This window comes from Sphingopyxis sp. YF1 (genome assembly GCF_022701295.1).
Lineage (GTDB): Bacteria > Pseudomonadota > Alphaproteobacteria > Sphingomonadales > Sphingomonadaceae > Sphingopyxis.
The window spans coordinates 501672-728336 of record NZ_CP033204.1 but is presented as its reverse complement, the minus strand read 5'-3'; the positions used below and the strand labels follow the sequence as shown (position 1 = coordinate 728336).

Here is a 226665-nt window from a genome sequence, read left to right as displayed (position 1 = left end):
CAGCGCCCGCGGAGTGATCCGCGTCGCGAGCCAGCGCCCGAAGCGATATTCGAGTATGCGAAAACCGATGTTCGATTCGGGCCGCTTTTCCCCTGCACGCAGCGGCATCCCGGCCGCATCGAACAGGAGCAGTGCATCGACGCGATCCGGATGATCGACGGCGTAACGCCACGCCACCCAGCCGCCCATCGAATTGCCACCCAGGACAAAATGATCGAGGCCGAGTTTCGCCGCGACGACATCGACCGCCGCCATCATGCCGTCCGCCGAATAATCCTTGTCGGGCGTGCCGCCGGTCAGGCCGTGCCCCGGCAGGTCGAGCGTGACGATGCGATATTCGCCGCCGAGGCGCTTCACCAGCGGTTCCCAGGTGTGAAGGCTGGCGTTCGATCCGTGGAGCAGGATCAGCGCCGGCGCGTCGCGCCGGCCCTGATCGCGATAGTGGATGCGCTGCCCCGCGGGGCCGGCCGCAAAGCTGGCGTCGGGACCGCCATATTTGGCAATCATCGCGTCGCGGTCGGTGTCCGGCGTACGCAGGGCGAGGAAGGAAAGGAGGAGCGCAACCAGCAGGAAGAGCGGCACGAGCACCCGCTTGCGCCGCAGCATCGGGCGCCGCGGTGGCGGCGCTTCGAAATCCTCATCGTCGATCATCTTGCCTCCCCGGACCCGGGCGCAACCCTAGCGCCCGGGCCGGAGGCGTCAACCGACGCGCTTGACCGCACCCTTGTGCGCACCGACCTTGCCGCCGCGCGGGCGGAAGCGGCGCTTGCGCTGCGGCTGACCATCGGCCCCCGCCGCGCCGGCACCTTCGCGGCGCGGACCACGATCACCGCGCGGCTGCCCGTTGCCACGATTGCCCTCACCGCGTCCGGCCAGCGCATCGTCGCGCTGGCGCTGCGGGTTGCGGCCCCTGCTGCCCGTATCGCGCGGCGGCTGCACCGGCTTGGGCAGGTTGCGGACCATTTCGTTGAACCCCTCCGGCAGCGGCATCGGTTCGGATTTGGTCCGCGTGACGCGCTCGACGTCGCGCAGATAGGTACGCTCGTCGGGGGCGACAAAGCTGATCGCGATGCCCTCGGCGCCGGCGCGCGCAGTGCGGCCGATGCGGTGGACATATTGTTCGGGGACGTTCGGGATTTCGAAGTTGATCACATGGCTGACCCCCGAAACGTCGATGCCGCGCGCCGCGATGTCGGTCGCGACGAGCAGGCGCACCTGCCCCGAGCGGAAGGCCTGGAGCGCGGTGGTGCGCTGCGCCTGGCTCTTGTTGCCATGGATCGCGAAGGCTTCGATGCCCGCACCCTTCAGGTGGCGCACGACGCGGTCGGCGCCATGCTTGGTCCGGGTAAAGATCAGCGCGCGGTCGATGTCCGACGTCTTGATGACGTGATGGAGCAGCGCCTGCTTTTCCTTCTGCTCGACGAAGGTCGAGAATTGGCGGATCTTTTCGGCGGTGGTCGCCTGCGGCGTCACCGACACGGTCACCGGATCCTCAAGGAACTGTTCGGCGAGGTGCGCGATTTCCTTCGGCATCGTCGCCGAGAAGAAGAGGTTCTGGCGGCGCGACGGCAGCAGCTTGGCGATGCGGCGCAGCGAGTGGATGAAGCCCATGTCCATCATCTGGTCGGCTTCGTCGAGGACGAAGATTTCGACATCGTCGAGGCGCAGCGCACGCTGGTCGATCAGGTCGAGCAGGCGGCCCGGGGTGGCGACGAGGATTTCGACGCCCTGCGCAAGGTCGCGGATCTGCTTGTTGATCGGCACGCCGCCGAAGACGGTCGAGACGCGCAGCTTGGTGAAGCGGCCGTAATCGCGGCAGCTCTGCGCAATCTGCGCGGCGAGTTCGCGCGTCGGCGCGAGCACGAGCATGCGGCAGCTGCGCGGGTTGGTCTTGTGCGGATAGGTGATCAGGTGATGGATCGAGGGCAGCGAAAAGCCCGCGGTCTTGCCGGTACCGGTCTGCGCGATGCCGCACAGGTCGCGGCCCTTCATCAGCGGCGGGATCGCCTGCTGCTGGATCGGGGTCGGCTGGGTATAATCCTTGGCGGCAAGCGCGCGGTTGATGTCGGCGTGCAGGCCAAAGTCGTTGAAAGTCGTCATATTCTACTCACAATGGGCGACGCGCACAGCGCCCGTTCGCATCGAACGGACGGCGCACGGCCGCGGGTTCGAAACGACCCGCGTGAAAGGGTGCCTCTGGGGACAAAGCGCCGGTCCGGCTCGTCCCGCGCCTGAAATCGGGCGGGAAAATCACGCTGCCGGTGGTTGCGGCGGGAAAGCCCGCCATGCTGCGCTGCACCATCATATGGCAGAGCCAGCGCAATTTTGCAACCCGTCAGCGCAACAGAATATAGGCACCCACGGCGATCACCAGCGTGGCAAAACCAAAACGAAGCCATGTCACGCGCCGCTCGATACGGCGCAGGATCGGCATGGCGAGCATCGTCCCCACTGCCCCGCCGGCGACGAGCGCGAGAAACAGCGGCCAGAGCAGTTGCCCGTGGAGCGCATAGGTCGTGCTCGTCGCACTGCCGAACAGTGCCACCGAAACGAGCGACGAAGCCGAGGCATTGGCGAGCGTCATGCCCGTCGCCGCCATCAGCCCCGGTGCGATCAGAAAACCGCCACCGATGCCGAAAAAACCCGCCGCCAGCCCGGCGACGAACCCGACCGGCGCCAGCTTCCATATCATCGGCGCGGTCAGCCGAACCGCAGGATCGCCCTCACTCTTGCGCGGCACGAGCATCGACAGCGCGATGGCGATCATCGCACCGCCAAAGGCGCGGATCAGCATGTCGCCGTCGACCTGCATCGCCAGTCGTGCGCCGAGAACGGACCCCGCCAGCCCGGCAACCGCAAAAAGGCTGGCGCACGGCCATTTGACCCGCCCGGCGCGGGCCTGGGCCGCAAGTCCAGTCGCCGCATTGACCGCGACGGCCGCGGCCGAGGTCGCGATGGCGGCATGCGTATCGGACACCCCGACCACATAGAGTAGCCACGGCGTCGCGAGCACCGATCCGCCGCCGCCGAACAGCGTCAGCAACAACCCGATCAGCACACCGCCGAGCGCAGCGAGAGCAAGGCTTTCGATCATGTCAAACGGCCGGACGGCGGTTCCAGGGGGCGTGCAGCAACAGCCGCGCCATACCGCAAAAGCCCGTCACGCCGGCAAAGACCAGACCGGCGCCGACAGCCGCCGCCAGACCGAACCAGATGGGCGCGACGATCCAGCCGAGCAGTACGCCCAGCAGAATGAGCGTGCCCGCCGCGATCTGGACCTGCCGCATCAGTTCGATCGGCGCCTTCCTGTCGCGCACGACGGGCAGCCCGGCGCGCAGCCAGGCGTCGAGGCCGCCTTCCAGAACAAACGCGTCGCCGGAAACGCGCGCCGCCAGGCGATCGCACGCCCCCGCGGTCCGCGCACCCGAGCGGCACATGAACACCGGCTGGCGCCCCGACGCGGGGTCGAACGGCGCCCTATCCCATCCCGACAGGGGAAGGCTGATCGCATCGGCGATATGCACACGCGCGAACTCGTCGCGCTCGCGAACATCGACGATCCGATAATGGCCGGCGGCCAGTCCCGCCTGGAGATCGGCGGGATGAAGGGGCGTCAGACGGGTCATTGGGGCGTTCCTTTCGGGCTTTTCGGGGGAGGGCAGAATATTCCGGCGAGCGTCGCGATGACCTGCATCGCCGCAGGGTCCGACACGCGATAGAAAACCGATTGTCCCTCGCGCCGGGTCGCAACGACATCTTCGTCGCGAAGGAGCGCGAGATGCTGCGACAGCGCCGATTGCGACAGACCGACGCGCGGCAGCAGCGCACCTACCGACAATTCGCCGTCGGCGAGCTGGCACAGGATCATCAGTCGCCGCTCGTTGGCGAGCGAACGGAGCAGGGCGGCGGCGCGCGAGGCGCTCGCCTCGAACTCCGCAAGGTCGAATTGGGTGAGGTCGATCATGGCGTGAATATATTAGTTGATTCTAATTTAGCAAGTACTAATATAAAGACAAAGGAGAGACCGCATGTCCGATTCCCCTGCCCCGTCCCGCCCCGATGTTTCGGGCTTCTTCGATCCCGTCACCAACACGATCAGCTATATCGTTGCCGATCCCGCCAGCGGGGTCGCCGCGATCATCGACCCGGTGCTCGATTTCAGCCAGCGCGACGGTCGCACCTCGACCGCCAGCGCCGACCGCCTGCTCGATGCAGTCGCCGCGCGCGGGCTCACTCTCGCCTATGTGCTCGAAACCCACGCCCATGCCGACCACCTGACCGCGGCGCACCATATCCATGCGCGTTCCGGCGCCCCGATCGTCATCGGCCGCCACATCAGCGACGTGCAGCGGATTTTCGCGCCGCTATTCGCCGCCGACGACGTCGTGCCCGACGGCCGCGATTTCACCCGGCTGGTCGACGACGGCGACACGCTGCCGCTGGGCACCCTCGACATCCGGGTGTTGCACACCCCCGGCCACACCCCCGCGTGCGTGACCTATCTGATCGGCGACGCCGCCTTCGTCGGCGACACGCTGTTCCAGCCCGACTATGGCACAGCACGCGCCGATTTCCCGGGCGGCGACGCGCGGACGCTCTATCGATCGATCCGCAAGATCCTGGCCCTGCCCGGCGAAACGCGGCTGTTTACCTGTCACGACTATCCGGGCGGGGACCGCAGCGATCCCGTCTGGGAAACGACGGTTGCGGATCAGCGACGCGCGAACGTCCATGTTCACGACGGTGTCGACGAGGCCGATTTTGTCGCGATGCGGACCGCGCGCGATCGGACGCTGGCGGCCCCCCAACTGATCCTGCCGTCGCTGCAGGTCAATATCCGCGCCGGCGCCCTGCCGCCTGCCGAAGCCAATGGGCGACGCTACCTCAAGATACCCCTCGACACGATCTGACCCGGTTGCGCGACCATCGCGCTTGAGTCGCCAGCTCCGCTCGCCCAAGATGCCGGGACAAAGGGAGAGCGGAATGGCCGAACAGATCATCGTCATCGACGAAGGGACCACATCGACCCGGACGATGCTCTTCGCCGCCGACGGCACCCCGCTCGGCAGCGCGCAACGCGAGTTTCGCCAGCATTACCCGGGCCCCGGACTGGTCGAGCATGACGCCGCCGAAATCTGGGACGCAACGCTCGCCTGCACGCGCGCGATGATCGACAAGGCAGGCGGTGCAGACCGGATCGCCGCGATCGGCATCACCAACCAGCGCGAAACCGTGGTGTTCTGGGACCGCACGACGGGCGAGCCGCTGGCCCCCGCGATCGTCTGGCAGGACCGGCGCACCGCCGACGATTGCGCGGCGCTGAAGGCAGCGGGGCACGAGGCAGCCGTGCAGGCGAAGAGCGGGCTGCTGCTCGATCCCTATTTTTCGGGAAGCAAGATCGGCTGGGCGCTTAAGAACTGGCCGCAGCTAAAGGATGCGGGCGATCGGCTCGCGGTCGGAACGATCGAATCCTATCTGGTCTTCCGCCTGACCGGCGGCATCCATATCAGCGATGCGACCAACGCGTCGCGCACGCTGCTGATGGATATCAACGGTGCGGGCGGTTGGGACGCGGGACTGTGCGACCTGTTCGACGTGCCCATGTCGCTGCTGCCCGAAATCACCGGCTGCACCACCACCGTCGGCACGACCGATCCCGCGCTGTTCGGCGGCGCGATCGCGATCTGCGGCATGGCGGGCGACCAGCAGGCGGCGACGATCGGCCAGAATTGCCTCGCGCCCGGCCAGACCAAGGCGACCTTCGGCACCGGAGCGTTCATCCTGTCGGCCAGCGGTTCCACGCGCCCGCATTCGGCCAACCGGCTGCTCGCGACGGTGCTCGCGCAGGAAGACGACAGACGCAGCTATGCGCTCGAAGGATCGGTGTTCGTCGCGGGGAGCCTGATCAAGTGGCTGCGCGACGGGCTCGGGCTGCTCGCCAGTGCGGGCGAGAGCGAAGGGCTGGCGCGTTCGGTGGCCGACAATGGCGGCGCCTATCTGGTCCCCGCGCTCGCCGGCCTCGGCGCACCACACTGGCGCCCCGATGCGCGCGCGGCGCTGTCGGGACTGAATTTTGCGACGACCAAGGCGCATGTCGCGCGCGCTGCGCTCGAGGCGCAGGCCTATCAGGCGCACGACCTCAAATCGGCGTTCGCGGCCGATGGGGTCGACTGGGCGGAGCTGCGCATCGACGGCGGCATGGCGGCGAACGACTGGATGGCGCAGGATCTGGCCGACGTGCTGAACCTGACCGTCGAACGCCCCGGTTTCGTCGAAAGCACCGCGCTCGGCGCGGCGATGCTCGCGGCGACGGGCGCTGGCCTCTATCCCGACCTCGCAACCGCCGCCAGCACGATGCGCGGCACCGCGACGCGCTTCACGCCGGCGCTCGGCGCCGAACGACGCGCGGCACGCCTTGCCGGATGGCAGGACGCGCTGGCAAAGATCGTCGGCTGAAAAGGTTCAGGCGGCGCGGCGAACCGCGATGAACTGGTCGTTCTGGATCAGCAGCGTCCAGTGCGTTTCAGGGAAGACATACTCGAGCTTCGCCAGCACTTCGGACTTTCGCGGCCAGCCGCCCTCGACCCCGAACAGCCGGAAATCGTCGACCACGACACCCACGACATTGTCGATCGACGCCGCGATGTGATCGAGCTCCTTGAGCACCGGTTCGGGTTCGTCGCCGTGCCCCGTCTCGCCGCCGCTGAAATGTCCGTCGAGAAACAACAGGCAGTTGCGGGTGCGCGAAACGATCTGCGGCAACAGGTCGGCGCCATCGCCGAGCAGAATCTGGACGTTCGATCGGCTGGCGCAGCGTTTCGACGCGATCGCATGGAGCGCCGGGTCGATTTCGATCGACACCACCTGGTCGAAGTGGCGCGACAGCCTCTTGGTCGTCACGCCCTTGTACGAGCCAACCTCGATCGCGGTGGTCGCGCCCGACAGGCGCTGGGCCACCGCGAGGTTGCGCAGCTTGGTCAGCGAATGCGGCACATAGGGCCGCTGCGTCAGGCGCGCCCAGCTGTCGAGCGCGAAGCCCGCCAACGGTTCGAGGAAGGTCTTGGCCTCGTTCATCGCGTCCCCCTCATCCGGACGGTTGCGTCAAATTCGGCCATTACCCCGATCAGCGCTTGAGGGTCAGACCACCGAAGCGCTTGTTGAACTTCGCAACCTGACCGCCCGCGTCGAGCATGCGGCCGGTGCCGCCGGTCCACGCCGGGTGCGCGGTGGGGTCGATTTCGAGCGTCATCACGTCGCCCTCTTTGCCCCAGGTCGAGCGCGTCTGATATTCGGTGCCGTCGGTCATCTTGACGGTGATCATGTGATAGTCGGGGTGGATGTCTTTTTTCATCTGTCTGCTCCTGTGCCGCTGGTTTCCGACCAGCCGCGTGAGTCCTGCGCCCAGGGGCGCGAAGCCGCGTCCCCTAATGGGCGCCGGCCGGTTTGGCAAGGGGCTGGACTCAGTCGCCCGGCGGATCGGCGATCATCGCGGTGAACTGGCATTCGGCCGCCAGCGCGCCGTTCAGCATCGCCTTGCCCTCGAACTTGCAGATGTTGCGCTTGGCCTGGACGATCGCGACGTGAAGGTCGAGCAGGCAGCCGGGTTCGACCGGCTTTCTGAACTTCACCCCATCGATCGCCATGAAATAGACGAGCTTGCCGGTGCCCGCGAGGCCGAGCGATTCGATCGCCAGCACGCCGCCGGCCTGCGCCAGCGCCTCGACGATGAGAACGCCGGGCATGATCGGCCGGCCGGGGAAATGCCCCTGAAAAAAGGGCTCATTGATCGTCACTGCCTTGACCGCGTGGATCGAGGTGTCCTTCACCATCGATTCCACCCGGTCGACGAGCAGCATTGGATAACGATGCGGCAACAGCGTCAGGATCCGGCGGATATCCACCGGACCCATGGCGCCGTCCGTATTTTCCCCGTCGGCCATGATCGTTTAGCGCGTCGTCGGGGCGCTGCCGGTGGGTGCCGGAGCAGCCGGAGCCGCGCCCTGCGCCGCACGCGCGGCGTTCTGGAGCAGCTGGCCCGGCTGATAGCCCTGCGGCACCGCGGTCGACACCGACGGGACGAGGCGGTTGAGTTCGGCCACCACGGCATCGGTGATGTCGGCGTTGTTCTCGCGCGCCAGCACCGCTTCGGGGTTGAGCAGCAGATCGACCTTCTTGGCCGTCATCGCGGCCTTGACCGCGTCGTTCAGGCGCAGCTGGATCTGTTCCTGCGCATAGGTCGCGGCGGTCGCATAGGGGCTTTCGATCTGCGCCAGTTCGCGCTGCGCGGCCTGCGACTTGTCCTGACGTTCCTTGCCCATCGTCTGCAGTGTGGTCTGGTTCGGCGTCGCCTTGCTCGCCTCTTCGCGCATCTTCGCGGTCAGCACGTCGAGTTCGGCCTGCAGCGTGGTCGCACGGGCGTTATACTGGTCGATCTGCGCCTTGTAGGTTGTCTGGATCTGCTGGGCAGCCGTGGTCATGGCGCCCGAACGGCGGACCGCGCCTTCGAGATCGGCAACGGCGATACCGGTCCGCGACTGGGCGGCCGCCGGCGCGGCGAACATGGGCGAAACCGAAAGCGCGGCAACGGCCAGCGCCGAAGCGGTGAAAATTTTCTTCATTAGAATTGGGTTCCTACGTTGAATGAGAAGCGTTTGGTGTCATCGCCCTCTTCTTTGCGAAGGGCGTAAGCGAAGTCGATCCGGAAAGGACCGAAGGGGGAGTTCCAGTTGACCCCGGCGCCAATCGCGACGCGCGGCAGCCACGTGTCGCCGAAGAAGCGCTCCTCGAAGGGGTCGAGGCGAGAGAAACCCGAATCGCAGCGTGTATATTGAGTGCCCGTGGGCTGATTATTGCTGTCGAGTTCGCGGTTTGCGAATTGTGTCGTACCGGTGCTCGCATTGCGACACAGCGACTTGATCAGCCCGGAGCCCTCGACACCGGGTCGCGTATCCCGGAAATCCTCAAGAACCGTCAACGTCGGTCGCTTGACGCCAAAAACGGACCCGACATCAAGAAAAACCGACGGCCGCAAACCCAGTTCCTTTGCCCCGGTACCGAGCGGAATATCAACCTCAAGACGTCCCTGATAATATGCGCGGCCACCGAGTGCATCGTCGATCCGCGAATTGCGATTGTCGAGCGACGTGTCCAGAATAGGATTGGCCGGATCGGTCAGATCGACGTTGCCGTAGCGGATCACGCGCGGGCCGACGCCGCGGATGTCGAAGCCGCGCATCTGCGGCTCGCCGAGGAAGAAACGATCGGTCAGGCGAATCTTGTCGCTGGTCGGTGTCGGACGCCCACCGAACGGATAGATATAGCCGCCCTCGGCCGAGACGTTCAGGATGAAACGGCTGCCGAGATTGAAATGCTTGCTGGCCGATGCGCGCGTGCGCACATATTTGACGCTGCCGCCGAGGCCGGCAAAATCCTGGCTGAGCGAGAGCGACTGGCCGCGCGTCGGACGGATACGGTTGTCGCGGTCGTCATAAGCGATGGTGAAGCCGAGCAGCGAGGTCGTGCGCTTGCCAATTGCATCGCAGAGATAACGGCCGGCGATCAGCGGATCGCATTCGCCACCGAAATAATAGAGCGACTTGTCGAGCGAGACGTCGTCGAAGTTGAGGCTGTAGCGCCCGAACGCCGACAGATATTCGGTCAGCGGCACGCCGACGGTGATCTGTCCGCCCGTCGTCACCTGTTCGAACGTCGTACGGCGATCATTGTTGATGAAGTTGAACGAATTGAGGTCGCGGCGATAGATGCTGCCACCGATCGAGACATTCTTGTCGAACAGATAGGGTTCGGTGAAGCCGAGCTCGACCGACTTCGAATAGCTCGAATAATTGACCGACGCCTGGAGCTGCTGACCGAGGCCGCGGAAGTTGCGCTGACGCACCGAAGCCTGGAGCAGGAAATTCTCGATCGACGAGAAGCCCGCCGACAGCGACAATTCACCCGTCGGCTTTTCCTCGACATTGGTTTCGAGGATGATGCGATCGGGCGCACTGCCCTCCTTGCGGTCGATCGTCAGATTTTCCTGGAAATAGCCCAGGCTGTTGATGCGATTCTCGGTGCGCTTGACCCCGAAGCTGTTGAAGGCGTCGCCTTCGTTCAGGCGGAACTCGCGGCGGACGACCTTGTCCTGCGTCAGCGTGTTTCCGTTGACGTCGATGCGCTCGACATAAGTCCGCGGGCTTTCGGCGACGTTGAAGGTGATCGACATCGTCCGGTTTTCGGGGTCGCGCCGGAATTCGGGATTGATGTCGGCAAAGGCATAGCCGAACAATCCCGCGGTCTCGCTCAGGCTTTCGACCGTGTCCTCGACCAGCTTCGCATCGTACCAGTCGCCGTCCTTCATCGGAAGCAGCGCCTTGAGCGTCTCGGGCCGGAAGTCGCGCAATTCGCTTTCGACCTCGATCGGACCGAATTTGTATCGCTCGCCTTCCTCGACCACATAGGTGATGATGAAGTCCTGCTTGTTGCTCGTCAGTTCTGCGACCGCCGAAATGACGCGGAAGTCGGCATAGCCGTTCTGCAGGTAGAAAAGACGCAGCTTCTGCTGGTCATAAGCCAGACGGTCGGGATCGTAGCTGGTGTTCGACGACAGGATCGTCAGCAGCCCCGACTCCTTGGTCGCCATTTCGTCCTTGAGATCGCCGTCGCTGAACTTCTCGTTGCCGATGATGCTGATCTGACGGACCTTGGATTTCGGCCCCTCGTTGATCTCGAACACCACGTCGACGCGGTTCTGGTCGAGCGACACCATCTTGGGCTCGACGGTCGCGGCGAAGCGGCCCTGACGCTTGTAGAGCTCGATGATGCGCGCAACGTCGGCGCGCACTTTCGAGCGGGTGAATATCTGGCGCGGCGAGAGCTTGATCTCGGGCCGGATCTTGTCTTCCTTGAGGCGCTTGTTGCCCTCAAGGATCACGCGGTTGATCACCGGATTCTCGGTCACCTGGATCGTCAGCGCACCATTGTCGTCGCTGATCTGGAAATCCTTGAACAGCTCGGTCGCCGCCAGATCCTTGAGCGCCTGATCGAGCGTCGCGCGATCATAAGGCTGGCCGACGCGGAGGCGAAGGTAGGAAAGGATCGTCTGCGCTTCGAGCCGCTGGTTGCCGGTGACGGTGATCGAGCGCACCGTCGCCGCGACCGGTGCGGCCTCCGCCGCGGGCGCAGGAACCGCCGGAGCGGGCACCGCGGGCGGCGGCACGCCTTGCGCGAGCGCGGGGCCCGCGAGCATCGTTCCCGTCAGGAGAAGCGCCGCCAGCCGCGTCCGCGCCGAAAATTTGTGTGAAGCCACGCTGTTCATCCCGCAAAAATATCCAAAAGCGTCGACCCCGCATCCCGACGGGCCCGCGCGCACTCCTGCCCCAGTCCGCTTATCCAATCAAGCGCGCGATCCGGTCCCACGCCCCGATTGCGCCCAAATCGTTGAAAGTCACGACCAGCATCAAGGTGACGATCGCCGCGAAGCCGACCCGAAATGCCCATTCCTGCGCCTGTGGGGGTGCCGGCCGCCGCCGCACCGCTTCATAGGCGTAAAAGAGCAAATGGCCGCCATCGAGCATCGGCAATGGCAACAGGTTTATGAACCCCAGATTGATGGAAACGAGGGCGATCAGGAAGATCAGCGACACGACGCCCATCGCCGCCGCCTCGCCCGAAACCTTGGCGATCTTCACCGGGCCGCTCAGATCCTTGATCGAGCGGTTGCCGCTCAGCAACTGGCCGAGCACTTCGACGGTCTGGCGGACGATCTGCCCCGTCTGGCGTATGGCGACACCCGGCGCTTCGACCAGCGGCACCGGCTCGAAGACCGGCGCGCCCTGACCGATCCCGATCAGCGCGCGCTCGAAATCATTGCCGAAGGCGTCCTTTTCCTTGACCAGCCGCGGGGTCAGGCGAACCGCCTCGATCGCGCCGCCGCGCTCGAAACGGACCTCCATCGCCTCGCCCGGCCGGTGCGCAACCGCCATCGGGATATCGACGAACTTGTCGATCGCCCGCCCATCGATCGACAGGATATGGTCGCCCGGGCGCAGGCCGGCGGCGTCGGCGGCCGACCCTGCCTGCACCGTCCCGACCACCGCGGGGTTGGTTGCAACCCCGCCCAGCCACGCAAAACCGGCAAGGATCAGGATCGCGAACAGGAAATTGGTGACCGGCCCTGCAAGGACGATCAGCGCGCGCTTCCATACCGGCTGCGCGGGAAATGTGTGCGCCCGTTCGGCCTCAGGCAGCGCCTGCCAGTCGGCGTCGGGCTGGCTCACCGCATCGCGATCGCCGGCGAACTGGACATAACCGCCGAGCGGCAGCCAGCCGAGCTTCCATTCAGTCCCGCGCTTGTCGGTCCAGCCGAGGATCTTGCGCCCGAAACCGATCGAGAAGGTCTCGGCCTTCACCCCGCACCAGCGGCCGACGATATAATGGCCATATTCGTGCACGAAGACGAGCGGCCCGAGCACGAGCAGGAAGGCGAGGATCGTGAAAAGGAAGCCGGGGGATTCAAGCATGTTCGAGCTGGTCCACAAAATGCTGTGCAGCCGCGCGCGATGACGCATCGACGCTGAATATGTCGTGAAGCGACGCAGGCGGCGGCGGCGCGGCGACATCGAGCACGCGCTTCACCGTATCGACGATCGCGGGGAAGGAAATGCGCCCCGCCAGGAAGGCGGCAACGGCGACCTCGTTGGCGGCGTTGAGCTGCGCGGGGCGTGCGCCACCCTCGGCGATGGCCGCGCGGCACAGCGCGGTCGCAGGGAAACGGACTTCGTCGGGCGCCTCGAAATCGAGCCGCGCGATGCTCGCGAGGTCGAGCGGCGCGCAGGGCGTCGCCATGCGGTCGGGCCAGGCGAGCGCACTGGCGATCGGGATGCGCATGTCGGGCGAGCCGAGCTGCGCGAGCGTCGAGCAGTCGACATATTCGACGAGGCTGTGGATCACCGATTGCGGGTGGACGAGGATTTCGATGCGGTCGAGTCCGACGGGGAACAGGTGATGCGCCTCGATCAGTTCGAGCCCCTTGTTCATCATCGTCGCCGAATCGACGCTGATCTTGGCGCCCATCGACCAGTTGGGATGCGCCACCGCCTGCGCCGGGGTCACCTGCGCCATGTCGGCGGCACCCATCGTGCGGAAAGGTCCCCCGCTCGCGGTCAGGATGATGCGGCGAACCTGATCGATCCGACCGCCCGCAAGGCACTGGAAGATGGCATTATGTTCGCTGTCGACGGGCAGGATCGCCGCCCCCGAACGCTTCGCCGCGGCGGTCATCAGCGCCCCGGCCGAAACGAGCGATTCCTTGTTGGCGAGCGCGACCGGCGTGCCGGCTTCGAGCGCCGCCATCGTCGGGGCCAGCCCCGCGCAGCCGACGATCGCCGCCATGACCAGATCGGCGGGTCGCCGCGCGGCCTCGACCAGCGCATCGGCACCCGCCGCGGTTTCGATCCCGGTGCCGGCCAGCGCCGCCGCGAGGTCATGATAGCGCGCCTCGTCGGCGATCACCGCGAGGCCGGGACGAAATTCCTGTGCCAGCTTCGCCAGCACGGCGACGTCGCTGTTTGCGGTGAGCACATCCACCTGCCACGCCTCGCCGTCGCGGCGCACGAGATCGAGGGTCGATTGCCCGACCGATCCCGTGGCGCCGAACAGCGAGAGGCGGCGTGTCATCTCAGCCGGCCGCCCGCACCGCGATATCGCCCGCAAAGGCGAGCGCGCCGAGGATCAGCGCGACCGGCAGCAGCCCGTCGACGCGATCGAAGACGCCGCCGTGTCCGGGGATCAGCTTGCCCGAATCCTTGACCCCGGCGCGGCGCTTCATCCAGCTTTGCGCAAGGTCGCCGAGCTGCGCGACGAGCCCCATGAACAGGCCGATCCACAACGGCACGCCGACGATCCCGGCGCGATCGCCGATCGTCGCGCTCGCGACAAGCGCCGCGATCATGCCGCCGAACAGGCCCGACCAGGTCTTCGACGGGCTGATGGCCGGTGCGAGCCGCGCGCCCCCGAACGCGCGTCCGGCGAAATAGGCGCCGATATCGGTCGCCCACACCATGCCGAACACCCAGAGCGCCGCGGTCATGCCCAGATTCTCGCGGATGAACCAGAGCCCCGCCACCGCACCGGCGGCGAGCAGCGGCCCGGCGGCCATCAGCGCGCCCTTGGCCCCGCCGCCCAGCGTCATCGCGCGGACCAGCGCGAACCATTCGACGAGCAGCAAGGCGCCGCCGACGAGCAACAGCAAGGCGAAGGCGATTCCCCCGAACCACAGCGCGGCGCCCGCAATCGCCAGCAGGATCACCGCCGATCCCGCGCGCACCATCAGATCCGATTTGCCCGCCGCCATAGTCAAAGTCCCCCGTAGCGGCGTTCGCGCCGCGCAAATTGATCGAGCGCCGCCTGCAAATCGGCCGGCTTGAAATCGGGCCACAGCTTGTCGGTAAAATAAAGCTCGGCATAGGCTGCCTGCCAGAGCAGAAAGTTCGACAGGCGCACCTCGCCGGAGGTGCGGATGAGCAGGTCGAGCGGCGGCAGGTCGGCGGTGTCGAGATGCGCCTCGATCCCCGCTTCGGTGATCGCGCCGTCGGCCGCCGCGGCGGTCGCGGCGCGGACCAGTTCGTCCTGCGCGCCATAGTTGAGTGCGACCGCCAGCGTCGTGCGCTTGTTGCCCGCAGTCCGTTCGAGCGCATTGTCGATCAGCGCGACGACATCGGGCGCGAGCGCGCGCCAGTTGCCGATGATCTTCAGCTTCACGTCATTGGCGGCGAATTCGTCGAGGTCGCTGAGGATGAAGCGCTTCATCAGCCCCATCAAGTCGCTGACCTCTTCCTCGGGCCGTTTCCAGTTCTCCGACGAGAAGGCGTAGAGGGTCAGCGCCTCCAGCCCCATGCCGGCCGCGGCGCGCACGATCGTACGCACCGCCTCGACGCCTGCCTTGTGGCCCGCGACGCGCGGCAGAAAGCGCTTCTTCGCCCAGCGGCCGTTGCCGTCCATGATGATGGCGACGTGACGCGCGCCGTGATTGGAAACTGTCACCCAAAAAACCTCAAAATCCGTTCGCATCGAGCGGAAGAGAGAATGGTGCCCGAAAGCACTAGCCCAGGATTTCCTTTTCCTTGGCGCTCGCGGCAGCATCGATTTCGGCGATCGTCGCGTCGGTCAGTTTCTGGACGTCGGTCTCCGACCGCTTGCGATCGTCCTCGCTGATTTCCTTCTTGTTCTCGTCGGTCTTGAGATTGTCCATGCCGTCGCGGCGGACGTTGCGGACCGCAACGCGCGCCTTTTCGGCGTACTGACCGGCGAGCTTCGACAGCTCCTTGCGGCGCTCCTGCGTCATTTCGGGGATCGGCAGGCGGAGCGTCTGGCCGTCGACGATCGGGTTGAGCCCGAGCCCCGCCGAACGGATCGCCTTGTCGACCGGGCCGACATTCGACTTGTCCCACACCTGCACCGACAGCATGCGCGGTTCGGGGGCGCTGACCGAAGCGACCTGGTTGAGCGGCATGTGGCTGCCATAGACCTCGACCGTCACTGGATCGAGCAGTGCGGTGTGCGCGCGCCCGGTGCGGAGGCCCGAAAGGTCGCTCTTCAGCGATTCGACCGCGCCGTGCATGCGGCGCTCGAGGTCGGCCTTGTCATATTTCGCCATCGTCTCTTCCTCTCTTGAATGTTTCGCGCTCAGGCATTTCCGGCGGCGTCGCCAACGACGGTCGAGACGCCCTCGCCCGCCAGCACCCGCGCCAGATTGCCGGCTTCGCGAATATTGAACACGACAATCGGAATCTGGTTGTCGCGGCACAGCGCCACGGCGCTGGCGTCCATCACCTTCAGATTGTCGGCGAGCACACGATCATAGCTCAACCGGTCGTAACGGACCGCGGTCAGGTCCTTCTTGGGGTCGGCGTTATAGACGCCGTCGACGCTCGTGCCCTTGAGCAGCGCGTCGCACTTCATCTCGGCGGCGCGCAACGCGGCGCCGCTGTCGGTGGTGAAATAGGGCGCCCCGACACCCGCGGCGAAAATCACCACGCGGCCCTTTTCCATATGGCGCTCGGCGCGGCGGCGGATCACCGGCTCGCACACCTTGTCCATCTCGATCGCCGACTGGACGCGGGTTTCGACGCCGAGCTGCTCGAGCGCATTCTGCATCGCGAGCGCGTTCATCACGGTGGCGAGCATGCCCATATAGTCGGCCTGCGCGCGGTCCATGCCCTTGGCGGCCCCGGCCATACCGCGAAAGATGTTGCCGCCGCCGATGACGAGGCAGATTTCGAGCCCGCGATCCTTGGCTTCCTTGACCTCGGCCGCCATGCTCGCGACCGTTTCGGGATCGATCCCGAAGGGACTGGGCCCCATCAGCGCTTCGCCCGAAAGCTTGAGCAATATGCGTTTCAGGCCGGGCAATGCCATGTCGGGGGAACCTCTTGCTTCGTCTCAACAAGCGAATGGCGCGCACCCTAGTGAGAGTGCGCGCCATTGCCAAGCGGACTGCCGCGCGCCGGGCGCGGCAATCGCGCAGTCCTGTGTCAGGCGCCGGCGACCGCAGCGACTTCCGCTGCGAAATCGCTTTCTTCCTTCTCGATGCCTTCACCGAGCTGGAAGCGGACGAAGCCCTTGAGCGTGATCGTCGCACCGACGTCCTTGCCGGCGGCGGCGACGACTTCGGCGACCGGGGTCTTGCCGTCCATCACGAACAGCTGCGACAGCAGCGCGTTTTCCTTGCGGTACTTGGCGATCGCGCCGTCGACCATCTTCGCGACGATCTCGGCCGGCTTGCCCGACTGGGCGGCCTTTTCCTCGGCGATCGAACGCTCGCGGGCGACGAGGTCGGCGTCGAGGTCGTCGCCGTTCAGCGCCAGCGGGTTCGCGGCGGCGACGTGCATCGCCAGCTGCTTGCCGAGGGGTTCGAGCACATCGGCGCCCGCGGTCGATTCGAGCGCGATAAGCACGCCGATCTTGCCCATGCCGGGTGCCGCGGCGTTATGGACATAGCCGGTGACGACGCCCGAGCCGACCGAAACGATCGCGGTGCGGCGCAGCGACTGGTTTTCGCCGATCGTCGCGATATTCTGCGTCAGCGCTTCGGCGACGGTGCCGCCGGCGGGGTAAGCCGCCGCGCCCAGCGCCTCGATGTCGGTGACGTTGCCGGCGAGCGCAACCTGCGTCACGTCGCGGACGAAACCCTGGAACTGTTCGTTCTTGGCGACGAAGTCGGTCTCGCTGTTGATCTCGACCATCGCACCGCGGGTGCCGTCGGTGGCGACGCCGACAAGACCTTCGGCGGCGACGCGGCCGGCCTTCTTGGCGGCGGCGGCGAGGCCCTTGGTGCGCAGCCAGTCGATCGACGCCTCGATGTCACCGCCGTTTTCAGCGAGTGCCTTCTTGCAGTCCATCATGCCGGCGCCGGTGCGGTCGCGCAGTTCCTTGACGAGGGCGGCCGTAATCTCAGCCATGGGATATTCCTTTCCAAAAGGGGCAGGCTCACGTTCGGCCTGCCGGTGCGCCGCGCGCATGGCGGCGCGACAAGTCAGAATGATGACCGGGACGGCGCGGGCATCACGCCGCGCGCCGTCCCGTCATCGAAGCGCGCTTACGCGTCGCCCTGACGTTCGGTTTCGGCGGCGGCTTCGGCCGGGACCTGTTCGTCCTCGGTCACCGGAGCAGTCTCGACGAGCACGGGCTCGGCGACGGGCTCGACGGCCGCACCCAGATCTTCACCGCGGCCGGCGCGGGCCTGCTGTCCACCGCGGGTCGCGGCCTGGGCCACGGCGTCGCAATAGAGGCGGATCGCGCGGGCGGCGTCATCGTTCGCCGGAACCGGGAAGGCGATGCCGTCGGGCGAGACGTTCGAGTCGAGGATCGCGACGACGGGGATGCCAAGCACGTTGGCTTCCTTGATCGCCAGCTCTTCCTTGTTCGCGTCGATCACGAACATCACGTCGGGAATGCCGCCCATGTCGCGGATGCCGCCGAGGCTGAGCTCAAGCTTGTCGCGTTCACGGGTCTTGTTGAGCACTTCCTTCTTGGTAAGGCCCGAGGTGTCGCCCGAAAGCTGCTCTTCGAGCGCCTTGAGGCGCTTGATCGAGTTCGAGATCGTCTTCCAGTTGGTGAGCATGCCGCCCAGCCAGCGGTGGTTGACGAAATGCTGACCCGAAGCGCGGGCCGCATCGGCGATCGGGCCCTGCGCCTGGCGCTTGGTGCCGACGAACAGCACCTTGCCGCCCGCGGCCGCGGTCGACGAGACGAAGTCGAGCGCGCGCGCGAAGAGCGGCACGGTCTGCGACAGGTCGAGGATGTGGATGCCGTTGCGCGCGCCGAAGATATACGGCTTCATGCGCGGGTTCCAACGGTGGGTCTGGTGGCCGAAGTGGGCGCCAGCTTCGATAAGATTCTGCATCGTGACGACAGGTGCCGCCATGGTCTTTCTCCTTCCGGTTGGTCCTCTGGAAAGCAAGAACCGGGGGTCGCAAGCGACGGAACCCGGCACCGGTTATGTGCGCCTTCCATGTGGAATGGGCGGCCCGTTAGCGACCTTTTCCGCCAAAGGCAAGAGGCGACGCCTTATCGTCCGACGCCGACCCGCCCGGGGGGCGCATTCAACTCATCGATGAAAACACTCGTTTCATCGCAATTGCGTTGAGAACAAAAAGGGAACATGGAACGAATTGCGCAACGAAGCCGTCCCATGAGAATCGGGGTTTCGCACAAAGAAACCGGAAGGACAAGATGATGGTTCAGGTCGCTGCCGCTCTTCTCTTCGCCGTTGCCGCCGGGCTCGGCGTCACCGTGATCATCGCGATGCTCAGGAACAATGAAAGCGCGATTCTCTCGGCGCTGCTCGGCGAAGGCGCCTTTCCGGTTCCGGGCGCTCCGCACCCGGGCGCGGCCGCGCAGGTGGTGACGCTTCGTCGTTCGGCGGCGCGCCGTGACGCGCCGCGCCCCGCCCGTCAGACCCGGCCGGCGCTCAGCCGCGCCGCCTGATGCGCGCGTAACTCGCGAGGCCGAACGGCAGCAGCGCCATATAGACGGCGCATACGCCGAGCAGCGTCCACCAGGGCGCGGTGACCAGCGCCGCGCCGAACAGGCCGACCCCGGCGAGCGCGAACAGCCGCCACGAGCGGCGCAGGCGGAACGACGACCAGCTGTAGGTCGGGATCGCCGAGATCATCAGCATCGCGACCGCCAGCGCCCAGGGCATCACCAGATACCATTGGCGGAACAGCTCGTTGCCCGTGACCAGCCACAGATAGACCGGAACGAAGGACAGTCCCGCCCCCGCCGGCGCGGGAATGCCGGTCATGAAACCCGCCGACTTGTGCGGCTGGAAATCGGCATCCATGCGCGAGTTGAAGCGCGCCAGCCGCAGCGCGCAGCACACCGCCAGCGCGAGCGCCGCGGTCCAGCCGAATTTCGGCGCATATTGCAGCGACCAGAGAAAGAGGATCATCGCGGGCGACACGCCGAAGGCGATGACGTCGGACAGCGAATCGAGCTCGGCGCCGAACTTGCTCTGCGCGCGCAGCAGGCGCGCGATGCGCCCGTCCATGCCGTCGAGCACCCCCGCGACGATGATCATCGTGATCGCCGCCGCCCAGTCGCCGTCGATGCCGAAACGGACACCGGTCAGGCCCGAACAGAGCGCGAGGATGGTGATCGCGTTGGGCGCGAAAGCACGCAGCGGGATTCCGCCGATGCGGCGCCGGTCGGCGCCCGCGACGCGATCCGCTTCGTCGGTCATGTTATTGCCCGATGCCGTCGAGCGTCGCCGCGGTCCCGATGCGCGCGACGATCGTCTCGCCCGCGAGCGTGCGCTGGCCGAGCAGCACCTGCGACGTTGTGCCCGCGGGCAGATAGACATCGACGCGGCTGCCGAAACGGATCAGCCCGATGCGCTGCCCCGTCGACACCTCCTGCCCCATGCTGACGAAGGGCAGGATCCGGCGCGCGACGAGCCCGGCGATCTGGGTGAAGCCGACACGCAGCCCGTCGCCGCGTTCGACGACGAAATGCTGGCGCTCATTCTCTTCGCTCGCCTTGTCGAGATCGGCGTTGACGAATTTGCCCGGGATATAGGCGATCTTGCGCAGCGTGCCGGCGATCGGGGTGCGGTTGATGTGGACGTCGAACACGCTCATGAAAATCGACACGCGCAGCATCGGCGCATCGCCCAGCCCGTCGGGGCCGGCGATTTCGGGCGGCGGCGGCACTTCGGCGATCTGCGTCACCAGTCCGTCGGCGGGCGCGACGATCAGGTCGCTTCCGGTCGGGGTGACGCGCACCGGATCGCGGAAGAAGGCCCCGACCCACAGCGTGATGCCGAGCATCAGCCAGCCGGCGATTTCCCAGCCCAGAAGCCAGAAGCAGAGCGTGACGATCGCCGCGATCAGCAGGAACTTGCGCCCCTCGGGATGGATCGCCGGCCACTGCCATTTGATGCCGCCCCCGGGGCGGTTCGAAGAGATGATGGAGGACATGGGCGCCTCTTCTACGGACCGGATTTGGCACTGACAATCGAATATGGCCGCGCCGGGCCTTCCACCGTCACGGTTGAACAATCGCTCGGCTTTGCCTAAGGCCCGCTGCAACTCGACTCCCCAAGGAAAAGGCACGCATATGGGCAAGATCAAGGTAGTGAACCCGGTCGTCGAACTCGACGGCGACGAAATGACCCGGATCATCTGGCAGTGGATCCGCGAGCGCCTGATCCTCCCCTATCTCGACGTCGACCTTCATTATTACGACCTCGGTATCGAGGAACGCGACCGCACCGACGACAAGATCACCGTCGAGGCCGCGAACGCGATCAAGAAGCACGGCGTCGGCGTCAAGTGCGCGACGATCACCCCCGACGAGGCACGCGTCGAGGAATTCGGCCTCAAGAAGATGTGGAAATCGCCGAACGGCACGATCCGCAACATCCTCGGCGGCGTCGTCTTCCGCGAACCGATCGTGATGAAGAATGTTCCGCGCCTCGTTCCCGGCTGGACCGACCCGATCGTCGTCGGCCGCCACGCCTTCGGCGACCAGTACAAGGCGACCGATTTCCGCGTCCCCGGCCCCGGCAAGCTGCGCCTCGTGTTCGAGGGCGAGGACGGCACGCTGATCGACGAGGAAGTGTTCCAGTTCCCCTCGTCGGGCGTCGCGATGGGCATGTACAACCTCGACGATTCGATCCGCGACTTCGCGCGCGCCAGCCTCAACTACGGCCTCGCGCGCCAGTGGCCGGTGTATCTGTCGACCAAGAACACCATCCTCAAGGCCTATGACGGCCGCTTCAAGGACCTGTTCGAGGAAGTGTTCCAGGCCGAATTCAAGGCGAAGTTCGACGCGCTCGGCATCGTCTACGAACACCGCCTGATCGACGACATGGTCGCTTCGGCGCTGAAATGGTCGGGCAAGTTCGTCTGGGCCTGCAAGAACTACGACGGCGACGTCCAGTCGGACACCGTCGCGCAGGGCTTCGGCTCGCTGGGGCTGATGACCAGCGTGCTGATGACCCCCGACGGCCAGACGGTCGAATCGGAAGCCGCGCACGGCACCGTCACCCGTCACTACCGCATGCACCAGCAGGGCAAGGCGACCTCGACCAACCCGATCGCGTCGATCTTCGCCTGGACCGGCGGACTCAAGCATCGCGGCAAGCTCGACGGCACCCCCGAGGTGACCAAGTTCGCCGACGACCTCGAAAAGGTCTGCGTTGCGACGGTCGAAAGCGGCAAGATGACCAAGGATCTCGCGCTGCTGATCGGCCCCGACCAGAACTGGCTGACCACCGAGGGCTTCTTCGAAGCGATCGTCGAAAACCTCGAAAAGAAGATGGGCGCCTGAAACAACCGAAGAGGTTGACATGGACGACTAGCCAACCGGGGCCGGCCTGCATAAGGTCGGCCCCAATGGTATCCGAAAGCGAAACATCGGCCATCGGCAACGCGCTGGTGGTCCTCGGTGCGGCAGGCATCGTCATCCCCGCCTTCGCGCGGTTCCGCATCTCGCCCGTCATCGGCTTCATCCTCGTCGGACTGCTCGTCGGCCCGTCGGGGCTCGGTGCGCTCGCCGCCGACTATCCGTGGCTCGAACATGTCACGATCGGGTCGACCGAGGACATCGCGCTCTTTGCCGAACTCGGCATCATCCTGCTGCTGTTCTCGATCGGGCTCGAACTGTCGTTCCGGCGCCTGTGGCAGCTCCGCAAGCTGGTGTTCGGCATCGGCGCCGCCGAACTCGCGCTCGGCGGGCTGATCCTCGGCGGTGCGCTGATGCTGCTCACCGATTATTCGACCCCCGCCGCCTTCGGGCTCGGCATCGCGCTCGCGCTGTCATCGACCGCGCTGGTGCTGCCGATCGCCGGCACCAAGTCGGCGGTCGGCCGCGCCTCTTTCTCGATGCTGCTGTTTGAGGATCTCGCGCTCGTCCCGATCATCTTCATCCTCGCCGCCTTCGGCCCCACCGCTGCCGGCGACAGCACCGAACTGCTATTGACGACACTGTGGCAGGGCGCGCTCGTCGTCGCAGCGCTCGCGATCGGCGGCTGGTTCCTGCTGCCGCGCATCTTCGCGCAGGCCGCGCGCGCCAAGGACCCCGAACTTTTCCTCGCCGCCAGCCTGCTCGTCGTGATCGTCGCCGCGCTGGCGACCGCGGCGGTCGGCCTGTCGCCGATCGTCGGCGCATTGCTCGCCGGCCTGATGATCGCCGAGACCGAATATCATGGCGAGGTCGAGGCGATCACCGCGCCGTTCAAGGGCCTCGCGCTCGGGGTGTTCCTGATCAGCGTCGGCATGGGCCTCAACCTCGAGACGATCGCCGAACAATGGCCGCAACTCGTCGCTGCGGTGGTCGGGGTGGTCGCGATCAAGGCGATCGTCACCGCGGCGCTGCTGCGTTTCTCGAACGTCGCGCGACGCGGCACCGCGGCCGAGGTCGGGCTGCTGATGTCGAGTCCGTCGGAAACCACGCTGATCGTGCTCGCGACCGCGCTCCAGGCACAGATCATCAGCCGCGATACCGCCGAATTCTGGCAGCTGGTCACCGCGATCGGGCTGACCATCACCCCGCTGCTCGCGCGGGTCGGCCACGACATCGCGCGGCGGATCGAAATGGGAAGCGAGGCCGCGTCGCATGAGGACACGCCGACAAGCCGCACCGTCATCGTCGGCTTCGGCCGCGTCGGCCGCACCGTCGCCGAACTGCTGCGCCAGCACGACCGCCCCTATATTGCGGTCGATGCCGACATCGACACCGTCGCGGCGGCGCGGCGGGACGGCTTTGCGGTACGCTTCGCCGACGTCGCCCGGCCGGGCAGCCTCGACAAGCTGGGGATCGAACAGGCCGACGCGATCGTGCTGACGATGGACGATCCGGTGCAGCAGCTGCGCATGACGCGCCATCTGCGCAAGACTCATCCCAGACTACCGATCATCAGCCGCGCGCGCGATGCGGATCACGCGGCGGCGCTGTATCAGGCCGGGGCGAGCGACGCCGTGCCCGAAACGCTCGAAAGCTCGCTGCAACTCGCCGAAGCAGTGCTGATCGACCTGGGCGTCGCGATGGGGCCCGTGATCGCGTCGATCCACGACGTGCGCGCCAAGATGCGCCACGACATCATGACCAAGGGCGATCTCGACCAGGAACCGCGCATCCGCAAGGTCCGCCGCCCGGCACCCGAGGGCGACGCCGCGTAGCGGCTAGCGCCCGCCCGACACCGCGGGCGCGACGTCGAGCGCCGCGGCCTCGGCCAGCGTCATGCCCGCGGGCAGGACCGCCATCGACCATTGTTTCGCGGGCGCCAGATATTGCCGCGCCAGCCGCTGAACGTCGGCCGAAGTCACCGCAGCGGTGTCGCGCTCCATCGACAGCGCTGCAGCCGTCACGCGCGGATCGCGCGTCGCGCCTTCGAGCAGGTACATCCAGTATACGTTGCCGGTCGACGCGCGCATCACCTGCTCGCGGATCGGCCCTGCGCTGCGCGCCAGCTCGTCGGCACCCACCGGGTTCGCGACCAGGTCGGCGGCGATGTCGCGCGCGATCGCATAGAAACGCCCCACATCCTTGGGCGCGAGCAGGCTGCCGACGAGCAGATAGCCGCCGCTATTCTCGAAACCCGTCGGCCAATGGCTGTCGACGTCGGGGCCATAGCTGGCCCCCTGTTCGGCGCGCAGCCGGTCGAACAGCCGGTCGTTAAAAATGCCCGCGAGCACCTCGAGCGCGCGCACATCGCGCGGCGCGGCGAGACCGCCCGAAGTCGGCCAGGCGGTCACCGCCGCGGCCTGCCCCTTGTCGCCGCGGTGATAGGCGACCGCGGGCACGGCATTGTGCCGCGCGAACGCAACCCGCTGACCGCCGCGCGGCTGGATCGCGGTGCGCGGTGCGAGCGCGCCGAGCGTTTCGGACAGGATCTTCCTGTAATCGACCGTCGACAGGTCGCCGAACACCTGCACCTCGATCGGGCCGCTCGCGAGCCGCGGCTCCCAGAAGGCGCGGAATGCCGCGGGCGTCAGCGCCTCGATCGCGGCCCTGTCAGGCGGCGTCCAGCGGCGGTCGCCGGCGCTGAGCCAGCCGCGCAAATTGCGTTCGAGCACCGCATTGGGGGTCGCGTCGTTGAGGTCATAGCCCGACAGATAGCCGATGCGCAGCCGCTCGACCGGGGCCGCGTCCCACCGCGGCGTCGCGAGCTTGCCCGCGATCAGGCGAAGCTGGTCGTCGAAATCCTCGGGCTTGCTTTCGGCCGACAGCTCGAACGCATCGTCGTCGATCGCGAAATTGAGCTGCATCTGGCGCCCGTTCATCACCGCGTCGATCTCGTTCTGGCCCCACGGACCGATGCCGCTCGCGATCAGCGCATAGTCGCTCGTCCACAACAGATTGGGTTCGTCCGCCGCGACGCTGCGGTATCCGGATCCGAACCGCACGTTGACGCGCACCTTGCCCGGTTCGACCATATTGTTCGACACCAGCGCGGTCACGCCATTGCCGAACGCAATCCGTTCGGCCTGGAGCCCCGGAAGCGGCGCGTCGGCGGTCACCGCGCTGGGCGTGCCCAGCGGCGGAAGCTGGCTGAAATTGACGTCGGCCGCCGCCAGCCGATCGTTGCGGGCCACCGCCGGCGCGGCAAAGGCCGCGAGCAGCGCGGCCTCGCCGCCCTCGACCGGTGTCGGGCTGATCAGCGTGACGCGCGTCGCGGTGCCGCTGAAGATCGCCTTGCTGACCTCGAGCATCGCCTGCGGGGTCGCCGCGGCGCGAATGGCGGCGAACATGTCGACCTGCCCCTGCGGGGTCGATACGACTTCGCCAAGATCGACCGACTTCACCAGATAGTCCGCCAGCTTCGCGCCCGCCTCGTTGCGAGCGTTGCGCAGCTCGTTGAGCAGCATCGTCTCGATCTCATTGGCTTCGCGGTCGATGTCGGCCTGCGACGGCGCGGTCTGAACCGCATCGGCGATCACCCCGCGAACATCGGCCAGCGCGGTCTTCCAGTCGCCGACCGGCATGATCTGCGCAAAGGTCACGTCGGCGCTCCGGCTCAGATAGACCTGCTCGATGTCGGCGAACAAATAGCTGCCGCCCGCACGCGCGCGATTTTCGAGCCGCCGTTCGACGAGCGCGACCGCGAGCTGCTCGAGATAGAGCCGCCGCGTGTTCTCGACCGTGTCGACGCGCTTGATCCACGGACGCAGCGTCGCCAGCGTCAGCATCGCGGGCTGGTTGGGTTCGACAATCACCTGCGCCTGCGGCGCCTTGGGATCGGGCTTGCCGAAATCGGGCTGCGCCGGGTTCGGCCCCGCGCCCTTCCAGTCGCCATAATATTTTTCGATCAGACGCGCGAATTCGGCCGGATCGCCGTCGCCGGCCACAATGACTACCGCGCGTTCGGGGCGGTACCAGCGCTTGTGGAACGCCGCGACCGTCCCCGCGGTTGCTGCCGCGAGCGTTTCGGGGGTTCCGATCGGCGACCGGTCGGCAAGGCGCTGCCTGGCGAAGAAATGCGCGGTGGTCGCGTCGCTGATGCGCCGCTGCGGCCCGTCGTTTTCACGCAGTTCCGAAGACACCACACCGCGTTCGGCAGCGACGGCCGCGTCCGAGATGCCGGGTTCGCGCACCATCCCGGCGAGCAGTTTCATCGCCTCGTCGAGATTGGCGGGCGTCGCACTCGGCAGGTCGAGCTGATAGGCGGTCTGCGTCGGCGTCGTCTGCGCGTTCGAATCGCTTCCGAACGTCACCCCGAAACGCTGCCAGATGCGCTTGGCTTCACCATCGGGAATATGCTCCGACCCGCGAAAGGCCAGATGTTCGAGCAGGTGCGCGTAACCGCGCTCCTGATCGGTTTCGAACATCGATCCGACATCCATGCGGACGCGGATCGACACCTGCCCGGGCGGCACGCCATTCTTGCGCACCGCATAGCGGACGCCGTTGGGCAAGGTGCCGAACTGCCACGCGGTATCGCGCGGAATGTCGCTGCCTTCGTAAAACCAGTTGTCGGCCTGAACCGCGGTCGTCCTGGCGCCTTCCTGGGCCACCGCGAGCGGCGACACGGCAAGGAGCGCGGCGATGGCGCAGGCGGAGAGCAGCGATCGGGCGAAACGAAGCGGCGGCGGCGCGGGAGAATAGGACATTGCCCCCTCTTAACCCATCCGAACCTTGCTCGCCACTGAACCGTCACCGCGCTTGCCCTCACCGCAGCATCTGCCTAGCCATCGATCATGACTGCTCCGCCCCCTCCCCTCGCCGCGATCGTCGAGATGACGAGCGGCATCGACCCCGACGCCAATCTGGCAACGATGGATCGCGCGCTCGCCGCCGCCGCCGCCGCCGGCGCGGCGATGGCCTTCTTTCCCGAAATGTCGGTATTGCTCGACCGCGACCGCGCGCGCTCGGCCGCCCATGTCGCGCCCGAAGCCGACAGCCCCTGGCCCCCGATCTTTCAGGACATGGCGCGGCGGCACGGCCTCTGGATCCACACCGGGTCGGCACCCTTCCTGACCGACGATGGCAGCCGGCGCGCCAACCGCAGCCATATCGTCGCCGCCGACGGCACGATCGTCGCGCGCTACGACAAGATCCACATGTTCGACGTATCGCTCCCCTCGGGCGAGAGCTGGAGCGAATCGTCGAGTTATGCGGGCGGCGCCACACCCGTCGTCGTCGACACCCCGCTGGGCAGGCTGGGCCTCAGCATCTGCTATGACCTGCGCTTTCCCGAACTCTATCGCGCCCTCGTCGCACGCGGCGCGACCCTGATCGCGGTCCCCGCCGCCTTCACCGTATCGACCGGCGAGGCGCATTGGCATGTGCTGCTCCGCGCCCGCGCGACCGAGACGGCGTGCCATGTCGTCGCGGCGGCGCAGGCGGGGACGCACGCCGACGGGCGCGCCACCTTTGGCCACAGCCTCGCGATCGGGCCTTGGGGCGACGTGCTCGGCGAATCCGCCTTCGCCGATCGCGCGGCACAAGGCGATTTCGGGCTGATGCTGGCACCGATCGACCCCGCCGCGACCGAACGCGCGCGCCAGGCCATTCCACTCGAAACGTCGCGGCGAATCAGGAACGCGCCGCTCTGATGCGCAGCCCGGCGTTCCGGTCGTGCGATCCGGCGGCGAATCGGCCGGCGCATCGCCATCGGCGGCAACGGGCCAGTCGGCTCCCTCCAGCATCAACCGCCGCCCGGGGCTCCAGACGCACAAAAGGCCCCGGGCATTGCTCGGGACCTTTTGAAACTTTTCAGGGACGAGCCGTTTACGGGCTGGTCGGATCGTCGCTGTTGTTGCCAGCTGCGATCACGATGCCGCCGATGATGGCAGCCAGCGCGAGCAGTGCGATGATCCAGCTCGAACCTTCGAGTTCGCTCTGGCCATCAACGGCCGAAACAGCGCCCACATCGTTGAACGACACTGCCGACATGGCAGGCGCGGCCGACGCGGCAACCGGAGCCACAAGCATCGAGGTCGCGGCGAGGGAGATCGCGGCTTTCTTGAGCAGGTTCATCATTTTCTCCATCCACTGGAATTTTGATCTTCTCGAATTGAGCCCGAGAATCGCTTCTCGAACTCGCTTCCGCCTTGCCCTTCTATGCACGACTGCCAGACATTGCAAGGCGTTTTGCCGTAGTGCAGCAATTCTTAGGATTTTGCTAAATCGAGGGAAAGTTGCTTTGCGGCATAAGTTTCAGGCGCGCCGGATACGCTCGAAAGGCTCGCTGGTCACCGGATAGCCGAGATGGTCGGGGATGCAAAGATGCGCCTTGCCGCCCCGATCCTCGATCCACGGCGTGACGAGATCGATCGGATGCGCGCCGGCATGTGCGGAAAATGCGGCAAAATCATCGGCCTGCGCCAGCTTTTCGAGATTGCGCCGGGTCGGGAAAATCACCGACACCTCGCCGCGATCGGCCATCCCCAGCGTGTCGCGCGCGCTGGCCCAGAAGATGTGGCTGTGCTCGGCTTCCTCGACGGTCAGTTCGTGGCCATGCATCGGCGCCTCGACCGCGAAAAAGCGCGTGTCGAAGGTCCGCGCCTCCTTGAAATTGGGGCACCAGCGCGCAAAGGGCACCAGCGCGTCGAGCGCAAGCCGGTCGCCGCGATCGGCAAGGATGTCCGACAGGAGATGGTCGGACAACAGCGCCTTGCGCACCGCATCGACCTCGCTTTCGATCAGGCCCGGCCAGCCGACCGCGAGGCCGGTTTCCTCCAGCGTCTCGCGCAGCGCGGCGACGCGGGCCGCGCCGTCGGGGTCCCTTTCGGCATAGCCGTGGCGCTGTGCGACCAGATGGTCGTCGGGGTCGATCCGCCCGCCCGGGAACACCATCGCGCCAGCGGCAAACGCCATGTTGGCGGCGCGCTTCACCATCAGTATTTCGGCGGGCCCGCCGCCCTCCGCGGGGCGCATGATGACCAGGGTCGCCGCGGGAATGGCGCCGTCGGGCAGTGTTTCAGCATCGCTCATTATCATCGGCGATAATCCTCTCCATCCATTTTGTCATCCGGCATTGCCGACGCCGGGCCCGGGGTGCAAGATGTGAAAACGCCCGCACATCGTCGCGCGGCGGGAGGAGGGTCGATGGGCATCATCGAGATTTTGGGTGTCGCGGGCAGCCTCAGCCTTCTCGCCGGTTGGCGGCTCTATCTGACCATCTTCGCCACCGGCATCGCGATGCACTTCGGCTGGCTGCCGCTCCCCGACCATCTCCAGTCGCTGCAGATCCTGGCCAATCCATGGATCCTCGGCGTCGCCGCGGTCGGCACGATCGCCGAATTCCTTGCCGACAAGGTCGCGTGGGTCGATTCGATCTGGGACGGCATCCACAGCATCATCCGCCCGCTCGGCGGTGCGCTGCTCGCGCTCGCGCTCGTCGATTCGTCGGACCCGGCGTGGCAGGTGGTCGCCTTCCTGCTCGGCGGCGGCGGCGCCCTGCTCAGCCACAGCGCCAAGGCGACGACGCGCGCGGTCGTCAACGTCAGCCCCGAACCCTACAGCAATGCCGTGGTTTCCACGGGGGAGGATGTCGCGACGACGGGGCTGCTCGCGCTCGCCATCGCCTACCCGCCCGTCGCGATCGTCATCGCGATCCTCATGCTCGTCGCCGCGGTGGTGGTGATCATCGCGCTCCGCCGCCTGCTGCGAAACATCAAGGCGGGGCTCAAGAAGGCGCTCGGTGACGCACGAGCCGAACCGGGCGCGCTCCCGCCCGCCTGAAGCCCTCAGGCGGGAAGCAAGGCCTTCAGCGGCGTCTCGGCATCGGCGAGCTGTTCGGGCGTCGCCTGCAACCCCGCGGTGACGAGCATACGCCCCTGGACATAATCCTTGGTCGCGTTGACGCAATCGAGCGCGATCACCTTTCCGGCGCGCAGATAGACGATCGAGAAGCTGCGCGCGGCGGGGTCGCCGCGCAGCACGGTCTGGTCGTGGCCCGACGACAGGCCCGCGGTCTGGAGCTTCAGATCATATTGGTTCGACCAGAACCACGGGATCGCGTGATAGCGCGCCTCGTCGCCGCAGATGCCCTTGGCGACGACATTCGCCTGGTCGTTGGCGTTCTGCACCGACTCGAGCCGGATGACCGCCCCTTCGGCGAAGTCGTTCGCGTGCGCGGCGCAGTCGCCGATCGCATAGACATCGGGCAGGTTCGTCTTGCAATGGTGATCGACCAGCACGCCATTACCCCCCGCCGCGCCGGCGGCGATCAGCGGCTCGACCGCCGGGACGATGCCGATGCCGACGATCACCAGATCGGCGGGGATCACCTCGCCGCTCGCCAGCCGTACGCCCGTGGCGCGCGTCTCGCCCTCGATCGCCTCGACCTGCACGCCGAGCCGCAGGTCGACGCCGTGGTCGCGATGTTCCTTTTCGTAAAAGCGCGACAGGTCCTCGCCCGCGACGCGCGCGAGCACGCGATCGAGCGCCTCGAGCAGCACGACCGGCTTGCCTGCCTTGCGCAGCACCGCCGCCGCCTCGAGCCCGATATAGCCGCCGCCGATCACGACGACCTGCCCTGCATTCTCCGACGCCGCCTTCATCGCGTCGGCGTCGGCGCGCGTACGCACCCCCTGCACCCCGGGCAGGTCGCCGCCGGGGATCGGCAGCATGCGCGGGCTTCCCCCGGTCGCCCAGACCAGCTTGCCGTAACCGATCGTCTCGCCGGCATCGGTGGTCACCGTATGCGCCACCGGATCGACCGAAACGACGCGCTTGCCCAGCAGCATCGTCACCGCGCGCTCGTCCCAATATTTGGCGGGACGGATCTGGATGCGTTCGAATTCCTTTTCGCCGGCGAAATATTCCTTCGACAGCGGCGGGCGTTCATAGGGAAGCTCGGGCTCGTCGCCGATGATCGCGATGCTGCCCTCGAACTTCTGCGTGCGCAGCGACACCGCGACCTGCGCCCCGCCATGCCCGGCCCCAACGATCACCACGTCGAACTGCATTGCCACCTCTCACGCCGTTTTCTTGTGCCAGCGTCCCTTGCACGCGGCACGGGACGAGGCAAGCCGCGCGGCTGCCGTAACGGAATAGAATTTCTTGCGATCGCGATGGCGCCGGGCAGGCGGGGGCTAGGCTGTATCGACATTCAGGGATTCCCAAGAGCGTTGGTGTCTGATTCATGAGTTTCCGCAGATTGCGGAGGTATCATGGGTATCAAGCGGTACGAGTTGAGCGAGGCGCAGTGGGTTCGGATCGCGCCGATGCTGCCCGGCAAGGCATCTGATCCTGGCCGCACAGCATTGGATAACCGCCTGTTTGTGAACGGTGTTTTGTGGGTTTTGCGGTCGGGTGCGCGCTGGTCGGACCTGCCGGAGCGCTATGGCAAGTACAAGACTGTTCACAAGCGCTTCACCCGCTGGGCCGCTGCCGGGGTGTGGGAAGGCATCTTCACCTCGCTCGCCCGCGATCGGGACAATGAGTATCTGATGATCGACAGCTCGATCGTGCGCGCCCATGCCCAAGCGGCGACGGGTCAAAAAGGGGGCTCGGCGACCAGGCTCTGGGGCGCTCCCGAGGAGGACTGACCTCCAAATGGCATATCGCGGTCGATACCTTCGGACGACCGGTGCGCTTCATCCTGACCGGCGGCCATGTCAGCGATGCCAAGCTCGCGATCCCGTTGCTGACCGGTCTCGACGCTCGCCATGTCCTCGCCGACAAGGCTTATGACAGCCACGCCATCCTCGACCATGTCGAAACCAGCCGCGCTCGGCCCGTCATCCCCCAGCGCGTCTGCATGCCACGCCGACGCGATTTCGACCCTGCCATCTACAGGCTTCGCAACCGGATCGAGCGCACCATCGGCAAGCTCAAACAGCTACGCCGCGTCGCCACGCGATACGACCGCCTCCCACACAACTACCTCGCAACTCTATACCTCGCCGCCATCGCCTTCTGGTGCTGAATGTCGATTCAACCTAGGCACCAGCAGGCATCGGCGCAGCCGCCTGCCGTCCCATATGCTCGAACCACGGCGCCATGCGGCGGCAGGCTTCTTCGATCTCCTCGGTCGAAACCGCAAAGCTCAGCCGCATGAAGCGATGCCCGTCGACCGGATCGAAATCGACCCCCGGTGCCGTCGCGACCGCGGTATCGATCAGCAGCTGGCGGCAAAAGGCGATGCTGTCGTCGGTCAGGTGCCCGATGTCGGCGTAGATGTAGAAGGCGCCGTCGGGCGGCGCGATGCGCCGCAGCCCCATCGCGGGCAGGCGTTCGAGCAGGATTTCGCGGTTCCGGCGATAGGTTGCGACATGCCCCTCCAGCTCATCACATTCGTCGAAGGCGACGAGGCCGGCATGCTGGGCGAGGCTGGGCGGCGTCAGGAACAGATTGCCCATCCGCGCACGCGCCGCGTCGATCATGTCGGCGGGCACGACCAGCCAGCCCAGACGCCAGCCCGCCATGCTGTAATATTTGGAAAAGCTGTTGATGACGAAGGCGTCGGCCGTCTCTTCCAGCATCGACCGCACCGGCGCGACATAGGACAGGCGGTGATAGATTTCGTCCGACAGGATACGGATGTTCCGCCGCCGGCAGACCTCGGCGATCGCGGCCAGTTCGGCGTCGTCGATCACCGTCCCGGTCGGGTTGGCGGGGCTGGCGACGATCAGTCCGTCGGGCGCGGGCTCGATCGCGGCGACCGCGTCGGCGGTCAGCTGAAAGCGTTCCGCCTCGCCGCAGCCGATCTCCACCGGCACCATGTGCAGCGCCTTCAGCGTGTTGCGATAGGCGACATAGCCCGGCCGGGCGAGCGCCACGCGCGCGCCGGGCGCAAAGGCGCAGGTCAGCGCCAGCACGAAGGCCGGCGACGCCCCGCATGTCAGGATGACCTGTTCGGCATCGATCGCAACACCGTGCGCGTCCTGATAATAGCGCGCGATCCGCTGCTTGAGCGCCGGGCTTTCCCAATAACCCATCGCGTCCTGGTCGAGCACCGCATGCGCGCGCGCCACCGCGGCGGCGGGCGCCCCGGTCGAGGGCTGTCCGAACTCCATGTGGATGACCGGCTCGCCCGACGCCGCCATCTGGTGGGCAAGGCGGCTGATCGAAATGGCATAGAAGGGGTCGACGGTGGCAGTCATGATCGGTGTTCGCAAATCTCGTGAAAGCTGGGGCGGGTGCGGCGCGACCGGTTACCGCGCGGCGCCCCGGCCTCTACCCCTCATCGCCCTTGCGCGGCAAGCACCCGCAGCACATTGCCGCTCCACATCTTGGCAAGGTCGGCGTCCGAATAGCCCGCCGCCTTGAGCCGTTCGGTCACCTTGGGCAGCGCCGAAATATCCTCGATCCCCGGCAACCCGCCGCCACCGTCCCAATCGGCCCCGAAACAGATGTGGTCGGGTCCAGCGACCTCGATCGCGCGCAGCACCATCTTCATATATTTCTCGAAATCGGCCGCCCACAAGGGCTCGCTCTTGTCGAGTTCGCGCCATTGGCGATTGAGATCCGCCTGCTCGGCGGGCGACAGCTTTCCGATCCGTTCGTAGCGCCCGAACAGTTCGGCGCGCGCGGGGCTCATGTTCATCTCCGACAGGAAGATCGTCGAAATGCACATCGCGCCGCCCTGCTGTGCCAGCGCGCGCAGCCGCCCCTCATCGAGGTTGCGCGGATGATCGTTCGCTGATCGCAGGCTCGAATGCGACAGGATGATCGGATATTTCGAAAAGGTGAGCAGTTGGTCGAATGCCGCGTCCGACGCGTGACTCGCGTCGATGACGATGCCGAGCCGGTTCATCTCGGCGACCCATTGCCGGCCAAGCGGGCTCAGGCCCTTCCAGCGCGCCTCGCCGGTTGCGCTGTCGGCGAACTGGTTGGTCTTCGAATGCACCGGGCCCGCCATGCGCACACCCTTCTTGTGGAATTCGGCGAGCAGCGAGAGGTCCTCGCCGAGCGGATAGCTGTTCTCCATCGACTTGAAGGCGATCAGCTTGCCCTGCGTGTCAAGCCGCACCGCGTCGGCCGCGGTCGTCGCGGGACCGATCAGGTCGGGATATTTCGAGATCGTCGCGTCGATCAGGTCCGACCGCCCGCGCGCGAAGGCCAGCGCGTCGGCATAGCCTTTGGGGGTCAGCGGCCCCTGTTCGGTATAGATGACGAAGAAACCGCCATCGAGCGCGCCCGCCTTCATGCGCGGAATATCGACCTGGACGATGTCGGTTTCGCGCGTATGCGGCGCGGCAAAGCTCCAGCCCGCACGCTCGAAATGCATCGAGGTGTCGAGATGCGTGTCGAGCGTCAGCAGGCGACTGTGCAGCGGTCGCTTGTCTTGGGGCGCCTTCTGCTCCTCCTTGGCGCCGGTGCACGATGTCAGCGCGGCGGCACAGAGCAGGACGGTCCATCGCTTCACTTCTTGTCCTCCACGGGTTTCAGGTCGAGGTCGTGATAGTCCCAGCTGAAATCGGCGATCTGGCTCACGGCCTTCATCGTCACGCCCGCAACCTTGCCGTCGGCATCGAGCGCAAAGGTAACATAGGCGGGTTCGATCGCCGGGTCGTCGAAATCGGTGACGAAGCTGTCATATTGCCAATGTTTGAGCCGCCCCGCCATCCGCGGGGTGGAGGTGAAGTCGATCGTCAGCCCCCCGGCGCCCGCCGCGACGACGACATCGCCGTACCAGGGATCGCGATAACGCCCGGCGTAGCGCGCCGGATCGAGCGACGGACCGACCTTCGCCGGCGCCGCCTGCGACCGCGCCAGATATTGCCGCCCGCCCTCGAGCCGCGCCGCATACCAGTCCTGCCATTTCTTCGGCCAGCCATAGTCGGGCTGATCGAGATAATGGTCGATCAGCGCGAAGGTCAGCCCGAGCAGCAAGCCGCTCTCCTCGCTGTTCGTCATGATCGCAAAGCCAACCTGCCTGTCGGGGATCAGGACGACGCGGGTGATCGACCCGAACACACCGCCGCTGTGCTGGATGATCCGGTGACCGCGATAATCCTGCACCTGCCAGCCCAGTGCATAGGCCTGCTGCATCGGCTGCGCGGGCTTCAGCTCCGGAGGCAGCTCGGCGATCGGCATCGGGGTCACCGGCTTCCACATCTCGGCGGCCTGCGCCGCGCTGAACAGGCGCTTGCCATCCGGGAGCGCGCCGTGCGCGAGCTGGATCTTGAGCCACGCCGCCATGTCTTCTGCGCTGAGCGCCAGCCCGCCCGCGGGGGCCCCGTTGCGGCCGAGTTCGTCGCGTTCGTCGAGCGCCTGCTGCTCGCCGAGCCCGCGCAGCGGCCCCGACAGCCGCGCATGCGGCCATGACCGGTTGGGATTGCGAAACCGGTCCTCGCTGTCGCTCGTCGCGTGTTTCATCCCGCCGGGACGCAACACGCGGTCGCGCATGAAGACCTCCCACGTCTGTCCGCTGACCTCCTCGATCAGCTGCCCGGCAACGGTGTAGAGGATATTGTCATAGGCGTAGGCCGAACGAAAACTCGTCTGCGGCTTGAGGTGGGCGACGCGTTCGACCGTCTGCTTGCGCGTCAGGTGGGTGCGCGGAACGAACATCAGGTCGCCCTGCCCCAGCCCCAGCCCGCTGCGATGGACGAGCAGGTCGCGGATCGTGATCTCGCGCGTGACCCACGGATCGTACATGCGGAACCACGGCATATGCTGGATGACCGGGTCGTCCCAGCCGATCTTTCCCTCGTCGACAAGGATCGCCAGCGCCGCGGCGGTCATCGCCTTGCCCGTCGATCCGGTCTGGAACAGCGTCGCCGCGTCGACCGGCGCGCGTTCGCCCAGCTTGCGTACCCCCCAGCCGCGCGCCAGCGTGGTCTGGCCCTTCTCCACGATCGCGATCGACACGCCGGGCGCGCCGATATCCTTGCGGAGCGTCTCGACCGTGTCGGCGAGGTTCTTCGGCGGCTCGGCCCGGGCGGGCATGGCAACCGCGAGCAGCGCAACGACGGCAAGCGAACGGATCGGTTTCATCACGGGGTCTCCGATAGGGCGGGAACAGGACTGCGGAACAGGCGCCAGACACCAATTGTCAGCAACGGCAGGACGAAGGTCGCGAGGAACAGCCAGGCGAGGAAACGATATCCGCTCGCGATCAGGTCGACGAGGCCGATGCGCGCGGCGACGAACATGCAGCCGACCAGCACGGCGCTTCCGATCAGGGCGCGCGCGCGGGTGCCGAGCGGCGGTCGGCCGCGGGCCTCGACGACGCCCGAGACGCGCTCGTTGATCGCATGGATCGCGCCGACCCCGCTTTCGAGCAGCGCGGCGAAGATCATCAGCTGGAACAGGACATGGAAACCCGGCACCGCCATCTGGCGGAGCAGGAAGTCCGACGGCAGCGTCTCGGCGCCGATCGCGGGGTAAAAGGCCATCATCGCGACGAAGAAGAGGATCGCCGGCAGCATCGTCAGCGGCCCTGCGATCACTCCCGCGATCACCGCGTCGCGCTGGCTGGTCAAATGGCGCAGCATCGGCAGGATCACCACCGCGCCGACGATATTGTAGCTGGCATAGGTCAGCCCGCCCGCCATCCAGTTCCCCGACGGCGGCGGCGCGGCGGCGAACCCCGCGCCGATCAGCCCGCCGAAACTGGCGAGCGCGAAGACCAGGAACAGCGCATAGACGGCATAGATCAGCATCGAGGCATATTTGAACAATGTCTCGACAATCCCCGCACCGAAGGCGGTGAAGGCGACGATGCTGACCGCGAGCAGCGCCGATCCCGCGAGGTCGGGCCAGTCGAAGGTCGCGGCGCCGATCGCGCCCGCCGCAGCGCCGAACACGGCGAGGATCAGGACCACGAAGATCAGATAGGCGATTTCGAACGCGATCCAGCCGGGCCCCAGCAGCCCTTCGAAGAAGCGGCGATAATCATAGGCGCGCATCGCCCGCGCGAGCGCGAAAGTGAGCGCGGCGACCACGCTCCAGATCGCGGTCGCGAGCAGCATCGCCGCGAGCCCGCCCCACGGCCCCGACGGCACGAAATATTCGGCCAGCTCGCGCCCCGTCGCATACCCCCCGCCGATGATCACCGCCTTGAGCGCGAAGCCCGGCAGCCAGAAGCGCTGGAACCGGCTCGCGCCCGTCGCCGCGCCGCTCATGCGAGACAGGCGTCCACGAGCGCGGCAAAGGCCGCGCCGCCGCGGATCGGATCGGCGACCGGCAGGCCGAGCCGCCGGCTTTCGGCGCCGATCAGCGCCTCGGCCGCCCCCGCGCCGAGGCTCGACGTGTTGAGGCTGACCCCGCCGCAGCGGATCGCGGGGTTGGTCCGGCTGCCGAGGCGGATGGTCAGGTCGATCACCTCCTCGACGCTCGGCAGGGCAAAGCTCTCCATGCCGAGGATCACCGTGCGCGACGGGTCGTGGCACACCACGAAGACGTCGGGCTGGCTGCCGTGGAGCAGCCCGAGCGACACGGCGGCATAGGCGGGGTTGAAGATCGATCCCTGCCCCTCGATCACGTCCCAATGATCGGCGGCCGCATCGGGGCTGAGAAGTTCCGCGGCCCCGGCCTCGAAGTCGGAGACCACCGCATCCATCGGTATGCCCGCGCCCGCGATCATGATCCCCGTCTGGCCCGTGGCGCGGAAATCGACGGCGACCCCGCGCTCGGCGAAGGCGCGATGGAGCGCCAGCGCGGTATATTTCTTGCCCAGCGCGCAGTCGGTACCGACCGTCAGCAGCCGCTTGCCGCTGCGCTTGCGCCCGTTCGCCACCGGGATGTCCGGCGGCGGACTGCGCACGTCGATCAGGCGCTGGCCGGTGCGCCGGGCCGCTGCGGCGAGCGCCGGGATGCTGCCCAGCCGGACATGCAGCCCGCTGACGATGTCGAGCCCGGCCTCCATCGCCTCGACCAGCGCCGCGACCCAGTTCGCACCGATCACCCCGCCCTGGTTGGCGACGCCGATCACCAGCGCCCGCGCACCCGCCGCGCGCGCCGCCGCGGGAGCGAGCCGCGGCAGGCCGGTGGTGACCGTGCAGCCCTCGGCGCCATATTCGCCGACGCAGCGGTCCGCCGCCCAGTCGGCGAGCCCGAAGGCGGTCTTGGCATAGCTCGGCTCGGTGGTGTCGCCCAGGAACAGCAGATAGGGCTGCGGCAGGGTCAGCCGGTCGGACAAGCGTCCGGTGGGCGCGTTCATCGTTTCCAACTCCCGAACAATCAGAAGGCCATGTCGAGCGCAACGCCGATCGTGCGGGGTTGCAGCGGAATGTTCGACTGATAGGCCCGCTGACCGAAGGCGTTAAGCGTGTAGGACCGCTGCGTCGACGCCCGCTCGTTGGTCAGGTTGCGGGCGTACAGGCGGACGGTCCAGTGATCGTCGAAGGTAACAGCGGCGCTGGCATCAACGGCCGTATAGCTGTCGGACCAGAGGTTGTTCGGGCTGCTCGAGGGCAAGGACGCCAGCTTCGACGCATGGCGGACGCCCAGACCGATCTTTCCGCTCGCATTGCCGCCCACCGCGAAGCTGTAGTCGGCCTGCAACGACCCGGTAAATTTGGGAACGCTGGGCAGACGCGCGCCATCGGCCCCGGCGATTTCGGGGGCATCGGCGGTCAGTTTTGCATCGGTGTAGGCGGCGCTGGCGACCAGCGACAGCCCGGGTGCGGGACGCCAGGTCGCAGTGCCTTCGACCCCCTTGCTGACCGCGGACGGGCCGTTGGCCTGCCCCGTCACGCCGCCGAAGGGCTGGATGACCTGGATGTCGGTCCAGTCCATGTAGAAACCCGCCACTTCGACCGCGAGGGTCCGGCCCAGATTGCCCTTGAAGCCGATTTCGTAATTGACCAGCGTGTCCGCCTTGACCTGCGGCGGAACCCCCGGAAACACCACATTCGGCCCCCCGGGACGATAGCCGTTGGCGACGCGGGCATAGAACATCGCATCCTTGCTGATGTGGAACTGCGGACTGACGCTGTAGATGAACACATCTTCTTCCGAAGCCCCGGTGAAGTTGGCGTCGCCGATGAATGGCCCGCTGCTCAGCTGCCGGAACGTCTGCTTGTTCTTCGCGTAGCGAAGCCCTCCGGACAAGGCGAACATCTCGCCGAAATAAGCGGTCGCATTGGCGAACACCGCCATCTCCTTGAACGTCGAGGGCAAGGACACGACCGCGCCCGGATCGAGCGCATTGGGCGCGCCTGAGAAATCGAACGTGCGCACCAGCTGGTGATTCTCGCTGTCCTCCTCGGTGTAAAAGGCGCCGAGCAGCCACTCGAAGCGATCGCTGTCGGGCGAGGCAAGGCGGATTTCCTGCGTAAATTTCTGCAGGTCGAGCGCGACGCTGAACGGCGCCAGACCCGCGGGCACCGCGCCGTCGGTCAGCGCGGGAAAGGCGATCCCGAAGATCAGCGTCGAATCCTGCACGCTGACCGTGCTGGTTTCGCTGTAGGTCGAGACCGACGTCAGCGTTGCAAAGCCGAGGTCATAGTCGAGCACCGCCGAATAATAATCGATGCTCTTGCGAAAGGGCTCGGGCAGGAAGGCGTTGTACGACCAGCCATCGCCCAGCGGCACGCCCGCCGCCGTCGACACGACGGTGTTGGTCGCGTTGGCATCGATCGTCTGCCAGATGCCGCCGAGGCGGACCGTGAAATCCTCGGTCGCGTTCCACAACAGGCTCACCCGCCCGCCACGCTGCTCGACGTCGTTCGCGTCGGTCAGTGCGGGGTTGTTGACCGAGCTGACATAGCCCGGCGTCTTGCGCCACGAAAAGCTGCCCGTGATTCCGAGCCTGTCCTGAACGATGGGCGCGTTGACCATCACCTGCGCGGCCCAGCCGGGATTGCCCGCCTCGTCGACCGTGAACAGTTCGCCGCCGGCCTTGACGCTGAAATCGGTCGTGCTCGGCGCGACGGTCCGGTATTTGAGCAAACCCCCTATCGAGCTTGCGCCATAGAGCGTTCCCTGCGGTCCGCGCAGGATTTCGAGCCCCGCGATATCATAGGGCATCAGGTCGAGCGAATAGGTCGCGCTGCGGGCATAGAGGCTGCTAGACCCGACCGGCGCATCGTCCAGATAGATGCCGACGGCCTGCGCCGACCCCACCGGCGCGATACCGCGCAGCGAAATGACCGATGTGCCCGGCTGCGAGCTGATCACCGTCATTCCGGGGACATATCCCGAATAATCGACCAGCGAGCCCGCGCCCTGTTCGCGCAGCGCGTCGCCGTTGACCACGGTGATCGAGATCGGAACGTCCTGAAGCGCTTCGACGCGCTTCTGCGCCGTAACGACGATCTCGCTCGGCGCCTCGACGGCGCCCGCTTCCTGCGCCTGCACCGGCATCGACACACCCAGCGCTGCAACGCTCGCTGCAATATAAAACCCCTGTTTCATCGTCCTACCCCCAGACTTGCGCCAGCAGGCGGCGGAAATTGCCCCCCAGCACGGCGGTGATATTGTCGTTGGAATAACCCCGGCGGATCAGCTCCTCGGTCAGGTCGAAGACCTTCAGCGGATGGTCGAAACCGTCGATGTCGATCTTGTCGCGGAAAGCGTAGCTGTCCTTGTAGGCACCCTTGAGCAGCGCATATTCCTGCGGCGGCATGTCGTCATAGCCGTGGAGGTCCGCGTCCGACCCAATCCCGACATGATCGACCCCGACGAGCTTGGCGACATGGTCGATATGGTCGGCCATGTGCCCGACGTTGGTCGGGTCGGTCGTGCGCACGAACATGCGCACCCCGGTGACGCCCATCACCCCGCCCTTTGCGGCAAGCGCCTTGATCGCTTCGTCGGTCTTGACCCGAGGATGGTCGACCAGTGCGCGCGCGTTGCTGTGCGTGATCGCGATCGGCCCTTTTGCGACCGCGATCGCGTCGAGCGTCGTCCGGTCGCCGCTGTGCGACACGTCGATCAGCATGCGCTGCTTTTCCATTTCGGCGATGATCGCGGCGCCATAGTCGCTGACGCCGCCGTCGACACGCTCGGTGCTGCCCGACCCGAGCATGTTCTGCGTGTTATAGGTCAGCTGCGCACAGCGCAGGCCGAGGCGGCGAAACAGCGCGACATCCTCGACCGTCTCGAAATGCTCGGCATTCTGGATGCCCATGATGACCGCGCATTTCCGGTCCGCCTTGGCGCGGTCGAGGTCGGCAACCCCGTCGACGAGCGTGAAGACATGGCTGTTGCGCCCGGCGAAGCCCTGCCATCCCGCGAGATAGGCGAGCGCCTGCTGCTTCACCCCGGGACCGCCCAGACCATAGGCGTTGTGAAAGCCCGTGATGCCGCTCCTGCGGAACTCCTCGGCTTCGGCATCGGTCAGCCGGTGCGCGACGTAATTTTCGTCGAGCGTGATCTTCAGCGGCGCGAGCATGTCGATGACGAGCGACGAAGCGACCAGATCGACCGCGCGGCGCGAATAGCTGCGCGCAGGCGCAGCGACGAAGGCAAAGGCGCCGCGATTGATCATCGGCGCAGACACAGCAGCTCCCATCGCGCCGGCAACCAGTGCGCGGCGCGTCATCGGGAAGGAACGACTCATTCCACCCTCCATCTCTCTGGATGTTACGACTTCGAGACTATTGTCCTAATCAGAAAATTGTCAACCCAAATAGGATCGTCAACACGAACCCCAGATCGTGTCGGGGCAATGAATATGGCCGTCGCGATAGGCGACCCCCGGCACGCGGTCGCGCGCGAGGAAGGTCGGTCCGTCGAGGTCGACGATGTCGCAGAGCTGTCCCAGCACAAAGGACGGGGCCATCGACAGGCTCGTTCCCATCATGTTGCCGACCATCACGTCGAGCCCCAGCGTCTTCGCCTGCCGCGCGATCGCGAGCCCCTCGGTCAGTCCGCCGCACTTGTCGAGCTTGATGTTCACCACGTCGAACCGACCGACGAGCGTCGCGGTGTCGGCGAGCGACAGCGCGCTTTCGTCGGCGACGAAGGGCAGGCAGCGCTTCATTCCGTCGAGGTCGGCCTCGCGGCCGCGCCTCAGCGGCTGTTCGAGCTGCGCCACGCGGTTCGCGGTCAGCACCGGCACCAGTTCGCGCAGCGTCGCGGCGTCATAGCCCTGATTGGCATCGACCCCGATCCACGCATCGGGGCGCGCGGCGCGGATCGCCTCGACGCGCGCGACATCCTCGGCCAGGTCGCCGGTCAGCTTGACCTTGACCGGCGCGGCGGGATCGATCGCCCGCGCCGCGTCCGCCATCGCATGCGGCGCATCGGCGCCGAGCGTCAGCGTCGAGCGAAGCGCGCGCGGCGCGTCGAGCCCGGCAAGCTGCCACACCGGTCGCCCCGCCTGTTTTGCCTCGAGTTCCCAAAAGGCGCAGTCGAGCGCGTTGCGCGCACCGTCGGGCGGCAGCAGATGCTGCAACTCCTCGCGCGTCGCGCCGCTCTCGATCGCCCCGCGCACGCGTTGCGCTTCAGCCAACATATGGTCGATGTCGTCGCCGAGATAATAGACCCCCGCCCCCTCGCCGCGCCCGCTGTGCACGCCGTCCGAAATCTCCGCGACGAGCAGCGCGGTCTCGGTAAACACATGCCCCGAAATGCGGAACGGCCGGTGATAGGGAAAGCGCTCGACCCGAAGGTCGAGCGCCAGTTTCCGCCTGTCCATCGTCGCCATCAATAGACGAGGCCGAAGCCGTAGAGGTTGAAGGCGATCGTCACCCACACGAGCACCAGCGCCGCGAGCAGGAGCAGAACCGCACCGAGCGTCATCGTCCAGCGGCGCTTGTCGCGAACCGTCTGGACAAGGTGCCAGGCCGAAGCCGCGAGCAGCCCGAAGGTCGCGATCGGGGTGAGCAGGCGCAGCGACTGGATCAGCCAGTCGAGCGGGCCGCCGACCGCGCCGATGTCCGCCGAAAAGGCGGCGATCAGCCCCAGCCAGCCAGCCACCGCGACCAGCACCAGCCAGGCGAACAGGCGCGACAGGCGATAGGCGCGTCGCGCCTTGCCGGTGAGCGCGAATTCGGCGCCGAAGCTGCGCCGGACCAGCGCGCGCACCGGCCAGGCCAGCGCGGCGAGCGCCGCGACGAACAGCGCCGCCATCAGCGCGGGCAGCAGCCACGCGGCGTTGGTGCCCGCGGGCGCGGGTTCGAACACCATGAAGGGCGAACCCGCATCGACGCTCATCCGGACGACGCGGCCGTCCTTGACCTCGGCGGCGAGCCGCTCGCCGGTGCCGGTGTCGCGCCACACAAAGGGTTCGACCTCGACCCAGTCGCGCGCGCCGGCGCCCAGGCCGTCGAGCGCGGGGAACTGCAGCTTGCCATCGGCATCGACCAGGATCTGCGCCTGCCCGAGCAACCCGGTCAGGCTCATGAAGTTGGTGAAGGCGCCGCGGCTGCTGACATAATGGCCGACCATCATCTGCGCATGTTCGCGCGCGGTCTTGTCGTCGACGCGGCCGGGCTTGTCGGTGCCGGGCAAATAGCGGTCGGCGAATTTGTGGAAGAGCGCGCTGCGCACCGCCCCCGTCGCGCCATCCTTCCCCGCGCTGTTCATCGAGATGTACAGGCCGATATCCGAATCGGGGAACAGCCACAGATAGGAATGGAACCACACCGTGTCGCCGCCATGGCCGATCGCGCGGTGGCCGTTCACCTGCTGCTCGTAAAAGCCGAGCGCCATCGTGTTGAGCGGACCGACGCCGGGCGCGCGGAAATCATGCATCGCCTTCGCGGTTTCGGGCTTCATCAGTCCGGCGCCGTCGTTGAGGTGCGCGATCATGAACTTGCCCATGTCCTCGCCCGCCGCCGACAGGCTGCCCGCGGGCGCCGGGAGGACGATCTCGAACGGCTTCGCCTTTCCGGCGGCGGTCGCATAACCACTCGCCATCAGCGGCTTCAGCGCGGCGGGAAGCGGCTGGCGGAACGTCGCATGCTTCATCCCGAGCGGGGCGAAGACATGGCGGTCGACATAATCGTCGAACGACTGTCCGCTGACGCGCTCGACGATATAGCCGGCGAGCGCCGTGGCATAGTTGGAATAGGCCGGGGTCGTTCCGGGTGCGAACACCCGCTCCGGCAGCGCCTCCCTGGCATAGGTCTTCAGCGGCATCGCCGCCTTCGGATCGCTGCTCATCAGGTGGCGGATCGATTCCTCGAACCCCGGCGTGTGCGTCAGGATCTGGCGCATCGTGATCGGCTTGCCCTGATAGGGCGGAATATTGAAATCGAGATAGGCGTTGACGTCCTTGTCGAGGTCGATCTTCCCCGCCTCGACCATCTGCATCACCGCGGTCCAGGTGACGAGCTTCGACACCGAGCCGGGACGGAACAGCGTCGTTTCCGGATCGACCGGGCGCCGTTTCGCGACGTCGGCGAAACCATAGCCCTTCTGCAGCACGGGCCCGTCGCCGCGCACGACGACCACGACCGCACCCGCGATCTGCCCGCGTTCGAGCGCATAGGGCATGAACCCGTCGAGCCACGCCTCGACATCGGCGGCGTCGAGCGGCACGCGCGCCGTGGCGGGCGCCGCGGGCGCGGTCGCGCGCGTTTCGACGGGTTTCGCCGCCGGGGGCTGCACCGGCCCCTGTGCGGCGAGCGGCAGCGCGGCCATGGCCGCCAGTCCGATCATCAGCTTGCGAACGAAACGCATAGCATCCTCCCCTTTTTTCGGTGGTCGTCACGGCACCTTGCGGCGAGCCGCGCGACCCCTTACCAAGGATCAACATCTTATGACCCAATAGGGACATAATGATCCTGATTAGAAAATTGTCAAATGGGATATGACCGAACCGATGACGACCCCGACCAAACCGCCGACGCTGGGGGAAGTGATGCGCGGAATCCGCGCCCGAAACCGCTGGACGCTCAAGGAGATGAGCGCGAAGTCGGGCATCCCCGTCTCGACGCTGTCCAAGGTCGAGCATGACCGGCTGACGCTGAGCTACGACAAGCTCCAGCAACTCAGCCAGCGGCTGAACATCCGCATGTCGGACCTGTTCGCCGAAGAAGGCGAGCCGAGCGCGCCGCGCGTGACCGGCCGGCGCAGCATCGGCACGATCGACAATGCGGTGCGGGTGACGACCGACAATTACGACTATCACTATCTGTGCACCGACCTCCGGCAAAAGCGGATGATCCCGATCATCACGCGCATCCGCGCGCACAGCGCGACCGAATTCGGCGAACTCGTCCGGCATCAGGGCGAGGAATTCATCTATGTGATCGAAGGCCGCATGGCGGTGCACACCGAATATTACGACCCCGTCGTGCTCGAAGCGGGCCAGGGCATCTACCTCGATTCGTCGATGGGCCACGCCTATGTCGTCGCCGACGGCTGCGAAGAGGCGCTGGTGCTCGGCGTCTGTTCCAGCGCCGACGACGGGCTGATGGATTCGCTGATGAGCCTGCACGGCGAAGGCGAAGGCGGGCTCTGACCGCGGCGGGCGCGCCGCCCGGCCCGGCAAGAAAATCTTGCCGGGTCCGAACGAAGCTTTGCGCGACAAATCCCAACTCCTTTGGTAGATAAATACCCAGTCGTTCCGGACCGGCCGCTCTCCCCTCCTGCTGGCCGGCCCGGGGCGCCTCGCGGCTTTTGATGGATGTCAGCTTGCTCCGCGTCACCAACGGCTAAAGCGCGCGAATCCCGAGCGACAACGCAGGCTTCGTGATCCGGACAGGAGACGACCATGGCCCGACCCGCTCGACGCCGGCGCGCTGCGCCGCGCCCGATTCCCCCGCTGCCCCACCCGACCTGGCGGCTCGACAGCCCCGCGCCGGCGCCCGGACGCCCGCTGCGCGCCGGCGAATTCTGGGAACGGCTCGGGCTTTAGCGCCGACCGCGCCGTCCATCCCCGCAGCCCCGAGCCTGCGGACGGGCGCCTCCATCAGGCCGGGCTGGCCTCGACCGCGATGGCGCGGTACGGCGTCCCCGCGCGCCGGTGCGCGCCACTGCCCCCGCGACAAGAGGAACACCCGCATGACCCGCCCGACCGCCGGCTTCGCGCTCAACCAGACGATGCTGCGCGTGCGCGATCCGCAGGAATCGCTGCGCTTCTACCGCGACATTCTGGGCATGACCCTGCTCCAGCAGCTCGATTTCGAGGCAATGCAATTCTCGCTCTATTTCCTCGCCTATCTGGCCGAAGGCGAGACGGTGCCCGCCGATCCCGCGGAGCGCGCGCGCTTCATCTTCGACCGCGAGACCACGCTCGAGCTGACGCATAACTGGGGGACCGAAACGCAGGCCGCGTCGCCCTATCACAACGGCAACAGCGACCCGCGCGGCTTCGGCCATATCGGGATCAGCGTGCCCGACGTCGAGGCCGCCTGCGCCCGCTTCGAGGAGATGGGCGCCCATTTCGTCAAGCGCCCCGACGACGGCAAGATGAAAGGCATCGCCTTCCTCGCCGACCCCGACGGCTACTGGATCGAAATCCTGTCGTCGGCGCGCATGGGGGATTTCCTCGCCGGCGTCTGATTTCGGGGCGACACCCCTGCCTTTCAGCGCACCCGCCACTTCGCCGGCATCTCCGCGGCCGGGCACCAGCGCCGCGGCGCCTCGGTGTCCTGGATCGTCAGCTGGATGCGCGTTGGCGACAAGATTTTCATTTCCATCTCCCAGTCGGGCAGGAAAAAGGCCTTGCCCGCGCGCTCGACCTTGCCCAGCGCGCCGACGAAATTCTCGTCCTCGCTGCCCGGCGCGCCGCCGCCCCGGATCAGACCCAGTCGCCGGCCGTCATAGAAGATCGCCTCGAATCCCGGCTCGGCGCACGGCTCGCTCTCGGACACATAATAGCCCGCGAGGATGCCCAGCGGCGCGACGGGCTTCTGCCCTGCCCCCTGCGCGCTCGAGGCCGCACCCGCCGCGGCGGCGCATTGCTGGCGAAGCGAACGCAGCGCGGCGGTCGATCCGCCAAGGTTCATATAGCTGAGCGCCTGCCATTCGTCGCCGCCGCTCGCGCTCGCGATCAGGTCGAGCCCGCTGTCGGCGCCGACCAGCAGCGTCTCGACACCGGGATCGAGCGCGCCGCTCAGGTCCGCCTTGCCCGGCTCCTGCACCAGCGTCTGCGTCGCGTCATAGTCGCCGTTGGCGCTGCCCGTGAAGTTGATCAGCAACGGTTGCCCGGCCACCGGCAGCGCCAGCCCCGGCTTCGGGACGACGGTCATATAGACCCCGCCGCCCGGCTGGCAGCGCAGCCCGAGCGCCGCGAATTCGGGATGCCCGGTGGTCGCCGCCACCGCGCCGGCCCCGCTGCCGGCGAACTGCCAGCGCGCCTCGTGCATCGGCGGCGGCGCTTCGCTCCCCGCCGCGGCCTGCCGCTGCTGATCGGCTGCATAATCGGCGTCGGTCCAGCGATGGCGCTTGACCACGTCCCATTTGCGTCCGTTCCACGCGAGCGTCTCGACGCAGCCCTCGGCGCCCGCGCCGCCGCACGCGGTGCCGTGCACCGGCGTCTCGAGCCCCCTGCGCCCGCGTCCGAGGTCGACCGCGCTCCACCCGCGCACATTGTCCTGGAAAATCTCGCGCAGCCCGCGCGGCCCCGACCCGAGGATCGCGATCACGCAGCCCGCGGTGCCGCACCACGCCGAATAGCCCGCGTTCGAACAGCGCGTCGCGGCATATTCGAGCACCCAGTCGGGCTTGCCGTCGCTGGTCAGTTCGACCTCGGTGGCAAAGGCGGGGCGGTCAGCGATGAACTTGCCCCCGCTGCTCCGGCATTCGGCCTTGAGTTCATCATAGGCCGCCTGCACCTCGCGCGGCCAGGCCTTCGCCGGGTTTCCGGCAGGCGCGGTCGGTGCCGCGGCGGCTTGCGCCGACCAGGCGGCAAGCGACAGGAAAGCGAACAGGCTACGCATGGCAATATCTCCTGAACGGCGGACAGCCCCGCCATGATCGGCCGCGACCGGACCGGGTGGGTCGTGCCCCGGATCCGGCCGCGGCCGCGATGCGCGGCCATCCACCCGGCGCATCGAAGCCCGTCATCGCGCGGCTCTGCTCCCCCGCGACGCGATCAGCCCTTGGCGAGCGGATTGCGGATGAAACCGAGCCCCGCGGCGATCAGCCCGGCGCCCGCCAGCAGCAACAGCCAGACGCCGAAACCCAGCGCGAGCTGGTTCGACACCATGCCGCGCGCCACTTCGGGCGCCATCGAAACGATCGCCGACTTGAGCATGACCACGAGCAGCGCCGCGACGATCGCCGCGCCCCCGGTCACGAGCATCGGTATCCGCTCGGGCTTGCCCGACCAGGCGACCCATCCCAGCCACAGCGCCGCCACCGGTGCGGCGAAGCGCAGGAACAGCAGGCTGCTCATCGTGTCGAACCCCGATTTGCCTTCCCCCATCATGCGCGCCGCCTGCGCGGCCATGTTGAGATCGTCCATCGCGCCGCCCAGCCCGATCAGCGTCGCGCCGGTCATCGGTCGCGGCAAGGCCAGCGCCTCGAAGAAACAGGCGGCGAGCACCACCAGCGCCAGCGGCGCGGCGAGCGATCGCGTGAACATGTCGCCGACCCGCGCCCCGCCCGGCGATGCCGACAGCCCCGACAGGTCGACATTGATGTTGCCCAGCGCCGCCAGTGCCGCACCGCTGACCGGATAAATTTCCTTCGCCGCGCCGTCGCTGCTTTCGAAATCGACCGCCATCCCGGCGACCGGCGGCTTGTCGCCGCGCCAGTCGGTCCGCGTGAAGCGATGGCGGGACCCATCCTCGGCCGAGATCGCACCGCCGCCTTCGGCTTCGTTGAAACCCAGAATCTTGCCCTTCATCACCCGCACTCCCTTGCGTCACGGCCCGGCCCGCACGCGCTTTCGGGCACGCCGTCGCCGGGATACGGCGCCTTCTATCGACGCGGTTCACCCCAAGTCTTGATGCGATTCTCAAGAAATTCTAAAGCGATGGCGGGAGGAGGTCGTATCGATGGCAAGCACCCATTCGTCGCGCAGGCGCAGGCGCCTGTGGCATTTCGCGAATGCCGCGTTTGACGAGGCCAGCTGGGCGCTCCGCGTCGACGGCCGGATCGTCGCGCTGGAGGGCAAACCGCTCGAGGTGCTGCACGAACTGCTGCTCCGCGCCGGCGAGGTCGTCACCAAGGACGAGATACTCGATGCCGTCTGGCCGGGGGTGATCGTCGTCGAGGGATCGCTCGCCACCGCGATCTCGAAACTGCGCAAGGCGCTGGGCGGCGCGTCGGACGCGATCATCGCGACGGTACCGCGCGTCGGCTATCGCTTCGTCGCGCCGGTCGTCGTCGAAAGCATCGACACTCCGCTCGCCCCGCGCTTTGCCTTCGCGCCGGGCGACGGCGTTCCCGGACGCAAGCTGTGGTTGCTCGACCGGCCGCTCGGCGGCACCGGCAGCGAAGATGTCTGGCGCGCACGTCAGGCAAAGACCGGCGAGGTGCGCGTCTTCAAATTCGCCGATGCCCCCGACCGGCTGCGCAGCCTGAAGCGCGAGGCGGCGCTGTCGCGCCTGCTCACCGCCGGCATGGGCAGGGCCGCCCCGATCCCCGCGCTCCACGAATGGAATTTCGACGCCGCGCCCTTCTTCCTCGAATATGCCTGGGGCGGCGAGGACCTGCTGGCATGGGCCGAAGCGGCAGGCGGGCTGCCCGCGATCGCCCCCGACCTGCGCCTGTCGATTGCCGCGATGATCGCGCGCGCGCTCGCGTCGGTCCACGGCATGGGTATCCTGCACAAGGACCTGAAACCCGCCAACATCCTGATCGACGCGGGTGAAGACGGACCGACCGTCCGGCTCGTCGATTTCGGCAGCGGACGGTTGATGGATGACGCGGTGCTCGCGAGCTACCACATCACCGACCCCGGCTCGCTCGATACCGATCTCGGCAAGGACGAACCGCGTTCGGGCACCCTCGCCTATCGCGCGCCCGAGCTTGAGGGCGAGGCCATGCCGACCGCAAAGAGCGACATCTATGCGCTCGGCCTCATCCTCTACCAGCTCGTCGCCGGCGATTTTTCCGCAACGCTCGCGCCGGGGTGGGAGGCACGTGTCGCCGACCCGCTGCTGCGCGACGATATCGCGCGCGCCGCCGCGGGTACGCCCGGCGAACGGCTCGCCAGCGCCGAGGAACTCGCCGATCGCCTCGACCGCCTGCCCGAGCGCCGCGCCGCCGCCGCGCGCGAAGCCGAACGGTCGGCGCGTCTCGCCGAGCAACAGCAACGCGAGGAGCGGCGGGCCGCGCGGCGCCCGTGGGTGCGCGCCGCCTTTGCCAGCCTGACCGTCGGCCTGCTGACGACCTCGGCGCTCGCCCTCTACGCCTGGCAACAGCGCGACAAGGCGGTCGCGGCGCGCGAGCTCGCCGAAACCAGCTATGCCTTCATCGCCGAGGATGTGCTCGGCAGCCCCGATCCGGCGAAGTCGAGCGCCGACGAAACGGTGATCGACGCGATCAAGCGCGCCAGCCGCCAGATCGACCAGCGCTTCGCAGGCGCGCCGCATGTCGCGGCGCGCCTGCATCTTGCGGTCGCCCGCGCCTTCCACCAGCGGTCGGACTTCGACACCGCGCGCGCCGAATATGCACGCGCCGATGCCCTGTTCGACAAGGCCGGCGAGGCGGCGGGCGACGACGCGGCGGTCGGGCGGCTGGGGCGCATCCATATGGAAGCGACCTCGGGGCAACCCGAACGCCTCGAAGCCGCCGGCAAGCTGCTGGCCGAGGAACGCCAGCGGCTGGGCGCGCGCGGCGAGGCCGGCCGGGTCGGCTTCGCGCTGGCCTCGGCCGAAGGCGCCTATGGCTATATGGCCGACATCGAAGCCGCCGAGCGGGCGTTTCGCCGCGCCGCGGCGATCGGCGCAGCCGCCGGCAGCGGCATCCCGCCGGGACAATTGCTCAAGGCGCGGTCGTCGCTGGCGCTGACGCTGATGCGCCTCGGCCGCGCCGCCGAGGCCGAACCGGTCGCGCGCGCGATCGTCGCCGATTCGACGCGTATCCGCGGCGGCGACCATCCCGACACGCTCGTCACGCGGCAGCATTGGCTGAACAGCCTGTCGATGACCGGGCGCCACGACGAAGCCCTCGCCGCAAGCGCCCCGCTCCTCGCCGCGATGCAAAAGCGTTTCGGTCCCGACCACCGCTTCACGCTGGGCCTCCATTCGACGCGCTTCGAAAGCTACGCCGCACTCGGGCGCTATGACGCGGCCGCCCGCGAAGCCGAACGCGTCTGGAAGGGCGCCGCCGCGCAGGCCGGACCCGCATCGCATCAGGCGCTTGTCGGCCAGGTCGACTATGCGTCGGCGCTCTGCCAGACGGCGCGCAAGGGTGAAGCGCTGGGGATCGCGAGCGACGCGTTGGCGACGGTCCGTTCAGCCTTCGGCGCCGATTATCCGCTGACCCATGTGATCCGCTATTTCACCGCCGAATGCATGATCGCCAACCGGCGCTTCGCCGATGCTGGCGCGCTGCTTCGCGGGCTCGACCGCAACGCTGTCGCGCAGCTGATCGGCAATCCCGACGTCGGCGCCGCGGTCGATCTGGCCGAGGCCGAAATCGCCTTCGGCCAGGGCGATCGTGCGGGCGCGAAACGGCTCGTCACAAAGGCCGCGGCCACGCTTGCCAAGGGCCAGGACCAGGCCGCGCAGCGCCGCGTCGCCCATCTGACCGCCGCGCTCGGCGGCTAGCGCCTTTCACCGATCGGCCGGCGCCCCGTAGCGGCGCCGGCCGTCGCGATCACAGGCCCGCGCCGCCCAGCTTGTAGGTGAGCTGGAGGTAGACGCTGCGCCCGATGCTGTCGAACCAGCTGGTGTTGTAATAGGGATAGCTCGACCAGGTCGGATCCTTCACCGGCATCTTGTCGAACAGGTTCTTCACCGTCAGCGACCCGCGCAGATGATCGGTGAAGTCGTACTGCATCGTCGCGTTGAACAGATAGCTCGCCTTGATGAAGGCGTCCTCGTCATAATTGGGCAGCTTGCCGAGCCGCGTGCCCGACAGCGTCAGGCGCAAACCGTCAAGCGCCCAGCTGATGCTGCCGTTCGATTTGTCGCGCGGCAGGTAATAGCCGCTGTCGGCCGCCAGCTTGTTCTCGACCGGGTCGCCCGGATACTGGACAAAGCTGTGCTTGAACACATGGCTGTGCGCCAGCGACAGCGTGAAATCGCCGAAGCTGGTCGGCAGCGTGCCGCGGAAGGCGACGTCGATCCCGCTCGTCTTTTCGCGCGCGACGTTGATCGGGTTGATCCGGATCGACGAAATGCGTTCGTTCAGCGAACCACCGCTGAAGCGCTGGATCCGGGCGATGGCATCGACGCAGGTCGGCGAATTCTGATCGACGGCGACACCATTCTCGGTCACGCCAAGCCGGCAATCGGCTTCGTCGCGCACAAGCTTGCGCGTGTCGAGATCGTTGACTTGATTGTCCAGCGTCACCCGGAAATAATCGACCGAGACATGCAGCCGCGACGACGGTGAAAAAACGAGCCCCGCCGTCAGCGTCCGCCCCGTTTCCGGCTTCAGGTCGCGGTTGCCGTTGCGGTTGAGGACAACACCCTCATCGCCGCGTTCGCAATCCTCGATCTCGACGCCCGGCTCGTCGCGGCGGCACAGATAATAGTCGGCGACCCCGCCCTCGACATTGCCCGGTCCGGTGAAGAGATAGTGAAGATCGGGTGCGCGGAAGGCTGTGCCATAGGCAGCACGGAACAGCAGGCTGTTTGTCGGCCGGATTTCGAGTCCGCCATTATATGTGAACTTGTCGACGTTGCGGCTGTCGAAACCAAAGGTGTCGTAGCGCCCCGCGCCGGTCAGCGTCACGAATTCGAGCACCGGCACGCGCACCTCGCCGCCGATCGCGGCGTGGCTGCGCTTTCCTTTGCCGTCGCTGTCCTTCCAGCTGTAATAATAGTCGGTGAGCGCGAGCGGATCGGGACGGAGGTTATAGCCCTGCTTGCCATATTCGGCGACCGCTGCGAATCCGACGGGTCCCGCGGGGAGCTGGAACAGTTCGCCGTTGGTGAGCGTCGCCTGCGCATTGCTCGTCCAGCTGAACGGCCGATAGACGGTATCGACCGAGATGCTGTCATATTCGGCGCGCGTCAACGCGCGATAGAGGCGCGTGGCGGGGTCGGCGTTAAAGATCGGATACCCGCTGTCGGGATCGATGCCCAGTTGCGGACCGAGGAAGAAATCCTTGGCCTTGCTGTTGATGATCTGCGGCCAGCGCACCACCGACTGGTAGCGGCTGTAGTTGAACGACAATTCATAGTCCCAGCTCTTGCCGAAACTCCCGCGGATACCCGGCGTGATGCTGTACGTCGTCTGCTTGCTGCGCTGCATCTCGAACCCGCCGGTTTCCTCCGGCGTGAACTGGCGCCCCCAATCCTCGATCTGGTCGGTGAACTGGTTGAAGAAATAATTTTCGGCGCTGCTCGACGACTGCTCGAAGGCCCAGCTCGTGACGTCGTACATCAGCCGGACCTTGCTGATCCCCAACTGAGCATCGACGAACAGCTTGGCATTGTCCGACAGCTCGTAGGATGCGGATGCGAAGCTGTTGAAGCCCTTGCGGCCCGAAATGATCGTGCCGTAGCCGATCGATTCCTTGCTGCCGCAGAAATCGCCGTAACGCGGCCGGTTATATTGCTGGATCGTGCCCATGTTCAGGCCCGACAGCCGTTCGCACGTCCCGGCCTCCGGGGTGATATAATCGTCCCAGTAATCGGCACGATAGAAGGTGCGCCGCGCCACCCGACTCGATGCCGTCGGACCATCCTCGGTGCTGTCCTGGATGCTGCGCTGGAACGCCCACAGCGGGCGCTGGTCGAGATATTCGATCCCGCCGACGATGTTGAAGCGCCCCGACGACCAGCCGCCGGTCGCGGTGAAGCGGTGCGACAGCCCGCCGCCATGCTCGGTGCGGCCGTGGCGATAGTCGAGCGTGACGCCGTCGAGCTTTTCCTTCATCTTGAAGTTGACGACCCCGGCGATCGCGTCCGAACCATAGATCGCCGATCCCGCGCCGCTCAGAATCTCGACCTTGTCGATCAGGCTGACCGGAATGTTCGAAATGTCGGTGAAGTTGCTGCGGCCGATATAGGGCAGCGGAAAATCGGCGATGCGGCGCCCGTTGACCAGCACCAGCGTATGGTTGGGGCCAAGCCCGCGCAGGTCGACCTGCTGCGCGCCGGGGGTGAAGTCGGCGCTGCTGCCCGATTGCGGGCTCTGCGTCTCGCCGCTGTTCTGCGTCATCGCGGCAAGCAGGTCGGGGACGCTGGTGTAGCCGTTGGCGCGGATCGCGTCCGAATCGATCGTCGTGACCGGCGACGGCCCCTGGTCGCGGATCGTCGGGATGCGCGATCCGGTGACGATGATCTCCTCCGCGTCAGCCGCGCTGCCCGCTTCCTGCGCAAAGGCGGGCGCGACCAGCGCGGGTGCGCAGACGCCGATCGCCAAAAGCACACGAACCGACCGCTTGTCGAATTTCGTCATCATACAACCCCTTATCCTGCCCGAATCTTGTCCGGACCGACTCGATGCCCTACGCGCCGCGTCCGGATGTTTCATCCACCCCACCAGAAAGCGTCGATAATTTCAATCAATATGATGGAATCGGAAATCATATTGTCATTCACGGTAGACATTCTGTAACGTCGCGCTCGTTCGAAAACGAAAGGATGGGTCGATGTCGCGTTCGCTCCTGTGGGGATTGCTGCTGCCGCTGTTTGCGGCGCTCGGGCTGTCGCTGACCCCCGCCGCGGCGAAGGCGGCGAAGGAAAAACCGGTCGAACATTATGTGTTCGGCAAGCTCGATACGCCCACCCCCGGCCCCGTTTCGGGCGGGCTGCTGCTGATGGGCGGCGGCGACCGCAACGTCGATTCGATGAAATGGTTCTTCGGGAAGGCCGGAAACGGCCATATCGTCGTGATCAGCGCTTCCTATGGAAAGGAGATCGGCGAGGAATTCTTCAACGAGGTCGGCGGCATCCAGTCGACCGAAATCTTCGTCTTCCACGCGCGGTCGCAGGCGTATGACAAAAAGATCCTCGACCGGCTGCGCAAGGCCGACGGCATCTTCATCGCCGGCGGCGATCAGGCGCGCTACGTGCGCTACTGGCGCGGCACGCCGGTGAACGAGATTCTCGACGCGCATGTCGCCGCGGGCAAGCCGCTCGCCGGCACCAGCGCCGGGCTCGCGATGCAGGGCGAAAAACTCTACGGCGCGATGGACGACGGCAGCATCAAAAGCCCCGAGGCGCTCGCCGACCCGCTCGGCCCCGCCAACACGATCGAGGGCGATTTCCTCCATCTCGCGCTTTTGAAGGGCATCGTCACCGACACCCATTTCAAGGAACGCGAACGCCTCGGCCGCCTCTTCGCCTTCGTCGCCAAGGCGCAGGTCGGACGCGATCCGGCGCTGCCCGCGATGCTCGGCCTCGGCGTCGACGAAAGCGCCGCGCTCGCGGTCGAACCCGATGGCAGCGGGCGCATCTATGCGACCGCGCCCGACGGCTATGCCTGGGTCGTCGACGGCGCCGGGCTGCGCGGTGCGACCGCCGGCCGCCCGCTCGACGCGCCGCGCGTCAAGGTCACGGGCGTCGGTCCGGGCTCGGTAATCCACCTGCCCTCGGGCCGCGTCGACAATCCGGTGTTCGTGCGCAACTACGCCGCGCGTGCCGGCGCGATCGCCGAAGTCCCGCGCTGGTCGCTCGCGATCCACGGCGGAGCCGGGGTGATCGAGCGCGGTTCGCTCGCGCCCGAAAAGGAAAAGGCCTATCGCGCCGGGCTGGACGAAGCGCTGCGCACGGGCGGCGCGGTGCTCGACAAGGGCGGCGCGGCGCTCGACGCGGTCGCCGCGGCGGTGCGCGTGCTCGAGGACAACCCGCTGTTCAACGCCGGTCGCGGAGCGGTCTTCACCGCCGAGGGCAAGAATGAACTCGACGCCGCGATCATGGACGGCAAGACGCAAAAGGCCGGCGCGGTCGCCGGAGTGACGCGCACTCGCCACCCGATCGACCTCGCGCGCGCGGTGATGGATCGGAGCCCGCACGTCATGCTGGCGCGCGACGGCGCCGACCGTTTCTCAGTCGAACAGGGGCTCGAACAGGTCGACCCCAGCTGGTTCCGCACCGAGGAGCGCTGGCAGGGTCTGCTCGCCTGGCGCAAGAAGCAGGCGGCGGCGATCGATCCGACGCATCTGTTCGGCACCGTCGGCGCGGTCGCGCTCGATGCCGACGGCCATCTCGCCGCCGCGACCTCGACGGGCGGCATGACCGGCAAGCGATGGGGCCGCATCGGCGATTCGCCGGTGATCGGCGCGGGCACCTATGCCAAAAACGGCCAGTGCGCGGTTTCGGCGACCGGGTCGGGCGAATATTTCATCCGCGAAAGCGCCGCGCGCCAGGTTTGCGACCGCGTCGCGTGGAAGGGCGAAAGCCTGAAGGATGCGGCGCAGCAAACGATCATGGCGGTCGGCGCGATCGGCGGCGACGGCGGCCTGATCGCGATGGGGCCCGACGGGGATCCCGCCTTTGCCATCAACGACCTCGGCATGTATCGCGGCCGCATGCGCGCCGGGGAGGCTCCACAAACCGCGATCTTCGCCGACGAAAAGCTGGCCGACTGATGGCGAGCGGGGGCGTCAGTCTCGACGAGATCGACGAACGCCTGCTCACCCTGCTGCGCGACGACGCGCGGCAGACGATCGCCCAGCTCGCCAAGGAATTGGCCATCTCGCGCGGTGCGATCTACGCGCGCCTCGCGCGGCTCGAGGATGCCGATGTCGTCGCGGGATACACCGTCCGCCTCGGCACCGCCTTCGCCGCCAGCCGCGTCCGCGCGCATATGATGATCAAGACGCTGCCGCGCTTTCACCGCGAAGTCGAAACGGCACTCGCCGCGCTGCCGCAGGTGCAGGCAATCCACGCGATCAGCGGCGAATATGACATTATCGCGATGCTCGAGGCCGAGGACGGCGTTCAGCTCAACGAACTGATCGACGACGTCGGCCTGCTCGACGGGGTCGAACGCACCACGACCTCGGTGATCCTCGCGACCAAGATCGAACGATAAACCCCGCCTACTCGGCTTCGGTGGTCAGCCCCAGCAGCGGGATGCCGATCGACCGCCGGCCGCCGAAATCGGATCGCACAACGACCGCGCCCAGCCGCTCCATATATTCGACCAGCCGGCGCACACGCCCCGGCGAACGCGTACCATAGGCGCGGCCCAGCGCGTCGTCGTCGGGACAGGGTTCGCCGTCCATCGCCGCGCGCACGATCAGCAGGAAGGGTGCGAGCACATCGTCGGGCAGGCGCGACGCGGCATCGAGCGCCTCCTGCCAGCGCGGCTCGGCGTGGTCGAACACCCCGCCCTTCGCCAGCGCAAAGCGGCGGCGAAAGGCGGCGAGGTCGAGCGGCACGCGCGGCAGTTTCTGCATCCGGCAGCGCACCGAAAAATCCTGATAGAGAAAGGCTTCGGGATGAAAGGCCGCGTCGGGGTCGGCCAGCATTTCGCGCAGCGCATCGGTCACCGCGGCGTCGACCTCGGCCGCGTCGGGCGCGCCAGGCGCCAGCTCGGGGAACAGCAGCCCCTCGCTGGAGCTCGCATCTTCGTCCTGCTCGGCGATCTGACGCAGCACTTCACCCGCAGCGACGGGGGGTGGGACCGGCGGCGGCGGCGGCGGGGGCGCGGCTTCGAGTTCGGCGAACAGCATCGTGCGCATCTCGACCGGCTCGGCGGCGGGCAGCGGCAACAACCCGTGCGTGCCCATCCGCGTCGAGGTTTGCGTCGCGCCGATCCGCACCGACACCGGGCGGCGTGCGATCGCGGGGCCCAGCCCCAGGAAATGCCCGCGTTCGAGGTCGCGGATCGACTCGGCCTGACGGCGCTCCATGCCGAGCAGGTCGGCGGCGCGCGCCATGTCGATGTCGAGGAAGGTGCGCCCCATCAGGAAATTGCTCGCCTCGGCGGCGACGTTCTTCGCGAGCTTCGCGAGCCGCTGCGTCGCGATCGCACCGGCCAGCCCGCGCTTGCGTCCGCGGCACATCAGGTTGGTCATCGCGCTCAGGCTGGCACGACGCACCGCGTCGGACACGTCGCCCGAAGCGGTCGGTGCGAACATCTGCGCCTCGTCGACGACGACCAGCGCGGGAAACCAGTGCTCGCGCGGGGCATCGAACAGCGCGTTGAGGAACACCGCAGCGCAGCCCATCTGCGCCTCGATGTCGAGCGTCTCGAGGCTGAGCACCACCGACGCGCGATGTTCGCGGATGCGCGCGCCCATCGCCGCGATCTCGCGCTCGTTATAGTCGCCGGCGTTGACGACGACATGGCTGTGGGCATCGGCCAGGGTGACGAAATCGCCCTCGGGGTCGATGACGATCTGCTGCACCATATCGGCGCTCTGTTCGAGCAGGCGGCGCAGCAGGTGCGATTTGCCCGACCCCGAATTGCCCTGCACCAGCAGGCGCGTCGCCAGCAGTTCCTGCACATTGACGTGCACCGCCCGGCCCGTGCCGTCGGTTCCGATTTCGATGCTGATGTCCACGCCCGCGCCCTAGCCCGGCGCCGTGCGACTGACAACCGGACGCCCTCGCGATGCTTGGCATTTCATCGCATCGCGCGCAAAGGACGCGCGATGAACTTCGACGACCAGATGTTTCGCTATTTCGGAACCACCGACCTCGGCGCGCTGCATCCCGATGCGCTCGCCGCCGGGACCGAGCGGATGCGGGTCGATTTCGGGCTCGAAACCAACAAGGGCCGCCGTTTCGCATTATGGGCGCTGATGCATATGCTCGGCGTCGCCCCCGATCTCGACGTCGCCTTCGCCGACCCCGCCGATCGCGATTCGGCGCGCGACTTCATGGACCTGATCGATCGCGCCGCCGGCGACTGAGACCGCTTGGCAGCCCCGCCAATTCCTGCTTTGGCACCCTGGCAAAAGAGGATCGAGGAGAGACGCATGAGCGCGTGGGACGCATGGATCGGCCGCAGCATCACCCAGCAGGACCGGCTGACCGCCGCCGCGCTCGCGCGCTTTCGCGCGACGATCGACAGCGGCGCCGCGGGCGACACCGCCGAACAGGCGATCCACTGGTGCCTCTGCCTCCCCGACGCACCGACCGCGGCGCTCGGCGCTGACGGCCACCCGCTGCGCACCGACGATCCGGACAGCTTCATGCCGCCGATCCCGCTGCCGCGGCGGATGTGGGCGGCGAGCGACGCGCGCTTCCACGCGCCGATCTACGCCGGCGCCGCGATCGAGCGCACCTCGACCGTCGCCGCGATCAACGAAAAGACCGGCGGCACCGGCACCCTCGTGTTCGTCGAGGTCGACCATGAAACGCGCGCCGACGGTGTGCTGGCGGTCAGCGAACGCCAGACGATCGTCTTTCGCGAACCCGCCCCGGCGGCGGCGGCCTCCCCGGCTCCCCCGCCTCCCGCCGGCGAACCCGACCTGTCGGGCTGGCACTGGCGGCGCGACGTGCGGCCCACCGAGGCGATGCTGTTCCGCTATTCGGCGCTGACCTTCAACAGCCACCGCATCCATTACGACCTGCCCTATGCGCGCGACGAAGAGGGGTATCGCGGGCTCGTCGTCCACGGGCCGCTCACCGCGACGCTGCTGCTCGACCTCGCGCAGCGCGAACTCGGCGCCAACGCGCTGACGGCGTTCAAGATGCGCGCGCAGGCCCCCGCCTTCGTCGGCGAACCGGTCCATCTCGTCGGGCGGCCCAAGGAGGACGGATGGGAGCTGGCGGCGATCGGCCCCGACGGACGAACGATCATGGCGGCGGAAGCCAAAACGGAGACAAAGGCATGAACGAGCTGGTATTGCGCGAAGACCGGGACGGCGTCACGACGCTGACGCTCAACCGTGCCGACAAGCGCAACGCACTCAACCTTGCACTGTGGGGCGAACTCGATGCGCATGTCGACGCGATCGCGGCGGCGGGCGATGCGATCGGCGCCGTCGTTCTGCGCGCCGCCGGCCCCGTCTTCTGCGCCGGCAACGACCTCAAGGAACGCGGCGTCGCCGCACCGCGCCCGCATTATCAGGCATCGATCGTCACCAGGCTCGCCGAACTGCCGCAACCGGTGATCGTCGCGGTACAGGGCGGCTGCTTCACCGGCGGGCTCGAACTCGCGCTCGCGGGCGACATCATTCTCGCGGGCGAGAGCGCCGGTTTTGCCGACACCCACGGCAAGTTCGGGCTGGTCCCCATCTGGGGCATGAGCCAGCGCCTGCCGCGCCGCGTCGGCGAGTGGAAGGCGCGCGAGATCAGCTTCACCGGCCTGCCCGTCAGCGGTGCCGAAGCGGCGCGCATCGGCCTCGCCAATCATTGCGTGCCCGATTCGGAGCTGGAGGCGACGACGCGCGCGCTCGCCGAGGCGATCGCCGGCCAGTCGCGCCACAGCGTCTTCGCCTACAAAAGGCTCTACCGCGAACAGGCCGACCTCCCGCTCGCCGCGGGGCTCGCGCACGAGGTGTTCAACAGCGCCGGCGTCGCCCCCGACTTCGCCGAACGGGTCGCGAAGCAATTCTAGGCGCGCGCTTCGGCGCGCCTATCGCTCGCGCCAGGCGCTGCGGTGCGGATCGCGCGGGGTCGCGGCGCCCAGCGACAGGCCGGGCCGCTTGGCGACGGTTGTCGGCGGCGGGATGATACGGAACTCGACGCTCTGGTCGGCGGAGGGCAGGCTGCCGCCGTGCGCCGCGCGCAGCCGGTCGATGTGGATTTCGCCGTCGGTCTCGATCCCGAAGCGGCGATCGACCACCCAGCGCACCGTGCCGCGCATCGGACCGTGCCCGGGCAGGTGAACGGTCAGCCGTTCGCCGCGCTGCAGGATATGCGGCGCCTGCCCGCCGATGCCGGTCTGCGACACGTTGCGGACGGTGACGTCGAAGCGCCCGAACCGCTCGCAATCGAGCGCGGCCTTGACCAGCCGCGACTGGCGCGGCTGACGTTTTTCGGCGCCTTCGGCAGCCGGTTGATCGTCGAAATTCGACATGCGCGACCCAAATCAAGCCGCCCGGTTCCCACTCCGGGCGACGCTTGTGGTCCCTTTCACCGCCCATAGGCCGAGATGGTAAACAATCGGCTAGCGTCTCCGCCAGCCGTGCTATTTTTGAGGCGGCAAACCGCCGAAGGTGACGATGCTTTCCGTGCCGTCCGCGCCGACCGCAGCGACACCAAAGAAATGATCGTCGATCTGCACGCCCTTGAGCAGCGACTCGGCAGTATCGCCGCCTTCGACCAGACGGCTGTCGGTCCACGCGCTCCGGTCGGCACGGCGCCAGTAGAGACGATAGGCGGCGGCGTCTTTCACCGGCGTCCAGACCAGCTTCGTGTCCGAACTCACCGCGCCGTCGATCGCGACCCGCGCAGGCGCCGGCGGCGCATCGGCGAGCTCGCGCGCCAGCGCGACGTTGAGCGCGGTCACGCGCGCCAGATAGGTGAAATCCATCTCGTCGACCGTGTCGCCGTATTTGCGGCCGTTCTCGCTGCGCAGGTCCTGGTGCTGGTGGTCATAATCCTCGACCCCGACGGTGAAGCGGATCGCCGGATAGCCGAGCTCGAGCGACGGCAGATGGTCGCCCCCGCGGCGGAAGCGGTCGGGGCGGCGCACCGCGAGCACCTCGAGCCCGATCGCCGGGTTGCGCGTCCCCGCGCGGACCGCCGCCTTGGCGAGCGCGCGCGACGGACCGTCGTCCTCGCCGCCGATGCCGCGCCGCGCGAGCTGCGCCGCCAGATCCTCCGAGGCGCGAATGCCTTCGCTGAACACGCGCACCCGGTCGGCGACGATCGTCCCGTCGGTGCCCTTCGTGCCGCCGACGATATCGTTGTTGAGCATCGCCGCGACGTCCCAGCCCTGCTCCTTCGCGTGCCGCGCGAGCAGCTTGCCGCCCCACAGCCCCTGCTCTTCGCCCGACAGCAGCGCATAGACGATCGTCGCGCGATGCTTTTGCTTCGACAACAGCCGCGCCGCCTCGATCACCAGCGCGGTGCCCGATCCGTCGTCATTGGCGCCGGGCGCGTCGGCGGTAAAGTTCATCGGGTCGCTGACGCGGCTGTCGATATGCCCTGCGATCATGATGACATGCGCCGGATCGCCGCTGCCCTTCTGGATCGCGAGGACATTCTCGACGATCACGCCGGCGGGTGCGCGCGGCCCTTCGAACCGATCGGCGATGCGCGTCACGGTCAAACAGCCGCCGCACGCCTTGGCGATCCGTTCGAATTCGGCGGCGCCCCAGTTGCGCGCCGCGCCGATCCCCCGCTTCGGATCGGTCGCCGACGACAGCGTGTGGCGCGTGCCGAAGGACACGAGCTTTTCGACGTCGGCCTTCAGCCGCGCGGGGTCGGCGGCGGGGGTACCGGTCTGGGCAAGCGCGGGTGCGGCGGTCGAAAGCAGCAGGGCGGCGAACAGGGCGGGTTTGATCATGCCGCTTCATGCGCCGGAGCCGGCGCAAAGAAAAGTCGCTTGTGCCGCGCGCAGGTCAGCCGATCGGCCTGCCCTCGTCGATCGCCGCCCATTGGTGCCCGTCGTGCCCGAACAGGATGTGCGCACCCGCGCGCCGCTGGCGCTGCAGATAGTCCATCGTCTTCAGCCCCGCCTCGCGGTCGACCACCGCCTTTTGCAGCACCATCAGGTCAAGGTTGCGCTCGGTGTAGCAACAGTCGGCGGCGAGCAGGATTTCGCGGCCGCTCGGCAATTTGACGATCGCGCTCTGGTGCCCCGGCGTGTGGCCATAGGTCGGCACGATCCGCACGCTGCCGTCGCCGAACAGGTCGAATTCGCCGTCGATCGCCTTGACCGGCTGGCCGGTGGCATAATCCTCGGCCTCGTAAAGCCCCGGCTCCTCGGTCGCCTGCGCCGCCGCCAGTTCGCGCGACTGCACGATCACGCAAGCATTGGGCAGGCTGGCGTTGCCGCCGCAATGGTCGATATGCAGGTGCGAGTTGATCACCCAGTTGATGCTCGCGGGATCGACGTCGATGCTTTTCAGCCGCGCCGCGATCTCCTGCCCCTCGAACCATTGCAGCCCGAACTTGTTCGGCGGCAGCGCGGTTTCGAGCGTGCGGCGGTATCTCACCCCCATGCCGGTATCGAACAGCGCGCGGCCCTTGGGATGGTCGATCAGATAGGAGGGCACGGGTCCTTTCAGATAATCGCCCTCCTCGCCCTCGATGAAATAGCCCGGGCGGCACTGGAACCAGCCGGTGTTGAAGGCATAGAGGGTGAGCGTGTCCGTCACCGCTCGCGATACTCGGGCGCGCGCTTGCCGAGGAAGGCGGCGAGCGCCTCCTTGTGATCCTCGGTCGCCGACAATATCACCTGCTGGCGGTCCTCGATCGCCATCGCCGCGTCGAGGCTTTGCGCATCGATATTGAGATTGAGCGCCTGCTTCGACAGCCGCAGCCCCCACGGCGCGGTCGCGAGCATCTCGTCGGCGAGCGCAAGGCCGCGGTCGAGCAGCGCCTCTGCCTCGACGATCTCGCTGATCAGTCCCGCCGACAGCGCGCGCTGCGCGTCGATGAACCGCCCGGTCAGGATCATTTCGGAAGCAAGGCTCGCGCCCACCAGGCGCGGCAGGAAATAGCTCGACGCCATGTCGCAGCCGCCGAGCCCGATCCGGATATAGGCGGCGTTGCAGCGGAAATTCGGCGCCCCGTAGCGCACGTCCGACGCGAGCAGCAGCGACAATCCGCCCCCCGCCGCGGCGCCATGGCCGAGCGCGATGATCGGCTGCGGACAGGCGCGCATCTTGCGATAGATATTGCCGATGCTCGTCTGGGTGCGCAGCGTGCGGAGCACCGCCGTCTCGTCGCTCGACCGGTCCTCCTGGATGTCGAGCCCGGCGCAGAAGCCGCGCCCCGCGCCGCGCAGGATGACGACGCGCACCTCCTTGCGCTCGGCGAGCCCCGCAAAATAGGCGTTGAGCTCGTCGACCAGCCCTTCGCTCAGCGCATTCAATCGCTCGGGCCGGTTGAGCGTCGCGATCTCGACCTGACCGCGCGTCTCGATCAGCAGTTCGCCGCTCACAGCGTCTGCCCGTCGTCGACCGTGATCACGCTGCCGGTGATGCCCAGCGCGGCGTCCGAACAGAGCAGGAGCAGCGGCGCGTGCAGGTCGCTCGGCGGGCGCATGCGCTGGCGCGGGAACGCCTTCACCATCGCCGCGCCGGTTTCGCTTTCGAACAGTTCGGCGGTCATTTCGGAATCGAAATAGCCCGGCTGGATCACATTGACGCTGATCCCGCGCCGCGCCCATTCGCGCGCCAGCGCCTTGCCCAGGTGGCGCACCGCCGCCTTGGTCGCGCCATAGACCGACGTCGCGGGAAACACCTTCTCCGCAGTGATCGATCCGATCAGCACGATGCGGCCATTCTGCTTTTCGCGGCTCCCCGCCTTGTCGAGGCGTTTCGCGCCCTCGGTCGCGGTCAGGAATACGCCGCGGACGTTGGCGGCGAGCAGGAAGTCGACCTCGTCGACGCTCAACCCCATCGCCATCTTCTCGGTCGCGACCCCGGCGTTGGCGACGATCGTGTCGACGGTGCCGAACGCCGCCTCGGCGGCGTCATAGGCTGCGATGGTCGACGCTTCGTCGGTGACGTCCATGCTCACCGCGACAGCCTGTCCGCCCGCGGCAGTGATTTCGGCAACCTGCTCGGCGAGCTTGTCGGCGCGCCGGGCCGCGAGCACCACCTTGGCTCCCGCCGCAGCGAGCGCCTTGGCGAAACCCGCGCCGAGGCCCGAAGAGGCACCGGTGACGAGCGCGACGCGCCCCGTAAGATCGAATTTGGGTTGCTCGGCCATCCATCCATCCTTTTCGTTGATCGCCCCGGCCTTGGCTCCGATTGACGTTTACGTCAACCGGCGCGCCGTCGGGAAAAAGAGAACAAAAGGGGATTGACGGGGAAGATTTGTTCTCATATTGTTCTCATCGTGCACAGACAACCTCATCCCCCGTCGCGGTCGCCGAGCGCGACGGACGGGGGATAAAGGTGGCTCCCCCTCGTCAGCCATCCCCGGCCTTGTCGCCGGCGGCCTCCGCGCCACTCTGGCTTTTGCTCCCATCCTCTACGTCGCGGGACACGGCGGCGTTGCCGCGCAGCAGGTGACGGCTGGCATAGACGTCCTCGACCAGTTCGATCGCCAATCGTTCGGCATCGCGCCGCCGCGTGTCCTCCATGATATCGGCGATCGCCTCGGGATCGACCTCGAGCAGCTTCAGCCCCTCCTCGCCCATCAGCAACGCCGATTCGAAGGTCTCGCGCACCTGCACCGTGGCGCCGGCGTGGATCAGTTCGGCGGCATGCTCGCGGTCGAAGGCGCGCGCGAGGATCGGCGTATGCGGGAATTCGGCGCGAACGAGCTCGACGATCTTCAGCGTCGCCTCGCGATCGTCGATCGCGATGACGATCAGCCGCGCCGCGTGCGCGCCGGCGGCGTGCAATATGTCGAGCCGGGTGCCGTCGCCATAATAGATTTTGAAACCGAAATTGGCCGCCTCGCGGATCGCCACCGTGTCGGTGTCGATCAGCGAGATCGAACAGTCGTTGGCGAACAGCGGCTGGCTCGCGACCTGCCCGAAGCGCCCGAAACCGATCATCAGCACGCTGGCGCGCAGGTCCTGCGCCACATCGATCCCGTCGGTCGAGGGCCCCGCGCGCGGCGCGAAACGGTCGTGCAGGATCACCATGATCGGAGTCAGCACCATCGACACGATGATGATCGCGGTCAGGATCGCATTATTTTCGGCGCTCAGGATCCCCGCGCCGGTCGCCGCGGCATAGAGGACAAAGGCGAATTCGCCGCCCTGCGCCATGATCACCGCGCGCTCGGCCGCCTCGGCGCGGTCGGCTTTGAACAGCCGCGCGACGGCATAGATGCCGCTCATCTTTAGGATCATGTACGCCGCGACCGAAACCGCGATCAGCCCGAGGTTGGCCGCGACGATATCGAGGTCGAGCGCCATGCCGACGCCGAGGAAAAAGAGCCCGAGCAGGACCCCGCGGAACGGCTCGATGTCGGCCTCGAGCTGGTGGCGAAAGGAGGATTCGGACAGCAGCACGCCCGCAAGGAACGCCCCCATCGCCATCGAGAGCCCCGCCTCCTGCATCAGCAGCGCCGATCCCAGCACGACGAGCAGCGCCGCGGCCGTCATCACCTCGCGCGCCCTGACCCGCCCGAGCAGGCGGAACATGGGGTCGAGCAGGTAGCGCCCGGCGAGCACGAGCCCGAGGATCGCCGCGAGACCGATCCCGACCGCAATCATGCGATCCGCATTCGACACCGCTTCGGCCCCGGGGGCCAGAAAGGCGACGAGCGCGAGCAGCGGCACGATCGCCAGATCCTCGAGCAGCAGGATCGCAACGACGCGCCGCCCCTTCGGCGCCCCCAGCGCGCGCCGTTCTTCCAGCATCTGCATCGCGATCGCGGTCGAGGTCAGGACGAAGCCGGTGCCCGCGACGAAGCTCGCCGCGACCGGATAGCCGAGCGCCAGCCCTACGCAGATCAGCAGCGCGATGCACAGCGCGACCTGCGCCGCGCCGAGCCCGAAGATTTCGCCGCGCATCGCCCACAGCCGCGACGGCTGCATTTCCAGCCCGATGATGAAGAGGAACATCACGACGCCGAGTTCGGCGACGTGGAGGATCGCCTGCGCATCGGAAAAGAGCGCGAGCCCGAACGGCCCGATGGCCAGCCCCGCGGCAAGATAGCCGAGCACCGATCCGAGTCCGAGCCGCTTGAACAGCGGCACCGCGATCACCGCCGCCGCGAGCAGCACGACGACGGGCACCAGGTCGAAACCATGCACCGCCGCCTCGGCAGCATGCTGTGCTGTGTCGGCGGCCATGCTCGTCCCCTCGTCCGGTCGTCGGAACGACCCCGGCATCGGCGTCGCGAATCAGGGCTTAGAACAAGCCGGCGGCGGCCACCAGCGCCACCGCCATCACTGCTGGCGCACCATATTGCGGCGGGTCTTGTCACCCGCGCTCAAGGTGTATTACAATTATAACTCACCGTGGTTTTTGAAATCACCCTCCGCCGGCTCGACCGGACATCGATGGGAACCGATATGCCGCAGGCGCACGTCCGCTCGATTCTTTCATCCATCCGCACTGCCGCCGGGGGCGCGGCCGCGTGTTTCGCCCTGCTGCTGGGCGCGATGCCGGTAACCGCCGCAGAGAATACCGGGGATATCGCGTGCCACGTCGGGACCTATGCGCTCGACGACGGTCGCCTGGTCGATGTCGGCCCGGTCGACGAGAAACGGCCGCGCTGGCGCCTTTTCGACGGGAGTGTCGGCGAACTTCGAAAAACCGCCACGGGAGAGTGGCAAAGCCTCTACGGCTGGACCGGGCGCTCCGACGGGATCGCCGTCTCCTTCGCCGCATGCGGCGAAGGACGGATGACCTTCGCCGGCGTCGAAGGGCATCGCAGGCGTTTCGATGTCGTCGATACGGCCTTCGCGGCGCGCGACGGGGTGACGCTGAAAGGCCGGCTCGTCATGCCGCCGGGTCCGGGCAAGGTCCCCGTCGTCATCCTCGTCCATGGCGCCGAGCGCGACGCGGCGCTGCAATATTATTTCCTCCAGCGGCTGTTCGCGGCGCAGGGCATCGGCGTCTTCGTCTATGACAAGCGCGGAACGGGCAGTTCAGGGGGCAAATACAGTCAGGATTTCGACCTTCTCGCCGACGATGCGGTCGCCGCGATGCGGACCGCGCGGCGGATGGCGGGACCGCGCGCCGGCCGCGTCGGCTATCAGGGCGGCAGCCAGGGCGGCTGGGTCGCGCCGCTGGCGGCGAACCGCGCGCCCGTCGATTTCGTCATCGTCAGCTTCGGGCTCGCGGTCAGCATCCTCGACGAGGACCTCCAGCAGATGGAAATGGAGCTCACCGACAAGGGCTATCCGCCCGAAACGATCGCCAAGGCGCAGGAAATCGGCCGCGCCGCGGGGGTAGTGTTCGCGAGCGGTTTCACGACGGGGATCGACGAATTCATCGCGATCCGCGAAACTTATCGCGGCGAAAGCTGGTACAAGGATTTGCACGGCCATTTTACCTGGCTTCTGCTGCCGCACGACGGACCGGCGATCCGGGCGCTCGCGCGCGACTATGACTGGGGCACGCCCTTCGGCTACGATCCGATGCCTGTTTTGCGCGCCGGTACGACGCCGCAGCTGTGGATTCTCGGCGGTCGCGATTATCAGGCGCCGGCGCGCGAAACGGGCCGGCGGATTTCAACACTGATCGACGCGGGCAAACCCTATACCCTCGCCGTCTATCCCGGCGCCGAGCATGGGATGACGCTGTTCGAAACCGCGCCCGACGGGACGCGCGTATCGACCCGCTATGCCGATGGCTATTTCGGGATGATGCGCGATTTCATCGCCACCGGCGGCATCGACGACCGCTATGGCGACGCCATCGTTTCGCGAGCGGGCGAGCGTCGATGAGCGCGGCGCACAAACCGGTAGCACAAGCCTGTCAGCCAGGCTGGGCATCCATCGCCCGATCGACCAGCCGCGCGACATCGGCAAAGCTCGGCTGATCGCACGCCGCGACATATTCGGCGCGCAGGCGGCGGACGAGTTCGGCGATCGGCGGCACGTCGTCGATCAGGTCGATCCCCTGCCCCGCCGACCACAGATTCTTCCACGGCTTCACCCCTTCGGGCAGATGGTCGTATCCGCGCCCGTGCGCGACCGTCGGCTGCGGCAGATTCTTGGGGTCGAGCCCCAGCCGCTCCATCGACGGACGCAGCCAGTTGGCCGCGACGCCGGCGATTTTCGGCGTGAACATCAGATCCTCCGAATGGCCGTCGATCATCATCTGCGCATAGGCGGGGTCGATCGCCGCCTCTTTCGTGGCGATGAAGCGAGTCCCCATATAGGCCAGGTCGGCGCCCAGTATTTCGGCCGCGCGGATCGCCGCGCCGGTCGAGATCGAGCCCGCCATCAGCAGGGTGCCGTCGAAGATGCGGCGGATGCGCGGGACCAGCACCAGATGGCCGATATTGCCCGAATGGCCGCCGCCGCCCGCCCCGACGCAGGTCATTCCGTCGACCCCCGCCGCGATCGCCTTTTCGGCGAAGCGCATCGACACGACGTCGTGAAAGATCTTCAGCCCCGCATCGTGCACGCGCGCCGCCAGTTCGGCGGGATTGCCGATCGCGCTGATGATGATGTCGACGCCGTAGCGCTTCGCGAGATCGAGGTGCTCGGCCGCCTCGGCGGGCTCCATCCTGGTGGCGAGGTTGACCGCGACCGGGCCGATGCGCGCGCCGGGGTTCGCCTCGGCATGGGCGTCGAGCGCTTCGCGGATTTCCTTCAGCCACGCTGCGAACATCTCGGTGCTGCGCGCATTCTGCCGCGGCAGCGCGCCCATGATCCCCGCCTTGCACGCCGCGATGACCATCGCCGGATTGCTGATCAGGAACATCGGCGCGCACACCGCGGGAAGCGTCAGGCGATCGCGCAGCTCGGGGTCGAGGGCCATGTCATTCCTTTCCTCAGCCCCGCACGCGGCGACGCTTTATCTTTAAATTATATATATGTTTATAAAACGCGCCGCGGCGCCTTTGTCAAGCGCCGGGGCGGCGTTCTGCCCGCTGCGCGCGGCGATAGGCGCTCGGCGAAACCCCCGTCGCCGCGGCAAACACGCGGCGAAAGGATGCAACGTCGGCATAACCGACCAGTTGCGCAATCTCCCCCACCGAACGGCGGGTTTCGGCGAGCATCGCCGTCGCGGCGTCGACCCGGGTGCGCTGGACGAACTCGCGCGGCGTCGCCGACCCCGCCGCCCGGAACCGGCGGATGAGGGACTGGTGGCTGACCCCCAGGTCGCGCGCGAGATCGCCGATGCGGAACCGCCGCGTAAAGCGATCGCGGATCCACAATTGCGCGCGGGCGACGAAGGGATCGGTTTCCGCCGCCAGCGGGCCGGCGAGCGCACCGGGCGGTTCGCGCGCGGCGAGACTGCGGCCGAGCGTGATCGAAAACGCCTCGGCGAACAGCCGCGCGACAAGCGCGGCACTTTCGGCGTCGCGGCTGCACGTCCACACATTGTCGGCGCGGCAGATCACATTGCCGGTATCGACGATGACGCGCGGGAACAGGCGCCGCATCGCCCCGACCAGCCGCGGGCCGGCAGCACAGGGGCGCCCGTCGAGCAGCCCGGCGGCGGCGAGGTGCAGCACGCTCGCACCGCAGGCCCCGATCTCCACCCCCTCGCGCCGGCGGTCGCAAAGCCAGGCATGGAGCGGCGCAAAGGCCGGCATCAGCGCTTCGAACGCATCGGGATCGGGCAGCTGGAAGGAAGGCAGGAAGACCAGTCGCGGAGCATCGGCCCCGGCGAGCGGCGCGTCGGCGGGCAGCACGCGTCCGCCGACCAGTTCGATCCGCTCGCCCGCCGCTGCGAGCAGCCGCAACCCGGTCTGCATCCGCGCATAGTCGCCGAGCGCCGGATTGGTCGCGAACACTTCCCCGAGCCGCGCGTGCGCATCGATCATCGCGCCGAGCGGGGCGACATAGCCGGGCGAGGTCACGACCGCCGCAACAAAGGACATGAGGTGAGCCTTTCGGAAATTTGCCTGCTAGATATGTCAAAAACGCCCCTTGTTGTCGATGCCACCCTGCGCTCAAAATCCTCACGAAAGCGGCGGGCAGCGACAGACCCGACCGATCGAGAGGACCGAGAGGAAGCAAGACATGGCCGTGGAATCGATCTTCATGCCCGATGCGCGGGATCTCGACGTGCTGAGCGTCAGACCGGTGCGCGAGCTCGAATCCTGCAATCATCTGCTGGACGACCACACCGCGCTGATGCGGTTCCACGACGAGGAGGGCTATATCCTGCTGCGCGACGTGCTCGACCCCGCTTCGGTCAAGGCAGCCCGGGAGGCGATGTTCGCGGTGATGGAGCGTCACGGGCTGATCGAGCCCGGCGCGACCGAGCCCGTCTGGACGGGCACGCCGTCGCCCGGCGGCATGGAGGAAAGCACGGAATTTTCGGGTATTGCGCGGCGTCTGATCGAAAATCCGGTGAACATGCGGCTGATGGAGAAGATTCTCGGCGAACCCGCGTGCATCATCCCGATCGTGCAGTATCGCGCCTATCCGCCGGGCGGCTCGATCACCGGCGTGCACCAGGACGGTTTCTTCAGCCCCGGCATCCGGAATTACAAGCCGGTGTGGACCCCGCTGACCAATTGCGAGCGCGAAGTCGGCGGGCTGATGCTCGCTGTGCGCCAGTGCAACCGCGGCTTTTTCCACAATCTCGCCAAGACGCCGAGTCCGATCCCCGAAGGCGTCATTCCCGACGACAGCTGGGCGACCACCGACTATTTTCCCGGCGACGTGCTGATCCTCAACCCCTGTACGCCGCACGCCAGCATGCCGAACACCTCGAACCGCTGCCGCGTGACGATCGACACGCGCGTGCAGTCGGCCGCCGACCCTCGCGTCCTGCTCGCCGACATCGTCGCGGCCGATACCGACAGCATCCATGTCCGCACGACCGACGGCGCCGAGCGCCGTTTCACGGTCGACGACGAAACCTTCATCCGCATCGAGCACCCCGGCGTGCGCCAGAAACGCGCCGATTATGTGCCGAGCGCGGCACCGGGCAAGCGCATCGTCGTCGTCTTCGACGGCGACCACGCCGAAACGCTGCGCCGGGCGTCGGAAAACTGATCGCACGGCATGGCGGTCAGGGTGCCGGCGGCCGCACCCCGCCGATCAGCTCCCCGCCGCGCCGTCGACCATCACGATCGAACCATTGACGTAACTTGCATCGTCGCTCGCCAGATAGGCGACCATCGCCGCGATCTCGCACGGCTCGGCGATGCGTCCCTGCGGGATCATCGCAACGATCTGGCTCAGATGCGCGTCGGGCAGATCGTCGAGGATCGGGGTGCGCGTGACCCCCGGAGCCACCGCGTTGCAGCGGATGCCATCGGCGGCATATTCCTTTGCCGTCTGTTTCGTCAGCATGATCATCGCGGCCTTGGAGATGCTGTAGGCGCCGACGCGCGGGACCGCATGAAAACCCGCGGGCGAGGCAAGATTGACGATCGCCCCGCCGCCCTGCGCGACCATGCGCGACAACGCGGCCTGCGTCATCGCCAGCGGCGCGCGCAGGTTCGCGGCCATCACCCTGTCGAAATCCTCGAGCGCCACCTCGTGCAGCCGCTGCGTGCGGGGTCCGCCGATCCCGGCGTTGTTGACCAATATGTCGATCCGGCCAAAGGCGTCGTCCATCGCCGCGAACAACATCGCCACGCCGTCCGCGTCGGTGATGTCCGCGGCATGGCTTCGCACGCCCAGCACCTCGGCCGCCAGGCGGTCGAGCCCCTCCGCATCGAGATCGGTGGCGACAACCCGCGCGCCCGCGGCGGCGAAGCGCCGCACCACCGCGCTGCCGATGCCGCCGGCGGCGCCGGTCACCAGCACAACCTTGTCCGCCAACCGCTCGCTCACAGCCGCGCGCTCATCGCGTAGCTCGACATGTCGGGCAGCATATGGCCGCCATCGACGATCAGCGCCTGCCCGGTCACGAACTGCGACGTCGGCGAACAGAAGAACAGCACCGCATTGGCGATATCGCTCGGCAGGCCGGCGCGCTGCATCGGAATGTTCGGAACGATCTTGTCGCGCGTGACATCGTCCATGCGCGGACTGCGGTCGTCGATCACCAGCCCCGGCTCGATGATGTTGACCGTCGCGCTATGCTTGGCAAACTCGAGCGCGAGATTGCGCGCAATCCCGTTCATCCCGCCTTTCGAAGCGGCATAGGCGTCGAGCCCGGCGAGCCAGGCATGGTTGCCGATCAGCGACGAGATGCCGACGATCCGCCCGTTGCCACCGGCCTTGATATGGGGGAGCGCCGCGCGGCTGAGCCACATGAAGCTGTAGAGATTGGTCCGCATCACGGCGTCGAACTCGTCATCTTCCAGCTTCTCGAACGGCGTGAACGGAAAGATTCCGCTGTTGTGGACAACGATGTCGAGGCCGCCGAAGGCGTCCGCGGCGGCCTCGACCGCCGCATCGCACGCCGCGCGCGTCGACAGGTCGAGCGCGACCAGTTCGACCTCGCCCCCCATCGCGCGCAATTCGTCACGCACCGCTGCCCCGCTCGCCTCGGTGCGCGTGGCGATCGTGACGCGCGCGCCATTTTGCACCAGCTGCGTCGCGATGACGCGGCCGATGCCGCGCCCGCCGCCGGTGACCAGCGCACTCTTGCCCGTCAGATCAACCTTCATATGCTGTCCTTTCCTTTGGTCGCCGCAATGGCCGCTTCGGTCCACGTCCAGAGTCGCTCGGCCGACGCGGCATCGCGCGCCCACGGCTTGACGCCGACGCGCTTGCCCTCTTCGGCCGGCAGCGCCTCGTTGCAATCCTCCAGATAGAGCCCGCCCGCGCCGTCGAGTTCGCGCCCGAGCGCAGCCCAGATCGTCATCGCGCTGCCCTGTTCGACCGTCTTCCATCGATACTGGCTCGCCTGCGCCGGATCGATGCCGAGCCGCGAGCGGATCTCCTCGGTCATGTGGCGCCCCAGCGCGGTGTGGATACCGCCCGGCATCAGCGAAAAGGAGCGGATGCCGTCGCCCGCGCAACGGCGGTCGAGTTCGAGCGCGAACAGCGCATTGGCGGTCTTGGACCGGCCATAGGCGGCGAGCGGATCATAGGCGGTTTGCTCGAAATTGGGGTCGTCGAAATCGAAATCGCTCCAGTGATGCCCGCTCGAAGCGACCGCGACGACACGGGCGCCCCTCGCCGCCCTGAGCGCGGGCAGGAGCAGTCTGGTCAGGTGGAAATGGCCGATATGATTGACACCCAGCTGCATTTCGAAACCCTGCGCGGTGCGCATCAGCGGGCACGCCATGATTCCGGCATTGTTGATCAGCAGGTGCAGCGGCGCGCCGTCATAGGCTGCGACAAATGCCTCGACCGAACGCAGATCGGCAAGATCGAGCGCCGCCACCCGTACCTTGCCGCCCACCGCCGCAATCTCTTCGGCGAGCGCTCCGGCGGCAGCGGTATCGCGCACCGCAAGGATCAGTTCGGCGCCTCGCGAAGCGAGCACGCGCGCGGTTTCCACGCCCAGCCCGCTCGTCGCGCCGGTGACGATGGCGCGCTTGCCGGTCAGGTCATGACCCGCGGCGACCGCGGCGGCGGTCGAACTCCATCCGAAAGGCGAGGTAATGCGGGTCATGCTTTTGGTCTCCGGTCGAGAAAAAGGGTCTGGTGCGCATGGCCGATCTCGCCGCGTTCGTCGGCGAGCCGCGAGTGGACGACGGCAATGCCGTTGCCCGCGCTGCCCGTTTCAGCGGCGAGACGGACCCATTCGCCTTCGGGCATGCGCGTCAGGTGCAGGCTGATATCGACATTGGCGAAGCTCCATTCGCGCCAGTCGACGAAACTCGACGTTCCGCTGCCGAAATCGGCCGCCATTGCGAGCTGGACGAAGGGCGAGATGGGGGTGCCCGGCACGATCTCTCCGTCGACGCGCGTCCAGACGACCCCGGGGCCGAGCGCCTCCAGCCCGCCCGCTTCGAGCCGCGTCTCGATGATGTCGCGCATCGGCGATCGCGCGCCGTTGAGGCTCGGCAGGCCCGGTGGCGGCAGCGCATGGCACGGCGCGTCGGTCGCGGGCGAGGCTCCCACCCGGACGCGCAAGGCCGACGCGCGCGCGGTAACCGCTCCCTCCTGCTCCAGTTCGACGTCGAGCAGTTGCAGCCGCTTGCCCTCGCGCACCACCGTCACTTGCGCCGTAACCGGCGCCATCAGCGTCGGCTTCATGATGTCGAGCAGCAGGCGGCTCGTCACCATCGGGACGGGGCTCGGCGTGCGTTCGATCTCGTGCGCGATCAGCGCATTGAGCACGACGCCGCTCTGCAGGCGCCGGTCCCACGGCCCGGTCGCGAGCGCGGTCGGGGTGTAGACGGCGCCGTCGCGCTCGAAGAGGTGCCGCAAGACGGGCACGATCGCGGGGGAAGCCATCAGCCCGCCTTCCGCGGCGCATCGGGCCAGGCCAGCGCCGCGACATCGGCCGCCTGCGTCCGGTATCCTCCCATCTCGCCAACCAGCCAGCGCAGGCGAAAGGTCCAGAGGTGCAGGGCATGCTCGAGCGTCATGCCGAGCGCACCGTTGAACTGATGCGTGTCATAATTGACCTGCGCGATCGCGCGCTGCGCGTGCAGCGCCGCGATCGCGGCATCGAGCGGGCTGCCGCTCCACGCCGCCTTCATCGCCAGCCAATAAGTGCCGCGGCATTTTTCGGCATCGGCGGCGAGGCGATGCTGGACCGCCTGGAACGACCCGACGGGGCGCCCGAAGACATGTCGCTGCTTGACATAGCCGGTGGTGAAATCGGTCGCCGCCTGCATCGCCGCGGCAATGTCGAGCGCGAGCGCGATGCGCCACAGGCGGCGCAGTTCATCGGCCTTTTCGGCGCCCAGCCGCTGCGCGCCCGACAGATCGGGCGCCGCGGCGAACTTGCCGAGCGGATAGGCATAGGCGCCGGCCAGCGGCACCACGGCGTGCCCCGCTATATCGACCACCGCGACATCGTCGCCCAGATCGACGAGCAGCGTCCGCGCTTCGCTCAGGAAACGCACGCCGCGCGTCAGGTCGGCGAGCCGCGCGACCGCAACCGGGCGCGGCAGCATCTCGCCGGTCAGCAGCGGTGCGATCAGCGCCGACGCGCCGGTCTCCAGCACCAGTGGCGAAAGCCCCGTCTCATATACGAGGATCGCCGCCTCCAGCGCGCCGCACCCCGGCTCCAGCGCGATATCGAAGAAGCCGGCGCGCGCCAGCGTCATCTCCATTTCTGTCGCGGGGTGAAAGGCGCGCGGCTCGACCACATTGCCGGTCCGCGGCAGGTCGCGGTGATCGGCAACGATGCGGCCGATCGCCTCGGCAAGCGCATGCTGGTCGGCGGAGAAGTCGAAATCCATCGTCAATTCCCCCGCGGCAGGCCGAGGTGGCGGCCCGAGATCATGTTGAGCTGCACCTCCGCCGCGCCGGCCGCGATTCCGGCGGTGATCGCAGAATTGAACTGCGCGCGCAGATGGCCGTCGGCGCCATCGACGAGCCGGTCGGGCAGATAGGTCGAACTCAGGTTGGCGACGGCGTGATCGGCCTGGATCATCGCCCAGCGCGCGAGATAGGTTTCGGCTCCGGGCTCCTTGTCCTTGGCCCGTCCGTCGATGACCAGATAGGTCTGGAGGCGCGCGGCCTCGACCGCCGCGAGCGCGACCGCACAATCGGCGCGCACCACCGGATCGTCGAAATCGCCGCGCGCCTTCAGCACGTCGACGACATGGGCAAGCGCGCGCGCCGCCTTTTCGTACCGCCCCGCGCCGATCCGCTCATAATGGATGATCGTCTGGACGATCTGCCAGCCATTGCCTTCCTCGCCGAGCAGCGCCTCCGCGGGCAGGTGCGCGTCGGTGAAGAAGATTTCGTGGAAATCATGGCTCGAATGCACGCCGGGCACCGGGCGCGCCTCGATGCCCGGCGTGTCCATCGGCACGAGGAAACAGCTGACCCCGCCCTTGCCCCTGCCGCCGACGCGCGCGAGCAGGAACATGACATCGGCGCGCGCAGCATAGCTGGTCCAGATCTTCGACCCGTTGACGACATAGCCGTCGCCATCGGGTTCGGCGCGCGTCTTCATATTGCCAAGGTCGGTGCCTGCCTCGGGTTCCGAAAACCCCTGGCACCACAAAAGCTCGCCGGCAGCGATCGCGCGAAGCCAGCGCTGCTTCTGCGCCTCGGTCCCGAACTTCATGATCGCCGGTCCGGCCCAGTTGGTGCCCAGATAGAGCGACGAGCGCGGTTCGCCGATCGACCACATCTCCTCGCTGATGATGATCTGCTGCCACGCGCTCGCGTCGCAGCCGCCATATTCCTTCGGCCAGTGCCGCACGATCAGGTCGCGTTCGGCCAGCCGCGCGTTGAAGCCGCGGGCATGCTCCATCAGCCGGGGGCTCGATGGTCCATGGGGCGCATATTCGCCCCACCAGTCGGCGGGCAGCGTCGCCAGCACGGCGTGGAGTTCGGCGCGATACGCCTCCTCCGATTCGTTCCACGCGAATTCCACGATTCCTCTCCTCGTTTAATTGGTATACTTATTCAACGGGTCCGCCTTGTCAAACGGGACGAAAGGCACGAAGGATCGGGGAGGCAAATCAGGCCATGAATCGTCCGGGGGGCATTTTGGCGATAACGGGCGCAAACAAGCGCAGGCGAAAACTCGGCGAGGTGGTCGCCGAACGGATCGTCGACGAGATCGTCCAGCGCGGCTGGAACGAGGGCGAGGTGCTGGGCACCGAGGCCGACTTCATGGAGCGCTTCCGCATCTCGCGCGCGACCTTTCGCGAGGCAGTGCGCCAGCTCGAATGGCACGGGGCGGCGGGCATGCGGCGCGGCGTCTATGGCGGGCTGGTGGTCAAGGCGCCGCCGCGGCACGCGATCGTCTATGCGGTCAAAACCTATTTCGAACTGACCAAGATCGACCGGGCGTTGCTCGACCGCACCGCCGCGATCCTGCGCGCCGCGCCGCGGCTTGGCACCGACAGCGACGACAATGAAGCGATCGGACTGTTCCTCGAGGCGCTCGACGACCGGACGATCAGCGACCTCGCCGAGGAACGCATGGTTGCGGGCTCCACCCCGAAGCTCAGCGAGACGATCGCGCTGCGGCTGGTGCAGGATATCGAGAGCGCCGGCGCCGAACCCGGCGCCAATCTGGGCAACGAAGCCGAACTCCAGCAGCGCTATGGCGTCAGTCGCGCGGTGCTCCGCGAAGCGCTGCGACCTCTCGAATTGCACGAGATCGTCCGGGTCAAGACCGGCGCGCGCGGCGGCGTGATCATCCGCCAGTGCGACCCCGCCTATACGGTCGAGCTGACCGCGACCTATCTCGCCTATTCGCGCATTCCGCTGTCGCATCTGTGGGAGGCGCAAAGCTGCCTCGAAATCGTAGCGATCGAGGATTTCACGCGCCGCGCCGATGCCGCATCGCTCGCGGCGCTGCGCAAGGCCTTTGCCCGGCTCGAACAGGCGTCGGCGGGCCACTATCTGGCCGCCGCGTGCGAATTCCACCAGATCATCGCCGATCTCAGCGGCAACCGCGCGCTCGCGCTCTTCGTCGACGTCGCGCTCCGCTACGGGGTGACCGCGCTGCCCCGTCCCGACGAAGCCTTCCTGCCGCAGCTCAAGCAGCTCCATCGCGAGATGATCGACACGGTCGAATCGGGCGACGTTCCGGCTGCGATGGCGCTGATGCGCTCCATGTTCGACCATTCGCGCCGCTGGATCGCGCGCCTCGAACGCGACCGCGCGCGGCGCGCGGCCGAGCGCTCAGGCTGATCGGGCGCAAACGCCGTCGGGAAGATAGGGCGCCGCCGCGATCCCCGACCGGTCGAGCGTCGGCGACAGGACCATGCGCTCGGTTCCCGCACGCGCGCCGAGTTCGGCAAACGCCGCATCGGCTTCGCACGCCAGCACTTCGTAGATCGCGGCATAGCGGAACGGATAGGGCCGCAGCGCGGGGTGATCGATCAGGCGGAACCGCTGCGCCGCAACAAAACCCGGAACCGCGAGCACGTCGGGAATATGGGTATTGCTGTACCAGTCGTTGAACGCATCATCGTCGCCCGGCGTCGCATTGGTCAGCACGACGTAGAGCAGCCGGTCCTTGCCCGCCGCATCGGGGGTAACCGCCGAACGGATGCGGCCGGTCAGCGCTTCGCCGATCGCCATCATCATCGATTCGCCGTCGAGCGTATCGCTCATCGTCCAGTCGCCGCTGCCGGCCCGGCGAAAGATTTCGCCGAGGATCGCGGCCGGATCGCCGTCCAGCCAATAGGACGCCGCATTCGCCCAGCGCAACCCTTCGGGCGCGTTCACCACCGAGGCAAATTCGCCGCGCAACACGCCGGGAACCCCGCACACGTCGGGCAGGTGATGCTCCAGATACCAGTCGCGATGCGCCGCCGCGCGCCCCGCCCTGGCATTCTGCATCACCAGCAGGATTGCGTTCGCGTCGGCCATCTTTCTCTCCACCTTTTCGTTCGTTGAATTGGGGCTTGCCGCGAAGCGCGGTTCGATGCAAGTAATAGTATACCAGTTAGGAGGATTAGGTGTCGAACCGTTACGCCAGCTACAGCGCCTTGTCGGTCCGACAGGACGGCCACGTCCTGACGATCACGCTCGATAACCCGCCGCTCAACGGCATGACGCCCGCGGCGCACGAGGAGTTGACGCGCATCTGGGCCGATGCCGGCGGCGACAGCAGCGTCCGCGTCATCGTCTTCACCGGCGCCGGCGAGCGCGGCTTCTGCGCGGGCGGCGACCCCAGGAAAATGATCGACAATTGGGGCAACCGCGAACGCTGGCACGTCGGGATCTTCGAGGCGCGCGCGATCATCGTCGCGATGCTCGAATGCCCCAAACCCGTCATCGCACGAATCAACGGCCATGCGATGGGCATGGGCGCCAGCCTCGCACTGGCGGCCGACATCACCATTGCGGTCGAGGATGCGCTGATCGGCGACCCGCACGTCAGCGTCGGGCTCGCGGCAGGCGACGGCGGCTCGCTGCTCTGGCCCAACCTCGTCGGCCTCGTCGAGGCACGGCGCCACCTGCTGTCGGGCGAACCGCTGCGCGGCAAGGAGGCCGCCGCCAAGGGGCTGATCACCGAATCGGTCGCGCGCGAAGACCTCGACGCGATGGTCGCCAAATGGGTCGATCTCTTTCTTTCGAAATCGCCGAGCGCGCTGCAAACGACGAAGCAGGCACTCAACCTCGACATCCTCGACAAGGCGCGCCGCCACATGGGCGAGATGCTGCGGCTCGAAACGAAGAGCTGGGAATCACCCAACCACCGCGAGGCGGTGCAGGCGATGGTCGACAAGCGCCCCCCCGATTTCATCGACGAATGATCACGGAACAAGCATATCATGTCTGACGATATCGATCTCGGCGTCCTGGCCGAAAGCTTCGCCGAAATGCTCGGCGCCGAATGGCCGCGCGAAAAGGCCGTTGCCTATGCCCGCGCCCCCGGTCCGGCGGCGCAAACCCTGTGGGGCGAAATGGCCGCGCTCGGCTGGACGGCGCTCACCGTGCCCGCCGAACATGGCGGGCTGGGTCTCGGCACCGCGGCGGCGGCGCATCTCCATTCGGCGCTCGGCACCGCGGCCGCCCCCGTGCCGATGCTCGGGACGACGCTCGCCGCCGAACTGCTCGTCGCGGCAGGAAGCCCCGCGCAACAAGCGGAATGGCTGCCGCGCCTCGCCGACGGATCGGTCCGCGCCGCGGTCGCCCAGCCCACCGATGCCGTGATCGCCGCAGAAAATGCTGTCGTCAGCGCGACGATCCCCGACATGGTCGATGCTCCGTCCGCCGATCTTCTGTGCCTGCGCGGCACCCGCGGGGGCTGCGCCTGCTGGCTGATCCTGCCGCGCGAGGCCGCGGGCGTGTCGGTCGAGGCCACCGCGCTCACCGACACCACGCGCACGCTCGGTACCGTCACCCTCGACGGGGTCGCGATCACCGACGCTGCGATCCTCCTTCCCGATAACGCCGCCGGACTCGCCGACCGGCTGCTCCGTGCCGCCGCGATCGCGATCGCTGCCGACGCGATCGGTGGCGGCGAGGCTGCGCTGGCCGGAACGATCGACTATATGAAGACGCGCGAACAATTCGGTCGCGTCATTGGGTCCTTCCAGGCGCTCAAGCATCGCGTCGCCGATCATCAGGCGGCGCTGGTCGCCGCGCGCGGGCTGGTCGAACATGCGGCGGGCCTTGCCCCCGACGATCCGCGCGCGCTGCTCGATGCGCTGTCGGCGAAACAGCATGTGACGCGCACCGTTGCCGAGATCGCGCGCGACTGCATCCAGCTCCACGGCGGCGTCGGCTTCACCGCCGAATTTTTCCCGCACATCTATCTGAAACGCGGCAAGCTCAACGAGGCATTGTGGGGGACGCGCACGCTGCTGCTCGACCGCATCGCCGACATGCTGGAGGCCGCGTGATGGGCCGGACGTTCGACATTCTCTCCCGCGTTGGCGACGAGCCCGCCTTCCGTCAGGAGATTCGCGACTGGCTTGCCGCGACCGTGCCCGCCGACTGGCGCCAGCGCTGGCAGGCGGTACGCGAATCCGAACTCAAGGCGATCGTCGTCGACTGGCTGGAGGAGCGCCGCAAGGTCGGCCTCGCGACACCGCACTGGCCGCGCGAATGGGGCGGCCCCGGCATCCCCTTCGCCTATCAGATCATCGTCTATGAAGAATTCGCGCGCGCCGACGCACCCGAACTCGACATGTACACCATCTCGCTGTTCCACACCCCCGCGACCTTGTTCGAACATGGCACAGAGGAACAGAAGGACCGCTATCTCGGCGGCATCACCCATGGCACCGACATCTGGTGCCAGGGCTTTTCGGAGCCCGGCGCCGGCTCCGACCTTGCCGCGCTGCGCACCGCCGCGCGGCGCGAGGACGATCATTATGTGATCAACGGCCAGAAGATCTGGTCCTCGGCGGCGATGCACGCCGACTATTGCCTGCTGCTCGCGCGCACCGACCCCAACGGCAAGCGCAAGCACGACGGTATCTCCTATTTCATCATGGACATGAAGACGCCGGGTATCGATGTCCGCCCGATCCCGCAGATCACGGGCGAATCCGAATTCGCCGAGATATTTCTCGACGACGTCAAGATTCCCGTCGGCAACCTGATCGGCGCCGAAGGCAATGGCTGGCAGATCGCCCAGTCGACGCTGTCGACCGAACGCGGCCTGCTGATCTTCGGCGCGGTCGAGCGGCTGGCGCATTCGTTCGAACTCGATGCGCGCGATGCGCGCGACGGCTGGATGCGCGACGTTCAGTTCCGCCGCGAATATGCCGCCTTCCACGCCGAGCTTCAGTCGCTGCGGTTGATGATCCGCAAGCTGTTGATCGAGCTCGAAGCCAATCCCGACAAGGCGTCGCCGACGCTGCCGACCTATATCAAGCTGATCTGGGGCCCCTTTCTTCAACGCTATACCGAATTTCTGCTGCGCGCCGAAGGCATCGACGCGCTCAAGTGGCAACCATCGATCCCCGGCACCGGGCACAGCAGTCGCCTGCGCATGAACGACTTTCTGAAAAGCTATGGCTGGACGATCGCCGGCGGATCGAACGAGATCATGCGCAACATCATCTCGGAACGCATCCTCGGCCTGCCGCGCGGCTGACATGAGCGGAGGAGGCGACGCCGTGACCGACACCTTGGCAACCGGCGCCACGCCAGCGGACAGGCCGGCACCGTCGATCTGGCGCCTGGTCCTGCCGCTGATGGTGGCGGAGGTCGTCGGCTCGCTCGAACTGACGATGATCTATGCCGCGATGCGCAGCCTGATCGCCGATTTCGGCAGCGCATCGGCGGCGGGGTGGCTGATCACCTCGTTCATGCTGTCATCGGCGGCGGGCGCGGCGCTGTTCGGGCGGCTCGGCGACCTGCTCGGCCGGCGCCGCATCCTGATCGCCGTGCTGGTCATCTCGACGATCGGGTCGCTCCTCAGTGCGTTGACGCGCGACCTCGGCTGGCTGATCGTCGGGCGTGCTATGCAGGGCGCGGCAGGATCGATCGTGCCGCTCTGCTTCGGGATCGTCCGCGAACACGCGGCGCCGCGGCAGGTGCCCTTCGGCATCAGCCTGCTCGCGGTGGCCGCGAGCCTTGCCTCGGCGACCGGGCTGGTCATCGGCGGCGCGATCATCGACCTTGCCGACTGGTCGATGATCTTCAAGGTGACTGCGGTGATGGGCGCACTGGCGACCGTCTGCGTCGCGGCCTTTGTCCAGCGCGACCGCGCCTGGAACCCCGGCGCGGTACGCGACGATCTGCTCGGCGGGCTGCTGTTCATCCCCGCCGCCGTCGGCCTGCTGCTCGCGATCGACAATGTCGGGCACGCCGGCTGGTCGGACAGGATGACATTGGCCTATCTCGCGATCGCGGTGCTGTCGCTCGCGGCATGGATCTGGCGCGAACTGAGCGTGCCGAACCCGCTGCTCCAGGTCCGGCTGCTCGCCCGCCCCGAAATCGGCTGGGCGAACGCCTGCTATGTCGCGCTCGCGCTCGGGGCGTTCCAAGGTGGACAGATCATGGCCCTGTTCGGCCAGCAGGCGCCCGAAACCGGCGCGGGACTCGGGCTGTCGGCGACGGCGGCCGGCTTCCTGCTGCTCCCGGCCAACATCATTACCGCGATGAGTTATCCGTTCGTCGCACGCCTCGTCGAGCGGCACGGCCCCCGCCTCATTGGATCGACCGGGTTCCTCCTGATCATCATCGGTTTCGGGTCGCTGGTCCTGTGGAACGACGCGGTCGCGCTGGTCATGGCACTCCTCGTCATCCAGTCGATCGGACTCGGCATCGTCTATGTCACGCTGCAGATCGTGATCGTCAGCGCGGCGCCCGCCGACCGCGTCAGCGAGGCAACGGGCATGATGACGGTGATCCGCGCGACCGCGATGGCGATCGGCGCCCAGACCGTGGCGACACTGCTGTCGGCGGGCGGCCATCACGGCGGCGCGGTGGCGCGTTTCCCGGCCGAGGCCGACTATGTCACCGTATTCCTTTTCGTCTGCGGCACCGGGCTGGCCGGCGCGCTGCTCGCGCGCATGCTGCCGCGTCGGCTCGCCGCCATCCCTCCCACGCATTGAAAGACCCGACGATGGACGACCGCATCGCTCCCCTCTTCACACCCTTCGCCCTGCGCTCGCTGCGCCTCGCGAACCGGATCGTGATGGCGCCGATGACGCGCGGCTTTTCGCCTGCCGGGATCCCCGGAACCGACGTCGCTGCCTATTATGTCCGCCGTGCCGACACCGGGCTGATCCTGACCGAAGGCGTCGGGGTCGATCATCCCGCGGCGCTCGGCGGCAGCGGCGTCGACGGCGACAACGCCCCGCACATGTATGGCAAGGCCGCGCTCGAGGGCTGGCGCGCGCTGGTCGACGCGGTGCACGCCGCGGGGGGCGTCATCATGCCGCAGCTCTGGCACCAGGGCGTGATGCGCGAAATGGGGACCGGCCCCCATCCCGACGTCGAATCGGTACGCCCCTCGGGACTCTGGGGGCCGCTCGACCGCACGGCGATGGTCTCGCCCGCCTATATGGAAACCGTGGCGGCCCGGCCCGGCCGGCCGATGTCCGACACCGAGATCGGCGACGTGATCGCCGGTTTCGCGCGCAGCGCGCGCTGGGCGATGGAGGTCGGTTTCGACGGCATCGCGATCCACGGCGCCCATGGTTACATGATCGACAATTTCCTGTGGGAAGGAACCAACCGGCGCGCCGACCGCTGGGGCGGCGACCACAGGGAGCGCGCCGCCTTCGCCGCGGAACTCGTCCGCGCGGTACGCCGTGAGATCGGCCCCGATCCCGCGATCAATTTCCGCTTCTCGCAATGGAAGCAACAGGACGTACGCGCGCGCCTCGCCGAAACCCCGCAGCAGCTCGAAGAGATACTCGGCCCCATCGCCGGCGCGGGAGTCGATATCTTCGACGGCAGCCAGCGCTATTTCGACAAGGCCGAATTCGACGGATCGCCGCTGAACCTCGCCGGCTGGGCAAAGAAACTGACCGGCAAGGCGTCGCAGACCGTCGGCGGCGTGGGTCTCAATTCGGGGGTCTATGATTCGAAGAAGACCGGTGGCTCGGGCGCGGCGGTCGAGAATGTCCACAAGGTCGCCGAACGCCTCGCACGCGGGGAATTCGACCTCGTCGGCGTCGGCCGCGCGATCATGCACGACCCGCACTGGACGCGCCGCATCCGCGAAGGCGAGGAACTGCTGCCCTTCGACGAAGGATCGCGGCTGGTCCTGACATAACGCAAGCGGCATCGCCGCCGCCGCACAGTTCAGGGCAGGCTCGTCACCCTGCTCCGTTCATCCGCATGGTGCGCCCAATAATCGCCCCAGCTTTCGTCCGACTGCGGCAGTTCGCAGGCGAAGCGATCCTCGCGGCCCGGCCATTTGTTGAAGTCGAGCGATCGCGGCGCCTCGCGCGGATCGCCGACGAACAGGAAGCGCGGGCGACGGCCGAGGAAATGCCACTGCCCGTCGACGCGGGCATAACGGTCGAAATAGACCATCAGGTTGACGATCCAGTGGTCGCCATCCTCATGCTCGGCGCGGCAATAGACCGTGCCGCGCGCGCTGTCGGCGGCGATATCGGTGATGATGTGGCCGGCGATCTGGTGAAAGCTGCGATAGAAGCCCGCGAGCACCGGTGCGTAGAAGGCGCGCGCGCCCTCCGGCCCGCTCCCATGATCGCCAAAACGCGTTTGCGGCGCGAACAATTCGCCGAGGTCCGCGAGGTTGCGGCTGTCGACCGCGCGGGCATAGCGCGCCGCAAGCTGCTGGATCGCGAGTTGGGCCTCCACGCGCTCGAGCCGTTCGATCCGGTTCGCATCGTCGCTGCTCATCGCTGTCTCCTATTCTGTGCTGACCGGCGGCGCGAAGGGCGCCGCGACCGGCGCGAAGCGCGGCGCCCGCCCCTCACGCTTCGCCGCCAGCGCTTCCCTGAAATCGGATGCATCGAGCGTCGCGCGTGTCAGCGCCGCGGCGCTCGTGCGCGCGGTCTCGAAATCCTCGCCCGCCGCCTCGCGCAACTGCGCTTTCATCATCGCAAAGCTCGTCGGCGCATTCCCCGCAAGCTCGATCGCACAGGCCAGCGCCGCCGCCGCGAACCCCTCGCGCGGCAATATCCGCGACACCAGCCCCTTGGCATAGGCCTCCTCCGCACCGACGCGCCGCGCGCTCATCAGCATTTCGGCGGCATTCCCCGGTCCGATCAGTCGCGACAGCGACCAGGCGAGCCCGCCCTCGGCGCACAGCCCGAGCTTCGCGAAAGGCGCGACGAACACCGCATCTGCGGCGGCGATCCGGATATCGGCGGCACAGGCGAGCGCGAGGCCGATCCCCGCGCACGGTCCGTGGATCGCCGCGATCACCGGTTTGGGGAGCAGCATCAGCCCGTCGTAGCGCAGCCCGCCCGATCCCGAATTGGGCGCCGAAGCGTCGTCGGACAATTCGCCCAGCACCTGCAAATCCGCCCCGGCGCAAAAGGCGCGTCCCGCCCCCGCCAGCAGGATGACGCGCACCTCGGGATCGGCCGCCGCGCGCGTGAACGCCGCGGTCAGCCCGCGCGACAGCTCGCCGTTCGACGCATTCAGCCGGTCGGGACGATTGAGCGTGATCCGCGCGACCCCGCGCCTGGCCGCGTAAAGGACGACGTCGTGCCCCTGATCCATCTACCAGCCCGCAAAATCGGCCGCGCGCAGCCGGTGCCGGCCCGGCGACCCCATCCACGCCCAGTCGAGCATCGCCCGCTTCATATAGATATGCGTATCATGCTCCCAGGTGAAGCCGATGCCGCCATGCGCCTCGACCGTGTCGCGCGTGATCTGGAGATAGGTGTCGGTCAGGTGCGCCTTGGCCTGCGCGGCGGCATGCGCCGCCTTGTCGGGCAATTTATCCCACGCGTGCGCGGCGTACCAGTAAAGCCCGCGCGCCGGTTCGGTCGCCAGCGCCATCGCGACGAGCTGGTAGCGCAGCCCCTGAAACGCCGCGACCGGCTGGCCGTACTGCTCGCGCACCTTGGCATAGTCGGTCGACATCTTCACGCAATGCTCGGCCCCGCCGAAGGCATCGGCCGCCACCAGCACCGCCGCGGCATCGGCGAGCCGGTCGCGGGTCTCCGGCCCGTCCGCCAGCAATTCGGCCTTCGCGCCGTCGAACAGGACGGTATCGACCGGCCGCGTGCGGTCGCCGCTGTCGATCCGGTCCGTACGCCAGGCGGCCCCCTTCTCGACCAGCGCCAGCCCTTCGACGACGCCGACGACGATCAGATCGGCCTCCGCGGCGTTGGGCACCAGCACCTTGCTGCCGGTCAGGCTGCCGCCCGCCGCGCTGGTTTGCCATTCGCCCGGGAACCAGACGCCCTTCCCCTCGCCGAACGCCACGGTGGCGAGGATTTCGCCCGACGCGATGCGGGGGAGCCACGCCGCCTTCTGCGCCTCGCTGCCCGCCAGCGCGATCGCGACGCTCGCCAGCGCATGGCCGAGCCAGGGTACCGGCGCGGCATAGGCGCCGAGCAGTTCGGTCACGATCGCCAGATCGACCATCTCCAGCCCCAGCCCGCCATAGGCCTCGGGCACGAACATCGCGGGCACGCCCATTTCGACGAGCGCCGCCCAAAGATCGGCGTCGACCTGCGCGTCGCCCTCGACGTCGAAGATCCTGTGGACGCGGAGCGGATCGCAGCGGTCGCGCAGCAGATCCTCGATCGCCGACAGGAAGGCGATCTGGTCGTCGGACAGAAGGAAGTTCATGCGCCCGCTCCCTGCACCTTGTCGCGCGGCAGGCCCAGGCTGCGCTCCGCGATGATGTTGCGCTGGATGTTCGAGGTGCCGCCCGCGATCGACATCGACAGCGAGATCATGAAGCGCTCGATCCATTTGAGCCGCGCACCGCCCATGTCGGTGAAATCATCCTCGACGATATCGCGCGCCAGTTTCGCGATGCGCCCCGCGAGTTCGGTCATGTAAAGCTTGGGCATCGTCTGGAACCAGCCGATGTCGCGGCCGTGGATATCGTGCGACGTCGCGCGGTAGGTCGAGTAGGTGAGCGACATCAGTTCGCCTTCGATCGCCGCCAGTTCCTCGCGGATGCGCGGGTCCCTGATCGCCGGCGCGCCGTTCCGTTCGACCTCCTTCGCCAGCTTCACCAGGTCGCGGAACATCGACAGGCTCCAGGTCATCGTCGCGATGCCCGAGCGTTCGTGCTTGAGCGTCGACCGCGTGACGTTCCATCCCTTGCCGCGCTCACCGACCAGCATGTCGGCCGGGGTTTCGGCATTGTCGAAAAAGACCTCGTTGAATTCCTTCTGCCGCGTCATCTGGACCAGCGGACGCACGGTGACGCCGGGCTGACGGATATCGACGAGCAGATAGGAAATGCCGCCGTGCTTCGACGCGTCGGGCTCGGTGCGCACGAGGCAGAACATGTGCGTCGCCTTGTGCGCATGCGTGGTCCAGATCTTCTGGCCGTTGATAATCCATATGTCGCCGACCAGTTCGGCGCGGGTGCGCAGTGCCGCGAGGTCGGATCCGGCGTTCGGCTCCGAAAAGCCCTGCGCCCAGACGATATCGCCGCGCAGCGTCGGGGCGATGAAGCGCGCTTTCTGCTCCTCGGTTCCCCATTCGAGCAGGGTGGGCACGACCAGCCCGTTGCCCGGGATGCGCCCCGCCGGCGCGCGCGCGCGGGTCAGTTCCTCGCGGATGATCTCCGCCTTGGCGATATCGGGCTCCTGCTCGCTGCCGCCGAAGCGCTTGGGGATCGCGCGATGCATGTAGCCGCGCTCGATCGCCGCGATCACGAACGCGCGTTCATTCTCGCGCGACTTCAGCTCGCCGTCGGCGGGGGGCCAGTGCGCCGCGATGAAATCGCGCACCTCCTGCCGGAACGAATCATATTCGGCGCCGAACCCCAGTTCCATCCTCAATCCTCTATATGATTTATCTTTTATCTCTCAAATGCCCCCGGCCGGAAGAGTCAACAGAAATCGCGCTAATCAGATAACTAAGTAATTTGATTTTGCGCGGCGCGTGGCACACCCTCCAGCTCGCAGCCCCGGACAATGATACTTATTGACAAATTATGTCCAAACGTCAGAAACGGGACTCAACGATATGGAGCGGTGCGAACGCCGTGCCGATTGGCCGAGGAGAGAGATATGCCGCAGACGGTCGCGGTGCCGGACAATGTTCCGGCCGAACTGGTGGTCGATTTCGATTTCTACACGCTGGCCGGCAAGGCCGAGGATATCCAGCTCGCGTGGGCCGAGCTGCACAAGGGACCCGACATCGTCTGGACCCCGCACTACGGCGGCTACTGGATCGCGACCCGCGCCGAAGATATCAAGGTGATGCAGGTCGACCACGACCATTTCAGCCACAATGAATTCGACATTCCGCTCAACCCCGACCGGGTGAAGTCGATCCCGCTGTCGCTCGATCCGCCGCAGCACACCCCCTACCGCAAGCTGCTGATGGCCGGCTTCACGCCCGCCAAGGTCAAGCAATATTCGGAAGTCGCGCGCGACACCGCCAGGGATCTGGTGGCGAAGCTCAAACCGCGCGGCGAATGCGAGTTCATCGACGAATTCGCCAAGGTTCTGCCGATCAACGTCTTTCTGACGATGATGGGCCTGCCGCTGGAGGATCGCGACTTCCTGCTCCCCCGTGCCGAGATCGCGGTGCGCAGCAACGACGTCGATCTCAAGACGCGAACCCAGATGGAACTCGCGGGCTATCTGATGGGGCATATCGAAAGCCGCAAGGCGACCCCGCAGGACGATCTGCTCGGCATGATCGTGAACGGCGAGGTCGAGGAACGGCCGCTGACCCCGCACGAGATCATGGCGATGTCGCTGCTCGTGCTGGTCGGCGGTCTCGATACCGTCGCGTCGCAATTGGGCTTCGTTGCGCATTTCCTTGCAAAGAACCCCGGTCATCGCCGCGAACTGGTCGACAATCCGAAGTTGATCCAGACCGCCTGCGAGGAATTCCTGCGTCGCTACGGCCTGCCCAACACCGCGCGGCAGCTGACGATGGATTATGATTACAAGGGGATACGCTTCAAAAAGGGCGACATGATCCAGATGCCGAAGTGCCTCTATGGCCTCGACGACCGGATCAATGCGGATCCGACGGTGGTCGATTTCCACCGCAAGCCTTCGGAGATCAAGCACGCCGCCTTCGGCGCCGGGCCGCACGTCTGCCCCGGCAATGTGCTCGCGCGGCGCGAACTGATCGTTTTCCTCGAGGAATGGCTGCCCGCAATCCCCGATTTCGAGCTCGACCCCGCCCGCCCCCCGGTCTTCGCCGCGGGCAGCGTCAATGGCGTCGACAAGCTCTATCTGAAATGGGCGGTGCAGTGAGCACCGTCGACGACAGCGGCGTCCGTACCGCGATCCGTTCCGCGATCGACGCGGGGCATGAGCAGGCGGTGCATGTCGTCGCCTATCACGGCGGGCGGCAGGTCATCGACGTCTGGGACGGCCTCGCCGCCCCCGCTTCGGGACGCCGGGCCGCCGCCGATACGCTCTACAACGTCTATTCGGTGACCAAGGCGGTCGCCGCGACCGCGCTCCACATTCAGGCCGAGCGCGGCCATCTCGATTATGACGCGCCGATCGCCGACTATTGGCCCGAATTTGCGCAGAACGGCAAGGCGGCGGCGACGGTGCGCCACGCACTCACCCACCGTGCCGGCGTTCCACTGATGCCCGAGGGCGTAACCCCGGAAAAAATGTGCGACTGGAACTATATGACCGGCGCGATCGCCGCGATGGAACCGCTCGCGCCGCCGGGCGAAAAGACGCTCTATCAGTCGATGACCTTCGGCTGGATCGTCGGCGAGATCGTTCGCAGGAGCGATCCAAAGGGCCGCGACTTCCGCCAGTTCGTGCTCGACGAAATCAACGCGCCGCTGGGCCTTCGGGACCTGTGGATCGGCATCCCCGACGACGTCGCCGACCGCGTCGCGGTCATGTCGAACCGCAACGAAAACGACCCGCCGCCACCCGCCGCGACGCTCTACGCGCGTTCGATGCCCTCGGCGGTCGACCTCGTTCCGCCCGTCTTCGCGCGGCCCGATGTGCAGCGCGCCACGATCGCCGGTGTCGGCGGTATCTTCAACGCCCGCGACGAAGCGCGCTTCTGGGCGATGCTCGCGGGGGGCGGTGAACTGGACGGCGTGCGCCTCCTCTCTGCCGCCCGCGTCGCCGGCTTTTCGAATATCCGCGACAATGGCGACGAACCCGATCCGGTGATGTTCGGCATCCCGATCCCGATCAGCACGGGCGGCTACTGGCTCGGCGGTCCCCGCGTCAGCAGCCCGCGCGCGATCTGGCATCCCGGCGCCGGCGGCTCGCTCGGCTGGGCCGACCCCGACCAGAATCTCGCCGTGGCCGTGTGCCACAACCGCATGTTCAACGCGCGCGATCCCAAGGACGATCCGATCCTGCCGATCTCGCAAGCCGTCGTCGCCGCGCTCGGCCTGGAGTGGAAATCATGACCGTCATGCCCCGCCTCGAAGATCTTGAGGACAAGAGCTTCGATCCCTTCCTGATCGAGAAACTGTCGACCGGCGACTGCCCCGATCCTTATCCGCGCATCCACGAACTGCGCGAACAGGGTCCGGTGGTCGAGGGCAGCTATCGCAAGCAGTTCACCGACGTCCCCGACGTCCAGATGGGGCATCTGCCGCAGGTGATGGTGCTCGGCTACGACGCCGTGATGAAGGTGCTGACCCAGCCCGAAATCTTCCGCAACAAGGAGGCGTTCGAGCATAATCTCGGGCGCTCCTTCGGCAACACCATCACCGTGATGGACGCGCCGATCCACACCCGATACCGCAAGATTTTCCAAAAGGCCTTCCTGCCCCAAGTCGTTGCGCAATGGGGCGAAACCGTCGTCGATCCGGTGGTGAACCGGCTGATGGGCGAATTTCTGGGTCGCGGCGAGGCCGACCTGATCGAGGAATTCACCCACCATTATCCGTTCCAGGTCATCTATGCGCAGGTCGAACTCGACCCGGCGCAGGCGCCGGTGTTCCACAAGCTCGCGATCGCGCAGATTCTCTCGTCGATCGGCGCGCCGCAGGGGCCCGAAGCGAGCACCAAGCTCGGAACCTTCTTCGGCGCGCTGCTCGCCGAAAAGCGCCGCAACCCCGGCACCGACCTGATCAGCCACCTCGCCACGGTCGAGGCCGACGGTGAGCGGCTGCCCGACGATGTGCTCATCTCCTTCCTCCGCCAGTTGATGAACGCGGGCGGCGACACCACCTATCGCGGGACGAGCGTGCTGCTCACCGGGCTGCTCACCCATCCCGACCAGCTCGCGGCGGTGACCGCGGACCGCAGCCTGATCCCGCAGGCGATCGACGAGGCCCTGCGCTGGGAGGGGCCCGTTTCCTCGACCTTCCGCTACGCCGCACAGGATACCGAGATCGAGGGCGTGCCGATCAAGGCGGGCACCTATATCAACACCGTGCTCGCCTCGGCGAACCGCGACCCGCGCAAGTTCGAAAACCCCGACAAATTCGACATCTTCCGCAGCCGCTCGACCCGCCATGTCGCCTTCGCCAGCGGCCCGCATCTGTGCATTGGCCAGCATCTCGCGCGCGTCGAGATGACCCGCGCGCTCAACGCGATCCTCGACAAATTGCCGAACCTGCGGCTCGCCCCCGACAAGCCGGCACCCGCGATCAAGGGGCACCTGCTGCGCGTGCCCGAACATCTGTGGGTCAGGTTCGACCGCTGACCGGAGGGCCGCTGCGATGAAGAAATGGATGTGCATGAACTGCGGCTGGATCTACGAGCAGGAACTCGGCGACCCGGCCGGCGAGATCGAACCCGGCACCGCGTGGGAAGACATTCCCGACGACTGGAAGTGCCCCGACTGCGGCGCGCTGAAGGCCGAATTCGACATGGTCGAGATCTGACGCGATGGGACCGTTCGACTATATCATCGTCGGCGCCGGTTCGTCGGGCTGCGTGCTCGCCGAACGGCTGAGCCGCAGCGGCCGCCACAAAATCCTCGTCATCGAAAGCGGCCCCGTCGATTCGAGTCCGTTGATCGACATGCCGCGCGGCTTCGGCAAGACGCTGATGGATCCGTCGCTGACCCACGCCTATGTCGCGAAAAAGACCGGCGGCCACAACGAACCCGAATATTGGGTGCGCGGCAAGACGCTCGGCGGATCGAGTTCGCTCAACGGCATGGTCTATGTCCGCGGCCAGCCGAGCGACTATGACGAATGGGATTGCGACGGCTGGCGCTGGGCCGACCTCAAGCCGCATTTCAAGGCGCTCGAAAATCACCAGCTCGGCGCCTCCGACATGCGCGGCAGCGGCGGCCCGCTCAACATCACCATCCATCCGACGAAGCTGCCGGTGCTCGAGGCGATGATCGCCGCCGCCGCCGAAATGGGCGTGCCCACCGCCGCCGACCTCAATGCGCTCGACGGTCCGGGTTTCGGTTATCAGCCGCGCAACATCTGGAAGGGCAGGCGCCAGAGCGCCGCCAAGGTCTTCCTGCGCCCCGCGATGGCGCGTCCCAACGTCACCGTCATCACCGACACCGACGTGCTGCGCCTGACGCATACGGGCAAGCGCATCACCGGGGTCCGCATCCGCGGCGCCGACGGCGAACGCGACATCGCGGCGACGGAGGTGATCCTCAGCGCCGGCGCGCTCAATTCCCCTACCCTGCTCCAGCGCTCGGGCATCGGCCCCGCCGCGCACCTCAAGAGCGTCGGGGTCGAGATACTGCACGACGCCCCCGGCGTCGGCCACAACATGCGCGAGCATCGCCTGCTCCGCGCGCAATACCGCCTGCGCGAGGGCAGCGAGAATGCCGCCTTCCAGGGCGCCGGCCTCTATCTCAGCGCGCTGCGCTATTTCCTCTTCAAATCGGGCCCGCTGACCTCGGCGGCGTTCGAGGTCGGCGGTTTCATCCGCACCGAACCGGGCAGCGGCCGCCCCGACGCCCAGCTCGGCATGGGGCCGATGTCGATCGACACCAGCACCCCCGGCCTGTCGCTGCACGACTTTCCCGGCGCGATGTGCGGCGGCTATGTCATGCGTCCCGAAAGCCAGGGCAGCATCCTGATCGGTGGACCCGACATCGCGACCCCCGCGATCATCGATCCCAATTATCTCGCGACCGAATACGACCGCCGCGTCTCGGTCGCGCTCTTCCGTTTCATCCGCGCGATGTTCACCCAGCCCGCGCTCGCCCCTTTCGTCGTCGCGGAGATCGACCCGAGCGCCGGCATCGAGCGCGACGACGAGATCATCGACGCCTATCACCGCATCGGCGGCGCGGGCTATCACGCCGCGGGCACCTGCCGCATGGGCGACGACGCGGCGTCGGTCGTCGACACGCGGCTGCGCGTGCGCGGGGTCGAGGGGCTGCGCGTCGTCGACATTTCGGTGATGCCGTCGCTGGTGTCGGGCAACACCAACGCTCCCGCGATGGCAATGGCCTCGCGCGCCGGCGACCTGATCCTCGCCGACGCCGGCTAATCGCGCCGGCCGTTCGCCCGCCTAGTGCAGATGCTGCAGCTTGTCGGGGTTGCGCACGACATAGATTGCGACGATCTTGCCGTCCTCGATCTCGAGCGCGGTCGTCTGGACCTCGCCATCGGCTTCGCGCGTGATGAAACCCGGCAGGCCGTTGATCGTACCGGTGCGGACCAGCGTCGAGCCATATTTTCCGAACAGCACCGCCAGGCTGCGATGCAGCTTGAGCACCGTGTCGAAGCCGAGGATCGGCCGGTCGGCGGCGGGCCGCTTGCCGCCCCCGTCGGACCACATGCCGACGTCGGCCGCAAGCAGCGCGCCCAAAGCCTGCATGTCGCCGCTGCGCGAGGCGGCGAAAAAGGCGTCGGCGATCTCCAGCCCCTTTTCCCTTTCGAGCCGGTAGCGCGGGCGTGCCTCACGGACGTGCGCGCGCGCCCGCGCGGCAAGCTGGCGCGTCGCCGCGGCGTCGCGGCCGATCGTCGCCGCGACCTCGTCGAAGCCCACCCCGAAGACGTCGTGGAGCAGAAAGGCGGCGCGTTCGAGCGGCGACAGCCGTTCGAGCGCGAGCATCAGCGGCAGCGTGACATCGTCCTCGTCGGCCTCTTCTTCGAGCAGCGGCTCGGGAAGCCAGGGCCCGACATAGGTCTCGCGGGTGCGCCGCGCCGACTTGAGCTGGTCGAGGCAGAGCCGCGTCACCGTGCGGCGGAGGAACGCCGCGGGTTCGCGCACTTCGCGGCGGTCGGTGGCGAGCCAGCGGAGAAAGGCATCCTGCACCGCATCCTCGGCATCGGCGACCGACCCCAGCATGCGATAGGCCACGCGCGTGAGCAGCGGACGCAGCGGGTCGAAACTCGCCGCCGCGTCGCTGTTGCCCGGGTCGTCGCGGATACCGTCAAAGCGCATCAGGCCGCCTTTGCCGCAGGCATGTCGTACCAAAGGTCGAAACCGACCGCGAGGCGGTTCCAGCCGTTGATGACGTTGATCATCAAGGTCAGCTTCACCTGTTCCTCCGGCGTAAAATGCGCTTCGAGCGCGGCCTTCGCACCCTTGTGTGTGTGCCCTTCGGACAGGCGGGTCAAGGCGTCGGTCCACGCCAGCGCGGCGCGCTCGCGGTCGCTATAGACCGGCGCCTCGTGCCACGCCGCGAGCAGATAGAGGCGCTGTTCGGTCTCGCCCGCCGCGCGGGCCTCGGTCGTGTGCATGTTGATGCAGTTCGCACAGCCGTTGAGGATCGACGCGCGGATCTTGACCAGCTCGATCAGGCTTTTCTCGAGGCTCTCCTGCACCGCGAGCGACGTGCCCATCCACTGCTTCATCAGCTGCGGCGCGGCGGCGAAGGGGTCGGTTACCTTGGTCATGGCGTGTCTCCTTTGGTGAACATGCCGACATGACGAAACAGGGCGGGCGCGTGTGACATGCCGCGCAAAAAACCCCGCGCGGCACCTGCTTTTTTTGAAACCCGGCCGCGCTCCGTGAAACGCTCCGTTTCGGACAATATGCTTTGACGGGCCGCCAAGCTGGATTAGCATCGCGCATCATCGGCAAAGGGGGATCGGATCATGAAGTTTCTCGATGGTTTCACCGAACAGGCCTATGCGCTGCTGCGCATCGTCGCCGGCCTGTTGTTCCTCGCGCACGGCGTGCAGAAATTCCTCGACTTCCCGGCACCCTTTCCGATGCCGCTCAACCCGATGCTCACCGCCGCAGGCGCGATCGAACTGATCGCAGGCGGGCTGATCGTCCTCGGCCTGTTCACCCGCCCCGCCGCCTTCGTCGCCAGCGGCATGTCGGCGGTCGGCTATTGGGTCGCACACGGCACGCAAAGCCCCTACCCGATCGTCAACGGCGGCGAGACGATCGCACTCTATTGCTTCATCTTCCTGTTCATTGCGACGCGCGGCGCGGGCATCTGGAGCGTCGAGGGCGCGACGAAAAAATAGCCTGTGTGCCCGGTCACTGACCGCGCGCAAAACGCGCGGCAATGGGCCGGCTCATGAGCAAGAAGCAGCCCGCCAAAGACCATCTCTATTCGGTCGGAACCACCGCCTCGCTGCGCTGGGCGGGGGCAAAGGGCAAGGTCGCACACGTCGAGGTCGCGACCTATGCCGACCCGACGATCACCATCCAGGGCGAGAAGCGCGGCTGCATCGAATTTCCCGTGTCCGACATCCGCTGGATGCGCGCGGGAAAGGAATTTGGCAGGACGACCCATTGGCGCACCGTGATCGCACGCGAGCGCGGCTCCGACATCGTCTTCGACGGCAGCTGGTCGGGCGACTATCCCGACCTCGTGCTGCACATCGCCGAGGAAATGGAAGCGCTCGGCCGTTTCGACCGCGTGCAGCGCGGGCTGCGCGGATGGGAGAATCTCGCCCATCTCCTCATCTTCGGCGGCATCTGCCTGATGCTGCTTTACGCACCCTATGACACGTGGCGTCTCTATGGCGCCGACTGGAAGCCGGGCGCCTACGCGATCTGGGGCGGCTTCGCGCTCCTCCCCCTGATCGGGCTGATCTACGTCGTCGGCACCTGGTGGCGCTGGTACCGCCCGCGCCGTGTGCGCGACTGGGAAGATCTGGAACGCGTGCTCGTCTGACCTCGCGCAGGCCGGTCGCGGCACGCCGACGCCCTGTGCCCGACGGACCGCTCGCGGGAGGAGCGGCAGCAAACGACCGATTGTGGACACTCTTCTCCCCTCCCGCTTGCGGGAGGGGTCGGGGGTGGGCAGCGGCGTCGCGATGGCCCACCCCGCTGCGGCTAGCCGGCTAGCCGGCAAGCCTCGCTGCCCCTCCCGCACGCGGGAGGGGAAACCGGTTCGCCACTCAGTCGGCTGCTTCCCACCCCATTTCGGAAGCCACCTGCCGGTGCGACACCCATGTCAGCATACGACCGATTGCGGCCGCTCTTCTCCCTTCCCGCTTGCGGGAGGGGTCGGGGGTGGGCAGCGGCGTCGCGATGGCCCACCCCGCTGCGGCTAGCCAGCAAGCTGGCAAGCCTCGCTGCCCCTCCCGCGTGCGGGAGGGGAAACCGGTTCGCCACTCAATCGGCAGCTTCCCACCCCGAAACCGTCACCCGCCGAAACAATCGCCATCGACACGGCAAAAATGAGGGCACCCCTTTCGGAACGCCCCCGAAGTTGCGGGCTTCACATGGTGAAGGCTTCAAAGCTTGCGCGTATTTCCCTCGATCAACCGCTTCGCCTCGGAAATGGCCTTGGCGGTGGTCAGCTTCTTTTCCTGGACCTCGTCGGCCATTTCGAGCAGGCGGCCGCTGATCACGGTGCCGGTATCGGCCTTTTCGTCGATCGCGATACCGCCCTTGGCCTGTGCAACGCGGTCCCATTCGGCGCGCACCGCGGCCCAATATTCCTTCGTCGCGGCCCAATAATCGTCGGCGGCCTTCACGTCATACTGGTCGTATTTGATATAGGTGTTGAGGACATATTCCTGGACGATCGGCACCAGCTTGCCGTCCTTCGTGCCCATCTTGGTATTGTCCTGCCAGTGGACCCAACCGTCAGGCGAGGGCTGATGGCGGTTGATCGACAGATAGCGGTCGTACACCGGACCCCGCACGGCGTCGCGGCGCGCGAGCGGACGCCATGTCCAGTTCGAGCGCCAGCGACGGACGCCGCCCTGCGTTTCGAACTGCCCCCAGCCCCCGTAACGCGGGCTGTCGTCGACCTGCCAGACGGTCTGCGACCAGCGACCGGTGCGCATGCGCTCAGGGACATCTTCCCACGCCCACGCGTTGCGGTCCGAATAGACCAGCAGCTTCGCGGGTTCATATTCCCAGTCCTGGCGCCAATGCTTGATGATCATGCTTTTGTCGTCGTCACCCGTGATGACGAGCATATGCTGGAGCACGATCTTGCGCCCGGTGTCCTCGATCACCCGGACGACCTCGTTGCCACCCGATCTTTTGGGTTCGAGGACCTCGTAACCCGGATCCCAGCGCGTTGATTCCTGCATGTTGAAGCTGACGCGGTAATTGCCCGCCATCGCAAGGATGTCGGCGCGGTCCTGTTCGAAATTCGCCGCGGCGGCTTCGGCCGCGATCGGCGGGTGGGCGGAGGCCGCAACGGGCAGCGCAGCGGTGAGCAGCAACAGGCCGGCGGCGATTCTACGACAGGATTTCATCGGTGCAGTCCTTTTCATCTTCAGAAGCGGAAGCTGAGCGACACGCTCGCGTTGCGGCCCGGCTGGGTATAGGCGTCGGCAATCACCGCGATCGGCAGCGTCTGCCCCCCGATGACGGTCGTGTTGGCGAGCCCGCGCGCGTCGCTCCACCAGCTGTATTTCTTGTCGAGGATGTTGAAGACGCCGCCGCGCAGCGTCAGCCCGTCGGCCAGCCGCACAAAGGCGGTCGCGTCGAGGATCGTGAAGCCGTCGGGGCGATAGCCGTCCGCCGTCCGCGACGCTTCCTTGCGCGCGCTGTGCGTCATGATCAGCTGGCCGCCGAAGCGTCCCTGCCGCTGGCGATAGCCGACCCCGGCAACGAGCTTGAGCGGGTCGATCGATTCGAGCGGCGTGCGCAGGCCGGCGGGGTCGATCACGTCACCCTTGGCATAGGATAGGGCGAGCGTCGTATACAGGCCGGACGACGCTCGCCCCTCGAACCGCGCCTCGGCCCCTTTGACCCGGACGCGATCGAGATTCACGAATTGAAAGATGGCGGGATCGTTCGGCAGGAAATTGCCGCTCACCCGTTCCTGGCTGATGAAATCCTTGTAGCGCGACGAAAAACCGGTGACATCGAGGCTGATCGCGTCGTTCGAGAAGCGGATGCCGCCCTCGACGCTCGTGCTGCGTTCGGGACCAAGGTCGGGGTTCGGGATCGAGGTATAGCCCGACGCGAGGTTCGAGAAGAACTGGTTCACCTGCCCCGGTTCGGGCGCCTTGAACCCGGTCGCATAGTTGGCGAACAGGCGAACCGCGTCGGTGAGCTTCCACACCGCGCCGAATTTAGGCGACAGGCGCGAGCCGTCCTGCTTGGCGCCGGCAAAGGCGGGCAGCAGCGGGTCGTCGTCGGGCGACAGGTCGTACCAGTCGAAGCGCAGCGCCGGATAGAGCAGCAGGCGGCCGTCGGCGACCGATATCTCGTCGCCGACGAACAGCCCCGCGCGGGTGAAATCGGTGCTCGGGAAGGCGCGCACGGGGAAGGTTTCGCCAAAGGGCGGGACGGTGCCGTCGCGCAGGCCGCGCTGGCGCGTCTTGCTGATGTCGCCGCCGAAGACGAGGCGATGCGCGACTCCGCCAGTCGTGAAGTCGGCGCGGGCGTCGGCCGCGGCGCCGATGACGCGGTTCTCGAAGGTGTTGAGGCGCGTGCGGTCGGCGGCGGGAGTGCGATCTTCCTCGGTATATTGCCGGTCCTCGCCGTCCTGCCAGTAAAGCGCGACACGCGCGAAATCGATCGCCCCCTCGCCCTCCCAGCTCCAGTCGAGCGAGACGCGCTTGCGCTCGCCGGTGTCGAAGCCTTCGAGCCGGTCGACGCTCGCGGTGACGACGCCGGCCGGGGTGCGCGTCGCCGTCACGCCGGTGAGGCCGTTGGTGTAGAGGCGGGTGTCGAGATATTCGCCGGTCAGGCGCAGCTTGTGGCCGTTGGCGGGGTCGTAGACGATGCGCGCGAGCGCGGCGTCCGACCGGCCGTCCTGCGGATTGGGAAGCGTGCGCAGCGGGCCGCTGGTCGCGTCCTTCCCCGAGGTGCCAGTGACGGGTCCGAGCAGGATGCCGCCGGCGACTTTGCCTTTGTTGTCAAGTTCCTGATAATCGCGGCGGGTATAGGCGGCCATCACCGACCAGTCGCCGCTGCGCCCCGCGAGGATCGCGGTTTCGCTGAACTCCTGGTCGGCGCTGCTGTATCCCGCGCGGAGCAGGCCGCCGACGGCCTTGCCGCCCTGAAGGAAGTCGGCGGGGTCGCTGGTGATGAAGCTGACCGCGCCGGCAAGGCCGTCGCTGCCGTAGAGCGCCGACGACGGCCCGCGCAGGATCTCGACCGACTTGACGAGACCAAGGTCGACATAATCGCCGCGCCCCGACGCCTGCGCGCCAAAGCTGAAACCGTCGGGGACGCGCACGCCGTCGACCTGGATCAGCACGCGGTTGCCGCCGATGCCGCGGATGTTGAAGCTGTCGTTGCCCGCGCGGCCGGTCGCGCCGAGCGCCGCGCCGAAGCGTGCGGGTTGGCGCTGGACGCTGACCCCGGGTTCGAAACGGACGAGGTCGCGGATGTCGGTGACAAGTTCGTCGGCGATCTGCTCGTCATTCTTCACCGTGATGGTGATCGGAACATCCTCGGCCTTCACCGCGGTGCGCGTCGCGGTGACGACGATCTGGCTCTTGCGCTGAGCCCAATATTCGCCGTCATCGTCCTGCGCCGCCGCGGGCTGCGCGAGCGCCGCAAGAGCCAGGCCGACCGCGGTTCCGGCGGCAAGACGGGTGGCGGACGATGAACGCGAACTGGTCAATGAATTTCCCCTTATATGATTGCGACTGACTCGCAATAGCGATCCTCTAGGGGTGCAATTCACGGGGGTCAAGCATTATGCTATTGCGACTCGTTTGCTATAATTCGATCCCCGAGGCTACGCTGCGCGGCACTTTCGCCAACATCCGGACGGTTGCCCAATGCGCCGCCCCGCGGCATGATGGCGGCGGGGGAAAAGACCGATGCCGCCAGAGGTCTTCATCAGCTATTCGTCAAAGGACCGCACCGTCGCGAACATGGTGTGCGCGCTGCTCGAAGAGCGCGGACGGCGCTGCTGGATCGCGCCGCGCGACATCGTCCCCGGCGCCTCGTGGGGCGAGGCGATCATCGACGGGCTGAAGGGCGCGAGCGTCTTTGTCCTCGTCTTTTCGCGCCACGCCAACAGCTCGCCGCAGATATTGCGCGAGGTCGAGCGCGCGGTGCACCTCGGCCTGCCGATCATCCCCTTCCGCATCGAGGAAGCGATGCCCGAGCGCAGCCTTGAATATTTCATGAGCGTGCCGCACTGGCTCGACGCACTGTCGCCGCCGGTCGAGGATCATATCGCGCGACTGGGCGACGTCGTCGAACAACTCATCACCGGCCCGCGCGGTGACTATGTCCCCCGAAAGCCACGGGGCGCAAAAAGCCTGAGCTGGAACAATGCGCTGGTTCGCGCCGGCGTCGGCGGCGCGGTGCTCGCGCTGCTGCTGCTCGCCGCATGGTTCGGCGGGCTCGCACCGCCGGATTCGCCGGTCGGCTGGCTGACCGCGCTGCTCGTACTCGTCGTTCCGGCGGGCGCGGTCGCGAGTGGATCGATCAGGACGTGGACCAAGCGGAGCATGCAGGGCGCGCTGATTGCGCTGCTGCTCGCCGCCGCCGCAACCTATGGCTGGACGTCGTCGGCCTATCTCATCGCGGGCGAGAATGGCGCCCCGCTGGTGCGCGGCACCGAATGCACCCCTGACGCGAAGCTCGTCTTCGAGGAGGAATGCCCCGACCTTCCAGCCGATGCGCTCGCCGATGCCGCTTACGACGTTGCAGCCTTGTGGACCGCCGCATCGATCGGGCGGGTAAAGCTGATGCTCGCGGCGGCGTGGACGCTCGCGGCGCTGGCGGCAGCGCTGCTCGTCGCGGGGTGGCTCGGCGGACCACGGCGATTGAAACAGGAGGAGCCATGATGCGCAAACTATTGGCAACCGCCATTTTCCTGCCGTCGGCGGCGCTGGCGCAGACCCCGCCCGACGCCGCGGCACTGAAGGCGATCGAGGCCGCAGTGCCGGCGCAAAGCTGGTACCCCGAGGGCTATTACGACGTCCGCATCGCCGCCGAAGCCGACGAACAGGAGCGCAAGCGCCCCGCCGACGAACGAATCTTCGATTTCGACGACGGGCTCGGAAAACGCTTCGATGTCGTCGATTGCGGCGCCGAAGGGCATGACCCCGCCGAACTCGACCCGGCGAGCGCGCGCTACGGCTTCGTCGCAAGCGAAGTCGCGCGGCTACGCGCCGACTTCATCCGGCTGAAACTGCCGGCGGCGGCCTGGGCCGAACCTTTGCTCGCGTTCGAAAAGACCCAGATCGCCGAGGCCGCAAAGGCGAGCGAAGCCGAAATCTATGGCGTCGAAACCGCAGCAGCGGACGACGCGCCGATCGCCGACGACAGCATCAGCGAAGAGCCCGACAGCTATGCGCTGCTCGCTGCAGCGGTCGAGGCGAACCGCACGCGGCTCGCCCCCAGGGCTCCGAAGATCGTCGTCGAGGGCGGCTGCGGCGCGGGTGAAGGCGGCCCGGTGATCGTCCGGACCAGCCCGGCGGGCGGCGAGGTGCTGCTCGTCAACGCCTTTGCCTTCAAGGTGTGCACGCGCAAACAGCCCGACCCGTGGGACCGTTTCAAATGCAAATGGAACGAGATCGAGACCGGGGTCGAGAAGCAACTCGCAGGACGCTATGTCTACCAGGTCCGCTGGCCCGATGGGGCGATCCGCAAGGGCACGCGCGAAATCGTCCCCAATTATGACGAGGAAAGCGCGGTGACCGTGACCTTCAAGAAGAGCGGAAGCTGATCATGGACGGTCGCTGGATCGCGCTGGCGGTCGCCGCCACGGCGCCGGCGGGTGCGGCCGCGCAAACGGATGATCCGCCCGACGCGACCGCGCTGAAGGCGCTGGAAGCCGGCGTACCGCCGCAGAGCTGGTATCCCGACGGCTATTACGACCTGCGCATTGCCGCCGAAGCCGAAGCCGCAGAAAATCCGCGCGCGGCTGAACGGCTGGTGACGGCCATGCCCGACGCCGCAGGCAAGCTTCGCCCGCGCTACGACATCGTCGATTGCGCCCCCGACCACGCGGCCGCCGATAGCGGCGACGCGGCGACCCGGCGGCTGGGCGACCTCGCGCTCGAAGTCGCGCGACTGCGCCACGAGTTCGCGCGACTGACCTACCCCACCGCGGTCTATGCCGAACCGTTGCTGGCGTTCGAACGCGCCGGGATCAAGGCTGCGGATGCCGGCGATTATTCGACGCTTGCGACCGCAGCCGAAGCAAACCGGCAGCGGATCGCGCCGACGCTGCCCGCCATCGCCGCGCGCGCCAGTTGCAGCGCCGAGAAGGGCGCGGGTCCGATCCTGACCCGGGGCATCGGCGCGGCCCTGCCCACCCCGCGCCCCAGCGTCACCCTCGCGACCCAGCCCGCGACGGGTGAGGTGCTGCTGATCAGCGCCTTTGCCTTCAAGGTGTGCACGCGCAAGCAGCCCGACCCGTGGGACCGTTTCCAGTGCAAGTGGAACGAGATCGAGACCGGCGTGAAAAAGCCGCTGTCGGGGCGTTTCGTCTATCAGGTCAAATGGCCCGACGGGACGGTGCGCAAGGGCACCCGCGAGATCGTACCCGGGCCCGCGGCGACGGTGACCTTCAAGAAGACGGGGAGTTAGCTCCCCGGCCCTTCATAAGCCTCGACAATCCGCCCAACGATCGGGTGGCGGACGACGTCGGTGCTGGTGAAGCGGCTGACGTTGATCCCCTCGACCCCTTCCAGCCGCGCGACGGCATCGGCGAGCCCCGAGCTGGCGGGAAGCGGCAAATCGACCTGCTTGGGGTCGCCGCAGATCACCATGCGGCTGTTCATGCCGAAACGGGTGAGGAACATCTTCATCTGCGGGATGGTTGTGTTCTGCGCCTCGTCGAGAATGATGAAAGCATCGGCGAGCGTGCGCCCGCGCATGAAGGCGAGCGGCGCGATCTCGATTTCGCCCGAGGCGATGCGGCGCTCGACCTGTTCGGCGGGCAGGCAGTCGTGGAGCGCGTCGTAGAGCGGCCGCAGATAGGGATCGACCTTTTCCTTCATGTCGCCGGGCAGGAAACCGAGCTTTTCGCCTGCCTCGACCGCGGGGCGCGAGAGGATGAGGCGCTGGACGCTGCCGGTGATGAGCTGCGCCACCGCCTGCGCCACCGCCAGATAGGTCTTGCCGGTTCCCGCAGGACCGAGCGCAAAAATCACGTCGTCGCGCGCGAGCGCCTGCATATAGGGGACCTGCGACGGTGCGCGCGGGACGATCGTCTTCTTGCGCGTGCGGATCATCACCCTCGGCGCCTGTTCCTTTTCGTGCCGGATGATGCCGTCGAGCGTCGGCTGCGCCGACATCGCGATCACCCCGTCGACCATGCCGGCGTCCACTTCCTGCCCCTGTTCGATGCGGGTGTAGAGATCGACGAGCACATCGCGCGCGCGCGCCGCGGCTTCGGCCTCGCCCTCGATCTGAACGCGGTTACCGCGCGCCGAGATATAGACGCCGAGGCGGTTTTCGATCGCGACGAGATTGCGGTCGAACTCACCGAACAGGATGCCCAGCAGTTGCGTTCGCTCGAACTCCGCGGTCAACCGGACGCGGTCGCCAGGTTCGGCGGGGGTTGCGGCGAGCGGGCGTTTGGACACGTGGGCAGGGCTCCTAGGCTGGCTTGGGCAATGTAATTCGCTGGTGCCGAACTTGTCGAAGCCCATTCCTCCTTGCGGAGGTTTGAACAAAGAACGGTCCTTCGACAAGCGCGGGACAAACGGTGGTCGGGGTATCGGGTCGCACTAAGCGACGGCTTCCATCAGCGGTTCGGCCGCGAGGCTGTTCGGTCCCGCCGAGACGATGCGCACGTCGACCATGTCGCCGATCTTCAGGCCCGGCGCGATGACATGCACCGACTGGAGCCAGGGCGACTTGCCGATGAGCTGGCCGTCGAGCTTGCCCCTGCGCTCGAGGAGCAGACGCGTGGTGCGGCCGACCATCGCTTCGTTGAACGCCTGTTGCTGTTCGTTGAGCAGCGCCTGCAGACGCTGGAGGCGGTCGTTCATCACCGCTTCGTCCACCTGATCCCCCATCGTCGCCGCGGGCGTGCCGGGACGGCGCGAATATTTGAAGCTGTACGCCATCGCATAGCTGGTGGCGCGGACGATATCGAGCGTCGCCTGAAAATCCTCTTCGGTTTCGCCGGGGAAACCGACGATGAAATCCCCCGAGATCGCTATGTCGGGGCGTACGGCGCGCACGCGCTCAATGACGCGCAGATAGGAATCGACGCTGTGGCTGCGGTTCATGGCGGCGAGAATGCGGTCGCTGCCCGCCTGTACCGGCAGATGGAGGAAGGGCATCAGCTTGTCGATCTCGCCATGCGCGGCGATGAGCCCGTCGGTCATGTCGTTGGGGTGGCTGGTCGTGTAGCGGATGCGTTCGAGCCCGTCTTCGCGCGCGAGTTCGCGGATCAGCCCGTCGAGGCCGATCGCCCGGCCCCGCTCGTCCTCACCGTCCCAGGCATTGACGTTCTGGCCGAGCAGGGTGATCTCGCGCGCGCCGCCCGCGACAAGCGCGCGCGCCTCGGTGACCAGGTCGGCGAAGGGGCGGCTGATCTCGGCGCCGCGCGTATAGGGCACGACGCAATAGGTGCAGAATTTGTCGCAGCCTTCCTGCACGGTCAGGAAGGCCGTCGGGCGCTGGCCGCCAGCGCGCTTCGGCAGCGCGCCGAACTTGCTGTCGAGCGGCATATCGAGGTCGACCGCCTTTTCACCCTTCGCGGCGCGCGCGATCAGGTCGGGCAGGCGGTGGTAGGCCTGCGGTCCGACGACAACGTCGACCGAGGGAGCACGCCGGGCGATCTCGGCGCCCTCGGCCTGCGCGACGCAGCCGGCGACCGCGATCGTCGGACGGCTGCCGTCGGCGCGTTTCAGCCGCCCGATGTCCGAATAGACTTTTTCAGCCGCCTTTTCACGAATGTGGCACGTGTTGAGCACGACAAGGTCGGCGTCGGCCCCCTCGGCGGCGGCGACATAGCCCTCGGCGCCCAGCATCTCGGCCATCCGTTCGCCGTCATAGACGTTCATCTGGCAGCCGAAGGATTTGACGTGGAAAGTCTTGGAAGAGGTGTTCGGAGTCTCGGATTTCATCGGCGCGCTATAGGCGATGGAGCGGCGCGGCGGAAGGGCGTGCCGCGGCGAGCTGCGCGAGGATCGCGCTACGCGCCGCTTCGTTGATCACCTTGCGATCGCGCTCGGCCTCGTCGGGCAGCGGGTCGAGATAGTGGATCGTCAGTGCGATCGGCCGCTTGCGCGCGAGGAGCCGCTTGAAATTGTCGAGCCCGGATTCGGGATCGAGCCACGCGATGTCGCTCGCCTCCTCGCCGTAATCGAGAAAAACGGGCTGGACCTGCAAGTCGGGCGGGGTCGGGATGATCGCCTGGAACAGCGAAGCGCGAAAGGGCAGCAAGCCGTCGCCGGGGCCGGTCGTACCCTCCGGAAAGAGCGTCACCGGGCGGCCGCGCGCCAGTGCTTCGCGCAGGCTGTTCGCCTGATTGTGGATCTCGCGCTTCGCCTCGCGCTGGACATAGATGGTGTGGTTCTGATCGGCGAGCCAGCCGACGAGCGGGGTCGTCCCGACCTCGGCCTTGGACACGAAGGCCGAGCGCGCCGCGCCGCCGAGCGCCAATATGTCGAGCCAGCTGACATGGTTCGAGACGAACAGAACGTCGCGGCGGAGCCGCTTGCCCGTCGTGCGGATGCGCAGCCCGGCAATCCAGCCGACGGCATTGAGGAAGGCCATGACCATCGGTGACGGACGGCCGACCGCGCGGTAACAAAGATGGGGAACGATCAGGAAGAGCAACGCCAGCACCATCAGGGCCAGGCGTGCGGCGACGCGCCAGGTTATCCGGGCGGCGTCAGCCCTTGTCGCGATCGAGGGAGACACCATAAAGCTCCATGCGGTGGTCGACGAGGCGGAAACCGAGGCGTTCGGCGATGACTTTCTGCAACGCTTCGAGCTCGGGGTCGACGAATTCGATCACCTTGCCGGTCTCGACGTCGATCAGATGGTCGTGATGCGCCTCGGGCGCTGCTTCGTAGCGCGAGCGGCCGTCGCCGAAGTCGTGGCGGTCGAGGATGCCGGCTTCTTCGAACAATCGCACGGTGCGGTAGACGGTCGCGATCGAAATGCCGCTGTCGACCTTGGACGCGCGCTCATACAGCGTCTCGACGTCGGGATGATCCTGCGAATCCGAGATCACGCGCGCAATGATGCGGCGCTGTTCGGTGATGCGGAGCCCCTTTTCATGGCAAAGAGCTTCGAGATCGATGGTACCGGACATGCGGGCCTTTCCTGCGAAACGCAGTCGTTTCTTTGTTCTTGATTCTGTATAGGGTCACCCCGCGCATAGGACAAGGGCGGCACCGAACGGCACCGCCCTTCCCGGCCCGTTCGGGCCCTTGCTGCGGGTGGCGGTCAGGCCGCTTTCTTGCGCTTGCGCCCGCCGCCGCGCCCCTTGGTGCCGAGGCCAATTTCCTTGGCCAGCGCACGGCGCCGTTCGGCATAATTGGGGGCGACCATCGGATAGTCGGCAGGCAGGCCCCATTTGGCGCGATAATCGTCGGGGGTCATGCCGTAATGCGTCATCAGATGCCGGCGCAGCATCTTGAGCTTCTTACCGTCTTCGAGGCAGACAATGTAGTCGGGCTTGACCGACGTCCGCACAGAGACCGCGGGAACCGGCTTTTCTTCCTCGACCGGCTGGCTGCCGAGATTCGAGAGCGCGGCGTGGACATTGTTGATCAATATCGAAAGATCGGAAATCGCGACGCTATTGTTGCTGACATGCGCCGCGACGATGTCTGCGGTCAATGTGACCAGCATTTCGCTGGTATCGGCTTGTTCCGACATGGACAGTTTCCTTTTTTATGTACCCAGAAGGTGAACGGCGTGCATTTGGACCCTTCATTCATCCGGTCGAGATACTGCCATTCTGGCAGCATTGTCGCAAGCTCTATCACCTAGTTGACGACGGAGCGGCGCATTGTAATCGCATCGCGGATCACACCGTCATCGCCGCGATAATAGTCCTTGCGACGACCGCATTCAGAAAAACCGCACCGCTCATAGAGATGAACGGCATCGTTGTCAGCGCGCATTTCGAGGAAATAGTCTTCGGCCCCTTCGCCGGCCGCCCATCCCTGCCAGTCTGCCATCAGCCGCGCACCGACCCCGCGGCCGCGACGCGCCGGATCGACCGCGAGCAGGAGAAGTTCGCTTTCGGGCCCCGCGACGCGCGCCGCCGAAAAGCCGCACGGCACGTCGCCATCCCACGCGAGGCAGATGCGCGCCGACGGCAGCGCGAACAGCGTCAGCAACTGTGCACGGCTCCAGGCTTCGCCAAAAGCGGGGTCGAAGGCGGCGTCCATCACCCGCATCACCGCCGCAAGGTCGGCCACGCGCGCTTCGGCGAGGCGGATCGCAATGCTCATGTCGCCGCCATGGGCTTCGCGTCGGGGGCGCGGCCGTAGATCGGGCCGGGATCGCCAAAGATCGCACCGGGCGGCAGACGGAGAGCTGCGCGCGCGTCGGGCAGCATCGTCAGCGCCGTGCCGCTGCCGCGCTGCGCGACAAGGGCTTCGGCGCGATTGCCGACGACGAGCGCCTCGGAAAAGGCCGTCGCCGCGGCGGGCAGAAGCGACTGCACCGCGGCGAGCGGCGCAAGGTCGGGCGCGAAGGGCTGGACGAACCACTGGCCGTGACCGCCCTCCATGACGACGAGCGCGCCGCCGGCGCCTTCGATCGCATCGGCTGCGCCCGCCGCGACGAGCGCAAGGGTCGAGAAGCCGCGGACCGGCACGCCCCATCCGAGCGCGAGCGCGCGCGCCGCCGCGACGCCGATGCGTACCCCGGCAAAACTGCCGGGACCGCAGCCGACGAAGATTTCCGCCGCGCGGCCACCGCCCGCCAGTTCGGCGATCAGCGAGACGAGCCGCTCGGCGTGGCCGCGACCGAGCACGACGTGCCGAAAATCAACGACGCGGCCGTCCGCAACCAGCGCGACCGAACAGGCCTCGCTGGCGGAATCGATGACGAGGCGGCGGCGGCCGGCGTCAGGCGATGCGGTTGAAGCGGTCAAAGCCGGGGCGCGGGCTGCGCTCGAAGATGGTCGCCGCGTCGCCGTAACCGAGCGTCGCGATGAAATTGCTCTTCACGCTCGGTTGGCCGGCGAAGAATTCGGCGTCGACCGCATCGTTGGCGAAGCCCGACATCGGCCCGGTGTCGAGCCCAAGCGCCCGGGCGGCGAGAATGAAATAGCCGCCCTGCAGGCTCGAGTTGCGGAAAGCGGTGACCTTCGCGAGCTCGTCATTGCCCGCAAACCAGCTGCGCGCGTCGGTGTGCGGGAAGAGCTCGGGCAGGTTTTCGTAAAATTCGGTATCCATGCCGATGATCGCGGTGACGGGCGCCTGCAGGATCTTTTCGGCATTGGCGGGCATCGCGTGCGCCGCGAGCCGCCGCTTCGCGTCGTCGCTCGCGCACCAGACGATCCGCGCGGGCAGGCAATTGGCGCTGGTCGGCCCGAATTTCATCAGCTCCCAGATCGCGTGCAGCTGGGCCTCCGACACCGGCCGGTCGGTATAGCCATTATAGCTGCGTGCGGCACGGAACAGCTGGTCGAGGGCCTGGTCGGAAAGCGGCTCGCTCATCGGATCATTCTCCAGGGATGGGGGTCAGACGGCGTGGACCGCGGTCACTTCGGGGACATAATGCTTGAGCAGCGATTCGATGCCGTTCTTGAGCGTGGCAGTCGACGAGGGACATCCCGCGCAGGCGCCCTGCATCTTGAGATACACATTGCCCTTGTCGAAACCACGGTAGACGATGTCGCCGCCGTCGTTTGCGACCGCGGGGCGCACGCGCGTCTCGATCAGTTCCTTGATCTGCTCGATGATGTCGGCGTCGGCCGGATCGTCGGCGAAGCCGCCCTCGTCCTCGCCCGGAACGCTGATCCCCGCGGCGCTCGCCGGGTGGAACAGCGGCATGTCGGCGAGGAAATGATCCATCACGATGCCGAGGATATCGGGCTTGACGTCGTTCCATTCGGCGCCGGGGGCGATCGTTACCGAAACGAAATCGCGGCCGAAGAAGACGCCGGTGACATCGCCGAGCGAGAAAAGCGCGGTCGCGAGCGGCGAGGCCTGTGCTTCTTCGGGGCTCGCAAAGTCGCGCGTCCCCGCGTCCATCACGGCCCGGCCGGGCAGGAATTTGCGCGTCGCGGGATTGGGCGTCGATTCGGTTTCGATCAGCATGGGGCGCATGTGGGACGCAATGACGCTTTGTGCAAGACGACACGCATGCGCTACGATCGAAAGATGCGTCGTTTCTCCCACTTTGCCGCGATCGACTGGTCGGGCGCGCGCGGCGAACGCCAGCGCGGCATCGCGCTCGCGGTCGCGAGCGGGACCGCGGCGCCGGTGCTGGTGCGGCCGGGGCACATCTGGTCGCGCGCCGAGATACTGGCGTGGCTCGAGGATACCGCCGCTTCGGGCGCCGACATGCTGATCGGCTTCGATTTTTCGGCCGCCTTCGCCTTTACCGACCGCGGCGCCTATTTCCCGCGCTGGCCCGACAGCCCGGCGGACATCGCCGCATTGTGGGCGCTGGTCGAACGGCTCGCCGCAGCCGATCCGCACCACGGGATTGCGTCCTTTCTCGCCCACCCCGAAGCCCGGCGGCATTTCCGCCACGGCCGCGGCGACACCGGCGACCTGTTCGAACCAGGCGCGGGACGACTGCGCGTGGTCGAACAGCACCAGCGTGCGACGCGGCAGGCGGCGAGCGTCAGCAACTTCAACCTCGTCGGCGCGGCGCAGGTCGGCAAGGCGAGCCTGACCGGCATGCGCCTGCTCCACCGGCTGCGCGGCCGCATACCGCTCTGGCCGCTCGACCCGGCACCCCGAACGGGGCCGCTGCTGGTCGAAATCTATACCAGCCTTGCAGCACGCGCCGCGGGGATCGGCGGCGGACGCAGCAAGATTCGCGAAGGCGGCGCGCTCGACGCGGCGCTCGCCGCACTGGGCTCGCCGGCGGTGGGCATCAGCGGCGCGGTCAGCGACCATGCGAGCGATGCGCTGCTCACGGCCGCCTGGCTACGCGCCATCGCGGGCGAGACCGGCTACTGGTCGCCCGCCCCGCTCACCGACGATCTGGCCCGGACCGAGGGCTGGACCTTCGGCATCCGCTGACGGGCCAGCACGCGCCCGCATTTTCCCTTGCGCCGGGTGTTTCCATCCCGCACCAAAATGTTCTAGGGGCGCAGGGTGCCGTGCCGGCTTAGCTCAGTTGGTAGAGCAACCGCCTTGTAAGCGGTAGGTCGTCGGTTCGAGTCCGACAGCCGGCACCAGCAGCCCCTTGAAAGACAAGGGGTTTTCACTCGCAAAACCTTATAAAAGCAGGCAAAATCGGCGCCTCATCCGACTGAGAATGTCCTCGTTTTTCCGCACCTTCTACCATAGGGGAACTTGCCGGGGCGGATGCGTCAGGATGAACCAATGATGGTCGGACTATCTGGAACGGCTTCGCGACCACTGGCGGACCCAAAGCTTTCGGGAGATCGAGCGAAATAGCCGAAGCCAACGCATCGGTTATTTCCGATAAGTCTTGACCGAATAAAACCTATCGGATAATTCCGATGCATGGACACTGACGCCGCCCTGCTCGCCCTCGCCGCTCTTGCGCATCAGACCCGGCTCGACACCTTCCGGCAGCTCGTCCGGCACGAACCGGAGGGACTTTCGACGGGACAGCTCGTCGAACGATCGGGCTTGAGCCAGAGTACCTTTTCGACACATCTCGCGGTGCTTGCGAAGGCCGGGCTCGTTCAGTCGGAAAAGCGCGGTCGCCAATTCATCCAGCGCGCCGATATCGATGCGCTCCGGGCGCTGATGCTCTTTCTCGCCAAGGACTGTTGCCAGGGCCGCGCCGAACTCTGCGACCCCTTGCTCGCCGAACTCGCCTGCTGCTGAAGGACGCTGCGCCGTGACCGACATCATCATCTACCACAACCCCGATTGCGGCACGTCGCGCAACGCGCTCGGGCTGATCCGCAACGCCGGGATCGAACCGCATGTCGTCGAATATCTGAAGACGCCGCCGTCGCGCGCGCTGCTCGAACAGCTGATCGCGCGCGCCGGGATGACCCCGCGCGATCTACTTCGCGAAAAGGGCACCCCCTATGCCGAACTCGGCCTCGACGATCGGGCACTTGGCGACGCCGAGTTCATCGACGCGATGATGGCACATCCCATCCTCATCAACCGCCCGCTCGTCGTCTCGCCGCTCGGGGTCCGGCTCTGCCGTCCGTCCGAAGCCGTGCTCGATATCCTCCCGGCCAGGCAGCTCGGCGCCTTCGCCAAGGAGGACGGCGAACCCGTCGTCGATGCTTCCGGCAATCGCGTCGGCGCTTGACCGATGGCTGAGACCAAGCGCGAACGCCTGTCGTTCCTCGACCGCTACCTGACGCTCTGGATCTTCCTGGCGATGGCGCTGGGCATCTTTCTGGGGACCGTCTTCGCGGGCCTTCCGGCCGCGATCGACGCGCTGTCGGTCGGAACGACCAATATCCCGATCGCGATCGGTCTCATATTGATGATGTATCCGCCGCTCGCGCGCGTCCGCTACGACGAACTGCCGCGCGTCTTCGACGACAAGCGCGTGCTTGCCATTTCGCTCATCCAGAACTGGATCATCGGACCGGTGCTGATGTTCGCGCTCGCGGTCATCTTCCTCGCCGACAGACCCGAATATATGACCGGATTGATCCTGATCGGTCTCGCGCGCTGCATCGCGATGGTGATCGTGTGGAACCAGCTTGCGAAGGGCGACAATCAATATGTCGCGGCGCTCGTCGCCTTCAACTCGATCTTCCAGATTCTCTTCTTCAGCGTCTACGCGTGGTTCTTCCTCGCCGTACTGCCGCCGCTGTTCGGGCTGGAAGGCAGCATCATCGACGTCAGCTTCGGAACGATCGCCGAAGCCGTGCTGATCTATCTCGGCATTCCCTTCCTCGCCGGATATCTGACGCGGAGGCTGCTGGGCCGCACCAAGGGCGACGAGTGGTACGAGACGCGCTTTCTGCCGCGCATCGCGCCGATCACCCTCGTCGCACTGCTCTTTACCATCGTCGCGATGTTCAGCCTCAAGGGCGGCGAGATCGTCACCATCCCCGGCGACGTGATCCGCGTCGCCATCCCGCTCAGCATCTATTTCGTCGTGCAGTTCCTGATCAGCTTCTGGATGGGCAAGCTCATTAAGGCCGACTATCCGCGCACAACCGCGGTCGCCTTCACCGCCGCGGGCAATAATTTCGAGCTCGCGATCGCGGTCGCTATCGCGGCTTTCGGCCTCGCCTCCCCGGTTGCATTCGCGGCGGTGATCGGCCCGCTTGTCGAGGTGCCCGTCCTCATCCTGCTTGTCGGCGTCGCGTTTCGCCTCGGACGCCGCTGGTTCCCCGCAAGCACTCCAACGGCAGCATGAACATGACAGACCCAGCCTTTACGCGCCTCCGCGCGCTGACCGATGCCGGGCATTTCCCGGCGCTCAGCACCGAATATCTGCGCGCCCAGCCCGCACTCGGCCTCGGCCCGGTCGAGCCGCCGCCGCGTATCCTGTTGCTCTACGGTAGCTTGCGCGAACGCTCCTTCTCGCGCCTCGTCGTCGAGGAGACCGCGCGCCTGCTCCAGCTCTTCGGGTGCGAGACGCGCATTTTCGATCCCTCCGACCTGCCTCTCCCCGATCAGGTCGCGGACGACGATCATCCGGCGGTCGAGGAACTGAGGCGGCATTCGCTCTGGTCCGAAGGCCAGGTCTGGTGCAGCCCCGAGCGCCACGGCCAGATCACCGGCATCATGAAGGCGCAGATCGATCACCTGCCGCTCGCCTATAAGGGCCTACGCCCGACGCAGGGCCGGACGCTGGCGGTGATGCAGGTGTCGGCGGGGTCGCAGTCGTTCAACAGCGTCAATACGCTGCGCATCCTCGGCCGCTGGATGCGGATGATCACCATTCCCAACCAGTCGAGCGTCGCCAAGGCCTGGCAGGAGTTCGACGAGGCCGGGCGGATGCGGCCGTCGAGCTATTACGACCGGATCGTCGATGTCGCCGAGGAACTGGTGCGCTTCACCGTGCTGACGCGCGGCCATGCCGAACAGCTCGTTGACCGCTATTCGGAGCGCAAGGACCGGAACGAGCCGGTTGCCACGCCTGCCGAACTCGCCGGAATTCCGGGAACGTCGCGTCACAACTGGCCAAAAACCACCTCCCAGCTAGCGAACGAGGAACCCAAATAGCGGCGAACGAGGATGAATGTGATGATGAAGGCGTATGATACGCAGCACTTCAGAAGAACAACGGAACGGCCATCCGGTCGCATGCTGGACGAGCTGGTCGAGTCAATGCCATCGAAGAATGGCTTGTCGACCCGTGCTCACGTCCTGACATAGCCAGAATCGCGACCGTACGGACGCATGCCGCGGATCCAGTCATCTGCAACTCGTTGAGCGATTGTCGACGCTGTATTCGGTATCCGGATTGGCGTCGATCGCTACGTCCGCATTCGCCGCTCCGCGATCGTACGGCTGGACCGGATCGACGCGATCCGGGACCGGGGATAGGGCGATCTCCGGATCATCCTGCGGTCCGGAGCGGCGATGCGGGTCGGGCGAACCTATCTCCGTCCGCTACGCGGGCGCTTCAGGAAAGGACGCGATCCTGACACGACAACCCCCTTTCCCGCCATTCGGAATTGCACTGTTTCCCCTCTGTTGCTGAATTCATATCCCCCTGCTTTCCAAAAGCCGGTGCGGTTCGCGACCGCGGGGAACGCGTGACACCCATGGATCGTCCTGATCGCGGGGCGGTCCGTTCCTTGCGCGGGCTACGCGATCATCAGCCCATCAAATGGTCGGTCTGCTCACGCTGGCGTGCGCATTGATCCACCAGAAAATCGAGCAAGGTCCGCACCGAGGGCAGCAGCCCGCGTCGCGACGGAAAGACGGCGTGGATGATCCCCGCCCGTGGCCGCCAGCCGGGAAGGACATGGACCAATCGCCCCGCGGCGACATCGCCGGCGATCAGCATGGCCGGGAGCTGGACGACGCCGACGCCGGCCAGCGCCGCGTCGCGCAGCGCGGCCATGTCGTCGGTTACCAGTCGCGGGCGGTGGAGCAGCACCGCCGACTGCCCGCCGGAATGTTCGAGTTCCCACCGGTGATCGCGGCGTGCCGGTGCGAAATCGAGACTCGGCACGCCGTGCAGATCGGCGGGCGATGCGAGCGCCTGCCGCACCAGCGTGGGCGAGGCGACCAGGCATTGGGTGCTTTCATCGAGCCGCCGCATCACCAGGTCGGTCGGCTCGAGCGGCGGAAAACGGACGCGGATCGCGATGTCGAAACCTTCCGCAATCACGTCGACACGGCGGTTGGTCCCTTCCAGATGCACTTCGACGGCGGGATTCGCCGCCATGAACCGCGCGATCAGTGCCCCGAAGCGGAAGGAAAGCAGCCCGGTCGGGCAGCTGATCCGCACCACGCCGCGCGGTTCGGCGCGTACCTCGGCGATGACCTGGTCGGCGGCCTCGGCCTGCACCAGCATCGCGACGCAACGGTCGTAATATTCGCGGCCGATCTCGGTCACGGCGAAGCGCCGCGACGAACGGTTGAGCAGGCGCACGCCCAGCCTTTCCTCCAGCAGCGCGACCCGCCGGCTCAGCTTCGACTTCTGCATGTCGAGCGCGCGGCCGGCCGCCGCAAAGCCGCCGTGGTCGACCACCTGAACGAAATAATAGAGGTCGTTGAGATCCTGCATCGTCCCACTCATAGAACGCTGCGTCTTTTTATCCAGTCTTTTGCCGATATCGTTCCCGAAATATCTCCGCTTCAACAGCGACCGGCGCTTCACATGCGGGTCGCCCCGGAGACATGACATGACCAAGACCATTCTCGGCCGTTACGGCAATGATCGCGGCCACTGGGTCGGCGACGGCTTTCCAGTCCGTTCGCTCTTTTCGTACAACAGCCTCGGCGCACATATCAGCCCCTTCCTGCTGCTCGACTATGCGGGTCCGCATTATTTCGAGCCGACAACCGACCGGCGCGGCGTGGGCGAACATCCGCATCGCGGCTTCGAAACCGTCACCATCGTCTATGACGGCGAAGTCGAGCACCGCGATTCCGCAGGCAATGGCGGTGTCATCGGCCCCGGCGACGTGCAGTGGATGACCGCCGCGAGCGGCATCATCCACGAGGAATATCACTCGCCCGCCTTTGCCAGGACGGGTGGTCCGTTCCGCATGGTGCAGCTGTGGGTCAACCTGCCCGCCAGGGACAAGATGGCGCCCGGCGGTTATCAGGGCATCGTGTCGGCCGACATTCCGGTCGTCGACCTGCCCGATGCGAGCGGCACGGCGCGGATCATCGCGGGCGAATTGTTCGGCACGCGGGGTCCGGCAAGGACTTTCACCCCCATCAACCTGTGGGACGTGAAGCTGAACCGCGACGCCGACGTCACGCTTCCCGCGCCCGACGGGCATACCACGATGCTGGTCGTGCTGTCCGGCCACGTCACGGTCAACGGCACGCAGGAAGCCGGAGCGGCGGAGATGGTCCTGCTGAGCCGCGAAGGCGGCGAGGTCGCCATCCATGCCGACGGCGATGCAACCTTGCTGGTGCTGACGGGCGAACCGATCGACGAGCCGATTTTCGGCCACGGTCCGTTCGTGATGAATACGGAGAAGGAAATTCGCCAGGCTTTCGACGACTACAACAACGGCCGCTTCACCACGATGGCGGCCTGACCCAGGGGAAGGCGGCGCCATCGGCGAGCGCCGCCTTCTCCCCCTCCCCCCTTCTATTCGAAACCGGACGGCGATGCGCTCGCGCCGTCTTCGCTGCCGGCCGGCGCGCGCCGTCGGGCCCGGTGATGACGAGCGCCCGACACCCAAGGAGAAACAGCATGTCCAAGCCCTATGTCCGCCTCGACAAGGATGATGTTGCGGTGCTGCTGGTCGATCATCAGACCGGCTTGCTGTCGCTGGTACGCGACTTCGACCCCGACAAGTTCAAGAACAACGTCCTCGCGCTCGGCGACATCGCCGACTATTTCCAGCTGCCGACGATCCTGACGACCAGTTTCGAGGATGGCCCCAACGGTCCGCTGGTCCCCGAACTGAAAGAGCAGTTTCCCGACGCCCCCTACATTGCGCGTCCGGGCCAGATCAACGCGTGGGACAATCCGGACTTCGTCGCCGCGGTGAAGGCGACCGGCAAGAAGCAGTTGCTGATCGCGGGCGTCGTCACCGAGGTTTGCGTCGCCTTTCCCGCGCTGTCCGCGATCGCCGAGGGATATGAGGTATTCGTCGTCACGGACGCGTCGGGCACGTTCAATCCGATCACGCGCGACGCGGCGTGGAACCGCATGGCCGAAGCGGGCGTGCAGTTGATGAGCTGGTTCGGCGTCGCGTGCGAACTGCACCGCGACTGGCGCAATGACGTCGAAGGACTGGGCGCGCTGTTTTCGGCGCACATCCCCGACTATCGCAACCTGATCACCAGCCACACGCGGCTGACACAGGGCCAATAGGCCCTGCCGTTCCCAAACCGGGCGCGCCGGCTTCCCTGCGCGGGAAAGCCGGCCGCCTCGCTATGGACGGCAGGAATCGATCAGGCGTCGTCGCCCATGCGGAGCGCGGCGATGAAGGCTTCCTGCGGGATGTTGACGTTGCCGTATTCGCGCATCCGCTTCTTGCCCTCTTTCTGCTTTTCGAGGAGCTTCTTCTTGCGGGTCGCGTCGCCGCCGTAGCATTTGGCGGTCACGTCCTTGCGCAGCGCGGCGATGGTTTCGCGGGCGATCACCTTGCCGCCGATCGCGGCCTGGATCGGGATCTTGAACATGTGGCGCGGGATCAGGTCCTTGAGCCGCTCGCACATGCCGCGGCCGCGGCTTTCCGCCGAACTGCGGTGCACGATCATCGACAGCGCGTCGACGGGCTCGTTGTTGACGAGGATGCTCATCTTGACGAGGTCGCCGGGACGGTGGCCGATCTGGTGATAGTCGAACGACGCATAGCCGCGCGAAATGCTCTTCAGCCGGTCGTAGAAGTCGAACACCACCTCGTTGAGCGGCAGTTCATAGGTGATCTGCGCGCGACCGCCGACATAGGTCAGATTCTTCTGCACTCCGCGGCGGTCCTGGCACAGTTTCAGGATCGGGCCGAGATAATCGTCGGGGACATAGATCACCGCCTCGATCCACGGTTCCTCGATCTCGTCGATGCGGTTCGGGTCGGGCATGTCGGCGGGGTTGTGGAGTTCGATCTCCTTCGCCGCCTCATTCTTGGTGTGTCCGAGCTTGAGCTTGTAGACCACCGACGGCGCGGTGGTGATCAGATCGAGATCATATTCGCGGCTGAGCCGCTCCTGGATGATCTCGAGGTGAAGCAGGCCAAGAAAGCCGCAGCGAAAGCCGAAACCGAGCGCGGCCGAGCTTTCCATCTCGAACGAGAAGCTCGCGTCGTTGAGGCGGAGCTTCTGGATGCTCTCGCGGAGTTTCTCGAAGTCGTTCGCGTCGGTCGGGAACAGGCCGCAGAAGACGACCGGCTGAACTTCCTTGAACCCCGGCAGCGGCGCCGCGGCGGGCTTCTTCGCGTCGGTGACGGTGTCGCCGACGCGCGCCTGCGCGACGTCCTTGATCTGCGCGGTGATGAAGCCGATCTCGCCCGGGCCGATCTCGGTCAGCTCCTCGCGCTTCGGCGTGAAGCAGCCGACGCGGTCGATCAGGTGGGTGGTGCCCGCCTGCATGAACTTGATCTGCTGCCCCTTCTTGAGCAGGCCGTCGACGACGCGGACGAGGATGACGACGCCCAGATAGGGATCGTACCAGCTGTCGACGAGCATCGCGAGCAGCGGCGCCGCGGCGTCGCCCTTCGGCGGCGGAATCTTCGTCACGATCGCCTCGAGGCATTCCTCGATGCCGATCCCCGACTTGGCGCTGGCGAGCACCGCGTCGTCGGCGGGTAGCCCGATGATGTCCTCGATCTCGGCCTTCACCTTGTCGACGTCGGCCGCGGGCAGGTCGATCTTGTTGATCACCGGCACGATCTCGTGATCATGCTCGATCGACTGATAGACGTTGGCGAGCGTCTGCGCCTCGACCCCCTGCGCGGCGTCGACGACGAGGAGAGCGCCCTCGCACGCGGCGAGCGACCGCGAGACTTCATAGGCGAAGTCGACGTGGCCCGGCGTGTCCATCAGGTTGAGCTCGTAGGTCTCGCCGTCCTTCGCGGTATATTTGAGGCGCACCGTCTGCGCCTTGATCGTGATCCCGCGCTCCTTCTCGATATCCATATTGTCGAGGACCTGCGCCGACATTTCGCGCGCGGTCAGCCCGCCGGTGAATTGAATCAGCCGGTCGGCGAGCGTCGACTTGCCATGGTCGATGTGCGCGATGATCGAAAAATTGCGAATGTGCGAAAGAGGCGTTGTCATGCGCGGCGCGTTAGCAGGGGAAAGCGGCGCTGTCAGCAGGGACTCGGCGACGCACGATCAGGCGCTTCCGCTGCCTCCGATCGCGTTCAGAATCCGCCGCGCCATCAACTGGTGGCTCGCCAGCGGGGGATCGCTGAACGGCGAGGGGGCGAAGGCCGGACGCGGCGAGGTTCGCGGCGGGCGGACATATTCGAACAGCGGCGTGCGCGGCACGCCGAGCGCGTCGGTACCGGGGTCGTGATAGGGATTGGTGTCGAACAGGGCGCCGAAGGCGGGGTCAGTGCGGTAATTGGGCACCTTCGCTACCACCGCCTCGTCGCCCGCGACCTGGAGCAGCATTTCGTCGGGCGGCAGTTGCAGCACGCCAAGCGGATCGCCGTGCCCGACAAGTTCGGCCATCGAACGCGCCGCGAGCATGGTGTTGGCGCCGAAACATTGCACGACCTTGCTGTTGTTCACCATCGTCTGCCAGTCGTCGGGATAGAGGTGCCGGAGCTGCGAGGCGTCCTGCCAGAAGCTCCAGGTCTGGAGGCCATAGCCGCGCAGCAGGGTCACCGCCTGGCGCAATTCGTTGAAGCTGCCGAGTTGCGCCGCCTCGTCGAGCACGAACAGCGTCGACAATTCGGGTTTCGAGCGGCGGCGCATGATCGCGGTCATCAGCGCGCCGACCCATAGCCGCAGCAACCGGCCGTGGGACAGCAGCATATGCGGCGGCATGACGATATAGATGGTCAGCGGCTCGCCCAGCGTCACCGCGTCGAAATCGATGCTCGAATGCCCCGTCGCGGCCTGTTGCGCGGGGCCGCGCATGAAATCGGTCGCCTCTTGCGCAAAGGAAACGATGCCGCCGATCGTCTCCTTTGCGTCGATCGCGAACAACCGCCCGGTCGCGCGAGCCTCGGGATGGCGCGAGGCTTCGAGCGCGGCGATCAGTTCGGACGCGTCACCCGCGGCGCGGTTCACCAGCCCCCGAAATTCGGCCAGATTATGCTGGTCGCGCGGCAGGTCGGTGAGAAGGTGGAACAGCACCCCGACGAGCAATTGACGCGCGCGGCCGAGCCAGAAACGGTCGCGATCGCTTTCGCTGAACGCCAGCAGTTGATCGATCACGACATGCGCCTCGTCGACGGCGTTCGCCGAATAGGGGTCGATCAGGTCGAGCGGGTTGAGCGCATCGCCCGCAAAAGCCGTGATCCCCATCGGGTCGAGCACGATCACCTTTTGCCCCATCTCGCGGCGGCAGCGCGCGGTGATCGCCGCATTTTCGCCCTTCGGGTCGATGACGATCGCCGGGCCGCGGTGGCGCAGCAGCGCCGGAACGACGCAGCCAACCCCCTTGCCGGCACCCGTCGGGGCGATGGTGATCAGATGCCCCTCCCCCTCCAGCAGGATCGGCACGGCATCGCGCGGTGCGGTGGTCGCGGCGCCGAAGCTGAACCCCATCGGCCGCTGTACATGGCGCGTTTCGAGCGACCAGCCGACGAGCAGGCCTTCGCCGTCGACGGTGTCGGGCAGGCGCAGCGTCGACGGCGACTGGGCGCCGAACTGATCCGCCGCGCGGCTCACAGCAGCCCCTCCGGGCCGGCTAGCCGCGCGAGGAGTCCGTCGAAGGCGATCGGCACGGGCGGCACGTCGCCCGAAAGCGGCTCGTCGTTGATCATTTCGATCATCCCCATGGCGTTGAGCGAAAAACGGCTGCTGAATGCCGCGCCGCCATAGTGCACCAGCGCATCGAGCCGCCAGCCATCGACCGACTTTCGCGCCGTCACGGGACCGGCCAGCGCCGCGAGCGAGACATCGAGCGCGACACCGGTGAGCGCGGCGAAACGATCGGCGCTTTCGATGAGGTAGAAGGGGCCTTCCTCGCCGCGCACCGCACCGCAGAAAAAGCGAAGATAGTCACAGGCGTTTTCGGCGGTCGACACGTCGAGCAGCCCGCTGTCGTTGATGTCATGGACCAGCGCCGACGTTCCGTCGAGCGCGTGCGCCCCATGGGGGCCGTAAAGGAAGGCCGCGGTCGCAGGGCCGGTGCGCGTTTCGACGAGCGCGTCGATCCACATCCAGCCGGGCCAGAAGGGCAGCGGGCGGACGCGATAGGCCGCCATGCTCCCCGCATTGACCAGCGGGAAACAGCGGATCTGCGACGAGACGAGCAACTGCCGCAATTCGCCGGTCAGGACGGGATCGAGATCGTGCCATTCGCCCGCCAGCAACGGCGGCGTCGGCCACAGGGACGGCGATGGCATCATGATCGGGTCAAAGCTCCCCTGGACGGCGCACCCCACGTTTGCCGTCCTGACCCCTCATAGGGTCACGCTCGCGCGATTAACAAGATGCAATAATTTCGGAAAAGTCCGGCACGACCTCCAGCCAGCGTGCGCAATCGTCGCGCACGCGTGCGTCGCAATCGCCGAGCCCACGTTCGAGGACCGCCACGCGCGCGGCATCCCGCTCCACCGCCGCCAGCGCCGCGATGGCGTTGGCCCGCACCCGCGGCACCGGGTGCGCCTTCGCGAATTGCTCGGCGATATCCTTTCCGTCGTCGGCGAGGTGGGCGGCGCAGCGCAGCAGCATTTCGGCCTGCGTCAGCGTCGGACGCCGCGCGATCGTGCCGCGCGCGTCGCTCTTATGGTCGAGGTCGACGATATATTGGTCGCGCCAGGGGATATGCTCGCCCTCTTCCATGATGTTCAGGCTGACCGAAAGGCGTTCGGGCGGGAGCTGGCTGTGGACGTCGCGGTGCGCGCGGTAGAGCATCATCCGGCCCTCCGCGAGCTGGCTGCGCTCGACGAAGCGGAGGTTCAGCGGCTCGCCGAGGCGCCCGTCGACCGCTTCGGCGTCATAGTGGTAATAGTCGCTGACATAGCCGGGGCCCCAGTAACCCGTCGTCAGGAAGCTGAAATTATGGTCGTGCGGCAGACCGTAGGCGAAGGCGGCAGGGCCGCTCGCGGTATAGGCGGCGTCGGATATGGCGGGCCAGAGATTGGCGCGCAGGAAGAAACCGCGCGGGCTGCGGTGGAGGACAAGCACCTGCGCCGAATAGCGACTGAGTTCGAGCTGCCCCGCAAAGCTCGCCTTGAGCTCGGCGATGACATGGTCGGCGAGAAAATTGCGGTTCCGCGCGAGGCCCGCGAGGAGCGCCGCGGCGTGCGCGAGCCCGTCCTCGCGCACCAGGTCGACCCCGCTTTCGTCGAGCCGCGCCGCGACTTCCCCGAGATCGAGCACCGGCGCCGACGGCGGATCGATCAGGCGCGGCATGCGGCACTTCCCGTGTCGCGCGCGTTTGCCGGACAAGCCGGGTAGAGCGCGAGCGTCGACGCCGCGGCGCGGCGCACCTCGGGATGCGGATCGCCGGCCGCCATCCGGGCGAGGTGCGGAAAGGCGGCGGCGGGGTCGAGTGCGACGAAGTCGCGCATCGCCGCCCAGCGCGAGGCAAAATCCGCGGCACCAACCGCCGCGGCAAAGAGCGATGCAGCATCGCGGCGCCCCATTTCGCGCAGCAGGCCGAGCGCCATCTGGCGAAAGCTGCTGTCGCGGCGCGACGCCGCGACATGGATGAGCCGCCCGCTGCCGGGGTCGTAGCTGCGCATCGGCAGCGGCGACGGCGGCTGGACGACGAGTTCGAGCAGCAGCACGTCGCGGCCGGGGCCGGGGCCGGGGCCGGCGATGGTGAAGCTCGTCCGCGCGGTGTCGATGCGCAGCATCGCGCCGTCGAGGAGCGCGCGCGGCGGATCGTTTCGGCATGGCGCCGCCCCGGCGGCGGTGAACGCCCCGGCCTCCTCGATCGCGGTGAGCGCAACATGGTGCAGCGTCAGCCGGGCGCCGCCCGCGACCAGCACGCGGATCGCGGCGCGGCCGGGCACGAACAGCGCCGTCGCCGGCGGCGCCGCAGTCTCGAACGGCAGGAGCTGCAACGACAGGCGAATCGCGCCGCGTTCGGCGAGGATCATACCGCCGGGCACCCCGCCCCCGCCGACGATGCGCAGCGGCGGACGCGCGAAGGCATCAGCGGCGAGCAAGGAAAGCGCGGCGCCGATACGTGCGCGAAGCCAGCCGGTGTCGGCAAGCCAGGGAAGCAGCCGGTCGATCGCATCGTCGGGAGCAAGGTCGCTTGCGGCTTCGAGCGCCGCGAGCAGCCCGCCGGGCGCTTCGTCCGCTCCGCGCCAGCCGGCGGCGAGCGTGCCCGCGGCACGGCGGATCGCCCGGCGCCGCTTGCCGTCGGTGTGCGGATAATGATCGTGGCGCGAGATGCCGGTCATGGCGAGCGACGCGGGTGCGGCACGGGAATGCCGCACCCGCGCCCCGGTCAGTCGTAGATGATCAGCACGACGGTGACCGACACCTCGAAGATCGAAGGCCCCGACGATGCGACGGGTGTCGCGAACGATCCGAAAAGCCCGACGACGGTGTCGAGCAAGGGTATGGCATCGATATCGATCGATGGCAGGTTCATAGGTCCCTCCCCACGCAAAGCGGCGTCGATTGGCCGCGCGCGCAAGGTGCGGAGAAGCCCGGATCGGCGCCAGTTAACTTATCGCAATGTCGGGCGATGTCGTTGGTCGAAGCGCGCTTGCCGCCCGTGGACCGCCGCATAGGATGGAAGCGCCACCCGAGGGGAGACGCCGACATGCACCGCGCCATCGCCGCCTTTTGCGTCCTGCTGCTCGCCGCCGCACCCGCTGCCGCCGAGACGCTGCTTGTCGGCAACAAGGGCGAGGACACGCTGAGCCTGATCGCGCTCGACAGCGGCGCCGAACTGGCGCGGCTGCCGACCGGGAAAATGCCGCACGAGATCGCGGTTTCCGCCGACGGAAAGCAGGCCGCGGTCGTCGCCTATGGCAGCACGACGATCGACATATTCGACATCGCGGCCCGGAAAAAGCTGCGCACGATCGACCTCAGCCCGAACCGCCGCCCGCACGGATTGCTGTGGCTCGCCGACGGGCGGCTGGTGGCAACCGCCGAGGGCAGCCAGTCGGTCGCGGTGGTGACGCCCGACGGGACGCTGACCTCGATCGCGACCGGACAGCAAGGCACGCACATGATCGTCGTCGCGCCCGACAACCGCACCGCCTATGCCGCCAATATCGCCTCGGGAACGGTGAGCGTGCTCGACCTGACCGACGCAAAGAAGCTGCGCGATCTGATGGTCGGGGGCAAGCCCGAAGGGCTGGCGCTGGCGAAGGGCGGGCGCGAGCTATGGGTCGGCGACCTCGATGCGCCGCGCGTGTCGGTGTGGGACACGGCGAGCGGCGAAAAGGTCGCCGAACGACCGGTCGATCCGGTGGCGATCCGCGTACTCGCGAGCCCCGACGGGCGGTTGATCGCGACGAGCAACATCGCGGCGGGCACGATCAGCCTGTTCGACGCTGCGACGCGCGAAGCGGTGAAGGTGATCAGCGTGTCGGGCGAGCAGGACAAGGGACAGGTGACCCTGTTGTTCAGCCCCGATTCGAAACGGCTCTATGCCGCCGAGACGGGGCACGACCGGGTCGCCGAGATCGACGTCGCGACCGGACGGGTGCTGCGCCGGATCGCGGCGGGCAAGAATGGCGACGGGCTGGCGATCGCGCCCTGACGCGCGGAACGCGCCGACCCTCGCGACCTTCGGTCAGAAGAACCAGCGAAAGGAAGACCCATGGACATATTGGATACCGCCGACGACGTACTGGCCGTCAGCCTGTCCGACCGGATCACCGGTGACGAGCTCGACCGGATCATGGACCGGCTCGACGCCATCATGGCGCACCACGACAAGGTCCATGTCTTTGTCCAGACGCACTCGATCGACGGTATCGAGCTCAAGGGACTGGGCGCCTATATGGCGCGGGCGATGCCGCTGCTCGGCAAGCTGAACCGCTTCGGCCGCGTCGCGGTGGTCGCCGACCAGGCGTGGATCCGCGCCGCGACCAAGCTCGAAAGCGCGGTGCTGCCCTTTATCTCCTATCGGGTGTTCGAACCGCAGGATCGCGACGCGGCGCTGGCGTGGGTCAGCGGCACCGGCGACTGACCGCGCGCTTCAGAGCGACAGCCAGAGCGACAGGCCCGCGGGCGGATCGGCCGGCGGCGCTTCGGCGACGTGACGCACCGCATCGGCGCGCGCGCGGGCAAGGATCGCGGCGGGAACATCGGCGCGGTGAAAGACGTGATCGGCCTCGCCGAGCAATCGCGCCGCGCGGAGGGTGAGATCGTCGGGATCGGTGCTGGTCAGGCGAACCGTTTCGAGGCGATCGCCCGCGACCGCAGCGTCCCCGGAAATCCAGTCACCGACGCTATCGGCGGCGGCCGCGTCGAGCGGGTCGAGCGCGCCGCCCGGCGCCAGCGCGGCATCGATCGCGCGGCGGCGGTCGGCGGCGGCGGGCCAGCGCACCGTCATCGCGGCGCGCGCGGCGTGGAGCGCCGATGCGAGCGCGCCGAGACGCGCCGGCAGCAGCGCCTCGATCCGCTGACGCACCGCCTTGGCAAGCCCCGCCGAGGCGCCGCCGGTGCCGATCGCGATCGTGACCGGCGCGCGGTCGACGATCGCGGGCGTGGTGAAATCGCACAGCGCGGGGCGGTCGACGACGTTGACGAGCAAGCCGCGCGCGCGCAGCGCATCGGCGGCGGCGCGCGCTTCGTCCGCATCGTCGAGCGCGACGAAGGCGATCGTCGCGCCGGCTTCCCACGCGGGAACGATGCGGCCGCCCGCGCGCACGATCAGTCGCGCCTTGGCGTCGGCAGCCTCCCCTTCCCCGACCAGCACGACCGTGCGGCCGCGAAGGTTCAGGAAGAGGGGAAACTGTTCCATCGCGTCAGTCGATCCAGTCGGGCACGCGCTCGGCGGCCATGATCGTGCCCGCGGCGATCCGGTCGGCGACGACGGCATAGCGGTCGCCGTCGACGAGCACCTCGGGGACGAGGCTGCGGCTGTTGTAGGTCGACGCCATCGTCGCGCCATAGGCGCCCGCGGTCCGGAACACCGCGAGATCACCCGGCTCGACCTTGTCGGTCACGCGGTCGCGCGCGAAGGTGTCGCCGGTCTCGCATACCGGGCCGACGATCGACGCGGTCATCTGCTCGCCCGACGGCTTCACCGCGACGAAATCATGGTAGGCGTCGTAAAGCGCGGGGCGCGCGAGGTCGTTCATCGCGGCATCGACGATCACGAAGGGATGCGTCACGCCGGGCTTGACCCACAGCACCTCGGTCAGCAGCACGCCGGTGTTGCCCGCGATGACGCGGCCGGGTTCGAACATCAGCGTCACGTCCCAGTCGCGGGTCACGCGCGCGACCATCGCGCCATATTCGGCCGGGCTCGGCGGGTTGTCGCCATCCTTGTACGGCACGCCGAGGCCGCCGCCGAGGTCGACATGGGTGATGCTGTGCCCGGCGGCGCGCAGGTCGGCGACGAGCCGGCCGACGCGCTCGAACGCCGCCTCGAGCGGGGCGAGGCTGGTGAGCTGGCTGCCGATATGGACCGCGACGCCGCGCATGTTGAGCCCGGGCAGCGCCGACAGGCGGGCGAAGATTTCGGGCGCGACGTCGATGCCGACGCCGAACTTGTTCTCAGCCTTGCCGGTCGAGATCTTGGCATGGGTTCCGGCATCGACATCGGGATTGACGCGCAGCACCGCCGGCGCGGTCATTTCCCTGGCGAGCGCAATTTCGGCGAGCGCCACCCCTTCGGGCTCATGCTCGATGTTGAACTGGCCGATGCCGCGGTCGAGGCCGAGCGCCAGCTCGGCGCGCGTCTTGCCGACGCCCGAAAAGACGATGTCTTCGGCGGCCATGCCCGCCGCGAGCGCGCGTTCGAGCTCGCCGCCCGAGACGACGTCGGCGCCGTACCCCTGCCGCGCCAGCACGCGCAGCACGCCGAGGTTGGGGTTGCACTTGATCGCGAAGGCGAGGTGCTTCTTCGGCACATCCTTCAGCCCGTCGCGAAACGCCTGCGCATGGCGTTCGAGCGTCGCGCGCGAATAGACGTAGACGGGGGTGCCGATTTCCTCGGCGATACGCGGCAGCGGAATATCTTCGGCGTGCATCACGCCGTCACGAAGGTCGAAATGGTTCATGGGAGAAAGTCCTGAAACTCAGCCCGGAGGGGGCAAATCAAAATCGTCGGGTTCGCGGCGTTCGGACCGTTTGAGAAGTTCGTCGCTGCGCGCGGGTCGGGCCTGCGCGTCAGGCGTCGTGAGCTCCTCCGTGGTCGGTTGCCTTTTTGCCCCGACGGGCAGCGGCGGCGCCGGGTCACCGGCCGCGGGCTTCAGATCTTCCTTCTTGCCGCAGGCACCGAGCGATCCGAGCAGCAGGGCTCCGGTCAGCGCCGACAAGGCGAGGTTGCGCGATGCGCTCATGTCATTCCTCCAGCGCGGCGCGGGCCGCGGCGACGGCCTGTCTTACCCGTTCGGGCGCCGTCCCGCCATAGCTGGTGCGGCTGGCGACCGACGCCTCGACGGTGAGCGCCGCGAGCGCCGCGGGTGTGACCGCAGCATGGATCGCCGCGGCGTCGGCGGGCGGCAGTGCCGACAGTTCAACGCCAAGCTCTTCGGATCGTTTCACGCAGGCGCCGACGATATGGTGCGCGTCGCGGAACGGCACCCCCGCCTCGCGGACCAGCCAGTCGGCGAGGTCGGTCGCGGTCGAATAGCCCGACGCCGCGAGCGAGCGCATGCGGTCGGTGCGGAAGGTCAGCGTTTCGACCATGCCGGTCATCGCCGCGAGCGACAGCGCGAGCGCGTCGAAGGCACCGAACACCGTCTCCTTGTCGTCCTGGAGATCCTTTGAATAAGTGAGCGGCAGCCCCTTCACGATCACCGACAGCCGCTGGAAGGCGCCGAGCAGCAGCCCCGCGCGCCCGCGCACCAGTTCGGCGGCGTCGGGGTTGCGCTTTTGCGGCATGATCGAGCTGCCGGTCGACCACGCATCGGGCAGGCTGACGAAGCCGAAGGGCTGGCTGGCCCAGATCACTACCTCTTCGGCAAGACGCGACAGGTGGATCGCCGCGATCGACGCCGAGGCGCAGAATTCGAGCGCGAAGTCGCGGTCGGACACCGCGTCGATGCTGTTCGCCATCGGCCGGTCGAAACCGAGCGCGGCGGCGGTTGCGTGGCGATCGATCGCGAAGCCTGTGCCCGCCAGTGCGGCGGCGCCGAGCGGCGATTCGTTGAGGCGGCGCTGCGCATCGCGGAAACGCCCGCGATCGCGACCGAACATTTCGACATAGGCGAGCAGATGATGGCCGAGCGTCACCGGCTGCGCGACCTGGAGGTGCGTGAAGCCGGGCATGATGCTGTCCGCATGTTCGTCGGCGCGCGCGAGCAGCGCTGACTGGAGTGCCTTCAATCCGGCATCGATGCGCGTCATCGCGGTGCGCGTCCACAGACGGAAGTCGGTCGCGACCTGGTCGTTGCGCGAACGCGCGGTGTGGAGGCGCCCGGCGGGTTCGCCGACGATTTCCTTGAGCCGCGATTCGACCGTCATGTGGATGTCTTCGAGGCTGAGGTCGATCGGCACGCCGTTCGCCGCATATTCGGCCGCGACCTGCGCAAGGCCGGTGTCGATCCTTGCCGCGTCGTCGATCGAGATGATCCCCGCAGCGCCGAGCATCGCCGCGTGCGCGCGACTGGCGGCGATATCTTCTTCCCACAATCGCTGGTCGACCGGGATCGATGCGTTAATCTCTTGCATGATCGCGGCGGGTCCGCCACCGAAGCGACCGCCCCACATGCTGTTGCTGCCTGGAGAATCCGCCATTCGCCGCGTCCTGAATTCGATGTCCATGATCCTCGCCGTGCTGCTGGCCGGATCGATCGCGGGCTGCGATAGGGAAAAGGCCGCCGGGGAGCAAGCGGGCGCGAACCAAGCAAATGTTTCGGACGCGCAAGCCAGGTCCGGACGGGGTGTCGAAGACTTCCATTATCAGCTCGACCGCAGCCAGGCGGGCAAGCCGGCGCCGGACGCGCGCTTTCGCGGTCCCGACGACGCGCCGCTGACGCTCGCCGCCTTTCGCGGCAAGCCGCTGCTCGTCAATCTGTGGGCGACCTGGTGCGTGCCGTGCGTCGTCGAAATGCCGACGCTCGACAAGCTCGCTGCGACGAGCGGCGAACGGCTGACCGTGATCGCGGTCGCACAGGACCTGCAGGGCGCCGAGGTCGTTGATCCGTGGTTTCAGAAGGCGAAACTGAAAGCGCTTCAGCCCTATCTTGATCCCGATAATCATCTGCTGGATGCCTATAACAGCGCGTTGCCGACGAGCATCCTCTACGATGCCGAGGGGCGCGAGGTCTGGCGGATCGTCGGCGCGATCGACTGGCAGGGCAAGGAGGCCAGGGCGCTGCTCGCCGAAGCCGGCGTCTAACCGCCCGCCGTCTCCGCCAGCGCGACCAGCGCCTGACCCAGCGCCGTCACTTCGGCGGCGGTGCGCGATCCCGCAAAAAAGCTGGCCGAGAGGCAATAGTCGCTGCGCTGCGGCACCGCCGCCGCGAGCGTCCAGATGCCGATATGCGTATAGCCTTCGTCGAGCGCAAACCCCGCGCGGGCAGCGACCTCGACCTGCGCGGCATAGTCGGCGAAGGCGATCGGCTTTTCCCAGCGCACCGCGGCGAAGCGCCGCGCGACCTCTTCGGCACCGGGCGCCTGCGCCGCGGCGATCGCGCGCCCGACCGCGCCGCCGCCGAGCGGCTGGCGCTGCCCCTGCGCGAGGTGGATGCGCAGCACCGCATTGCTTTCAGCGTGCGCAACGAGGTGCAGCCGGTCGCGCGAGGCGACCTGCCACAGGCCCGCGGTCACGCCCTGCGCCTGCGCGAAACGCATCATCAACGGACGCAGCCGGTCAACCATCCGCCGCGCGTCGCCGTCGCGCAGCAGCCCCGCCTGCGCCCAGCCGTCGGAGAGGCGATAACGCTTGCCCGGCGCGTCGCGCACCACAGCGCCCTCGGCGACCAGCGTCCCGAGCAGGTTGAAGCAGGAGGAGGCGCCGAGGCCGAGCGACCGGCCGATGTCGGACAGCGTCATCGGCGCATTGTCGGCGAGCAGGCGCAGCACCGCGAACGCCTGCGAAACCGATCGAACCTCACCCGCCACGCGCACCTCTTTTCACAAATATGAAATTCAAATTCTTTATATTGAATATCGGGCAAAGCTCAACTAGCCGGATCAGCATTCGGCCGCGGGCCGCGGAAACACAGGAGAGTCGCATGGGCATGCTGGACGGCAAGGTGGTCGCAGTCACGGGCGCGGGACGCGGCGTCGGGCGCGAAATCGCGCTGCTGTGCGCGAAGGAAGGCGCATCGGTCGTGGTCAACGATCTGGGCGGCACGGCCGAAGGCGAAGGCGCCGACCTGTCGCCCGCGCAGGAAACGGTGAACGACATCAAGGCCGCGGGCGGCAAGGCGATGGCGAACGGCGCCAGCGTCGCCGACCCCAAGGGTGCGGCGAGCATCATCGAGGATGCGGTGCAGAACTTCGGCCGCATCGACGCGGTGGTCAACAATGCCGGCATCCTGCGCGATCGCATCTGGCACAAGATGAGCCATGAGGACTGGAACGCGGTGATCGACGTTCACTTGAACGGCTGTTTCAACGTGTCGAAGGCGGCGACCCCCTATTTCCGCGACCAGGGTTCGGGCAGCTTCATCCACTTCACCTCGACCAGCGGGCTGATCGGCAATTTCGGCCAGGCCAATTATTCGGCCGCGAAGCTGGGCATCGTCGGCCTGTCGCAGTCGATCGCGCTCGACATGGCGCGCGCCGGAGTGCGCTCCAACTGCATCGCGCCCTTCGCGTGGAGCCGCCTGATCGCGACGATCCCCGCGACCAACGAGGCCGAGGCGCTGCGCATCGAGCGCATGAAGACGATGACCGCCGACAAGATCGCGCCGCTGGTCGCCTTCCTCGCGAGCGACGCGTCGCAGGAAGTGTCGAACCAGATCTTCGGCGTGCGCAAGAACGAGATTTTCCTCTTTTCGAAGCCGCGCCCGATCCGGTCGATGCAGAAGAATGAGGGCTGGACGCCGCAGGCGATCGCCGACGAAATGCTCCCCGCTTTCCGCGGCAGCTTCGCCGATCCGGCCGAGCGCTCGGGGGATGTCTTCGGCTATGATCCGATTTAAGATGCCGCAGGGCCGGACATTTTTTAATCGTCATGCTGAACTTGTTTCAGCATCCATGGCCCGACATTTCGACCTCAGGCCATGGACCCTGAAACAAGTTCAGGGTGACGAAGAGGAATGGGCTGATGCCCATTAATCCCGACGCCCTCCTCGCGATGCCGCCGATCGTCACGCGGCAGACCCTCACGCGGCGCGACACGATGCTCTACGCGCTCGGCATCGGGGCGACCGAACTCGACTTTCTGTTCGAGGAACGGCTGAAAGCGCTGCCGACGATGGCGGTGACGCTGGGTTATCCGGGCTTCATCTGGCGCGACCCCGCGCTCGGCGCCACCTGGCAGAAGGTGCTGCACGGCGAACAGTCGACGATCCTGCACACGGTCCTGCCAACCGAGGGAGAGATCATAGGATCGACGCGGATCGAGGCGCTGTTCGACAAGGGCGCCGACAAGGGCGCGCTGGCGCTGGTGACGCGCGAGATCCACGACGGCGCCGGCACGCATCTCGCGACCTCGCGCGCGGTGACTTTCCTGCGCGGCGACGGCGGTTTCGGCGGATCGAGCGAGGGTGCGCCGGTGCCGCATGCCCTGCCCGACCGCGCGCCCGACGACGTCGTGACACTGGCGACCGCAGCGAACCAGGCACAGATCTATCGCCTGTCGGGCGACCTCAACCCGCTCCACATCGACCCGGCGGTTGCGACGGGCGCGGGTTTCGACGGCCCGATCCTGCACGGACTCGCGACCTATGGCGTGATCGGCCGGGCATTGCTCGCCGCGCGCTGTGCGAACGAGCCCGCGCGGTTGAAGCGGCTCGATGGGCGCTTCTCCTCGCCGGTCTACCCCGGCGAGACGATCGAGACCTCGATCTGGGACGAGGAAGGTGGCAAGCTCGCCTTCCGCGCCCGCGTCGTCGAGCGCGACAAGATCATCTTCACCAACGGTTATGCGGAGACGGCATGAGCGATTTCGGAATCCTGTCGTTCGGCGCCTATGTGCCGATCACCCGGCTGCAGCGCAGCGCGATCCATGCGACCAACGGCTGGTTCGCGGGCGGACTGCGCGGACTGGCCAAGGGCGAGAAGGCGGTCGCCAACTGGGACGAGGACAGCGTCACCATGGCGGTGGAAGCCGCACGCGATGCATTGGACGGCATCGACCGCGCGACCGTGCAGCGCGTCGTCATCGCCTCGACCACCCTGCCCTTTGCCGACCGCCAGAATGCCGGCATCGTCAAGGAAGCGCTGAACCTGCCCGACGCGGTTGGCGCGCTCGACATCGCCGGATCGCAGCGCGCGGCGACGTCGGCGTTGCTCGCGGCGCTCGGCGGCGGCGACACGACGTTGGTCACGGCGGCGGAGATCACCACGCCCAAACCCGCGTCCGAGCGCGAGATGACGAGCGGCGACGCCGCCGCGGCGGTGCTCGTCGGCGCCGGCACGCCGATCGCGACGCTCGCCGCGAGCCACAGCGTGACGGTCGATTTCGTCGACCATTTCCGCGAGGCGGGCGAAGCGCATGATTATGACTGGGAAGCGCGCTGGGTCCGCGACGAGGGTTTCGCGCGGATCATGACCCCGGCGATCGCGGCGCTGCTCAAGAAAGCCGGCGTCGACGCTGCGGCGATCGACCATTTCCTCGTCCCCGTCGCGGTCAAGGGTGTGCCCGAGATGCTCGCGAAGAAGGCGGGTATCGGCGAGGGCGCGGTCGCCGACACGCTGGCTGCGAACCTCGGCCATGCCGGCGCGGCGCATGCGCTGGTGATGCTGGCGGCGGCGCTCGAAAAGGCAAAGGCCGGCGAGCGCATCCTGCTCGCGAGCTTCGGGCAGGGCTGCGACCTGCTGCTGTTCGAGGTCACCGGCGCCATCGGATCGGTGAAGCCGCGGCTCGGCGTGTCGGGCTGGCTCGCGCGGCGGATCGAATCGACCAACTACGCCAAATATCTCTTCCACCGCGGGCTCTTGCCGCTCGACCGCGGGATGCGCGCCGAGCATGACAGCAAGACGGCGCTCACCGCGCTGTGGCGCAACCGCAAGGCGGTGTTGGGCCTCGTCGGCGGGCGCTGTACCAAGACCGGCACGGTGCAATTCCCGAAGAGCGAGGTCAGCGTCAACGCCAACGACCATGCGGTCGGCACGCAGGAGGATTATCCGCTCGCCGAGGTGCCCGCGAAGGTGATGACCTGGACCGCCGACGCGCTCACCTATTCGCCCGATCCGCCGAGCTATTATGGCAATATCGACTTTGTCGGCGGCGGGCGCATGATGACCGAGTTCACCGATTTTGCGGCGGGCGCGCTCGACGTCGGCGCCGATCTGCGCATGATGTTCCGCATCAAGGCGTATGACGAGAATCGCGGGTTCAGGCGGTATTTTTGGAAAGCCGCGCCGGCTTTCTGATCTTTCCTTCTCCCGCCGGGAGAAGGACACGGAGCCTTGCCGCGAAGCGGCCAGGCGCAGTTGGATGAGGGTTTCGGCGGTTCTTGTTCCGCCAGCGGCGATCCCCTCACCCAGCTTCAGCTAGGCAGCAAGCTGCCAAGCTTTCGCAACCCTCTCCCGACGGGAGAGGGAAAGAAGTGGAGACGAGACGATGGCCAAGGGTATCCGCGACAAGGTCGCCATTTTGGGCATGGGCTGTGCCAGGTTCGGCGAGCGCTGGGACAAGGACGAGGACCAGCTGATGCTCGAGGCCTATGAGGAGGCGATGGCCGACGCCGGGATCGAGGCGAGCCAGATCGACGCCGCCTGGCTGGGCGCTGCGTTCGACGCGCAGAATATCGGGCCGAGCGGCATCCCGCTCGCGGTCGCGCTGCGCCTGCCCGATATCGGCGTCACCAAGGTCGAAAATTATTGCGCGAGCGGCACCGAAAGCTTTCGCGGCGCGGTCTATGCCGTCGCATCGGGCGCGTGCGACATCGCGCTCGCGATGGGCGCCGAAAAATTGAAGGACACCGGCTATGGCGGTCTGCCCGTCCGCACCCGCGGCACGACGCACGACATGGTCGGCATCACCGGATCGGCGCCGGGCAATTTCGCGCAGCTCGCGAGCGCCTATCGCGGCGTCCATGGTGTCGGCGCCGACGACCTCAAGCGCGCGATGGCGCATGTTTCGGTCAAGAGCCACGCCAATGGCGCGAAGAACCCCAAGGCACACCTCCAGAAGGCGGTGACGATGGAGCAGGTGCTGAACGCGCCGATGATCGCCGAGCCGCTCGGGCTGTTCGACTGCTGCGGGGTCAGCGACGGCGCCGCCTGCGCGATCGTCACCACGCCCGAAATCGCGCGCGCGCTCGGCAAGACCGACATCGTGACGGTCAAGGCGCTGCAACTCGCGACGTCGAACGGCTGGGAAATGCAGGCGCAGGGATGGAACGGCAGCTATTTCCACACCACCCGCGTCGCCGCGACGCGCGCCTATGACGAGGCGGGGATCACCGACCCGCGCGCGCAATTGAGCCTGATCGAGGTCCACGACTGTTTCTCGGTCACCGAGCTGGTGACGATGGAAGACCTCCACATCTCGAAGGAAGGCGAAGGCTGGCGCGACGTGCTCGACGGCTTCTACGACGCCGACGGGTCGATCCCGTGCCAGATCGACGGCGGATTGAAATGCTTCGGCCACCCGATCGGCGCGTCGGGGCTGCGCATGATCTATGAGAATTACCTCCAGATTCTCGGCCGCGCGGGCGAGCGGCAGCGGCAGGACAGTCCGGTCTTTGCGCTGAGCCACAATCTGGGCGGCATGCCGAACCAGAATGTGTCGTCGATCGCGATCATCGGGCGCGCGGATGCGTGAATTGACATATCGTCGTCCCAGCGAACGCTGGGACCGCTACCGGCATCGCGCAACATCTCTTGCGACCCCAGCTTTCGCTGGGGTGACGGGGTAGCGCATGTATAATTTCCTCCCCAACCTGTCGGTCATCGAGGCCTCGTCCTTCGTCGCGTCGCCGACCGCGGGCCTCTATCTCGCGCAGATGGGCGCCGAGGTGATCCGCGTCGACCAGATCGGCGGCGGGCCCGATTTCCGGCGCTGGCCGGTGACCGAAAACAACGACTCGCTCTATTGGGAGAATCTCAACCGCGCGAAGAAGTCGGTCGCGCTCGACCTCGGCCGGCCCGAGGGACGCGAGTTGCTCCAGCAGCTGGTGCGCGCGACGGGTCAGTTCGTCACCAACTTCCCGGTCGGCGGCTTCCTGTCGCACGCGGTGCTGGCAGAGGGCCGTCCCGACCTGATCACGGTGCGCGTGATGGGCTGGGCCGACGGGTCGCCGGCGCTCGACTATACGGTGAACAACGCGGTCGGTTATCCGATGCTGACCGGCGCGGGACCCGAACCGGTCAACCATGTGCTGCCCGCATGGGACCTGCTGACCGGCGCCTATGCCGCCTTTGCGCTGATGGCGGCGATCCAGCGGCGCGGCGCGACCGGCGAAGGCGGTGAGGTACGGCTGCCGCTTTCCGATATCGCGATCGGCACCGTCGCCAATCTCGGCGGCATCGCCGAGGTGATGTACGGCGGCGCGAACCGCCCGCGGCTCGGCAATGCGGTCTATGGCCTGTTCGGGCGCGACTTCGTGACGCGCGACGGCGAGCGGACGATGATCGTCGTGGTGACCCCGCGGCAATGGGCGAACCTGATCGCGGCGCTCGGGCTGGGCGAGGCGATCGCGAGCATCGAGGCGGCGCGCGGCGTCTCCTTCGCGAAGGACGACGGGCTGCGCTTCGAGCATCGGGATGCGCTCTATCCCTTGTTCGAGGCGGCGATCGCGGCGCGCGATCATGCCGACCTTGCCGCTGCCTTCGACGCGGGCGGGATCGTCCATTCGCCCTATCGCACGATGCTCGACGCGGCGCAGGACCCCGAACTGGTGGCGAACAATCCGATCTTCGGCGCGGTGGAAAACCCCAGCGGCTTTGCCTATCCCGCCGCGGGGGCCTTTGCGACCGTGCCGCAGCTCGATCGCCAGGCGCCCCGCCCCGCCCCGCGCAACGGCCAGCATACCGAAGAGGTGCTGGCCGAGCGACTTTCGCTATCGTCGGGCGAGATCGCCCGCCTGATCGACGCCGGCATCGCCGGAACTGGAGACAAGACATGACCCTTCGCCGCGCCGCCATCGTCGCCCCCATCCGCACCCCCGTCGGCAAGTTCGGCGGCGCGCTGTCGAGCCTGACCGCGGGCGACCTCGGCGCCGTGATCCTGAAAGCGCTGATCGAGCGCACCAAGATCGACCCCGCGCGCGTCGACGACGTCGTCTTTTCGCAGGGCTATGGCAATGGCGAGGCCCCGTGCATCGGCCACTGGTCGTGGCTCGCCGCGGGCCTGCCGATCGAGGTGCCGGGTTACCAGCTCGACCGCCGCTGCGGATCGGGGCTGCAGGCGATCGTCAACGCCGCGATGATGGTGCAGACGGGCATGTCCGACGTCGTCGTCGCGGGCGGGGTCGAATCGATGTCGAACGTCGAGCATTACAGCACCGACATCCGCAAGGGCGTGCGCGCGGGGAACCTCACGCTCCACGACCGGCTGACACGCGGGCGCGTGATGTCGCAGCCGGTCGAGCGTTTCGGCGTCATCACCGGCATGATCGAGACCGCCGAAAATCTGGCCAAGGATTATGATATCAGTCGCGAGGCGTGCGACGCCTATGCCGTGCGCAGCCACCAGAACGCCGCGGCGGCGTGGGCGAAGGGGCTGTTCGCCGATGAGCTGGTGCCGGTCACGGTACCGCAACGGAAGGGCGACCCGGTCGTCTTCGACCATGACGAGGGCTATCGCGCCGACGCCACGATCGAGAGCCTCGGCAAGCTGCGCCCGCTCGAGGGCGGTGTGGTCACCGCGGGCAATGCGAGCCAGCAGAATGACGCCGCGGCGGCTTGTTTGGTGGTCGCCGAGGACAAGCTCGACGAACTCGGCCTCACCCCCATCGCCTGGTATCACAGCTCGGCGGCGGCGGGCTGCGACCCGAGCCGCATGGGCATCGGCCCGGTTCCGGCGGTCGAGCGGCTGTTCGCGCGCAACGGCCTCGGCTGGGGCGACATCGACCTCGTCGAACTCAACGAGGCGTTTGCGCCGCAGGTGCTCGCCTGCCTCAAGGGCTGGGGCTGGTCGGACGACGACAGCCGCATGGCCATGCTCAACGTCAACGGATCGGGCATCTCGCTCGGCCACCCGATCGGCGCGACCGGCGGGCGTATCCTCGCCAATCTGACGCGCGAGCTGCAACGACGCGGCGGGCGCTATGGGCTGGAAACCATGTGCATCGGCGGCGGCCAGGGCATCGCCGCGATCTTCGAGGCCGCGTGATGCAGGATTATTCGGACATCCGCGAAGAAGTCGCCAAGCTCTGCGCGCAATATCCCGGCCCCTATTGGCAGGCGAAGGACAAGGTGCGCGAATATCCGAGCGAGTTCGTCGCCGCGCTCGGCGAAGCGGGCTATCTCGCGGCGCTGATCCCCGAGGAATATGGCGGCGCGGGCCTGCCGCTCTCCGCCGCCGCCGCGATCCTCGAGGAGATCCAGCGGCAGGGCTGCAACGGCGGCGCGGTGCACGCGCAAATGTATGTGATGGGCACCGTCCTGCGCCACGGGTCGGAGGAGCAGAAGGCTCGCTACCTGCCCAAGGTCGCGACCGGCGAGCTGCGCCTCCAGGCATTCGGCGTCACCGAACCGACGAGCGGCACCGACACGCTGAGCCTGAAGACCGTCGCCAAGCGAGACGGCGACCATTATGTCGTCAACGGCCAGAAACTCTGGACCAGCCGCGCCGAGCATAGCGACCTGATGATCCTGCTGGCGCGCACCACCCCGCGCGAAGAGGCGGCGAGCCGTACCGAAGGGCTGTCGGTGTTCCTCGTCGACATGAAGGAAGCGCTCGCCGCAGGCACGCTGTCGATCCGCCCGATCGACACGATGATGAACCATGCGACGACCGAAATCTTCTTCGACAATATGCGCATCCCCGCCGCGAACCTGATCGGCGAGGAGGGCAAGGGTTTCCGCTACATCTTGTCGGGCATGAACGCCGAGCGGCTGCTGATCGCCGCCGAATGCATCGGCGATGCGAAATGGTTCATCGAAAAGGCCAGCTCCTACGCGAAGGAACGCGTCCTCTTCGGCCGCCCGATCGGCCAGAACCAGGGCGTGCAATTCCCGATCGCGCGCGCCTATGCCCAGATGCGCGCCGCCGAACTGCTCGTCCACGACGGCATCGCCAAATATGAGGCGGGCGAGAATGCGGGGGCCGAGGCCAATATGGCCAAGATGCTTGCCGCCGAGGCAAGCTGGGCGGCGGGCGAGGCGTGCATCCAGACGCACGGCGGTTTCGGCTTCGCCGCCGAATATGACATCGAACGCAAGTTCCGCGAAACGCGCCTCTATCAGGTCGCGCCGATCAGCACGAACATGATCCTGTCCTATGTCGCGGAGCATGTGCTGGGAATGCCGCGGAGCTATTGAGGGGAGCGCCGCCCAAAGGGTTGCTTCGGGGTGGGGGGCGGACGTTTGCTCTCAGTTTGTGCCCCGGCGAAAGCCGGGGCCCAGGGCGTTAGAAAGTCAGCGTTGCGTAGTTCCGCTCTGGGCCCCGGCTTTCGCCGGGGCACGGCAAGGACCGGTCGTTGGCGGTCATTCTATCCAGCGACAGCGACTAGCGACAGAAATGGGGTGGGAAGCTGTCACTAGCGATCCTCCCTGTGGCCGTAGGCCATGGGGAGGGGGACCGCCGCCGCAGGCGGTGGTGGAGGGGCCGCGAGGTCGCGTCTTTCGCCCCTCCGTCAGCGCTTCGCGCTGCCACCTCCCCATGGCTTCGCCACAGGGAGGAAATCTGCCCGCTACCGGTCGTTTTCAGACGATGAAGGCGATGCCGTATTTCGGTCGCTCGCCGACGCCCGGTCCCGACGCAAAGAAGGGCGGGTGCCCATCGGACACCCGCCCTTCCCTTGCGACCCGGAAAGGCTCCCGGGGGATTCGACGCGTCTATCCGCCGACCGTCACGCGGCCGGTGCGATAGCCTTTCTTGCGCATTTCCTTGACATAATCCTTGTCGGCGTCGGTCACTTCGACGGTCCATTCGTCCCATGCGTCCCAGCGATCCTCGCGGTCGGTGGCGTGGCGCAGGTCGCTGACCAGTTCCTTTTCCGCCTCGAGGATGTCGGCTTTGTAATTGTACCAATATTGGTTGTAGACGCCCGCGATCGGCTTCGCGCGGACCGGCGGCGGGTCGAAGCCCGGGGGCATCGAGCCATAGGGGACCGCGGCGAAAGCCCCGGCGGGAAGCGCCAGAACAACAGCGAGGGTGGTCCACTTTTTCATCGTCCATCTCCTGATTGACACGCCCCGTTGCCGGGGGCCGGGACAAGAACGAGCCAGCGCGGCGATTTCTTCGCGGCTCGGCGGAGATTCAGAACGTCTGGCGGTGGAATCCACCCCATCAGTCCAGAAGCACGGTCCCGAGCGCCTGCAAGACAGTCGAAGGGACGCTTTTCGGACAGGCGCCCTTCGACAGGCTCAGGGCTGCGGGTTGATGGTCAACCGGGGTGTGCTTCGTCCCCCACCGACGAGCGCAGCAGCCCGCGAAACACCTCCTGTGCGTCGCGCTTGCCCTGCGTCACGTCGTAGACGTCCTGTGCGATCGGCATCGCGAGCCCGTGCTTTTCGGCGAGCGCGATCACCGTCGGGGCGCTTTTCACCCCTTCGGCGACCATGTTCATGCCCGCGATGATCTCGTCGATCTTGCGCCCCTTGCCGAGTTCGACCCCGACATGGCGGTTGCGCGACAGCGGGCTGGTGCAGGTCGCGATCAGGTCGCCCATGCCGGTCAGCCCGGCAAAGGTTTCGGGGCGGCCGCCCATCGCCACCCCCAGCCGCGTGATTTCGGCAAGGCCGCGGGTCATCAGCGCCGAGCGCGTATTGTCCCCCGCCCCGAGCCCGTCGCCCATGCCGACCGCGATCGCTATGATATTCTTGAGCACCCCGCCGAGTTCGCAGCCGAGCAGGTCGGTGTTGGTGTAGACGCGGAAGAGGCCCGAGTGGAACACCGGCTGGAGCGCACGCACGACGATCTCGTCCGCCATCGACAGCACGCTCGCCGCGGCCTGTCCGGTCATGATCTCGCGCGCGAGGTTCGGGCCGGTAAGCACGCCGACGGGGTGCCCGGGCAGCACCTCCTCGATCAGTTCGGTCATGCGTTTGCCCGATGCGAGTTCGAGCCCCTTGGTCAGGCTGATCACCGGCACCCACGGGCGCAGATGCGCCCTCGCTTCCTCAAGCACGCCGCGAAAGCTGTGCGAGGGCACCCCCATGACGAGCACGTCGGCGCCCGCCACCGCCTCCGCCATGTCGCCCGTCGCGCGGAGCGCCGAGGGCAGCCGGATGCCCGGCAGATATTTGCGGTTTTCGCGCGACGCGTTGATGTCCTCGACGGTCTCGGCATCGCGTGCCCAGAGCGTGATCGGCGCGTTGCGCGACACCACCGAGGCGACCGTCGTTCCCCAACTGCCCCCGCCGAGCAGCCCCACCTTCAACCGCATGAACCTCTCCCGTGTTTTGCGGGAGAGTGGCGCGGGAATGGGTGGTTGGCAAGGTCACGATCCTCCCTGTGGCGCAGCCATGGGGAGGATCAGTGCTGACCGAGAAAGCCCTTCATCACCGCGGCGGTCGCTTTCGGGTCCTCGACCATCGGGACGTGGCCGAGATGTTCGAAGATGTGCGATCGAGCGTCCGCGATGCCCGCTTCGAGCACGGGGACGCAGCTGACGTCGAGCAGCCGGTCGTGGCGGCCCCAGATGATCAGCGTCGGCGCGCTGACCTCGCCGAGCCGGTCGTTGAGCGGATGGTCGCGCCCCTCGGTCGCGATGATCCAGAAGATATGGTCGAGCTGGTCGCGATATCTGAGCGCGTCGCCGTAGAGTGCGGGTTTCAGCCGCGCGGGGATGAAGGGCGGTCTGTGCACGACCATCGCCACCAGCCGGTCGGCATCCTCGAGGTTCGCCAGCACCAGCGGGTTGTAATCCTCGTTCGCCGCCTGTTTCTGAAGGTCGCTTTCGTTGGCGCCATTGACCCCGGCGTTGTTGAGCAAGGTCAGGCTGGCGAGGGCATCGGGGTAGTCGAGCGCATAGCGCAGCGCGATCCAGCCGCCCATGCTGTTGCCGGCGAGGTGCGGACGTTGCAGCCCCAGCGCGTCGGCGAAGGCCTTGAGCCGCGCGGTCTGCGCGGCGATGTCGTAGGCGAGCGCGGGGTTGCGCTCATTCTCGCCGAAGCCCGGAAGATCGGGCGCGATGACATGATAGTCGCGCGTCAGATACGGCGCGATCATCGACCAGTTGTCCTTGTCGCCCGCGAAACCGTGGACGAGCAGCAGCAGCGGCTTCGCCGGATCGCCGCCCTCGAGATAGGGCCAGACACGGCCGTCGACGGTGACGCTCTTCTGCACCATGCCGCCGCGCTTGCGTAAGCCCCAGCGCCCGAAGGCGACGAGGCGGCCGGGGAAGAGGAAATAGAGCAGCGCGAGCGCGATCAGCGGCGCGACGAGCAGGATGAGAAGGAATTTCATGACTTAAAACTGTCCTCTCAATCCGTTCGTATCGAGCGAAGTCGAGGCACGCTGAGAGGTCGAGGTGTCTCGACTTCGCTCGACACGAACGGGATTTGGGGTTGGCCTATTGCCGGGCAACATGCGCATCGAACCAGCCGATCAGATCGCCCTGCACCGCATCCTGTTCGGGTTCGTTGTAGATTTCGTGGAACAGGCCGGGATAGATCAGGAGCCTCTTGTCGGCCGAGGCGACATGGTCGAACAGATAGCGCGAGCCGTCGGCCGCGGCGAGGCTGTCGGCTTCGCCGTGCTGGAGCAGGATCGGCAGGCGGATCGCCGGCGCCCCGGCCTGCGCCGCCGCCATCGCGTCCATGAATTCCTTGCCGAGCCGCGCGCCGATCTTGCCCGTGTAGACGAGCGGATCGGCCAGATAGGCGGCGACCACCGCGGGATCGCGGCTGACCCCGTTCGCGTCGAGCGCGAGCACGCCGAGCCGCGGGAAGAAGCGCGACAGGAAGCGGCTGATCCAGACGGTGAAACGCGACGGCGGCGCGGCGGGGACGATCGCCGGCCCCGACAGCGCCGCGGCGGCGAAGGCATCCTGCCGCGCGATCAGGAACAGGGTCGCGATCAGTCCGCCCATGCTGTGGCCGAGCAGCAGCCGCGGCACCCCCGGATGGTTGATCTCGACGAGCGCGAGCAGTTCGGCCATGCCGTCGGTGAAGGCCGAAAAACGCGGCACGAACCCCGGCGTGCCGTCGGAGCGGCCGTGGCCCCAATGGTCGATCGCATAGACCGCATAGCCGGCATCGGTCAGCCGCCGGGCGACATGGGCGTAACGCCCCGCATGTTCGGCATAGCCGTGCGCGAGCAGCACGACCGCTTTCGGCGATCCTGCCGGAAGCCAGCGGGTGGTGTGGAGCCGGGCCCCCGCGCCGGCCGAGCCGGCGGGCAGGATCACTGCACCGTTTGCCATATCAAATCCCCACCGTTCGTGCTGAGCTTGTCGAAGGGCCGTTCTTTCTTTCAACGTCGCCGAAAGAAGGACGGTGGGAGACCTGCGGTCGCCTCCGGCCCGACAAGCTCAGCACGAACGGAACAGAAGGTCGTTCGAAGCCTTGGCGCATGGCGCTATCGCACCGCTTTCTTGAGCGCGGCGCTGCGGTGGCCAGGGCCGTCGTCGCCCGCCTTGTCGATCCGGGCGAGAAGCCCCTCGAGCGCGCGGCTGATCGCGGTCTGGGTGCGCACCATTTCGACCTTGGGCCACGCGGTGCGCTGGCCGGTGTCGATCAGCTCGTCGATATCCTCCTGCGCCAGGTCCGACAAGATCTTGGTCGGCGACCAGAATTTGGGCGGGCGGATGATGTTGATGTCGCCGGTATATTCCTGGTTGATCACCGACCGCGCCAGATTGGCGACGCTGTTGAGCGGCGGGATCATCTCGAGCGGTTTCTGGAAGATCACCATATTGGCGTTGAGCCACGCCTTGAAGGTGGTCATCGACGCGTGCTGAATGGCCTCGATCGGCGCCATCTGCTTGCGCGTGTCGGTCGCGAAGGGCAGCGCGAGCGGGTTCGCCTGGCTGACGATGTGATGGTTGACGCCATAGAGGCGTTCGAGCCGCTTGGTCGGGATGTCGTGCGTCACCGACCCGTCGACCCAGCGCCGGTCGGGCTGGTAGGGAACGCGCCGGCCGTCGTCGTCGCGCGCCATCAGCATCACCGGCGGGAACACGCCGGGCACCGCGCACGACGCCGCCACCGCCTCGCGGATCAGCACATTGGGCGCGGTGATCGCATTGAGCAGGCGGCCGTTCTGGTGTTTTTCGGCGGGCGCGACCGACACGTTGAGGTGGCGTCCCGACAGCTCATAGGCCTCCTGGAAGGTCAGGTCGGGGATGAGTTCGGCAAGCCGGTCGGCGACGTCGGCGGCCGCGAGGCGGCGATAGTCGCGTTCGACCGCCGGATTGGCGAGCTTGCGCTTGTCGAGATAGGCGCCGATGTCGCGGTCGGCGCGCGTGCACACCATCGCCGCGACGATCGACCCGCCGCTGGCGCCCGAGAGGATCGCGGGCAGAACCCCCTCTTCCCACAAAGCCTTGACCACCCCGACATGGAAGAAGAGGAAGCTGCCCGACCCCGACAGCAGCAGCGCCGAGCGGCCGTAGCAATGCTGCGCACGGCGGAAGAAATCGCGCTTTTCCTCGCGCCCGATGCTGCGCGCCGCCGCGATCCTGTCGAGCGCGGCGACGACTTCGGCGACATAGGCCTCGATCAGGATCTTGGTGCCGAAGCGCGCCTTCTGGTACAGCCGTTCGTGCCCCATGCCGTCGATATTGCCGTGGATGCCCTCGTTGAGCACGAAGAGCAGCCCCTTGACGTCACCCGCCGCCGACAGCTTGCGCAGCCGTTCGAGCCGGGCGCGGATCGCCTTATAGTCGAAATGCTTGCTTTCGTCGGCGTCGCGCCACGCCTGCATGCCCGATTTGCGATCATGCTCGCGCGCCGCCTTGGACCAGGCGGCATAGTCGGGCGCGGTCACGAGATCGCGGTCGGCGCTGAGCGTCGGGGTGAAAAGCATCTAGTCGTCCTGCATCGTTTCATTTTCAGCGATTCTTGCGGGTTGCGTTGTCTTTGGCAACTGTTTTGACGTGAAGCTTTCCACCCTCGCCATCCCGGACTTGGTCGGCGCCTATCGCGTTCGCATCCGTATTGCGTCATTGCGAGCGAAGCGAAGCAATCTCCAGCCATCGCCCTGCCTTGCCGATGGCTGGAGATTGCTTCGTCGCTCCGCTCCTCGCAATGACGATAAAGGGGCGACGGATGCCGAGGGGTTGAGCGCCAACTTGTTTCAGGGTCCATGATTCGGGCGTTGCGGGAATGGAACCCGGATCAAGTCCGGGATGACGAAGAAGAGGGCTTCTTCTTGCCCTTTGCCGTCGCTTTTGACTTTGCTGCAGGCCTTACTGCCGGTTTTGGGGCAGTTTTGGGCTTCGCCTTGGTCTTCGGCGCAGTCTTGGGTCCGGCCTTTGGCTTTGCCGTAGCGGTTTTCGGCGGCTCGGGGGGCGTTTCGGGCTTGGGCTCGGCCGCCATCAGATCGGCGAAACTGTCGTCGATGCATTGCCGGAAAAAGGCGATGTCGGGCATGATCGCGCGTTCGCAGATGATCGAAAAGGCGATGCGGCCGTTGTAGCTGGGGGTCGCGACGAACAGCCCCATATTGTTCGCGAGCGGCGCCATGCCATATTGCTGAACGAGCTGGGCCCCCGCCAGATAGAGCGGCACCTGCGCCCCCGGCACGTTCGAGATGAAGAGGTTGGTGCCGCGCACCGCGAAGCGTTCGCTGGTGAGCAGCCGCGCCACCGCCGCCATCGTCGCGCCGGGGATATGCTGCGACAGGTCGGTCATGATGCGCGCGCTGACCCCCGCCTTGGCTTCCTTCGCCTCGACCGTATAGTCGCGGATCGCCGCGAGGCGTTCGAGCGGCCCCGCGATGTCGGTGCGCACCGGCACGCTCATCGCCGACACCTGATTGCCGGGGGTCGCCGCCTTCCCGCCCTTGCCGCGCAGATTGATCGGGGCGACCGCGACGAGGCTCTCTTTCGGCAGTTCCTTGTGCTTCGCGAGATATTTGCGCAGCGCGCCGCCGACCGTCGTCAGCACGACGTCGTTGACCGTCGCGCCGGGCACCTTCTTGCGGATCGCCGCAACGTCGGTGAGCGCGACGGTCGTGCCGTCGAACATCTTGTGCGGGCCGACGGGGACGTTGAAGCGCGTTTCGGGGACCCCCGCGGTCATCCCGCCCTCGCTGAGCATCGACTTGCGCGCCGCGCTCATCAGCGCGGGCGAAATCTTGAGCAGCGCGTTCATGAACTTGACCGGCGACTGCATCGAGGCCGACCAGGCGCGCGTCGCGACCTCGGCGCTCGACGGCGCGCGGCCCAGCTCCTCGGCGGGCGGCGGTTCGGGAATCGCCGGCGTGCCCCGGGCGTCGATGTCGCTCATCGCGATGAAGGCATGCGCGCCCGACGCGCCGTCGACCGCGGCGTGGTGGACGCGGTGGAGCATCGCGAAGCTGCCGGGCGGAATGCCGGGGATACGGTCGAGCCCCTCGATGACGTAGATGTCCCAGAGCGGCCGGTTCATGTCCATCGGCTTCGAGAACCAGCGCGCCACCGCGATGCAGAATTGCCGCCAGTCGCCGGGCTCGGGCAGCCGCGCGTGGCTCATGTGCGCCTCGATGTCGAAATGCTCGTCCTCGACCCAATAGGGGTGGTCCATGTCGAGCGGCAGGCGGTGGAGCCGGCGCTTGAACAAAGGCGAGGTGTCGACGCGGCTTTCGACGTGGCGGATGATGTCCTTGAACCGCACGAAGCCGCCCGGCGCGGTCGACGGGTCGTAGATATAGACCCCCATGATGTGCGTCAGATTGTTCGCGGTCTGGGTGTAGAGGAACTGGGCGTCCTGCGCGCTGAGCTGTTTAAGCATCTGATCCTCCATCCTTCACCTGATACCGTCATCCCGGCGAAGGCCGGGATCTCACCGTGGCAATGATACGCAAGGGCGAGATCGTATTGGGAGTCACGTGCCTCCCAACACCCTTCGCCGGGATGACGGAAGAGGGAGCGGGCGCGTCAGACATCGCCCGCCACCGGCAACCGGTCGGCGAGCGCCAGCGTCGACAGGCGCATCGCCTCCATGACGTTGGCGAGCCCGCGCAATTCCATCAGCAGCGCGCGGCGCGCGGCGAGGATATCGGGGGTCGCGGGGTCGGCGAGGCCCATGTGGCGCATCAGCGACAGGCCGTTTTCGAAGAGCAGTTTCCCGATCGCCGCCTCGCTGCTGATCCGGCGCAGCAGCCAGGCCTGGCGCCCCTCGACCAGCGCGCTGTCGAGCAGGGCCTTCGGATCGACCGCGTCGCCGGGTTTTGCGCGCGCGAGCAGGTCGGCGACGACCGAATAGGCTTCGGCGAAGGGCAGCAGGATCGCGTGGCCGACCACCGGCTGGCAGCGACGGAGGAGCTGCGCGACGCCGCGGTCGCCGCTGGCGAGGCGGCGGTCCCACACCGGGTCGATGCGCGCCAGCTCGGCCTCGATCGCCGCACGATGCTCGTCGCGCGGCGGATAGAAGAATTCGAATTTGAACAGGTCGCGGAGGCGATCGACCTTGGCCCAGAAGGCGGCGGTCGCGTCGCCGCTGTCGGCGTCGCGCAGTTCGAACAGCGCGAGCTCGATCATCGCGCGATCGAGGAAATGATGCGCGATGATGTTGCGGTAGTAGCTCGCCATCGGGTGATGCGCGGGTTCGATCGAATAGATGATCTCGCTGCCCGCCGTGTAGCGCGTGAGCAGCCCGCTCGCGACGAGCGTGTCGACCGTGGCCGCGAAGGCCGCGTCGTCGCCGCTTTCGAGGTCCTTGCTGAGCCGGATGCCGCGCACGCGCGCCCAGTCGGTCACCGCGCCGATCGCCGCGAGCAGTTCGGCGGCGGTGGCGCCGCGCGGCGCGAGGCCGAGCAGGATCAGGCACATCACCGAGGTGACGGTGAGCGGGGTGACGCGGTTCGCCTCGACCGCGACGGCAAAGGCGATCCGTTCGAGCGCGCGCCGGTCGTCGGGCGCCGGCGCGCGCTCGATCACCACCGGATCGCCGATGTCGAGCCGGATGCGGCCCGAGGGTTGCTTGAGGCTTTTCATATAGCCGAGAAACCAGCTCAGGCTTTCGGGTTTCTTGGTGCGGCCGGTCTGTTCGGCGGCATATTCCTCGACATCGCGGATCAGGTCGAAGCTGGTCACGAAGGGCACGAAATGCACGTCCTGCGTCCCCGTCGCATGCGCGGCGTCGAGGACATATTTCATCAGGCCATATTTGGGCGGCATCAGCTTGCCGAGCCGCGAGCGCGTCCCTTCGAACGCCCAGCTCAGCGGAAACCGCTTGGCGAGCAGCCAGGCGATATAGTGGCGCAGCACGAGCTTGTAGACCGGCTGGTCCTGGAAGCTGCGGCGGATGAAGATCATGCCCGAGCGGCGGAAGAAAGTGCCCATCACCGCGAAGTCGAGGTTGGCGCCGCCGAAGCTGTGCAGCATCGGCAGATCGTTTTCATAGGCGAGGCGGCTGGGCGTGGCGCCGTCGATATAGGTCTTGTGGGTGAAGAGGATCGCGGTGGGATGTTCGCGCAGGATCGAGCGAAGTCTGGCGAGTTCGGCCGCATCGACCTCCATGTCGGGCGCATAGCCGCCGAACATCATGCGATCGAGCCGCGCGCGCAGGTCGAGGAAGAGCGCGCTGGGGGTCGCGATGACCTCCTTCATCAGCGGCCGCGCCTCGCGGTAGAGATCGGCGACCGGGCGGCCGAGCGTCGCGGCGAGATCGGCGAGCGCGGCGCGGAATTTGGGGCTGGTGCGCAGGCCGTCGGCGACAAAGCGCGGCACCTTGTACCGCGTCCCGCGGATGCCGCGTTCGGCAACATCGAGCGCGAGCGCCGCCTGCCGCGCGACGAAACCGGCAAATTCGGGGCTGTCGGTCCCCTCGCCGTCGCCGCCACCGGTCTGCGCGCAAAAACGCGTGCGCAGCGCGTCGAGCGAAGCCGCCTCGCCGACCAGGATCTGCGCGCGCCGCCGGTCGCGCAGCAGGATCAGCCGCGACCGGAGCGGCCCCGGGTTGCGCGGATCGCCGAAGACGAGATGGCGGAACTTGAGCGCGCGGCCCTTGTCGAAACCGGGGATGCGCCACGCGACGCGCAGCGGCACAACCTGCCGCGACGGCGACCCGTCGAGCCGCGCCTGCAGCGCCTCGACCGGCAGCGCATGGTCGCCGTCCTCGATGTCGAGGCTGGTCCATTCGGGGGCGCCATCGCCGCCGAGAGCGCCCGCGGTCGCGTGGACCCAGTCGAGCAGGAGCCGCCGTTCGACCCCGTTGCGCGCGTCGATGATATAGAGCCGGTCGGCCGCCTGCTCCGCGAGGATCGGGGTGCGGGGCGTACCGTCGGCCACCGTCTAGCCGGTCTTTCCCTTGCGCGTCGCCGGCTTCCTGGCCGGCGCCGCTTTCTTCGCGGCGGGCTTTTTGGGCGCCGCCCTGGCCGCCGCGGCTTTCGTCCCCGGCTCGGATGTCGCGGCGGGTGCGGCCGCGTCTTCCTCCTGCCCCAGCGTGCGCAGGAACATGTTGCGGACGTCGCGGACGTGCGCGTTCATCGTCTTCGCGCTCCATTTCGACGTGTCGACCGGCGGCAGCACGGTGACGCGCACCGTCGCGGGGCGCATCACGAACTCGTTCTTGGGCGCGACGTCGGTGGCATTGTGGATCACGATCGGGACGATCGGGACGCCGGCCTGCATCGCGAGGTGAAAGGCGCCCTTCTTGAAGGGTTCGAGCTTCGGGGTCAGGCTGCGCGTGCCCTCGGGCGCGATGCAGATCGACTTGCCGTCCTTTTGGATCGCATCGACCAAGGGCTCCATCGCCTTGATCGCGCTCTTGCCGTCGGCGCGGTCGACGAAGACCGTGCCGCCCCACTCCATCAGCTTGCCGAGGACGGGGATGTCCTTGATTTCCTTCTTGCCCACCCCGCCCATGTCGCGGCGGATGAGCTTGGCGAGGATCATCACGTCGGCCTTGCTCTGGTGGTTGAAGATGAAGACGCAGGGGCGCGACGACCAGAGGTGGCGCTCGTCCTCGACCTCGAGCTCGACGCCGGTGATCGCGGTCGCGAAATCGCCGAACAGCCCCATCGAGAAATTGACCGCCTCGCGCTGCGAGCGGGTGAGCGCCCAGATCGGGAGGCCGGCGGCGAAGGCGCCGACGAGCGAGCCGGTCGCGTAGATGGTGCGGGTATAGTCGATCCACGACGGCGTACCGCGGCTCGCGAAACGCTGCACCGGCCAGTTCCGCTCGTCGGCGATCGCCTTCAGTTTCATGTTCGGATTGAGCGGGCGCGGATGGCCGACGCGTTCGAGCAGTTCGATATCGTCGTCGCTGTCGGAATAGAAAAAGCTGTTGTCGAGATCGAGGCCATACTCCTCCGCCAGTTCCTCGGCCGCGAGCACCTTGCCCTCGCCGAAGCAGAGCGGGCGGACGATCTCGCCGGTGAAAACCCCATCCTCGATCTCGTAGGCCGAGCATTTGATGTCGGCGATGCCGAGGTCGCGCGCGGTCGGTTCGATCTGGTAGATCGTCGCCGAGGAGATGATCGCGACGCGGTGACCCTTCGCCTGATGCGCCTCGATGATCGCGCGCGTTTCGGGATAGATCTTGCGCGCGATATGCTTTTTGTAGAGCTCCTCGCCGAACTGGGTGAAGCTCTCTTCCTCGACCCCCTTCATGAATTTGGCGGCGGCGGACATCAGCCCCGAAAAACCGATGCTGCCGAGGCTGTGCTGCGCGAGGACCTGCGCGGTCTCCGCAATCTCCTCGACCGACATTTCGCGGCGCTGGAATTTTTCGCGCAGCATCGCGGTCGCCGAATAGCCCGAAATGATCGTGCCGTCGAAATCGAACAATGCTGCGATATGCGGCCCCGGCTCCGACGCCAGGACTTCTTCCAAATGCGGTTGCGGTCTCGGCACGCATCCTCCCCACCAGCGGCTTCGAATACCGCCTTGTCCCTGTACGATGGCAGGTAAGATGGGGTTAATCAATGGGCCGAAAGCGCGGCTTGCTTCTCGTTTGGTCGTCCCGGCGAAGGCCGGGTTTTCTCCCGAGCCTCCATTCGCACCGGCGGAATCCGGCCTTCGCCACGATGACCCTCAGGGTTTGAGCGCAGCGGCCTCTCTGGCGAGGGCTTCAATCTTCACTGGGTCGAGCGGCCCCGGCGGCACCACCCAGCTGCCGCCGACGCACAATACCGGCCCCAGTGCGAGCCATTCGGGCGCGGTCGCGGCGGTGATGCCGCCGGTCGGGCAGAAGTTGACCCCGCCGAAGGGCCCCGCCAGCGCCTTGAGCGCGGCCACGCCGCCGCTGGTCGACGCGGGGAAGAATTTGAAGCTGTCGAGCCCGATATCGAGCCCGGTCATGATGTTCGACGCGTTGGCGACCCCCGGCAGGAAGGGGATGCCCGCGCTGACCGCGGCTTCGCCGAGGCTGTCGGTCAGGCCGGGCGAGACGATGAATTCGGCGCCCGCCTTCAGCGCGTCGCCCAGCAGGCGCTGGTTGAGCACGGTGCCCGCGCCGACGACGGCGCCGCTGACCTGTTTCATCGCCTTCATCGCATCGAGCGCCGCGGGGGTGCGCAGCGTCACTTCGAGCACGGGCAGCCCGCCCGCGACGAGCGCCTCGGCCATCGGCACCGCATCCTCGACGCGGTCGATGACGATCACCGGGATGACCGGCGCGAGGCGCATGATCTGTTCGATACCTGAATCCGACATTTTCTACTCCGTTCGCCCTGAGCTTGTCGAAGGGCTGTTCTTTCTTTGACCCGTTGAAAAGGAAGAGCGGTCCTTCGACAAGCTCAGGACAAACGGGCTTTGGATTTAGATGACCGTTTCCATCGCCGCGAGCATCGCCGAACCGCCCTTTTCGGCTTCGTCGGCGTGGTGACGGAACAGTGCGAAGAGTTCGCGGCCGACGCCGAGCGCGGGCGGCGGCGGCGCGGCGGGGCTGCGGGCCGACCAGATCACCGGATCGACCAGCGCCAGCACCTCGCCCTTCACCGCACAGACGCGGACGACGTCGCCGTCGGCAAGCAGGGCGAGCGGGCCGCTCACCCCGTCCGCGCCGGGCAGCGCCTCGGGCGACAGGTGGATCACCGCGGGCACCTTGCCGCTGGCGCCCGACATGCGGCCGTCGGTGAGCAGCGCGACGCGGAAGCCGCGGTCCTGGAGCACGCCGAGCGCGGGGGTGAGCTTGTGGAGTTCGGGCATGCCGTTGGCGCGCGGCCCCTGAAAGCGCACGACGACGATCACGTCGCGTTCGAGTTCGCCCGCCTTGAAGGCAGCGAGCACCTGGTCCTGGTCGTCGAAGATCCGGCACGGCGCCTCGATCGTCCAGCGATCCTCGGCGACCGCGCTGGTCTTGATGATCGCGCGGCCGAGATTGCCCGCGAGCAGCCGCATGCCGCCGTCGGGCGAGAAGGGCGCCGCGACGGGGCGCAGCATCGTGTCGTCGCGCGAGAATTCGGGGGCGGGCCGCCATGCGAGCGACGTGATCCCCGGCGAAAGCCGGGATCCATCGTCGGACGTTGCAACCGGGCCCCGGCTTTCGCCGGGGATCACATCTTCAAGGACCGGCTCATAGCCATAATCGGCCATCGTCCCGCCGACGGTGAGTATGTCCCCGTGAAGCAGCCCGGCCGCGAGCAGTTCGCGCACGACGAAACCGATGCCGCCGGCAGCGTGGAAGTGGTTCACGTCGCCCGCGCCGTTCGGATAGACGCGCGCGAGCAGCGGCACGACGTGGCTCAGTTCGTCGAAGTCCTGCCAGTCGATGACGATCCCCGCCGCGCGCGCAATCGCGGGCAGGTGGATCGCATGGTTGGTCGAACCGCCGGTCGCGAGCAGGCCGATGCACGCGTTGACGATCGCCTTTTCGTCGATGCAGCGCGCCAGCGGGCGATAATCGTCGCCGTCCCAGCCGATCCGCGCGAGCCGGTGCGTCGCGGCGCGCGTCAATTCCTGGCGGAGCTTCGTACCCGGATTGACGAAGGCGCTGCCGGGGATGTGCAGCCCCATCAGTTCCATCATCATCTGGTTGCTGTTCGCGGTGCCGTAGAAGGTGCAGGTCCCCGCGCCGTGATAGGAAGCGGCCTCGGCCTCGAGCAGCTCGTCGCGGCTCGCCTTGCCTTCCGCATAGAGCTGGCGGACGCGCTGCTTTTCCTTGTTCGCGAGTCCCGAGGGCATCGGCCCGGCGGGAACGAGGATCGTCGGCAGGTGACCGAAACGCAGCGCGCCGATGAGCAGGCCGGGGACGATCTTGTCGCAGATGCCGAGCAGGAGCGCGCCCTCGAACATCGCGTGGCTGAGCGCGATCGCGGTGCCCTGTGCGATAGTGTCGCGGCTGAACAGCGACAGGTCCATGCCCGCCTGCCCCTGCGTCACGCCGTCGCACATCGCGGGCACGCCCCCCGCGACCTGCGCCGTGGCGCCGGCCTCGCGCGCGAACAGCTTGATCTGCTCGGGATAGCGGCCATAGGGTTGATGCGCCGAGAGCATGTCGTTGTAGGCGGTGACGATGCCGATGTTCATCGTCGCGCCGGCGCGGATCGCGGGCTTGTCCTCGCCCGATGCGGCGAAACCGTGCGCGAGATTGCCGCACGACAGGTTGCCGCGATTGGTGCCCGCCGCGCGCTGGCGCTCCATGAGGCCCAGATAGGCGGCGCGGCGCGGCGCGCTGCGGGCGATGATCCGGTCGGTGACGGCGGCGATGGTGGGGTGGAGGTCAGTCATAAATCAAAACCGTTTGTCCTGAGCTTGTCGAAGGACGGTTCTTCCTTGCGACGCCCGAAGGAAAGGACGGCCCTTCGACAGGCTCAGGGCGAGCGGAGTTTTGTTTCGGGATGACTTTTCAATCATGCCAGCTCGCCCCGTCGCGCTCGATCAGCGCAATCGCGCTCGACGGCCCCCAGCTTCCCGCGGTGTAGGTCTGCGATGCCATGTCGACCGCGGCCCAGGCGTCGCGGATCGAGTCGATCCACTGCCACTGCGCCTCGACCTCGTCGCGGCGCACGAACAAAGTCTGGTCGCCCTCGATAAAGTCGAGCAACAGGCGCTCGTAAGCGATGCGGCGGCGCTCGCCGGCGAAGCTGTGCGAGAGCGAGACGTCCATCGTCACCTCCTTGAGCTTCACCCCGTCGCGGTCGAGCCCCGGCTGCTTCGCCATCACCTTGACCCGGATATTCTCTTCGGGCTGGAGGTTGATGATCATGCTGTTCGCATCGAGCCTGCCCGCGCCGACGCCCGCGAAGATATTGTGCGGCACGGGCTTGAACTGGATCAGCACCTCCGACTTGCGCTGCGGCATGCGCTTGCCGGTGCGCAGGTAGAAGGGCACCCCCTTCCAGCGCCAATTGTCGATATGCGCCTTGATCGCGACGAAGGTCTCGGTGTTCGACGGGTGGCCGAGTTCGTCGGCATAGCCCGCGACCGCGGCGCCGTTCACCGCGCCGCTGCCGTACTGGCCCTTGACGCTGTGCGCCTTGATGTCCTCGGCACCGAGCTTGCGCAAGGAGCGCAGCAGCTTGACCTTTTCGTCGCGCACCGCGGTCGCGCTCACGCTCGCGGGCGGCTCCATCGCGATGATCGCGAGCAGCTGGAGCATGTGGTTCTGGACCATGTCCTTCAAGGCGCCGACGCCGTCATAATAGGACACGCGGCCTTCGAGCCCGACGGTCTCGGCGACGGTGATCTGGACATGATCGATCGCCTGCGCGTTCCACAAGGGTTCGAACAGCATGTTGGCGAAGCGCAGCGCGAGCAGGTTCTGGACCGTTTCCTTGCCCAGATAATGGTCGATGCGGAACACATGCTCTTCGGCGAAGGCGTCGCCGACCTCGGCATTGACCTCGCGCGACGAGGCAAGGTCGTGGCCGATCGGCTTTTCCATCGCGATCCGGCATTCGGCGCAAGCGATACCCGCACGCTTGAGCCCCTGCGCGATCGGTCCGAACATCGACGGCGGCGTCGAGAGATAGGCGCCGATCGGGCGGCCGAGCCGGTCGCCGAGCATCGCCGCGAGATCGTCGTACCCCGTGCCGGCCCCGGCATCGACGGGGCAATAGTCGATGCGATCGAGGAAGCGCGCCGTGGCCGCCTCGTCGATCTGGTCGGCCGGAAGATGGTCGGCCAGCGCCCCGCGCACCATCGCGTGGCAGGCAGCGCGGTCCATCTGCGACCGCCCCGAGGCGACGATCGTCAGTTCCGGTGCGAGCAGCCCGTCGAGATGGAGATTGTAGAGCGAGGGAAAAAGCATGCGCTGGGCGAGGTCGCCGGTCGCCCCGAACAGCACCAATGTCTCGACTTTGACGCTCACGACCATCCCCTTGGCTATCCGGGACCAGACGTGGCGGATGACCGGCGCGAATGCAACGCGCATACGTAAGCCGCGGCGCAGGCCGGCCGGCCCGGCGCCGGCATGATGCGGCGGCAAGAGCGCGCGGCGCCGTATCGTGCCGCGGGGAAAGCTGGCAGGCCAATCGCGAGACGGTACCCGCCTGCGCATAAAACCCGCCCCCAGGCCCATGTTCCCGGGGGCGGGCCGCGACCCGTCGCCGTTCGGCAGGACCGGCGTGCGGGCATGTCCCGCGCCGGCCCCGCCCGTCAGGCGAGGTCGAAACGGTCGGCGTTCATCACCTTGGTCCAGGCCTTGACGAAGTCGCGCACGAACTTTTCCTCATGCCCCTTTTCGGCATAGACTTCGGCCGTCGCGCGCAGCTGCGAGTTCGAGCCGAAGATCAGGTCGGTGCGCGTCGCGCGCCAGCGTTCGGTGCGACCGCCGCGAACATAGCCGATGAACTCCTCGTCGGCGCTCGTGTCGACGACTTCCCATGTCGTGCCCATGTCGAGCAGGTTGACGAAGAAGTCATTGGTGAGCTGTCCGACGCGGTTGGTGAACACGCCATGCCTGCTGCCCCCCGCGTTGGCGCCGAGGACACGCAGACCGCCGACGAGCACGGTGAGTTCGGGAACCGACAGGCCGAGCAGCGACGCACGGTCGAGCATCAGTTCCTCGGTCTTCACGCTGTGTTTGGTCGCGAGATAGTTACGGAAGGCGTCGGCCTTCGGCTCCATCACGTCGAAGCTGTCGGCGTCGGTCAGGGCGTCGGTGGTATCGCCGCGGCCGCCGGCGAAGGGCACGCTGACGTCGAAGCCCGCGTCCCTCGCCGCCTTCTCGACCGCCGCCGAGCCCGCGAGCACGATCGCATCGGCGAGCGAGATATTGCCGCGCAGCTCGCCGATCTTGCCGAGCACTTTCGCAAGCTCGGCCGGATCGTTGACCGCCCAGTCCTTTTGCGGCGCCAGCGCGACGCGCGCGCCATTGGCGCCGCCGCGATGGTCGGACTTGCGATAGGTCGAGGCCGACGCCCACGCCGCCTTGACCAGTTCGCCGACGCTCAGCCCCGATCCGAGGATCGCGGTCTTGAACGCCGCGACATCGGCGTCCGACGGCTTGCTGCCGGCAGGAACCGGGTCCTGCCAGATCAGGTCCTCGGCGGGCACCTCGGGGCCGAGGTAGCGCGCCTTGGGACCCATGTCGCGGTGGCAGAGCTTGAACCAGGCGCGCGCGAAGGCATCCTTGAATGCTTCGTGGTCATTGCGGAACCTCTCCGAAATCGCCCGGAATTCGGGATCGATCTTGAGCGCCATGTCGGCGGTGGTCATCATCGTCGGCACCCGCTTGCCCGGATTATGGGCGTCGGGGGCCATGTCCTCTTCCTTCTGGTTCACCGGCTGCCACTGCTGCGCACCGGCGGGGCTGCGCACCAGTTCATAATCATAGTCGAGGAGCAGGCGGAAATAATTCTCCGACCATTCGGTGGGGGTGTTGACCCACGCGCCCTCGATGCCGCTGGTGATCGCGTGCGCGCCGAGCCCCGTCTCGAAGCTCGACGACCAGCCGAGCCCCTGGAGCGTGATGTCGGCCGCTTCGGGGGCGGCCCCGACCAGGCTCGCATCGCCCGCGCCGTGCGCCTTGCCGAAGGTGTGCCCGCCCGCGGTGAGCGCGACCGTCTCTTCGTGGCTCATCGCCATCCGTTCGAAGGTGACCTTGATGTCGCGCGCCGACAGCAGCGGGTCGGGATTGCCCCCCGGCCCTTCGGGATTGACGTAGATCAGTCCCATCTGGATCGCGGCGAGCGGGTTTTCGAGGTCGAGCTGCTTGTCGGGATCGATGCGCGTCTGGACGCCCTCGTTGACCCACAGATCCTCGGCCCCCCAATAGATGTCGCGCTCGGCCTCATAGACGTCCTTGCGGCCGCCGCCGAAACCGAACACCGGCCCGCCCATCGATTCGATCGCGACGTTGCCGGTCAGGATGAACAGGTCGGCCCAGCTGATCTTGCTGCCGTATTTCTGCTTGATCGGCCACAGCAGGCGGCGCGCCTTGTCGAGGTTGCCGTTGTCGGGCCAGCTGTTGAGCGGAGCGAAGCGCTGTTGCCCGCTGTTGGCGCCGCCGCGGCCGTCGGCGGTGCGATAGGTGCCCGCGGCGTGCCAGGCCATGCGGATGAAGAAGGGACCATAATGACCATAGTCGGCGGGCCACCACGGCTGGCTGTCGGTCATCAGCGCAGTGAGATCGTCCTTCAGCGCCTGATAGTCGAGCGAGTTGAACGCCGCGGCATAGTCGAAATCCTCGCCCATCGGGTCGGGCGACACGCCCCCCTGATGCAGGATTTCCAGCGGCAGCGCATCGGGCCACCAGTCCTTGTTGGTGCGGCCGAGCAGGCCGCGAAAGCGGTCCTTGCCGAACGGACAACCTTTTTCGGGGGCGTTCATACAGTCTCTCCTCTTATGGTGATCGTTGGGAAATCGTGGCATTCGGCGATGACGCGCGCATGACGCGCGGCCGGGGCGGCGACGGCTCGCGGCCCCGTCAGGGGGGTGTCGACAGGAGCGGGCAGCGAGTCGATCGTCTCTTCCTTTCGCCTTGGGATGGAAAGGATATGCCGCGCCCCTCCATCGACATAACCGAATAAGCTGAATTCAGTCATCGAAAGAACCGATCAGACGCGCGCGGGATGCGCGCGGCGATGGGGTCGGTCCCATATGCGGCACGTCCGGGCGCGGGCCGCGCCGCGGCGTGCAACATCCCCCGCCCGCCCGGGGTTGCTCCCGTGTCCGCCATCCCCCGGGACGGACTTTCAGGAGAGAGAAAGTGGCAAACCAGAACCCCAACCAGCAGCAGCAACGCGACGAAGAACAGCGCCGCAAACAGCAGCAGCAGCAGGGCGGTCAGGATCGCCAGCAGGGCGGCCAGCGGCCCGACCAGGAACGCGGCAATCCGCAGCAGCGCTGACCGACAGGCTGCATGAAAAAGGGGCCGCTCCAGCCGGAACGGCCCCTTTTTCTTGTCCGGGACAGCCCCGGGGGTGCGACGATCAGAAGGCGATCTTGATCGTGCCGCCCCATGTCCGCGGGTCGCCCGGCAAGCCGACGATCAGCCCGGTGTTGCCCGGCCCGACGCTGAGCTGTTCGAGATAATTCCGGTCGAACGCGTTGCGGACCCACGCGAAGACATCCAGCCCATCCTCGGTCCGGAAACCGGCGCGGAAGTTCGACAGCGAATAGCCATCCACCCAGGTGTAGGCCGAGGGCGACGGGTTCGACGAGAAGTTCGAGCGATAGCTGCCGTCGTAGCCGAAATAGAATTGGCCATCCTTGCCGAACAGCGAGCTTTCGGTGTTCGCCTCTGCCCCGAAGGAAATGGCCCATTTCGACACGCCCGGCAGGCGCTGCCCCGAAATGTCGCAGTTCGCGGGGCTGAGCGCGCCCGGGATCCCCGGAGCACCGGGGGTCTGCCCGGCGCCCGCGGTAGTGCCGCCGGATAGTTCGGGCGGGCACGGCGCGTCGACAAACTTCACATATTTGGCGTCGGTGTAGGCACCGTTGGCATAGGCGCGGAAGCGCTCGCTCGGGCGGATCGACGCGTCGAATTCGATCCCCTGCGTGCGCACCTTGCCCGCGTTCGCGAGATAGCCGCGCAGCACGCCGAACTGGCCGTTGTTCACATTGGCCTGGTAATTTTTGATGTCGGTGCGGAAGGCGGTGAGGTTGAGCGTCGCGCGGCGGTCCCAGAATTCAGCCTTCACCCCGGCCTCGAAATGATTGACCGATTCGGGCTTTACGGTGCCGGCGGCGAGGATCGGGTTGTTGCTCGCGTCGGTCGGAACGCCATTCTGGTTGATGCCGCCCGATTTGAACGTCTTGGCATAGGTCGCGTAGAACAGCAGGTCGGGCGTCGCCTTGTAGGTCGCGGTGAGGTCGTAGCTGAAGTTCCAGTCGCTGAAGGTCGGCGAGATTTCCTGCGGCGCAAAGACGCCGAGGCGCGCGGTGTTGATCGCGGCGTTGGTCCCCGCGGGCGGGTTGAACAGCACCGGGCTGCCGTCACCGGCGAAGACGAGACGCTGGTAGAATCCTTCCTTCTTGTCGTAGTTCAGCCGCACGCCGGGCTGGATCGAGAATTGGTCGGTGACCTTCCAGCTGAGCTGGCCGAACAGCGCGGCGCTGGTATTCTTGAGATATTGGGTGTTGATCGCGGTCAGCCCGTCGAGCACCCCGGGCGTGCAGGCGAGCTGGTTCGACGCGCTGGGGCCGCAGCCGGTCGAACCCGGCGGGACGTCGGCGACGCTGCCCGGATTGAGCGTCCAGCGGCTCGACGCCGGACCGTGCGATTCGGTACCCTGCGTGTCGATCCGCTGGTAATAATAGAAGCCGCCGAGCACGAAGTCGAAGCGGTCGCCGGTGTAGTTGTAGCGCAGTTCCTGCGTATACTGGTCCTGCTGCGAAGGATTCTGCGATTTGGTGACGATCGGCAGACCGGTGAAGTCGCGGTCGTTCTCGGGCTGCCAGTCCCAGTAGCGCCAGGCGGTGATCGAAGTCAGCGTGCCGGGGCCGATGTCCCATTTGACGCGCAGCGCGGCACCGCCGATCTCGTTGCCCGCGTTGAGATTGGCGTCGAGGTCGGTCAGCCGGTCGTAGGGATTGGTGCTCGGCACCGCATAGCCCTGCGCCGCCGCGAGCGCCGCATATTGCCGGTTGATCGGACGCTGGGTCGCGCCGGTCCGCACGAAGACCGAGCCGCAGCACACCGCTTCCTGCCGGTTCCAGTCGCCGCTCAAGGTAACGTCGAGATTTTCGGTCGGGCGCCACAGCAATTGGCCGCGGATACCGATATTGTCCTGGCTCTGGATCCAGCGATCGGTGGTGACATTGTAGATCGTGCCGCGGCGGCTGGTCGCCGAAATCGCGACGCGCGCCGCGAGCGTGTCCGACAGCGGGCCCGAAATCGCCGCCTTGGCCTGCTTGAAGTCGAGGTTGCCGATGCTGACCTCGGCCTTGCCTTCGAAATCGAAGGTCGGCTGGTTGGTCGTGATGTTGATCGCGCCGGCGGTGGTGTTCTTTCCGTAGAGCGTGCCCTGCGGCCCGCGCAGCACTTCGATCTGGTCGACGTCGAGGAAGTCGAAGGTCGAGGAGGCGACGCGCGAATAATAGACGTCGTCGACATAGATGCCGACGCCCTGTTCGATCCCGTCGTTGGTCAGGCCGAACGGCGCGCCGATGCCGCGGATGTTGACCGCGGTGTTGCGCGGATTCGACGAATAGAATTGCAGCGTCGGCGCGAGCTGGGTCAGGCGGCCGACGTTGAAGGCACCGGTATTGTCGATCTGTTCGCCGTCGACGACCGAAATGGCGATCGGCACGTCCTGCGCGGTTTCCTGGCGGCGGCGCGCGGTGACGATGATTTCGCCGCCGTAGCTGCCCCCCTCGACCTGCGTGGCGGTGTCGTCGGCCGCGGCAGCGGCTTCGTTTCCGGCCGCGGCGCCTTCATCGGCGGCGGCGGGCTGGGCCGCGAAAGCGAGGAGCAGGGACAAGGTGATGGCGGTCGCCGGCGCGCGCCGGCGGGCGGAAGGATATTTGGCAGTCATGGCAATTTCCTGTTGCAAGAAAATTGCCACATCCGGTGGTCCGGTCTGCGGCAGTTTTGCGGGAGGGGACAAGATTCCCCCGGCTTGGGAGCCTGAGATTCAGTTGGGGTAGCGGTGGCGTTCGGTCACATCGACCTGCACCAGCTTCCCCTCGTGGACGGTGAGCTGGATCGCGCCGAAGCGCAGTTTTTCGAGCGCGTCGAGCACCGTCTGCACGGCGCGCGGCACGGCCTCGCGCTGGCCCGGGGCCTGTTGGTTCGAAGCGGACATAGATTCCCTTTCCCTGGTTCGATTCAGCCTCAAGCATATGCCAACTGTTTTAGTTGACAATGATTGATTTGCTTTCTGCGCCGAAAGGACGGGTTCGCGCGCCAAAGCGAAGGGCCGCCACCGGCGCCTGTTTGGCCGACATCCGACGCTAGGGTCAGGCCCCATTCATTCCACGATCGAGGCGTCGAAATGGCGAAGATATCGGGCCTGTGCGGGCGCAGCGGGTAGCATCGCTACCCGCAAGGCCGCGCAGGCTTGAGATCGAAGCCATTTCGGCGTCCCTTCGGGATTTGATCGATTTTGTCCATGGCGTCGTCGAAAAGCCTTGAAATATCGACATATTCCTGCACCTTTTCTCCTCGCCCCGAACAAAATCGCTTCAAACCTCGAACGCGGAATGAATGGGGCCTGACCCTAGGGATTGCGCCCGAGTCGCTGGGCTGGCAAAGGCACGGACGATGACGAAAATTAACGATCTGATGGCGCGCGGAACCGCGCTTCTGGGTAGCGACTACGCGATTTTATGCGGTGCGATGAGCTGGGTTTCGGAACGGAACCTGGTGAGCGCGATCAGCAATGCCGGCGGTTTCGGCGTCATCGCGTGCGGCGCGATGACCCCCGAACTGCTCGATGCCGAGATCGCGGCGACCAAGGCGCTCGCGACGCGCAACTTCGGCGTCAACCTGATCACCATGCACCCGCAATTGTTCGACCTGATCGCGGTCTGCGCAAAGCATGGGGTCGGCCACGTCGTGCTGGCGGGCGGCCTGCCCCCCAAGGGCAGCCTCGAGGCGATCAAGGCGTCGGGCGCCAAGGTGATCTGCTTTGCCCCCACCCTTGCGCTCGCGAAAAAGCTGGTGCGGTCGGGGGTCGACGCGCTGGTGATCGAGGGCATGGAGGCCGGCGGCCATATCGGTCCGGTGTCGACCAGCGTGCTCGCGCAGGAAATCCTGCCCTCGCTGGCCGACGAGGTGCCGATCTTCGTCGCCGGCGGCATCGGCCGCGGCGAGGCGATCGCCGCCTATCTCGAAATGGGCGCGTCGGGCGTCCAGCTCGGCACGCGCTTCGTCTGCGCGACCGAGAGCATCGCGCACCCGAATTTCAAAAAGGCCTTCATCCGCGCATCGGCGCGCGATGCGGTGGCGAGCGTCCAGATCGACGCGCGCCTGCCGGTCATCCCGGTACGGGCGCTGAAAAACGCCGGGACCGAGGCCTTCACCGCCAAGCAGCGCGAAGTCGCCAATTTGCTCGATGACGGCAGCGTTGATATGATGGAAGCGCAGTTGCAGATCGAACATTATTGGGCCGGCGCGCTGCGCCGCGCGGTGATCGACGGCGACGTAGAGAATGGTTCGTTAATGGCAGGGCAATCTGTCGGCATGGTAACCGGGGAAGAGCGCGTGGCCGATATCATCGCGGCTTTGGTGCAACAGGCCGAAGCGGCCTTGAACGCGCGGGGTTGATGCCGCATGACGCATGCGGTCGGGGAGTGGAACATGAATTTGCTGCGTAAGATTATCGTCGCCGGACTGCTTGCGAGCGTCGCGGCCTGTGCGCCGAAACCGCCGCCGCCGCCACCGCCGCCTCCCCCGCCGCCGCCGCCCGTCGTGATCATCGTCCCGCCGCGCCCGCTGCCGCCGGGCAATGCGTCGACCACCCAGATCCTGCCCGGCCGCAGCCTCGACGGGCGCTTCATCACCGCCAACAGCAACATCATGGGCGACCGCGCCTTCTGGCAGATGAAGATCGCGCTGAACGTCGCGGCGATCGGCTGCCGCGGGCTCGAGGAAGCGACGCTCGTTTCGAATTACAACAGCATCATCAAGACGCATGCGAAGACGATCCGTTCGACCGAGAAGACGGTGATCTCGCAGCTGGGCAAGGAAAACAAGACGAACGGCGTCAAGGAGCGCGACCGCCTGTCGACGCAGTTGTTCAACTATTTCGCACAGCCCCCGGCGCAGCGCCAGTTCTGCGCCCGTGCCAACGAGATCGCACAGCTGGTCGCCACCACCCCGTCGGCGCAGGTGATCGACCTGGCCGATGAAAATCTGGCGCGGCTGGACCAGCCGTTCCACGATTTCTACGAAGCCTATGCCAAATATCAGCTCGACGCCGCGGCGTGGGACCAGAAATACGCCCCGCCCCCGCCGATCATGAGCGCCCCGGCGCCGCTGGTCACGACCCCGCCGAGCACCGCCCAGGCACCGGCCGCGGCGCCGGGACCGGCGATGCCGGCCGCGTCAGCGGCCAATCCAGGCAGCTGATCTTTCGCATCCGATACGAAATATTCGCCGCGCGCCCTTGGCGGGGGGGCGCGGCATCTGTTAGCACCGGCGGGACATGACCAACGCCCCGCCCCCGCCCACGACCGCCGCCCAGTCGGCGCGGACGATATTGACGCGGCTGCACGAGGTGATGGCGTCGCGTACCCATGCGCAGGGCAAGCTCAACCAGGTCGTCGGAATCATCGGCGAATGCATCGATAGCGAGGTCTGCTCGATCTATCTGCTGCGCGACGGCGCGCTCGAACTGTTCGCGACACGCGGGCTGAAGCAGGAAGCGGTGCACGTCACGCGCCTTGCGCTCGGCGAGGGGCTGGTCGGCACGATCGCCCAGCAGATCGAGACGCTGAACCTCGACGAGGCGGCGGCGCATCCCGACTTTTCCTATCGCCCCGAAACCGGCGAAGAATTGTTCCACAGCTTCGCCGGCGTCCCGATCATCCGCCGCGAGCGCGCGGTCGGCGTGCTCTGCGTCCAGCACGCCGAGCCGCGCCGGTACGATGATATCGAGATCGAGACGCTGCAGACCGTGGCGATGGTGCTGTCCGAACTGATCGCCAACGCCGATCTGGTAGATACCGCGGCGCGCGCCGACGCCGCCGCGACCGACCAGTCGGCGCAGCGCCTGACCGGGCAGAAGCTGGTCGACGGCATGGGCGCCGGCATCGCGGTGTTCCACCAGCCGCGCATCACGATCGAGCATACGGTCGCCGAGGATATCGAGGCCGAGCGCCACCGCGTCTATGCCGCGTTCGACAAGATGCGCGAGCAGATCGACCGCATGGCGAACCAGGCCGAATTCGGGGTCGGCGGCGAGCATGACGAGGTCATCGAGACCTACAAGATGTTCGCCTATGACGAAGGCTGGTCGCGGCGGATCAACGAGGCGATCGACAGCGGCCTGACCGCCGAGGCGGCGATCGAGCGCGTCCAGCAGCGCACCCGCATGCGCATGCGCCAGATCGACGACCCACTGCTGCGCGACCGCATGCACGACCTGGAGGATCTGTCGAACCGCCTGCTGCGCATCGTGTCGGGGCAGATGGGCACCGCGGCGCAGATGGGCCTTCGCCAGGATTCGATCCTGATCGCGCGCAACCTCGGTCCCGCCGAACTGCTCGAATATGACCGCCGCCGGCTGAAGGGCGTGATCCTCGAGGAAGGGTCGCTGACCGCGCATGTCATCATCGTCGCGCGCGCGATGGGGGTGCCCGTGCTCGGCCGCGTGCGCGACGTGCGCACCTCGATCCGCGAGGGCGACCTCGTGCTGCTCGATACCGCCGGCGGGACGGTGCATGTCCGGCCCACCCAGCCGGTGCAGGAGGCGTTCGACGCCAAGCTCGAACTGTCGCAGAAGCGCCGCGCCAACCTCGCCGCGCTGCGCGACCTGCCCGCGGTGACGAAGGACGGGGTGCCGATCGAGCTGATGATCAACGCCGGACTGCGCGAGGATGTCGCGGCGCTCGACCTGACCGGCGCGCGCGGCATCGGCCTGTTCCGCACCGAATTCCAGTTCCTCGTCTCGGCGACGCTTCCCGCGCGCGACCGCCAGCAGCGCCTCTATCGCGACGTGCTCGACGCGGCGGGCGACCGGCCGGTGATCTTTCGCACGGTCGACATCGGCGGCGACAAGGCGCTGCCCTATATGAACACCGATACCGCGCTGGAGGAAAATCCGGCGATGGGGTGGCGCGCGCTGCGCCTCGCGCTCGAACGCGAGGGGCTGCTGAAGGTGCAGGCGCGCGCGCTGATGGAGGCTGCCGCCGGACGGACGCTGAACGTCATGTTCCCGATGGTGTCCGAGCCGTGGGAATATGAAGCCGCGCGCGCGCTGTTCGTCGGCCAGCGCGCCTGGCTGGCGAGCCACAACAAGAAATTACCCGCCGCGATCCGCTATGGCGCGATGCTCGAGGTTCCGGGGCTGGCCGAGACGCTCGACCTGATGCTGCCGCACCTCGACTTCCTGTCGATCGGCACCAACGACCTGACGCAGTTCCTCTTTGCCGCCGATCGCGCGCACCCGCGACTCGCCGAACGCTATGACTGGCTGTCGCCGACGGTGATGCGTTTCCTGTCGCGCGTCGTGAAGACGGTCGCGGGATCGAGGGTGACGCTGGGCGTGTGCGGCGAGATGGGCGGGCGTCCGCTGGAAGCGATGGCGCTGCTCGGTATCGGGATCGAACGGCTGTCGATCACCCCCGCCGGGGTCGGACCGGTCAAGGCGATGATCCGCTCGCTCGACCTCGGCGCGCTGCGCCGCGACATTCCCGCGATCCTCGCACATCCGACGGCGACCCCGCGCGCCCAATATGAGAATTGGGCGCGGACGCATCAGGTCGACCTCGGCGATTAAGTCCCGCTGCCCGGGTCAGGCGGTCGCCGCCGCGACGGGCACGGGTTCGGGCGCAGCAGCCGCAACCGGCACCTTGCCGACGATCCGTTCGGCGAGCCAAGCCGAGCCCCACGCCAGCGCGATGCCGACGGGCACGTCGATGACATAGTGCCAGCGGCTCGCCACCGAGGTGATCAGGATGAAGACGAGCAGCACCGAATAGAGCGGCACGAGCAGGCGGCCGTGGCGCCAGGCGAAGAGGAAGAAGAGGAAGGCGCCGGCGGCGTGCAGCGAGGGCATGGCGGCGAGCCCGACGGTGAAGTTGACGCCGCCGTGCCGCGCGATCCAGTCGGGCCCCTCGGCGACCGAATGCTGGTAGAATTGCAGCATCGCCTGCTGTCCGCCGGTGATCGTCGGGTCGATCCCGGTTTCGTAGAGGAACGGACCGATCGCGGGTGCGACGAGATAGGCGAGCGCACCGAGCGCCTGCACCAGCAGCACCGCAACCACCAGCTGGCGGAAATATTCGGGCGTCTTGATCGCATGATAGAGGAAGCTGACGTAGAACAGCGCCATGAACGAGATCATGTAGAAGTTGGATTCGAAGCTGATGAAGCCGAAGACGCTGGTGCGCAGGGCCATGCAGGCATCGACGAGCGGCCGCACCATTTCGTCGGTCGCCCAGTAGAAATCGTCGAACATCACGGGGTTGATGTGCGGAATCCACAGCTTGATGTTGAAGTGCGCGAACAGGATGACGACGTAGCACGGCAGCGCGACCATGAAGCTGGCCGCGACGTCGCGCTTTCCTGCGATGAAGGTCGCGACGCCGAGCAGCGCCACCGCGATCAGCGGGTAGAGATAATGAACACCGACAAATTCCGCCCGGCTTCCCGACGGAAAGACGATCGGTAGCGAAAAGATCAGCGAGAAGAGAAACATGACGGCGAGCGTGCCGCCCGCAATCAGGATTTCGGGGGGAATGGCGCGTAGGTTGATCCGCATGGTTCACCGCATGAAGGAGTTGGTCCCGTCGCGGCTGACGTCCCGTCGTTCGCCCCCCCGCGCCCTTGCCCCTAGGCCATCAGGGTTAATGGACGCCTAATGCCCCGGCACCGGCGGCGCATACGGCGCGTTTGCCAAGATCGATGTTTATGTTATGTTCTCCACCGATTCACGAGGAGAGAGACGATGAGCGATACCCCCACCCGCGCCGCCGGCCAGTGCCATTGCGGCGCGATCCGCTATTCGATGCCCGTCGCGGTCCAGCATCATGCGCTGTGCCATTGCAAGGATTGCCGCCGCCACGCCGGCGCGCCGATGGTCGGCTGGGCGCTCGTCGGGCGCGACGAACTGGAATTGTCGGGCGAGCCCAAAGTCTATGCCTCGTCCGAGCATGGCCGCCGCCATTTCTGCGGCGATTGCGGCACCGGGCTCTTCTACACCAACGAAGCGATCTTCCCCGGCCAGATCGACGTCCAGTCGGGCACGCTCGACGATCCCGACCTGATCCCCGCGGGCGCGCAGATCCAGACCGCCGAACGGATCGGCTGGATGGAGAGGCTGGACGCGATGCCGAGCTTCGAGCGCTACCCGGGAATGGAGTAAGCGCCTGCCCGATCCGCGTACCGCGGCTAGAGCATCGTGCGTTAAACTCGCATCATCCCCGCGCCCGTTTGTGCTGAGCCTGTCGAAGCACGGTCCTTCTTCCTTCACCGTTGAAAGAAAGAACGGCCCCCTTCGACTGCCTGCCAAGGCAGGCGCTCAGGACAGGCTTCGACAAGCTCAGGGCGAACGGTTCCTGTTAAGCGCACGCTGCCTTTGGAGCGGCGAGCCTTTGATCCGACCTATTCTCCCGTTCGTGTCGAGCCAAGTCGAGACACCCATCGGGAGTGCGCGCCTTCGAGGTGTCTCGACTTGGCGCGACACCAACGGAATTGGAGGCGATGATGATTTATTGCACGGCGCTCTAGCGGCGATCCGCCTCCACCACCGCGCGCACCAGCGCGGCGATGTCGAGCCGGTTCTTCGCGTCGTCATAGCCCTGGCGGACGATGACCAGCTTTCGCGACGGAATGATCACGAGATACTGGCCGCGGTTGCCGAAGGCCCCGAAGGCGTCGGCGGGAACCCCTTCCGACTTGTCGAGCAGCCAGAAACCCGCGCCATAGCCGAAGGGACCGTCGGGCTGCGGTCCGCTCGGCGTCGTGACGAAGCGGCGCCAGTCGGCCGGCAGCAGCCGCTGCCCCTGCCACATGCCGTCATTCTGGTAGAGCAGGCCGAGCCGCGCGAGATCGCGCGCGGTGGTCGAGACCTGGCTCGACAGGATATAATCGCCGTCCATGTCATGCTCGGCGAAGGTGCGCGTCATGCCGAGGTGGTCGAAAAAGGCCACCGGATCGAGCGCGGGACCCCGGCGGATCGCCGCCGACCGGGCATTGCGCGCATCGAGGGCCTTTTGCCGCGCCGCCTTCAGCGACTGGACCGCGAGCAGCGTATCGTTGTTGGCATAGCGATAGCGGCTGCCCGGCCGATGGAGCAGCGGCCATTGCACCGTCCACTGCCGCACCGAGGCGCCGCCCATGTAGATGGCGTCGGTGCGGTTGCCCGCACTGTCGCTGGTGAGGCCGCTCGCCATGCGCATCAGCTGCTCGGTGGTGATCGCGGCGCGCGGGTCGCCGGGCGCCTGCCAGTCGGCGATCAGCGCGGGCCGGGTCACGTCGATGTCCCCGTCGAGCACGGCGTTGCCGATCAGCGTCGCGGCGATCGACTTGGCGACCGAAAAGGTGCGCTGCGCGGTGTGGATGCCGTGGCCGCGTTCGTAGCGCTCGAGCGCGATGCGGCCGTCCTTCACCACCAGCAGCGCGCTGGTCTGCCCGCCGAACCGGGCGAGATCGCCGAGCGGCGCCGCGAAGGGCGACGCGCCGTTCGTCGTCGCCAGGGCCCCCTGATCGCCGAGCGGCCAGGGCTTTTCGTCAAGACCGGCGCGCGGCCGGCGAAAGCTGTGAAGGTCGGGCGCCGATGCGCCGATGGGCAGGGTGACGCAGCCCTCCCCGCCTTCCCATTGCGCAACGCGCGGGGGCATGTCGTCGCGGTAGCGCACCGAGATCCGCTTTTGCTTCTCGTCGACTTCGGCCTTGAGCGCGCGGACATCGGGCTCGATCTCGGGATAGATACCGCTGAGTTCGTCGCGCTCGATCGCGTCGAACGGCTTGCCCGCACCGTTCCACAGCGCCGAACAGGTAAAACCCGCGCGATAGCCCGCCGCCCATGCGCGGTCGAGGTCGGCATTGGCGTCGGCCGCCTGCGCGGGGGCGGCGGCAGAGGCGAGCGCGGCGGCGAGAATCAGCCGGCGCAGCATCTCAGGGCCGCTCGCCAAAGGCTTGCCGCTGCGGCTTTTTCGCGCGGTCCCACCACGCGCGGCGGAGGACGTCGGCGACGCGTTCGGGATCGTCCGGGCGGTAGCGGACGAGCAACGCGTGCCAGCCCTCGTAATGCGGGGTCTGCCAGAAAGTGTCGGGACCGGTTTCAAGCAGAATCTCCTTCTCGTCGGGGTTGCACATCACCGCGAAGCTGCCCGCCTCGCGTCCGGGCGAAGCGAGCGCCTTGCCGTTGAGCTTGGGACAGGGCGTCCCGTAAAAGGGCAGCATCTCGACATCGGGCAGCGCGCAGGCAAAGGCCACCACATCGTCCCAGCCGTCAAATTTCGGTGGCATGCCGCTCCGCCCGCTCATGGCCTTGGCGGCGTGGAGCGCACGGTGGCCCGCTCCATCTCCGCGCCGACCGGCTGGAACCGCATGCGGTCGACGACCGGCCGGTCGCCGAGGATCGAGACACCAAACGGCGCATCGCCATTTTCCGCGCCGCGGCCCGCGAGCGTGCGCGGTCTTAACGCGACAAAGGATACGCACGCACGCGTCCAAAATGTCTCCTTTGTCGCTTCAAGGCGGGGAACGGCAAGGCGCGTCCGCAGGAAGCCGGTCGAGGTGCGTGGCGCCGTCATCCGTCAGGGTAGATCATGCCGCGATTTATTAGGAAAGAGATTTTTGGTGGACACGCGGACAGCGGCCAAGGGGCGATGGCTGCCGTTCTCCGGCGAAAGCCAGGGCCATGGGACAAAGGCGGCGCTTACGATCCGGACCTCGGCTTTCGCCGGGGAACGACAAAGGCTGATTTCGATCCGATCGCGGACTTGGATCCTCCCTGTGGCCGCAGGCCATGGGGAGGGGGACCCCGCCGCAGGCGGTGGTGGAGGGGCCGAAAGGTCGCGCGACGCCTGACGGCGTCGACCCCTCCGTCAGCGCTTCGCGCTGCCACCTCCCCATCGCTGCGCGACAGGGAGGATTTGCATATCCGCTAACGACCGGTTGCAGCCGCTCTTCTCCCCTCCCGCTTGCGGGAGGGGTCGGGGGTGGGCAGCGGCGTCGCGATAGCCCACCCCGCTGCGGCTAGCCAGCAAGCTGGCAAGCCTCGCTGCCCCTCCCGCGTGCGGGAGGGGAAACCGGTTCGCCACTCAATCGGCAGCTCCCGACCCCATTTCGGAAACTACCGGTCGGTGCGACACCCATGTCAGCATACGACCGGTCCTTGCCGTACCCCGGCGAAAGCCGGGGTCCAGAATGTCGACACGAACCCGGCGTGTTTCTGCAATGGACCCCGGCTTTCGCCGGGGCGCACGGAGGCCTGGATTCGGTCATTTTCCGTCGTCATACCGGCGAAGGCCGGGATCTCACCGGTGCATCATGGCTTGCAGGGCGGGATCCCGGCCTTCGCCGGGATGACGGAAGAAGGACGCGGTCCGCTCCCCACCCCAAAGCCGTCCCCTACTCCCGGGCTTTCCGCTGCTCGTCCCACCACGCGATGCGTTCGGCGATGCGCTTTTCGAAACCGCGCCCGGTCGGATGGTAATAGGTCTGCGGCCCCATCGCCTCCGGCCAGTAGTTCGCGCCCGAAAAGCCGCCCTCCGCGTCATGATCATATTCGTAACCCGCGCCGTAGCCGAGTTCCTTCATCAGCTTGGTCGGCGCGTTGAGGATGTTCGCGGGCGGCGCGAGGCTGCCGGTGTCGCGCGCCGAGGCGAAGGCCGCCTTCTGCGCGGCATAGGCCGCGTTCGACTTGGGCGCGGTCGCGAGATAGAGGCACGCCTGCACGATCGCGAGTTCGCCCTCGGGCGAGCCGAGGAACTGATAGGCATCCTTGGCCGCGAGGCATTGCACGAGCGCCTGCGGGTCGGCGAGCCCGACATCCTCGCTCGCAAAGCGGACGAGGCGGCGCAGCACGTAGAGCGGCTCCTCGCCCGCGACGAGCATGCGCGCCAGGTAATAGAGCGCCGCCTGCGGGTCCGACCCGCGCAGCGCCTTGTGGAGCGCCGAGATCAGATTGTAGTGGCCGTCGCGGTCCTTGTCGTAGACCGGCATCCGGCGATGCAGCAGTTGCGCGAGCGCCGCGGGATCGAGCGGATCGGCGATACCCGCGGCGAACAGGGTCTCGACCTGGTTGAGCAGGAAGCGGCCGTCGCCGTCGGCGCTGGCGGTCAGCGCCTCGCGCGCCTCGGGCGTAAGCGGCAGCGGCTTTCCGACCTCGGCCTCGGCGCGCGCCAGCAAGGTCGCCATCGCTTCCTGATCGAGCCGGTGGAGCACGAGCACCTGCGCGCGGCTGAGCAGGGCGGCGTTGAGCGCGAAACTGGGATTTTCGGTCGTCGCGCCGACCAGCACCACCGTGCCGCGCTCGACATAGGGCAGGAAACCGTCCTGCTGCGCGCGGTTGAAGCGGTGAATCTCGTCGACGAAGAGCAGGGTACGCTTGCCCGCCGACGCCATCTTTTCGGCATCGGCGAACACCTTCTTGAGGTCGGCGACCCCCGAGAAGACCGCCGACAAGGGTGCGAAACGCATGCCCACCGCCTCGGCGAGCAGCCGCGCGGTCGTCGTCTTGCCGGTCCCGGGCGGCCCCCAGAGGATGATCGACGCCAGCGTGCCCGCGGCGACCATGCGCCCGATCGCGCCATCGGGCCCGGTCAGATGCTCCTGCCCGACGACCTCCGACAAATGCCGCGGCCGCAGCCGTTCGGCGAGCGGGGCGGTTCCCGGGGGTGGCGCGGCGGACAGGTGCGGCGCGTCGCCGCCGAACAGATCGTCGGCCATCGCGGCCTACCCGCCCCGCTGTTTTTGCCGGATCAGCCGCATATAGGTGTCGGCGACCGTCTGGTTGATCGCGTCCCACTGATATTGGTGGCTTTCGGCAAGCGCCGCGGCGCCATGCTCGCGGCGCAGCCCGTCGTCCTGGCAATAGCGTTGCAGATGATCGGCGAAACCGGTGATCGATCCCGGGGGCACGAGATAGCCGGTGACGCGGTCCTTGACGATGCTGGCGCTGCCCGTCGCGCGCGCGGCGACCACGGGCAGGCCGCACGCCATCGCCTCGAGCGTGACATTGCCGAAAGTCTCGGTGACCGAGGGGTTGAAGAAAAGATCGCACGAGGCGAGCGCGCGGGCGAGGTCCTCGCCGCCCTGAAAACCGACGAACCTGGCCGACGGCAGCCGCGATTCGAACCAGTCGCCCGCCGGCCCCTCGCCGATGACGACGACCTCGTGCGGAACCTTGCGCCGCTGCAACTGGTCGATCGCGTCGGCGAAGACGTCGAGCCCCTTCTCCATCACCAGCCGGCCGAGGAAGGCGATCACCGGCATGTCGTCGGCGATCCCCCAGCTCCGGCGCCAGCTCATGTCGCGCCGCCCGGGGTTGAAGATGTCGCGCTCGACGCCGCGGGTCCAGATGCCGATGTCGTAGTTCATCCGCTGTTCGCGCAGCACCTGCGCGAAGCTTTCGGACGGCGCGATCAGCGCGTCGCACTTGCGATAGAGCTTGCGCAGCCAGGCGACGATGAGCGGCTCGACGAACGAGAGATTATAGTAGCGGAAATAGGTTTCGAAACGCGTGTGCACCGAACAGGCGACCGGCAGGCCGCGACGCCGCGCCCAGGCCGCGGCCTGGCGCGACACGCGGTCGGGGCTGGAGATGTGCAGGATATTGGGCGCGAATGCCTCGATATCGGCGCGCACGCGGCGCGAGAAATGGAGCGGGATGCGATATTCGGGGCGGTTCGGAATCGGCATCGACGGCACGCTGACAAGGTCGCCGGTCGGCTCGAAATCGGGGTTCGGGACCGTCGGCGAATAGACGCGCACCGCCGCACCCTTGCTGAGCAGATAGCCCACGAGCCGGTTGAGCGCCTTGTTCGCGCCGTCGACGGTCATGTTGTAATTGCCGCTGAACAGCGCGATGCGGAGGTCGGAAACGTCCATCGGACCCCCGCTAATATTATCGCGCGACAAAGGCAATCGGCGGCGATCAGTCGCCGGTGCCGGGCGGCGCCTCCAGTTCGACGACCAGCGGCGGATGCAGGCGCAGGTGATGGACGCGGCGCTCGTCGGCCTCGGTGACCTCGAGCCGCCATCCGCTCGCATGCACGAGCACTTCGCCAACCTCGGGCACATGGCCCGCGAGCACCGCCGACAGGCCGCCGATGGTGTCGACATCCTCCTCGACATCGCCGAGGCGCGCATCGATCGTCTCGCCGATATCGTCGAGCTCGGCGCGCGCGTCGACCTCCCAGCATCCGTCCGCCCCCTGGCGGATCAGTTCCTCGGGCTCGTCGTCATGCTCGTCCTCGACCTCGCCGACGATCTCCTCGACCAGATCCTCGAAGGTGACGAGGCCTTCGGTCCCCGAATATTCGTCGATGACGATCGCAAGGTGGGTGCGCTTGGCGCGCATGTCGGCGAGCAGGTCGAGCACGTCCATCGACTGCGGCACGTAGAGCGGCTGGCGAATGAGGTCGATCAGCGGGGGCGGCGCGCGTTTTTCGGCGAGCACGGCGAAGACGTCCTTGACGTGGATCATGCCGACGACCTCGTCGAGCGTCTCGCGATACACCGGCAGGCGGCTGTGCCCGGCCTCGACAAACAGCGCCGCGACCTCGTCGAAGCTCGCCGTTTCGGGAATGGCGATGATCTCGCCGCGGGGGACGGCGACGTCGTCGACCGTCTGCTCGCCGAAATGGAGGAGGTTGCGCACCATCTTGCGCTCGATCGGGGACAGGTCGCCGACGACGCTGCTGCCGCGGCGGCGCTCCTCGCCTTCCTCCTCGGCCTCGTCGATGACCTCTTCGATCTGCTCGCGCAGCGACGGCTCCTTGTCGCCGCCGAACAGCAATGTCTTCAGTCCGGCCAGCAGGCCGGATCTACTACTGTCCTCTTCCGATCGGTTCGAAGACCCCTGGTCGTCGGGCATATGTGCGCTTTTTCCCTGTTAATCCTGATCCGCATATGGATTGGCGAGGCCCAGCGATGCAAGCGCTTTCACTTCGAGCGCCTCCATCGCGCTCGCGCTCGCATCGTCCATATGATCGTAGCCGACGAGGTGGAGCGCGCCGTGGACGATCAGGTGCGTCGCGTGATCGGCGAGCGCGATGCCCTTCTCCTCCGCCTCGCGCGCGCAGGTCTCGCGCGCGAGCACGATGTCGCCGAGCAATATCTCGCCGTCGTCGCTGTTCGAGAGCGTTTCGAGCAGATCGGCCTGCACCTGCGGAAAGGACAGGACGTTGGTCGGCTTGTCCTTGCCGCGGAAGTCGCGGTTGAGCGTGTGAACCTCGGCATCGTCGGTGAGCCGCACCGCGACCTCGACCAGCGGCGCCGCATCGGCGAGCGCGGCATAGGGCGTCAGCTTGAGCGCGGCGGCGACCGCCTCGGCGGCGCGCGCCTCCCAGTCGAGGGTTTCGGGCCAGGGCGATGCCTGGTGGGTTTCAACGGTCAGCATGGGATGGACAGCATCTCGAATATGGCACGGGGAGCGGGAAGAAAGCGGCGGTCATGGCCCGCACGCCTATCGCGGCGCGACAGGGCTGGACAGCGAAAAATTCGGCGCGCAGAGCGTCCGCCGCCCGTCCCCCGCCGCGCGCGTCAGAGGAGGGGTTCAAGCGCAGCGCGAAAGCCTCTACTAGCCACCCCATGACCGAAGCGCCCCCGCCCTATGACGTGATCGTGATCGGCGGCGGGGTCAACGGCGCCGGGGTGGCGCGCGATGCCGCCGGGCGCGGCGCGCGCGTGCTACTGATCGAGGCCGGCGACCTGGCGCAGGGCACGAGCTCGGCATCGACCAAGCTGATCCACGGCGGGCTGCGTTATCTGGAGCATTACGAGTTCGCGCTGGTGCGCGAGGCGCTGAAGGAGCGCGAGATATTGTGGGGCATCGCGCCGCACATCATCTGGCCGCTGCGCTTCGTCCTGCCGCACCGGCCGGGGCTGCGCCCGCGCTGGCTGCTGCGGCTCGGCCTTTTCCTCTACGACCATATCGGCGGGCGGAAGAAGCTGCCCGCGACACGCTCGATCGACCTTCGCCGCCACGAGGCCGGCGCGCCGCTGCAACCGCAATATGTCCACGGCTTGGAATATTCGGACGGCTGGGTCGACGATGCGCGGCTCGTGCTGCTCAACGCGCGCGACGCCGCCGGCAAGGGCGCGCGGATCCGCACGCGGATGCACGCCGAGACGATGCGCGTCGAGGAGGGGCATTGGGTGGTCGAGGCGCGCGACGATCGCGGCCGCGCCTATCGCTTCACCGGCAAGAGCCTGGTCAATGCCGCAGGACCGGCGGTGCTCGACCTGCTCGCGCGCGCGTCGGCGCCGCCCGACCACCGGATGCGCCTGGTACGCGGGTCGCATATCGTCGTGCGCCGGAAGTTCGAACATGCCTATGCCTATTTCTTCCAGCTTCCCGACGGCCGCATCTTTTTCGCCATCCCCTATGAGCGCGATTTCACGCTGATCGGGACGACCGACCAGGATCATGACGGATCGCTGGCCGAGGTCCGCGCGAGCGACGCCGAAATCGCCTATCTGTGCGAAGGCGCGAGCGAATATTTCCGGGCCCCGGTCACCCCCGCCGACGTCGTCTGGACCTATTCGGGAGTGCGCCCGCTGATCGAAGACGGATCGGGGCGGCCCGAGGCCGCGACGCGCGGCTATCGCATCGATCTCGACAGCGACGAGGGCGCGCCGTTGCTCACCATCTATGGCGGCAAGATCACCAGCTATCGCCATGTCGCCGAAACCGCGGTCGATGCACTGGCGGACCATGTTCCCGCGATCACCGGCCGGCGCTGGACCGCCGGGGCACCGCTGCCCGGCGGCGATTTCCCCACCGACGGTGCCGCGACGATCGAGGCGGAATACAGGCGCGCGCACCCCTTCCTGCCCGCGGCGACGGTCGACCGGATCGTCAAGGCCTATGGCACCGACGCCCGGGCGTGGCTGGGCGGCGCGAAGGACTGGGATGCGCTGGGCGGTGAGATCGCGCACGGGCTGAGCGCCGCCGAGGTCGACTGGATGATGACGCGCGAATGGGCACGGACGACCGACGACATATTGTGGCGGCGGAGCAAGCTGGGGCTGTTGTTCAGCAAGGAAGATGTGGAGAAGCTGGCGGTCTTGCTGGAAGCAAAATACCCCCTGCCGCTCCCCGAATAACCCGCGCGACGGCACGCGACAGGTCAATCGGCCTTGCGCTTTGGCCTCTTCGGTTTGCGCGCCGCCGCCTCGCGCAGCCGGTTTTCGCGCTCGGCCAGCTCCTCGAAGCGGCAGAGCGGGATCGGCGCGGGCGGGTCTTTCGGTTCGGGCATAAGCAACCTCGTCACCCTCGAACGAGACAAGTGGCTCGTGAGACTCGATCGGGGACGTGCCCGTTCTTGAAAAGGCGGGTCCCGGGTCAAGCCCGGGATGACGTCAGTCGCAATCCTCCCTGTCGCGAAGCGATGGGGAGGTGGCAGCGCGAAGCGCTGACGGAGGGGCAATGGCGCGACATTGCCCCTCCACCACTCGCTCCGCGAGAGTGCTGGGTCGTCCAGTCCCCCGGACTGGACTTGGATTGCCGGGGGCAATCCAACCCTGCACTCCCCCTCCCCATGCCTGCGGCACAGGGAGGATTTGGCGTTACGCCGCCTCGGCCTCCGCCTCGGCGGGCAGGCGGATCATGTAATCGAACGCCGACAGCGCCGCCTTCGACCCTTCGCCCATCGCGATGACGATCTGCTTGTACGGCACCGTCGTGCAGTCGCCCGCCGCGAAGATGCCCTTCTGGCTCGTCTCGCCGCGATGATCGACCTCGATCTCGCCGCGCTGCGACAGGGTGACGCTGTCCTTCAGCCATTCGGTGTTGGGAACGAGGCCGATCTGGACGAAGATGCCTTCGAGTTCGACCTGGTGCAGTTCATCCTTGCCCCGATCCTTGTAGCTGAGTCCCGTCACCTTCTCGCCGTCGCCGAGCACTTCGGTCGTCAGCGCCGAGGTGATGATCCGGACGTTCGACAGGCTCGCCAGTTTCCGCTGGAGCACCGCGTCGGCGCGCAGTTCGCTGTCGAACTCGATCAGCGTGACGTGCGCAACGATGCCCGCGAGGTCGATCGCCGCCTCGACGCCGCTGTTGCCGCCGCCGATCACCGCGACGCGCTTGCCCTTGTAGAGCGGGCCGTCGCAGTGCGGGCAATAGGCCACACCCTTGTTGCGATACTGGTCCTCGCCCGGCACGCCGAGCTGGCGCCAGCGCGCGCCGGTCGAGAGGATCACGGTGCGCGCCCTGAGCGACGCGCCGTTCGCGAGCTTCACCTCGTGCAGACCGCCCTCGGTCTTCGCGGGGATCAGCTTTTCGGCGCGCTGGAGGTTCATGACGTCGACGTCATATTCCTTCACATGCTGTTCAAGCTGCGCGACGAGCTTCGGCCCTTCGGTGTGGGGGACCGAGATGAAATTCTCGATCGCCATCGTGTCGAGCACCTGTCCGCCGAAGCGTTCGGCGGCGATGCCGGTGCGGATACCCTTGCGCGCGGCATAGATCGCCGCCGCCGCGCCCGCGGGGCCGCCGCCGACGACGAGCACGTCGAACGCGTCCTTGGCCGCAATCTTCTCGGCCGCCTTCGCCTCGGCCCCCGTGTCGAGCTTCGCGAGGATCTGTTCGAGTTCCATGCGGCCCTGGCCGAAATTCTCTCCGTTGAGGAAGATCGTCGGCACCGCCATGATCTTGCGGTCCTCGACCTCGGCCTGGAACAGGCCGCCGTCGATCGCGGTGTGGGTGATGCGCGGGTTGACGACCGACATCAGGTTGAGCGCCTGCACGATATCGGGGCAATTCTGGCACGACAGCGAGAAATAGGTTTCGAAATGATAGTCGCCGTCGAGCGCGGCGACCTGCTCCAGCACCTCGGGCGCGACCTTCGGCGGATGTCCGCCGACCTGGAGCAGCGCGAGGACGAGCGAGGTGAATTCATGGCCGAGCGGGATGCCGGCGAAACGGACCGCGATTTCGGGGTGACCGACCCGGCGGATCAGGAAACTGGGGCGGCGCGCATCGTCGTCGGCGCGCGCCACGCTGACCTTGTCCGACAGCGTCGCGATCTCGTCCAGCAGGGTCGCCAGCTCGGCCGACTTGGCATCGTCGCCGAGCGACGAAATCAGTTCGATCGGTTCACGAAGGTTCGTGAGGAGGCCTTGAAGCTGCTGCTTCAGATTGGCTTCGAGCATGGGGAGAGCTCCTGCATAAATAGGGATCGTCATTGCGAGGACCGCGGCGAAAGCCGGGGGACGCGGCAATCCAGAGTGTGCGTAGGCCGCCCTGGATTGCTTCCCCCGGCTTTCGCCGGGGTCGCAATGACGAGTGTCAGGGGTGCCGCGTGCTCCCGCCTTCGCGGGAGCACGCTGGCATTTTACGATCGTTTAGATCTTGCCGACGAGGTCGAGCGAGGGGGCGAGGGTTTCGGCGCCCTCTTCCCACTTCGCGGGGCAGACTTCGCCCGGGTGGCTGACCCAGTACTGCAGCGCCTTGATCTTGCGGAGCAGTTCGGCGGCGTTGCGGCCCACGCCTTCGGGGGTGATTTCGAGCAGCTGGATCTCGCCCTGCGGATCGAGCACGAAGGTGCCGCGGTCGGCGAGGCCGACGCCCGGACGCAGGACTTCGAAATTGTTCGAGATCGTGTGGTTCTGGTCGCCCACCATGTAATAGTTGATCTTGCCGATCGCCGGCGAGGTGTCGTGCCACGCCTTGTGGCAGAAATGGGTGTCGGTCGACACGGCATAGACTTCGACGTCCATCTTCTGGAGCGTCGGGTAGATGTCGGCGAGGTCTTCGAGTTCGGTCGGGCAGACGAAGGTGAAGTCGGCGGGGTAGAAGAAGAAGACCGCCCACTTGCCCTTGACGTCGGCATCGCTGATGTCGACGAACTTGCCATCCTTGAAGGCGGTGGCGTTGAACGGCTTGATGGTCGTATTCAGAACGGACATGGAGAGCTCCTGGCTGGTTGTCGGAGCCCTCCCCTAGCGACATATGCTGCAGTGCGGAAATTGGAAAACCAAGCCGGCTTGATCGAAATTATCAATCAATAAGCGGTTGAATTTCCGAAACTCCGATCAATCTGTTCGAGCTTGCGGCGTCGGCAGCAGCAGGAAGTGCGTTCCCGCCATCGCGCCCAGCACACTCAGCGCGAAAAGGATCGAATGGGGCGCGCTGTCGGGTACGAAATATTCGCCCGCCACCCCCGCGGTCCAATAGATCTGGCGAAAGAAGAGCATCAACGCGCCGAGCAGCGCGGCGCCCGTCACGACGATCACATTGCCGGCGCGGAAAGCGTCGGGCTGGTCGCTCCATTCGCCTTCACGATCGGCGAACGCCCACGCCCCGGCGCCCTGATAGGCGAACAGGCCGCAGAAGATACCGAGGACGAACCAGATCGCATAGGGGAGCAGCGCGCTGTTGGCGCGCAGCGGCGCGATGTCGAACAGGGTGCAGACGATCACCCCGGCGATATCGGTCGCGACGAGCCAGCCGGCCAGCACCACGGCGGCTTTGACCGCGACCACCGGCGCGCCCGGCATTTCAGCGCGCCTCGATCGCCGCGACGCATTTGTCGATGTTCATCGCGCCATAGTCGAATATGTGCCGGCTGCCGTCCGAAAGGGTCAGGATCGCTTTCTTGCTGAACAGCTTGCGCTGGACCTCGACCGCCTCGATCGCCGCCTTTTCGATCACGAGCTGCCCCGCCACGACATGGTTCGTCAGCACGCCGATCAGGCTCGCCTCGAGCTTGGCGTCATAGAGCAGCCGCTGGTTGGTGACGGTCAGCTTGCCGTTATACTTCTCTCCGCCCGGAGGCAGGTAGAACAGCGTCCAGCTGTCGATCGGCTGTTCGCCGGGACGCAGGTCGTGGGCCATGATCGTTCCTTTCGCAGAAGCGGGGTGGCGTGGCGGATGGGCTCGCGGGGCCCGAGCGCGCCGCTAGGTCGATGGCGGCGGGCAGCGGTCGGCCTCCTGCGCGACCCAGCTCGCGAAATCCTCGAACGGGCGTTTTTCGAATTCGGCGTCCACGGTTCCGGCAGCGGCCTTGATCGCGGCATCGACGTCCGCGCCCGACCGCCCCATTTTCGTGCCGACGCTGCGCGCGATGCCGCGATAGGCCTCCGCGGCTGCCGAGCGCTGGGTCGCGGTGGCCGCCATCTCCTCACGCTCGGCGCCCGTCGCCTGTTCGGACAATATCTTGTAGAGGCGCGCCACGGCATCGAAGCTGGCCTGACAGCGAACCGCGATATCGTAGCCGGCGGTATCGATTTCGGCCGATGCGGCCTCGGCTTCCCCGACCTTCTCTGCGGCCGGTTCGGAGCAGCCCGCCGTGCCGAGCGCGAGCAGCGCGATCATCATCCCTGCCTTCATTCGCCTGTCCCCTCTTCTGTCGTTACGCGATTTCCCTGCCGATCAGCATCTTGCCCATCTGCCGCGACGATCCGTCGAAAAAGCCCGCCTCCGCCTGCCATTCGCGCGGGTTGCGAAAGGTGCCGAAGAGCATGTCGAAGAGCGGAATATCGCCGTAATTATAGGCGTGGACCCCGCGTTCATGATGCACCGAATGGCTTTCGGGCCGCGTCACCAGATAGCCCAGCCAGCGCGGCGTACGGACGTTGGCGTGCTGGAAGATGGTGCAAAAGGCCGCCCCGACCGACACGACGAGCGCCGCCTCCGCCGTCAGCCCGATGCCGAGCACGAGCGCGCAGCTGCCGAGCAGCGCCCAGCCGATCATGTCGAACGGGTGAAAATAGAAGGTGCCCCAGATATCGACGCGTTCGGCGCTGTGGTGCATCTGGTGCAGCCAGCGCCACAGCGGCTGGACATTGTGCATGGTGCGATGCCAGGCATAGATCAGGAATTCATAGCCGAGGAAGCCGATCGCCACCTGCGCCCAGAAGGGCCAACGCGATCCGTCGACGAGCTGATATTGGCCCAGCATCGTGTCCCACATCAGCGGCGAATAGGTGGTGACGCCGAAGTAGATCAGCGTGAAGGCGATGCCCTTTGCGCGCCACCGCGGCACGTCCGGAAAGGTCCGCGCCCGGAAGACCAGATCGACGATCGCGAAAAAGGCGAACATCGACAGCGCGATCGCGTGATAAAGGCCGAACATCGCTGCGTCCCCCTTGGCTGCAGGCATCGTCCGCCCCCGATATGCCAAGCGCCGGGACCGCGATAGTGGACTTGCGGTCGCTTTTATTTTCCCGCAGGATTTCCGCCGATTTCACGGGGCGTAGAGGGGACGTCGGCGATGGATGAGGCGCGTTCGGAATCGCATGCCGCACCGGAAACAGCATCCGGGGTGCAGCCGAAAGGCAAGAAGACGCGCGAGCGGCTGCTCGATGCCGCCAATGATGCGATATTATACAAGGGCTTCGCCGCGACGTCGATCGACGAACTGGTCGAAGCGGCGGGCATTTCGAAGGGCGGTTTCTTCTATCATTTCCGCGACAAGGGCGACCTCGCCCGCGAGCTTCTGCAACGCTTCCTCGCCGAAGACGACGCCGAGATGGATGCGCTGACCGGCCGCGCGCACGCGCTCGCCGACGATCCGATGCAGCGTTTCCTGATCTTCCTCGACCTCTATGCCGACCTGATGGACGAGATGGAGGCGGTGCACCCGGGGTGCCTCGTCGCCGCGATCATCTATCAGGAACAGGCGTTCGATCGCGAAGTGCGGGCGCTCCTGTTCGAAGCCGCGATCCGCTGGCGCGAACGGTTCCGCCTGTGGTTCGCGGCGATCGAGGAGCAGCACCGCCCGCTGGCCCCGATCGATCTCGACACGATCGCCGACAGCTTCAGCGCGGTCATCGAAGGCTCGATCGTGCTGACCCGCGCGCTCGGCGACCACCAGCTGATGGGCCGCCAGCTGCGCCTGTTCCGATCGATGGTCCAGGCCGCCTATGGCGTCAGTTGACGACAGCGCCTTGCCGCCGCCCGGACGGCATGGCAAATGTCGGCGATGACCGGTGGGGCGGACAATCAGTTGATAAGGCTCGATCTTGCCGACGGAGTGCGCGTCACCGCGTCGGACGACGCCGCGTCGCCGGTACTGACGCGCTTCTTTTCGGGCTACGACCGCGCCTTCGTGCTTCCCGACGAACGCGAGGAACTGGGCGGGTTCGAGGCGTGCCTCGCGCTCAACCGGAGCCATCGCCACGCCTTTGGCCGCACCCATTCGGAGCTGGTCGCGGTGTTCGAGGATGCGGAGGGCATCCTGCTCGGCGGCGCCAATTTCCTCGCGACCGCGATCGATCGCGGCGCGCACCTGCCCCCCGCGGCGGTCGCGCTCAACTATGTCTATGTCGAGGACGCGGCACGCGGGCGCGGGCTGCTGCGGGTCATCCTCGGCGCGGTGCGCGAACTCGCGCTGGTCGCGCTCGGCCTCGACCGCGACGGACCGCCGCCCGCGGTCTTCATCGAACAGAATGATCCGCTGCGCCTGACCCCCGAGGAATATGCCGCCGACACCGCGCATTCGGGCACCGACCAGATCGACCGGCTGGCGATCTGGGCGCGCGTCGGTACGCGCATCGTCGATTTTCCCTATGTCCAGCCGGCGCTGTCGGCCGACCAGCAGGCCGACGACGGGCTGATCTATGCCGCGGTCGGATATCCGGACGAAACCATCGACCCCGGGCTTTTCCACGACCATCTGCAAAGCTTCTTCGGCATATCGGTGCTGAAAGGCGCCGCCGACGTACCCGGCGGGGTCGCGACGGCGCAGCTCGCGGCGCTCGCCGCGCGCACCGCGCCGGTGCGACTGCTGCCGATGGAACCCGCCCTCGCCTGGCTGCGCGGCGGGCGGCCGACGGGGGATTTCGACAGTTTCCGCGCACTCGCCGCGGCCGCGGACGCAGGGGGATAGGACGGGATGACGGTTCGGGGGGACTGGGACGACGCGCTGGGTTTCGAGACCGCCCGGCCGGGCACGCTCTACTGGACGCTGTCGCTCTATATCGAACCCGATCGCGTCGCCGCCGCCGCGGGACAGGCGGGCAAGCCGCTCCGTCACGACCAGTTCGGCGCGATGCAGGCGAACCACCTGCCCTCGCTGCTGCTGCGCAACGCGATCGATCCGCTGTTCAACGACATCGCCGACCGCGAGGTGCTGGGCGAAGTGCAGGAACATCTGCTCGCCGCCGCCGACGCGCTGCCGCTGCCCGCCGATGCCGACAGGCACGCCCGCCATGCCCATCGCAAGGCCACCGAAAAGACCATCCGCGCGCACGAGCGACTGCGCTTCAAGCCCCCCGCCTCGGCACAATGGTCGACCGAGGGCGTGACCTACCGGGCCGAGCCCGCAGGGCTGAACGACGAACGCGCCGTGCGGTTCCGGCGCTTCTGGCTCGCCCACAACAATGGCGCGCTCAGCTATCATATGGGGTTCAGCCACCATTATGCCTCGTTGCACGCCGAGGGCGACCAGGCGGGTTATGACCCCGCGACCTATTATTTCCTGTCGCTGCTCCAGAAGCTTGCCGCGCCGAAGGAATTCGAACTCGGCGACCGGTGGAAACCGGGAAGCAGCGCATCGGTGTTCGAGGAAAATCTGGGCATCGCGCCGCTCGACGAACTGACCGTGACCGATGCCGGCGGCACGACCGAACGCTTCTGGCCCTTCGTACGGCGGCGGATGCTGGACGATGCCGGCCGGCTGTTCGACCGGCTGGCGGCAGAGACCGGCCGCCCGCGCGCCGACGACCTGGCGCCGCACCTGATCGACGAGGTGCCCTTCATCGAGGTGCCGGGGCTCCGCGTGCCCAAGTCGCGCTTCATGTTCCTCCTCCACGACGAACGCTTCTTCAAGCGGCTGATGCCGCTCGACCCCGTCACCGGCGAAAGCGCGGCGCGCAAGGTGATGGTGCAGGAGCTGTGCTACCTGCCCTTTCAGGAGAAGCTGGAGGAACGCGTCAGCGCGGCCGAAGCCGGCGACGGGATCGTCCGGCTCGACACCGGTTACTGGAACTGGGCGACGACGCAGCCGCAATATGAAGCGTGGATCAAGGGGCGCAAACCCGTGCTGCGCAAGGCGGGCGGCGGCAATTTCCGCAACGTCGGCGAACTCGCCGCGGCGATGCGGCAAGGCGCGGTCGAACTCACCGTCGACGAGGCCGGCGCTCCGTTGCCGGCACCGTTGCCGATGAAGATTCCCGCGTTCGAACCGCAGCGCACCGACTGCCTCGACTATCTGTTCCTCGCCGGGTTCAACCAGAACATCATCGATTTCATGAACCAGGACACGTCGGAAATTCTGGACAGCATCGATCCGATCTATCCCGACAGCGACGAACAGTCCGACGAACGTTTCTTCGTGCGCTACGCCAACCACCGCGCGATGGTCACCTATGTACCCAAGAGCCGCAGCCTCGAGACGGGCAACGACTATATCGGCACCTGCCCCTATGCCTTTCTGATCCACGCGCTCGCGCTCCACAACGAATATCTGGCGCGCGAGCATGAAGCGAAGAGCATGGCGCGGATCGAGCGGATCGAGTGGCTGGTCGCCAAGGGTCAGGGCGGCGCGACCGAGGGGCTGAGCGCGGCGGCGAAAGCGCTCGACCGTACCGAAAAGCTCGACGGCGCCGACGAGTTCGACCGCGCCGAAATGGCGATCAACCAGGTCAAATTCGCCGAATACAAGGAATATGAGCGCTTCCGCTACGCCAATCCCTTTCGCTACGACACCGAACGCGTCGTGTTCGGCAAGCTGGAAGGGCTGCGCGGCACCACCCGCAAGAAGGAGGCGCTGGCGCTCGCGATCGCCAGTCTCGAGGATCATGCGAGCGACCTGCAGCGGCGCCACCAGGCCGAGGTCGACAAACAGGCCGCACGGCGCGACCGCCAGCTCAGCATCCTGCTGGGCGGCACCGGCGTGTTCGGGGCGGGGCAGATGATTTACTGGATCGGCGAGACTGCGGCGGGCGATCCCGACGCCAAGCCCGCGAAGCCCGCCGAACCCGTCGTCCTCGACTTCCTGGGCATGCCCGACACGAAGCTGGAGGGGCAGACGATCATGGACACGACCGAAGCGTTGATGTTCTATGCGCTGATCGTCTTCGTTCCGCTCTTCTTCTATGTCTTCGGGTCGTGGGTCTGGGCTTCGATGCGCACGACGCGGATGGGCCGCCGGATCGAGGCGCGGCTCAGGAGCTTGCGGCGCCGGGTCCGGCGACAGGACTGATCTGATCCGTCCCCGGGAATCGGGCGGATCCTTTGCCTCCCTTCATCACGGTCGCCGCCTTGACGGCGAGCGGCGGGCTGCGATCCGGCGCGCGAACGCCTGCCGGGACGGGCCGCGATTGCACATCCGCACGGGGTTGCGCAAACGACGCGCGGCGGCATAGGAAAGACATTGAAAATTCATTGGAAATCCTGACCGGCGGGAGCATCGCCCGGACGGAATTGCGACGCTCCGATGAGGCGAATTTTCATATTTTGAAATTTTTTCTCTTTATTGCTTGAAATTTTCCATTTTGTCTGTCCTTATGGATATCGGCAAGCGACAGTCTCATTCAGGACCCTTCGTGCAAAGAAAAAGGGCCGCGACCGCCGCGCATTGCCGTCAGGAAGGCGAAGGGGATTTCTATGAAGGTTGTTCAACTGGGCTGGCTCACCGGCACCGCGCTCACTGTCATCGCCGGCCTCAGCCCGGCCCATGCGCAGACCGCACCCGAAGCGGACGCGGCGAGCCCGGCCGGCGAAAGCGAGATCGTCGTGACGGGCTCGCGAATCCAGCGCTCGGGCTTCGACGCCCCGACCCCGACCACCGTCATCGGCGAGGCCGAACTCTCGCTCGGCAACCGCCCCAGCATCGCCCAGGTCCTGAACGACGCTCCCCAGTTCCGCCCCACCGCGTCGCCGACGACGAACGCCGGCGGCACCAGCAGCGGCGTTTCGACCGCCGACATGCGCGGGCTCGGCGCGGTACGCACGCTGACGCTGCTCAACGGGCAGCGGTTTTCGGGCGCCGCCGACCTCAACACCGTGCCGCAAAGCCTGATCAAGCGCGTCGATGTCGTCACCGGCGGCGCGTCGGCCGCATGGGGATCGGGCGCCGTCGCGGGCGTCGTCAACATCATCCTCGACGATGATCTCACGGGCTGGCGCATGGGCGTCCAGACCGGCCTCTCGTCGCGCGGCGACGGCGCGCGCTACGGCGCCGACATCGCGTGGGGCACCGACTTCGCGGGCGGGCGCGGCCATTTCATGGTTGCGGGCGACTATATGAAGGAAAGCGGCATCCTGAGCCGCAAGGACCGCCCCAACCTCGAAGCCGGACTGTACAAGCCGGCGGGCGGGTCGCTGCAACTGGTGCGCGACCCCAATTCGACGCAGGTCTACAACGGCGGATCGGTCCTGAGCGGCCTCGGTGCGCCCTATGGCCTGGTGTTCAATCCCGACGGCAGCATCGTTCCCTTCCCGTTCGGTAGCAGCACCAACGGCGCGACGACCGTCGGCGGCGGCGGCCAGAACACCTATGACTATGTCGCGGTCAGCGCGCCGTATGAGCGCATCAATGCCTTCACACGGGCGAGCTACGACCTGACCGACTCGCTCGAACTCTGGGCGCAGTTCAGCTTTCACCGCATGACGGGCGACTATGCGCTCTTCCCCGAAACCGCGGCCGACATCACCACCCTGATCCGCCCCGACAACGCCTTCCTGACCCAGGCGAATCGCGACCGGCTGGCCGCTGCCGGCGTCGCCGGCCCCTTCCTGCTCGGCCGCTATCTCGACGATGTCGGGCCGGACCGGATGCTGTCGTTCGACTATAACCGCCGCAACCTCGAAGGCGCGATCGGCCTCGAAGGCAGCTTCGGCGACGGCTGGCGCTACAAGGCCTATTACGACCATGGCGAAATCCGGCTCAACCAGCGGATCAACAACCAGCGGATCAAGACGCGCTTCGCCAATGGCGTCGATTCGGTGCTGGTCGGCGGCACGCCGACCTGCCGCATCAATGCCGACGCGACGACCGCCAACGACGACCCGACCTGCGTGCCGATCAACCTTTTCGGCAACGGCAACATCTCCGACGCCGCCGCGGCCTGGGCCTTTGGCGGGTCGCATCTGATCGCGACGATCAAGCTCGACGCGGCGGGCGCCAGCCTGTCGGGCCAGCCCTTCGCGACCTGGGCGGGGCCGGTCGACATCGCGGTCGGCACCGACGTCCGCTGGGAAAAGCAGGTCACCAACTATGTCGACCCGCTGTCGCAGGCGAATGCGCTGAGCGTGCTCAACTCGTCGGCGACCAACGGCAGCTTCAACGTCAAGGAAGCCTTCGCCGAAGTGAACGTGCCGCTGCTCGACGTCAGCGACGTCGCGCGTCTCGAAATCAACGGCGCCGCGCGCTATTCGGATTACAGCACCAGCGGCGGCATCTGGTCGTGGAAGACCGGTGGCACGCTGCGCCTCGTCAACGACCTGCTGCTGCGCGCCGTCTATTCGCGCGACATCCGCTCGCCCAGCATCACCGAATATTTCCTCACCCGCTCGGTCGGCATCGGTACCGTTGTGGACCCGTACCGGGGCGATGCGGTGCAGGGCAATGTGACGGTCTATGGCGGCGGCAACCGGAACCTGACCCCCGAAATCTCGCACACGCTGACGCTCGGCGGGTCCTATTCGCCGCACTATATTCCGGGGCTGCGCCTGTCGGTCGACTATTATGACATCGACATCGACAATGTGATCACGTCGATCCCCGCGCAGACGCTGCTCAAGCAGTGCCACGACAATGCGCCGTCGGACCCGACCTGCGGCGGCATCATCGTCCGCAAGCCGAACGGCGAGATCGAGACAATCTCGAACACCATTCGCAACCTCGCCAATTACAACACGCAGGGGCTCGATATCGAGGCATCGTACCGGACGGCGCTGGGCAACGGGAATTTGAGCTTCCGCCTGCTCGCCAACCATGTCTTTCACCTGAAGGTCGACGGCACCGACGTCGCGGGCATCGTCGGCGGCGAAACCGCCTTTTCCACCCCGAAGTGGCGCGGCACCGCCACCGTGGCGTTCGACAACGAGGATTTCGGCGCCAATCTGCGCGTCCGCCATGTCGCCGGCGGGTTCTACAACGTGACCCAGCCCGGTGTCCCGCCGCTGGTGGACGGCCGCAACGGCAGCCGCACCTATGTCGACGTGGGCGCGCAGTTCAAGGCCGGCCCCTTCACCCTGTTCGCCAACATCAACAACCTGTTCGACCGCGACCCGCCGCTCACGCCCTATATCACGCCGAATTACGACGTGATCGGCCGCTATGTCTCGGGCGGGGTCAAGCTCCGCTTCTGATCGACGGGCTCTCTCGGGGAAAGGGGGGTAGCGGCATGCCGCTGCCCCCCTTTTCCGTGCGGTCCGGCATGCGTCGCCGGATTGGCCGTTATTTCACCAGCAGGATGCGGCTCGCGGGCGGGGCGGTCCATTCGAAGCCGCGCTCGGTGACCATGCCATTGTCCTCGAGCGGGATCTTGATCTTGCGCGCGCCCCATTCGGGGACGGGGGTGTAGAGGAAGAGCTCGATCGACAGGAAATTGCCGGGGCGCAGCGCATAGGTCATGCGCAGCGGGTTGAAATCGGCCATCGACGGCCCCGAGCCATGGCCCCAGTCGCCGACCGAATGGCTGCCGATGACGACATCGGACACTTTGGGATCGATGCCGGGATCGTCGTAGCGGCCGAGCACCAGCCCCGGCGTCGCGGCGACGCGGCGATTGACCGCGGCGAGCGCGTCGCCCGCGCTGATCCCCGGGCGCACCACATCGACGATCATCGCACGGATTTCGGCGGCCTTGTCGAAGGCGCGCTGCACCCCCGCCGGCGGCCCGTTCTCGCCGGGCTTCAGCACATAGGCCATGCGCTTCATGTCGGTGTAGGCGGTGAGATAGTTGACGCCCCAGTCCATCGTGATCAGGTCGCCCGGCTTGATGACATGGTCGCCCGAGGTCGGCCCGCGCTCGCCCGGCCCGAGGACATAGATGCTGGGCAGACCGAAACTGCTGCCGAGCCCCTGCGCGTGCAATTGTTCCATCATCCACCAGGCGACGTCGCCCGTCGTCGTGTGGCCGGGCCGGATCACTTCGTTCGACAGCGCGCGTTCGGCGATCGTCCGCGAAAACTCGCCCGCGCGCGCAAAGGCGGCGATTTCGCTCGCGCTGTGACGCGAGCGGAAATCGGAGACGAGCTTCTCCGCCGGCACCAGCCGCGCCGCGAGACCGGGGCCGAGCGTCTCGCGGAGATGGCGGTCGAGCGAAAGGCTGAGTCCGTCGGCGGTGCCGATCTCGGTCGCGGTGTTGATGCCGATCCGCCGCGGCGCACGCGCCTCGACGAAGGCGCGCAGCGTCGCGGGCGACGCCTTGACGTCATAGAGCGGGCACTGGTCGAACAGCGCGCCGCCGATGCCGAACGCCGCGCGCTCGACACGCCCGCTGCCGCGATCGGAGAAGACATAATAGCCGATGTCGCCGACATAGCCGCCGCCGAGCAGCGCGGAATTGGGATCGTCATGCCCCTCGCGCGCGGCGACGATCCACATGTCGATGTCGTTCTCGCGCATCGCGTCCGGCAGGATCAGGTCGAGCTTGTCCTTGCGGATCTGGCAGAGCTGCTCCCAGCGCTGCCGCGCTTCCTGCGCCGCGCCCGGCACCGGGATTGCGACCGCGACCGACGCCAGTGCGGCGAGCATTCCCGGCAACCCGCGCCGTCGATTCGTTCGCATTCCCGCTCCTCATGCGCGACACCCCGGCCCGCCCGATGCGGCCCGCCGGCGCCCCATGGTTTACATAACCATATTCACGCGATTTATGTCAATTTTTCGATGTCGCGCGGCAGCATCGATCGATCGCCCAGGCGGCCGACCGCCCCGCCCTCGCCCGATCCGCTTTCGACACGATCGACGCTACGGCGTCGGTATATTTCGGCTTCCGACACGGAATTGTCACCGTCGCCGTCCTATTCGCGCCATCGCAAATTTCGGTGAGCCGACATCGGAACTAAGTGCAAATACATATGTTTTCGGCTAATTCACCGGCCAACGCCACGTCGCCGCGACGGAACGGCTTGATCGAACAGGACAATTGAGGAACACATGAACGCAAGGTCGACGGGGAAATCGACAGTCAGGGCAGAGGGTGAAATGGAAAATCGCGGCGATTACGACCCGAGCAGTCCGACTTTCCGACTGGAAAACTCGCCATTTTACCTGATGGCGCACGCCGATTTCAAATATCACGAGGATATGGACAAGGTGCTGCACAAGCACGGCGTGTCCAAACCCATCTATCGTGTCATGACGGTACTTCGCGAACACCAGCCGGCCAGCATCGGCGCGATCGCCGAAGCCGCGCTCACCAAGCGCTCGACGATCAGCCGCATCATCGACCGGATGATCGAACAGGGGCTGGTGTCGACCGAACCCAATGCCGAGGACAACCGGATCACCGAGGTCACGCTGACCCCCGCGGGCCAGCAGACGCTGCGCAAGCTGACCCCGATCGTCGGGCGCCAGTTCACGCGCGCGATGGACGGCATCAGCAACCGCGACCTCGCCCACCTGCTGCGCACCCTGCAAAAGATCGGCGCCAATCTGAGCAAGCTGCCGATCGAATAGCGCGGTCGCGGTCGCGGTCGCGCCCGCACGCGCATCCATCCTGCTGCCCTGGGCTTTCCGGAGGACGGTCGCTGTGCTCGACCTCCGAAGAAGCGACGGCACAGCGCGCGGATATCACGTCGGTGACGGCTTCGGGGTGGGAAGCTGCCGATTGAGTGGCGAACCGGTTTCCCCTCCCGCACGCGGGAGGGGCAGCGAGGCTTGCCAGCTTGCTGGCTAGCCGCAGCGGGGTGGGCCATCGCGACGCCGCTGCCCACCCCCGACCCCTCCCGCAAGCGGGAGGGGAGAAGAGCGTCAGCAACCGGGCGCTAGCGGACCTCCCTCATCCCCGACATCGCCGAGATGAGGGTGAAAACCTCCGCCCCCGGCCATCAAAGGATACACGACCAGCGCGGTGCGAGCGGGATCGGGGACAGCAGCGGAACCGGAGCAGAAACCTACCGCGCCGGTCCGTCGACCACGACCTTGCCGTCGGCGACGACATAGCGGACGTCGCGGAGGTTCTTGAGCGAATCGAGCGGGTTGGCACCGAGGATCAGCAGGTCGGCGATCTTGCCTTTTTCGACCGTGCCGAGCTTGTCGCCCATCTTCATGATCTGCGCGCCGACGCGCGTCGCCGAGGCGAGGACCGCGGCGTTGCTCATCCCCGCCTCGCGCAGATAGTCGAGCTCGCGGAAATAGGCGTCGGGATAGCGCGTATCATTCTCGAACGGAATGTCGGTGCCGACGCCGATCGGCACGCCGGCGCGATGCGCCTCGCCCACGCGCTTCAGATGGTCCTGCTGGTCGATCACGAAGCGGCGCGAATGGGTGTGGTAGAAACCGCCGGTCGGGATGCCCGCGGTCGGATAGCCCCCGGTGAGCAGATTGTCGAAGGCGCCGATGGTGGGCACGAAGGCCGTGCCGTGCTTCTTCATCAGCGGCACCGCCTGGTCGCTCATCAGCAGCGGATGTTCGAGCGTGTCGACCCCCGCCTCGATCGCCCAGTCGGTATATTGGCCGTAGCTGTCGATCGCGACCGGCACACCGAGCGAATGCGCCTCCTCGATCGCCGCCGCGAGTTCCTCCTTGTCGGCGGGGGCGCCGAGCTTGATCCAGTCGGCAAGGCTGCGCACCTGCTGGCGTACGGCGGTGCGCCATTCCCATGGCCCGTTGAAGCCCTTGCTCGGACCGCCGAAACCCGGCTTCTGGCGTCCGGTCGCGGTCGAGGTCACTTCGTCGCCGTGCCCGCCGGTGGTCGCGATGATGCGCCCGCTCCACAGGACGCGCGGACCGCGGATGATGCCGCGGTCGACCGCTTCCTTGATGCGCAGCGCGACATCGTCGACGGTGCCGACGTCGCGCGCGGCGGTGATGCCCGCGTTGATCAGCTGTTCGGCGAGCGCGACTCCGCGGATCGCGGCGCCCGCCGGGCTGTCCGAATATTTTCCGAAATCGTGGCAACGCTGCTGGGTGAAGTGAATGTGCAGGTCGATCAGCCCGGGCATGACATAGAGGCCGGTCGCGTCGATCGTGCGCGCGGCGTTGGCGGGGACCGGGGTGGTCGCGGCGGGGCCCGCCGCGAGGATGCGGTCGCCCTGCGTCACCACGACGGCGTTGGCGACGGGCGCGCCGCCGCGCCCGTCGATCAGCGTGCCGCCGGCAATCACGACGACAGGATCGCGGCTGCGGTCGACCGGCGGGATCGGCAGGCCCCGCGCGTCGTCGGTGGTTTCGGGGATCGGGCGCGGCGCCGCGAGCGCTCCCGGGACCAGCGCGGCGAGCGACGCGAGAACGCCCACCCCCAGCGCAGCCTGTTTGCAGCGGACGAACGCCGGACGGCGGGTGGTGGTGACGAACATGGCGACCTCCATAAATGTGAATTTACACATGATTTAAAGCGTGATTCCCTTGACGACACAAGAGGGATTTGCTTCGATGCCGTCAGGGCCGGATCGGCGGGCGATCGGGCCGCCGGAGCGCGCGATGCAACGGACACAGCCAGCAGCGGCGATCGGGCAGGCGCTCGGCCAGGCGATGGCGCTCGCACAGGCGGGGCGCCTCGACGACGCCGAGGCGCGTTTGCGCGCGATCCTGTCGCACGACGCAAACCAGCCCGACGCGCTGCAACTGATGGGCATGATCGCGCGGCGCCGCGGCGATCATGACGCCGCCGCGACGCTCTTTCGCCGCTCGCTCGCGGCACAGCCGGCACAGCCGCACGTGCTCAACAATCTGGGCAACAGCCTCTCCGATCTCGGCCGCCACGAAGAGGCCGTCGCAGCCTATGACGGCGCGCTCGCGCTCGACGCCGGTTACGACGATGCACGGATCAATCGCGCACTCGCGCGGATCGCGCTCGACGATCCGGCGGCGGCGCATGACGACCTGCATCCGCTGGCCGCCGCGCGCCCCGACCAGCCGCGCATCTGGGCGGTGCTCGGGCAGGCGCTCAACGCGATGAACCGCGGCGGCGAAGCGGTCGCCGCCTGGCGCCGCGCGCTCGACCTGCGCCCGGGTCATGCGCCGTGGCTGCACAATCTGGCGGTCGCGCTGCGGCTGGCCGGGCGCGCCGAGGAGGCGCTGCCGCTCCTCGAGGAGTGCGCCGCGCACGCGCCGGATGAAGCGAAGATCCGCTACAATCTCGGCCATTGCCTGCAGGATCTCGGCCGCATCGAGGCGGCAGCGGACGCCTATCGTGCCGCGATCGCCCTGACCCCGATCGATGTCGCGATGCACGAATCGCTGAGCCGGATGCTGTGGGAACACGGCCGGACGGATCAGCATCTCGACAGCTACCGCGCCGCGCTGGCCGAACATCCCGACGATGCCGCGCTGCTCGCCAGCCTCGCCAACCGGCTGACGCTCGCCGGGCAGGCGCCCGAGGCGGCGGCGCTGCTCGCGCCCGCGGTGCAGCGCGGGACCGGTGGCGCCGAGCTGCGTCACCGGCTCGGGCAGGCGCTCTGGTCGAGCGGCCGCACCGACGCGGCGCTCGCGGCGTTCGACGCGGCGCTGGCAAATGATCCCGGCCATGCCCCGGCGCTGCGCGAATCGGCGCGATCGCTGCTGATCCTCGACCGCCCGGGCGAGGCGCTGCCGCGTATCGGGCGCTGCCTCGCGCTCGATGGCCACGACCAGCAGGCGCTCGCCCTGCAAGGCATCGGCTGGCGCCTGACCGGCGACGCGCGCGCCGAATGGCTGAACGACCCGGCGCTGATCGGCACGCACCGGCTGCATCCCGCGGACGGCGACACCGCCGGTTTCAACCGGCGGCTCGACGCGGCGCTCGGCGCGCTGCACCTCGGCCAGCATCAGCCGCTCGAACAGACGCTGCGCGGCGGCACCCAGACGGCCGACGACCTGTTCGCGCGCGACCTGCCCGAGATCGCGGCGGTGCGAGCGATGATCGAAGACGCGGTTCGCCGCCATATCGCGGCGCTGCCCGCCGACCCGACGCACCCCTTTCTGAACCGCAAGGCGGACGATTTCGCCTTTTCGGGTTCGTGGTCGGTGCGGCTGCACGACGGCGGCCACCACAGCAACCACATCCATCCCGCGGGCTGGATCAGCGCGGTCTATTATGTCGCGCTGCCCGACGCGGTCGCCGATGGCGAACAGGGGTGGCTGAAATTCGGCGAGACGGGGCTGCGGCTCGGTGCCCGCGAGCGGATTTTCCGCACGATCCGGCCCGAAGCGGGGCTGCTGGTGCTCTTTCCCTCCTATTTCTACCACGGCACCATCGCCTTCGCCGACACCGCCCACCGCACCACCATCGCCTTCGACGTCGTGCCGACGGGCTGATCAATTTACTTGCATATGCAAGTTTTTCGACGCACATTCCGAAACGGGAGGATTACACCATGACCGCTACCACGCTTCAGCAGTTCGCCGCGGACGTCGCCTCGGGCGCGATCCGCACGATCGACCTCACGCAAACGCTGTCGCCCGACACGCCGACGCTCGTCCTGCCCCCCGAATTCGGCCAGTGCGCCGCGTTCAGCCAGGAAGAAATCTCGCGCTACGACGAACGCGGGGTCGCCTGGTACTGGAACAATTTCACCGTCAGCGAGCATACGGGCACCCATTTCGACGCGCCGGTCCACTGGATCACGGGCAAGGACCTGCCGAACAATGCGGTCGACACCGTCGCCCCCGCCGACTTCGTCGCGCAGGCCGTCGTCATCGACATTGCGGACAAGGCCGCCGCCGATCCCGACTATCTGCTCACCGTCGCCGACATCGAGGCCTGGGAAGCGACCCATGGCCGCATCCCGCCGCGCAGCTGGATCCTGCTGCGCACCGACTGGTCGAAGCGCGACGTCGATGCCTATACCAACCGCCGCGAGGACGGCGCCCACACCCCGGGGCCGTCGGCCGAAGCGGTGGCCTTCCTTGTCGACCAGCGCGACGCGCACGGGCTGGGGGTCGAGACGATCGGCACCGACGCCGGGCAGGCGCATCTGCTCGAGCCCGCCTACCCCGCGCACACATTGTTCCACGCCGCGGGGCGCTATGGCCTGCAATGCCTCGAAAATCTCGATCTGCTGCCGCCGACCGGCAGCGTGATCGTCGCCGCACCGCTCAAGATCCGGGGCGGTTCGGGCAGCCCGCTGCGCGTGCTCGCGCTCGTCGCGGACTGAGGCGACGATGGCCGAGCGTTCGTTCAAGGCGGAAGTCGAGCAGCTGAAGCTCGGCGAGGGCGAAGCCTTTCACGGCGAGGGAATCCTCGCCGTGACCAAGGCGCTGCTCCAGTCGGGGGTCGCCTATGTCGGCGGCTATCAGGGCTCGCCGATCAGCCATCTGATGGACGTCTTCGCCGACGCGAGCGAGCTGATGGCGGGGCTCGGCGTCCATTTCGAAAGCTCGGCCAGCGAAGCGACCGCCGCGGCGATGCTCGCCGCCTCGGTCAACTATCCGCTGCGCGGTGCGGTGGCGTGGAAATCGGTCGTCGGCACCAACGTCGCGTCCGACGCGCTGTCGAACGTCGCCTCGGGCGGCGTCACCGGCGGTGCGCTGATCATCCTCGGCGAGGATTATGGCGAGGGCTCGTCGATCATGCAGGAACGCACCCACGCCTTTGCGATGAAATCGCAGATGTGGCTGCTCGACCCGCGTCCCAGCCTGCCGCTGATCGTCGACATGGTCGAAAAGGGGTTCGAGCTGTCGGAGGCGTCGAACACCCCCGTCATGCTCGAACTGCGCGTGCGTGCGTGCCATGTGACGGGGAGCTTCACCGCGCGCGACAACAGGCGCCCGCCGCTGACCGTCGCCGAAGCCGCCGCCGCGCCGAACCGCGACACCAGCCGCATCGTCCTGCCACCCGCGAACTTCCTGCACGAGGTCGAGAAGATCGAGAAACGCTGGCCCGCGGGGATCGATTTCGTGAAGGCAAACAAGCTCAACGAATATTTCGGCACGCCGGATGACGAGATCGGGATCATCGTCCAGGGCGGGCTGTTCAACTCGCTCAACCGCGCGCTCGAACTGCTCGGGCTGTCGGATGCCTTCGGCAACGCCGCGCTGCCGGTCTATGTCCTCAACGTCACCTATCCGCTCATCCCCGACGAGGTGCAGGCCTTTTGCGCGGGCAAGCGCGCGGTGCTCGTCGTCGAGGAAGGCCAGCCCGAATTCATCGAGCATGAGCTCAACACGCTCGTCCGCCGCGCCGACCTCGACACGCGGATCATCGGCAAGGATGTGCTGCCGCGCGCGGGCGAATATACCGCCGCGGTCGTCAAGGACGGCATCGCCAAATTCCTGCGCGCCCACGCCCCCGAGCGCGCGCCGGCCGAGGAAGCGGCGACGCCCCCCGCACTGCCGCCGAGCGCGGTGCCCCAGCGCCCCGCGGGCTTCTGCACGGGCTGCCCCGAACGCCCGATCTTTTCGGCAATGAAGCTGGTGCAGAAGGACATCGGCGAACTCCATGTGTCGGCCGACATCGGCTGCCATCTCTTTTCGATCCTGCCGCCCTTCCACATCGGCAACACGACGATGGGTTACGGCCTCGGCACCGCGGGCGCGTCGGCGTTCAAACCGCAGGACAAGCGCGCGGTCGCGATCATGGGCGACGGCGGCTTCTGGCACAACGGCCTGACCTCGGGCATCGGCAACGCGGTGTTCAACCAGGACGACAATCTGACGATCATCGTCGACAACGGCTATTCGGCGGCAACCGGCGGGCAGGACATCCCCTCGTCGCGCGCGACACCCCCGCACCGCCAGACCAACAACCCGATCGAACGCGCAGTGCGCGGCGTCGGCATCGCCTGGGCCAAAACGCGCACGCGCACCTATGACGTCGCGGGCATGCGCGACGCGATCCGCGACGCCCTCACCACCCCCGAAAAGGGACCGAAGGTGCTCGTCGCCCAGTCCGAATGCCAGCTCAACCGCCAGCGCCGGATCAAGCCGCAGCTCGCGAAGGCGATGAAGGCGGGCGAGCGCGTGGTGCGCGAACGCTTCGGGGTCGACCCCGACACCTGCACCGGCGACCATAGCTGCATCCGCCTGTCGGGCTGTCCGTCGCTGACGATCCGCGAGAATCCGGACCCGCTGCGCCAGGACCCGGTCGCGCATGTCGAGAACAGCTGCGTCGGCTGCGGCGTGTGCGGCGAGGTCAGCCACGCCGCCGTCCTCTGCCCCTCCTTCTACAAGGCGCGGATCATCGCCAACCCCGACCGCCGCGACCGGCTGCGCCAGCGGCTGCGCGGGTGGGTGATCGGCGCGCTCCAGCGGCGCTCGGCGCGCAAGCTCGCCGCGAGGGCCTTCTGATGTCCGCCCGCGATCGCATCACCATCGCCGTGCTCGGGCTCGGCGGCCAGGGCGGCGGGGTGCTCGCCGACTGGATCGTCCAGCTCGGCGAAGCGAACGGCTTCGTCGCGCAGGGCACGTCGGTCCCCGGGGTCGCGCAGCGTACCGGCGCGACCGTCTATTATATCGAGATGCTCCCCGCGGGCAGCGCGCAGCCCCCCGTGCTGGCGCTGATGCCCGTGCCGGGCGACGTCGACATCGTCGTCGCATCCGAACTGATGGAGGCCGGGCGCGCGATCCTGCGCGGGTTCGTGTCGAAGGACACGCTGCTGATCGGGTCGACCCACCGCGTCTATGCGATCGACGAGAAGTCGGCGATGGGCGACGGCCGCGCGAGCAGCGAGCGCATCGTCGCGGCGGCGCACGAGCGGTCGCGCCGCTTCATCGGTTTCGACATGGATGCCGCCGCCGAGCGCGCGGGCAGCGTGATCAGTTCGATCCTGTTCGGGGCGCTCGCGGGCAGCGGCGCGCTGCCCTTCGCGCGCGCGGCGTTCGAGGATGCGATCCGCGCCGGCGGCAAGGCGATCGAGCCCAATCTGCGCGGTTTCGCGGCGGGTTTCGACGCCGCGCAGGGCAAGCTCGTGCCCGAGCCGGAAGCCGCTGCCGCCGACAGCCCGACCACCGACGCGGGCCGCGCGCTGCTGGCGCGCATCGAGGCGACGCTGCCGCACGCGGCCCACACCTTTGCGATCGAGGGCGTGAAGCGGCTGATGGACTATCAGGATGCCGCCTATGCCGCGCTCTATCTCGACCGGCTCGAAAGCCTCGGCAACGACCCCGGACTGCTCACCGAGGCCGCGCGGCACCTTGCGCTGTGGATGTCGTACGAGGACACGATCCGCGTCGCGGCGCTCAAGGTCCGCGCCAGCCGCTTCGCGCGCGTGCGCGACGAGGTGAAGGCGAAGGACGAGCAGATCGTCGAACTCACCGAATATATGCACCCGCGGCTCGAGGAGATTTGCGAGACGCTGCCGGCATCGCTCGGCCGCCGCATCCTCGCGAGCGAAGGCCTGTCGCGACGGTTGAAGCCCCTGTTCACCAAGGGCCGGCACGTCGAGACGACGAGCCTGCGCTGGTTCCTGATGCTGTCGCTGCTCGCGGGCTGGCGGCGCTGGCGGCGCGGCACGCTGCGCTACCAGATCGAACAGGCGCGGATCGACGACTGGCTTTCGCTGGTGCGCTCGGCCGACCCCGCGACCGCGCTCGAACTGGTCAAGTGCCAGCGCCTCATCAAGGGTTATGGCGACACCTTCGAACGCGGGCTGGGCAATTACGAGCGGATCGCCGATCGCTATCGCGCGGCCCCCCTCACCGCAGCCGACATCGCACGCCTGCGCGACGCCGCGCTGGCGGACGAGGACGGCAAGGCGCTGACGCTGGCGCTCGCCTCCTGATCGGGGCGACCGAAGTCTTCGGACTTTCTCACCATAGCCTGAGCCTGTCGAAGGGCGCTTGTCCGAAAGGCGCCCTTCGACAGGCTCAGGGCTATGGTTCTGGCAGACCTCGACCGGACAGGACTGCCTCAGCCCCCTGCTGCAATCCACGCGTCGATCTTTGCCTCGAGCATCGTCATCGGCAACTGCCCCTGCGCGAGGATCAGGTCGTGGAAGGCGCGGATGTCGAAGCGGTCGCCGAGCGCGGCCTCGGCGCGGCGGCGCAGTTCGACGATCTTGAGCTCGCCGACCTTGTACGCGACCGCGCCGCCCGGCGCGCCGATGTAGCGCGCGAGTTCGGTGTCGATGTTGATGTCGGCGAGCGCGGTATTCTCGACGAAGCACTGGCGCGCCTGCGCATAGCTCCAGCCCATCACGTGAATGCCGGTGTCGACGACCATGCGGCACGCGCGCCACATTTCGGTCGAGAGGCTGCCGAACTTCTCATAGGCGTCGCGATAGACGCCCATTTCGTGCCCGAGCCGCTCGGCATAGAGCGCCCAGCCCTCGCGGAACGCGAGCAGGTCGCGCGCGCGGCGGAAACCCGGCAGGCCCTTGTTCTCGCTGTTGAGCGCGCCGTGGGTGTGGTGCCCCGGCGCCGCCTCGTGCAGGCTGAGCGCGGTCACTTCGTACAGCGGCCGCTGGTCGAGGTGCGAGGTGTTGACGACGAAATGGCCGGGAAAGCCCTTTTCGAAATCACCGCCGCCGCCCCCGCGCGCGGTGGTGTAGCCTTCCTCGAGCTCGCGCGGCACCGGCACAATCGTGAAGGGCTGGCGCGGCAGCATGCGGAAATAGCGCGGCAGCACGCCGTCGATCCGCTTCGATGCTGCGGCATATTTCTCGATCAGACCTTCGCGGCTGGTCGCATAGAAACGCGGATCGGTGCGCAGGAAGGCGAGCCAGTCGGCGAAGCTGCCTTCGAACCCCGTCGAGGCGATCACCGCGTCCATCTCGCCGCGGATGCGTTTGACCTCCGACAGGCCGAGCGCGTGGACCTGTTCGGCCGTCAGGTCGGTCGTCGTGTAATAGCGCAGCAGGAAGTCATAATAGGCGCGCCCGCCGGGGACGGCCGCGACGCCGAGTTCCTTGCGCGCCTTCGCACGATATGGCCCGTCGATATAGGCAAGCACCGCCTTCTGTGCCGGGCGGATCTCGCGTTCGATCAACTGCTGCGCTTCGGCCGCGACCGCGGGATAGGCCTTGAGCGGGCCCAGCATCGGATCCTCGGCGACGGGCACCGCAACCTGCTTGCGCAGGATCGCGACGCCAACGTCGATCACGACCGCGGGATGCGTCCACCCCGTCGCGACGCCGCGTTCGAGGTTCGTGCGCTGTTCGGCGAAATAGCCCGCGATGCCGCGCATGCGCTGAACCCACGCATGCGCCTCGGCCTCATTCCGCAGGTTGAGGCTGCGCGCGAGCGCATAGGGCGTGTTGTAGAAACCCTCGTGCGCGACGAAGGCGAAGCGCCGTTCGTCGAAATCGATCCCCTCGACCCGCCAGTCGATCAGCTGGCGCAGATAGTCGCGGTTCAGCCGATCCTCACCCGTCAATCCGCCGGCGTCGAGCGCGTCGAGCGCCGCACCGATCCGTTGCAGTTCGGCCTTGCGCTGCGCCATGCCCTTCGGCGTTTCGTCGGGCCAGCCCTCGCGCGAGCGCGACGGATCCGACCGCCCGGCCTCCATCGGATAGGCTTCCGCAAATCCTTCGTAGCGGTCGATGAGGCCGGGCAGCCCCGGATCGGCGGCGGCGGTGAGCAGCACCGCTGCCCCTCCGAGCAGGATCGCGCGGCCCAAGCGCCGGGTCAGGGACGAGGTCAGGGTTCGCATCGCAAAATCCTTTCGCAGGGTGGCATGATGAAGATCGCGCCGCGCGCGGCGAGCCGACGGCGCGGATTGAATGCCGGGATCATTCGGCTAAAGCGGCGGGCATGGACGCCTTTCAGTCGGGCAACCCCGGCGACACCGCCTTTCGGGTCGATCGATACCCCTTCTACCTGCTCAACCGGCTGGTGAGCCGGTACAACAGCATCATCGACGCGCGGCTGCGCGCGATCGGGCTCGATATTCCAGGCTGGCGGGTGCTGATGATCCTCGGCGAGAAGTCGCCGCGCGGCGCGCGCGAGATCGCCGAGGCGGCGGTGATCAACCTGTCGACGATGACGCGCATCATCCAGCGGATGACCGCCGCGGGGCTGGTCACGACCACGCCCAGCCCCGACGATGCGCGCGTGACGTCGGTCGCGCTGGCCCCGGCGGGCGAGGCACGGCTCGCCGAGGCGCGCCAGGCGACCGCGCCGGTCTATGCGCATCTGGTCACCGGGCTGGGTGCCGACGAGTTCGAGCAGCTGATCGCGCTGCTCGGGAGGCTGCACGACAATCTGGAACCGCTGGCGCCCTAGGCGATCCATCGCCGTCAATTCGACAGATAGGCCATCGACATCAGCAATTTGGGCAGCAGCGCCGCGCCGGCGTGGAAGCGGACCGGCGACGGCGTACGCGGCCGCACCGACAGCGCATCGGCGTTGCCCGTCGCCAGCATTTCCGCGACTTCGGCGCCGAGCACGCTGTTGGTCGCGATGCCGCGTCCGTTGCACGCCTGGATCGCGATCGCGCCTTCGCCGAGATCGTAGATTTCGGGCAGGAAGGAGGTGTTCACCCATGCGAGGCCGCGCCACAGATAATCGACCTCGGGATCGGGCATTGCGGCGAAATGCTGCGCCAGACGGCGCCGTGCTTCGCGATAGAGCGCCTTGTCGCCGCGCACGAGGAACGACACCGGAAAGGCCGAGATCAGATGCCCGTGGCCGTCGAGCCGTGCACTGAAAAGATAGGGAACCTTGTCGGTGAAGGCGCCGCCGCGCGGCAGGATCGCCGCGCGCTGCGCGGCGTCGAGCGGCGCGGTCGCGAACTGGAAGACGTGCAGCGGCAGCGTCGTCCGGCGCATCGCCGGATGGAGCGCGGCATTGCCGCCGTTCGCCGCCAGCACGACGCGCGCGGCGCGCACGGTGCCGCCCGGGGTCCGGCACACCCACACGTCTCCCTTGCGCGCGAGCGAGCGAACCGGACTGTTCGCGAACAGGCGCGCGCCGCTGCGTTCGGCCGCAGCCGCAAGACCGCGAACATAGCCGAGCGGGTTGAGGCTGCCGCCGTCGGCGAAGCGCAACGCACCGCAATAGCGCTCGGCACCGAACAGTCCCCGCGCGGTCGCCCCGTCGATGAAGTCGACGGCATGGCCGCGCGAACTCCATTGGGCCGCATAGCCACGCTGGCTCTCGGCAAGCGCCTCGGTGTGCGCCGGGGTATAAAAGCCGTCCTTGCGCGCGTCGCAGTCGATGCCGTGGCGCGCGATCAGATCGAAGACGAAGCGCCCCGAACCGCCGATCATCCGCGTGAGCCGCTCGCCGCCCTCGGCACCGAGCACCTGCTGGATCGTTTCGGGTGAATGGCGGATATAGTCGGGCGCGACGAGGCCGCCGCTCTGCCCCGTGGCGCCGTCGCCGGGCTGGCCCGCTTCAACGAGGACGACGTCGGCGCCCTTTTCCGCCAGATGGAGCGCGGTCGTCGTTCCTGCGATGCCGCCGCCGATCACCAATATGTCGGTTTCGACATGACCCGCAAGCGGCGCCAGCGCGGGGCCGGGCGCGGCGGTTGCCGTCCACAGGGGAGCCGTCACGCTGTCCTTGCGCGCGGCGGAAGAGATGGACCGGTGCTGCATTACCGCTCCGTCGACAGGACGAAGGGGGTGCGTGTCGCGGCGAGGGGGAGCAACCCCGCCGCGATGCCCTCAACTCGGGACAATGTCATAACTGCGAACTTTCCTGTTCGCCCGGTGACCGGGCGTTATCATTCGTATCTCAGATGGTGGCCGGAGCGCCCTTCGCCGGCTCGCCGATCCGCCGCGCGACGGTGACGAAGAGCAGCACGAAGCAAAGGGCGACGGGGGTGTTCATGATCATCGGCAGCGACATCTCGTTGTTGCCGACGATCGAAACGGCGATGAAGATCGCGGTGCCTTCCTGCCGCATCAGATGCTCGATCCCGATCGCGACATTTTCGCGCCGCGTGAAGCCGGCGAAACGCACGATCGTCATCACCACCACGACCATGATCAGGTTGAGTGCCACCGTGATCCAGAACAGCGCGCCCAGATTTTCGCGGAGCACCGGGACCTGGTCGTAGAGAATGACGCCGAACGAGCTGAACAGCACGATCGTCGCGGCATTCTTGAGGTAGCGCTTGAACCAGATCGCAAAATCGGGCCGCCAGGCACGGACGGCGAAACCGACCGCCGCGGGCAGGATGGTGATCGAGAAGATATCCCAGAAGAAGGAGGCGAGCGGGACCTGGACGTCGGCCTCGAGCCCCATGAAATGGAGCAGCGCGAAATGCGCGTAGAAGGGGACGACGAAAATATAGATCAGGCTGAGGATCAGCGTCATCGACATCGACAGCGCGAGATCGCCCTTCGCCATGTCGGTGAACAGGTTCGACAGCATCCCGCCCGGCGTGGTCGCGAGCAGGATGAAGCCGACCGCCAGCGCCGCGGTCGGCACGACGGTGAGCGCGAGCCCGAGCCCGATCAGCGGCGGCACGACGAGCATCGAACAAACACCGAAGATCAGCGCGCGCTTGTTGCGGAACACCTGCCGGAAATCGTCAGCGGTCAGCGACAGCCCCATCGACACCATGATCGCGACGAGCGATCCGGGGAGCAGCCAGTTGCCCAGGAGGGCCATGAGGTCGGCATAGGTCATCGGCGGGCGTCCTCAGGCGGTTTCGAGCGAAAGCGTGCAGGCGCCATTGCGGCGGATGGTCCGGCAGTCGGCCTGCGCCTTGGCGAGATCCTCGTCGACGATGCGCGCGCAGACATTGGCCTGGATCCAGCCGAAGGGCATGAGCAACCGACCGCCGCCGCCGTAGAAGACGCCGATGTCGTAAAAGGGCCCGGGCGGCAGTCCCTTGGTGCTGCCCGCCGCGAGATAGGCGAGCACGATGTCGCCCGCGTCGGGATAGGAGGTCGCATTCTCGAACGGGATCGCGGGATGCGCCATGCCCTCGGGGAGCGTGCTCGCGGGCATCGGCACCGAGATTTCGGGACCGGTCCAGATCGCGTGCATCGCCTCGAACCCCGCCTTGCGTTCGGCGAGATCCCACAGGAAAGCGGTCGATTCGGGCGCCGCATCGTCGAGCAGGCGGCAGCGCGCCGAAAGCCCCGATTGCGGTTCGATCAGTCGGATGAAACGCATGTCGTCCCCTATTTCCCGCTCACCATCGCCAGATACTCCTCTTTCTGGAGTGCGATGGGCACATTGCCGTTTTGCCACAGATAATCGTGGAAGCGCTTGAGGTCGAAGGCCTTGCCTTCGCGCACGCGCGCCTCGGCCAGGAATTCCGCGGTCTGCATCTTGCCGATCTGGTAGCTGATCGCCTGTCCTGGCGAGGCGGCGAAGAAGACAGCCTCCTCCTCGGCGGTCGCGCGGTCCATCGGCACCATCTGTTCCAGATAGTCGGCCGCCTCGGCGATGCTGAATTCGCCAAGCGCCAGCTTGACGTCGACCTCGACGCGCAGCGCGCGCAGCCGCGCGAAATTATAGATAATCTCGCGCGTCTTGGGCGCGTCGGCCCACAGTCCCGCCTGGAGCATCATCTCCTCGGCGTAGAAGCCCGTGCCCTCGTTGGCGCCGCTGTCATAATAGTGGCGACGCAGCGGGTTCGGATGCTTCCAGCCGAGCGTCAGCTGGAAGAAATGCCCCGGGACGCCTTCGTGCACGATGATCGGTCGCGGATCGCGGGTGATCGACAGGTTGAAATAGCCGAGCTTCGACGACGGATCGGGAAGATAGACGGTCGCATTCTGCCCGACGCGCGCCTGGCTGGTCAGGTCGAAGGTGCGGCCGAGCCAGCCGATCGGCGCGAGATAGGCGGGAAAGGGCTGCGCATTATAATGCCCCGCCCAATCGGGGACGGTGAGCAGGTTCTTCTCGCGCAGGAAATCGCGCACCTTGAGCTCGTCGGCGTCGAGCTGCGCGATCACCGTATCGATCGAACTGCCGATCGGAAGCTCGGGCACCCCGGCGTTGCGATTCCGCTCAAGTTCCTCGAACAGCACCGAACGCGCCCATTCCTGCCGCCCCATCACGAGCAGCTCTTCGGGCGAATAGGGATAGAGCGCGACGCTGCCGAGGAAATAGCGATAGGAATCGCGGCCGACCGCCGTGGTGTCCGACACGCCCGGGCGCTTCGCGGCAAGATAGGCGTCGAAATCAGCGAAGGCAGCCAGCGCGCGGGCCTTTGCCGTCGCAAGCTGGCGCCGCTGCGCCGCGGTCGCGTGCGGGTTCATTCCCGCGACCATGCCGTCGAGGCTGGCCGGCACGTCGGCGATCTGATGCCGCGCCGCATCGACGAAGGGACCGCGCATGTCGGTGAGATTGGCCTTGCCCGCCGACAGGATCGCGGGCGCATTGCCGAGCAGGCGGATGACGTCGTCGATCCGCGCGCGTTCGAGCGGCGGCGGCGGCAACAGCACCTCGAAGATCGGGTTGAGCGCCTGCGCGACATAGAAATGCGGCTGGCGGCGCCACGCCGCGACATGGTCGAATTCCCAGCGCACGCGCGACAGCGCCGAACCGACGAGGCGGTAATCGACCTTTTCGCTCACCGTCTGCGGCCTCGCCGCGAGCGCCTTCCACTCGGCCTCGAACGCGGCAAGCCGCGCCTGCTGCGCCGCGACCGCCGCGGGCGACCAGTCGGGCGTCCACTGCGCGGGGCGCACGATGCGCGGGATATCGTCGCTCGTCGCGGGCTGGGTCGCGGCACGCCACGCCCAGAATTGGGCGCCGAGCTGCTGCACCTCGGCCTGCGCCGCGGCATTCGGCGCCGCGAGCAGCGCCGCACCGCCGACCGCCAGCGAAATCGCGCGCTTCAGCATGCTACTTCCGGTTCTTCACGTTGCGGTCGAAGAAGTCGACCATCTTCTTGAACGCGAAGCGCGCCTGCGGAAGATTGTCGCTCGCCCACGCATGGTTGCCGCCGGGCAGCGTCACCAGTTCGAACATCTGCTCGCGCGCGATCATGCCCTCGGCAAGCGCGATCGTGTCCGAATAGAGGACGACCGGATCGCGCGTCCCGTGAATGATCATCAGCGGATCGGCGATCCCCTTCGCCTGGTACAGCGCCGACTGCGCCTCGTAGCGTGCGGGCATGTCGGCGCCTTCGGGCGGCCCCATGATCCACATCTGCGACGGATAGGCGTGCCAGACGTTGGTCGCCGGCGCCCCGGCGATGCCCGCGGCATAGACGCCGGGCTTCTTCGACAACGACATGATCGTCATCAGCCCGCCGTAGCTCGACCCCCACAGGCCGACGCGCCTGGGGTCGGCATAGCCCTTCTCGACCAGATACCGCACCCCGCTCTCGAGGTCGTTGATGTCGGTCTCGCCATAGCTGTGATGCTGCGTCTGGTTGTGGTCGCGCCCCTGCCCCCACGATCCGCGGATGTTGACGTTGAGGACGATATAGCCCTGCGCGACGAAATATTGGTCGAGCCCCCAGGTCGGGTGCGCGCGGCGCCCGCCCCACTGGTTGTGCACCGCATCCGAATAGACCGACCCGACGATCACCGGATAGCGTTTCGCGGGATCGAAATTGGCGGGAAGGCTCAGCCGCGCGACGAGGTTCGTGCCGTCGACGTGGCTCGGGAACTGGATATAGCCGATGTTCGCCCAGGTCTGCTGGTAGAATTCGGGCTGCGGCGATTTGGTCGCCTGTACCGCCTTGCCCGGTTTCGCCGTGTCGATCAGATAAAGTTCGGGCGGCGTCGTGTCGTTGCTGTACCAGTCGGCGACATGCCGGAAATCGGGCGAATAGACCGGCTGGTGGGTTCCCGCAGCGACACCGCTGATCCGCTGCACCTTGCCGCCCGCGACCGGAACGCGATAAATCTGGCGATCGGCGAGATCGGATTCGTTCGCGGTGAAATAGAGTTGCTTGCCCTTGCGGTCGACCGCGAAGCTGTCGATCTCCCACTGGCCGCTGGTAATCTGGCGCGGGGCCTCGCCGGCGGCGCGCTGGTGATAGAGGTGCAGCCAGCCGTCGCGGTCGGTCAGGATGACCAGCCCGTCGTCGCCGGGCGCCCATGCGACCTTCCAGTCGGGGCGCAGATGCTTGGGCTCGCGCAGCTGGTAGAAGGTTTCGCGGGCACCGGTCGCAACGTCATAGACGTAGATCGTATGCTCCTTGGCCTCCATGTCCGAACCGCTGACGAACAGCCGCTTGCCGTCGCCGGACAGGCCATAGTCCCACACATGGTGCCGGGCGTCGGGGCGCTCGTAGAAGCGAGCCTCGCCCGTCGCGAGGGTGACGACGCCGACGGTCGCCTTGGTCGTCTCGTCACCCGGAAAGGCACGGATGACCCGATTGTTCTGAAGTTCGCCCTTCGCGTAATAATAGATGTCGCGTTCGGGCATCGCGCGGTCGTCGGACTGCTGGAAGGCGATCGCCTTGCCGTCGGCCGCCCACTGGAAATCGTCGACATAGACTTTGGGATTGTCGTCCCCGGCCACGCGGCGGGCCACATTGCCGTCCTTTGCCGCAATATCGCGGACCCACAGGATTCCGCCGAGCGTGACGCGGTTGCGCGTGTCAACCGGATTGCCCGAAACGAAGGCGAGCTGCGTCCCGTCCGGCGATACCGCAAGCTTGCGGATCGCCTGCTTGTCGGTTTCAACCTTGGCGATCGTCCCGTTCGCCTCGCGGATGTGGAGCTGGCCGCCGAGGGTGAAGGCAACGCGCCCCTTGTCGAGTGCGATGGCCTGGGCGATCCCTTTCGCCTCGGCCTCGGGTTTGCTGTCGCGGCCGAGCGTGGTGAGCCGGGTCTTCTTTCCGGTCTTGATCGAATAGGACCAGATGTCGCGGAAGCTGTATCCTTCGTCGTTCCAGAGGAACAGCACGGCGCCGCCGTCGGCGGTCCAGGCATAGCCTTCGGGCGTGGTCCCGATCAGGCTCTTGTAACGATAGAGCTCGTCGATCGACAGCGACGTGCCGGCAACGTCGGCGGCACCCTGAACCGGCGCCTGCGGTGCCGGGCGCTCCTGCGCTGCCACTGCCGTCGTCGCCAGCGCGAGCGCCAGTACCGCACCGGCGGACCGGAAAAGACCCATTTTATTCATTGCCCCGAATTCCCAGCATCACACGACTTCGAACGCGACCGGGTGGGCCGCGGCGACATCTTGCCGCCGCGGCCCACGCCTTTCCACTCAGAAGTTCGCCCGGAACCCGATCGTGAACCGGCGACCGATGGCGTCGTAGGTTTCACGTTCGTAGAGGTAGAAGGGCGGATCGCGATCGAACAGATTGTCGATGTTGGCGAAGAAGCTGAAATTCTCCTTCACGTCGTAGTTCGCGCCGAGGTCGAAATAATGGACGTCCCCGGTCTCGGGCACGGCGAGCAAGGGAGTCGCCGCGCCCGAAGCCTTTGCACCCGCGATACGGCCATCCTTGGCCGAACCGATGAAGCGGTGACGGAGCGAGAGCTGGAGCTTTTCCATTTCCCAAGTCAGTCGCTGGGTGAAACGCCAGGTGGGGTTCGCCGTCGAGCAGCTGCCGCCACCGATATAGCCTGCGCAGTTGATCGCGTTGGCGATCGGGCTGCCCTGCGTGATGCTGTCGATCAGGTAGGTCCCGGCCAGATAGTAGTTGAGCGAACCCGCCCCCACATTGTGGCGATAGTCGAGACGGAAATCGACGCCGGTCGCCTTCATGTTCGCGATGTTCGCGTTGAGCAGCGGCACGTCGAACAGCTGGCCGTCGGGCGTGCGGTTGCGCAGCGGCGCGCAGAAGACGTTGTCAGCCGAGAGGTTGGCGTTACAGGCGGTGATCACCGACTGGAGCCCGCCACCGAACGAGCCGATCGCGTCCACGATCTTGATATTGTAGTAATCGACCGTCAGCTGAAGGTTGGGAACGAAGTCCGGACGGATCACCGCGCCCACCGACCAGGTATCCGACGTTTCTTCCTGCAGGTTGGGATTGCCGCCCGTCACCGCGCGGATCTGCTGGTTTTCCTGCTGGAAGACGTCGGCGACCGCGGCCGGAACGCCCAGCGTGTTGACGCAGAAGTCACGCTCCGCGGTGGTCCGCTCGGGGCCCGCGTTACAGAAGTCGACCGCCTGGAACGCGTTGTTCGTCTTGCCCGAATAGAGCTCGACCACGTTCGGCGCACGCACGGCGCGCTGATAGAGGCCGCGGAACTTCAGGCCGCGGAACGGCGAATATTCGCCGCCGAGCTTGTACGACCACACCGAACCCGCGGTCGAATAGTCCGAGAAGCGCAGGCCGCCCTCGAAGGCGAGCAGTTCGACACCCGGCATGTCGGCGAGGATCGGAACATAAAGTTCGCCATAGAGTTCGGCGACGTCGAACGACCCGGCCGTCTTGCTGAGCCCCGCCGAGCGCGACAGCGCCTTGCCCTGGATATAGAGCTGGTCGGGATTGAAGGCCGAGCTTTCCTTGCGATATTCGGCGCCGATCGAGATGCCGACATCGCCCGCGGGCAGCGAGAAGAGCGAGCCGGTGAGGCTGGCGCCGAGCTGCTTCTGGCGGATCGTCGTGATGTTGGTGAGATCGGTGTAGATGTAGTTCATCATCTCGGGGGTCAGCGAATTGAGCCCGAAAGGATTGAGAACGACGCACTTCGGATCGGCCGACGCACATTTGTACGGGTCGTTCGGGTTGGTCAGGAAGCCGTTGGCGAAATTGTCGATCAGCACGCCGCCGCCCTGGACATCGGTGACCTTGGTCTGGCCCTGGTTGTAGAAGACTTCCCACTTCAGCCGGTCGGTGAGGTCGCCCTTCAGGCCGACGACGAAGCGATAGAAATCGCGCGTCTGGTCGCTGGTGCGCGATCCGCCGTCGAGCAGGCGGCGGTTGATGTTGACCGGAACGAGATTGTTGCCGTCGGCGTCCATGTTGACGCTGAGGAAGTCGCGCAGCGTCGGGTCGAGATAGGGGTTGCGCAGATCGAGCTGGAAGCCGGGAATGAAGCCCGAGCTGCTCATCGGCACCGCGCCCAGCGTCGAGTTGATCTTGCTGTGGACGTAGGAACCTTCCCAGAAGGCGGTGACATTGTCGGTCACGTCATAATGGCCGATCACCGAGCCCTGCCAGCGCTGCATCGGCATCTGGAGGTTGGTGTAGGGACGGTCGTTGAAGCCGTCGCTCGTCTTGTAGGCGCGCCAGCCTTCGGGCGCGAAGAAGATGCCCGCGGTGCCGATGGTGTTGCCATAGGGATCCTTGAGGCCGACCAGCGAAGGGCTGAAGATCGTACCCTGCGGGGTCACGCCGTTGCCCGACGGGACGAGCACGGGCTTGCCGTCGACGATCGCGTCGGCGAGGAACACCGTCGCATGGTCGCGCGCCGAGCCCTTGACCATCGAACGGTCATAATAGCTGCCATGGAACACCATGTTGCCGCGGCCGTCGGCAAAATTGCCGCCGACGGTCAGGTCGATGTTGTAGCGTTCGGCGTCGCCTTCGTCGCTGATGCCGTAGGAACCGCCGATTTCGAAACCTTCGAAGTCATCCTTGGTCACGAAGTTGACGACGCCCGCCATCGCGTCCGAACCATAGACCGCCGACGCGCCGCCGGTCACGACCTCGACGCGCGAGATCAGCGAGGTCGGAATCATGTTGAGGTCGACGACGCCGTCCTGCGACGCACCGACGATGCGGCGACCGTTCTGGAGCACCAGGGTACGCACGGTACCGAGGTTGCGCAGGTTGACCGTCGCCGAACCGTTGCCCGAGTTCGACTGCGCGCCCGCGCCCGCGACCGCCTGCGGCAGCGCGTTGAGCAGTTGCTCGGTCTCGACGGTCGACGAATATTTGATTTCGTCCTGGCTGATGACGTTGACCGGGCTGTTCGATTCGACGTCGGGGCGCGCGATGCGCGAACCGGTGACGACAATCGCTTCGGCTTCCTCGGCGACCGGTTCCTGGGCCATTGCCGACCCCATCACCGCCATCGACAGGAACAGCGCCGAGCCGCCCCGCAATCCCGCCCGCATGTCTGCAACCCGCTTCATACCCATTTTCATACTCCCTGGACTGGACCGTCCGCCTGCGACATTCACGGTTGCCGACGTGGATCGCCAGATCATTCCCGTGAACAGTTGCGTGATTTTGATCATATTATGACCGCGCAGTCAATTCGGCGACGCAAATAAATGTGAAAAGTGTCATTTTTCGGACCCGCGAGCGCAAACGCACAGCCCGCCCATGCGCGTCGTGCTAGCCCGAATTTCAAACTATCCAATTGAAAAACAATTGTATATTATCCGACCCATCTCCCATCAATCCTTTGGGATCCGGCCGCCACCCAGCGCGCAGCGAGCGGCAGAAGCCTGGCGCCTCCCCCTTGCCGAAGCGCAACATGTCCCCTTGACCGGGAGCCATCCGTATAACATCATAACCAAAATCACGCGTTTTTCGTATCAATGATCAGTCGCCCGGCACCGATTCGACCGGGCGGCACGACAGAGAGGAACTCCTTCCCATGCGCAAGGCACCCATCGCCATCCTCGCCGCCCTGCTGGCCGGCACCGCCGGCCTGACGGCACCGGCGCCGGCCATCGCCGCCGAACAGGGCGCCGCCGCCCCCGTCGGCCCGCCCGATGGCAAGGGCAGCCATGACGCGCTGGTGACCCTGTTCACCACCTTCACCGAGTGGAAGACCCCGAAGGCGGTCGATGGCGTCGTCGACTACAGCCCCGCAACGGTCGACAAGCGCCGCGCCGAGCTGCGCGCCTTCCAGGCCAAGCTTCCCGACTTCGCGGTCGCGCGCTGGAACCGCCACCAGCAGGTCGACTATCTCGCGGTCCGCGCGCAAATGGACCTTCAGGATTTCACCCTCAACGTGACCAAGCCCTGGGCGCGCGATCCGGGCATGTACGTCGACGAACTGCAACGGCTTGCCTACACCGACCTGCCCGTCGAGGGCCCGGCGCTCGCGGCCTTCCGCGCGCGGCTGCGGACGATCCCCGCCTATCTGGCTCAGGCTCGCATCAATCTTGACTCGGTCGCGGCCGATTATGCCGACCTCGCGATCCACAGCCTGTCGCACGGCGACGGTGTCGGGCACGGCATGCCCTATCGCGCGGTCGAGCCCGAAGGACTGATCGGCTGGTTCGAAGATCTCCACGGGCGCGCGGCGAAGGCGCAGCCGGCGCTGCTTCCCGAGATCGAGGCCGCGCAGGCCGCGATCGGCGGCTTTCGCGACTGGCTGGTCGCCGCCCGCCCGACGATGACCACACCCGCGGGCGTGGGCAAGCCCGCGTACGACTGGTTCCTCACCAACGTCCGGCTGATGCCCTATGATTCGGACCAGATCGTCACCCTCGCCGAGCGCGAACTCGAACGCCACTGGGCCAATTACACGACCGAACGGCACCGCAACCGCAACCTGCCCGAACTTCAGCTGCCGACGTCGGCGGCCGAATATGAGGCGCAGCTTGCAGGGACCGACGCGAAGATCCGCCAGTGGCTCCGCGACGAAAAGATCATCACCATCCCCGACTATATTCCGGCGACCTATCAGGAAGTCGGCTTCAACGCGCCGTGGATCGTCCGCCCCGAAGGGCCGATGTTCTGGGAACAGGTCCAGTTCCGCGATGCCTCGCCCGACCATCTCCACGCGACCTTCCCCGGCCATCGTTTCGACGGCCTGACCGGCAAGCGCGTGACCGACCCGATCCGCAAGCATGTCAGCGACAGCGGCCGTACCGAAGGCTGGGGTTTCTACCTCGAGGAAGCCGCGCTCCAGCTGGGCCTGTTCGACGACCGCCCGCGGACGCGCGAACTCATCTATATCTTCGGCATCTTCCGCGCCGCGCGCACGATCGGCGACGTCAAGATGCAGCGCGGCGAGATGGACGTCGACCAGACGATGAAGTTCTGGAAGCAGTGGACGCCCTATCTCGACGACAATGTCGCGCGCGTCGACGCGGGCATCTATATCCGCCGCCCCCCGGGCTATGGCATGACCTACACGATCGGCGCGATGCAGTTGCAGAAGCTGATGGTCGACCGCAAGCGCCAGCTCGGCGACAAGTTCGCGATCGGCGAATATCACGACTATCTGATGGGCACCGGCCGGCTTCCCGTATCGCTGCTGCGCTACGACCTTACCGGCTATGACGACGAGATCCGCAACCTGTGGGCGCACAAGCCGCTGTCGGCACTGCTCGCCCAGACACCCTAGCGAGCGACGGAGCGCGGGCGCGAACGGGCGGGGCCTGCGTCCTTTTGCACGCACGGTCGCCCCGCCGCCCCTGGAAGGCGGTGGAGGCGCGCATCGGGTATCGTCGCGGGCGCCGCGCCCGCGACGCCATCGCCCCACAAGGCGCGCGCGGCGCTGCGCAGGGACGCGGGATAGCGGGCCAGATCGGGCAGGTCGGAATGGGTCAGCTGAGGCATGGTTCACCTGTGACCGGCGCGAAAGCGCCGGACGCAAAACCGCCGGCGCCCGAAGGGAACGAGCGCGGTGCGGATGAAAGGGATGTCGATGTCGCGCCGGTCGATCGGCGCCGGCCTAGATCCCGGTGCTACACATATGCATCGCAATACCCCTGCCTGGGGGAACGCAATGCCTGGCGCCGTCGCCCGGGCATCACGCGCTTTAGCCGTTGGTGACGCGGAGCAAGCTGCTTCCCGAATCAAAAGCCGCGGGCCGAAGAAAGCGCAACTGAAGGGCTCGGCCAGACCCCGACAGTAAATTCAACTTAAAAAATTGATATTAGGATCGTCAAGCGGCGAGCGGCCATTGTTCGGCGAAGAAAATCTGTCGCGCGGCGAGCCAAAGCTTGCCGGCCGCCAAGCCTGTTCGCCGTTCAAGCCATTTGCATATGCTGTGTTGCGCGTCTAACACGCGATTCAGGCATGACCGCGTTCCCCGATCCCGACGCTCCCGGCCCCGACCCCGCCGGACTTTCCGCCGAGCCGCTCGCGCAAGCCCCCGGCACGCCAGCGCCCGAAAGCCCGCGCCGCCGCAAGTTGCGCTGGGTCATGCGCGGGCTCGGCGCGCTGTCGATCCTCTTCGTCCTGCTCGTCGGCTGGCTGGCGATCACCGCGCCGCTGTCGAAATCGCTCGAACCGATCGTCCCGCCGCAGATCACGCTGCTCGCCTCCGACGGCACGCCAATCGCGCGCGCCGGGGCGATCGTCGAAGCGCCGGTCGAGACGACGAAGCTGCCCAAACATGTTACCCAGCCCTTTCTCGCGATCGAGGACCGGCGCTTCTACAGCCATTGGGGCGTCGATCCGCGCAGCATCGCGCGCGCGGTGTGGAGCAACGTCACCGGCGGCCGGACGCAGGGCGGCAGCACGATCACCCAGCAGCTCGCCAAATTCACCTTCCTGACCCCCGAGCGCAGCCTCGGTCGCAAGGCGCGCGAGGCGCTGATTGCCTTCTGGCTCGAAGCCTGGCTGTCGAAGGACGAAATCCTCGAACGCTATCTATCGAACGCCTATTTCGGCGACAACACCTATGGCCTGCGCGCCGCGTCGCTCCATTATTTCTATCGCCAACCCGAAAAGCTGACCCCCGCGCAGGCCGCGATGCTCGCCGGGCTGGTACAGGCCCCCTCGCGCCTCGCGCCGACCAAGAACCCCGATCTTGCCGAAAAACGCATGAAGCTGGTGCTCGGTGCGATGGTCGATGCCGGCTATCTGACCGCAGGCGAGGCGAAGGCGATCCGGACCCCGAAGATCGATGTGCGCACGCGCAACACGCTGCCCACCGGCACCTATTTCGCCGACTGGGCGCTGCCCGAGGCGCGCAAGCTGTCCGATGTCGGCTATGCGCGGCAGACGATCACGACGACGCTCGACGCGCGCTTGCAGGCGGCGGCGCGGCGCGCGGTCAACCGCGCCGGGCTGGGCGAGGCGCAGGTCGCGCTGGTCGCGATGCGCACCAATGGCGAGGTCGTCGCGATGATCGGCGGCCGCGACTATGCCAAATCGCCGTTCAACCGCGTGACGCAGGCGCGGCGCCAGCCGGGATCGACCTTCAAGCTGTTCGTCTATCTCGCCGCGCTGCGCAACGGCTGGGAAGCCGACGACGAGATCGCCAACGGTCCGATCGAAAACGGGACCTATCGCCCCAAGAACGGCGGCGGCGCCTATTCCGACACGATCACGCTCGAAGACGCCTTCGCCGCGTCGAGCAACGTTGCCGCGGTGCGGCTGCTCCAGGCGGTCGGCAGCGACAAGGTCATCGCGACCGCGCGCGATCTCGGCATCACCTCGCCGATGACCGAAGGCGACCCGAGCCTCGCGCTCGGCACGTCGAGCATGACCCTGCTCGAACTCACCGCCGCCTATGCCGGGGTCGCGGCGAACAGCTTTCCCGTCGAACCCCGCGCCTTCAAGACCGAGGAGCCGGGCTGGTTCACGCGGCTCTTTTCGGGGCCCGACAGCCTGTCGACCGCCGACCATGACGCGATCGAGGATATGCTGCGTGCTGCGGTCAATCGCGGCACCGGCCGCGCCGCGCGGCTGTCGCAGGCCAATTTCGGCAAGACCGGCACCAGCCAGGACAGCCGCGACGCACTGTTCGTCGGCTATTCGGGGGATCTCGTCGTCGGCGTGTGGGTCGGCAATGACGACAACAGCCCGCTCAAGGGGGTCACCGGCGGCGGCATTCCCGCGCGTATCTGGCGCGACTTCATGTCCGACGCGCTCGGCGTCAAGCCGCGTCCCAAACCCGCGCGCGACCCCGAAGGCCCCGTCGAACCGCTCGACGTGCCCGCCCCGGCCGACATTCCGGTGATCGACAAGACGCGCATCGGCATCGAGGGCGACCAGGCGGTCATCTCGACCGAAATCGGCGGGACGCGGATCGACCTCCGGCTGGGCAACCCGGCCACCGAGCAACCGCCGCCGGCGCAGCCGCCGCCGGCCGCCCAGCCGCCCGGCCCCTGAGCAGCCATCGATTCAACATGTTGGTCGACTTCGCGCCGCCCGCTGTTAGGATGGCACGAGTTTAGGGGATCGCTTTGGCCGGTTTTTTCGCTTTTCTCGCGATTGTCATTCTCTTCGTCCTCCTGATGGACACGCGCGGCCGGCTGAAGCGCGCGGAAGCGACGCTCGCCGAGGCGGCGAAGCGGATCGGCGCCTTGCAGCGCGCCGCCGGATTGCTGCCTCCCAAAGACGGAGAAACGCCCGAACAGGCGCGCGCGGCAGCGGCGGCGCCGATCGACGCAGCGCGTCCGGCGCCTTCCGCACGCCCGGTTGCCTGGACGCCCCCCGCCCCCGAAACGCTCGACCGCTGGAAACCCAAAGCCGCAACCCCGCCCCCCGGCGAAACGCCGCCGGCGCAGGATAGCGCCGAGGCGGTTCCGGCTCGCGCCGCCGCCGCGAGCGCGCCGCTGCCGTCCGTGTCACGCGACGCCCCCGCCGAAGAGAAAGCGGTCGCCGACAAACCTGCGGACGCCGCGGCGCCGGCGCCCGCGGTCGCCGCGAAGACCGCAACGCCTGCCCCGCCCCGCCCGGCCTCCGCCTCGCCGCCACCGCCCCGCGAACCGGCTCCAAGCCTGGCATCGCGCTTCGAAAACCTGTTCGGCAAGACGCTGCCGATCTGGGCCGGAGGCATCACCCTCGCGATCGCTGGCGTGCTGATCGTTCGCTACGCGATCGACGCGGGTTTCTTCGCGCGCGTCTTTACCCCGGGGGTTCAGGTCGTCGCCGGCATCCTCTTCGGGCTCGGGCTGATCGGCGGCGCCGAATATGCCTGGCGCAACGAGGACAAGGTCCGCGACCTGCGTGTGCCGCAGGCGCTGTCGGGCGCGGGTATCGCCACCCTCTATGCCGCGATCCTCGTCGCGGCGAACGTCTATGCCCTGATCGGACCGCTGACAGCGTTCGTCGGGCTCGCGATCGTCACCGCGGGGGCGCTCGGCCTGTCGCTGCGCTTCGGCCCGCCGAGCGCCTTGCTCGGGCTCGCCGGCGGCCTCGCCGCACCCGCGCTGGTCGGCGCGATCGAACCCAATGTGCCGTTGCTCGCCGTCTATCTCGGCCTCACCATAGCCGGGCTCACCGGGGTCGCGCGGATGAAGCGCTGGCCGTGGCTCGCGCTCGCCGCGCTCGTCGGGGGGATCGGCTGGAGCGTGTGGATGCTGCTCGCGGCGCGCGCGCTCGACACGATCGGTTCGCTGTCGATCGGCGGCTATGTCCTGTTGCTCGCACTCGCGCTGCCGATGATCGCCTTCGACGGACCGCGCGGCGCGATGCTGCGCGCGGGATCGGCGATCGTCGGCGCGCTGCAGCTCGCGCTGCTCGTCGGTTATGGCGGGTTCGCGCCGCTCCACTGGGGACTGTTCGCTTTGCTCGCGGCGGCGGGCCAATGGCTCGCGTGGCGCGAGAAGGATTTCGCGATCGTTCCCTCGATCAGCCTCGCGCTGTCGATACTGTTGCTCGGCGCCTGGCCCGACCCGACGCCGGGCTGGTTCGCGCTCGTCGGCCTGTCGCTCGCCGCGATCCACGCGCTGCCGCTGCTCGCGCGGCTCTGGACTCCGCCGATGGCGCTGCGCCGCACGCTCGAACTCTGCGCGATCGCGCTGGCGGCCGCGCCGCTGGTCAAATGGCATTTCTGGAGCATCGATGACCACGGGCTCGCGCTCGTCGCGCTCGGTGCGGCGCTGCTGGCCGGCGCGGGCATCGCGCTGGGGTGGCGAAACGACACGCGCACCGCCGACAGCCGCTTCGCGTGGCTGACGACGACGGCGGGGCTGCTCGTCGCGCTCGCCGCGCTCTTGCTGCTGCCGCACTGGACCGCACCGCTGGCGATCGGCGGCGTCGCGGCGGCGCTGCTCTTCTTCGGCAAGGCGGCGCAGGACCCGCGCATCGAACCGGTCGCGGCGGGCTTCGTCGGCGCGGCGCTGCTCGCGCTGATCGCCACCCCGCTCGCGCTGGTCGAGCTGCCGCGGCTGATGGTCGGCGTCGAGGACGGCTTCGCGGCGCAGGCGCTGATGCGCTGGGCCGGGCTCACCGCGCTGCTCGGCCTGTTCGCGGCAAGGGCCAACCATCGCCTGCTGCGTTTTGCCGCGCTGGCGATCGCCGGCGGCCTTGCCTACGGCACGCTCGCGCAATTCGTTCCCGGCTGGAGCCTGCCGCTCGCCATGGGCGTGGTGGCGGCGGGACTGTTCGGGATCGGCCGGCAGCGCGGCGCCCAGCCCGTCGAATGGCTGTCGCTGGCGTTCGTACCCGCCGCGGTGATCCTGCTCGCGGCGACCGGCCCCGATCCGTTCGCGCAGTGGAGCCGGCTCTTCGGCAGCGATGCCGCGGTCGATGCGACCGCGTTCCTGCGCTGGGCCGGGCTCGCGCTCGCCGCGCTGCTCTATGCCCTCTTCGCGCAGCAACCGCCGATCCGCCGCATCGGGCAGGTCGCGGCGGCGCTGCTCGGCTATGGCGCGCTGGCGCAATTCGTTCCCGGCGGCTGGCTGATGCTCGTTCCCGCGATCGGCGGCGCGGCGGCGCTGCTCGCGGCGCGGCGGATCGATCTTGCGCGCGTCGACGCCGCCGCGGCGAGCTTTGCCGCGCTCACCCTCGCCTGGGCGCTGCTGCCCGTCGGGCTGTGGGGCACTAAGGCCGGGCTGTCGCTCGGCGGCTGGCCGACGCAGTTCGACCTTCCTGGCCTCGCCGCCGATCCGTTGATCCTGCGCCTGCTTGTCCCCGCGGCGCTGTTCGCCGCGCCGCTCTGGCTGCTGCGCGAGCGCCTGCCGCGCTGGCTGCTGCTCGCGGGGTTCGCCGTCGCCGGCATCGTCGGCGGGATCGCGCTGCACGGCCTCTACCGGCTCGGCTTCGCCGCGGCGTTCGGCAGCGATTTCATCGCCACCGGCACCCCGCAGCGGCTCGTGTGGGAAGCGCTGCTGGTCGGCGGTGGCGCGGTCGCGATGCGACGGGGTTTTACCAGCCTCGCACGCGCACTCGTCCTTGCCGGCACCGCGCACGCGATCTGGTACGGGCTGATCCTCCACAACCCGCTGTGGGCGCCACAGGCGGTCGGCGCGCTGCCGCTCGCCAACTGGCTGCTCCCGCTCTTCCTGCTGCCGTTGCTCGGCCTGATCCTGACCCGACGGCTCTTCCCCGCTGCGCCGCCGCTCCTCGACCGGGCGGTGCAGATCGCCGCGATGCTGCTCGTCGCGGGTCTTGCCTGGGCGACATTGCGCCAGCTGTTCCACGGCAGCCTGCTCGTCGCGCCCGGCGTCACCGCGAGCGAGAATATCCTGCGCTCGATCCTGATCCTCGCGCTCGCGGCCGGCTATCTGCTGTGGGGCATCCGCACCGGGCGGCACGACTGGCGCATCGCCTCGCTGATCCTGATGCTCGGTGCGGTCGGCAAGGTCTTCCTGTTCGACGCCTCGGGGCTCGAAGGGCTGCTGCGCATCGGCTCGTTCGTCGTGCTCGGCTTCAGCCTGATCGGGATCGGCTGGCTCTACAGCCGCCAGCTCGCGCGGCCGCCGGCGGAAGACGAAACGGTAGCGGCATGACGATCCTGTTCGGGCTGGTCGCGGCGCTCGGCCTGTTGCCGTGGCTCGCCGGCCTGCTGCGGCTGCGCCCCGGCCCGGCGGCCATCGATGCGCGCCATCTGGCCGTCTCGACCACCCTCTGCGCGCTCGCCTTCAGCCTGACCTTCTTCATCCAGGAACTGGGACTGGTCCTGCCCAAGGCGCTGGTGCCGGGGCTCGCCCCGATCCTCTATCACAACGATCATGACTGGACCGGCGACGCGCCCGTTGCCGAACTGCTGCAAGGCGGCGGCGCGGCCGCGACGCTGGTCAGCGGGCTGGCCTTCCTGTGGCTCGCCGGACGGATCGCTCCGCAGCGGCCGGCATGGCGGCTCTTCGCCTTCTGGATGGCGTTTCAGGGCCTGTTCCAGTCGCTGAGCCAATGCGCGGTGGGCAGCCTGATCGCGGGCAACGATGTCGGCCGCGCGCTCGCCTGGCTCGGCGCCGGGCCGGTGGCGAAGGCGGCGCTGCTCCTGCTCGCGGTCGCCGCGATGACGGTCGCGGGACGCGCGCTGGCGCGGCGCTATCCGCTCGGCGGCGGCGATCGCCCGACGGCACGGCATCTGCTCGGGGTGCTGATGCTGGCGGTGATCCTGATCATCCCCTTCCGCATCCCGCGCGAGCCGGTCGAGGTCGTGCTGATCCCGCTCGTCGTACACATCGTCGGGCTGGGGTGGCTGACGCTCGGGCTCGCGGCGCTTCGCCGTGCACCCGCGGCACCGGTCGCCGCTCCGGCGCTCGCGGCGCCGGTCGCGGCGCTGCTCGCGCTGCTCGGCGCCTTCCAGCTCATTCTCCGGCCGGGCGTTGCATTCTGACGATATCGGAAAGGGTGGGACGATTCTGTTGCCCGGCTCGTCCCCAGCCGCTGGTATCCGATTCTGTTGCCCGGTTCGGTCCGAACCGCGTTCTATTTGAATAACCTTACGCCGTGAGGCTTATCGGTTACGCAGCCAGAGCGAGTGCTTCGTTATCGTTAGCACTTGTAGGTTTGAGCCTTGAACGGGTTACTCAGCCCGGAAGAAAACATCGTCTTTGAACACACGTCGATCCTGGTTCGGCCCCGTCAGAAACCCGCGCACCCGTTTGAAAGGGCGCGGGTTCGTGGTGGAGCCGCCGGGTACTGCCCCCGGGTCCGCTGTGTCTATTCCACGACACCATTTATCCTCATAGCCGGCCGAAACCGGCAAGACCCATATAGGAAACCCGCCCGCGCTTGGGAAGAGCGCAGGCGGGCCTTTTGTCGCGACTACGGCACCGCCTTGCGGCGGCGGGCGCCGGAAACGCGCTATTTCTTGCGCAATTCGTCGCGAATTTCGGTGAGGATATCGACCTCGGTGGGGCCGGCGGGTGCGTCGGGCGCCTTGCGCACCACCTTGTTCACCGTCTTGACCAGCAGGAAGATGATCCACGCCAGGATCAGGAAATTGATCACCGCGGTGATGAAGGCGCCGTATCCGATCATCGCGACCCCCGCCTTCTTGAGCGCCGCATAATCGGTCGCGGCAATGCCGTCGGGCACGCTGCCGAGGAGGATGAACTTGCTCGAAAAATCGACCCCGCCAAAGATCCAGCCGACGAGCGGCATGATCAGATCCTCGGTCAGCGAGCCCGTGATCGTCGCGAAGGCGCCGCCGATGATGACACCGACCGCAAGGTCGATGACATTGCCGCGCGCGATAAATTCCCTGAATTCACCCAACATCTTGCTGCTCCCCGGATGGTTGGCGTTATGGCGCCAAAGTGCCGCGACGATTGCGCAAAGGCAAGCGGCATCCTATTATGTGTGTTGTTGCGGCAAAACGCCGCCGGAGGGAGCTTGATGACCATGACCTATCGTTCCGCCCGCTGGTTGATCCTGCCCGTCGCCGCGATGAGCCTGTCCGCGTGCGGCATCAACAGCGTGCCCACCAAGGAAGAGGCGGCAAAGGCGAAATGGGCGAATGTCGAGGCCGCCTATCAACGCCGCGCCGACCTGATCCCCAACCTCGTCGAAACCGCCAAGGGCGCGGCCAATATCGAACAATCGACGCTCGAAGGCGTGATCCAGGCGCGCGCGTCGGCAACGCAGGTAAAGCTCGATCCCGCCGACCTCGAGGACCCGGCGAAGGTGCAGGCCTTCCAGCAGGCGCAGGGCAATGTGTCGAGCGCGCTCGGTCGGCTGCTCGTCACCGTCGAACAATATCCCGACCTCAAGAGCCAGGCGCGCTTCGCCGACCTGATGACCCAGCTCGAAGGCACCGAGAACCGGATCAACGTGACGATCCAGGATTATAACGCCGCGGTGCAGGACTATAACACGACGATCCGCACCTTCCCCGACATCATCGGCGCCAAGATCGTCCACGGTGCAAAGGAAATGACGCCGTACAAGGCGGTCACGCCCAACGCGAACGTCGCGCCGAAGGTCGATTTCGGAAAGTAGGCGTGCACCGCGCGATCCTTGCCGGTCCGCTCGCGATCCTGCTGGTCGCGGGCGGCTGCAAGGAGGCTCCGGCTGTCCCGGCCGAATCCGGGGGGCTGTTCGGGGCCGCCGAAGGGGCGACCGCAGACGCCGAAACGGCCTTTTGCGACGGCGTGCCGGCGATGGACTTGCGCGGACGGGTCACCGATGCGGCGAACATTTTGAAGCCCGAAGAGGAAAGGCGATTGTCCGAACGGCTTGCCCGATACGAAGACCGGACACGACACCAGATGGTCGTCGCGACGACCCCCGACCTGAACGGCGCGCGTGTCGACAACAGCGGGACCTGCCTGGGCCAGCGCTGGCGTATCGGGCGCAAGGACCACGACGACGGTATCGTCATTCTGGTCGCCCCGCACGAGCGCGAACTCAACATCGCCACGGGATTGGGAATGGAAAAGATGCTGACCGACGACAAGGCGCTGGCGGTCATCCACCAGATGACGCCGCACTTCGAAAAAGGCGATTATGCCGGCGGCCTGTCGACCGGCATCGAGGCCATCGCCGCACAGACGGGCGACGCCTCGTGAGGGCGATCCTGCTCGGCTGGGCAATGGGCCTGTCGCTGCTCGCCGTTCCCGCCGCCGCGCAGACCTTTCCCAAGCTGACCGGCCGCGTCGTCGATCAGGCGGACATCATTCCGCCCGCGGAGGAAGCCGCGCTCAACGCGCAGCTCGAAGCGCTCCAGACCAAGACCGGGCACCAGCTGGTGGTTGCAACGGTGACCGACCTCGAAGGCAACGACATCGGCGACTATGGCTACAAGCTCGGTCGCGAGTGGAAAATCGGCGACGCCGAAAAGGACGACGGCGTCGTCTTTTTGATCGCGCCGAACGAACGCCGGATGAACATATCGGTCGGCTACGGACTCGAACCCGTGCTGACCGACGCGATGTCGGGGCGCATCATCCGCGACACCGTGACACCGCTGTTCAAGGCAGGCGACATGCCCGGCGGTATTCAGGCAGGCGTCAACGCGATCGCCGAACAGATTCAGCTTACCCCCGAAGAAGCCGCCGCCCGCGCGGCGCAGATCGAGGCAGAGGAACGCGACCGCGCCAATGACGGCGACATCGGCGGGCTGATCTTCGTCGGCTTCATCATTTTCTTCTTCTTCGTGCTGCCGATCCTGTCGGGCCTCGGCCGCCGCGGCCGGAAGCGGCGCAAGGCGAGCCCGTGGGGCGCGCCGATCATCATCTGGGGCGACCATGACGACTGGGGCGGCGGCGGCGGCTCGTCGTGGGGCGGCGGCAGCTGGGGCGGCGGGGGCGGCGGCTTCGGGGGCTTTTCGGGCGGCGGCGGCAGCTTCGGCGGCGGCGGCGCGTCGGGCGGCTGGTAGAGGGGGACATATCATGCCACGCAAGGTCAGCCACGTCAGTCCGGCCGATCACGACATCGTCACGGCGGCGGTGGCGGACGCCGAGCGCCACACCAGCGGCGAGATCGTCACCGTCATCGCGGCGAAGTCGAACGATTATGACGATGTCGCGCTCGTCTGGGCCAGTGTCATCGCGTTCATCGCCATGTCGGTGATCGCGCTCTTCCCCGAATTCTACCGCGGCCTCTACGACCGGTTCACCGGCGGCTGGGGGCACGAGCTGACCGCGAACCAGTGGCTCGGCACGGTGATCGCGGTCGGGGTGCTCAAATGGATCGGCGTCTGGCTGATCCTGCTGTGGCGCCCGCTGCGGCTGTGGCTCACCCCGCGCGCGATCCTCGCGGGCCGCGTCCGCGCGCGCGCGGTCGACCTGTTCAAGGTCGGCACCGAGGCGAAGACGTTGGGGCGCACCGGCGTGCTCCTCTATGTCAGCCTCAAGGAGCATCGCGCCGACATCGTCGCCGACGAGGCGATCGCGGCCAAGGTCGCACCCGACGTGTGGGGCGACGCGATGGCGACGCTGATCGAACGCATCCGCGCGGGTCAGCCCGGCGAGGGCATGGCCGAGGCGGTGCGCCAGATGGGCGTCGTGCTCGCGCAGCATTTCCCGAAGGGCGACGACAATCCCAACGAGCTGCCCGACCGGCTGATCGAGCTGTAACACTCCCTCTCGTCCATTCGTGCTGAGCTTGTCGAAGCACCGTCCTTCTTGTCGACGCCCGAAAGAAAGAACGGCCCTTCGACAAGCTCAGGGCAAACGGTTTGGGATCAGAAAGGATAGACCATGAGCCGCCCCGCCCCTGGCACGCCCGTCGAAACCAGGTGGGAAGGCCGCTTCGTCACCGTCAAGCAGCAAGGAACGTGGGAATATGTCTCGCGTTCGCGCGGCATCCACGCCGCGGTGATCCTCGCGATCGACGAGGGCGACGATGGCCGCCACGTCATCCTGGTCGAACAATATCGCGTGCCGCTGGCGATCAACTGCCTCGAAATGCCCGCGGGGCTGGTGGGCGACGACATGGCGGGCGAAGCGTCCGAAATCGCGGCGCAGCGCGAACTCGAGGAAGAAACAGGCTATCGCGCCGAGCGCTGGCGCACCGTCGGCGAATTCTTCTCCTCGCCCGGCATGGTCAGCGAGAGCTTCACGCTGCTGGTCGCGACCGATCTCGTCAAGGTCGGCGAAGGCGGCGGGGTCGACAGCGAGGATATCACCGTCCACCGCGTCCCGCTCGACGGCATCGAGGCGTTTATCGCGGCGAAGCGCGCCGAAGGCTGCGGGATCGATGTGCGCGTCGCGATGCTGATCGCGGGAGGCCTTCTGGGCAACGGCTGATCCCCGACCGTATCGGGCGACCGAAAGGGGGCCTTCTATCGGCCCTTGAAGCGCCAGCGGAGCAACGGCCGCGCCAGCACCAGCCCGGCGAGGAAGCCGCCGACGTGCGCCCAGATCGCGATGTTGCCGAAACCCGCGCCGCCCGCGAAACCCAGCAGCAACTGCACCCCGATCCACGCCGCGGCCAGCCACAGCGCACGCACCCAGTGGCTGGGGATCGGGCCGATCGCCGCGGTCTTCGTCCGGCTGAAGATCAGCGCATAGACCGCGATCAAAGCCGAGATCGCCCCGCTCGCGCCGATCATGACGATGAGCGAGCGCGGATCGGCAAGCCACTGCGCGAAAGCGCCCGCATAGGCGCCGGCGACGAGCAGGAAGGCGGTTGCCGAGGCGCCCAAGGGCTGTTCAAGCTGGCGGCCGATGAACAGCAGCACCACGAGGTTGAAGCCCAGATGCAGAATGCCCGAGTGGAGGAAGGCGGCGGTCAGCGGCGTCAGCGCGAAGGGCAGCAGCGTTCCGGGCGGCGCAATGAGCTCCGACCCGAAACGGCCGGGAATGAAGCCGGCGCCCACGAAAGCCTGCTGTTCGGTACCGGTGAGCGCCAGCAGCACGAACAGCAGCGTGCATGCCAGCGCATAACCGTTGATGACGGGCGTACGCATGGCTGTCACCCGCCCCGCCGGATCAGACGAACTCGATCTTCGTCACCAGATAATATTTGTCGCCCGCGGGCACCGTCACCTCGATCTCGTCATCGACGCGGCGACCGATCAGCGCGCGGCCGAGCGGCGAATTATAGCTGATCTTGCCGACCTTGGCGTCGGCTTCGGCCTGGCCGACGATCTGGTACTTGACCGGCTTGTCGTCCTCGTCGGCGAGCGTGACGGTCGCGCCGAACACGATGCGGTCGCCCGACAGCGTCGTCGGGTCGATCACCTGCGCGCGCGACAATTTGTCTTCGAGGTCGCCGATGGTCGCTTCGACCTGACCCTGGCGTTCCTTGGCGGCGTGATATTCGGCATTTTCCGAAAGGTCGCCGTGCGCGCGCGCTTCCTCGATCGCGTCGACGATGAGGGGGCGTTCGGCCTTGAGCGCGGAGAGCTGTGCACTCAGCTTCTCATAGCCTTCCGCCAGCATCGGCACCTTTTCAACGCTTGCCATTATCCTGTTGTCCTTTGTCAATAATCCCGCCCCGGCGGGAGAGCGCCGGGCGGCAGAGCCGCTGTTTCCGTCGATGTCGGGGGGTGAAGCGGTCCCTCAATAATAGTCCTGTAGCGGCTTTACTTCAAGAGAGTGCGCGCGCAGCGCCCCGATCGCGTGGGTCGCGGCATCGCTGCCCGCCGCCGTCGTATAATAGGCGACGTCGGCGCCCAGCGCCGAAGCGCGGATCGATTGCGAGTCCTGCAGCGACTGCCAACCCTCGGTGGTGTTGAAGATCAGCTGGACGTCGCCGTCCTTGATCCGGTCGACGATATGCGGCCGCCCTTCGGCCACCTTGTTGACGCGCTCGACCGCGATCCCCTGCCCCGCCAGATAGTCGGCGGTGCCGCCCGTCGCGATCACCTGCCAGCCCCAGTCGGCGAGGCGGCGCACCGGTTCGATGATCCGCGGCTTGTCGCTGTCCTTGACCGAAACGAACACGCGCCCGTCGGTCGGCAGGCGGTCGCCCGCGCCGAGCTGCGCCTTGGCGAAGGCGAGGTTGAAATCACTGTCGATTCCCATGACTTCGCCCGTGGACTTCATCTCGGGGCTCAGCACCGGATCGGTGCCGGGGAAGCGCGCGAAGGGGAAGACCGCTTCCTTGACCGCGACATGGTCGATGTCGCGATTGATCTTGGGCAGGTCGGCGAGCTTCTCGCCCGCCATCACGCGCGCCGCGATCTTGGCGATCGGCGACCCCACCGCCTTGGCGACGAAAGGCACGGTGCGGCTCGCGCGCGGGTTGACCTCGATGAGGTACACCTCGTCGCCCTGCACCGCGAACTGGATGTTCATGAGCCCGCGGACCTCGAGCGCGCGCGCCAGCGCGTCGGCCTGGCGCTCGATCTCGGCGACGATTTCGGCGGACAGGCTGTACGGCGGGATCGAGCAGGCGCTGTCGCCCGAATGGACCCCGGCTTCCTCGATATGCTGGAGCACGCCCGCGACCACCACGTCGGTGCCGTCGCACAGGGCGTCGACATCGACCTCGATCGCGTCGCGCAGATAGCGGTCGATCAGCACCGGCGAGTCGCCCGACACCTGCACCGCGGTCTCGATATAATGTTCGAGCTGCGCCTGATCGTCGACGATCTCCATCGCGCGGCCGCCGAGAACGTAGCTGGGCCGCGTCAGCACAGGATAGCCGATGCGCGCCGCGACCGCGACGGCTTCCTCGCGGCTGCGCGCGATGCCGTTGGCGGGCTGTTTGAGGCCGAGCCTGTTCAC

At 67.1% G+C, this 226665-nt stretch carries 200 protein-coding genes, 1 tRNA gene and 1 other RNA gene (2 of these 202 running past the window's edge); 78 read left to right on the top strand and 124 right to left on the bottom strand.

The window, feature by feature from the left end:
• The 5 genes from EAO27_RS03610 to EAO27_RS03590 all read right to left on the bottom strand — a co-directional run.
• Positions 1-651 carry the 5' portion of an alpha/beta hydrolase gene (locus tag EAO27_RS03610; protein ID WP_242777191.1) on the bottom strand. Its footprint begins 384 nt before the window's first position, so only the first 651 of its 1035 coding nucleotides appear in the window; it begins with the start codon at positions 649-651; the stop codon falls past the left edge of the window.
• A 48-nt stretch (positions 652-699) separates the two neighbouring features.
• Positions 700-2100, bottom strand: a complete 1401-nt coding sequence (locus EAO27_RS03605) for a DEAD/DEAH box helicase (protein ID WP_242777189.1) — start codon at positions 2098-2100, stop codon at positions 700-702.
• Between the two features lie 235 nt (positions 2101-2335).
• On the bottom strand, positions 2336-3094 hold the full coding sequence (locus EAO27_RS03600) for a sulfite exporter TauE/SafE family protein (RefSeq protein WP_242777187.1): 759 nt from the start codon (positions 3092-3094) through the stop codon (positions 2336-2338).
• A 1-nt stretch (position 3095) separates the two neighbouring features.
• Complete coding sequence (locus EAO27_RS03595) at positions 3096-3626, bottom strand: rhodanese family protein (protein WP_242777185.1); 531 nt, start codon at positions 3624-3626, stop codon at positions 3096-3098.
• Positions 3623-3964 (bottom strand): metalloregulator ArsR/SmtB family transcription factor, encoded by a 342-nt coding sequence (locus EAO27_RS03590; RefSeq protein WP_242777183.1) that lies wholly within the window; start codon positions 3962-3964, stop codon positions 3623-3625. Before EAO27_RS03590 ends, EAO27_RS03595 begins: the two co-directional genes overlap by 4 nt.
• Positions 3965-4028: 64 nt before the next feature.
• Here EAO27_RS03590 and EAO27_RS03585 point away from each other — a divergent pair, with 64 nt between their 5' ends.
• Both EAO27_RS03585 and EAO27_RS03580 read left to right on the top strand, forming a co-directional pair.
• On the top strand, positions 4029-4910 hold the full coding sequence (locus EAO27_RS03585; RefSeq protein ID WP_242777182.1) for an MBL fold metallo-hydrolase: 882 nt from the start codon (positions 4029-4031) through the stop codon (positions 4908-4910).
• Positions 4911-4983: 73 nt separating this feature from the next.
• Entirely contained in the window at positions 4984-6456 is a 1473-nt protein-coding gene (locus EAO27_RS03580) for a glycerol kinase (protein WP_242777180.1), read from the top strand.
• Positions 6457-6462: 6 nt separating this feature from the next.
• Here EAO27_RS03580 and EAO27_RS03575 read toward each other — a convergent pair whose 3' ends face one another.
• From EAO27_RS03575 to rpsB, 13 genes are all read right to left on the bottom strand, one after another.
• The gene (locus EAO27_RS03575) at positions 6463-7074 is read right to left on the bottom strand and encodes an rRNA adenine N-6-methyltransferase family protein (protein WP_242777178.1); all 612 of its coding nucleotides are present in this window, start codon (positions 7072-7074) and stop codon (positions 6463-6465) included.
• Positions 7075-7123: 49 nt separating this feature from the next.
• The gene (gene rpmE, locus EAO27_RS03570; protein ID WP_058457605.1) at positions 7124-7351 is read right to left on the bottom strand and encodes a 50S ribosomal protein L31; all 228 of its coding nucleotides are present in this window, start codon (positions 7349-7351) and stop codon (positions 7124-7126) included.
• A 109-nt stretch (positions 7352-7460) separates the two neighbouring features.
• On the bottom strand, positions 7461-7940 hold the full coding sequence (gene fabZ, locus EAO27_RS03565) for a 3-hydroxyacyl-ACP dehydratase FabZ (protein WP_242777176.1): 480 nt from the start codon (positions 7938-7940) through the stop codon (positions 7461-7463).
• Positions 7941-7946: 6 nt separating this feature from the next.
• On the bottom strand, positions 7947-8618 hold the full coding sequence (locus tag EAO27_RS03560) for an OmpH family outer membrane protein (RefSeq protein WP_242777174.1): 672 nt from the start codon (positions 8616-8618) through the stop codon (positions 7947-7949).
• The gene (gene bamA, locus EAO27_RS03555; protein ID WP_242777172.1) at positions 8618-11317 is read right to left on the bottom strand and encodes an outer membrane protein assembly factor BamA; all 2700 of its coding nucleotides are present in this window, start codon (positions 11315-11317) and stop codon (positions 8618-8620) included. The genes EAO27_RS03560 and bamA overlap by 1 nt, the downstream gene beginning before the upstream one ends.
• Positions 11318-11387: 70 nt before the next feature.
• Positions 11388-12521: an RIP metalloprotease RseP gene (gene rseP, locus EAO27_RS03550; RefSeq protein WP_242780420.1), complete on the bottom strand. Its 1134-nt coding sequence runs from the start codon at positions 12519-12521 to the stop codon at positions 11388-11390.
• Positions 12514-13677, bottom strand: a complete 1164-nt coding sequence (locus EAO27_RS03545; protein ID WP_242777170.1) for a 1-deoxy-D-xylulose-5-phosphate reductoisomerase — start codon at positions 13675-13677, stop codon at positions 12514-12516. Before EAO27_RS03545 ends, rseP begins: the two co-directional genes overlap by 8 nt.
• 1 nt (position 13678) lies before the next feature.
• Complete coding sequence (locus tag EAO27_RS03540) at positions 13679-14353, bottom strand: phosphatidate cytidylyltransferase (protein WP_242777168.1); 675 nt, start codon at positions 14351-14353, stop codon at positions 13679-13681.
• A 2-nt stretch (positions 14354-14355) separates the two neighbouring features.
• The gene (gene uppS / locus EAO27_RS03535; protein WP_242777166.1) at positions 14356-15069 is read right to left on the bottom strand and encodes a polyprenyl diphosphate synthase; all 714 of its coding nucleotides are present in this window, start codon (positions 15067-15069) and stop codon (positions 14356-14358) included.
• 31 nt (positions 15070-15100) lie between these two features.
• On the bottom strand, positions 15101-15655 hold the full coding sequence (gene frr, locus EAO27_RS03530) for a ribosome recycling factor (protein ID WP_242777164.1): 555 nt from the start codon (positions 15653-15655) through the stop codon (positions 15101-15103).
• A gap of 29 nt (positions 15656-15684) precedes the next feature.
• A complete protein-coding gene (gene pyrH, locus EAO27_RS03525) occupies positions 15685-16416 on the bottom strand; it encodes a UMP kinase (protein WP_242777162.1) in 732 nt (243 codons plus the stop codon).
• 116 nt (positions 16417-16532) lie between these two features.
• Positions 16533-17459: a translation elongation factor Ts gene (gene tsf, locus EAO27_RS03520; protein ID WP_242777160.1), complete on the bottom strand. Its 927-nt coding sequence runs from the start codon at positions 17457-17459 to the stop codon at positions 16533-16535.
• A 137-nt stretch (positions 17460-17596) separates the two neighbouring features.
• Positions 17597-18424: a 30S ribosomal protein S2 gene (gene rpsB, locus EAO27_RS03515; protein WP_242777158.1), complete on the bottom strand. Its 828-nt coding sequence runs from the start codon at positions 18422-18424 to the stop codon at positions 17597-17599.
• Positions 18425-18732: 308 nt separating this feature from the next.
• On the opposite strand from rpsB, the gene EAO27_RS03510 reads away from it, so the two are divergent.
• Complete coding sequence (locus EAO27_RS03510; protein ID WP_242777156.1) at positions 18733-18987, top strand: hypothetical protein; 255 nt, start codon at positions 18733-18735, stop codon at positions 18985-18987.
• Here EAO27_RS03510 and EAO27_RS03505 read toward each other — a convergent pair.
• Positions 18971-19744: a phosphatidylcholine/phosphatidylserine synthase gene (locus tag EAO27_RS03505; RefSeq protein ID WP_242777154.1), complete on the bottom strand. Its 774-nt coding sequence runs from the start codon at positions 19742-19744 to the stop codon at positions 18971-18973. The two genes, EAO27_RS03510 and EAO27_RS03505, sit on opposite strands and share 17 nt — an antisense overlap.
• A gap of 1 nt (position 19745) precedes the next feature.
• The gene (locus tag EAO27_RS03500) at positions 19746-20480 is read right to left on the bottom strand and encodes a phosphatidylserine decarboxylase (RefSeq protein ID WP_242777152.1); all 735 of its coding nucleotides are present in this window, start codon (positions 20478-20480) and stop codon (positions 19746-19748) included.
• A gap of 139 nt (positions 20481-20619) precedes the next feature.
• Here EAO27_RS03500 and EAO27_RS03495 point away from each other — a divergent pair, with 139 nt between their 5' ends.
• Together EAO27_RS03495 and EAO27_RS03490 are read left to right on the top strand one after the other, a co-directional pair.
• Complete coding sequence (locus EAO27_RS03495) at positions 20620-21834, top strand: NADP-dependent isocitrate dehydrogenase (RefSeq protein WP_242777150.1); 1215 nt, start codon at positions 20620-20622, stop codon at positions 21832-21834.
• A 65-nt stretch (positions 21835-21899) separates the two neighbouring features.
• A complete protein-coding gene (locus tag EAO27_RS03490; RefSeq protein ID WP_242777148.1) occupies positions 21900-23684 on the top strand; it encodes a cation:proton antiporter in 1785 nt (594 codons plus the stop codon).
• A gap of 3 nt (positions 23685-23687) precedes the next feature.
• Here EAO27_RS03490 and EAO27_RS03485 read toward each other — a convergent pair whose 3' ends face one another.
• Positions 23688-26615, bottom strand: a complete 2928-nt coding sequence (locus EAO27_RS03485; RefSeq protein WP_242777145.1) for a M16 family metallopeptidase — start codon at positions 26613-26615, stop codon at positions 23688-23690.
• An 87-nt stretch (positions 26616-26702) separates the two neighbouring features.
• On the opposite strand from EAO27_RS03485, the gene EAO27_RS03480 reads away from it, so the two are divergent.
• Positions 26703-27560 (top strand): carbon-nitrogen hydrolase family protein, encoded by an 858-nt coding sequence (locus EAO27_RS03480; protein WP_242777143.1) that lies wholly within the window; start codon positions 26703-26705, stop codon positions 27558-27560.
• Between the two features lie 175 nt (positions 27561-27735).
• Here EAO27_RS03480 and EAO27_RS03475 read toward each other — a convergent pair whose 3' ends face one another.
• Together EAO27_RS03475 and EAO27_RS03470 are read right to left on the bottom strand one after the other, a co-directional pair.
• Positions 27736-27987 (bottom strand): hypothetical protein, encoded by a 252-nt coding sequence (locus EAO27_RS03475; RefSeq protein ID WP_242777141.1) that lies wholly within the window; start codon positions 27985-27987, stop codon positions 27736-27738.
• Between the two features lie 177 nt (positions 27988-28164).
• Positions 28165-28941: an NUDIX domain-containing protein gene (locus tag EAO27_RS03470; protein ID WP_242777139.1), complete on the bottom strand. Its 777-nt coding sequence runs from the start codon at positions 28939-28941 to the stop codon at positions 28165-28167.
• 114 nt (positions 28942-29055) lie between these two features.
• On the opposite strand from EAO27_RS03470, the gene EAO27_RS03465 reads away from it, so the two are divergent.
• Complete coding sequence (locus EAO27_RS03465) at positions 29056-29691, top strand: DUF4126 domain-containing protein (protein WP_242777137.1); 636 nt, start codon at positions 29056-29058, stop codon at positions 29689-29691.
• A gap of 5 nt (positions 29692-29696) precedes the next feature.
• On the opposite strand, the gene EAO27_RS03460 is transcribed toward EAO27_RS03465, so the two are convergent.
• Positions 29697-30920, bottom strand: a complete 1224-nt coding sequence (locus EAO27_RS03460; RefSeq protein ID WP_242780418.1) for an FAD-dependent oxidoreductase — start codon at positions 30918-30920, stop codon at positions 29697-29699.
• A 210-nt stretch (positions 30921-31130) separates the two neighbouring features.
• Between EAO27_RS03460 and EAO27_RS03455 the strand changes: the two genes are divergently transcribed.
• A protein-coding gene (locus tag EAO27_RS03455) for an IS5 family transposase (RefSeq protein ID WP_242780416.1) occupies positions 31131-31882 on the top strand; the annotation gives its coding sequence in 2 pieces (ribosomal slippage) (positions 31131-31470 and positions 31470-31882; 753 coding nt in all).
• Positions 31883-31895: 13 nt separating this feature from the next.
• On the opposite strand, the gene EAO27_RS03450 is transcribed toward EAO27_RS03455, so the two are convergent.
• The 9 genes from EAO27_RS03450 to EAO27_RS03410 all read right to left on the bottom strand — a co-directional run bounded on the left by EAO27_RS03450 (position 31896) and on the right by EAO27_RS03410 (position 44478).
• Positions 31896-33059, bottom strand: a complete 1164-nt coding sequence (locus EAO27_RS03450; RefSeq protein ID WP_242777135.1) for an aminotransferase class I/II-fold pyridoxal phosphate-dependent enzyme — start codon at positions 33057-33059, stop codon at positions 31896-31898.
• A gap of 80 nt (positions 33060-33139) precedes the next feature.
• Positions 33140-34324, bottom strand: coding sequence for a dipeptidase (locus EAO27_RS03445; RefSeq protein ID WP_242777133.1), 1185 nt, complete (start codon positions 34322-34324; stop codon positions 33140-33142).
• On the bottom strand, positions 34321-35898 hold the full coding sequence (locus tag EAO27_RS03440) for a serine hydrolase (RefSeq protein ID WP_242777131.1): 1578 nt from the start codon (positions 35896-35898) through the stop codon (positions 34321-34323). The genes EAO27_RS03445 and EAO27_RS03440 overlap by 4 nt, the downstream gene beginning before the upstream one ends.
• Positions 35898-37028, bottom strand: a complete 1131-nt coding sequence (locus EAO27_RS03435; RefSeq protein ID WP_242777129.1) for a hypothetical protein — start codon at positions 37026-37028, stop codon at positions 35898-35900. Before EAO27_RS03435 ends, EAO27_RS03440 begins: the two co-directional genes overlap by 1 nt.
• A complete protein-coding gene (locus EAO27_RS03430) occupies positions 37025-38065 on the bottom strand; it encodes a DUF1611 domain-containing protein (RefSeq protein ID WP_242777127.1) in 1041 nt (346 codons plus the stop codon). The genes EAO27_RS03435 and EAO27_RS03430 overlap by 4 nt, the downstream gene beginning before the upstream one ends.
• Positions 38066-38085: 20 nt before the next feature.
• On the bottom strand, positions 38086-40263 hold the full coding sequence (locus EAO27_RS03425; protein ID WP_242777125.1) for a TonB-dependent receptor: 2178 nt from the start codon (positions 40261-40263) through the stop codon (positions 38086-38088).
• Positions 40264-40267: 4 nt separating this feature from the next.
• Positions 40268-41410, bottom strand: coding sequence for a membrane dipeptidase (locus tag EAO27_RS03420; RefSeq protein WP_242777123.1), 1143 nt, complete (start codon positions 41408-41410; stop codon positions 40268-40270).
• Between the two features lie 78 nt (positions 41411-41488).
• Positions 41489-42490 (bottom strand): dipeptide epimerase, encoded by a 1002-nt coding sequence (locus EAO27_RS03415; protein WP_242777121.1) that lies wholly within the window; start codon positions 42488-42490, stop codon positions 41489-41491.
• Between the two features lie 8 nt (positions 42491-42498).
• A complete protein-coding gene (locus EAO27_RS03410) occupies positions 42499-44478 on the bottom strand; it encodes a serine hydrolase domain-containing protein (RefSeq protein WP_242777119.1) in 1980 nt (659 codons plus the stop codon).
• 130 nt (positions 44479-44608) lie between these two features.
• On the opposite strand from EAO27_RS03410, the gene EAO27_RS03405 reads away from it, so the two are divergent.
• From EAO27_RS03405 to gloA, 3 genes are all read left to right on the top strand, one after another.
• On the top strand, positions 44609-45262 hold the full coding sequence (locus tag EAO27_RS03405) for an XRE family transcriptional regulator (RefSeq protein WP_242777117.1): 654 nt from the start codon (positions 44609-44611) through the stop codon (positions 45260-45262).
• Between the two features lie 252 nt (positions 45263-45514).
• Positions 45515-45658 carry a hypothetical protein gene (locus EAO27_RS03400; RefSeq protein ID WP_242777115.1) on the top strand — a complete coding sequence of 48 codons (144 nt, stop codon included), beginning with the start codon at positions 45515-45517 and terminating at the stop codon, positions 45656-45658.
• A 146-nt stretch (positions 45659-45804) separates the two neighbouring features.
• Positions 45805-46305, top strand: a complete 501-nt coding sequence (gene gloA / locus EAO27_RS03395; RefSeq protein ID WP_242777113.1) for a lactoylglutathione lyase — start codon at positions 45805-45807, stop codon at positions 46303-46305.
• 23 nt (positions 46306-46328) lie between these two features.
• Here the strand turns inward: gloA and EAO27_RS03390 are convergent, their stop codons facing one another.
• Positions 46329-47684 carry a hypothetical protein gene (locus EAO27_RS03390; RefSeq protein ID WP_242777111.1) on the bottom strand — a complete coding sequence of 452 codons (1356 nt, stop codon included), beginning with the start codon at positions 47682-47684 and terminating at the stop codon, positions 46329-46331.
• Positions 47685-47839: 155 nt separating this feature from the next.
• Complete coding sequence (locus tag EAO27_RS03385; protein ID WP_242777109.1) at positions 47840-48595, bottom strand: hypothetical protein; 756 nt, start codon at positions 48593-48595, stop codon at positions 47840-47842.
• A 151-nt stretch (positions 48596-48746) separates the two neighbouring features.
• Here EAO27_RS03385 and EAO27_RS03380 point away from each other — a divergent pair, with 151 nt between their 5' ends.
• Positions 48747-51467: a winged helix-turn-helix domain-containing protein gene (locus EAO27_RS03380; protein WP_242777107.1), complete on the top strand. Its 2721-nt coding sequence runs from the start codon at positions 48747-48749 to the stop codon at positions 51465-51467.
• Between the two features lie 49 nt (positions 51468-51516).
• On the opposite strand, the gene EAO27_RS03375 is transcribed toward EAO27_RS03380, so the two are convergent.
• Positions 51517-54276: a TonB-dependent receptor gene (locus EAO27_RS03375; RefSeq protein WP_242777105.1), complete on the bottom strand. Its 2760-nt coding sequence runs from the start codon at positions 54274-54276 to the stop codon at positions 51517-51519.
• 190 nt (positions 54277-54466) lie between these two features.
• On the opposite strand from EAO27_RS03375, the gene EAO27_RS03370 reads away from it, so the two are divergent.
• Positions 54467-56407 (top strand): isoaspartyl peptidase/L-asparaginase, encoded by a 1941-nt coding sequence (locus EAO27_RS03370; protein ID WP_242777103.1) that lies wholly within the window; start codon positions 54467-54469, stop codon positions 56405-56407.
• Positions 56407-56853, top strand: coding sequence for an Lrp/AsnC family transcriptional regulator (locus EAO27_RS03365; protein WP_242777101.1), 447 nt, complete (start codon positions 56407-56409; stop codon positions 56851-56853). The genes EAO27_RS03370 and EAO27_RS03365 overlap by 1 nt, the downstream gene beginning before the upstream one ends.
• A gap of 7 nt (positions 56854-56860) precedes the next feature.
• Here EAO27_RS03365 and EAO27_RS03360 read toward each other — a convergent pair whose 3' ends face one another.
• Positions 56861-58330: a DUF87 domain-containing protein gene (locus tag EAO27_RS03360; RefSeq protein ID WP_242777099.1), complete on the bottom strand. Its 1470-nt coding sequence runs from the start codon at positions 58328-58330 to the stop codon at positions 56861-56863.
• A 90-nt stretch (positions 58331-58420) separates the two neighbouring features.
• Here EAO27_RS03360 and EAO27_RS03355 point away from each other — a divergent pair, with 90 nt between their 5' ends.
• From EAO27_RS03355 to EAO27_RS03345, 3 genes are all read left to right on the top strand, one after another.
• On the top strand, positions 58421-58681 hold the full coding sequence (locus tag EAO27_RS03355) for a hypothetical protein (protein WP_242777097.1): 261 nt from the start codon (positions 58421-58423) through the stop codon (positions 58679-58681).
• A gap of 66 nt (positions 58682-58747) precedes the next feature.
• Complete coding sequence (locus EAO27_RS03350) at positions 58748-59608, top strand: MaoC family dehydratase N-terminal domain-containing protein (RefSeq protein WP_242777095.1); 861 nt, start codon at positions 58748-58750, stop codon at positions 59606-59608.
• Entirely contained in the window at positions 59605-60333 is a 729-nt protein-coding gene (locus EAO27_RS03345) for an enoyl-CoA hydratase-related protein (protein WP_242777093.1), read from the top strand. The genes EAO27_RS03350 and EAO27_RS03345 overlap by 4 nt, the downstream gene beginning before the upstream one ends.
• Positions 60334-60351: 18 nt before the next feature.
• Here the strand turns inward: EAO27_RS03345 and EAO27_RS03340 are convergent, their stop codons facing one another.
• The 6 genes from EAO27_RS03340 to EAO27_RS03315 form a co-directional block, all read right to left on the bottom strand.
• Complete coding sequence (locus tag EAO27_RS03340) at positions 60352-60795, bottom strand: PilZ domain-containing protein (RefSeq protein ID WP_242777091.1); 444 nt, start codon at positions 60793-60795, stop codon at positions 60352-60354.
• 111 nt (positions 60796-60906) lie between these two features.
• Positions 60907-62229 (bottom strand): M28 family peptidase, encoded by a 1323-nt coding sequence (locus tag EAO27_RS03335; protein WP_242777089.1) that lies wholly within the window; start codon positions 62227-62229, stop codon positions 60907-60909.
• A 55-nt stretch (positions 62230-62284) separates the two neighbouring features.
• Entirely contained in the window at positions 62285-63043 is a 759-nt protein-coding gene (locus EAO27_RS03330) for an N-acyl homoserine lactonase family protein (protein WP_242777087.1), read from the bottom strand.
• Positions 63040-63831, bottom strand: coding sequence for an enoyl-CoA hydratase-related protein (locus EAO27_RS03325; protein ID WP_242777085.1), 792 nt, complete (start codon positions 63829-63831; stop codon positions 63040-63042). Before EAO27_RS03325 ends, EAO27_RS03330 begins: the two co-directional genes overlap by 4 nt.
• Positions 63828-64604, bottom strand: coding sequence for an SDR family NAD(P)-dependent oxidoreductase (locus tag EAO27_RS03320; RefSeq protein WP_242777083.1), 777 nt, complete (start codon positions 64602-64604; stop codon positions 63828-63830). The genes EAO27_RS03325 and EAO27_RS03320 overlap by 4 nt, the downstream gene beginning before the upstream one ends.
• 202 nt (positions 64605-64806) lie before the next feature.
• Entirely contained in the window at positions 64807-66648 is a 1842-nt protein-coding gene (locus EAO27_RS03315; RefSeq protein ID WP_242777081.1) for a monovalent cation:proton antiporter-2 (CPA2) family protein, read from the bottom strand.
• A 168-nt stretch (positions 66649-66816) separates the two neighbouring features.
• Here EAO27_RS03315 and EAO27_RS03310 point away from each other — a divergent pair, with 168 nt between their 5' ends.
• A complete protein-coding gene (locus EAO27_RS03310; RefSeq protein WP_242777079.1) occupies positions 66817-68250 on the top strand; it encodes an alpha/beta hydrolase in 1434 nt (477 codons plus the stop codon).
• Positions 68251-68281: 31 nt separating this feature from the next.
• Here the strand turns inward: EAO27_RS03310 and EAO27_RS03305 are convergent, their stop codons facing one another.
• Positions 68282-69292 (bottom strand): nitronate monooxygenase family protein, encoded by a 1011-nt coding sequence (locus EAO27_RS03305; RefSeq protein ID WP_242777077.1) that lies wholly within the window; start codon positions 69290-69292, stop codon positions 68282-68284.
• An 85-nt stretch (positions 69293-69377) separates the two neighbouring features.
• Entirely contained in the window at positions 69378-70361 is a 984-nt protein-coding gene (locus EAO27_RS03300; protein ID WP_242777075.1) for a helix-turn-helix domain-containing protein, read from the bottom strand.
• Between the two features lie 142 nt (positions 70362-70503).
• On the opposite strand from EAO27_RS03300, the gene EAO27_RS03295 reads away from it, so the two are divergent.
• Positions 70504-71487 (top strand): phytanoyl-CoA dioxygenase family protein, encoded by a 984-nt coding sequence (locus EAO27_RS03295; protein ID WP_242777073.1) that lies wholly within the window; start codon positions 70504-70506, stop codon positions 71485-71487.
• A 45-nt stretch (positions 71488-71532) separates the two neighbouring features.
• On the opposite strand, the gene EAO27_RS03290 is transcribed toward EAO27_RS03295, so the two are convergent.
• Genes EAO27_RS03290 through EAO27_RS03265 form a run of 6 tightly spaced genes read right to left on the bottom strand, consistent with a single transcriptional unit; the run spans position 71533 to position 76900 of the window.
• Positions 71533-72273 carry an SDR family oxidoreductase gene (locus EAO27_RS03290; protein WP_242777071.1) on the bottom strand — a complete coding sequence of 247 codons (741 nt, stop codon included), beginning with the start codon at positions 72271-72273 and terminating at the stop codon, positions 71533-71535.
• Positions 72270-73055: an SDR family NAD(P)-dependent oxidoreductase gene (locus EAO27_RS03285; RefSeq protein ID WP_242777069.1), complete on the bottom strand. Its 786-nt coding sequence runs from the start codon at positions 73053-73055 to the stop codon at positions 72270-72272. Before EAO27_RS03285 ends, EAO27_RS03290 begins: the two co-directional genes overlap by 4 nt.
• Positions 73052-74008, bottom strand: coding sequence for an SDR family NAD(P)-dependent oxidoreductase (locus EAO27_RS03280; protein WP_242777067.1), 957 nt, complete (start codon positions 74006-74008; stop codon positions 73052-73054). The genes EAO27_RS03285 and EAO27_RS03280 overlap by 4 nt, the downstream gene beginning before the upstream one ends.
• Entirely contained in the window at positions 74005-74796 is a 792-nt protein-coding gene (locus EAO27_RS03275; protein WP_242777065.1) for a thioesterase family protein, read from the bottom strand. Before EAO27_RS03275 ends, EAO27_RS03280 begins: the two co-directional genes overlap by 4 nt.
• A complete protein-coding gene (locus EAO27_RS03270; protein ID WP_242777063.1) occupies positions 74796-75752 on the bottom strand; it encodes an acyl-CoA dehydrogenase family protein in 957 nt (318 codons plus the stop codon). The genes EAO27_RS03275 and EAO27_RS03270 overlap by 1 nt, the downstream gene beginning before the upstream one ends.
• Positions 75753-75754: 2 nt before the next feature.
• Positions 75755-76900, bottom strand: coding sequence for an acyl-CoA dehydrogenase family protein (locus tag EAO27_RS03265; protein ID WP_242777061.1), 1146 nt, complete (start codon positions 76898-76900; stop codon positions 75755-75757).
• Between the two features lie 95 nt (positions 76901-76995).
• On the opposite strand from EAO27_RS03265, the gene EAO27_RS03260 reads away from it, so the two are divergent.
• Positions 76996-78171 (top strand): GntR family transcriptional regulator, encoded by a 1176-nt coding sequence (locus EAO27_RS03260; RefSeq protein ID WP_242777059.1) that lies wholly within the window; start codon positions 76996-76998, stop codon positions 78169-78171.
• Here EAO27_RS03260 and EAO27_RS03255 read toward each other — a convergent pair.
• Entirely contained in the window at positions 78163-78855 is a 693-nt protein-coding gene (locus EAO27_RS03255) for a DUF4286 family protein (protein WP_242777057.1), read from the bottom strand. The genes EAO27_RS03260 and EAO27_RS03255 overlap by 9 nt on opposite strands.
• An 89-nt stretch (positions 78856-78944) precedes the next feature.
• On the opposite strand from EAO27_RS03255, the gene EAO27_RS03250 reads away from it, so the two are divergent.
• The 5 genes from EAO27_RS03250 to EAO27_RS03230 are packed head-to-tail and all read left to right on the top strand — an operon-like array spanning position 78945 to position 84673.
• Positions 78945-79745 (top strand): enoyl-CoA hydratase/isomerase family protein, encoded by an 801-nt coding sequence (locus tag EAO27_RS03250; RefSeq protein ID WP_242777055.1) that lies wholly within the window; start codon positions 78945-78947, stop codon positions 79743-79745.
• Between the two features lie 18 nt (positions 79746-79763).
• The gene (locus tag EAO27_RS03245) at positions 79764-80837 is read left to right on the top strand and encodes an acyl-CoA dehydrogenase family protein (protein WP_242777053.1); all 1074 of its coding nucleotides are present in this window, start codon (positions 79764-79766) and stop codon (positions 80835-80837) included.
• Entirely contained in the window at positions 80837-82039 is a 1203-nt protein-coding gene (locus EAO27_RS03240) for an acyl-CoA dehydrogenase family protein (RefSeq protein ID WP_242777050.1), read from the top strand. The genes EAO27_RS03245 and EAO27_RS03240 overlap by 1 nt, the downstream gene beginning before the upstream one ends.
• 22 nt (positions 82040-82061) lie before the next feature.
• Positions 82062-83504 (top strand): MFS transporter, encoded by a 1443-nt coding sequence (locus EAO27_RS03235; protein WP_242777048.1) that lies wholly within the window; start codon positions 82062-82064, stop codon positions 83502-83504.
• Between the two features lie 11 nt (positions 83505-83515).
• The gene (locus EAO27_RS03230; protein ID WP_242777046.1) at positions 83516-84673 is read left to right on the top strand and encodes an NADH:flavin oxidoreductase; all 1158 of its coding nucleotides are present in this window, start codon (positions 83516-83518) and stop codon (positions 84671-84673) included.
• Positions 84674-84702: 29 nt separating this feature from the next.
• Here EAO27_RS03230 and EAO27_RS03225 read toward each other — a convergent pair whose 3' ends face one another.
• From EAO27_RS03225 to EAO27_RS03210, 4 genes are read right to left on the bottom strand one after another with little or no spacing between them, the layout of a single operon-like run.
• The gene (locus EAO27_RS03225; RefSeq protein ID WP_242777044.1) at positions 84703-85269 is read right to left on the bottom strand and encodes a nuclear transport factor 2 family protein; all 567 of its coding nucleotides are present in this window, start codon (positions 85267-85269) and stop codon (positions 84703-84705) included.
• A gap of 9 nt (positions 85270-85278) precedes the next feature.
• Positions 85279-86097 (bottom strand): enoyl-CoA hydratase-related protein, encoded by an 819-nt coding sequence (locus EAO27_RS03220; RefSeq protein WP_242777042.1) that lies wholly within the window; start codon positions 86095-86097, stop codon positions 85279-85281.
• Positions 86098-87177: an acyl-CoA dehydrogenase family protein gene (locus tag EAO27_RS03215; protein ID WP_242777040.1), complete on the bottom strand. Its 1080-nt coding sequence runs from the start codon at positions 87175-87177 to the stop codon at positions 86098-86100.
• A complete protein-coding gene (locus EAO27_RS03210) occupies positions 87174-88343 on the bottom strand; it encodes an acyl-CoA dehydrogenase family protein (protein WP_242777038.1) in 1170 nt (389 codons plus the stop codon). Before EAO27_RS03210 ends, EAO27_RS03215 begins: the two co-directional genes overlap by 4 nt.
• Before the next feature lie 237 nt (positions 88344-88580).
• On the opposite strand from EAO27_RS03210, the gene EAO27_RS03205 reads away from it, so the two are divergent.
• Genes EAO27_RS03205 through EAO27_RS03185 form a run of 5 tightly spaced genes read left to right on the top strand, consistent with a single transcriptional unit; the run spans position 88581 to position 93938 of the window.
• Complete coding sequence (locus EAO27_RS03205) at positions 88581-89786, top strand: cytochrome P450 (RefSeq protein ID WP_242777036.1); 1206 nt, start codon at positions 88581-88583, stop codon at positions 89784-89786.
• The gene (locus EAO27_RS03200; protein WP_242777034.1) at positions 89783-90925 is read left to right on the top strand and encodes a serine hydrolase domain-containing protein; all 1143 of its coding nucleotides are present in this window, start codon (positions 89783-89785) and stop codon (positions 90923-90925) included. Before EAO27_RS03205 ends, EAO27_RS03200 begins: the two co-directional genes overlap by 4 nt.
• Positions 90922-92172, top strand: a complete 1251-nt coding sequence (locus EAO27_RS03195) for a cytochrome P450 (RefSeq protein WP_242777032.1) — start codon at positions 90922-90924, stop codon at positions 92170-92172. The genes EAO27_RS03200 and EAO27_RS03195 overlap by 4 nt, the downstream gene beginning before the upstream one ends.
• 16 nt (positions 92173-92188) lie before the next feature.
• Positions 92189-92353 carry a rubredoxin gene (locus EAO27_RS03190; RefSeq protein ID WP_242777030.1) on the top strand — a complete coding sequence of 55 codons (165 nt, stop codon included), beginning with the start codon at positions 92189-92191 and terminating at the stop codon, positions 92351-92353.
• A gap of 4 nt (positions 92354-92357) precedes the next feature.
• On the top strand, positions 92358-93938 hold the full coding sequence (locus tag EAO27_RS03185; RefSeq protein ID WP_242777028.1) for a GMC family oxidoreductase N-terminal domain-containing protein: 1581 nt from the start codon (positions 92358-92360) through the stop codon (positions 93936-93938).
• A gap of 21 nt (positions 93939-93959) precedes the next feature.
• Here the strand turns inward: EAO27_RS03185 and EAO27_RS03180 are convergent, their stop codons facing one another.
• Both EAO27_RS03180 and EAO27_RS03175 read right to left on the bottom strand, forming a co-directional pair.
• A complete protein-coding gene (locus EAO27_RS03180) occupies positions 93960-94838 on the bottom strand; it encodes a sigma-70 family RNA polymerase sigma factor (RefSeq protein ID WP_242777026.1) in 879 nt (292 codons plus the stop codon).
• The gene (locus EAO27_RS03175) at positions 94838-95293 is read right to left on the bottom strand and encodes a carboxymuconolactone decarboxylase family protein (protein WP_242777024.1); all 456 of its coding nucleotides are present in this window, start codon (positions 95291-95293) and stop codon (positions 94838-94840) included. Before EAO27_RS03175 ends, EAO27_RS03180 begins: the two co-directional genes overlap by 1 nt.
• A 201-nt stretch (positions 95294-95494) precedes the next feature.
• On the opposite strand from EAO27_RS03175, the gene EAO27_RS03170 reads away from it, so the two are divergent.
• Together EAO27_RS03170 and EAO27_RS03165 are read left to right on the top strand one after the other, a co-directional pair.
• Positions 95495-95875 (top strand): DoxX family protein, encoded by a 381-nt coding sequence (locus EAO27_RS03170; protein ID WP_242777022.1) that lies wholly within the window; start codon positions 95495-95497, stop codon positions 95873-95875.
• Between the two features lie 53 nt (positions 95876-95928).
• On the top strand, positions 95929-96531 hold the full coding sequence (locus EAO27_RS03165) for a hypothetical protein (RefSeq protein WP_242777020.1): 603 nt from the start codon (positions 95929-95931) through the stop codon (positions 96529-96531).
• A gap of 565 nt (positions 96532-97096) precedes the next feature.
• Here the strand turns inward: EAO27_RS03165 and EAO27_RS03160 are convergent.
• Both EAO27_RS03160 and EAO27_RS03155 read right to left on the bottom strand, forming a co-directional pair.
• Complete coding sequence (locus tag EAO27_RS03160; RefSeq protein ID WP_242777018.1) at positions 97097-98074, bottom strand: DUF6607 family protein; 978 nt, start codon at positions 98072-98074, stop codon at positions 97097-97099.
• A 20-nt stretch (positions 98075-98094) separates the two neighbouring features.
• Positions 98095-100401, bottom strand: a complete 2307-nt coding sequence (locus EAO27_RS03155) for a TonB-dependent hemoglobin/transferrin/lactoferrin family receptor (RefSeq protein ID WP_242777016.1) — start codon at positions 100399-100401, stop codon at positions 98095-98097.
• Positions 100402-100603: 202 nt separating this feature from the next.
• Here EAO27_RS03155 and EAO27_RS03150 point away from each other — a divergent pair, with 202 nt between their 5' ends.
• From EAO27_RS03150 to EAO27_RS03140, 3 genes are read left to right on the top strand one after another with little or no spacing between them, the layout of a single operon-like run.
• Entirely contained in the window at positions 100604-101581 is a 978-nt protein-coding gene (locus EAO27_RS03150) for a toll/interleukin-1 receptor domain-containing protein (RefSeq protein WP_242777014.1), read from the top strand.
• Positions 101578-102465 (top strand): hypothetical protein, encoded by an 888-nt coding sequence (locus EAO27_RS03145; RefSeq protein WP_242777012.1) that lies wholly within the window; start codon positions 101578-101580, stop codon positions 102463-102465. Before EAO27_RS03150 ends, EAO27_RS03145 begins: the two co-directional genes overlap by 4 nt.
• A gap of 2 nt (positions 102466-102467) precedes the next feature.
• Positions 102468-103331, top strand: coding sequence for a hypothetical protein (locus EAO27_RS03140; protein WP_242777010.1), 864 nt, complete (start codon positions 102468-102470; stop codon positions 103329-103331).
• Here the strand turns inward: EAO27_RS03140 and EAO27_RS03135 are convergent.
• The 9 genes from EAO27_RS03135 to EAO27_RS03095 form a co-directional block, all read right to left on the bottom strand.
• The gene (locus EAO27_RS03135) at positions 103328-104332 is read right to left on the bottom strand and encodes a PhoH family protein (RefSeq protein ID WP_242777008.1); all 1005 of its coding nucleotides are present in this window, start codon (positions 104330-104332) and stop codon (positions 103328-103330) included. The two genes, EAO27_RS03140 and EAO27_RS03135, sit on opposite strands and share 4 nt — an antisense overlap.
• A gap of 144 nt (positions 104333-104476) precedes the next feature.
• On the bottom strand, positions 104477-105826 hold the full coding sequence (gene miaB, locus EAO27_RS03130; RefSeq protein ID WP_242777006.1) for a tRNA (N6-isopentenyl adenosine(37)-C2)-methylthiotransferase MiaB: 1350 nt from the start codon (positions 105824-105826) through the stop codon (positions 104477-104479).
• A 7-nt stretch (positions 105827-105833) separates the two neighbouring features.
• Positions 105834-106628, bottom strand: a complete 795-nt coding sequence (locus tag EAO27_RS03125; RefSeq protein WP_242777004.1) for a lysophospholipid acyltransferase family protein — start codon at positions 106626-106628, stop codon at positions 105834-105836.
• A complete protein-coding gene (locus tag EAO27_RS03120) occupies positions 106597-107022 on the bottom strand; it encodes a Fur family transcriptional regulator (RefSeq protein ID WP_242777002.1) in 426 nt (141 codons plus the stop codon). Before EAO27_RS03120 ends, EAO27_RS03125 begins: the two co-directional genes overlap by 32 nt.
• Before the next feature lie 134 nt (positions 107023-107156).
• A complete protein-coding gene (locus tag EAO27_RS03115) occupies positions 107157-107591 on the bottom strand; it encodes a MucR family transcriptional regulator (RefSeq protein WP_242777000.1) in 435 nt (144 codons plus the stop codon).
• A gap of 110 nt (positions 107592-107701) precedes the next feature.
• Positions 107702-108172 carry a GNAT family N-acetyltransferase gene (locus EAO27_RS03110; RefSeq protein ID WP_242776998.1) on the bottom strand — a complete coding sequence of 157 codons (471 nt, stop codon included), beginning with the start codon at positions 108170-108172 and terminating at the stop codon, positions 107702-107704.
• Complete coding sequence (gene tsaB / locus EAO27_RS03105) at positions 108169-108819, bottom strand: tRNA (adenosine(37)-N6)-threonylcarbamoyltransferase complex dimerization subunit type 1 TsaB (RefSeq protein ID WP_242776996.1); 651 nt, start codon at positions 108817-108819, stop codon at positions 108169-108171. Before tsaB ends, EAO27_RS03110 begins: the two co-directional genes overlap by 4 nt.
• The gene (locus tag EAO27_RS03100; RefSeq protein WP_242776994.1) at positions 108794-109387 is read right to left on the bottom strand and encodes a malonic semialdehyde reductase; all 594 of its coding nucleotides are present in this window, start codon (positions 109385-109387) and stop codon (positions 108794-108796) included. Before EAO27_RS03100 ends, tsaB begins: the two co-directional genes overlap by 26 nt.
• 24 nt (positions 109388-109411) lie before the next feature.
• A complete protein-coding gene (locus EAO27_RS03095) occupies positions 109412-109990 on the bottom strand; it encodes a NifU family protein (RefSeq protein WP_242780414.1) in 579 nt (192 codons plus the stop codon).
• Positions 109991-110053: 63 nt separating this feature from the next.
• Between EAO27_RS03095 and EAO27_RS03090 the strand changes: the two genes are divergently transcribed.
• From EAO27_RS03090 to arsH, 6 genes are all read left to right on the top strand, one after another.
• Complete coding sequence (locus tag EAO27_RS03090; RefSeq protein WP_242776992.1) at positions 110054-110926, top strand: hypothetical protein; 873 nt, start codon at positions 110054-110056, stop codon at positions 110924-110926.
• Between the two features lie 82 nt (positions 110927-111008).
• Positions 111009-111084: transfer RNA gene (locus tag EAO27_RS03085), tRNA-Thr, on the top strand.
• Positions 111085-111376: 292 nt separating this feature from the next.
• Complete coding sequence (locus EAO27_RS03080; protein ID WP_242776991.1) at positions 111377-111706, top strand: metalloregulator ArsR/SmtB family transcription factor; 330 nt, start codon at positions 111377-111379, stop codon at positions 111704-111706.
• Between the two features lie 13 nt (positions 111707-111719).
• A complete protein-coding gene (gene arsC, locus EAO27_RS03075; protein ID WP_242776989.1) occupies positions 111720-112148 on the top strand; it encodes an arsenate reductase (glutaredoxin) in 429 nt (142 codons plus the stop codon).
• 3 nt (positions 112149-112151) lie between these two features.
• Positions 112152-113216 carry an ACR3 family arsenite efflux transporter gene (gene arsB, locus EAO27_RS03070; protein WP_242776987.1) on the top strand — a complete coding sequence of 355 codons (1065 nt, stop codon included), beginning with the start codon at positions 112152-112154 and terminating at the stop codon, positions 113214-113216.
• A gap of 2 nt (positions 113217-113218) precedes the next feature.
• The gene (gene arsH, locus EAO27_RS03065) at positions 113219-114028 is read left to right on the top strand and encodes an arsenical resistance protein ArsH (RefSeq protein ID WP_242776985.1); all 810 of its coding nucleotides are present in this window, start codon (positions 113219-113221) and stop codon (positions 114026-114028) included.
• Between the two features lie 598 nt (positions 114029-114626).
• Here arsH and EAO27_RS03060 read toward each other — a convergent pair.
• On the bottom strand, positions 114627-115637 hold the full coding sequence (locus tag EAO27_RS03060) for a LysR substrate-binding domain-containing protein (protein ID WP_242776983.1): 1011 nt from the start codon (positions 115635-115637) through the stop codon (positions 114627-114629).
• Between the two features lie 25 nt (positions 115638-115662).
• Between EAO27_RS03060 and EAO27_RS03055 the strand changes: the two genes are divergently transcribed.
• The gene (locus EAO27_RS03055) at positions 115663-116532 is read left to right on the top strand and encodes a pirin family protein (protein ID WP_242776981.1); all 870 of its coding nucleotides are present in this window, start codon (positions 115663-115665) and stop codon (positions 116530-116532) included.
• A gap of 158 nt (positions 116533-116690) precedes the next feature.
• Positions 116691-117317 carry an isochorismate family cysteine hydrolase YcaC gene (gene ycaC / locus EAO27_RS03050; protein WP_242776979.1) on the top strand — a complete coding sequence of 209 codons (627 nt, stop codon included), beginning with the start codon at positions 116691-116693 and terminating at the stop codon, positions 117315-117317.
• A gap of 80 nt (positions 117318-117397) precedes the next feature.
• Here the strand turns inward: ycaC and lepA are convergent, their stop codons facing one another.
• The 6 genes from lepA to EAO27_RS03020 all read right to left on the bottom strand — a co-directional run bounded on the left by lepA (position 117398) and on the right by EAO27_RS03020 (position 123674).
• Positions 117398-119221, bottom strand: coding sequence for a translation elongation factor 4 (gene lepA, locus EAO27_RS03045; RefSeq protein ID WP_242776977.1), 1824 nt, complete (start codon positions 119219-119221; stop codon positions 117398-117400).
• 57 nt (positions 119222-119278) lie between these two features.
• Entirely contained in the window at positions 119279-120787 is a 1509-nt protein-coding gene (locus EAO27_RS03040) for a type IV secretory system conjugative DNA transfer family protein (protein WP_242776975.1), read from the bottom strand.
• Positions 120784-121470, bottom strand: a complete 687-nt coding sequence (locus EAO27_RS03035; RefSeq protein WP_242776973.1) for a hypothetical protein — start codon at positions 121468-121470, stop codon at positions 120784-120786. Before EAO27_RS03035 ends, EAO27_RS03040 begins: the two co-directional genes overlap by 4 nt.
• A 76-nt stretch (positions 121471-121546) precedes the next feature.
• Complete coding sequence (locus EAO27_RS03030; protein ID WP_242776971.1) at positions 121547-122479, bottom strand: transposase; 933 nt, start codon at positions 122477-122479, stop codon at positions 121547-121549.
• Entirely contained in the window at positions 122467-123516 is a 1050-nt protein-coding gene (locus tag EAO27_RS03025; protein WP_242776969.1) for a HEAT repeat domain-containing protein, read from the bottom strand. The genes EAO27_RS03030 and EAO27_RS03025 overlap by 13 nt, the downstream gene beginning before the upstream one ends.
• Before the next feature lie 11 nt (positions 123517-123527).
• Complete coding sequence (locus EAO27_RS03020) at positions 123528-123674, bottom strand: hypothetical protein (protein WP_242776967.1); 147 nt, start codon at positions 123672-123674, stop codon at positions 123528-123530.
• Between the two features lie 174 nt (positions 123675-123848).
• On the opposite strand from EAO27_RS03020, the gene EAO27_RS03015 reads away from it, so the two are divergent.
• Positions 123849-124799 carry a hypothetical protein gene (locus EAO27_RS03015; protein WP_242776965.1) on the top strand — a complete coding sequence of 317 codons (951 nt, stop codon included), beginning with the start codon at positions 123849-123851 and terminating at the stop codon, positions 124797-124799.
• Positions 124800-124859: 60 nt separating this feature from the next.
• Positions 124860-125231 carry an STAS/SEC14 domain-containing protein gene (locus EAO27_RS03010; protein ID WP_242776963.1) on the top strand — a complete coding sequence of 124 codons (372 nt, stop codon included), beginning with the start codon at positions 124860-124862 and terminating at the stop codon, positions 125229-125231.
• 9 nt (positions 125232-125240) lie between these two features.
• On the opposite strand, the gene EAO27_RS03005 is transcribed toward EAO27_RS03010, so the two are convergent.
• The 4 genes from EAO27_RS03005 to argH are packed head-to-tail and all read right to left on the bottom strand — an operon-like array spanning position 125241 to position 128953.
• Positions 125241-126008 carry an NAD(P)-dependent oxidoreductase gene (locus EAO27_RS03005; RefSeq protein ID WP_242776961.1) on the bottom strand — a complete coding sequence of 256 codons (768 nt, stop codon included), beginning with the start codon at positions 126006-126008 and terminating at the stop codon, positions 125241-125243.
• Between the two features lie 4 nt (positions 126009-126012).
• The gene (gene lysA, locus EAO27_RS03000) at positions 126013-127272 is read right to left on the bottom strand and encodes a diaminopimelate decarboxylase (protein ID WP_242776959.1); all 1260 of its coding nucleotides are present in this window, start codon (positions 127270-127272) and stop codon (positions 126013-126015) included.
• Positions 127273-127290: 18 nt separating this feature from the next.
• Entirely contained in the window at positions 127291-127554 is a 264-nt protein-coding gene (locus EAO27_RS02995; RefSeq protein ID WP_242776957.1) for a hypothetical protein, read from the bottom strand.
• Position 127555: 1 nt separating this feature from the next.
• Positions 127556-128953, bottom strand: a complete 1398-nt coding sequence (gene argH, locus EAO27_RS02990) for an argininosuccinate lyase (protein WP_242776955.1) — start codon at positions 128951-128953, stop codon at positions 127556-127558.
• Positions 128954-128978: 25 nt separating this feature from the next.
• Between argH and EAO27_RS02985 the strand changes: the two genes are divergently transcribed.
• Positions 128979-129557: a TlpA disulfide reductase family protein gene (locus EAO27_RS02985; RefSeq protein WP_242776953.1), complete on the top strand. Its 579-nt coding sequence runs from the start codon at positions 128979-128981 to the stop codon at positions 129555-129557.
• On the opposite strand, the gene EAO27_RS02980 is transcribed toward EAO27_RS02985, so the two are convergent.
• On the bottom strand, positions 129554-130282 hold the full coding sequence (locus EAO27_RS02980; protein ID WP_242776951.1) for a helix-turn-helix domain-containing protein: 729 nt from the start codon (positions 130280-130282) through the stop codon (positions 129554-129556). The genes EAO27_RS02985 and EAO27_RS02980 overlap by 4 nt on opposite strands.
• Before the next feature lie 119 nt (positions 130283-130401).
• Between EAO27_RS02980 and EAO27_RS02975 the strand changes: the two genes are divergently transcribed.
• The 7 genes from EAO27_RS02975 (at position 130402) to EAO27_RS02945 (ending at position 138766) form a co-directional block, all read left to right on the top strand.
• The gene (locus EAO27_RS02975; protein ID WP_242780412.1) at positions 130402-131310 is read left to right on the top strand and encodes an SDR family NAD(P)-dependent oxidoreductase; all 909 of its coding nucleotides are present in this window, start codon (positions 130402-130404) and stop codon (positions 131308-131310) included.
• Positions 131311-131435: 125 nt separating this feature from the next.
• Positions 131436-132272, top strand: a complete 837-nt coding sequence (locus tag EAO27_RS02970) for a MaoC family dehydratase (protein ID WP_242776949.1) — start codon at positions 131436-131438, stop codon at positions 132270-132272.
• Entirely contained in the window at positions 132269-133708 is a 1440-nt protein-coding gene (locus EAO27_RS02965) for a 3-oxoacyl-[acyl-carrier-protein] synthase III C-terminal domain-containing protein (RefSeq protein WP_242776947.1), read from the top strand. The genes EAO27_RS02970 and EAO27_RS02965 overlap by 4 nt, the downstream gene beginning before the upstream one ends.
• 190 nt (positions 133709-133898) lie before the next feature.
• On the top strand, positions 133899-135104 hold the full coding sequence (locus tag EAO27_RS02960) for an acetyl-CoA acetyltransferase (RefSeq protein WP_242776945.1): 1206 nt from the start codon (positions 133899-133901) through the stop codon (positions 135102-135104).
• Between the two features lie 97 nt (positions 135105-135201).
• Positions 135202-136407 (top strand): CoA transferase, encoded by a 1206-nt coding sequence (locus EAO27_RS02955; RefSeq protein ID WP_242776943.1) that lies wholly within the window; start codon positions 135202-135204, stop codon positions 136405-136407.
• Positions 136404-137615 carry an acetyl-CoA C-acetyltransferase gene (locus EAO27_RS02950; protein WP_242776941.1) on the top strand — a complete coding sequence of 404 codons (1212 nt, stop codon included), beginning with the start codon at positions 136404-136406 and terminating at the stop codon, positions 137613-137615. The genes EAO27_RS02955 and EAO27_RS02950 overlap by 4 nt, the downstream gene beginning before the upstream one ends.
• Positions 137615-138766, top strand: a complete 1152-nt coding sequence (locus EAO27_RS02945) for an acyl-CoA dehydrogenase family protein (RefSeq protein WP_242780410.1) — start codon at positions 137615-137617, stop codon at positions 138764-138766. Before EAO27_RS02950 ends, EAO27_RS02945 begins: the two co-directional genes overlap by 1 nt.
• Positions 138767-139282: 516 nt before the next feature.
• On the opposite strand, the gene EAO27_RS02940 is transcribed toward EAO27_RS02945, so the two are convergent.
• From EAO27_RS02940 to katG, 12 genes are all read right to left on the bottom strand, one after another.
• Entirely contained in the window at positions 139283-139618 is a 336-nt protein-coding gene (locus EAO27_RS02940) for a hypothetical protein (protein ID WP_242776939.1), read from the bottom strand.
• 215 nt (positions 139619-139833) lie between these two features.
• A complete protein-coding gene (locus tag EAO27_RS02935; RefSeq protein WP_242776937.1) occupies positions 139834-140835 on the bottom strand; it encodes an NAD(P)H-dependent glycerol-3-phosphate dehydrogenase in 1002 nt (333 codons plus the stop codon).
• 89 nt (positions 140836-140924) lie between these two features.
• A complete protein-coding gene (locus tag EAO27_RS02930; protein ID WP_242776935.1) occupies positions 140925-141857 on the bottom strand; it encodes an alpha/beta fold hydrolase in 933 nt (310 codons plus the stop codon).
• A 106-nt stretch (positions 141858-141963) separates the two neighbouring features.
• Positions 141964-142815, bottom strand: a complete 852-nt coding sequence (locus EAO27_RS02925; RefSeq protein WP_242776933.1) for an alpha/beta hydrolase — start codon at positions 142813-142815, stop codon at positions 141964-141966.
• 155 nt (positions 142816-142970) lie between these two features.
• Positions 142971-144419, bottom strand: coding sequence for a DUF3336 domain-containing protein (locus EAO27_RS02920; protein ID WP_242776931.1), 1449 nt, complete (start codon positions 144417-144419; stop codon positions 142971-142973).
• A gap of 311 nt (positions 144420-144730) precedes the next feature.
• Positions 144731-146326, bottom strand: coding sequence for a wax ester/triacylglycerol synthase family O-acyltransferase (locus EAO27_RS02915; protein WP_242776929.1), 1596 nt, complete (start codon positions 146324-146326; stop codon positions 144731-144733).
• A gap of 146 nt (positions 146327-146472) precedes the next feature.
• On the bottom strand, positions 146473-148827 hold the full coding sequence (locus tag EAO27_RS02910; protein WP_242776927.1) for a glycerol-3-phosphate 1-O-acyltransferase: 2355 nt from the start codon (positions 148825-148827) through the stop codon (positions 146473-146475).
• A gap of 3 nt (positions 148828-148830) precedes the next feature.
• A complete protein-coding gene (locus EAO27_RS02905) occupies positions 148831-150327 on the bottom strand; it encodes an HAD-IB family hydrolase (RefSeq protein WP_242776925.1) in 1497 nt (498 codons plus the stop codon).
• Positions 150328-150573: 246 nt separating this feature from the next.
• Positions 150574-151194: a bifunctional 4-hydroxy-2-oxoglutarate aldolase/2-dehydro-3-deoxy-phosphogluconate aldolase gene (gene eda / locus EAO27_RS02900; protein ID WP_242776923.1), complete on the bottom strand. Its 621-nt coding sequence runs from the start codon at positions 151192-151194 to the stop codon at positions 150574-150576.
• A 105-nt stretch (positions 151195-151299) separates the two neighbouring features.
• Positions 151300-153210: a phosphogluconate dehydratase gene (gene edd / locus EAO27_RS02895; RefSeq protein WP_242776922.1), complete on the bottom strand. Its 1911-nt coding sequence runs from the start codon at positions 153208-153210 to the stop codon at positions 151300-151302.
• Positions 153211-153328: 118 nt separating this feature from the next.
• Positions 153329-154798, bottom strand: a complete 1470-nt coding sequence (zwf, locus tag EAO27_RS02890) for a glucose-6-phosphate dehydrogenase (RefSeq protein ID WP_242776921.1) — start codon at positions 154796-154798, stop codon at positions 153329-153331.
• 281 nt (positions 154799-155079) lie between these two features.
• Positions 155080-157254 carry a catalase/peroxidase HPI gene (katG, locus tag EAO27_RS02885; RefSeq protein WP_242776919.1) on the bottom strand — a complete coding sequence of 725 codons (2175 nt, stop codon included), beginning with the start codon at positions 157252-157254 and terminating at the stop codon, positions 155080-155082.
• A gap of 379 nt (positions 157255-157633) precedes the next feature.
• On the opposite strand from katG, the gene EAO27_RS02880 reads away from it, so the two are divergent.
• On the top strand, positions 157634-157774 hold the full coding sequence (locus EAO27_RS02880; protein WP_242776917.1) for a hypothetical protein: 141 nt from the start codon (positions 157634-157636) through the stop codon (positions 157772-157774).
• 82 nt (positions 157775-157856) lie between these two features.
• On the opposite strand, the gene EAO27_RS02875 is transcribed toward EAO27_RS02880, so the two are convergent.
• Positions 157857-160403 (bottom strand): TonB-dependent receptor, encoded by a 2547-nt coding sequence (locus tag EAO27_RS02875; RefSeq protein ID WP_242776915.1) that lies wholly within the window; start codon positions 160401-160403, stop codon positions 157857-157859.
• A gap of 99 nt (positions 160404-160502) precedes the next feature.
• Positions 160503-160673 carry a YezD family protein gene (locus tag EAO27_RS02870; protein WP_242776913.1) on the bottom strand — a complete coding sequence of 57 codons (171 nt, stop codon included), beginning with the start codon at positions 160671-160673 and terminating at the stop codon, positions 160503-160505.
• A 458-nt stretch (positions 160674-161131) separates the two neighbouring features.
• On the opposite strand from EAO27_RS02870, the gene EAO27_RS02865 reads away from it, so the two are divergent.
• The 3 genes from EAO27_RS02865 to ptsP all read left to right on the top strand — a co-directional run bounded on the left by EAO27_RS02865 (position 161132) and on the right by ptsP (position 165311).
• A complete protein-coding gene (locus tag EAO27_RS02865; protein WP_242776911.1) occupies positions 161132-162136 on the top strand; it encodes a nitronate monooxygenase in 1005 nt (334 codons plus the stop codon).
• Positions 162137-162169: 33 nt separating this feature from the next.
• On the top strand, positions 162170-162940 hold the full coding sequence (locus tag EAO27_RS02860; protein WP_242776909.1) for a hypothetical protein: 771 nt from the start codon (positions 162170-162172) through the stop codon (positions 162938-162940).
• 76 nt (positions 162941-163016) lie between these two features.
• Positions 163017-165311 carry a phosphoenolpyruvate--protein phosphotransferase gene (ptsP, locus tag EAO27_RS02855; protein ID WP_242776907.1) on the top strand — a complete coding sequence of 765 codons (2295 nt, stop codon included), beginning with the start codon at positions 163017-163019 and terminating at the stop codon, positions 165309-165311.
• A gap of 15 nt (positions 165312-165326) precedes the next feature.
• Here the strand turns inward: ptsP and EAO27_RS02850 are convergent, their stop codons facing one another.
• A complete protein-coding gene (locus tag EAO27_RS02850; RefSeq protein WP_242776905.1) occupies positions 165327-166295 on the bottom strand; it encodes a phosphatase PAP2 family protein in 969 nt (322 codons plus the stop codon).
• Between the two features lie 186 nt (positions 166296-166481).
• Between EAO27_RS02850 and EAO27_RS02845 the strand changes: the two genes are divergently transcribed.
• The gene (locus EAO27_RS02845) at positions 166482-166898 is read left to right on the top strand and encodes a GFA family protein (protein WP_242776903.1); all 417 of its coding nucleotides are present in this window, start codon (positions 166482-166484) and stop codon (positions 166896-166898) included.
• A gap of 361 nt (positions 166899-167259) precedes the next feature.
• Here EAO27_RS02845 and EAO27_RS02840 read toward each other — a convergent pair whose 3' ends face one another.
• From EAO27_RS02840 to ybeY, 7 genes are all read right to left on the bottom strand, one after another.
• Positions 167260-168651 (bottom strand): serine hydrolase, encoded by a 1392-nt coding sequence (locus EAO27_RS02840; RefSeq protein ID WP_242776901.1) that lies wholly within the window; start codon positions 168649-168651, stop codon positions 167260-167262.
• Position 168652: 1 nt separating this feature from the next.
• Positions 168653-169006, bottom strand: coding sequence for an MmcQ/YjbR family DNA-binding protein (locus EAO27_RS02835; protein ID WP_242776899.1), 354 nt, complete (start codon positions 169004-169006; stop codon positions 168653-168655).
• Positions 169007-169020: 14 nt separating this feature from the next.
• Complete coding sequence (locus EAO27_RS02830) at positions 169021-169293, bottom strand: hypothetical protein (RefSeq protein ID WP_242776897.1); 273 nt, start codon at positions 169291-169293, stop codon at positions 169021-169023.
• 820 nt (positions 169294-170113) lie between these two features.
• Positions 170114-171433 (bottom strand): replication-associated recombination protein A, encoded by a 1320-nt coding sequence (locus EAO27_RS02825; protein ID WP_242776895.1) that lies wholly within the window; start codon positions 171431-171433, stop codon positions 170114-170116.
• 6 nt (positions 171434-171439) lie between these two features.
• Positions 171440-172594: a glycosyltransferase family 1 protein gene (locus EAO27_RS02820; protein WP_242776893.1), complete on the bottom strand. Its 1155-nt coding sequence runs from the start codon at positions 172592-172594 to the stop codon at positions 171440-171442.
• 46 nt (positions 172595-172640) lie between these two features.
• Positions 172641-173582, bottom strand: a complete 942-nt coding sequence (locus EAO27_RS02815; RefSeq protein WP_242776891.1) for a hemolysin family protein — start codon at positions 173580-173582, stop codon at positions 172641-172643.
• 18 nt (positions 173583-173600) lie between these two features.
• Positions 173601-174107 carry an rRNA maturation RNase YbeY gene (ybeY, locus tag EAO27_RS02810; RefSeq protein ID WP_242776889.1) on the bottom strand — a complete coding sequence of 169 codons (507 nt, stop codon included), beginning with the start codon at positions 174105-174107 and terminating at the stop codon, positions 173601-173603.
• 191 nt (positions 174108-174298) lie between these two features.
• On the opposite strand from ybeY, the gene EAO27_RS02805 reads away from it, so the two are divergent.
• A complete protein-coding gene (locus tag EAO27_RS02805; protein ID WP_242776887.1) occupies positions 174299-175816 on the top strand; it encodes a glycerol-3-phosphate dehydrogenase in 1518 nt (505 codons plus the stop codon).
• 23 nt (positions 175817-175839) lie between these two features.
• Here EAO27_RS02805 and EAO27_RS20905 read toward each other — a convergent pair whose 3' ends face one another.
• The 7 genes from EAO27_RS20905 to EAO27_RS02775 all read right to left on the bottom strand — a co-directional run bounded on the left by EAO27_RS20905 (position 175840) and on the right by EAO27_RS02775 (position 180786).
• On the bottom strand, positions 175840-175968 hold the full coding sequence (locus EAO27_RS20905; RefSeq protein WP_278190117.1) for a hypothetical protein: 129 nt from the start codon (positions 175966-175968) through the stop codon (positions 175840-175842).
• Between the two features lie 310 nt (positions 175969-176278).
• On the bottom strand, positions 176279-177862 hold the full coding sequence (gene ahpF, locus EAO27_RS02800) for an alkyl hydroperoxide reductase subunit F (protein WP_242776885.1): 1584 nt from the start codon (positions 177860-177862) through the stop codon (positions 176279-176281).
• Positions 177863-178054: 192 nt separating this feature from the next.
• Positions 178055-178618, bottom strand: a complete 564-nt coding sequence (ahpC, locus tag EAO27_RS02795; RefSeq protein ID WP_242776883.1) for an alkyl hydroperoxide reductase subunit C — start codon at positions 178616-178618, stop codon at positions 178055-178057.
• Between the two features lie 126 nt (positions 178619-178744).
• Complete coding sequence (locus EAO27_RS02790; protein WP_242776881.1) at positions 178745-179209, bottom strand: hypothetical protein; 465 nt, start codon at positions 179207-179209, stop codon at positions 178745-178747.
• 1 nt (position 179210) lies between these two features.
• Complete coding sequence (locus EAO27_RS02785; RefSeq protein WP_242776879.1) at positions 179211-179546, bottom strand: hypothetical protein; 336 nt, start codon at positions 179544-179546, stop codon at positions 179211-179213.
• A gap of 63 nt (positions 179547-179609) precedes the next feature.
• Positions 179610-180041, bottom strand: coding sequence for a hypothetical protein (locus EAO27_RS02780; protein WP_242776877.1), 432 nt, complete (start codon positions 180039-180041; stop codon positions 179610-179612).
• A gap of 22 nt (positions 180042-180063) precedes the next feature.
• The gene (locus EAO27_RS02775; protein ID WP_242776875.1) at positions 180064-180786 is read right to left on the bottom strand and encodes a sterol desaturase family protein; all 723 of its coding nucleotides are present in this window, start codon (positions 180784-180786) and stop codon (positions 180064-180066) included.
• 138 nt (positions 180787-180924) lie between these two features.
• On the opposite strand from EAO27_RS02775, the gene EAO27_RS02770 reads away from it, so the two are divergent.
• The 4 genes from EAO27_RS02770 (at position 180925) to EAO27_RS02755 (ending at position 187970) form a co-directional block, all read left to right on the top strand.
• Positions 180925-181590: a TetR/AcrR family transcriptional regulator gene (locus EAO27_RS02770; protein ID WP_242776873.1), complete on the top strand. Its 666-nt coding sequence runs from the start codon at positions 180925-180927 to the stop codon at positions 181588-181590.
• 45 nt (positions 181591-181635) lie between these two features.
• Positions 181636-182541, top strand: coding sequence for a hypothetical protein (locus EAO27_RS02765; RefSeq protein ID WP_242776871.1), 906 nt, complete (start codon positions 181636-181638; stop codon positions 182539-182541).
• Positions 182542-182547: 6 nt separating this feature from the next.
• The gene (locus tag EAO27_RS02760) at positions 182548-184857 is read left to right on the top strand and encodes a hypothetical protein (RefSeq protein WP_242776869.1); all 2310 of its coding nucleotides are present in this window, start codon (positions 182548-182550) and stop codon (positions 184855-184857) included.
• A 404-nt stretch (positions 184858-185261) separates the two neighbouring features.
• Positions 185262-187970 (top strand): TonB-dependent receptor, encoded by a 2709-nt coding sequence (locus EAO27_RS02755; RefSeq protein WP_242776867.1) that lies wholly within the window; start codon positions 185262-185264, stop codon positions 187968-187970.
• Positions 187971-188058: 88 nt separating this feature from the next.
• On the opposite strand, the gene EAO27_RS02750 is transcribed toward EAO27_RS02755, so the two are convergent.
• Positions 188059-189393, bottom strand: coding sequence for a M24 family metallopeptidase (locus tag EAO27_RS02750; protein WP_242776865.1), 1335 nt, complete (start codon positions 189391-189393; stop codon positions 188059-188061).
• A 486-nt stretch (positions 189394-189879) separates the two neighbouring features.
• Between EAO27_RS02750 and EAO27_RS02745 the strand changes: the two genes are divergently transcribed.
• Positions 189880-190284, top strand: a complete 405-nt coding sequence (locus tag EAO27_RS02745; RefSeq protein ID WP_242776863.1) for a MarR family transcriptional regulator — start codon at positions 189880-189882, stop codon at positions 190282-190284.
• 437 nt (positions 190285-190721) lie between these two features.
• On the opposite strand, the gene EAO27_RS02740 is transcribed toward EAO27_RS02745, so the two are convergent.
• On the bottom strand, positions 190722-192125 hold the full coding sequence (locus EAO27_RS02740) for an amidohydrolase family protein (RefSeq protein ID WP_242776861.1): 1404 nt from the start codon (positions 192123-192125) through the stop codon (positions 190722-190724).
• A 124-nt stretch (positions 192126-192249) separates the two neighbouring features.
• Here EAO27_RS02740 and EAO27_RS02735 point away from each other — a divergent pair, with 124 nt between their 5' ends.
• Genes EAO27_RS02735 through EAO27_RS02720 form a run of 4 tightly spaced genes read left to right on the top strand, consistent with a single transcriptional unit; the run spans position 192250 to position 198467 of the window.
• Complete coding sequence (locus EAO27_RS02735; protein WP_242776859.1) at positions 192250-194064, top strand: tetratricopeptide repeat protein; 1815 nt, start codon at positions 192250-192252, stop codon at positions 194062-194064.
• A 59-nt stretch (positions 194065-194123) separates the two neighbouring features.
• Positions 194124-194903, top strand: coding sequence for a cyclase family protein (locus EAO27_RS02730; RefSeq protein WP_242776857.1), 780 nt, complete (start codon positions 194124-194126; stop codon positions 194901-194903).
• Positions 194904-194910: 7 nt separating this feature from the next.
• Positions 194911-197034, top strand: a complete 2124-nt coding sequence (locus EAO27_RS02725; RefSeq protein WP_242776855.1) for an indolepyruvate ferredoxin oxidoreductase subunit alpha — start codon at positions 194911-194913, stop codon at positions 197032-197034.
• Complete coding sequence (locus EAO27_RS02720) at positions 197034-198467, top strand: indolepyruvate oxidoreductase subunit beta family protein (protein WP_242776853.1); 1434 nt, start codon at positions 197034-197036, stop codon at positions 198465-198467. Before EAO27_RS02725 ends, EAO27_RS02720 begins: the two co-directional genes overlap by 1 nt.
• A 128-nt stretch (positions 198468-198595) precedes the next feature.
• Here the strand turns inward: EAO27_RS02720 and EAO27_RS02715 are convergent, their stop codons facing one another.
• A complete protein-coding gene (locus tag EAO27_RS02715; protein WP_242776851.1) occupies positions 198596-200335 on the bottom strand; it encodes a DUF885 family protein in 1740 nt (579 codons plus the stop codon).
• A 101-nt stretch (positions 200336-200436) separates the two neighbouring features.
• Between EAO27_RS02715 and EAO27_RS02710 the strand changes: the two genes are divergently transcribed.
• The gene (locus EAO27_RS02710; RefSeq protein WP_242776849.1) at positions 200437-200907 is read left to right on the top strand and encodes a MarR family winged helix-turn-helix transcriptional regulator; all 471 of its coding nucleotides are present in this window, start codon (positions 200437-200439) and stop codon (positions 200905-200907) included.
• A 14-nt stretch (positions 200908-200921) separates the two neighbouring features.
• Here EAO27_RS02710 and EAO27_RS02705 read toward each other — a convergent pair whose 3' ends face one another.
• The 6 genes from EAO27_RS02705 to EAO27_RS02680 all read right to left on the bottom strand — a co-directional run bounded on the left by EAO27_RS02705 (position 200922) and on the right by EAO27_RS02680 (position 210594).
• The gene (locus EAO27_RS02705) at positions 200922-202223 is read right to left on the bottom strand and encodes an FAD-binding oxidoreductase (RefSeq protein ID WP_242776847.1); all 1302 of its coding nucleotides are present in this window, start codon (positions 202221-202223) and stop codon (positions 200922-200924) included.
• A 139-nt stretch (positions 202224-202362) separates the two neighbouring features.
• Positions 202363-203262 carry a bile acid:sodium symporter gene (locus EAO27_RS02700; RefSeq protein ID WP_242776845.1) on the bottom strand — a complete coding sequence of 300 codons (900 nt, stop codon included), beginning with the start codon at positions 203260-203262 and terminating at the stop codon, positions 202363-202365.
• A gap of 12 nt (positions 203263-203274) precedes the next feature.
• Positions 203275-203754, bottom strand: a complete 480-nt coding sequence (locus tag EAO27_RS02695; protein ID WP_242776843.1) for a DUF3830 family protein — start codon at positions 203752-203754, stop codon at positions 203275-203277.
• A gap of 8 nt (positions 203755-203762) precedes the next feature.
• A complete protein-coding gene (locus EAO27_RS02690; RefSeq protein ID WP_242776841.1) occupies positions 203763-205436 on the bottom strand; it encodes a DUF885 family protein in 1674 nt (557 codons plus the stop codon).
• Position 205437: 1 nt separating this feature from the next.
• A complete protein-coding gene (locus EAO27_RS02685) occupies positions 205438-207666 on the bottom strand; it encodes a prolyl oligopeptidase family serine peptidase (RefSeq protein ID WP_242776839.1) in 2229 nt (742 codons plus the stop codon).
• A 96-nt stretch (positions 207667-207762) separates the two neighbouring features.
• Entirely contained in the window at positions 207763-210594 is a 2832-nt protein-coding gene (locus EAO27_RS02680; protein ID WP_242776837.1) for a TonB-dependent receptor, read from the bottom strand.
• Positions 210595-211058: 464 nt separating this feature from the next.
• Between EAO27_RS02680 and EAO27_RS02675 the strand changes: the two genes are divergently transcribed.
• From EAO27_RS02675 to EAO27_RS02660, 4 genes are all read left to right on the top strand, one after another.
• Positions 211059-212762 carry a DUF885 family protein gene (locus EAO27_RS02675; RefSeq protein WP_242776835.1) on the top strand — a complete coding sequence of 568 codons (1704 nt, stop codon included), beginning with the start codon at positions 211059-211061 and terminating at the stop codon, positions 212760-212762.
• A 677-nt stretch (positions 212763-213439) separates the two neighbouring features.
• On the top strand, positions 213440-215482 hold the full coding sequence (locus tag EAO27_RS02670) for a transglycosylase domain-containing protein (protein WP_242776833.1): 2043 nt from the start codon (positions 213440-213442) through the stop codon (positions 215480-215482).
• A 74-nt stretch (positions 215483-215556) separates the two neighbouring features.
• A complete protein-coding gene (locus EAO27_RS02665) occupies positions 215557-219048 on the top strand; it encodes a DUF2339 domain-containing protein (RefSeq protein WP_242776831.1) in 3492 nt (1163 codons plus the stop codon).
• The gene (locus EAO27_RS02660) at positions 219045-219881 is read left to right on the top strand and encodes a hypothetical protein (RefSeq protein ID WP_242776829.1); all 837 of its coding nucleotides are present in this window, start codon (positions 219045-219047) and stop codon (positions 219879-219881) included. Before EAO27_RS02665 ends, EAO27_RS02660 begins: the two co-directional genes overlap by 4 nt.
• Positions 219882-219933: 52 nt before the next feature.
• Here EAO27_RS02660 and ssrA read toward each other — a convergent pair.
• Positions 219934-220290, bottom strand: a transfer-messenger RNA (tmRNA) gene (ssrA, locus tag EAO27_RS02655).
• Positions 220291-220351: 61 nt separating this feature from the next.
• Entirely contained in the window at positions 220352-220768 is a 417-nt protein-coding gene (gene mscL / locus EAO27_RS02650) for a large conductance mechanosensitive channel protein MscL (protein ID WP_242776827.1), read from the bottom strand.
• Positions 220769-220885: 117 nt separating this feature from the next.
• On the opposite strand from mscL, the gene EAO27_RS02645 reads away from it, so the two are divergent.
• From EAO27_RS02645 to EAO27_RS02625, 5 genes are all read left to right on the top strand, one after another.
• Complete coding sequence (locus EAO27_RS02645; protein ID WP_242776825.1) at positions 220886-221488, top strand: LemA family protein; 603 nt, start codon at positions 220886-220888, stop codon at positions 221486-221488.
• Positions 221489-221490: 2 nt separating this feature from the next.
• Positions 221491-222057, top strand: a complete 567-nt coding sequence (locus EAO27_RS02640) for a TPM domain-containing protein (RefSeq protein ID WP_242776823.1) — start codon at positions 221491-221493, stop codon at positions 222055-222057.
• Positions 222058-222080: 23 nt separating this feature from the next.
• On the top strand, positions 222081-222866 hold the full coding sequence (locus EAO27_RS02635) for a TPM domain-containing protein (protein ID WP_242780408.1): 786 nt from the start codon (positions 222081-222083) through the stop codon (positions 222864-222866).
• Between the two features lie 13 nt (positions 222867-222879).
• Positions 222880-223566, top strand: a complete 687-nt coding sequence (locus tag EAO27_RS02630) for a hypothetical protein (protein WP_242776822.1) — start codon at positions 222880-222882, stop codon at positions 223564-223566.
• A 123-nt stretch (positions 223567-223689) separates the two neighbouring features.
• Positions 223690-224238 carry an NUDIX hydrolase gene (locus tag EAO27_RS02625; RefSeq protein WP_242776820.1) on the top strand — a complete coding sequence of 183 codons (549 nt, stop codon included), beginning with the start codon at positions 223690-223692 and terminating at the stop codon, positions 224236-224238.
• Between the two features lie 35 nt (positions 224239-224273).
• On the opposite strand, the gene EAO27_RS02620 is transcribed toward EAO27_RS02625, so the two are convergent.
• The 3 genes from EAO27_RS02620 to carB all read right to left on the bottom strand — a co-directional run.
• A complete protein-coding gene (locus EAO27_RS02620; protein WP_242776818.1) occupies positions 224274-224900 on the bottom strand; it encodes a rhomboid family intramembrane serine protease in 627 nt (208 codons plus the stop codon).
• Between the two features lie 22 nt (positions 224901-224922).
• Positions 224923-225399, bottom strand: coding sequence for a transcription elongation factor GreA (gene greA / locus EAO27_RS02615; RefSeq protein WP_242776816.1), 477 nt, complete (start codon positions 225397-225399; stop codon positions 224923-224925).
• 96 nt (positions 225400-225495) lie between these two features.
• A protein-coding gene (gene carB / locus EAO27_RS02610; RefSeq protein ID WP_242776814.1) for a carbamoyl-phosphate synthase large subunit crosses the window boundary here: on the bottom strand, positions 225496-226665 show its 3' portion. 2151 nt of this gene lie beyond the right edge of the window; 1170 of the gene's 3321 nt are visible here — the last part of the coding sequence; the start codon falls outside the window, past its right edge; the stop codon is at positions 225496-225498.

Excerpts from the sequence above, each read along its gene's own strand:
- EAO27_RS03605 (WP_242777189.1), bottom strand. The coding sequence starts at position 2,100 with ATGACGACTTTCAACGACTTTGGCCTGCACGCCGACATCAACCGCGCG.
- EAO27_RS03600 (WP_242777187.1), bottom strand. The coding sequence starts at position 3,094 with ATGATCGAAAGCCTTGCTCTCGCTGCGCTCGGCGGTGTGCTGATCGGG.
- EAO27_RS03595 (WP_242777185.1), bottom strand. The coding sequence starts at position 3,626 with ATGACCCGTCTGACGCCCCTTCATCCCGCCGATCTCCAGGCGGGACTG.
- EAO27_RS03590 (WP_242777183.1), bottom strand. The coding sequence starts at position 3,964 with ATGATCGACCTCACCCAATTCGACCTTGCGGAGTTCGAGGCGAGCGCC.
- EAO27_RS03585 (WP_242777182.1), top strand. The coding sequence starts at position 4,029 with ATGTCCGATTCCCCTGCCCCGTCCCGCCCCGATGTTTCGGGCTTCTTC.
- EAO27_RS03580 (WP_242777180.1), top strand. The coding sequence starts at position 4,984 with ATGGCCGAACAGATCATCGTCATCGACGAAGGGACCACATCGACCCGG.
- EAO27_RS03575 (WP_242777178.1), bottom strand. The coding sequence starts at position 7,074 with ATGAACGAGGCCAAGACCTTCCTCGAACCGTTGGCGGGCTTCGCGCTC.
- rpmE (WP_058457605.1), bottom strand. The coding sequence starts at position 7,351 with ATGAAAAAAGACATCCACCCCGACTATCACATGATCACCGTCAAGATG.
- fabZ (WP_242777176.1), bottom strand. The coding sequence starts at position 7,940 with ATGGCCGACGGGGAAAATACGGACGGCGCCATGGGTCCGGTGGATATC.
- EAO27_RS03560 (WP_242777174.1), bottom strand. The coding sequence starts at position 8,618 with ATGAAGAAAATTTTCACCGCTTCGGCGCTGGCCGTTGCCGCGCTTTCG.
- bamA (WP_242777172.1), bottom strand. The coding sequence starts at position 11,317 with ATGAACAGCGTGGCTTCACACAAATTTTCGGCGCGGACGCGGCTGGCG.
- rseP (WP_242780420.1), bottom strand. The coding sequence starts at position 12,521 with ATGCTTGAATCCCCCGGCTTCCTTTTCACGATCCTCGCCTTCCTGCTC.
- EAO27_RS03545 (WP_242777170.1), bottom strand. The coding sequence starts at position 13,677 with ATGACACGCCGCCTCTCGCTGTTCGGCGCCACGGGATCGGTCGGGCAA.
- EAO27_RS03540 (WP_242777168.1), bottom strand. The coding sequence starts at position 14,353 with ATGGCGGCGGGCAAATCGGATCTGATGGTGCGCGCGGGATCGGCGGTG.
- uppS (WP_242777166.1), bottom strand. The coding sequence starts at position 15,069 with ATGCGAACGGATTTTGAGGTTTTTTGGGTGACAGTTTCCAATCACGGC.
- frr (WP_242777164.1), bottom strand. The coding sequence starts at position 15,655 with ATGGCGAAATATGACAAGGCCGACCTCGAGCGCCGCATGCACGGCGCG.
- pyrH (WP_242777162.1), bottom strand. The coding sequence starts at position 16,416 with ATGGCATTGCCCGGCCTGAAACGCATATTGCTCAAGCTTTCGGGCGAA.
- tsf (WP_242777160.1), bottom strand. The coding sequence starts at position 17,459 with ATGGCTGAGATTACGGCCGCCCTCGTCAAGGAACTGCGCGACCGCACC.
- rpsB (WP_242777158.1), bottom strand. The coding sequence starts at position 18,424 with ATGGCGGCACCTGTCGTCACGATGCAGAATCTTATCGAAGCTGGCGCC.
- EAO27_RS03510 (WP_242777156.1), top strand. The coding sequence starts at position 18,733 with ATGATGGTTCAGGTCGCTGCCGCTCTTCTCTTCGCCGTTGCCGCCGGG.
- EAO27_RS03505 (WP_242777154.1), bottom strand. The coding sequence starts at position 19,744 with ATGACCGACGAAGCGGATCGCGTCGCGGGCGCCGACCGGCGCCGCATC.
- EAO27_RS03500 (WP_242777152.1), bottom strand. The coding sequence starts at position 20,480 with ATGTCCTCCATCATCTCTTCGAACCGCCCCGGGGGCGGCATCAAATGG.
- EAO27_RS03495 (WP_242777150.1), top strand. The coding sequence starts at position 20,620 with ATGGGCAAGATCAAGGTAGTGAACCCGGTCGTCGAACTCGACGGCGAC.
- EAO27_RS03490 (WP_242777148.1), top strand. The coding sequence starts at position 21,900 with ATGGTATCCGAAAGCGAAACATCGGCCATCGGCAACGCGCTGGTGGTC.
- EAO27_RS03485 (WP_242777145.1), bottom strand. The coding sequence starts at position 26,615 with ATGTCCTATTCTCCCGCGCCGCCGCCGCTTCGTTTCGCCCGATCGCTG.
- EAO27_RS03480 (WP_242777143.1), top strand. The coding sequence starts at position 26,703 with ATGACTGCTCCGCCCCCTCCCCTCGCCGCGATCGTCGAGATGACGAGC.
- EAO27_RS03475 (WP_242777141.1), bottom strand. The coding sequence starts at position 27,987 with ATGATGAACCTGCTCAAGAAAGCCGCGATCTCCCTCGCCGCGACCTCG.
- EAO27_RS03470 (WP_242777139.1), bottom strand. The coding sequence starts at position 28,941 with ATGAGCGATGCTGAAACACTGCCCGACGGCGCCATTCCCGCGGCGACC.
- EAO27_RS03465 (WP_242777137.1), top strand. The coding sequence starts at position 29,056 with ATGGGCATCATCGAGATTTTGGGTGTCGCGGGCAGCCTCAGCCTTCTC.
- EAO27_RS03460 (WP_242780418.1), bottom strand. The coding sequence starts at position 30,920 with ATGCAGTTCGACGTGGTGATCGTTGGGGCCGGGCATGGCGGGGCGCAG.
- EAO27_RS03450 (WP_242777135.1), bottom strand. The coding sequence starts at position 33,059 with ATGACTGCCACCGTCGACCCCTTCTATGCCATTTCGATCAGCCGCCTT.
- EAO27_RS03440 (WP_242777131.1), bottom strand. The coding sequence starts at position 35,898 with ATGAAACCGATCCGTTCGCTTGCCGTCGTTGCGCTGCTCGCGGTTGCC.
- EAO27_RS03435 (WP_242777129.1), bottom strand. The coding sequence starts at position 37,028 with ATGAGCGGCGCGGCGACGGGCGCGAGCCGGTTCCAGCGCTTCTGGCTG.
- EAO27_RS03430 (WP_242777127.1), bottom strand. The coding sequence starts at position 38,065 with ATGAACGCGCCCACCGGACGCTTGTCCGACCGGCTGACCCTGCCGCAG.
- EAO27_RS03425 (WP_242777125.1), bottom strand. The coding sequence starts at position 40,263 with ATGAAACAGGGGTTTTATATTGCAGCGAGCGTTGCAGCGCTGGGTGTG.
- EAO27_RS03420 (WP_242777123.1), bottom strand. The coding sequence starts at position 41,410 with ATGAGTCGTTCCTTCCCGATGACGCGCCGCGCACTGGTTGCCGGCGCG.
- EAO27_RS03415 (WP_242777121.1), bottom strand. The coding sequence starts at position 42,490 with ATGGACAGGCGGAAACTGGCGCTCGACCTTCGGGTCGAGCGCTTTCCC.
- EAO27_RS03410 (WP_242777119.1), bottom strand. The coding sequence starts at position 44,478 with ATGCGTTTCGTTCGCAAGCTGATGATCGGACTGGCGGCCATGGCCGCG.
- EAO27_RS03405 (WP_242777117.1), top strand. The coding sequence starts at position 44,609 with ATGACCGAACCGATGACGACCCCGACCAAACCGCCGACGCTGGGGGAA.
- EAO27_RS03400 (WP_242777115.1), top strand. The coding sequence starts at position 45,515 with ATGGCCCGACCCGCTCGACGCCGGCGCGCTGCGCCGCGCCCGATTCCC.
- gloA (WP_242777113.1), top strand. The coding sequence starts at position 45,805 with ATGACCCGCCCGACCGCCGGCTTCGCGCTCAACCAGACGATGCTGCGC.
- EAO27_RS03390 (WP_242777111.1), bottom strand. The coding sequence starts at position 47,684 with ATGCGTAGCCTGTTCGCTTTCCTGTCGCTTGCCGCCTGGTCGGCGCAA.
- EAO27_RS03385 (WP_242777109.1), bottom strand. The coding sequence starts at position 48,595 with ATGAAGGGCAAGATTCTGGGTTTCAACGAAGCCGAAGGCGGCGGTGCG.
- EAO27_RS03380 (WP_242777107.1), top strand. The coding sequence starts at position 48,747 with ATGGCAAGCACCCATTCGTCGCGCAGGCGCAGGCGCCTGTGGCATTTC.
- EAO27_RS03375 (WP_242777105.1), bottom strand. The coding sequence starts at position 54,276 with ATGATGACGAAATTCGACAAGCGGTCGGTTCGTGTGCTTTTGGCGATC.
- EAO27_RS03370 (WP_242777103.1), top strand. The coding sequence starts at position 54,467 with ATGTCGCGTTCGCTCCTGTGGGGATTGCTGCTGCCGCTGTTTGCGGCG.
- EAO27_RS03365 (WP_242777101.1), top strand. The coding sequence starts at position 56,407 with ATGGCGAGCGGGGGCGTCAGTCTCGACGAGATCGACGAACGCCTGCTC.
- EAO27_RS03355 (WP_242777097.1), top strand. The coding sequence starts at position 58,421 with ATGAACTTCGACGACCAGATGTTTCGCTATTTCGGAACCACCGACCTC.
- EAO27_RS03350 (WP_242777095.1), top strand. The coding sequence starts at position 58,748 with ATGAGCGCGTGGGACGCATGGATCGGCCGCAGCATCACCCAGCAGGAC.
- EAO27_RS03345 (WP_242777093.1), top strand. The coding sequence starts at position 59,605 with ATGAACGAGCTGGTATTGCGCGAAGACCGGGACGGCGTCACGACGCTG.
- EAO27_RS03340 (WP_242777091.1), bottom strand. The coding sequence starts at position 60,795 with ATGTCGAATTTCGACGATCAACCGGCTGCCGAAGGCGCCGAAAAACGT.
- EAO27_RS03335 (WP_242777089.1), bottom strand. The coding sequence starts at position 62,229 with ATGATCAAACCCGCCCTGTTCGCCGCCCTGCTGCTTTCGACCGCCGCA.
- EAO27_RS03320 (WP_242777083.1), bottom strand. The coding sequence starts at position 64,604 with ATGGCCGAGCAACCCAAATTCGATCTTACGGGGCGCGTCGCGCTCGTC.
- EAO27_RS03315 (WP_242777081.1), bottom strand. The coding sequence starts at position 66,648 with ATGGCCGCCGACACAGCACAGCATGCTGCCGAGGCGGCGGTGCATGGT.
- EAO27_RS03305 (WP_242777077.1), bottom strand. The coding sequence starts at position 69,292 with ATGGCCCTCGACCCCGAGCTGCGCGATCGCCTGACGCTTCCCGCGGTG.
- EAO27_RS03300 (WP_242777075.1), bottom strand. The coding sequence starts at position 70,361 with ATGTCCTTTGTTGCGGCGGTCGTGACCTCGCCCGGCTATGTCGCCCCG.
- EAO27_RS03295 (WP_242777073.1), top strand. The coding sequence starts at position 70,504 with ATGGCCGTGGAATCGATCTTCATGCCCGATGCGCGGGATCTCGACGTG.
- EAO27_RS03285 (WP_242777069.1), bottom strand. The coding sequence starts at position 73,055 with ATGAAGGTTGATCTGACGGGCAAGAGTGCGCTGGTCACCGGCGGCGGG.
- EAO27_RS03280 (WP_242777067.1), bottom strand. The coding sequence starts at position 74,008 with ATGACCCGCATTACCTCGCCTTTCGGATGGAGTTCGACCGCCGCCGCG.
- EAO27_RS03275 (WP_242777065.1), bottom strand. The coding sequence starts at position 74,796 with ATGGCTTCCCCCGCGATCGTGCCCGTCTTGCGGCACCTCTTCGAGCGC.
- EAO27_RS03270 (WP_242777063.1), bottom strand. The coding sequence starts at position 75,752 with ATGGATTTCGACTTCTCCGCCGACCAGCATGCGCTTGCCGAGGCGATC.
- EAO27_RS03260 (WP_242777059.1), top strand. The coding sequence starts at position 76,996 with ATGAATCGTCCGGGGGGCATTTTGGCGATAACGGGCGCAAACAAGCGC.
- EAO27_RS03255 (WP_242777057.1), bottom strand. The coding sequence starts at position 78,855 with ATGGCCGACGCGAACGCAATCCTGCTGGTGATGCAGAATGCCAGGGCG.
- EAO27_RS03245 (WP_242777053.1), top strand. The coding sequence starts at position 79,764 with ATGTCTGACGATATCGATCTCGGCGTCCTGGCCGAAAGCTTCGCCGAA.
- EAO27_RS03240 (WP_242777050.1), top strand. The coding sequence starts at position 80,837 with ATGGGCCGGACGTTCGACATTCTCTCCCGCGTTGGCGACGAGCCCGCC.
- EAO27_RS03230 (WP_242777046.1), top strand. The coding sequence starts at position 83,516 with ATGGACGACCGCATCGCTCCCCTCTTCACACCCTTCGCCCTGCGCTCG.
- EAO27_RS03225 (WP_242777044.1), bottom strand. The coding sequence starts at position 85,269 with ATGAGCAGCGACGATGCGAACCGGATCGAACGGCTCGAGCGCGTGGAG.
- EAO27_RS03220 (WP_242777042.1), bottom strand. The coding sequence starts at position 86,097 with ATGGATCAGGGGCACGACGTCGTCCTTTACGCGGCCAGGCGCGGGGTC.
- EAO27_RS03215 (WP_242777040.1), bottom strand. The coding sequence starts at position 87,177 with ATGAACTTCCTTCTGTCCGACGACCAGATCGCCTTCCTGTCGGCGATC.
- EAO27_RS03210 (WP_242777038.1), bottom strand. The coding sequence starts at position 88,343 with ATGGAACTGGGGTTCGGCGCCGAATATGATTCGTTCCGGCAGGAGGTG.
- EAO27_RS03205 (WP_242777036.1), top strand. The coding sequence starts at position 88,581 with ATGCCGCAGACGGTCGCGGTGCCGGACAATGTTCCGGCCGAACTGGTG.
- EAO27_RS03195 (WP_242777032.1), top strand. The coding sequence starts at position 90,922 with ATGACCGTCATGCCCCGCCTCGAAGATCTTGAGGACAAGAGCTTCGAT.
- EAO27_RS03190 (WP_242777030.1), top strand. The coding sequence starts at position 92,189 with ATGAAGAAATGGATGTGCATGAACTGCGGCTGGATCTACGAGCAGGAA.
- EAO27_RS03185 (WP_242777028.1), top strand. The coding sequence starts at position 92,358 with ATGGGACCGTTCGACTATATCATCGTCGGCGCCGGTTCGTCGGGCTGC.
- EAO27_RS03180 (WP_242777026.1), bottom strand. The coding sequence starts at position 94,838 with ATGCGCTTTGACGGTATCCGCGACGACCCGGGCAACAGCGACGCGGCG.
- EAO27_RS03175 (WP_242777024.1), bottom strand. The coding sequence starts at position 95,293 with ATGACCAAGGTAACCGACCCCTTCGCCGCCGCGCCGCAGCTGATGAAG.
- EAO27_RS03170 (WP_242777022.1), top strand. The coding sequence starts at position 95,495 with ATGAAGTTTCTCGATGGTTTCACCGAACAGGCCTATGCGCTGCTGCGC.
- EAO27_RS03165 (WP_242777020.1), top strand. The coding sequence starts at position 95,929 with ATGAGCAAGAAGCAGCCCGCCAAAGACCATCTCTATTCGGTCGGAACC.
- EAO27_RS03160 (WP_242777018.1), bottom strand. The coding sequence starts at position 98,074 with ATGAAATCCTGTCGTAGAATCGCCGCCGGCCTGTTGCTGCTCACCGCT.
- EAO27_RS03150 (WP_242777014.1), top strand. The coding sequence starts at position 100,604 with ATGCCGCCAGAGGTCTTCATCAGCTATTCGTCAAAGGACCGCACCGTC.
- EAO27_RS03145 (WP_242777012.1), top strand. The coding sequence starts at position 101,578 with ATGATGCGCAAACTATTGGCAACCGCCATTTTCCTGCCGTCGGCGGCG.
- EAO27_RS03140 (WP_242777010.1), top strand. The coding sequence starts at position 102,468 with ATGGACGGTCGCTGGATCGCGCTGGCGGTCGCCGCCACGGCGCCGGCG.
- miaB (WP_242777006.1), bottom strand. The coding sequence starts at position 105,826 with ATGAAATCCGAGACTCCGAACACCTCTTCCAAGACTTTCCACGTCAAA.
- EAO27_RS03125 (WP_242777004.1), bottom strand. The coding sequence starts at position 106,628 with ATGGTGTCTCCCTCGATCGCGACAAGGGCTGACGCCGCCCGGATAACC.
- EAO27_RS03120 (WP_242777002.1), bottom strand. The coding sequence starts at position 107,022 with ATGTCCGGTACCATCGATCTCGAAGCTCTTTGCCATGAAAAGGGGCTC.
- EAO27_RS03115 (WP_242777000.1), bottom strand. The coding sequence starts at position 107,591 with ATGTCGGAACAAGCCGATACCAGCGAAATGCTGGTCACATTGACCGCA.
- EAO27_RS03110 (WP_242776998.1), bottom strand. The coding sequence starts at position 108,172 with ATGAGCATTGCGATCCGCCTCGCCGAAGCGCGCGTGGCCGACCTTGCG.
- EAO27_RS03100 (WP_242776994.1), bottom strand. The coding sequence starts at position 109,387 with ATGAGCGAGCCGCTTTCCGACCAGGCCCTCGACCAGCTGTTCCGTGCC.
- EAO27_RS03095 (WP_242780414.1), bottom strand. The coding sequence starts at position 109,990 with ATGCTGATCGAAACCGAATCGACGCCCAATCCCGCGACGCGCAAATTC.
- EAO27_RS03090 (WP_242776992.1), top strand. The coding sequence starts at position 110,054 with ATGCGTCGTTTCTCCCACTTTGCCGCGATCGACTGGTCGGGCGCGCGC.
- EAO27_RS03080 (WP_242776991.1), top strand. The coding sequence starts at position 111,377 with ATGGACACTGACGCCGCCCTGCTCGCCCTCGCCGCTCTTGCGCATCAG.
- arsB (WP_242776987.1), top strand. The coding sequence starts at position 112,152 with ATGGCTGAGACCAAGCGCGAACGCCTGTCGTTCCTCGACCGCTACCTG.
- arsH (WP_242776985.1), top strand. The coding sequence starts at position 113,219 with ATGACAGACCCAGCCTTTACGCGCCTCCGCGCGCTGACCGATGCCGGG.
- EAO27_RS03055 (WP_242776981.1), top strand. The coding sequence starts at position 115,663 with ATGACCAAGACCATTCTCGGCCGTTACGGCAATGATCGCGGCCACTGG.
- ycaC (WP_242776979.1), top strand. The coding sequence starts at position 116,691 with ATGTCCAAGCCCTATGTCCGCCTCGACAAGGATGATGTTGCGGTGCTG.
- lepA (WP_242776977.1), bottom strand. The coding sequence starts at position 119,221 with ATGACAACGCCTCTTTCGCACATTCGCAATTTTTCGATCATCGCGCAC.
- EAO27_RS03035 (WP_242776973.1), bottom strand. The coding sequence starts at position 121,470 with ATGATGCCATCGCCGTCCCTGTGGCCGACGCCGCCGTTGCTGGCGGGC.
- EAO27_RS03030 (WP_242776971.1), bottom strand. The coding sequence starts at position 122,479 with ATGCCGCGCCTGATCGATCCGCCGTCGGCGCCGGTGCTCGATCTCGGG.
- EAO27_RS03020 (WP_242776967.1), bottom strand. The coding sequence starts at position 123,674 with ATGAACCTGCCATCGATCGATATCGATGCCATACCCTTGCTCGACACC.
- EAO27_RS03015 (WP_242776965.1), top strand. The coding sequence starts at position 123,849 with ATGCACCGCGCCATCGCCGCCTTTTGCGTCCTGCTGCTCGCCGCCGCA.
- EAO27_RS03010 (WP_242776963.1), top strand. The coding sequence starts at position 124,860 with ATGGACATATTGGATACCGCCGACGACGTACTGGCCGTCAGCCTGTCC.
- EAO27_RS03005 (WP_242776961.1), bottom strand. The coding sequence starts at position 126,008 with ATGGAACAGTTTCCCCTCTTCCTGAACCTTCGCGGCCGCACGGTCGTG.
- lysA (WP_242776959.1), bottom strand. The coding sequence starts at position 127,272 with ATGAACCATTTCGACCTTCGTGACGGCGTGATGCACGCCGAAGATATT.
- EAO27_RS02995 (WP_242776957.1), bottom strand. The coding sequence starts at position 127,554 with ATGAGCGCATCGCGCAACCTCGCCTTGTCGGCGCTGACCGGAGCCCTG.
- argH (WP_242776955.1), bottom strand. The coding sequence starts at position 128,953 with ATGGCGGATTCTCCAGGCAGCAACAGCATGTGGGGCGGTCGCTTCGGT.
- EAO27_RS02985 (WP_242776953.1), top strand. The coding sequence starts at position 128,979 with ATGATCCTCGCCGTGCTGCTGGCCGGATCGATCGCGGGCTGCGATAGG.
- EAO27_RS02975 (WP_242780412.1), top strand. The coding sequence starts at position 130,402 with ATGCTGGACGGCAAGGTGGTCGCAGTCACGGGCGCGGGACGCGGCGTC.
- EAO27_RS02970 (WP_242776949.1), top strand. The coding sequence starts at position 131,436 with ATGCCCATTAATCCCGACGCCCTCCTCGCGATGCCGCCGATCGTCACG.
- EAO27_RS02965 (WP_242776947.1), top strand. The coding sequence starts at position 132,269 with ATGAGCGATTTCGGAATCCTGTCGTTCGGCGCCTATGTGCCGATCACC.
- EAO27_RS02960 (WP_242776945.1), top strand. The coding sequence starts at position 133,899 with ATGGCCAAGGGTATCCGCGACAAGGTCGCCATTTTGGGCATGGGCTGT.
- EAO27_RS02955 (WP_242776943.1), top strand. The coding sequence starts at position 135,202 with ATGTATAATTTCCTCCCCAACCTGTCGGTCATCGAGGCCTCGTCCTTC.
- EAO27_RS02950 (WP_242776941.1), top strand. The coding sequence starts at position 136,404 with ATGACCCTTCGCCGCGCCGCCATCGTCGCCCCCATCCGCACCCCCGTC.
- EAO27_RS02945 (WP_242780410.1), top strand. The coding sequence starts at position 137,615 with ATGCAGGATTATTCGGACATCCGCGAAGAAGTCGCCAAGCTCTGCGCG.
- EAO27_RS02940 (WP_242776939.1), bottom strand. The coding sequence starts at position 139,618 with ATGAAAAAGTGGACCACCCTCGCTGTTGTTCTGGCGCTTCCCGCCGGG.
- EAO27_RS02935 (WP_242776937.1), bottom strand. The coding sequence starts at position 140,835 with ATGCGGTTGAAGGTGGGGCTGCTCGGCGGGGGCAGTTGGGGAACGACG.
- EAO27_RS02930 (WP_242776935.1), bottom strand. The coding sequence starts at position 141,857 with ATGAAATTCCTTCTCATCCTGCTCGTCGCGCCGCTGATCGCGCTCGCG.
- EAO27_RS02925 (WP_242776933.1), bottom strand. The coding sequence starts at position 142,815 with ATGGCAAACGGTGCAGTGATCCTGCCCGCCGGCTCGGCCGGCGCGGGG.
- EAO27_RS02920 (WP_242776931.1), bottom strand. The coding sequence starts at position 144,419 with ATGCTTTTCACCCCGACGCTCAGCGCCGACCGCGATCTCGTGACCGCG.
- EAO27_RS02915 (WP_242776929.1), bottom strand. The coding sequence starts at position 146,326 with ATGCTTAAACAGCTCAGCGCGCAGGACGCCCAGTTCCTCTACACCCAG.
- eda (WP_242776923.1), bottom strand. The coding sequence starts at position 151,194 with ATGTCGGATTCAGGTATCGAACAGATCATGCGCCTCGCGCCGGTCATC.
- edd (WP_242776922.1), bottom strand. The coding sequence starts at position 153,210 with ATGACTGACCTCCACCCCACCATCGCCGCCGTCACCGACCGGATCATC.
- zwf (WP_242776921.1), bottom strand. The coding sequence starts at position 154,798 with ATGGTCGTGAGCGTCAAAGTCGAGACATTGGTGCTGTTCGGGGCGACC.
- katG (WP_242776919.1), bottom strand. The coding sequence starts at position 157,254 with ATGAACGCCCCCGAAAAAGGTTGTCCGTTCGGCAAGGACCGCTTTCGC.
- EAO27_RS02875 (WP_242776915.1), bottom strand. The coding sequence starts at position 160,403 with ATGACTGCCAAATATCCTTCCGCCCGCCGGCGCGCGCCGGCGACCGCC.
- EAO27_RS02870 (WP_242776913.1), bottom strand. The coding sequence starts at position 160,673 with ATGTCCGCTTCGAACCAACAGGCCCCGGGCCAGCGCGAGGCCGTGCCG.
- EAO27_RS02865 (WP_242776911.1), top strand. The coding sequence starts at position 161,132 with ATGACGAAAATTAACGATCTGATGGCGCGCGGAACCGCGCTTCTGGGT.
- EAO27_RS02860 (WP_242776909.1), top strand. The coding sequence starts at position 162,170 with ATGAATTTGCTGCGTAAGATTATCGTCGCCGGACTGCTTGCGAGCGTC.
- ptsP (WP_242776907.1), top strand. The coding sequence starts at position 163,017 with ATGACCAACGCCCCGCCCCCGCCCACGACCGCCGCCCAGTCGGCGCGG.
- EAO27_RS02850 (WP_242776905.1), bottom strand. The coding sequence starts at position 166,295 with ATGCGGATCAACCTACGCGCCATTCCCCCCGAAATCCTGATTGCGGGC.
- EAO27_RS02845 (WP_242776903.1), top strand. The coding sequence starts at position 166,482 with ATGAGCGATACCCCCACCCGCGCCGCCGGCCAGTGCCATTGCGGCGCG.
- EAO27_RS02840 (WP_242776901.1), bottom strand. The coding sequence starts at position 168,651 with ATGCTGCGCCGGCTGATTCTCGCCGCCGCGCTCGCCTCTGCCGCCGCC.
- EAO27_RS02835 (WP_242776899.1), bottom strand. The coding sequence starts at position 169,006 with ATGCCACCGAAATTTGACGGCTGGGACGATGTGGTGGCCTTTGCCTGC.
- EAO27_RS02830 (WP_242776897.1), bottom strand. The coding sequence starts at position 169,293 with ATGACGGCGCCACGCACCTCGACCGGCTTCCTGCGGACGCGCCTTGCC.
- EAO27_RS02825 (WP_242776895.1), bottom strand. The coding sequence starts at position 171,433 with ATGGCCGACGATCTGTTCGGCGGCGACGCGCCGCACCTGTCCGCCGCG.
- EAO27_RS02820 (WP_242776893.1), bottom strand. The coding sequence starts at position 172,594 with ATGGACGTTTCCGACCTCCGCATCGCGCTGTTCAGCGGCAATTACAAC.
- EAO27_RS02815 (WP_242776891.1), bottom strand. The coding sequence starts at position 173,582 with ATGCCCGACGACCAGGGGTCTTCGAACCGATCGGAAGAGGACAGTAGT.
- ybeY (WP_242776889.1), bottom strand. The coding sequence starts at position 174,107 with ATGCTGACCGTTGAAACCCACCAGGCATCGCCCTGGCCCGAAACCCTC.
- EAO27_RS02805 (WP_242776887.1), top strand. The coding sequence starts at position 174,299 with ATGACCGAAGCGCCCCCGCCCTATGACGTGATCGTGATCGGCGGCGGG.
- EAO27_RS20905 (WP_278190117.1), bottom strand. The coding sequence starts at position 175,968 with ATGCCCGAACCGAAAGACCCGCCCGCGCCGATCCCGCTCTGCCGCTTC.
- ahpF (WP_242776885.1), bottom strand. The coding sequence starts at position 177,862 with ATGCTCGAAGCCAATCTGAAGCAGCAGCTTCAAGGCCTCCTCACGAAC.
- ahpC (WP_242776883.1), bottom strand. The coding sequence starts at position 178,618 with ATGTCCGTTCTGAATACGACCATCAAGCCGTTCAACGCCACCGCCTTC.
- EAO27_RS02790 (WP_242776881.1), bottom strand. The coding sequence starts at position 179,209 with ATGCCGGGCGCGCCGGTGGTCGCGGTCAAAGCCGCCGTGGTGCTGGCC.
- EAO27_RS02785 (WP_242776879.1), bottom strand. The coding sequence starts at position 179,546 with ATGGCCCACGACCTGCGTCCCGGCGAACAGCCGATCGACAGCTGGACG.
- EAO27_RS02780 (WP_242776877.1), bottom strand. The coding sequence starts at position 180,041 with ATGAAGGCAGGGATGATGATCGCGCTGCTCGCGCTCGGCACGGCGGGC.
- EAO27_RS02775 (WP_242776875.1), bottom strand. The coding sequence starts at position 180,786 with ATGTTCGGCCTTTATCACGCGATCGCGCTGTCGATGTTCGCCTTTTTC.
- EAO27_RS02770 (WP_242776873.1), top strand. The coding sequence starts at position 180,925 with ATGGATGAGGCGCGTTCGGAATCGCATGCCGCACCGGAAACAGCATCC.
- EAO27_RS02765 (WP_242776871.1), top strand. The coding sequence starts at position 181,636 with ATGACCGGTGGGGCGGACAATCAGTTGATAAGGCTCGATCTTGCCGAC.
- EAO27_RS02760 (WP_242776869.1), top strand. The coding sequence starts at position 182,548 with ATGACGGTTCGGGGGGACTGGGACGACGCGCTGGGTTTCGAGACCGCC.
- EAO27_RS02755 (WP_242776867.1), top strand. The coding sequence starts at position 185,262 with ATGAAGGTTGTTCAACTGGGCTGGCTCACCGGCACCGCGCTCACTGTC.
- EAO27_RS02750 (WP_242776865.1), bottom strand. The coding sequence starts at position 189,393 with ATGCGAACGAATCGACGGCGCGGGTTGCCGGGAATGCTCGCCGCACTG.
- EAO27_RS02745 (WP_242776863.1), top strand. The coding sequence starts at position 189,880 with ATGGCGCACGCCGATTTCAAATATCACGAGGATATGGACAAGGTGCTG.
- EAO27_RS02740 (WP_242776861.1), bottom strand. The coding sequence starts at position 192,125 with ATGTTCGTCACCACCACCCGCCGTCCGGCGTTCGTCCGCTGCAAACAG.
- EAO27_RS02735 (WP_242776859.1), top strand. The coding sequence starts at position 192,250 with ATGCAACGGACACAGCCAGCAGCGGCGATCGGGCAGGCGCTCGGCCAG.
- EAO27_RS02730 (WP_242776857.1), top strand. The coding sequence starts at position 194,124 with ATGACCGCTACCACGCTTCAGCAGTTCGCCGCGGACGTCGCCTCGGGC.
- EAO27_RS02725 (WP_242776855.1), top strand. The coding sequence starts at position 194,911 with ATGGCCGAGCGTTCGTTCAAGGCGGAAGTCGAGCAGCTGAAGCTCGGC.
- EAO27_RS02720 (WP_242776853.1), top strand. The coding sequence starts at position 197,034 with ATGTCCGCCCGCGATCGCATCACCATCGCCGTGCTCGGGCTCGGCGGC.
- EAO27_RS02715 (WP_242776851.1), bottom strand. The coding sequence starts at position 200,335 with ATGCGAACCCTGACCTCGTCCCTGACCCGGCGCTTGGGCCGCGCGATC.
- EAO27_RS02710 (WP_242776849.1), top strand. The coding sequence starts at position 200,437 with ATGGACGCCTTTCAGTCGGGCAACCCCGGCGACACCGCCTTTCGGGTC.
- EAO27_RS02705 (WP_242776847.1), bottom strand. The coding sequence starts at position 202,223 with ATGCAGCACCGGTCCATCTCTTCCGCCGCGCGCAAGGACAGCGTGACG.
- EAO27_RS02700 (WP_242776845.1), bottom strand. The coding sequence starts at position 203,262 with ATGACCTATGCCGACCTCATGGCCCTCCTGGGCAACTGGCTGCTCCCC.
- EAO27_RS02695 (WP_242776843.1), bottom strand. The coding sequence starts at position 203,754 with ATGCGTTTCATCCGACTGATCGAACCGCAATCGGGGCTTTCGGCGCGC.
- EAO27_RS02690 (WP_242776841.1), bottom strand. The coding sequence starts at position 205,436 with ATGCTGAAGCGCGCGATTTCGCTGGCGGTCGGCGGTGCGGCGCTGCTC.
- EAO27_RS02685 (WP_242776839.1), bottom strand. The coding sequence starts at position 207,666 with ATGGGTCTTTTCCGGTCCGCCGGTGCGGTACTGGCGCTCGCGCTGGCG.
- EAO27_RS02680 (WP_242776837.1), bottom strand. The coding sequence starts at position 210,594 with ATGGGTATGAAGCGGGTTGCAGACATGCGGGCGGGATTGCGGGGCGGC.
- EAO27_RS02675 (WP_242776835.1), top strand. The coding sequence starts at position 211,059 with ATGCGCAAGGCACCCATCGCCATCCTCGCCGCCCTGCTGGCCGGCACC.
- EAO27_RS02670 (WP_242776833.1), top strand. The coding sequence starts at position 213,440 with ATGACCGCGTTCCCCGATCCCGACGCTCCCGGCCCCGACCCCGCCGGA.
- EAO27_RS02660 (WP_242776829.1), top strand. The coding sequence starts at position 219,045 with ATGACGATCCTGTTCGGGCTGGTCGCGGCGCTCGGCCTGTTGCCGTGG.
- mscL (WP_242776827.1), bottom strand. The coding sequence starts at position 220,768 with ATGTTGGGTGAATTCAGGGAATTTATCGCGCGCGGCAATGTCATCGAC.
- EAO27_RS02645 (WP_242776825.1), top strand. The coding sequence starts at position 220,886 with ATGACCATGACCTATCGTTCCGCCCGCTGGTTGATCCTGCCCGTCGCC.
- EAO27_RS02635 (WP_242780408.1), top strand. The coding sequence starts at position 222,081 with ATGGGCCTGTCGCTGCTCGCCGTTCCCGCCGCCGCGCAGACCTTTCCC.
- EAO27_RS02630 (WP_242776822.1), top strand. The coding sequence starts at position 222,880 with ATGCCACGCAAGGTCAGCCACGTCAGTCCGGCCGATCACGACATCGTC.
- EAO27_RS02625 (WP_242776820.1), top strand. The coding sequence starts at position 223,690 with ATGAGCCGCCCCGCCCCTGGCACGCCCGTCGAAACCAGGTGGGAAGGC.
- EAO27_RS02620 (WP_242776818.1), bottom strand. The coding sequence starts at position 224,900 with ATGCGTACGCCCGTCATCAACGGTTATGCGCTGGCATGCACGCTGCTG.
- greA (WP_242776816.1), bottom strand. The coding sequence starts at position 225,399 with ATGGCAAGCGTTGAAAAGGTGCCGATGCTGGCGGAAGGCTATGAGAAG.